Source organism: Brevundimonas sp., assembly GCF_965227765.1.
Taxonomy (GTDB): domain Bacteria; phylum Pseudomonadota; class Alphaproteobacteria; order Caulobacterales; family Caulobacteraceae; genus Brevundimonas.
In genome coordinates this window covers 2,672,868-2,896,018 of sequence record NZ_OZ245778.1, presented here as the reverse complement: position 1 = coordinate 2,896,018, position 223,151 = coordinate 2,672,868, and the positions used below count along the sequence as shown (strand labels likewise).

Below are 223,151 nucleotides of genomic sequence, written 5' to 3'. Positions count from 1 at the left end.
CCACGGCCCGGCAGGTAGTTGTCGGTGAAGGCGTCGCGCCAGTTGAGGCCGGTGGGATAGACCCCCGCCTGTGACGTCACGTCGAAGAAGGCCTGCCAGCGGTCGGCGGTCATCGTGCCCAGGCCATAGAGGGCCGCATCCCCGCCCTCGACGATGGCGTTGGCGTTCATGGCCGTGCGCGCCTGGGCCAGGATGGCGTCGGTCATCTCGGGATTGTCGCGCTTGATCAGGGCGTTGGCGGCGGTGGGATCGCCGTTCATGTAGTCGCGCCAGCCCTCGGCCGAGGCGGCGATGAAACTGCGCAGCGAGCGGGCGTTGTCGCGGGCGAACCCGGTCGGCGACAGGACCATGGCGGCGTAGGAGGGATAGCCCTCGTCGGCCAGCAGGAAGACGCGCGGCTCGAACCCGCCGACCTGCTCGATCGTGTAGGGTTCGCTGGTGATGTAGCCTTGCTGCACAGCCCGTTCGTCGGCCAGGAAGGGGGCGGGGTTGAAGGTGTATTTGCGGACCTGATCGTCGGTGAAGCCGTACTTGGCCTTGAGCCAGACCCAGAAGGCCGTGATCGAGGCGTCAGCCAGCAGGAAGGGCCGTCCGTGCAGGTCGGCGATGCCGGTCAGATCGGGATCGGGATGGGCGATCAGGACCTGGGGGTCCTTCTGGAAGAAGGCGGCGACGGCCTTCACCGGGGCGTTCTCGGCCACCAGGTTGAAGGGGATGAAGCTGTTTGAGCCCATGCCCAGCTCGACCGCGCCCGAGGCCAGCAACTGAGGCACGTTCACGCCCGGCCCGCCCTGGATGATCTGGACGTTCAGGCCGCGCTTCTCATAGGCCCCCGACGCCAGGGCCTGATAGAAGCCGCCATGCTCGGCCTGGGCGCGCCAATCGGTGGCGAAGCGGATGCGGACCCGGCCCTGATCATCGACCGGCGCCTCTGAGCGGAAGCAGGCGGCGAGGCCCGCCATGGTCGTGGCGATCCCACCCGCCAGGACGATCCGGCGGCTGGCGATGAGGTGAGGATTCGGGGCCCGCGACATGGAGCGGAGGTTAGTGCGCGTCGGCGGGGAAAGGAAGGCGGTCAGGCGAGGGAGCCAAAGCGGGCGCCGGGCCTCCCTGCCCCTGTCGGAGGGGGAGGAAGGCCTGCGCTTCCGAATGTCAGAAGACGAAGTTGTTGAAGGCTTCGTGATTGCCATTCGCAACGATCTTCATGTCGGCGACGCCGTCGCCGTTCACGTCCATGAGAATGGTGGTGAGCTTGGTGGACGAAGAGTAGTCGAGCGTCATCTGGCCCGCCGTCTTGGTGAAGGCGTCGACGATGCTGAAAGCCTGGTTGCCGCTGACCTTGGTATTGGCGTCGATGGCGGACAGGTCGATACGGTCGCTGCTGGAGAGGTCGGTGATCCGGTCGAAGACGGAGACCGTCGATTCCGCCGTCGCCCCATAGACAAAGACGTCCGATCCGGTCCCGCCTGTCAGGATATCGGCGCCGCCCATGCCCTGGATACGGTCGTTGCGGGCGCCCCCGTCGATCACGTTGGCGCCGCTGTTGCCGGTGATTGTGTTGGCCAGGGTGTTGCCGGTGGCGTTGAGGTTGGCGGACCCGGTGAGGGTCAGTTTCTCGACATACTGGCCGGCGAGCGAATAGGTCACCGAACTGTAGATATGGTCCACGCCGGTGACGTCAGCCTCGATGACCCTGTCGCCGAGATTATCGACGTAATAGGTGTCCGATCCCGAACCGCCCGTCAGGGAGTCAGCGCCCTTGCCGCCATTCAGAACATTGGCGCCGCTGTTGCCGATGATGGTGTTGTCCAGGGTGTTGCCGGTCGCGTTCAGGTTGGCAGACCCTGTCAGGGTGAGCTTTTCGACATACTGACCAGCCAGAGAATAGGTGACCGAACTGTAGATCAGATCCGTGCCTGTCTCCTTGGCCTCAATGACCTTGTCGCCGACATCGTCGATATAATAGGTGTCCGAGCCCTTGCCGCCGACCATTGTGTCGGCGCCCTTGCCGCCATCCAGAACATTGGCGCCGCTGTTGCCGGTCAGGATGTTGGCCAGGGTGTTGCCGGTCGCCTTGAGGCTGGCCGATCCTGTCAGGGTCAGGTTTTCGACATACTGGCCGGCCAGCGAATATGTGACCGAACTGTAGATCAGATCCGTACCCTTGACCTTGGCCTCCAAGACCTTGTCGCCGACGTTGTCGACGTAATAGGTGTCCGAGCCAGAACCGCCCTCCATCCGGTCGGCGCCGGTCCCGCCCTTCAGGATGTTCGCGGCCGAGTTGCCGATCAGGGTGTCCGCGCCCGAGCCGCCGGTCGCGTTCTCGATCACCGCTCCAAAGGCGATGGAGACGTTTCCGGCGATCCCGCCAATGCTGGAGAAGCCGCCGGCCCTGAGGTCGATTACCTGGGCCATGGCGAAGCCGGAAGCGTCGAGCAGGTCGATGCCGCCGCCATCCCAGATGCAGAGGGCGGGGCGGGTATTGATGGCGAAATCATAGGTCGAGCCGGTGTTGGCGCCGAAACCATAGATCGAGGCGCCTGAGCGGGTCGCCATGTTGGCGCCGTAGACCTGCTGGATGGCCAGGATGTCGAACAGCAGCAGGGTGTCCGGATTGCTTTGCGGGTTGTCCGTCGTCTCGGCGGCGTCGAAGTAGCTCATGATGGTGTATTGCGCCGAGTCCTGGGTGAACTGAGCGTCGGCGGCGTAGGTGATGGAAAGGCCAGGCGCGGCGTTGTAGTCGCCGGGGTGGGCCAGGCCCATGGCATGACCGATCTCGTGCATGATGGCCCAGTAGGCATAGCCACCCTGAGGGATCGAGGTCGTGGAGATGCTGTCATTGTTCAGACGCACGTCGCCAGCGAGAGCCGAAGAGGCCGTGCTGCCAGGGAAATAGGCATAGGCTCCCGCGCCGTCCGCGTCCGAATCGTAGGCCGAAAACAGCATCGTCGCGTTGTTGCTGGTCCCGCCGGGATTGACCTGGGTGAAGGTGAGTTTTCCCACTTCGCTGAAGGCCGACAGCGATGCCCGGACCGCTGTGACCTGCGCCGCCGACAGGGCCATGCCTGTGGTGGCGTTGTTGTCGGCGTCTGTGACGTTGGCGTAGGTCGCCTGGACCGCCCAGGTCAGGGTGGCTCCCACACCGGGCGCCGACCAGAAGGCCGCATCCCGGATCAGGATGCCGGCTCCCATCTGTTCGTCATAGGATGCACGGTCGCCGAGCGTGGCCGAAAGCCCGTATTGCCCTACGCCTTCAGGGTAATAGTCGCCGGCGGCCAGGTAATGCACGCCCGATGTCACAGCCGTGAACGTGATGCTGGAGGTCCGGCCCGGACCATCGTCGTCGCTGTTTACAAGCTCCACCCCCGCAGAGTTCCGAAGGACGAGATAGGGATCTTCCAGAGCGTTGGCGCTGGTGCCCACCAGAGCAAATGTATAGGTCTGGCCCGCAACCAGAGACACGCGATACCAGTCGCTGTCACCCGCCGTGATCGATCCCTGAGCCGTCTGGCCGATGCCCAGAATGTAGGTGGTGCCGGTCGTCGCCGCAGCGTCGGTCGTCTCGATGATGTTCGGCATCGCCGATCCCTCCCTGGTGGCGCACCTGCGAGGCGGCGCCGAATGGGAGCGATGCTTCCTGGCGCGCCGTTCCCCGATAAAACGACGCTAGCCGACCTGAAACAGCCAAGCCAAACGAAATTCGGCAGGGGGCCGTGGCGCCGACGCATAGCCTCTGTCGCGGGAGGGACTAGCCCGCCAGGGCTTCTCGCCTGGCCTCAAGCTCGAGCCATTCTTCTTCAGCCGACGCCAGCTTGGATTGTGCGGCTTCGAGGGCCTTCATGGTGGAGGCGAAGCCGGCGGGGTCTCGGGAGTAGAAGTTGACGTCGTCAAGGCGCGTCTGGTGGCCCTTGATGGTCTCGGGCAACTCGTGGATCAGGGCGTCGAGCTCCTTGAGGCGGTGGGTGTCCTTGAAGGACATCTTGGCCTTGGATGTCGAGGCTGCGGGGGCGGGCGCAGGCGCGGGTTCAGCCGCCTTGGCAGGGGGCGCGGAGGTCTCTGCGCCGCTGAGCTTGGGCTTCAGGAAGCCGGGGTTCTGGCCGATGAAGTCGGTCCAGCCGCCGGGGGTCTCGACGATGTCGCCGCGCCCGTTCATGCCGATGGTCGAGGTTGCCAGGCGGTCGACGAAATCGCGGTCGTGGCTGACCAGGATCAGGGTGCCATCGTACTGTTCGAGCAGCTCTTCCAGCTTGTCGAGCGTGTCCATGTCGAGGTCGTTGGTCGGCTCATCGAGGACCAGCATGTTGGCGGGCTTGGCCAGGGCGATGGCCAGCAAGAGGCGGTTGCGCTCGCCGCCCGACAGGGTCGAGATCGGCTGGCGCAGCTGGGCCTCGGTGAACAGGAAGTCCTTGGCGTAGGCGGCGACGTGTTTGGAGAAGCCGCGCACGATAATGCTGTCGCCGCCGCCCGGTGTCAGGGCGTCCCACAGGGTCATGTCGGACTTCAGGCCGTCGCGCGACTGGTCGAGATAGACGGTCTCCAGGCTGGCGCCGAGTTTGACCGTGCCCTCGGTGGGAGCCAGTTCGCCGAGCATGATCTTGACCAGGGTGGTCTTGCCGGCGCCGTTCGGGCCGACGATGGCGAGGCGGTCGCCGCGCAGGATGCGGCTGGTGAAGGGCTTGATGACCGTGCGGTCGCCGAAGGCCTTGGTGACACCCTTTAGGTCGGCGACCAGCTTGCCCGAGGTTCCGCCGGAATCGACGCCCAGATACATCTCGCGCGGCCGATCCTTGGCCTGTTCGGCGCGTTCGGCGCGCAGGGCGTCGAGCGAACGAGCGCGGCCCTCGTTGCGGCTGCGGCGGGCGGTGATGGAGGAGTAGAAGGTCGCTGTCTCGCGCTCGATGGTCTTGGTCAGCTTCTGGAAGGCGATGGCCTCTTCTTCCATCGTCTTGGCGGCCCATTCGTCGAAGTCGTTGAAGCTCTTGTTGAGGGTGCGGACCTTGCGGCCTTCCAGCCAGTGGCAGGACTGGGTGACACGGTTCAGGAAGGCGCGGTCGTGGGAGACGATCAGGGCGGCGCAGCGGGCGTCGATGATGGCGTTCTCCAGCAACTCGATGGCCATGATGTCCATGTGGTTGGTGGGCTCGTCCAGCAGCAGCAGGTCGGGCTCTTCGGCGAAGGCCTTGGCCAGGGCGGCGCGGCGGATCTCGCCGCCGGACAGGCCCTTGGTGGACTTGTGCGGGTCCATGCCGAAGGTCTCGAGCCAGGACTCGGCGGTCCAGTGCTCGGCGTCGTTGGAGGTGGCGTAGTCCAGAAGGGTGTCGCCGGCGATCAGCGGTTCCTGAGGCACATAGGCGAACTTGACTGCGCCCTGGATCGAGCGATTGCCGCTGTCAGGCTCGATCAGGCCCATGACCACCTTCATCAGGGTCGACTTGCCCGCGCCGTTGCGGCCGACCAGGCATGACCGGGTGCGCGGCTCGATGGCCAGATCGACGCCGTCGAACAGGGGGCGCGGGCCGTCCTGAAGACGGACATCCTTCAAGGCGACGAGAGGGGGACGAGGAGACGACGAACGGGGAGCCATGAAGAACCTAAATCCTCGCCCGCGCAGCGGGGAGGGTGACCGCGCGGGCCGCCCTATCTGAAGGATAGGGTTGGCCGACGAGAAGAGGAGAGCGGGCGGGGAGCGGGCTGATCTAAGGGATTTGGGGCAAAGTTTCCAGAGCGGAGATCGGTGTGCGACGGAGCCGTCGCCCGCTCTGACGAGTTTCTGAAGAAGAGATCGAACATCCGGGACTTCTGGCGCGTTTCTGCGTAAGGACGGCCGCTCTGATGACCTCGACCTCTTTGCCCAACGACAAACCCTTCTGGCAGACCAAGCGTCTGGAGCAGATGACCCGCGAGGAGTGGGAGAGCCTGTGCGACGGGTGCGGGCTGTGCTGCCTGATCCGGTTCGAGGATGAGGACACGGGCACGGTGTTCGCCACCAAGGTTCATTGTCGGCTGTTCGACAGCCAGGCCTGCACCTGCACCGACTATGTGAACCGCAAGGATCATGTGCCCGACTGCATCAAGCTGACGCCGTGGAACATCGAGCAGCTGCAGTGGATGCCCAAGTCCTGCGCCTATCGCCGGATCGACGAAGGCCGGGGGCTGGCGAACTGGCATCCGCTGGTCTCGGGCGATCCTGAGAGCGTGCATACGGCCGGCGTGTCGGTGCGGGGCCAGACGATCTCGGAGCTGGATCTCGACGAGCCCGAGGACGCGGTGGGCTATGAGGCGCCTGAATGGGACATCGAGCGCGGCGTTTAGTCGCCCGATCCGCTGGGTCATCGCGACGGGTGAAGGCAAGGCGTTGAAAAATCGGGCTTCCGTCTTTTCTGGAGGCCTTCGGCGCGCCCACTGACGCTGGTCCGCTATAGTTCGGACATGGACGGGAAAAGGGGTCAGGGCGACGAGGACGGCGCGGCCGGCGTCGGCTGGCTGTCGCGAATGATCACCGTGCTGGAAGGCCAGGCCGAAAGCGCGCTGACCACCATGGTCGCCGATGTGCTGACGCCCGGCGACACCGTCGGAGCCGACCGTAAGGCCAGGGCCGTCACCAATGTGGCCAGGGCCGTCCGCGCCATCGAGATCCTGCGCCCGCGTCCTGAACGCGAGCCGCCGCTGCGTCGCACGGACGCCGCCACAGCCGAGGACAGCATGAACGAAGATGATGACGACAGCGTCGATCCCGCCGAGTTCGCACGGGCTCGGGCCGAACTGGAACGCCGTCTCGATGGCTTGCAGCGCGCGGTCGAAACGAAGCGCCTGGATGGATGGCCTCTCGTACCGTCAGATCTGCGAGGCGACGGCGATGACGCCGCCGGCGGGGATACTGCCTCACCAGACTGATCCCCAGGTCGACTGGCGAACCTGGATCATGCTGGGCGGTCGCGGGGCGGGCAAGACCTATGCCGGGGCCTGGTGGATCCACAGTCTGGCGCAACGCGACAACCCGACACTGGCCCTGGTCGGTCCCGCCCTGCACGACGTGCGCGAGGTGATGATCGAGGGGCGTTCGGGCATCAAGTCCTTCACAGAGGGCAAGGCCCGCCCCCGCTGGGAGGCCGGACGAAAGCGGCTGGTCTGGCCGTCGGGCGCATCGGCCTATGCCTTTTCCGCCGAGGATGCCGACAGTCTGAGGGGACCACAGTTCCACGCCGCCTGGGCCGACGAATACTGCGCTTGGCGCGAGCCGGAACGGGTGCTGTCGAACCTGAGGTTCGGACTGAGGCTGGGGGACAATCCCAAGCTGGTGGTGACCACCACGCCCCGGCCCATCCCGGCGCTGAGGCGGCTGATGGCCCAGCCGGGGACGACCTTCACGCGGGGCGCAACGCAGGACAATCGCGAGAACCTGTCGCCGGGCTTCCTGTCGCATCTGCGCAATCTTTACGGCGGGACACGGCTGGAGGCGCAGGAGATGCAGGGGCTGATTGTCGAGGCGGATGGCGCCCTGTTTCGCGCCGAGGATCTGGCGCGGGCGCGCGGCGCACGGCCGGCGAAGCTGGATCGGATCATCGTCGCGGTCGATCCGCCCGCCACGGCCGGAGGCGACGCCTGCGGCATCGTGGTGGCGGGGAGAAGGGACGGCGTGGCCTATGTGCTGGCCGACCGTTCGCAGAGGGGACTGTCGCCCAACGGCTGGGCCCGGCGGGCGATGGAGACGGCGGTCGAGTTCGGCGCCCACCATGTCCTGGCCGAGAGCAACCAGGGCGGTGAGATGGTGCGGACCCTGCTGGCCCAGACCGGGCTCGAGACCCAGGTCCGGCTGGTCCACGCCTCACGCGGCAAGCGGGCCAGGGCCGAGCCTATCGCCGCCCTTTATGAACAGGGACGGGTGGTCCACTGCGGGGTCTTTCCGGCGCTGGAAGAAGAGATGATGGCCCTGGGTTCGGACGGGGGCGGCAAAGGCATGGGGCATAGTCCCGACCGCGCCGACGCCCTGGTCTGGGCCTTGACCGGGCTGATGCTGAACGCCCCCGCCGGACCGCGACTGCGGACGCTGTAGCAACCGCGAGATATTCGACACATCACAGGAGACGACCATGCCGGCCATTCCCTCTCGGGACGCCTATCGCACCCTTGCGCCTGCGCCCGGTGCGCCTGCCCGTCGCGCCGAGGCCGTGACGCCCAGCGACACGACCGACCTGACCATATACGCCAAGGCGCTGTATGTCGGCGGCGGCGGCGACATCCGGCTGTTGCCGGTCGGGGCGGAAGACTCCGAGGCGGTCACCCTGAAGTCGCACGCCGTCGGCTATGTCGCCGTCCAGGCCCGGCGCATCCTGGCCACCGGGACGACCGCCACCCAGATCGTGGCGCTGTACGACTGATGCTGGGGCAGGGCCTGACCATCCCCACCCTGGCGGCGCGCCAGGCCGCCGGCGGGCTGGAGTTCAACTTCATCGCCGGGCGGTATCTGGTGCAGGGCGGGGGCTTTTCGACCTTTGTCGGAACGAGCGGCGTGAGCTTCGCCCGCGCCAGCAGCGGCCTGGCAGAGACCGCCTCCGGGGTTCTGGTTCCCTTTGGCTCGGGCCTGCCGAGGCTCACGGACCGGGGTCTGTTGATAGAGGAGGCGCGGACCAACAAGGTCACGATTTACAACGCCAATCCGGTCGACCTGACCGGGGTGACGCGGTCGGGGGATGCGGCCTCGACCCTGAGCCTGGTCAGTGACGCCGCGGCGCTGGCGGCGGCTGGCCTCGCGAGCGTGGTGACCGGCGGGCAGGTGTTCAAGCTGGACAACAGCGCCGGAGTGACGACCGCCTTCGCCACCTTTTCGGGCGCGACGGGGAACACCAACCCTCATCGTGCGACCCTCTATGTGCGCGGCGGAACGGGGGTCGTGGCCATGGCCGGATCGGGCTCGGCGGCCTTCTCGGCCTCTGCAGGCTATGTTCGGCGCGAGACGGCGATGACCCCGGACACCGCCGCTCGCACCTTCTATGTCCGCGCCGACGCGGGCCAGGTCGTCCACTTCATCCTGCCGATGCTGGAGGAGGGCGGGTTTGCGACCAGCCCCATCGTCACCCAGGGCGCGGCGACCACGCGCGCGGCGGACGTCTGTTCGGTCAGCGGACTGGCGACGCTTTTGGTCGCGCCCTACGCGGTGGTCGCTCACGCCGATCTGCCTTCGGCGGATGGGGTCAACCGACGTCTGGCGACGATCAACGCCCTGGGATCTGAGACGGGGCGCATTTCCCTGGTCCGCGACGGTTCGAACCAGGCCGGAGCCTCGCCCAATCCCGGCAACCCCTCGGTCGTCACCGGCAAGACGGGCGCGCGCATCCTGAGGATCGCCGCCCAGGTTGGCGCGGACAAGGCGCGCGCGGCGGTGGACGGCGTGCTGGCGGCCGATCCGGCGGCTCTGTCGCTGGGGACCGGCCAGGACCGGATCGCCCTGGGCAGCGCGGCGACCGGGGCGGCGTCCTGGCTGGGCGGATATCTGCAGTCGGTGCGGATCGCGCCCGGCGTGATGCTGGACGCAGACCTGACGGCCGCAAGCGTCGCCTGACCGACTGCGGCTCACGACCCCCTCAATCAAGGAACAAGCGATGGCATGGTGGAAACGGTCCGCAACGCGACCGCACGAAGACGCACGCCTTGCGGGCGGCCCGGACGAGACCAAGGCCAGTCGCGCCGGGCCTCTGATCGCCATGACCCATGTCGGGCGACCGCGCTGGACGCCGCGCGACTACACAAGCCTGGCCGCCGAGGGCTATGGGCGCAATCCGGTGGCCTATCGCTGCGTGCGGATGATCGCCGAGGCGGCGGCCTCGACGCGGCTGGCCGTGTTCGTCGAGGGCCAGCGCGACGAGGCCCATCTCCTAGCCCGGCTGCTGGCCCGGCCCAACGCCGAACAGGGCGGGTCCGAATGGCTGGAGGGGGTTTACGGCGCCCTGCAAACGGCGGGGAACGCCTATATCGAGGCCGTGGGAGAGGGCGGGACGCCCGAGGAGCTGTGGTCCCTGCGGCCCGATCGCATGAAGATCGTTCCGGGCGCCGCCGGTTGGCCCGAGGCCTATGAGTATGGGCTGGACGGCCGCAAGGTCAGGCTGACACGCGGCGAAGACGGCTGGATGCCGGTGACGCAGCTGAAGCTGTTTCACCCGACCGACGACTATTACGGCATGTCGCCCCTGGAGGCGGCGGCCTTCGCCATCGACGTGCACAACGCCTCGGGGGCCTGGAACAAGGCCCTGCTGGACAATGCGGCCCGGCCGTCGGGGGCGCTGGTTTACGGCGCCAAGGACGGCGAGCGGATGACGACCGAGCAGTTCGAGATGCTGCGGGCCGAGCTGTCCGAACAGCATGCGGGCGCGGCCAACGCCGGGCGGCCCCTGCTGCTGGAAGGCGGGCTGGACTGGAAGCCGATGAGCCTGTCGCCCGCCGACATGGACTTCATCGCCGGCAAGCATGCGGCGGCGCGCGAGATCGCCCTGGCCTTCGGGGTGCCGCCGCAACTGCTGGGGATCCCCGGCGACGCGACCTACGCCAACTATCGCGAGGCCAACGCCGCCTTCTGGCGCGGGACCATCGTGCCCCTGGTCAACAAGACGGCGGGCGCCCTGACCGTGTGGCTGTCGAGCCGGTTTCCGGGGACGCGGATCGAGCCGGATCTGGACAGCCTGCCGGCCCTGCAGGCCGAGCGCGAGGCGCTGTGGGCGCGGTTGGAGGCGGCCAGCTTCCTGACCGACGAGGAGCGTCGCCGCATGGCGGGGCTGGGCCACTGTGCGGGAGCCGACTGATGGAGCAGATCAGACGCGTGCCACTGCCGCTGGTCATCGCCCTGGTGGTGCAGACCATCGGCGGCCTGGTCTGGGCCGGAGGAGCGGCGGCGCGGATCGCCACCCTGGAAGACCGGGTCGGGGAACAGAGGCTGGTCGCCGAACGGCTGGCCCGGCTCGAGGAGCAGGGCGTGGCGACGCGGGCGGCGGTGGAGCGGATCGAGCGGCGGCTGGAGGATCGGTCGTGAGCGCCGTGCAGACCGCCGCCCTGGTCATCGAAGGCTACGCCTCCCTGTGGGGCGTGGCCGATCTGAACGGGGATGTGGTGGCTGAAGGCGCGTTCGCCGACAGCCTGGCGCGGACCGGGGCGGGCGGGGTGCGGATGCTGCATCAGCACGAGGCGCGGGCGGTGGTCGGGGTCTGGGACGAGATGGCCGAGGACGAACGCGGCCTGTGGGTGCGCGGCCGTATCGAGGACTGGTCGGCCGAGGCGCGGTTCGCCCGCGCGCTGAGCCGGGCGGGCGCGCTGGACGGACTGTCGATCGGGTTCAGGGCGGCGAAGGCGCGGCGGGATGGAAGACTGCGGGTGCTGAGCCAGGTGGAGTTGTGGGAGGTGTCGTTGGTGACCTTCCCGATGCTGCCGGGGGCGCGGTTTCAGGTCGCCGGCGGCAGATAATCCGCCGGCAGCGGGAAGGCGGGGGTTTCGCTCTGCCAGTAGATGCTGACGATCCACCAGCGCTGGCCGTCGTCGAACAGCTGGATCGAGTTGATGCCGCGGGCGAAGGGCTCGGGGTCGGAGGCGGTGTGGCGGCTGTCATAGGTGGAAAAGACGTGGGTCAGGCCGCCGAAATGCTCGACGCGGCGGGCGATCTCGCGCTCGTGGAAGCCGCGCATCAGGAAGGGCTCGGCGCGGGCGATGTATTCGTCCGGCGTCAGGATGCGGAGCGTCGCCGGGCCTTCCGCCGGCTGGCCGATGGGCACCAGGCGACCGGACGGGTGGAACAGGCTGCGGAAGCGATCCCAGTCGCGCTGAACGTCGGCGTCGCCCGAAATGACCTCATAGAGAGCCGCGACGATGGCGTCGGACGAGGCCACGTCTCCAGGCGCAGGGGTGGGCGCAGGGGCGGGCGTCGGCGCGGCCTGTGAGGCGGGCGCAGCTGCAGCGGCGGGCGTCGGCGTCTGGGCCAGCGCGGGCGCGGCGAGACCGAGACTGAATGCGGCGACGAGCAGACCCTGGCTCACGAAATCCTGGCGCATGACGATACCTCCCTGTTTGGCCGCACTATGGCCGGAGATCGCGTGCGCGAACAAGGGTCGCCAACGCCAGACAATCGAGCGGGCCTGACCGGCCCGCTCGCCTTCCGGACGGATCAGCCGCCGGACTTCAAAGCGGAGACAGCATGAAAGAGACCAAAACCGCCACGGGTACGCCCGAGGCGCGCGCCGCCATGCACGAGATGATGGCGGCGTTCGAGGCGTTCAAAGGGGCCAATGACGCCCGGCTGGACGAGATCGAGAAGAAGGCGTCGGCCGATACGCTGCTGGAAGAAAAGGTGGCGCGGATCGACCAGGCCGTGGCCGGCGCCCAGGCGCGTCTGGACCGGGCGCTGAGCGAGGCGCGACGACCTGTCGTGGGGGGTGCTGCGGCCCCCTCCACCACTTCGTGGTCCCCCTCCCCCGATGGGGGAGGATTGGAGGCGAAGGCGGCGTGGGACGGCTATCTGCGCGCCGGCCAGAGTCACGGTCTGGAGCTGAAGGCGGGGCTGTCGTCGGCGTCGAACTCGGCGGGCTATGTCGTGCCGCCCGAGACGGAGCGGGCCATCGAACGCCGCCTAATGGCGGGCAGTCCGATGCGCGAGATCTCGACCGTGCGAACCGTGTCGAGCGGCGTGTTCAGAAAGCCCGTCTCGACCGTCGGCGTGACCGCCGGCTGGGTCGCCGAAACGGCGGCTCGGCCCGAGACGGATCCGGCGACCCTGGCCCTGCTGGAGTTCCCGGCGGCCGATCTCTACGCCAGCCCCGCGGCGACCCAGTCGCTGCTGGATGACGCCATGATCAACCTGGACGAATGGCTGGCGTCCGAGGTCGAGGACGCCTTCGCCGCTCAGGAGACCCAGGCCTTCGTCAACGGCGACGGGACCAACAAGCCCAAGGGTTTCCTGGGCTATACGATGGTGGCCGACGCCAGCCACGCCTGGGGGCAGATCGGCTATGTCGCTTCGGGCTCTGCCGGCGCCTTTCCGACCACGACGCCGACCGACAAGCTGCTGGACCTGATCTATGCGCCCAAGGCCCAGTATCGGCCCAACGGCCGGTTCGTGATGAACCGCAAGACGGTCTCGACCGTGCGCAAGTTCAAGGATGCGGACGGCAACTACATCTGGTCGCCGGCGACGCGGGCGGGCGAGACGGCGTCGCTGCTGGGCTATGCGGTGACCGAGATCGAGACCATGCCGGACATCGCCGCCAACAGCGCCTCGATCGCGTTCGGCGACTTCCAGCGCGGCTATTTGATCGTGGACCGGGCTGGCGTGCGGGTGCTGAGGGACCCGTATTCGGCCAAGCCCTATGTGCTGTTCTACACCACCAAACGGGTCGGCGGCGGGGTGCAGAATTTCGACGCCATCAAGGTGATGAAGTTCGCGGCCAGCTGAGGAAGCAGGACGGCGATCTCCCTCCCCCTCGGGGGGGGGGGAGATCGCGAAGCGACCGGGGGGCGGCTGGGCGATGCCTTAGCTGTTTTGCCGAGCCCTCCCCGCCCGGTCTGCGCTGCGCTTCGACCACCCTCCCCCGGGGGGAGGGAGAGGGTGGGCGCTCATTTTCTGACATCGGAGATTATCCATGGCCGCACCTGTCTCGCTGACGGAGGCGAAGCTGTTCCTGCGCGTCGAGCACGAGGCCGAGGACGGGCTGATCCAGACCCTGATCGACGCGGCCAAGGCGCGGGTCGAGGGGGACGTGGGGCTGAGCCTGACATCCACATCGGCGGCGCCCCTGAGGCTGGCGATCCTGATGCTGGCCCTGCGCGCCTATGAACGCGGCGAAGGCGAGATGAGCCTGGCGCCGGTCGAGGCGTGGATCGCGCCCTATCGCCCGGTTCGCCTGTGAGTGGCGCGGCTGGGAGCGGGGCGATGCGGCGGCTGGCCGAACTGCTGGAAGCGGTCGAGAGCCAGACGGCGCAGGGCGGTCAGGTGATCAGCTATCTGGGCCATGGCTGGGTCTGGCTGGACCTGGGGCCGAGGCGTCGCCGCGAGAAGACCGAGGCGGGCGTGGCCCGGTCGGTGGACACTATGACGGCCGCGGCGCGGGTCGATCCGCGCGTGGCCGAGGGACGGATTCTGAGGTTCGGCGGGGCGGACTGGACCGTGGTCGCCATCGAAGACGCGGCGCGATCTGGACGCTGCGACCTGATGCTGGAGCGTCGGCCATGAGGGATCATGAAGGGGCGTTGCAGGCGGCCCTGGTCACCTGGTTGAAGGCCGATGCGGCCCTGCAGGCCATGCTGGGGGATCCGGCGCGAATCTGGGATCTGGCGCCGAACGGGGCGGCGTTTCCGCATCTGCTGATGAGCCGCAGCGAGAGCCGGCCGGTGGCGGCGGACGGGTGCGGGATCGAGCACTTGGTGACCCTGATCTGCGTGTCGCGCTTTGGCGGCGGCGAAGAGGTCAGAGCGATTTCGGCGGCGGTGCGGGCGCGGCTGCACGAGGCGGCGCTGGAGGCGGATGGCGTGCGAACGGTGAGCCTGAGGGTGACCTTCGCCGACGTGTTTCGCACCCCGGACGCGCGCCGCCACCATGCCGTCATCCGCGTGCGCGCGGTGACGGAAGACATCTGAAAAATCGAGTGATCCGGAGGGTTCAATGGCGGCTCAACGCGGCAAGGATATTCTGCTGAAGATCGGCAACGGGGCGACGCCCGAGGTCTTCACGACGGTGGCGGGCCTGAGAGCGCGAACCATCTCGTTGAACGCCCGAACGGTGGACGCGACCGACGCCGACAGCGCCGGGCGGTGGCGTGAACTGCTGAGCGGCGCGGGCGTCAAGTCGGCGGCGGTGTCGGGGCAGGGGGTGTTCCGGGATGCGGCCTCGGACGCCGCGATCCGCGAGGCCTTCTTCGCCCAGACGGCGCGACGCTGGCGCCTGATCGTGCCCGACTTCGGCGTGCTGGAAGGGCCGTTCCTGGTCGCGGCGCTGGAATACGCAGGTCAGCATGAGGGCGAGGCCAGCTTCGCCATGAGCCTGGCGAGCGCGGGCGAAATCACCTTCGAGGCGGCCTGATGAGCGGCGCCAACGGAATACGCGGCGAGGCGCGGGCGGTGCTGGCGGGGGTGGAGCGGACCCTGTGCCTGACGCTGGGGGCGCTGGCCGAGATCGAGAGCGCGCTGGGCACGAACGGGTTCGCCGAACTGGCCCAGCGGATGCGGTCGCTGTCGGCGCGTGACCTGGTGGTGGTGCTGGCGGCGCTGCTGAGGGGCGGTGGCGAAAGCGAACTGGCCGATCGGCTGGGGCGCTCGGCCGTCGATCCCAAGGAGGCGGCCGAGGCGGTGGCTCGGGCGTTCAGCGCCGCGAAATGAGCGAGGCGGCGACGCCCTGGTCGGGGATGCTGCAGACCGCGGTGCGAATGGGGGTGGCGCCCGAGGCCTTCTGGCGGCTGTCGCTGCGGGAGTGGCGGCTGATGACCACAGCGGCGCCGACGGCGGCGCCGCTGGGGCGGGCCGAGTTGGAACGGCTGGCGGAGATCTGGCCGGATAGTCCTCCCCCATCAGGGGAGGTGGCGCCGTGACGGAGGGGGCTTGCTGCGAAGGGCGTGTCTGGGGTCTGCCCCTCCACCGCTTCGCGGTCCCCCTCTCCCGAAGGGGAAGGATTATTAGATGAGTGATGATTTCAAAGCGGGCGCGCTCGACAGCGTGCCTGTTCGGGCGGCCGAGGCGGCGGCGGCGCTGGAGGCCCTGCGCGAGCCGGCCGAGCGGGCGGCGGCCTCAATCGAGGATGCATTCGACCGGGCGGGCGACAGTCTGACCCGGTCTCTGGCGCGAGCGGCGGCGGATGGGGAGGTGACCCTGGCCGAGTTGGCCAAGGCGGTCCTGTCGGCGGCGAATGCGGGGATGGGATCAAGCGGCGGCGGCCTGGGCAAGGCCATCAGCGACGCGGTCGGCGGGCTGTTCGACGGTTCGTTCGGCGGGGCGCGGGCCGAGGGCGGGCCGGTGATGGCGGGTGGCGCCTATCTGGTCGGGGAGAGAGGACCGGAGGTGTTTCGACCAGCAGGGGCGGGCAGTATCGAGAGCGCGGCGTCGGCGCCCGTTACCGTCAACCTGAGGCTGGATGGCGGCGCCCCGGACCTGCTGAGATCCGAGGCGCAGATTGCGCAGATGCTGGCGCGGGCCGTGGCCCTGGGGTCGCGCCGGATGTGAAGCCCTATTCGCCCTTGGGATTGGGACCGAATTTATTGGCGCCGCGCTGGCTGTCGGAAATGCCGATCCACAGCAGGAAGGCCAGGTTCACGAGGGCCGACAGGGCGAAGACGCCGAAGGCGGGGCCCATGAGCATGAGGGCCGCTGCCGGGTCGGCTTCGAAGTCCTCGGGCGTACGGCCATCGGCCATCATGGCCGTGCCGATCATGACGACGGCGATGACGCCCAGCACCATGCCGATGCCGAATGGAATGGCCACGAGCCAGCCCGACTTGCCCATGTCGTGCAGCCGCTTCACCGAGATGGCCAGGTTGGGCCAGATGAGGGCGAAGGACAGCAGGATGCCGAGGAAGGGGATCAGGCCCGAGACGAAGCTGGCGCCGAAGATGATCGCGAAGCCGATCCAGAAATGCGAGCGCCGCAGTCGGCCGTTGAACGAGAACAGGGCCGAGGCGAAGTCGAAGCCGGCGCCGGCGGTGGCGGGTACGGCAGCGCCGGCCATCTGTGGCGTGGAGGTCTGACCGGCCCAGGGGCCGGAGGCGGACGCCGTGGCGGCGCCGGCCAGGATGACGATCTGGGTGGCGACGCCGTTGTCGGACACGAAGTCCGCACGGTCGCCGACCTTTGGCGCGGGGCCGGAAAAATCCGCCGCGACGAAGCTGTATCGCACGCCGTCTTCGCCCGAGATCAGGCCGTCGCCGGAGCCGCCGTCGACGCTGATGACTTCACCGCGCATATCAGTTTCCTTGGATCGGGAGGGCGCCGGGCGAGGAGGCCCGGCGCGTCGTGTTGTTGAAAAATCGTTCGGGGTCGCGGTTCAGAACTTGGCCAGCGGCTGAGGCGGCGGGCCGTAGAGGTTGTCCTCGGGCTGTCCGGCAGTGACGCCGAGCCAGATGACGAAGCCGATGTTGAGAACGACGGCGGCGGTCCACAGCAGGCCCATGAAGCCGGCGCCGGCCATCATGCCCATGCCATTGTCATAGGTCGCCGCCCCCATCATGCCGATGAAGGACACCGCGCTGAGCACGATCGCGGCGATGAAGACGCCGTAGGGAATGGCGGCCAACCAGCCGGACTTGCCCATGTCGTGAAGACGCTTCGACGCCAGGCAGATGCCGGCATAGGTCGCGGCCAAGGAGATGAGGAAGCCGATCAGCGGGAGCCAGCTGAGCAGCATATTGGCGGCGAACAGGATGCCGAAGCCGATCCAGTAGTCCTTCTGGCCGATGCGGCCATTGGCGTCGAGGAACAGGGCCTTCCAGTCCAGACTGGCCCCGGATCCGGCGACGCCGGGCGTGTAGCCGCCCGCCGCAGGCGACGCCTGGGTCTGGGCGACGATGAAGACCTGGGTCGCCAGTCCGTCGGCGGCGATGAAATCGACGCGGGCGCCGGCGCGGAGGGGCGCGAGCTGCTGGAGATCGCTGCGCGTGAAGCTGTAGCGCGCGCCGTCGTCGCCAGAAATCAGGCCTGCGCCCGTGCCGTCGTCGTAACTCAGAACCTCACCGCGCACGCCGCATCTCCTGTCGTACCGGCCTGGATGGCCGTGAGGCGAGCATGGCGGATCAGCGATCCCCCTACAAGGCCGCATGGCCGCCAGAGAAGAGGACGAGGCATGGCATTTCACGAGGTTAGCCTGCCGGCGCGCCTGGCGTTCGGTTCCACGGGGGGCGTCGAGCGGCGCACCGAGATCGTCACCCTGGCCTCGGGTCACGAGCGGCGATCGACGCCGTGGGCGCAGGGGAGGCGGCGGTATCTGATCGGGGCGGGGCTGAGGTCGCTGGACGACATGGCGGCCCTGACCGCCTTCTTCGAGGCGCGGATGGGACGGTTGTACGGGTTCCGGTTCCGCGACTTCGCCGACTTCAAGTCATGCGCTCCGGCGGGGTCGGTCGCCGCGACCGATCAGGTTCTGGGCTCGGGCAACGGGACGCGGACGGTGTTCGGCCTGGGCAAGACCTATGGCGACCAGGTCCGCCCCATCCGCAAGCCGGTGGCGGGATCGGTGCGGGTGGCGGTCAATGGCGTCGCTCTTTCGATAGGCGGGTTTGCGGTCGAGACATCGACCGGCGCGGTGACGCTGACGACGGCGCCCGCTGCGGGCGCTGTGGTCAGCGCGGGCTTCCTGTTCGACACGCCGGTGCGGTTCGACGCGGACCGCATCGAGGTGACGCTGGAAAGTTTCGGCGCCGGGCGAATGGTCGCCATGCCGCTGATCGAGGTCAGGGTCTGACAACGAAATCCTTCCCCCCTCGGGGGAGGTGGCGCGGCGCGCTTTGGCGCCGTGACGGAGGGGGCTTGCCGCGAACAGGGTGTCTGGGGTCGAACCCCTCCACCGCTTTGCGGTCCCCCTCCCCCGATGGGGGAGGATTGATGCGCAATATTCCAGAAGAACTCGCTGTCCGCATCGAGAGCGGGGCGGCGACGCTTTGTCATGTCTGGCGGGTGACGCGGGTGGATGGCCAGGTCTCTGGTCACACGGATCACGATGGGGATCTGGTGGTCGAGGGGCTGAGCTGTCGTGCGGCCAGCGGCTGGACCGTGGGTGCGGGCGACGGAGAGATCGGGCTGGCTCCCGGCAGTCTGAGTGCAGGCGGGGCGCTGGATGACGTCCTGAATGGCGCGGAGATTGCGGCGGGGGCGTTGGATGGCGCGCGGGTGGAACTGTGGCGGGTGGACTGGCGCAGACCGGACCTGAAGGTCGCCCTGTGGTCGGGGACGATGACGCGGGTGCGGCGCGAGGGCGAGGCCTTCGTCGCCGAACTGGAAGGGCCGATGGCGGCGCTAGACCGGGTCGTCGGGCGAACCTATGGCCGAGACTGCGACGCCATGCTGGGCGATGCGCGATGCCGGGTCGATGTCGGGATCTTTCCCGGCCTGGCCTGCGACAAGCGGTGGGCGACGTGCCGGACGGTGTTCGACAACGGCCTCAACTTCCAGGGCTTTCCCGACATTCCCGGTGACGACTTTCTGACCGCCTATCCGGCGGAGGGCGGGCGCCATGATGGCGGGAGCCGCCGATGATCCACCCGGAAGCAAGCGCCTTCGTCGCGGCGGCGCGAGGCTGGATCGGCACCCCTTATCGCCATCAGGCCAGCGTGAAGGGGGCCGGCGCGGACTGCCTGGGTCTGGTGCGCGGGGTGTGGCGCGAGGTGTTGGGGCCGGAGCCTGAGACAACGCCGGCCTACAGTCCGGACTGGGCGGAAGTGGGCGCCGAGGAAACACTATTGGAAGCCGCGCGGCGGTGGCTGATCGAAATCCCGGTCGGTGAGGCGAGGGCCGGCGACGTGCTGTTGTTCCGCATGAGCGAGGGCGCGGCGGTGAAGCATTGCGCCATCCTGAGCCACGCAGGCCCGCCGGAGGCGCGGATGATCCACGCCTACTGGGGACGATCGGTGGTCGAGAGCTGGATGGGGCCGTGGTGGCGGCGGCGGCTGGCGGCGGCGTTTCGCTGGCCCCTGATCGAGGAGACGTAGATGGCGCAGGCGGTATTGGGCGGGATCGGCCAGGCGATCGGCGGCGGCGTCGGCAGGGTCATCGGCAGCGCCCTGGGCGCGCAGCTGGATCGCAGCCTGGTCAGCAGTCTGCAACCGGCGCGGCAGAAGGGGCCCCGGTTGGAGACGCTGCGGGTCCAGTCCTCTGCGGACGGCGCGCCGATGGCCTGTGTGTTCGGGCGAGCGCGGGTTACGGGTCAGGTGATCTGGGCCGCGCGGTTCCTGGAAGGGCGTCACGAAAGCCGGGGCGGCAAGGGCGGGCCAAGAACCGTCGAGCACGACTACTCGCTGAGTTTCGCCGTGGCCCTGTGCGAAGGGCCGATCGACGGCGTCGGCCGGGTTTGGGCGGATGGGCAGGCGCTGGACCTGTCGGGCGTGACCATGCGGCTGCATCGCGGGACGGCGGACCAATCGCCCGATCCGCTGATCGAAGCGGTGCAAGGTGAGGCCTCAGCCTATCGCGGGACGGCCTATGTGGTGTTCGAGGACCTGCCGCTGGGGACATTCGGCAATCGGGCGCCGCAGTTGAGCTTCGAGGTGTTTCGTCGCCCGCCGGGGACGACGGGGTTGGAGGAGCGGCTGGAAGGGGTGTGCCTGATCCCCGGTGCGGGCGAGTTCGTCCTGGCGACCGAGCCGGTGTGGCGGCGCGACGGGCTGACCGTGACGACGGCCGAAAACGTGCATCACGGCGAGGGACGGCCGGACCTGCTGGTCTCGCTGGGCCAGTTGGAGGCCCAGTGCCCGAACCTGAAGCGCGTCAGTCTGGTGATCGGGTGGTTCGGCGACGATCTGAGGGCGTCCCACTGTCAGGTGCGGCCTGGCGTCGAGCGGTTCGACAAGGCGACAGAGCCGCAGGTCTGGTCGGTGGCGGGACTGGCGCGCGACCAGGCAAAGCTGATCTCTCGCGTCGGGGATGCGCCGGCTTATGGCGGGACGCCTTCGGACGAAAGCGTGCGACAGGCTGTAGGGGCGTTGAAGGCGCGGGGATGGGCGGTGACCCTGTATCCCTTTGTCTTCATGGATATCCCCGCGGACAATGATCTGCCCGACCCCTACGGCGGCGCGCGGCAGGCGGCGCATCCTTGGCGGGGTCGAGTGAAGGGGCGCGACGGGGCCAATGCGTCGGCGGACGTGGCGGCCCTGTTCGGCGCCTCGGGCGGTTGGGGTCTGAGGCGGATGGCGCTGCACTATGCGGCGCTGGCGGCCGAGACGGGGGCGGACGGGCTGTTGATCGGCTCGGAGATGCGGGGACTGACCTGGACGCGGACAGCGGCCGGCGGCCATCCGGCGGTGGCCCAATACCGGACGCTGGCGGCGGAGTGTCGGGCCGTTGCGGGTGCGGGTGTCGCCCTGTCCTATGCGGCGGACTGGTCGGAATATTTCGGCTTTCACGCCCAGGACGGTTCGGGCGAAGTGATCTTTCACCTCGATCCGCTGTGGGCCGATGCGAACATCAACTACGTCGGCATCGACTGGTATCCGCCGATGGGGGATTGGCGCTCGGGCGCAGGCGGCCTGGACGCGCAGGCCTGGCGCGGTCCCGAGGACGCCGACTATCTGGCCAGTCAGGTGGCCGGGGCGCAGAATTTCGAGTGGTATTACGCCAGCGACGCCGACCGTACAGCGCAGGTCAGGACGCCGATCGTGGACGGGGCGCACGGCGAGCATTGGGTGTTCCGGCCCAAGGACCTGGTCGGCTGGTGGTCGCACGCCCACCATGACCGACCGGGAGGCGTGCGCTCGGCCTCTTCGACCGCCTGGGCGCCGGGGATGAAGCCGATCCGGCTGACCGAGTTCGGCTGCGCGGCGGTGGATCGCGGCGGCAATGCGCCCAACCTGTTTCAGGACCCAAAGAGCGCGGAGAGTTTCCTGCCGCCCTTCTCCACCGGCGAGAGGGACGACACGGTTCAGAGGCGGCTGCTGGAGGCCGTGCTGAGGCATTACGACGATCCGGCCAAGAACCCTGTGTCGGGCGTCTATGGCGGGAGGATGCTGGAGGGTGCGGACGCCTGGTGCTGGGATGCGCGGCCCTTTCCTGCGTTCCCGGGCCGGTCGGAGGTATGGGCGGATGCGGGAGCCTGGGCGTCCGGACACTGGCTGAACGGGCGGTTGAGCGGCGACGGCGCCGCCATGCTGGCCGCGATCCTGCGACGCGGCGGGCTCGAGGATGCGGACTTCGAGATCGGGGAGCAGGCGGCGGTGGTGCGCGGACTGGTCATCGACCGCGCCATGCGGACGCGCGACGCACTGGAACCTCTGCTGGCGGCGTTCGACATGGTTGGCGCAGAGCGGGGCGGAAAGGTCGCTCTTGTCGGTAGGGACGCTGCGCTGATGACGCTGGACCCTGAGGCCTTGGCGCTGCCGGGAGACGGTGAGCCGGTTTCGCGGTCGCGGGCGCTCGAGGCCCGCCCAGGCGCGGCGCGGGTGCGCTTTATCGACGAGGGTGCTGACTATCAGACCGGCGCGGTCGTCGTGCGCGGCGAGGGAGATGGCGGGGCTTTGGACCTGGATCTGCCGGCGGTGTGCGGCGCCGGTGTTGCGCGGGGCCTGGCGCTGCGGGTGCTGGACATGGGCGAGGAGGGAGACACGGTAACCGTTTCGCTGGGGCCGTTGGAGGCGCTGCGGCTGGAGCCCGGTGATGGGGTGAGCCTGGCCGATGATGCCGGGGACTGGCGGGTCGAGCGTCTGGAGCACGGCAGGACGGCGACCGCGACGCTGAGCCGCGTGATCCCACGCCGGGTGGTCGAGACGGATGTGGAGTGGCGGGGCGGGGACGGGCCAGGCCTGGTGGCTGCGCCCCTGCTGCGGCTGCTGGACCTGCCGCCCCTGCCAGGCGGGGAAACGGATGACAGGCCGCTGGCGGTGGCGGCAGGGCGACCGTGGCGGGCCATGGATGTCGTCGCGGGCGTCGACGCCGATCTGCTGACGTTGCGGGGGACGGCCAGGGTGTCGGCGACGGTCGGGGTGCTGCTGGCGCCCCTGTCGGCGGGCGTGGTTGGCCGATGGGACCAAGACAATGCTCTGACCGTGCGGCTCGAGGGCGGCGCGCCGTCGAGCCTGAGCGAGAAGGCGGTGCTGGGGGGCGCCAACGTCCTCGCCGTCGAAACCGCGCTCGGGTGGGAGATCATCCAGTTCCGCGACGCCGTGCTGACGGCGCCGGGGGTCTGGCGGCTGTCCGGCCTGTTGCGGGCACAGCAGGGCACGGACGGCGAAATGCGCGCCGGCGCCGCGACGGGGGGCGTGGTCGTGTTCCTGAACACGGCGCCGACGCGGGTGTCGGTGTCGTCCGAGGAGCGGCACGCGTCGCTGATCTGGCGCGCCGGGCCTGCAGGGGGACCACCAGGCGGGGCGGGCGTGACGGAACGGGTCGAGACGATGAGGGGCGTTTTCTACAGACCGTGGAGCCCGGCTCATTTGCGCGTCGCGCCGGAACCGGGCGGCCTGGCCTTGAGCTGGATCGCACGGTCGCGGCTGAAAGGCGACGCCTGGGACGGGGAGATATCCGCATCCGATCCTCAGCGCTTTCGCGTTCGGGTGCTGGACGGCGCGGTGGTGAAGCGCAGTTTCGAGGTCGAGAACGCGGAGGCGCTATATGCCGCAGCGGCCCGGGCGGCGGATTTTCCGGGCGGTCCGGGGCCGGGCGCTGTGGTCGGCGTGGCCCAGTATGGTGCGGGCTGGGGGTGGGGCGTGGAGACTTCTGTGTCGATCGCGACCTGAAAACCGTTGCTTTGACGGCATCATGGCTTAACTGACGGCTCCTGTTCTCAGACGGAGCTTGATCAAGACGTGGCTGGCGATCCCTACAAGGAACTTGGCGTTTCCAGGGGCGCGAGCGCGGCCGAGATCAAGGCGGCCTTCCGCAAGCTGGCCAAACAGCTGCACCCCGACACCAATCCCGACGACAAGGCCAAGCTGGAGCGGTTTCAGCGGGTGACGGCCGCCTTCGACCTGCTGGGCGACGCCGAGAAGCGCGCCAAGTTCGATCGCGGCGAGATCGACGCCGATGGGCGCGAACAGTATCGCGGCGGCGGGTTCGGCGGCGGCGCTGGCGGAGCGGGCGGCAACCCGTTCGGCCAGGGCGGAGCCGGCGGCGGGTTCGACAACATCGACCTGGAAGAACTGTTTGGCCGGTTCGGCGGAGCCGGGCGCGCGACCGGCGGTCGAGGCTTTGGCGGCGGCGGCAAGGGCCAGGACGTTCGCGCCACCCTGGACATCAGCCTGGAAGACTCGATCAGCGGGGCGACGCGGCGCATCCAGTTCTCGGACGGGCGGACGCTGGACGTGGCCATCCCCAAGGGGGCGGCGGACGGCCAGACCATTCGGTTGCGCGGTCAGGGCGCGCCTGGGCGGACAGAGGCGGGCGACGCCCTGATCGAGCTGAAGATCGCACCCCACCCGGTGTTCCGCGTCGAGGGCGCGGATCTGACCATGGATCTGCTGGTGTCCGTTCCCGATGCGGTTCTGGGCGGCAAGGTGCAGGCGCAGACCCCCGAAGGTCCGGTGTCGGTGACCATCCCCAAGGGCTCCAACTCGGGCCAGACGCTGCGGCTGAAGGGGCGGGGCGCCGTCGTCGGCGGGCGTCGTGGGGACCTGAAGGCCCGGATCGTGGTCGCCCTGCCTGAGAAGCCCGACGACGCCCTGATCAAGTTCGCCGAAGACTGGCGGGCCAAGCGACCGTACAAGCCCGGCCGCTGAAAGACGGACTGAAGATGAACAAGCCCGCCCACCGGCCTGAACGGCCCTGGTTCTCGTCCGGACCGACGGCTAAGCGGCCCGGCTACAGCCTGGGCGGTTTGCCGCAAGACCTGCTGGGACGCGGCATCCGCGCGCCCGAAGTGGTGGAGCGGTTCGCCCACGGTCTGCGCCGCACACGCGAGATCCTGCAGGTCCCTGACAGCCATATGCTGCTCTATACGCCGGGCTCGGATACGGGCGCGGTCGAGGCGGCGCTGTGGGGCATGCTGGGCCAGCGGCCCGTGCAGGTGATCGCGTTCGAGAATTTCGGCCTGACCTGGCTGGCCGACGTGAAGGATCACCTGGGCCTGGAGCCCGAGGCGCTGACCGCGCCCTGGGGCGATCTGCCCGACCTGTCCAAGACCGACTGGTCCAAGGACGTGGTCTTCCCCTGGAACGGCACGACCTCGGGTGTCCGCGTTCCAAACGCCGACTGGATCGCCGACGACCGCGAGGGGCTGGCGATTTGCGATGCGACCTCGGCGGCGTTCGCCATGCCTCTGCCCTACGACAAGCTGGATGTGGTGACCTTCAGTTTCCAGAAGGCGCTGGGCGGCGAGGCGGGCATTGGCGTGATGGTGCTGTCGCCGCGTGCGGTGGAACGGCTGGACACCTATCGGCCTGATCGGCCCATTCCCAAGGTTCTGCGGATCACGGACGGCAAGGGCTTCGACCGGGCCCTGGCCGACGGCGTGGCGATGAACACCTTCTCGATCCTGACCATCGAGGACTGGATCGACGCCTTGGACTGGGCGGATAGCGTCGGCGGCCTGACGGAGCTGATCCGGCGCACGGACGCCAACTATGCGGCGCTGAGCGAGTGGGTCGCCAGGACCGACTGGATCGACTTCCTGCCCGAGCGGCCGGAGGTGCGTTCCACGACCTCGGTCTGTCTGAAATTCACCGATGCGCGGATCGACGCCCTGGACGACAAGGCCAGGAAGGCTTTCGTCACCCGGTTCAAGGCCCTGCTGGAAGGCGAGGGGGCGGTGTTCGACATGGAGCCACACCGAAACGCCCCGCCCGGCCTGAGGCTGTGGTGCGGCTGTACGGTCGAGACCGCCGACGTGATCGCCGCCACGCCCTGGCTGGAATGGGCGTTCGAGACGGCGGTCGGCGAACTGGCGTAGAAATACCTCCGGTTCCAGACGACATCCGCCGATTCACCCGCTATAGGCTGCGCCCGCATTCAGCGGAGTTATTGCCTTGGCAAACGTAGCGGTAGTCGGCGCCCAGTGGGGCGACGAGGGCAAGGGCAAGATCGTCGACTGGCTGTCGAACCGAGCCGACATGATCGTGCGGTTCCAGGGCGGTCATAACGCCGGCCATACGCTGGTCGTGGACGGCAAGGTCTACAAGCTGGCGCTGCTGCCTTCGGGCGTGGTGCAGGGCAAGCCGTCGATCATCGGCAATGGCGTCGTGGTCGATCCCTGGCATCTGGTCGGCGAGATCGAAAAGATCACCGCCCAGGGCATCACGATCAATCCAGACATCCTGACCATCGCAGACAACGCCTGCCTGATCCTGCCCATCCACCCGGCGCTGGACGTGGCGCGCGAGGCGGCGGCGAGCGCGCCGGGCGCCAAGATCGGCACGACCGGGCGCGGCATCGGTCCAGCCTATGAGGACAAGGTGGGGCGCCGCGCCATCCGCGTCTGCGACCTGGCCAACGAAGACGACCTGAAGGTGAAGATCGACCGGCTGCGGTCGCACCATGATCCCCTGCGGGCTGGGCTGGGTCTGGATCCCATCGACCCGGAGGCGCTGCTGGCGCAACTGCTGGAGATCGCGCCCAAGATCCTGCCCTATGTGAAGCCGGGCTGGCGGATTCTGGATCAGGCGATCCGGGCCGGCAAGCGCGTGCTGTTCGAAGGCGCGCAGGGCGCCTTCCTGGACGTGGATCACGGCACCTATCCCTATGTCACCTCGTCCAACACCGTGGCGGGCCAGGCGGCGGCGGGGTCCGGCATCGGGCCGCGTGGCGTCGGCTATGTTCTGGGGATCGTCAAGGCGTACACGACGCGCGTGGGCGAAGGCCCGTTCGCCTGCGAGCTGTTCGACGAGGTCGGTGAACACCTGTCGACCGTGGGACGCGAAGTCGGCGTCAACACGGGCCGGTCGCGGCGCTGCGGCTGGTTCGACGCGGTTCTGGTTCGCCAGTCGGTGGCGATCAACGGCATCGACGGGATCGCCCTGACCAAGCTGGACGTGCTGGACGGACTGAAGACGCTGAAGATCTGCGTGGGCTACAAGATCGACGGCGAGGTGCTGGACTATCTGCCGTCCAGCCTGAAGGCCCAGGCCGCCGCCGAGCCGGTGTTCGAGGAACTGGAAGGTTGGAGCGAGAGCACCGCAGGGGTCCGCAGCTTCAAGGACATCAACGCAAACGCCATCAAATATGTGCGGCGGATCGAGGAACTCATCGGCGCGCCCGTGGCCCTGCTGTCGACCAGCCCCGAGCGGGACGACACCATACTGATGCGCGATCCCTTCCAGGGCTGATCCGCCGGGGCGGCGGCGTTCACTTTGATTTCGCGTCGAAACTCGGCCTTAACACGCTGGCGTTAGGGATGAGGCTCTGTTTTCGGAGAGCCTAGCGTGTTCGCTGCTGACGCCCGTACCCTGAGCCGTATCGAACCTGTCCTGCGCCGGATCGTGATCGTGGATCCGAATCTGGCCTCGGCCCGGCTGCTGGTGGACATCATGAAAGGGCTGGGCGCGCGCGAAGTCGTCACCGAGAACGACGAGGCGCGAGCCCTGGACACGATCCGCGAGATCGAACCCGGACTGATCTTCACCGAGCGCACCGGCCCGAAGCTGGATGGCGAATCCCTGACCCGAAAGGTGCGGCGGTCGAACCTGGCCAGCCGCCGGGCGCCGATCATCATGTGCACCAGCGAGGCCACGGCGACCTCCATCAAGGGCGCGCGCGACAGCGGCGTGCACGAGTTCCTGCGCAAGCCCTTCACCTCGGCCGACCTGTTCCGCCGCGTCGAGAACGTGGCGCTGAAGCCGCGCGACTGGATCGAGGCCGTGGGTTACGTCGGACCGGATCGCCGACGCTTCAACTCTGGCGAATACGCCGGGCCGCAGAAGCGCAAGGTGGACAAGCCAGCGTCGGGCGCCGCGGCAACCCTGGCGGTCAAGGACCAGTCGCTGCGCATTCTGGCCGCGGCTCTGGCCCAGTTCGACAATGATCCGATCCAGGCCGTCCGCGCAGCACGCCAACAGGCCGAGACCCTGAAGGCCCTGGCCATCAAGACCGCCGACGCCAAGCTGGCCATCGCGGCCGGTGGGCTGGAAGCGTGTCTGGCCTCGGGTCCGGCGACCAAGGCGACGCTGGTTCAGCCGATCAGCGCCCTGCTGGCCCTGGCCGAACCCGAGACACTGGCCCGGGCCGGCTGAGGCCGTTGCAGGAAGGCGTCAGGCGTCGACGAGGTTGCGTTCCTCGGCGGCGGCCCGCATCGCCTTTTGCAACTTCTCGAAGGCGCGAACCTCGATCTGACGAACCCGCTCGCGGCTGACGCCGTACTGGCCGGCGAGTTCTTCCAAAGTCACCGGATCGTCCTTGAGGCGACGCTCGGTCAGGATGTGCTTCTCGCGATCCGTCAGCTCTTCCATGGCTTCCTGAAGCAGGCCCATGCGAAGCGACTTCTCTTCCGACTCGGCGAGAGCGGTTTCCTGGGACACGGCGGTGTCGTCGGAGAGCCAGTCCTGCCACTCGCTCTCGCCATCCGAACGGATCGGCGCGTTCAGCGAGGAGTCGCCGCCGAGGCGACGGTTCATGTTGGTGACCTCTTCTTCCGACACGCCCAGCTTGGTGGCGATGGCGGCGAGGTGTTCGGGGTGCAGGTCGCCTTCCTCGAAGGCCGAGATCTGGCTCTTGGCCTTGCGCAGGTTGAAGAACAGCTTCTTCTGCGCCGCCGTGGTGCCCATCTTCACGAGGGACCAGCTGCGCAGGATGTATTCCTGGATCGAGGCGCGGATCCACCACATGGCGTAGGTGGCCAGGCGGAAGCCCTTGTCGGGATCGAATTTCTTGACGGCCTGCATCAGGCCGACGTTGCCCTCGGAAATGACTTCGCCGATCGGCAGGCCGTAGCCGCGATAACCCATGGCGATCTTGGCCACGAGGCGAAGGTGGGACGTGACGAGGCGGTGTGCGCTTTCGGAGTCCTGGTGCTCGGACCAACGCTTGGCCAGCATGAACTCCTCGTCCTTGGTCAGCATCGGAAACTTGCGGATTTCCGTCAGGTATCGCGACAGCCCCTGCTCAGGCGACATCACCGCGAGTGATTTCAGTGCAGCCATTATGTGGTCCCTCCGACCCGTATCAACGAGCGGGCTCTTCGGATGCGACCGCCGAATGCGCGCCGCGTCCTCACCCCTCAAACGGACAAGTGGCTATGGGTATCCGCACATTGTAGGGGCGGATCGTCACACAGAAGCGTGAACGTGTTTCCGGCGCCACTTGCACCGCGTGAGTGACTGTATAGCGGACAGTCAGTCCTTTATCAAGACTTACGTGTGGCGCTGCTCAGATGCCGAGGATGCCGCGATAGGTCGGATGGACGGCCTCGGCGTGCTCGGGGTGTTTTTGCAGGTAGGACGAGAAGAAGGGGCAGACCGGCAGGATGAGCAGGCCGCGCGCCTTGGCGTCCTCGAGCACATGTTTGGTCAGACGGCTGGCGATGCCCTGACCCTCCAGCGCCTGGGGCACCAGGGTCTCGGTGATCATCAGGTTCTGGCCTGAGAGGTTGTAGGTGACGACGGCCTGCTTGCCGTCGATGTCGAGTTCGTAGCGATGGGCGTCGGCATTATCGCGGATGGCGTCGGTCATCGGATGGCTCCTTCAGAGGGCGGTGAGCAGGGCCTCGAGCGCCTGCATATCGGGCGGTGGCGGGGTTTCGAAACGCAGGGCCTGGCCGGTGACCGGGTGAACGAAACCCAGCACCGAGGCGTGCAGGGCCTGGCGGGTCAGCCCGGCCTGGGCGATGGCGGCGCGGACCGGCGTGGCGGGGCTGCTGGAGCCATAGACGGCGTCGCCCAGGATCGGCGCGCCCCTGGACGACAGGTGGACGCGGATCTGGTGGGTGCGGCCGGTCTGGAGCGTGCAGGCGACGCGAGCGGCCATGGGCGGCTGGGTGGCCTTGGCGGGGATGCCGAAGGCCTGCTGCACCACATAGTCGGTGATGGCTTCACGCCCGCCGGATTTCAGCACCGCCATCTTCTTGCGATCGCCGGAGGAGCGGCCGATCTGGGTCTGGATACGGCCCAGCGCAGGCGACGGGGCGCCGCGCGTCAGGGCGATATAGGTACGCTCGATATCGTGGGTCGCGAACAGGGCGGACAGGCCGGCGTGGGCGCGGTCGGTTTTGGCGGCGACCATGACGCCCGAGGTGTCCTTGTCCAGCCGATGGACGATGCCAGGCCGGGCCACGCCGCCGATGCCCGACAGTGACGCCCCGCAATGGGCCAGCAGCGCATTGACCAGGGTGCCGTCTGGCGTCCCGGGCGCCGGGTGGGCGGCCATTCCGGCGGGCTTGTCGATGACGATCAGGTCTGAGTCCTCGAACAGGACGGTCAGGGGGATAGCCTCGGGCAGAGGCGTCGCCGAGACGACCGGGGGCAGGATGACGGCGTAGTCCCCCGGCTGGGCCTTGGCCGAACCGCCGGCCAGAGGCACGCCCTCGCGCTGGACCGCGCCCTGGGCGATCAGAGCCTGGAGCCGGGCGCGCGACAGGGTGGGGAAGGCGAGAGCCAAAGCCTTGTCCAGCCTCAGGCCGCCGGTTTCGATACGGGCGTGCAGCACCTCGCCTCCGCCTTCGGCTTCGTCTTCTTCGGACAGGATGGGTTCGTCTGACACCGTGTGCTCCACCGCCCTAAGCGGTCCGGGGCTTCATAGAAGCATTTGCGAGCGGGTGCGACGGGCTCGGGTTGGCGAAGACCAAGCTTTGCGGCAAAATGCGGCTCTCTGGGGAGGGATTACTCATGCGCTATCTACTGTTGGCCGCCGCCGGTCTGGGCGGCGCCCTTGCACTCGGCAGCTGTGCGACGATGAACGAGCAACAGTGTCTGGCCGGCGATTGGGCCGGTCAGGGCTATGCGGACGGTCTGGGCGGGCTGACGATGAGCCGGCTCGACGAACACGCCCAGGCCTGCGCCAAGCATGGCGTGACGCCGGACGCCTATGCCTATCGCCAGGGGCGCGACCAGGGCCTGCGCGGCTATTGCACACCGGCGCGGGGCTTCAGCGCGGGACGCGAGGGGACGTCCTATGCCGGCGTGTGCCCGGCCTCGCTCGAAGCGGACTTCCTGCCCGCCTACAACGACGGGCGGCAGATCTATTCGGCGGATCAGGCGATCAATGAGGCGCGCAGCCGGGTGACCTCGCGCGCCGACCGCATGGAAGAGCTGGACGACAAGATCGAGGGCAAGCAGGCCGAGATGCGCGCCGAAGGCGTGACGGACGAGCAGCGCCGCGCGATCGAGAACCGTATCCGCGAGCTGCGCCGCGAGCGCGAAGACACCGGACGGGACTGGCGTCGCGCCCAGAACGAGCTGGACGACGCCGAGGGCTGGGCGCGTGAGATCCGTTATCGGATGCAGGGCTCATACGGCGGCTGGTGATCCAGCCGCCGCGAGTGGGGATCAGGCGGCCTTGGAGGTCGCCGAGCCGAAGTGGGGGTCCAGTTCGCCGGCGGCGTAGCGCTTGGCCATCTGGGCCGTCGACAGCGGGCGGATTTTCGACGCCTGACCTTCGCAGCCGAACTGCTGATAGCGTTCGATGCAGAGCTTCTTCATCGCTTCCTTGGCGGGCTTGAGCCAGGCGCGGGGATCGAACTCGCCCGGCTTCTCGGCCAGCAGCTTGCGAACGGCGCCGGTCATGGCCATCCGGTTGTCGGTGTCGATGTTCACCTTGCGCACGCCGTGCTTGATGCCGCGCTGGATTTCCTCGACCGGCACGCCCCAGGTCTGGGGCATCTCGCCGCCATAGGCGTTGATGATGTCCTGCAGGTCCTGCGGCACGGAAGACGAGCCGTGCATCACCAGGTGGGTGTCGGGCAGGCGACGGTGGATCTCCTCGATCACGTTCATCGCCAGGATCTCGCCGGTCGGCTTCTTGGTGAACTTATAGGCGCCGTGCGAGGTGCCCATGGCGATGGCCAGGGCGTCGACGCGGGTTTCGCGCACGAAGTCGACGGCCTGATCGGGGTCGGTCAGCAGTTGCGAGTGGTCCAGCTTGCCCTCGAAGCCGTGGCCGTCCTCGGCCTCGCCCATGCCAGTTTCCAGCGAGCCCAGCACGCCCAGTTCACCCTCGACCGAGACGCCGCAGGCGTGGGCCATTTCGGTGACGCGGCGGGTGATGTCGCGGTTGTACTCGTAGGAGGCGGGGGTCTTGGCGTCCTCTTCCAGCGAGCCGTCCATCATCACCGAGGTGAAGCCGTACTGGATGGCGGTGGCGCAGGTCGCCGGGCCGTTGCCGTGGTCCTGGTGCATGCAGACCGGGATGTGGGGGTAGAGCTCGGCCAGGGCGTCAATCAGCTTGGCCAGGACGATGTCGTTGGCGTAGCTGCGGGCGCCGCGCGAGGCCTGGATGATGACTGGGGCGTTGACGGCTTCCGCCGCCTCCATGATCGCCAGACCCTGTTCCATGTTGTTGATATTATAGGCCGGAAGGCCGTAGTCGTTCTCGGCCGCATGGTCGAGAAGCTGTCGCAGCGTGATGCGCGCCATGGGAAAAAATCCTGAGGTGATGACTGTTTTTGTTTGCGCGCAGCCTAATGGCGCCGCGCTGCAAAGTCACGCAATGTTACAATCGCGAGGCGTCAGAAATCGACAGGCGTTGCCTTGCGGACAGCATGGCATTCAACCTCATCTGCTGGAGTAGGGGAGGTTTGGGATGCGAAAACTGCTGGGTTTGAGCGTGATCCTGATGCTGACGGGCTGCGGCGCCATGTCGGCCGATCTGGACGACTATTGCCGCGACTCGTCGCGGTGCACGCCCCAGTGCGGGTCCGTGGCCTCGGGATCGTCCGCCGACTGCGACCCCCGCGAGAACGAGGGCCGCACGAGGGGCTAGGCGTCAGGCGCTGAGCGCCTCCACGCCGGGAAGGGGTTTGCCCTCCATCCATTCCAAAAAGGCGCCGCCCGCCGTGGAAACGAAGGTCAAGTCGTCGGCCACGCCCGCGTGGTTGACGGCGGCGACCGTATCGCCACCGCCCGCGACGGCGATCAGGGCTCCTGATTTGGTGCGTTCCGCGACATGCCTGGCTGCGGCGACCGTGGCGGCGTCGAAGGGCGGGACCTCGAACACGCCTAGCGGACCATTCCAGATCAGGGTCTTGGACCCGTCGATGGCGGCGTTCAGGCGGGCGACGGTTTCGGGGCCGGCATCCAGGATCTTGTCGTCGGTGGACAGGGCTTCGCCGGTCTTGAGCGTGCGGGCGTCGGCGCCCGGCCTGACCTCAACAGCCACCACGACATCGACGGGCAGCAGGATCTCGCAGCCCTTGGACGCGGCCTCGGCCATGATCTCGCGCGCGGTGTCGGCCATGTCCTTCTCGGCCAGCGAGCCGCCGATATCGACGCCCTGTGCGAACAGGAAGGTGTTGGCCATGCCGCCGCCGATGGCCAGTTTGTCCAGCTTGCCGACCAGGTTCTTGAGCAGGTCCAGCTTGGTCGAAACCTTGGCGCCGCCGACGATGCCGATGACGGGCTTCTTGGGATTGCCAAGCGCGGCGTCCAGGGCCTCAAGCTCGCGGCGCATGGACTCGCCCGCATAGGCGGGGATCAGGCGGGCGACGCCTTCGGTCGAGGCGTGGGCGCGGTGGGCGGCGGAAAAGGCGTCGTTGACATAGATGTCGGCGATCTCGGCCAGCTGGGCGGCGAAGGCCGGATCGTTGGCTTCCTCGCCTGCATGGAAGCGGACGTTTTCCAGCAGCAGCACGCCGCCGGCGTCCAGGTCGGCGATGGCCGCCTTGGCCACATCGCCCACGCAGTCGTCGGCGAACCGCACCGGCGCGCCCAGCAGGGCTTCCAGATCATCGACGACGGGGGCCAGGCTCATGGCCGGCACGACCTTGCCCTTGGGCCGGTCGAAGTGGGCCAGCAGGGCGACCTTGGCGCCCGCGTCACGCAGCTTGTTGATGGTCGGCAGGGCGACGCGCAGGCGGGTGTCGTCGGTGATCTTTCCGCCTTCCATCGGGACGTTGAAGTCCACGCGGACCAAGGCGGTCTTGCCGCTGAGGGAACCGGCGTCGTCGAGGGTGCGGAAGGTCATGGATATTGCCCGATTACATCTGGATCCCATGTCACGAGTATGGTGATGAGAAAAACTGCATTGACGCAAAGCGCCAAGAGTATCCCGCCGACTGCGATGTAGGAGATGATGCTGGTTAAGGATTTATTCGTCGTCTTCTGCCGCCAAAGTCCAACGATGAAATAGGCGCAGGACAGCCATAGCAGCGTCGTCATAAGACCCAGGAGGTCCTTGCTCAGTTGAATGGCGCTGTAGATGGCGGCATAGGCGGCGTAGACCGCCGTGGGCGCTGACAGAACCAGAAGGATCGTCAGCGCCCATCTGATCATCAGAGGAACTTCGACATCACCAGGGCGGTGTCGGCCATGCGCGTGGCGAAGCCCCACTCGTTGTCGTACCAGGTCAGGACGCGGGCCAGCTTGCCGTCGACCACTTGCGTCTGGGGCAGGGCGGCGGTGGACGAGGCGGCGATGTGGTTCAGGTCGCTGGAGACCAGGGGTTCGATCGTGGTGGCCAGGACGCCCTTCATCGGACCGTCGGCGGCGGCCTGCAGAGCGGCGTTGATTTCCTCGACCGTCACGTCGCGACCGGCGACGACCTTCAGGTCAACGACCGAGACGTTGGGGGTCGGGACGCGGATGGACGAGCCGTCCAGCTTGCCCTTCAGGGCCGGCAGGACCAGGCCCAGGGCCTTGGCGGCGCCGGTCGAGGTCGGGATCATCGACAGGGCGGCGGCGCGCCCGCGGTACAGATCCTTGTGCATCGTATCCAGCGTCGGCTGGTCGCCGGTGTAGGCGTGGATGGTGGTCATATAGCCACGCTCGATGCCGAACAGGTCGTGCAGGACCTTGGCGACCGGGGCCAGGGCGTTGGTGGTGCACGAGCCGTTGGAGACGACGATGTCGTCGGCGGTCAGGGTGTCGTGGTTGACCTTGAAGACGATGGTCTTGTCGGCGTTATCGGCGGGGGCCGAGACCAGGACGCGCTTGGCGCCGGCCTTCAGGTGGGCCGAGGCCTTGTCCTTGGAGGTGAAGATGCCGGTGCATTCGAAGGCGATGTCCACCTTCAGCTCGGCGTGGGGCAGGTTGGCCGGGTCGCGCTCGGCGGTCACCTTGATCTTGCCGGTGCCGACGTCGATCCAGTCTTCGCCCGTCGTGACCGTGCCGGGGAAGCGGCCGTGAACCGAATCGTAGCGGAACAGGTGGGCGTTGGTCTCGACGGGGCCCAGGTCGTTGATCGCCACGACCTCGATGTCCGTGCGGCCATGCTCGACGATCGAGCGCAGGACGAGACGGCCGATACGGCCAAAGCCGTTGATGGCGACGCGGACGGTCATGGGGCAGTGCTCCTTGAGGGCGAGGGTCTTTGTTGGGCGCTTCAATGGGACCGGCGGGCGTTGGGATCAACCCCGCAGGCGTAACAAGACGTGATGGATTATGTCGCCAGGCGTAAGCGTGGCTATCAGCGTTCGACCACGCGAACGCAGGCGGCGGCCCGGCGAGCGCGGTCGCGGGCTTCGTCGGTCGTCGCGCCACGCGCGGTGGCGACGCCCATGCGGCGACGCTCGAACGCCTCGGGTTTTCCGAAAAGCCGCAGGTCGGCAGTCGGCACCGACAGGGCCTCGGCCACGCCTTCGAAGGCGATCCCTTGCGCCTCCATGCCGCCATAGATGACCGCGCTGGCGCCGATGTCGCGTTGGGTCACATCGACCGGCAGGCCCAGGATGGCGCGGGCGTGCAGGGCGAACTCCGACTGCGTCTGGGTCGCCAGGGTGACCAGGCCGGTGTCGTGGGGACGGGGGCTGACCTCCGAGAACCAGACGGTGTCGCCCTTCACGAACAGCTCGACCCCGAACACGCCCCAGCCGCCGAGCGCTGCCGTGACCTTGCCGGCGATGTCCTGGGCCGAGGCGATGGCGGCGGGCGTCATGGCCTGGGGCTGCCAGCTCTCGACATAGTCGCCCTTGACCTGACGATGGCCGATGGGGGCGCAGAAGTCTGTGCGCGTCTGGCCGTCCGCGCCGCGTGACCGCACGGTCAGCAGGGTGATCTCGTAGTCGAAGTCGATCCGGCCCTCGACGATGACCTTGGTGGTGTCGACCCGGCCCGAGGCAAGGGCATAGGCCCAGGCGTCGCCGACCTGATCGGCGTTCTCGACGAACGACTGGCCCTTGCCCGATGAGGACATCACCGGCTTGACGAAACAGGGGAAACCCACAGCCTGGGCGCCCGCCGCCAGTTCCTCGGCCGACCCGGCGAAGGCGAAGGGGCTGGTCGGCAGGCCCAGTTCCTCGGCGGCCAGACGGCGGATACCTTCGCGGTTCATGGTCAGCTGGGTGGCGCGCGCAGTCGGGACGACGCGCGCCATGCCCGCCGCCTCGATATCGGCCAGGACCTCAGTGGCGATGGCCTCGATCTCGGGCACGATGATGTGGGGCGCCTCGGCCATGATGACGCCGTTCAGCACCTGCGGGTCGGTCATCGGAATGACGTGGCTGCGATGCGCCACCTGCATGGCCGGGGCGTTGGGATAGCGGTCGACGGCGATGACCTCGCAGCCCAGCCGCTGCAGCTCGATGGCGACCTCCTTGCCCAGCTCGCCTGCGCCCAGAAGCATCACGCGGACGGCGGTGTCGGATAGGGGAGTGCCGAGTTTCATTGCGCCATCCTTATTCATCAGCGGCTTGATCTTCATGGGGCGACCAGCGCCCGGCGGATTTGGCGGTGGTCAGTGCGTCGACCAGGCGTCTGTCCGCCCCGGCGGCGCCCAGCTCGGCGCCCGACACATAGGCGGGACCGCCGCACGCTTGAACGACGTGGGGATAGTCGGGGCTGATCGCCACGCCGCCATGTTCTGCATCGGCCCAGAGGTAGAAGGTCTGCGCCACCTCCTCGTCATCCTGTGGCTTCCAGACGTCGCGGCATTGGGCGAGCCATTCGGCGTCGATGGGCTCACCGTTCGCAGCGGTGGCGTCCGCGATCATCAGGCGCTCGTACAGAGCCTCCAATTGAGGCGAGTACAGGCTGTGAACATAGCCGCTTGGCATGTCGGCGGCGGCTTCCTCCTGGATCAGATGCAGGGCGGGAAGCAGGGCGGGCCAGTTGGCGCGGGCGCCCGTCGTCAGGTCATAGGTCACCGCCGTCTGAGCGTTCACGGGATATGCGCCTCCGCAGTAGTATTCGAACTGGGCGCTCAGGGTCACATACCCGGGCCCGGTCATCGGCTGTGTGATCCAGCGCGACCAGCCGCCGCCCGGCCCGTCCGCCGCTGTCTCGACACATTCGGCGGCGTCACGGACGGCTTGGGCGTCCATCTGGCCGAGCTCGGCATTGATGCGCGCGATGGCTGGGCTGTCGCCTGTCAGGCGCGGCATGGCCTCGATGTCGGCCGAAAGCCTGGGCTGAGCGACCAGAGGGATGGCTTCGGCGAGCGGCGCCGTCTGGGCCTGGACGCCCGTGCCCGGATTGCAGGCGACAAGCCCCAGGGCCATTGCCGTCACCGCCACGCTCGCCAATGGCTTCATCATCATTCCCCGCTGCAGACGTCAGGGCGCAAGCTATGCGCCTGATCAGCCGCGCCAGCCACCGAACATGATTCGGCGACTGGCGTGCAGGGTGTGATGTGCGACATCCGCCCGGCGCTAGAGCCGCGCCTTGACCGCAGCCACGACAGCGGCGGCGGTGATGCCGAACTTCTCGTACAGAACTTCGGCCGGGGCCGATGCGCCGAAGGACGACATGCCGATGAAGGCTCCGTCTTCGCCGATGAACCGCTCCCAGCCCTGTTTGACACCGGCCTCGATGGCGACGCGCACGGTGCCGCGACCGATGATGGCGGCCTGATAGGCTGTGTCCTGACGTTCGAACAGGCTGAAGCAGGGGACGGAGACGACGCGGGTCGGCGTGCCTTCGGCTTCCAGGGTCGCGGCGGCTTCCAGCGCCAGGGCCAGTTCCGTGCCGGTGCCGAACAGGGTGACCTTGGCCTCGGCCGACGCCGCCTTGATCTCATAGGCGCCCTTGGCGGTCAGGTTCTCGTTGGCCGCGACGGTGCGGACCGCCGGGGTCTTCTGGCGCGACAGGCACATGGTCGAAGGCGTGGCCTTGGATTCCAGCGCGACCTGCCAGGCTTCCATGGCCTCGACCGTGTCGGCGGGGCGGAAGACCATCAGGTTGGGAATGGCGCGCAGGGCGGCCAGATGCTCGACCGGCTGGTGGGTCGGGCCGTCCTCGCCCAGACCGATGGAATCGTGGGTCAGGACCTGGATGGCGCGGATGCCCATCAGGGCCGACAGGCGGATGGCCGGACGGCTGTAGTCCGAGAACACCATGAAGGTGCCGCCGTAGGGGATGACGCCGCCGTGCAGGGCCAGGCCGTTCATCGCCGCCGACATGCCGAACTCGCGGATGCCCCAGTTGATGTAGCGGCCCTCATAGGTGGGCGCGTCGAAGATCGGCGTACCGCTGACGAAGGTGTTGTTCGATCCGGTCAGGTCGGCCGAGCCGCCGACCAGTTCGGGGATGGCGCCGAACAGCTGGTCCAGGGCGGCGCCCGAGGATTGGCGCGTGGCCTGGGCGGGCTTGGTCTCGACCAGCTCGGCGATCTTGGCGTTCAAGGCGTCGAAGGCCGATTCGGGCAGGTCGCCCTTCATGGCGCGGGTGAAGTCGGCGGCCTGTTTCGACGCGGCCAGACGGGCCTCCCAGGCCTTGCGGTCCTTGGCGCCTTGCCGTCCGACCTTCTTCCACGCCTTGTCGACGGCCTCTGGCAACTCGAAGGGTTCGTGTTCCCAGGCCAGGCCCAGGCGGGTGGCGGCGATCTCGGCGGCGCCCAGGGCCGCGCCGTGTGTCTTGTGGCTGCCTTCCATGGTGGCGGCGCCCTTGCCGATCTTGGTCTTGCAGGCGATCAGCGTCGGCTTGTCCTGACGCGTCGCCCACTGAAGCGCCGACTTGATGGCCTTCATGTCGTGGCCGTCGATGGCCTTCACCGCCCAGCCGGCGGCCTTGAAGCGGGCCTTCTGGTCGGTGGCGTCCGACAGGCTGACGGCGCCGTCGATGGTGATGGCGTTGTCGTCCCACAGCACGGTCAGCTTGTTCAGCTTGTAGCGGCCGGCCAGGGCGATGGCTTCCTGGGACACGCCCTCCATCAGGCAGCCGTCGCCGGCGACGACCCAGGTCCGGTGATCGACAAGGTCATCGCCGTACTTGGCCGCCAGATGGCGCTCGGCCATGGCGAAGCCGATCGAGGTGGCCAGGCCCTGACCCAGGGGGCCGGTGGTGACCTCGACGCCGGGCATGTGGCCATACTCGGGGTGACCGGCGGTCTTGGAGCCCCACTGGCGGAAGTTCAGCAGCTCTTCCTTGGTCGCGGCCTTGTAGCCGGTCAGGTGCAGCAGGGCGTAGATCAGCATCGAGCCGTGGCCCGCCGACAGGATGAAGCGGTCGCGGTCAGCCCAGTCGGGGCGGCTGGCGTCAAACTTCAGGAATTTGGAGAACAGCACCGTGGCGACGTCCGCCATGCCCATCGGCATGCCCGGGTGACCCGACTTGGCCTTTTCGACGCCATCCATGGCGAGAACGCGGATGGCGTCGGCCATCTGCTTGGGAGAGGCTTTGGCGGAGACGGTGTTGGCGTCGGTCATGGCTGACCTTTCACGGATAGTTCAAAAACGGAGGCGCGCCGCTTTACCCCGACGCGCGGGCGGGTTCTATACGGATTCTGGAGGATGCGACCGATGGCCGACGCCACGACCGCCGCGAAAGACCGGATCGACCGGGCGCTGGCGACCCTGGAACGAAAGGTGATGGAGCTGAAGGCCCGTCCGGCCTCTGCGCCGCCGGTGAGCGACGACGACCTATTTGCGCCCTCGTCGGACGCGGGTGCGCGGGTGCGCGAGTTGGAGGCTGCCGGCCGAGACGCTTCCGAGGCCCTGGCCCGCGCCGCCGATCAACTGCGCGACCTGCTGGCCGCCCCCACCGATTCAGAAGCAGAAGACTGATGGCCACGGTCACGGTTGATATCAACGGCCGCCCCTATGCCGTCGGTTGCGCGGATGGACAGGAAGACCGCGTTCGCCTGCTGGCGCGCCAATTCGACAACAATGTCCGCCGGGTCGCCGGGGATGTCGGTCACGTCGGGGACTTGAGGCTGTTTCTGATGGCGGCCCTGATTCTGGCCGACGAACTGCACGAGGCGCGGCTGGCCTCGCCAACTGATCCCGCGCCGGCTGCGCCATCACCGGCCGCTGATCCAGATGCGGGAGTCGCCGAGGCGCTGAACGCCGTCGCCGCCCGGATAGAGAAGCTGGCGCAATCCCTCTAGCGCCGCTTGTGGCTGGGCCTGTGTAGGCCTATCTTGATCGACGGCGGGTCATGCTGTGGCTCACGTCGAAGGCAACATATCCTCGCGGCCTTAATTCACTCGACGGGATCTGTCCCTGTCTGACCTCGTGGGGTCGGGCACACGGAGCCCACCTGGCTACCCAGGCTCGAGAGGATCAAACCGTCCTTCACGGCTCTTACGGCGCCGCCAACATTCTTTCTTTTAGGGGCGCTACCGCTCGGCTCGCGGAGCCTCGCTGCTTGAGCGCGGTTCCGATGGTTTCTGACAAGCCGACCCTGCGGGCCGAGATGCGACGCCTGCGAAAGCGTCTGGCCGAGGCCGATCCTCTGGCCGCATCGCGCGCCGCCGAACATTGCAGCCAACTGCCGCACGGCGCTGTCCTCGCCCTGTATCACGCCATGGGCTCCGAGCTGGACACTGACGCCGCCGCCGTCGCCCTGTTCGCCGCCGGGCGAACCCTGTGCCTGCCGGTGGTGCTCGAACGCGACGCGGCGATGGTTTTCCGCCTGTGGGCGCCGGGCGAGCCCCTGGAAATGGACGCCGCTGGCTGTCCCGCGCCCTTGCCCCTGGCCAAGGTGGTGACGCCCGACCTGATCCTGACGCCCCTCTTGGCCTTTGACGATTTCGGCGGGCGGCTGGGGCAGGGGGGCGGCTATTACGACCGGACCTTCGCAGGGCTGCCGCATGCGATCCGCATCGGCTTCGCCTATGCGGGCCAGCGGCTCGAACGCATCCCGACCGAGGCTCACGATCAAGCCCTGCATGGCGTTCTGACCGAGGTCGGCTATACCCCGGCGCGAAAGGTCTAACTCCTCATGCGTCTTGCCTTCTTCGGCGACGTGATCGGCAAGTCCGGTCGCGACGGCCTCACCGATCATCTGCCTGCGCTCAAGCGCGACCTGAAGCTCGACTTCGTGGTGGTCAACGCCGAGAACGCGGCGGGCGGTTTTGGCATCACCGAGAACACGGCGCGCGAGCTGTTCATGGCCGGCGCCGACTGCCTGACCCTGGGCAACCACTCATGGGACCAGCGCGAGGCCCTGACCTATATCGTCCGCGAGCCGCGCCTGATCCGGCCGGCCAACTATCCCCGACTGATGGATGCGCCGGGTGCGGGCGCCAATCTGTTCGAGACCCATTCGGGCAAGACGGTCCTGGTCATGAACGTGCTGGGCCGTGTCCACATGGATCCTCAGGACTGTCCGTTCAGCGCCGTGGATCGCGAGCTGAACGCCGCCCCGCTGGGACACGTCGCCGACGCCGTCATTGTCGACATGCACGCCGAGGCGACGTCGGAGAAGATGGCCATGGGTCATTTCTGCGATGGCCGCGCCTCGCTGGTCGTCGGAACCCACACCCACGTCCCGACCGCCGACTGCCAGATCCTGCCCAGCGGCACGGCCTATCAGACCGACGCCGGCGGCTGCTGCGACTATGACAGCGTCATCGGCAACGAGAAGGAAGAGCCGCTGCGGCGCTTCACCACCCGCATCTCGGGCGGCCGCTACACCCCGGCCCACGGCCCGGCCACCATCTGCGGCGTCTATGTCGAAACGGACGACAAGACCGGCCTGGCCATTCGCGTCGAGCCGATCCGCGTCGGCGGCCGGCTCAGCCAGGCGATCCCCGTCGTCTAGGGCATGGACCAGACGCTGGAGCGTTTGATCTCGAAATCCTCCAGCTCGCGCGTCGTCGGCACACTGTATTCGGCCAGAAAGGTCAGGCCGTCCTTGGGGAAATAGGTGCGCTTGGGATCGCCGATCAGGATGCGCGTCCCCTGAGCCTGGGCCTGCGCCAGCCAGCCCAGAACCCGGTCGGTCATGGGCTTTTCGTAGCAGACATCCCCGGCGCAGATGACATCCACCGCAGGCGGCGGGGCGTCCAGCAGGTTGGCGTCGGTGAAGTCCATGGCCACGCCGTTGGCCTGGGCGTTGAGCGCGACGGCGGCGGCGCAAAAGGGGTCGATGTCGCACCCCAGCACATGGCCAGCGCCCGCCTTCATCGCGGCGATCCCCACCATGCCCGAGCCGGTAGCGAAATCCAGCACCCGCTTGCCCGCGACCTCGCGCGGATTGTCCAGCAACCAGCGCGCCAGCCCCTGACCGCCCGACCAGGCGAAGGCCCAGAAGGGCGGGGGCAGGCCGATTTCGCCCAACTCCTCTTCCGTCATCCGCCAGATCGGCGTGATCTCGTCGGCGAGCCAGAGCGAGATCTCTGGCGTGTGCGGCACCACCTGCAATCGCGTGTTGGACAGGATGAAGCCGGCGGGATCGTCGTGGGCGAGCAGGGACATGGCGACCTCATAGCTGATCAGCGTCCGGTCGCGTCATTCTGATTGCGCGTGCTGAGCCCCAATGCCTCGCCGCCTGCTCGTGGACCGTACCGCGCAAAAAGTAATGTTGACCTTACATCGCGGTGGTGTAATTCTAGCCTTACATTCAGTCAGGGGAACGCGACATGCTCGCCATGGGAAAATCCACCACTCAGGCTCACCGCAAGTATGTCGTGCGAACGATGAGCTTCATGGGCGTCTATGTGGCGCTCAATGTCGCCGCCATCTTCGGCGTCTTCGATGCGATCCGGGGAACGCCCGCCGCCTGGGTATTCGCTGCGGCGGTGTCTGCGCCGATCCTGGGACAGATCTGGGCCACCTTGTCGCTGATGCGGGATTCCGACGAGTTCATGCGGGCGCTGACCGCCAAACAGTTCATCATCGCCGCCGGGGTGGCCATGGGCGTCTTCTCGGCCTGGGGTTTCGCCGAAAGCTACGCCGATGCGCCTCATGCGCCGGGCTGGTTCGTCTATGTGCTGTTCTGGGCGGCGTTCGGCCTGATCTCGCCCTTCATCCGGACGACGCGCTGATGCAGAACCGATTGAAACTGCTTCGGACCGAGCGCGGCTGGACCCAGGAACAGCTGGGCCAGGGGCTTGGGGTCTCACGCCAGGCCGTCAACGCCCTGGAGACCGAGCGGCACGATCCCTCGCTGGATCTCGCCTACCGGATCGCCGCCCTGTTCGGACGCCCGGTCGAGGACATCTTCACCAACCCCTACGGCTGACGCCGTCAGCCGACCTCACAGGATCTTTGTCATGTTCAACGCATCCTTCCCAAGGCTGTGCGCCCCTCGCCATGGCCGGATCGCCATTATGGTGGGCGTGATCATCGCCTGCTGCGTGGCCTCCGAGCAGGGCCGGGCCGAAGCTCGGTCAGCGCCCACGGTCGCTACAGCCCAGGCCTTCACCTCCGACCGGCTGTCGGTCGAGGTCATGGGGCAAGGCCCCGACGTCGTCCTGATCCCCGGTCTGGCCTCGTCGCGCGAAATCTGGCGGCCTCTGGCGACGCGGTTGGCCGCGACGCACCGGGTGCATCTGGTGCAACTGGCGGGGTTTGCCGGCGAACCGTGGAGCCACGGCGATGGGGCCTTCGTCGCGCCGGAAGTCGAGGCCCTGGCCGCCTATATTCAACGGACCGGGCTGGATCGCCCTGCGATCATCGGCCATTCGATGGGCGGCCTCAGCGGCCTGCTGCTGGCCCAGTCCCATCCCGAACGCGTGGGCCGGCTGATGACGGTCGACAGTCTGCCCTTCTACAGCGCCATGTTCGGCCCGACCGTGACGGCGGAACAGGCGGCGCCCTTCGCGGCCCAGGCGGCAGGCGTCATCCTGTCAGCCGATGACGCGACCTTCCAGGCTCAGCAGGTCCAGACCGCAGCGAGCCTGGCCCGCGATCCAGCCACGCGTGAGGCCATGGTGGGATGGTCCCTGGCCAGCGACCGCCACGCCCTGGCCTCGGCCATGAAGGATGTGATGACCACCGATGCGCGCCCCGGTCTGGCGGCCATGACCACGCCGGTCACGGCCCTCTACGCCTCTGACGCGGATGGAGGCGCGCCCGCCGCCCTGGCCGACGCCACCTGGAACCGGGAGTACGCGACCTTGCCGGGCGTGCGGTTGATCCGGGTGGACGACGCGCGACACTTCATCATGGCCGACCAGCCGGCCCGGTTCGACGCCCTGGTGGACGCGTTCCTGAAATAGGTCGGCCGCGTCCTCAGGGGTTGGCAGGGTTGGAGGCGGGCTTCACCGGCTCGCCTGCGAACTCGTCGGCATAGGCGGGGGCCAGCTGGGCGCGGATCGCGCTCTGGGGCACGGCGACGGCATAACTGCCGTCCGAATAGGGACCGACCTGATAGGGGCCGATCAGGAAGGTCAGCCCCCCCGCCTTGCCCGGCGTCGTGCCTTGGCTCAGGACGAAGGGCGTGTCGGCGGCCTTGGGGCAGGACCAGTCGCCGCCGGTCAGGGCCAGAGGCGTGGCTTCCGGATTTCGTTCCTTGCGGGCGACGTTGACGGCGACGCACAGGGCGCGGTCCAGGGCGGCCATGTCGGCGCCCGGGCGGAACATCTGTGCGGCGCTGATCTGGCGCTTCATCGCCTTGTCCCACAGGACGCCCGCGAACAGGGTGTTGCCGTGGGCGCCGCCGGTGAACTCATAGTCGCGTCGAGCCAGACTGATGATCTTGCCCGTCTCGACCGGGCTGTCGAAGGTGATCTGTTTCTCATAGGGGGCGACGCTTTGCCCGCCGGCCTCGGTCTTGTCCGCCTGGGCGCCCTCGGTGAACTGACGCAGATCGCGCACGGCGGTGGAATAGAGGCGGGCGTGCAGATCGGGCCAGGGCTTCACGGCCTGAGGCAGGGTCAGTTTGACGTTGGCGTAGGTGTTGGCGCTGTCGAAGGCGAAGGGTGCGGCGGCGTCGGCGGCCGTGATGGCGGGAGCGGGAGCCTCGATCGGCTGGGCCGGCACGCTTTCGTCCTTGTCGCGGTTGCAGGCGGCCAGGGTCAGCAGGGCGGCGCCCAGGACCAGGGCGATCCGGGGCGTGTTCGACGGGGCGGAGGGCATGCGGGAGGTCATGCAGGCATCCTATCAGAGGTGGGGCGCGGGGCGAGGGGTCAGATGAAACGAAGTCCGCCGGCTGCGAGAGCGAGAAGAAGGACGAAGCCAGCCTCTCGGTTCGACTTGAACAGCCTGAGGGCCAGTGCGGGATCGTCGAGGCGCAGGCTGCGCACCTGCCAGGCCAGATGCACCCCGTAGGCCGCCAGCACGACATAGAACAAAGGACCCAGCCAGGCGCTGAACCCGGCCAGAGCCGCCAGGACCAGGGCGAACAGATAGAAGAGGCCCACGCCCCCGACCGCCGATGCGCCCAGGCGTCGGGCGGAGGACTTGACCCCCACCATGGCGTCATCCTCGATGTCCTGCAGGGCGTAGATGGTGTCGTAGCCCAGGGTCCAGAACACCCCGCCGGCATAGAGCAGCAGGACGGGCAGGGTGTCGGTCCAGGTCCAGACCGGCGCCAGTGCGCCGGTGACGGCTCCCGCCTCGACCGCGCGAGCCACGAACCCGGTCGCTGCGACGCCCGCAGCCGCTGCAAAGCCCATCAGAGCACCCCAGTTGAAGGTCAGGCCCAGCCAGGCCTGAGGCCACCAGGTGATGCGCTTCATGAAGGGATAGGCCGCGACCAGCCCAAGCGACGCGACGCCCAGCGCAATGGCTGGCAGGCCCAGGGTCAGCAGGATCGCCAAGCTGATCAGGCTGCATCCGACAATGAAGGCCCAGGCCTGTTTCACGCTGATCCGGCCCGACGCCAGCGGTCGGGCGGCGGTGCGGGCGACCTGGGCGTCGATATCCCGGTCGATGATGTCGTTGAAGGCGCAGCCCGCAGCCCGCATCAGGCAGGCCCCGACGGCGAAACCGACGACCAGCCACAGGGTGAACAGGCCGGGCGGCTCCGAATATCGGGCGTGGGCCAGGGCGATCCCTTGCCAGCCGGGCAGCAGCAGCAGCCAGATGCCGATCGGCCGATCGAACCGGCCCAGCTTGAGCCAAGGCTTCAGCGCCTCGGGCGCATGGGCGTCGACCCAGTTCTGACCCGCATCGGGCAGGGGGGCGTCGGATTTCGGCAGGGAGGCGGGGGGCATCCGCTCCTCTTAGGCCCTTCGCAGCGGCGCGAGAAGGACGCGGCGAGCCGAAGGCTCAGGCCGTCAGGGCCGGTTCGCGGGTGCGTCCGTTGTAGCATTCGCAGGCGGTGCGCTCGAGTGCGGCGCGGTCGACGATGGTGATCTTGCCGCGCGAATAGGTGATGGCGCCGGTCTTCTGCAGTCCCTGCGCCGCCTCGTTCACGGTGGTGCGCTGCGAGCCCAGCATACTGGCCAGATATTCCTGGGTCAGGTTCAGGGTGTCGCCGTCGATCCTGTCATGACACCTCAACAGCCATTTGGCGAAACGCTGCTCGGCCCGGTGCAGGGCGTTGCAGGCGCCCGACTGCTCCAACTCGGCCTGAAGGTTCGAAGCATAGGCCGATACCACCGCGCGCAGACCCTCGCGCTCGTCGGCCAGGGCGCGCAGGCGCGAAACCTCGATGCGGCGGCACTGGCCATCGGCCTGGGCGGCCTGGCGTGAATAGCTGGTGATCGCGCCGGCTGTGGCCGCCGAAGGGTGGGTGACGCCTTCGCGCCCTACCATGAAGACCTCGACCGTCCGTCCATCCGCCATCGCGGCCACGGCGGAGATGATGCCCTTGTAAACGAAATAGACGTGCTCGACCGTGTCGCCGGGTTCGAGGAAGATCTGCCCCACCTTGAAGTCGAACGGCACAGATGCAGCAAGAAGAGCGTCGCGATCGTCAGGGGACAGGCTGTCGATCAGCGTATTGTAGGGCGAAGCAGTGGACATCATCGCCCGATAGGGGAAAGCGATACGCGCTGTCCGCCGGAAACCGACTTAACGTTTCGCGTGTGTCTGGCCATGAATGCAAAGCTTCACGACGACTGCGGTATGTCGTTTCAAAACGCCCGCCACCACTGACCAGGCGCGGATCGGACGCTGCCGACTAGGCTCAGTTATTTTGACTGTACGACGCCGTACACAGGGCGGTTTTCAGGCCCCTCTTCGGGTTGTCCGGCTCAGCGCGCCAGTCGGTCCATGTTCTTGTCTGCGCCGAAGACAACATCCTTGTCCGGCTTCGCCACCTTGGCCTCGGGGCGGCCCAGAGTTCGCAGGATGTGGCGGATGATGTTCAGCCGGGCGGTCTTCTTGTCGTCGGTCGCGATGACGGTCCAGTGCGCGTGACTGCTGTGGGTTTCGGCCAGCATCCGGTCGCGGGCCTGGGAATAGGCATCCCATCGGGTCTGCGCCTCGGCGTCCAGGGACGAGACCTTGAACGTCTTCAAAGGATCCTCGACCCGTGCTTCCAGCCGCTTGGCCTGTTCGTCCTTGGTGATGTCGAGCCACAGCTTGATGATGACGATCCCGCTGTCCGACAGCATCCGCTCGAACCGCGGCGCGTCCTTCAGGAACTGGTCCTGCTGTTCGGGCGTGCAAAAGCCCATGACCGGCTCGACCCCGCCGCGATTGTACCAGGAGCGGTTGAAGATCACGATCTCGCCTGCACTCGGCAGATGCGGGACATAGCGCTGGAAATACCACTGGCCGGTCTCGCGCTCGGTCGGCTTGGGCAGGGCGACGACGCGGGTCTGGCGGGGCGAGGCGTATTCGGTGATGCGCTTGATGGCGCCGTCCTTGCCCGCGCTGTCGCGGCCCTCGAACACGATCAGGACCTTGAGCCCCTGTTCGATGGCCCAGGCCTGGGTCTTCACCAACTCGATCTGTAGGGCTTCGAGTTCGTCCTCGTAGTCGGATTTCTTGCTCATGATCCGAGCCTGAACCCTGAAAGGCGGGACGGCAAGGCGCGGGGGGCGTCGATCAGAATCCGCAGGTCCCCGCTGACGATTCCGCGACTGGTGCGTTAAGCTCTGCCATGAAGCGTGATTTCGCCGATTTCTGGAACCTGTTGTGGGAGCTGACGCTGGGCGTCTGCGCCGTATTCGCGCTGGCCAACGCCTTTGTTCCGCATCAGGATTTGCCGTGGAAGCCGCTGGACCTGAACCGGCCGGTCGGTACGGCGACGGCCGCCAAGGTGGGGGACTTCGAACTGCCCTTCGCCGCGCCCGTGGAACAGGTCCGGGGCGCGACTGACGCCTGTATGCAGACGCTTCGGGACGCCGGCGTGCAGGTCGAGCGGGTCGAGGATCGCAGCGACGGCCAGTTCTGCGTCGCCCAGGGCCTGATCCGCATCACCGGCGGCGACGTCACCCCCCTGGCGCCTTCGGACGTGGTGATGCAGTGCCCGCTGGCCGTCCGCTACGTCATCTGGGATCGCCAGGTTCTGCGCCCTGCCGCCGCACAGATGTTGGGTTCGAAGGTCGCCCGCGTGGACAACTACGGGACCTATTCCTGCCGCCGCATCTATGGCTCGACCGTCACGACGGACCGGCCCAGCGAGCACGCGCGGGCCAACGCCCTGGATGTCGCCGGGGTCACTCTTGCGGACGGCCGGAAGGTCTCGGTGCTGGACGACTGGAGCGGTCAGGGGCCGGCGGGTGTTCCGGCGGCCGGCTTCTTGAAGCGCCTGCGCGACGGCGGCTGCCGCGTCTTTTCGACGGTGCTGACGCCCGACTACAACGCCGCCCATGCCAACCATCTGCATCTGGATGGCGCGCCCCGCAGCCTGTGCGCTCGCGGACCCTCGCCCCAGACCCGTGCTCAGGGCCAGACCCCGCCTCTAAGCAACACCCCGTAGTCGTACGGGTTTTCAGCTTGGCCGTTTCGTGCTGCCCCCTCAGCACCCGGAGGCGAATCGAATCCGGTTGACCGCTGTGGATAGACGCGAGAAAAAGGTCTCGCAGTCCGGATATTGTGCGTGGGGTCCAAACCCATGTTTCGCTCCTTCGCCTGAACGAGCCGTCCAGATGGACTGTCGGGTTTCTCCGCGTGAGAACCTGCCTGGAAAGCGCGTTTATGGAGAGCGCAGATATGGCGACCGGTACGGTCAAGTGGTTCAACCCCACTAAGGGCTTCGGCTTCATCCAGCCCGAAAGCGGCGGCGCCGATGTGTTCGTTCACATCACCGCCGTTCAGAAGGCTGGCCTCGCCGGCCTCGATGAAAACGCCAAGGTCGAATACGAGCTGGAATCCCAGCGCGGCAAGACCTCGGCCGTGAACCTCAAGGTTCTCTAAGCCACTCAGGCTTGGTTAGGCTAAGGGGTCCATCGGACCTTCAGACATTGACGGGCGCGGGTCCTTTCGGACCTGCGCCCGTTTTCGTTTGGTCGCCATCTGACGGTACGCCCGGCTTGCGGCTCGACCACTGGGCCAGGACGATGGCGGCCAGGACCAGCGCCCCGCCCAGGGCCTGGACCGGCGTCAGGGTCTCGCCGAAGATCCACCAGCTCAACAATCCGGCGACAATGGGCTGGACCAGGATGGTCACCGCCGTGACCGAGGCTGGCAGCTTGCCCAGCGCCCAGGCGACGCCGCCCTGACCTGCGACATGCATCACCCCCATGCCGACGCAGGCGCCCCATCCGGCGAGGGTCGCGGGGATCATGTCCTCGCCCAGCAGCAGGGACACGACGGCCAGGGGCGGGATGCCGATCGCCGTCGCCCACAGGGTGATCCGCATGGCGCCGGCAGTGGTCCGCGCCTGTTTCACCGCCAGGAAATAGCCCGAGTACCAGAGGGCGACCGACAGGCTGAAGATGTCGCCCAGCAGGGGGTTGGTCCCCTGTGCGCCCGAGGCGCCGGCGGCCATGGCGAAGGCCCCGCTCATGGCCAGGGCGATGGCCAGGATGAACAGGCGGGCGGGCCGTTCCTTGAACACGATCCAGCCGAACAGGGTGACCACGACCGGCGTCAGGTTGCAAAGCACCGTCGCGTTGGCGACCGAGGTCATGACGATCCCGTAGTGCCAGAAGCTGAGGTCGAGGGCGAAGAACAGGCCGGCCAGGATCATCCATTTCGACGGCCGTCCGATGCCTTCGCCGCCCCCGGCCCAGGATTTGGGCCGGGCCGTCAGAACCAGCAACAAAGGCATGGCGAAGACGAAACGCCAGAAGCCCGCCGCCGCCGGCCCGGTCTCGGTCAGTCGCACCAGGATAGGCGCCAGGCCCAGCACGCAGGCCGAGACCACGAGGACGGACAGAGCGAATGCGCGCGAGCTCGACATGGCCCGGTGCATATGCCCCTGCCGCCGCTGACGAAAGACCCGTCCCTAGAAACCCAATTCGGCCTTCAAGGCCTCCGCCGTCATTCCGGCGGCTCGCAGTTCGGTCAGGGTGACCGAGCGGTCCCGCTTGGCGTAGCGCTTGCCGTCCGGTCCCAGCAGCAGCGGGTGGTGGTGATAGACCGGGGTCGGCAGTCCCAGCAGCGCCTGAAGCAGCCTCTGGATCGAAGTCGTCTCGATCAGGTCTTCGCCGCGTACGACATGGGTGATGCCCTGCAGGGCGTCGTCGACGACCGAGGCGATGACATAGCCGGCGCCGATGTCCTTGCGGCCGATGACCATGTCGCCCAGCCGCTCGGGCGCGGCGTGCCTCAGGCCGGGATCGACACCCTCTTCGCGCCAGGTAAGGGCATTCAAGTCCCCCAGCCGGTCCCGCGCCGCAGCCAGCGAGAGCCGCCAGGCAAAGGCCTCGCCCCTCGCCAGTCGCGCCGCCTCCTCGTCCGCCCCGATCGGCCCGCCGGTGAAGGCCCAGGCGTCGACGGGATCATCCGCATGGCGCGCCATCCCGGCCAGGGCCATCAGTTCCTTACGCGTGCGAAAGCAGCGATAGAGCAGGCCCGTGTCGCGCAAACCTGACATGGCGGCCTCATATTCGGCGCGGTGTTCGGACTGACGCCGGACGGGCGCCTCCCACGCCAGACCCAGCCACTCCAGGTCTTCGAGGATCGCCGCCTCGTACTCGGGCCGACAGCGGGTGAAGTCGGTGTCCTCGATCCGCAGGATGAACCGTCCGCCCGCCGCCTGCGCCGCGTTCCACGCCGTCAGCGCCGAGAAGGCATGGCCCTTGTGCAGCAGGCCGGTCGGGGACGGCGCGAAACGGGTGACGAACATCCCCCCAGGTTAGCGGCTTGCGGACGTCAAAGTCATGTCTTGGTCCGCGACGGTTTCTCCAGCTCTGTTGACGCCGTAAGAAACCCCATGCCTGCCGCCCCCACCCCTGCCGAGATCGCCGCCGCGCGCGCTTACCTGTCCGCCGCTGATCCGGCGCTGGCGCGGGTGGATGCGCGGACGCCCGTGTTCGAGTGGCGGCTGAGGCAGGGCGGGTTCGAGAGCCTGTTGCACATGATTGTCGGTCAGCAGGTGTCCCTGGCTTCGGCCGCCGCAATCTGGGCCAGGGTCGTCGCCGGTCTGGACGATGCGGTGACGGCTCAGGCGGTGCTGGCGCGCGACATCGAGACCCTGCGCGGGATGGGCCTGTCACTGCCCAAGGCGAAATACGCCCACGAGATCGCCCGCGCCCAGATCGAGGGCCACATCGACCTGGACCGGATGGAGGACCTGGACGACGCCCGGGCCGTCGCCGCCCTCGTCGCCATCAAGGGGGTCGGTCGCTGGACCGCAGAGACCTATCTGATGTTCTGCGAGGGACGGATCGATGTGTTTCCGGGCGGCGACGTGGCCCTGCAACAAGCGCTGGGCTGGGCAGACCGCGCCGTGGTGCGACCCAATGAGAAACAGGCCTATGCTCGCGCCCGGCAATGGGCGCCCTATCGCGGGGTCGCCGCGCATCTGCTGTGGGCGTGGTATGCTGGCGTAAAGGGCGGAGAGATCGCCATGGAGGAAACCATCATGGGTACGGAGACGGCGCGGTGACGCCCCTGGTCGATCCGCAGGCGGCCATGGCCCTGGCCAATCCGTCGTCCGCTCTGGCCGTGCTGGATTTTGCGGGCGTCGCCGTCTTCGCCGCCACGGGCGCCCTGGCGGCGGCGCAACAGAGACACGACGTGGTCACCTTCGCCTTCTTCGCCGCCATCACCGGCGTGGGCGGCGGCACCCTGCGCGACCTGCTGATCGGAGCGCCGGTGTTCTGGGTGCAGGACTGGCGCTATATCGGCGTCTGTATCGCCGCCGCCTTGGCGATCTGGTTGATCGGGCGGCGCGACTGGCGGTTCCGCGCCCTGTTGTGGCTCGATGCGGCAGGTCTGGCCGCCTATGGTGTGATGGGTGCGGCGAAGGCCGAGACCTTCGGCGTCGCGCCGCTGATCTGCATCGTCATGGGCGCGCTGACGGCCTGTTTCGGCGGGATCGTGCGCGACCTTCTGGCTGGCCAACCCTCCATCCTGCTGCGCCGCGAGGTGACGGTCTCGGCGGCTCTGCTGGCGGCGACCGCCTATGTCGGCCTGCGCCTGTTAGGCATTGAAATCTGGCCTGCGGCGGTGGTGGCGGCCCTGCTGGGGTTTGGCTTGCGGGCCGGCGCCCTGGCCTGGGGCTGGAGCCTGCCGGGCTTTCCGGACGCGCCGGCGCGCTGAGGCTCCGGGCTGATAGGGCGTCTATGGGGCGTGGTCCGGTCACGGAACCGTGGCGAATGCGCCATGGCGGCGTCGTCGAATCGGGTCTAGGCTCAAGGCTCGGATAAGGAAGGAGACGCGTCTTCAGTCCTGTCGCCTTGCACACTCTGTTTCAGAGCGGGTGGACCTGATGCAGGTCCCGAACCGTCCCCCCGTTATCACGCGCGCCCCGATAGTCGCGCGTCCGCCCAGTGGCTGGCCCGCCCTGGTGTTGAACGCTGATTTCCGGCCGCTGTCCTATTATCCCCTCTCGCTCTGGCCGTGGGAGGAGGCGGTCAAGGCGGTCTATCAGGACCGGGTCGATGTCGTGTCCCACTATGACAAGGTGGTGCGCAGTCCCTCCATGGAGATGCAACTGCCCAGCGTCATCGCGCTGAAATCCTATGTCGACCAGGACCGCAGCCCCGCCTTCACTCGCTTCAATGTCTTCCTGCGCGACGGCTTCACCTGCCAGTATTGCGGCGACACGACCGAACTGACCTTCGACCACGTCGTGCCGCGTTCGAAGGGCGGCCGCACGACCTGGGAAAACATCGTCGCCGCCTGCTCGCCCTGTAACCTGAGAAAGGGCGGGCGCACGCCGCAGCAGGCGCATATGCCGATCCGCCGCCTGCCGCACCGCCCCAACGCCTATCAGCTTCAGGACGCGGGCCGCCGCTTCCCGCCCCATTTCCTGCACCAGAGCTGGCTCGACTACCTCTACTGGGACATCGAGCTGGAGCCGTAGTCAGGGGGTCTGCCTGGCCCTGTGGTCAGGCGGGGGCCTGCTGGGCATGCGGATCGGCGAGCGACTGGACCTCGGCGATGGTGCGGCGGAAAGCGGCCTCGCTGCGCCATATCAGCCAGGCGGCCAGGAACCATGCGGGCGCTCCGACCATGGCGATGGCGAAGATCAGGCCGTGGGCGCCGCCGATGGCTTCCGACAGGCCGCCGATGACCAGCGGACTCAGCCCCTGGGGCACCAGGGCGACCACGGTCATGACGCCGAAATTGCGCGCTCGCAGGTGTGGCGGGCTGATGTCCTGGATGATGCTGGGCAGGACGGACGCGGCGGCCAGGCCTGCGGCGAACTGCACCGCGACCAGGGCCAGGGCCTGCCAGGTGGCGGTGACGAAGGGCAGGAGGCCGGTCGGGGCGGCGGCGATCAGGAAGGCGATCGCGGCGATCCGGGGCGCCATCACCGAACGGTCGCCGCGCCAGAACCTTACGCAAAGGGCCGCGACCCCGACCCCGATCAGGCTGGCCGGACCGATGGCCATGCCCAGCTGAAAGCTGACGGTCGCCGGGTCGATGGCGAACAGGCGAGGCAGGGCCGTCGGCAACCAGACCAGGGTCGAGGCGATCCCGATATTGTAGGCGGCCACGGCGGCGAAGACGCAGGCCAGGGTCATCAGGTGGCGCCGCGCATAGACCAGGTATCCGCTGTCGGCGAGACGGGCCGAGAAGGCGGCGGCCGAGGCGATGGCTGCGGCGCGACTGCCCTTCAGCCTGAGGGTGGCGATCAGGATGATGAACAGCGGGCCGGGCAGGGCGACGAACAGCATTGTTGCGCGCCAGGGCTCCATGTCTCCCAGGAAGCCGGGCAGGGCGGCGCCGTGAGTGGCCAGCCAGCCGAAGGTGGCGCCCGAGATGCTCAGCCCCAGGGCGGTGCCCAGAACTGCGGCCAGGAAATAGACCAGGTTGGCGGTGGTTCGCTGTCGGCCGGGGAACAGGTCGGGAATGATGGCCCAGACGATCGGCGCCAGGCCCGCTTCGCCTACGGCGATGCCGATGGTGGAGATCAGCAGGCCTTCGAAGGTGGTCTGAAAGGCGCAGGCGGCGGTGGCGACGGACCAGATGGCGATGCCGATCGCCAGGATCAGGCGCCGGTCGAAACGGTCGGCCAGCCAGGCCACCGGATAGCTGGCCAAGGCGGCGAACAGGGCCAGACCCACGCCTTGCAGGGCGCCCAGCTGCAAGTCGGTCAGACCCAGGGATTCGCGCAGGGGCGAGGCCACGACGGCCAGGATCTGGCGGTCGACAAAGGCGAAGATGGTGACGCCGACCAGCACGGCCACGGCGAACCAGGCGGAGATGGGGGCGGGGGCTTCGGGAGTTTCGACTTCGGGGACGTCGGGCCGGGTGGTGGTGCTCAAGATGTCCCCTTTTGGGTTTCTATGCGGGCTCGGCCGCCTGCTTGGCTTCTTCTTCCGCCAGGCTGATCAGTTCGCCGGCGAGATTGGGGTCTTCGCTGGAGCAAACCCCCAAGACGAGGGCGCTGTCGCAGTCCTTGCAGACGTAGGCGTGGCCCATGGCGCTATCGAGATAGACGCCCTGTCCGGTCTGCAGGACGATGGGGGTGTAGAATTCCAGATGGACCTCGATCGTGCCCTCCAGCACGAAGACGAACTCCTCGCCCTTGTGGCGGACCGCCTCGCCGAACTCGGCGATGTCCTGGGTGTGGACGCGGGTGATGATTGGCACCATCCGCTTCTGACGAAGGTCGGCGCACAGGTATTCGTAGTCGTAGTTCGGCGTCTTGATGTGAACCGAGTTGCCCGTCGTGGTCAGGCTCCGACGCCCCATCACAGGCGGCGCCGCGCCGGATCCAGCGGCCGGTTCGCCCTGGGCCAGGAACTCGGCCATGCTCAGTCCCAGCCGAGAGGTGAACTGCTGCAGCTTGTCGTAGGTCAGCGACAGCTTGTCCGTCTCGACCTTGGCCAGTGTGGAAAGGGGTATGCCGACGACGGCGCTCATTTCGCGCAGGGTCCAGCCGTTGCGCTGGCGCACGATCCGGATCAGGCCGCCCAAGGTGCTGCTGTCGTTGCTCATCATGTCCCGCCCGTCCGGCATCGCGCCGGATCATGTCCTTCGAGGCTCGCGGCTGGCCACGACCTCGATCTCTACTCGCGCATTCGGTAGCACGAGCTGAGAAACGACGCACGAGCGGGCGGGAAAGGGCGCGGGCAGGCGCGCGGCATAGACGGCGTTGAAGGCGGCGAAGTCCGCAGGGTCGGTCAGCCAGACCGTCGCCTTGACCACATGATCCAGGCTCAGCCCAGCGTCTTGCAACAGGGCGTGGATGGCGTCGAATGTGGTTTCGGTCTGGGCGGTGATGTCGCCTTCGATCCTGCCGTCGACCAGGGCCAGCTGACCCGAGGCGAAGACCAGACCGCCGGTCTCGACCGCTGCAGACAGGGGCAACACCTGCCCGCCAGGGCCGATGATGGGTTTGCCATGAATCTTCATTGGGCGGCCTTTCTCAGTCCCGGCGTCACATCGAGGAAGCGGCTGGGCGACAGGTCTGCGGCGCTGACGCCTTCCTGGGCGACATCGACGGGCAGGGCCTGGCCGCGCGCCAGGGCTGCGGCGGTCCGGGCCCAGGCCGGGGCGGTCTGGATGCCGTAGCCACCCTGACCGACTGACCAGAACAGACCCTCGACCTCGGGATCGAAACCGATGACCGGGGCGCGATCGGGCGCAAAGGTGCGCAGGCCGGCCCAGCTGTGGTTCACCCGTTCGACCTCCAGATTCAGCGCGGCCTGGACCCGATCTACGCCGATGGCGATGTCGAGTTCTTCGGGCTGGGCGTCGCAGGGTGGGACCAGGGTCTCGTCGGCGGGGGACAGCAGCAGCTTGCCGGCGTCGGGCTTGAAGTAGAATTCCTCGTCCACATCGATCACCGCGGGCCAGGCCGCGATGTCGACGCCTGCGGGCGGATCGACCAGAATGGCAGTGCGGCGCAGCGCCTGAAGACCGATGGCCTGGGCCCCGACGCTCTCGGCGACCAGATCGCCCCAGGCCCCTGCGGCGTTGACCAGGACTGGCGCAGTAACGGTCTGCGTCGGCAGATTGATGCTCCAGACATCGCCGGTCCGCGTGATCTCAGGATCGCCAACGTCCGTCAGCAGGAACGCGCCGCGCGCCTTTGCGGCCCGCAGATAGCCCTGGTGCAGGGCGTCAACGTCGATGTCCTTGGCGTCATGATCCATGGCGGCGCCGGAGACATAGCTGGCCCGCAGCAGGGGGATGGTGTCCAGCACCTCGGCGACATCGACCCGGTCGATGGACCCGCCCGAGCGGCGAACGTCGCCGATCATGACGTCCAGATAATCGAGCTGGCTCTTGGTGGCGATGTAGAGCACGCCGCGTCGCGTGAGGAGCGGGTCCTGGGTGAACCCGTCAGGCGGCAGGATGAAGAAGTCGCGGCTGGCGCGGGTCAGGGCGCGGATGGCGCGGCCGCCATAGCTGGGCGCGAACAGGGCGGCCGACCGGCCCGTGGCGTGTTGACCGGCCTGGGTCTCGCGCTCGATCAGACAGACCCGAGCGCCGTCGGCCAGCTCGTAGGCGACCGATGCGCCGGCCATGCCCGCGCCCACCACGATGTAATCGTATTCCATTCCGTCCAAAACCCTGAAGCCGAACATCCTGTGGACCGAAAGCCCATTCAGGTTGTCCAAATCCTGAACCAGGCCGCGTGTCTATTGCAAGAGACTTTTTCTCTTGACAGAAACTCGCCGGGGTTGATTGATGACGCATCACATCGGGGGTCTCACCATGACGAACGTCTGTCGTAACCATCGCAAGCTGCTCGGTCTGGCCACTCTGATGGCCTCCAGCGCCCTGGTCTCTGCGGGGTTGGGCGTCACGCCTGTCCGGGCCCAGGATGCGGCGGCGACCGTGGTCGGGGATGTCATCGTCACCGCCCAGAAGCGTGAGGAGCGGGCCAGCGAGACCCCCCTGTCCCTCTCGGTCCTGACCGGCGAAGGTCTTCAGGCGGGCGGCGCGCTGCAGCTTTCCGACATCGCCGCGACCGTACCCAGCCTGTCCTTCACATCGAACGGCGTCGGTCAGGGTCAGGTGAATCTGCGCGGCGTCACGACGGGTCTGAATGTTGGCTCCACCGTCGGCATCTATGTCGATGAAGTGCCCTATGGCTCGAGCACCTCGTTTGCGGCGGCGGCCCAGCTGGCCCTCGATGTCGGGCTGTTCGACATCGATCGGGTGGAAATCCTGCGCGGACCCCAAGGCACCCTGTACGGCGCCAGCACTATGGGCGGCCTGCTCAAGTACGTCACCCAGGCGCCCGATCCGGCGCGGTTCTCCGGCGGCCTTCGCACGGGCGTCTCCACCACGGCTCATGGAGGCGTCGGCTACGACGCCGCCGGCTCGGTGAACGCCCCGTTTGCGGACGGCGCAGCAGCGGTCAGGGTCAACGGCTTCTATACCCACGACGGCGGCTTCATCGACAATGTCCAGACAGGCGATGACGATGTGAACCAGTCGGATGTCTATGGCGGCCGTGTGGACCTTCTGTTCAATCCGACCGACGCCCTGTCCGTGCGGCTGACCGCCTTCGCTCAGGAGATCGACCGCGACGGATCGGGCGCCTCCGACTTCAATCCCGCGACCAACCGACCCGTGGATGGCGAGTATGATCAGCGCCGTTTCGATGAGCCTTTCGAGCAGTCGTTCCGACTGGCAAGCGCCGTCGTCGGTTATGATTTCGGTCCCGTTCAGCTGACCTCTGTCACCAGCTACCAGACCAGCGACGTGGACTATGTGACCGATGTCTCGGCCCTGTACGTGCCGCTGCTGGGCGGCTTTGGACTGTCCCTTGGATCGACGCTTCTGGTCAAGGAAGTCGACACCGACAAGTTCACCCAGGAAGCCCGGCTGGCGGGCAGCGCCGGCGCCTTCGACTGGATCGTCGGCGGTTTCTACACGCGCGAAGAAAGCTTCCAGCTTCAGACCCTGCCCGCGACGGACCCGACCGGAGCGCCTTTCCCGCTGAATCTGCTCAGGGCTGAACTCCCGAGTCTCTACGAAGAGACGGCCGCCTTCGGTACGGTCACCTGGCACGTCACCGATCGCCTCGATCTCTCCGGTGGGCTGCGGTATGCGGCCAATGAACAGACCTATGAGCAGAACGCATCCGGCCTGCTCGGCGGTCCGGCGCCCAAGCGCAGTTCGGACGAAGACGTCACCACCTATCTGGCCAACGCCCGCTATCGGGTGGCCGACAACGCCATCGTCTATGCCCGCTACGCCACCGGCTATCGTCCGGGCGGCCCCAACATGGTGCTGAACGACCCGGTGACGGGCGATCCTCTGGCGCCGCCGACGTTCGATGCCGACAGCCTCGACAGCTACGAGGTTGGTTACAAGGCCAGCACGCCCGATGGTCGTTTCAGCATCGACGCCAGCGCCTATTACATTGATTGGCAGGACCTGCAGATCGTCGCCCTGCGCAACGGCGTGGGCGTCGTCGCCAACGCCGGCTCCGCAGCCATCAAGGGCGGAGAACTGACCCTGACTGCGCGGCCTGTCCCGGCCCTGACCCTGGTTGGCAGCCTGGCCCTCACCGATGCAGAACTGGCCGAGGACGCTCCCGACCTGGGCGGGCGCAAGGGCGCCAGCCTGCCCGACACGCCCGATGTCACCGTCGCGCTGTCGGCCGACTATGGCTTCTCGTTCAAGGGTCGTGACGCCGATATCGGGGCCACCCTGCGCCACGTCGGCGACCGGGTCGCAAGCTTCGATCAGAGCCCCGGCACGCCTCAGCACCAACTGCCCGACTACACCACCCTTGACCTTCGGGCGGGCCTGGATTTCGGCGGCGTCCGCGCCCAGTTGTATGTCCGCAATCTGTTCGACACCTTCGGCGAACTGTCCGCCCTGACCAGTTTCTCGGTCGCCGGCGGCCCGATCCAGGTCACCCCGGTGCGGCCCCGGACCATGGGTCTGACCCTGACCAAGCGCTTCTAGTTTCAGTGGAGTCCCCCATGTCCGACACACCCGTCACGGTCGACGCCGCCACGATCGACGCCATATTCGCCGCATACGACACGAGCCATTCACCCGGTGTCGCGGTGGGGATCGCGGTCGGGGGCAAGCCCGTCTATCGCAAGGCCTTCGGTCTCGCCAGCGTCGAGCTGAACCAGACCCTCTCGCCCGGCATACGGATGCGGATCGGCTCGACGTCCAAGCATTTCGCCGCCCTGGCCTATATGCTGCTGGTCGAGGAGGGGCGGGCTTCGCTGGAAGACCCGGTGCGCAAGCATATCCCCGAACTGTCGCCTGCGGTCGCCGATGGCGTCACCATGCGCCAGCTGATGAGCCACACCAGCGGCCTGCGCTGCTCCTTGGATCTGTCGATGCAGCTGAACGGCATGGGGCATTACATGTCCCACGCCGACACCCTGGATCTGTTCGCCAATCAGGATGCCGTCAACTTCGCGCCCGAGACCTCGTGGTCGTACAACAACGGCGGCTATACGGCTCTGAGCATCGCCATCGAGCGGATCGAAGGCCGTCCGATGGAGGCGGTGCTCCAGGACCGCATCTTCACCCCCCTGGGCATGAACGACACCCTGGTGCGACGCGTGGACACCGATTTCGTGCCCAACAGCGCGACCCTGCATATGCTGGGGGCGAACGGCGCCTTCACCAAGGAATACATGGGCATGGAGGTGACCGGCGAGGGCGGCATGGCCTCCACCGTGGACGATATGCTGCGCTGGATGGCGCATATGGACCGTCCGGTCCTGGGCTCGGCCGAGACCTGGGCGGCAATGAAGTCGCCCTATATCCTCAAGAGCGGCTATTCGACCCGATACGCCCTGGGGCTGTCGGTCGGCGAGTATCGCGGCCAAGCCACCATCGAGCATGGCGGCACGGTGATGGGCGGCGGCTGTCAGATGATCAAGGTGCTGGATGCAGGCCTGGACATCATCCTCATCACCAACCGGGCGGGCGTGGACACCATGAGCCTGGCCGACCGGATCATCGACGCCTGCGTCGCCGACCTGGGGCCGCCGCTGGAAGACGTGGCGGGGACCAATATCACAGGTCTCTATTACGACCCCGAGACCGGCTCGACGCTGCAACTGCTGGAGCACGGCGGTCGTCAGCTGATCGGTCTGGGCGGCGCCACCCTGCCTGCGCGCCGTGACGCTGAGGGCAAGCTGCATTCCGCCTATCGAATCTTCGACGCCGTGGTGGAGGCGCCGCCCGGCGATCCGGCGCCCAAGCAACTGACCTATAGCCAGTGGGGCAAGCCCGAGGTGTTGACGCGGCTGGAGCCGGGGGCCAGGCCGGACATGGCCGCTCGCGCCGGCGTCTATGCCTCGGCCTCGACCGGCACCAGCGGCGTCCTCGCGGTGGACGGCGACCAGACGACTCTGACCTTCACGGGCCGGTGGAATACAGTCCGCTACAGCCTCACATACATGGGCGCATCCCTGTGGCGCGCGACCTCGATCAACATGGCGCATTTCGGACTGGGCGGCTTCGTGGAGTTCGACACGGACGGCGACGGCTTCGCCTTCAGCGCCGGTCGCACCCGTCGCCTGCGCTTCGAGCGGGGTGGTCTGACGAACCTCGACGCAACTCCCTCAGACGGGGCCGCGGCTCCTCGCAGCGGCGCCTATGTCGCGGGCAAGACCAGCGCTGTCGTCGAGACCGGCGCGGGTGCGACCACCCTGGCCTTTACCGCCGAACGCCGCGCCTTTGACTTCGGCAATGGCTGGCGGCGCATGAAGCTGCGGCTCGAACCTCTGGGCGACCGGATGTGGAAGGCCGTAGTCCAGGGCGGTCAGCGAGACGGACGCGCCGAAGGCTACGTCGAGGTCGAGGACGGTGGCCGCAGCTTCGCCTTCGTCCCCCGCTCGGGCCGCCGCCTGCGCTTCCAGTGGTCCCAGGCATGAGCAGATCCCGGCTGCGGGTCTTCGTCGGCTCGCTCTCGCATGAGACCAACAGCTTTTCGCCCCTGCCAACCAGCCTGCGTGCGTTCGAGGCCGACATCCTGCACCGACAGGGGGACGCCGCGACCCTGCCTCAGGCGCTGACCTTCCCCGCCTATGGCGACGCTGTCGAACTGGGCGAGGCGAGGGGCCATGAGGTCGTCGCCGGCCTGTGCGCCTGGACCCAGCCGTCCGGCCCCCTGCCGCGTCCCGTCTATGAAGGCCTGCGCGCCGAACTGCTGGACGGGATCGCGGCGGCAAGGCCCGATCTCGTCATCCTGGTCCTGCACGGGGCCATGATGGCCGATGGCTATGACGACTGCGAGGGCGATATCCTGGCGCGCGCCCGAGCTGTGATCGGCGACAAGATTCCGCTGGGCGTCATCCTTGATCTGCACGCCAATCTGACCACGACCATGACCGACAGCGCGACGATGGTGATCGGCTGCAAGGAATATCCCCACACCGACTACCGCGAGCGGGTGGGCGAACTCTACGACCTGCTGGAGCGCACCGCGCGAGGCGAGATCTCACCCCGCTCGGTCCTGCGCCGTGGTCCGCTGGTCGGGCCGATCGGCACGACGGACGAGCCAATGCGCGGCTTCGTCGACGGCCTGATCGCGCGCGAGAGCAGGGACGGCCTTCTGTCCCTGTCGATGATGCACGGCTTCCCCTGGTCCGACAGCCCGCACACCGGCTCGGTCGCCCTGGTCGTCCATGACGGTTCGCAGCCCGATGTCGCCGAGGCGGCGGCGGACGCCATGGTGGCCCGCTTCACCCAGATATGCGCCGGCGCATCCGCAGGCCGCACACGCGGCATCGACGACATCCTGGGCGAGGCGGGGCGGACCCTGACCAACGCCGGACCGACGGTCGTCGCCGATGGGGCCGACAATCCCGGCGGCGGCGCGGGCTGCGACAGCACCTTCATCCTCAAGGCTCTGATCGACCGCAACGCGACCGACGCGGCCCTGGGCATGATCTGGGACCCCCAGGCGGCCCTGATCGCCGCAGACGCCGGCGTCGGCGCACGGCTTCCGCTGCGGATCGGCGGCAAGATCGGCCCCATGTCGGGCGCGCCCGTCGATGCCGAAGTCGAGGTGCTCTGCGTGCGTGAGGACGCCTTGCAGCGTGGCCTGACGGGCAAGCTCAGCGAGCCCCTGGGCCTGGCCGTCGCCGTCAGGATCGGCGGGATCGATGTCGTCATCAACTCGATCCGGCAGCAGGTCTTCTCGCCCGAATGCTTCACCGCCCTAGGCATCGATCTGGCGGCGAAGCGGCTGGTCGTGGTCAAGTCGACCCAGCACTATCAGGCCGCGTTCGCGCCGGTCGCGGGGGCGACCCTCTACTGCAATGCGCCCGGATCGTTGAACATGGACCTGACGACCCTGCCGTACCGCAAGCTGGTGCTTTCGAACTAGGCTGCCGTGGGTTGGGCCGAAGGTTAAGCCTTCAATTCGCCGCCATCCGCCTCTAACGGAACGGGCGAACGTGCACGCCGTTGAGCAGCGCGACCTCGCCCCCATCCTAAGAGACCAGTCCCCGCCCATGAAGCTGCGCGTCCGTTGTGAATTGGTCTATCGGTTCGACCCGCCGACCGACGCCATCTATCAGATCGAGGTCGCCCACTGGCCGGGCCAGGAGATCCTCGAAGAGACCCTGACCACCTCGCCCCAGGTGACCTTTCACGAGGACAAGGACGCCGAGTTCGGCGCCCGCACCCTGAGGGCGCACCTCCAGGGTGATGTGCGGCTGGTCTACGAGGCGGTAGTCGAGAACGGCCTGCTCCAGGGTCTGCCGCCCGGTGTGTCCCAGCACGACTGGAACGACCTCCCTGCGGAGGTGCTGACCTATCTGTTGCCTAGCCGCTACTGCCCGTCAGACCAGTTCGGCCGCTTCGTCCAGCGTCAGTTCGGCGAGACATCCGGCGGCGAGCGCGTGCTGGCTATCCTGGGCTGGATCACCGAACACGTCGATTACGAACACGGCGTCTCGGACAGCGAGACCACGGCGGCGCGGACCTTTATCGACCGTGCCGGGGTGTGCCGCGACTTCACTCACCTGGGCATCACCCTGTGCCGCGCCTCGGGCATCCCCGCCCGCGCAGTCAGCGCCTACGCCCACCAGCTTCAGCCGCCGGATTTCCACGCCATCTTCGAGGTCTATCTGGACAACGGCTGGTGGCTGGTCGACCCGACCGGCCTGGCCCCGATCGAAGGACTGGTGCGCATCGCCTGCGGCCGCGACGCCGCCGACATCGCCTTCTTGAGCACCCAGGGCGCCTGCAAGATGATCTCGCAGTCCATCACGGCCGAGGCGGCCTAGGGGCCGGCCTTAGCGATTGGCGCTGCGCCAGGCCTGGGAGCGGTCGACGGCGTCGTCCTGGCGCAGGACCTTGTTCCTGGGGTCGATGACCACGAGGGCGCCCGGTCGGGCCTGGACGGACCCGCGCCCGTCGCGCATCGCCAAAGTGCGCACCTGCCCATCCACCTCGACCTCGACCGGCATGGGGAAGGCACCCGCAGGCGTGCTCCAGGCCAGGTCCAGCCGGTCGCCGTTCCGTGTCTGGCTCAGGACGGGCAGGGCGGCTTCGTACAGATAGGCGTTGAAGAACCAGTCGTAGTTCCGCCCGCTGACTTGGTTCACGATGGTGTTGAAGTCGGCGGTCGTGCGCGTCTGGGGCGTGAAATTTCCAGGCCGCGGGTCGGCGCGGCCATAGACCAGGATGCGCAGGGCCTCGAAGAACTCGTTGTCGCCCAGCAGCATGTGCAGGCTGTGGGCGATCAGCGAGCCCTTGTTGTAGATGTCGCCGCCCGGTCCCTGGGAGCCGCCATAGACCTGATCGACGGTGCGGTCGGTGCGCGACACGACGGGGAACCGGTTGATCAGTCCGTCGCGCTGGTCGGCCAGTTCGCGCTGCATGTAACGGTCGCCGCGCAGCCAGCCGGCGAAAAGCGGCTGCATATAGGTGCCCAGCCCCTCGTGCAGCCACATATGGTCGGCGTTGGCGTTGGTCAGCTGGTTGGCGAACCACTCGTGCGCGAACTCGTGCTGCAGCAGGGTATCGTAACCCTCCTTGGACTGCTTATAGCCGTTGCCGTAGGCGTTGATCGTCTGGTGCTCCATGCCCAGGTAGGGCGTTTCGACCACCCCCATCTTCTCATAGCCGAAGGGGTAGGGGCCGACGACCTGTTCGAAGAAGTCCAGCATGACGGGGAACTCGGCGAACAGCCGCTGAACGTCCTCGGGCTTGTCCGACTTCAGATACCAGTAGGACATCGGGATCGTGTTGCCGAACCGGCTCTGATACGGCGCGGTCATCTCGTCATAGGGGCCGACGTTGATGTTGACCGCATAGATGTTGGGGTTCTGGACCGTCCAATTCCAGGTCGTCGTGCCGTCGCCGTTGTCCGCCTTGCTGACGAAGGTCCCGTTGGCGGGGGCGCTGACGTCGGACGGTACGGTGATGTGGATGTCCACCCGGCCCGGCTCGGCATTGGAGTTGTCGATGCAGGGGAAGATCAGGTCGCAGCCTTCCAACTGCATGGCCGTGCCGATCCAGGGTTCGCCGGTCGGCGCGGTGGACCAGACAAAGCCGCCGTCCCAGGGAGCGTGGCGCGCCGTGCGCGGCTGGCCGCCGTAGGCGATGCGCAGAGACGTGGTTTCGCCCGCAGCCAGCGGACGCGGCAGCATGATGGTCATGCGGCCCTCGGGATTGGTCCAGCCGCCTAGTGCGATGGTCTGGCCATCGACCTGCACGTCCGACACATCGAACAGGGCGTCCAGCTCGACCGATAGCCGGTCGACAGGCGCCAGAACGGCGAAGTCCAGCACCGCAACGCCACGAATGGCCTTGTCCTGAGGCAGGACGATCAGGGACAGGTCGGCCTTGTCGAAGCGCACAGCCTCCTGTTCGGGCGTGCGCGGCAGGTCGGTTTCCATCGTGAAGGCGCTGGACTGCGGGCCGCCTTGGGCATTGCGGTCCTGAGCCACGGCGGGCGAGAGCGCCACCAGGCTGGTCATCATGCCGGCGATCAGCGCGGCGCGTGTGAAGGTCTTGAACATGGCCCCAGCCTATCCGGCGATCCGGCGGGGGCAAAGCAAAAGGCGGGCAAAGAAAAAGGCCGGCGTTTCCACCGGCCTTTTCAAATCTTGCAGGAGAGGCGTCGCTTAAGCGGCGGCCAGCTCGGCGATCTTGGCCTTGACCTGGCGCTTGATCTTCTGGGCTGCGGGCGACAGCTGCTCGTCGCCGGCCTTGACGATATAGGCGTCCAGGCCGCCCTTGTAGTCCAGGGTGCGCAGAGCGGCGTTGGAGATGCGCAGGGTATAGGATTGACCCAGGGCTTCCGAAGCCAGCTTGACCTTCTTAAGCGACGGCAAAAAGCGGCGCTTGGTCTTCACATTCGAGTGGCTCACGTGATGGCCGACCATCGGGCCGATACCGGTGAGTTCGCAACGACGCGACATGACGAAATCCTTGAGACCGCTTCCGCCTCGCCTGGCGAACCAGGCTGGCGACCGCATGAAATGGAGACGCGCAAGGGAAGCCCTTGCGCGAGAGGGGGCCGTATAGAGGAAACGTCGTCGTCGCGTCAAGCCGAGTCGGTCGTCCTGCATCAGGTTGATGACGCAGCAACCGGCCTGTTCAGCGCCCGTTCAATTGCGGGCATATAGTCATGTCATCCAAGGGCGCTCCCATCGCCGCCGCTTTCCAAGGTTTCCCGATGCCAAAATTCATTAACAAGAGCGCGTTTCTGCGGATCGCCGCCGTCGTCGCCCCGGCGCTGGCGGGCGGGCTGATTCTGGCTGCGCCGTCTTCGGGACTTCAAGCCCAGACCAGTCAGCCGCCGGTCCTTCCTGGCTATTGGGAATACACCACCAGCGCCGTTGGCAGCCGCGACACCGAGCAGAAGTGCGTTCGTCCGTCCGAGATCAACCGCTTCTTCGGCGGTCTGTCGACGCGTCGATATCAGTGCACCTATCCGGTGCGCGAGGTCGGGTCGGGAAATGCCCGGTTCGAGGGAAGCTGTGTTTCGCGCAGCGGACGTCAGGTCCGGGTTCGGCTGAACGGGACCTATCAGCCCGAGAGCTTCAGCTTCCGCGGAGGCGCCTCGGTCCGCGCCGCCGGCCTGTGGAGCCCCTATATCCCCGCCACCATCACCGCCCGCCGCATCAGCGCGCAATGCCCGGCGAACGCCGAGTATTTCTGAGGACCCGTCCTCCTCCCCCGCGAGAGAGGGAGGCAAGAAAAAAGGCCCGGTGTCGCCACCGGGCCTTTTCGATATGCAGGGATCCGCGAGGGATCAGGCCGCTTCGGCCTCTTCGGCTTCTTCTTCGGCCGCAGCGGCGATGACGGCCTTCTTGGCGCTCAGCGACTTGGCCAGCAGCTTGACGGCGTCTTCCTTGTCGATGCGGTTGGCGGCGGCGACTTCGCGGGCCATCCGGTCGAGAGCCGATTCGTACAGCTGGCGTTCCGAATAGGACTGTTCCGGCTGCGAGTCGGCGCGGTGAAGGTCGCGGACGACCTCGGCGATCGAGATCAGGTCGCCCGAGTTGATCTTGGCTTCATATTCCTGAGCGCGGCGGCTCCACATCGTGCGCTTGATGCGGGCGCGGCCCTTCAGGGTCGTCAGGGCCTTGGTCACGACATCGTCGCCAGCCAGCGAACGCAGGCCGGCCGTCTTGGCCTTCTTGGTGGGGACGCGCAGGGTCATCTTCTCGTGGTCGAAGGTCACGACATAGACCTCGAGCGACATTCCGGCGATTTCCTGGACCTCGACGGCAGCAACCTTGCCGACGCCGTGCGCCGGATAGACGACCGCATCGCCAACCTTGAATTCCAGAACGCTCTTGGTTGTCATGTCATTCCTTTCCCGGACGCAAGGGTCGGGCGAACGCAGGCGCGTTCGACGCAAACGGATTCCCCGCCGCCGGACCGGCCTCTGATCGAGGCGGACCGCCGGTTGGAAATCCAGGCGTCAAAAACGGAAACGGATCACCAAACCTCTGGCCGATCCCGCCGTCATGGGCGGGATTCTGTCGCAAACACGGGCGGCGCGTCAGAAACGCGGTCCGCCCGATCCAATGTGAAGGAACATATCACAAAACGAGGCAATTTCAAAACGTCCGCCTCGGACGTTCGCAGACGCGGCACATTATGACCGCATTGCGGCAGAGCTTCAGTGCGGGGTCAGGACCCCTTGCCTGGGTTGGGGCTGAAGTGCTTCTCGAACTTGTCGGTCACTCGCTCCCAGTCCTCGCGGTCGGCGGGGGGCGTGCCCTTGACGGTGATGTTGGGCCAGACCTTGGCGTATTCGGCGTTGACCTGCAGCCACTTGCCGTCGGGCTCGTCCTCGGTGTCCGGCTTGATCGCGTCGATCGGGCATTCCGGCTCGCAGACGCCGCAGTCGATGCATTCGTCCGGCGCGATGACCAGGAAGTTCTCGCCCTCGTAGAAGCAGTCCACCGGACACACTTCGACGCAGTCCATGAACTTACATTTCACGCAGGCGTCGGTGACGATGTAGGTCATGGGGCGCGAAAATCAGGTCAGCAAAAAGAGGGAGATGGCTCGATTGAGCGAGGGGACATGACCCCGGCGCGGTCGCCTGTCAACCGAACGGTGCTGAAGGCGTTGGACAGCAAAGCTCTTGTCCTCGTGCTGATCTGCCCCATTTGCATCAGTGTCGATTGCAGTTATCCCTTCGTCCCACCGTCTTTCACCACCCATCGCCAACGGAGATTTCCATGATGAACCGTCGCCTGCTCGCCCGTTCCGCCGCCGCTACTGTGATCGCCTTCAGCCTGATCGGCGGGGTGGTCACCGCCCAGTCGGCAACCACCAAGGTTCCCGCCGAGGTTCAGGCCGGGACCTACAAGCTGGACGCCTCGCACGGCAAGATCACCTGGAAGGTCAACCACCTGGGCTTCTCTCACTACGTCGGCCAGTTCACCAACGTCTCGGCCGACCTGACGCTGGACCCGGCCAATCCATCGGCCAGCACCCTTACCGCCACCGTGCCGATCGCCGATGTCGCCCCCAATGACGACGGGCTTAAGGGCCACCTGCAGACCCCCGACTTCTTCGATGCGGCCCAGTTCCCGACCGCGACCTTCGTCGCCCGGTCGATCACCATTGACGCCGAAGACCCGACCGAGGCCGATGTGGTCGGCGACCTGACCCTGCGCGGCGTGACCAAGTCGGTGACGCTGGAGGTTCAGTTCAACCAGGCTGGTCCGTCGATGGGCAATACCTACAAGGTCGGCTTCGACGGCGAGACCACCATCAAGCGCAGCGACTTCGGCATCAGCTACGGTCTGCCCGCCGTCGGCGACGAGGTTGAGCTTCACATCGAAGGCGAGTTCGTCAAGCAGCCCTAAAGGCGCTTAGCGCTCACTGTCCGGCGTTTCGTCAGTGAGCGAAACATAGAGGGCGCGGGCCTCCATCGGGGGTCCGCGCCGTTCGCCCAGGGCCTCGACCCGTACGGCGGTCACCCGTCCGTCGAGGGCGAAGGTGATCTCGTCGCCGAGGTGGACGACGCGGCTGGGCTTGTCGAGCCGCGTCTGCCGGCCGGCATGGGTCAGCCGCACCGCCCCGCGCTCGACCAGGGCGGCGGCCAGCGACCGCGTCTTGGCGAACCGAGCACGCCACAGCCAGATATCGATGCGGACCGAGGGATCGCTCAACTCACGAGGCCTGAGACGCCGCCGCATTCTTGCGGCGAGGGCGTTTGCGACGCGCGGGCTGAACCGGGGCGGCTGTCAGTTCGGCCAGTTTGGCGAAGGGCGAATCCTTCACCACGGTGATCGCGCGACCTTCACGATCCGGCATCTGCGCCCGGACTGTCTTCAGCGCCGACAGAAGGGCGCCCGCCTCTGCCGGTCTCAGGCCTAGCGCGGTCAGGGCGGCGTCGGGGATATTGCCCTTGCCCGCCGCCGTCTTCAGATCGGCGAGTTTCTCCAGCATCTCGACCGGCGCCGACCAGCGGCCGGCCGCGCGACGCCCGAAGGCCGACAGGGCGCGGGCCGACGGGGCGGGGAGGGGCAGTATGGCGACGCCGTCGCCCGACGCGCGGAACGGCTCGACCGCCGTGAAGGCCTGCGCCATCATCCGCCCCCGCGGCTTCAAGACGCCGGGCAGCCAGACCGAATGCGCCCCCACCCGGATGGCGAAGGTGCGGATGGTGCGTCGCTCGACCTGGCTGAGGGCGTGCAGGTCGCGCTCCACGTCGCGGCGGTCGATGACGCCTCCGGCCTCGATCAGGCGAAAGGCGATGCCGCGCGGCAGGCCCTTCAGGGCCCCGCTCTCGACCGCCTGTTTCAGCCGCCTCAGGTCCCGTAAGGCCCGCCCGGCCTCTGCCGCCAGCCAGGCCTCGATCCGCCGCTGGGCACGGTCGCGCGCCGCCTCGGGACCCAGTTCGCCGATCAGACGGACGCGGGGGCTGAAGGGTTCGGTGTTGACGATCCTGGCCGCCAGGGCGCCGGACCAGAGCACGTCACCTTCTGGTGTCACCGAAAACGCCTCGTCCGCATCGGCCGCCAGTCGGCCCAGCCGCCGGTTGATCTCTGGCGTCACGGCCTTCAACGCCGCCGCCTTCAGGGTACGGTCTGCCAGGGCCGATCCGCCGCTTTCCAGCGCAAACCGCACACCCTCCAGATGCCCGACCGTTTCGCCGTCCACGCTGACAGCGCCGTCGTCCGCCACCTCGGCCAGGGCGTCTTCACGGTCATGCAGCGACCGCATCAGGGCGGTGGTCTTCCTGTCCACGAACCGCGCGGTCAGCCGTTCGTGCAGCACGTCGGACAGCCGGTCCTCCAGCGCGCGGGTCCGGTCGCGCCAGCCCTTGTGCCCCTCCAGCCAGTCGGGCCGGGCGGCGATATAGCTCAGGGTCCGCACCCCGCTGAGGCGCGCCGACAGCTGGTCGATCTGGCCGTCGTCGCGGTCCAGTTCGGCGAAGCGCGGGGCGAACCAGTCGTCGGTCAGCCGCCCGCGCTTGCCGGTCAGGGCGTGGAATATGTCGCGCGACAACCGGGCATGCTCGTCCAGCGTGGTCTTCTGGAAGTCGGGCAGCTGGCAGCATTCCCACAGCCGCATGATGGTTCCGCGAGAGCGTCCGATCCTCTTGATATCGTCGTCCTGCATGGCCCGGCGCAACAGGGTCTCGTCCAGCGACGGCAGGGTCAGCTTCAGCCCCGCTCGGTTGGGCGTCTGCACCAGGGACCTCAACAGGTCAGGCAGGGTGTCGAAATCCAGCCGGGCGTTGCGCCACTCGGCGTTCTGCACCGGCTCGAACTGATGACTGACGACCTGTTCGACCAGGTCCTCGTCCAGCTCGTCGCATTCGCCGGTGACGCCAAAGGTGCCGTCGCGGATGTGGCGTCCGGCGCGGCCGGCGATCTGGGCGATCTCGTGGGCGTGCAGCCAGCGGGTGCGCCGACCGTCGAACTTCCTCATGCCAGCAAAGGCGACATGGTCCACGTCCATGTTCAGCCCCATGCCGATGGCGTCGGTGGCCACCAGGAAGTCCACCTCGCCCGACTGGAACAGGGCGACCTGGGCGTTGCGCGTGCGGGGACTGAGGCTTCCCATCACCACCGCCGCCCCGCCGCGTTGCCTGCGGATCAGCTCGGCGATGGCGTAGACCTGTTCCGTGCTGAAGGCGACGATGGCGCTGCGGCGGGGCAGGCGGGTCAGCTTCTTGGAGCCCGCATAGGACAGGTGCGACAGGCGTTCGCGGGTGACGATCTCGATGTCGGGGATCAGCCGACGCATCAGGGGCGCCATGGTCCCGGCACCCAAGAACATGGTCTCGAACCGCCCGCGCGCGTGCAGCAGGCGATTGGTGAAGACATGGCCCCGCTCCGGATCGGCGCACAGCTGGATCTCATCCACGGCCAGGAACTCGACCTCACGCTCCAGCGGCATGGCCTCGACGGTGCAGACCCAGTAGTGGGGCCGCGTCGGGATTATCTTCTCCTCGCCGGTGATCAGGGCGACGGCGGCCGCGCCCCGCTGCTTGACGATCCGCTCGTAGATTTCGCGCGCCAGCAGCCGCAACGGCAGGCCGATCATGCCCGAGGCGTGACCCAGCATCCGCTCGACCGCCAGATGGGTCTTGCCGGTGTTGGTCGGCCCCAGCACCGCGACGACGCGGGATGGGGCGAGGCCGGTGGGGCGATCGCTCATGATCCTCATAAGGTGGCGATTCGCCTCGGGTTCCTCAAGCGGGAGCGCAACGGATCGGCGTCGGGTCTCGTTATGTCGCCGAACCGGACGGAGAGACCCCATGCGCTATCGTCTAATCGCCGCGCCCGCCTGCGCCCTTCTGCTGACCGCCGCGACAGCCTCGGCCGCCCAGCAATCCGCCACCGTCGTGCGTCAGGGCGATCCCGAGCTGACCTGCATCCAGATGTCGGAGGAGGCCGCCGAAATCAGCGCCCGCATGGGCGAAGGCGAGGGAGGCGGACTGCTGGGGCGGGTCGGAGCTGTCGCCAAGACGGGCGCGAGTATGCTGGTTCCCGGCGTGGGCCTGGCGATCGCGGGCGCCGACGCCGTGACCGCGCCCGGCCGCGAGCGCCGCGAGGCCGAGGCCCAGGCGGACCGCGATCGCTGGAACTATCTGAACGGTCTCTACGCCGGAAAGAACTGCAATCCCGAACAGACCGCAGAAGCGTCTGAAATGTCCGCCGCAGGTTCCGATATGGCGGCTGCCGGTTCCGCCCCTTCGCCTAGCGCGCCAGTCCTGGCCGCTCCCGCTGCGCCAGAGCCTGCGCCGGCCGTGACCGCACCCGCCATCCATCCTGCAGGACCGCTCTGAGGGTTTCGACCTTACAGGGTTGAGGCCCTGGCAGGATTGGATCGAGCGCGGCTGCCGCACGATCCCGATCCGATTTCAGACTGTTCAGACCCGGTTTCATTCCGGGTGAGGCGAACGCCAGCGTGACTGGGACCAAGGGTTAAGCCGTAACCGTCACTGTGTGGAACAGGGGCGAAACGAATCAGGACCGAATCAGTGACACGGCCATATTCAGGCTTTGTTCCCTACAAGATATTGTATCTTAACCAGGATTAACCACAAGAACCGATCGCGAGGAAGGCGCTGGGCCACAGCGGCTCGCTCTGGTTCGCGACAGAAACCGTTCGCCCAGGGCTCACGCCCGCTTCCCCCTCGGCCTTTGACCCGCTAGGGCATCCTTGCGTGACCCCGTAGCTCAGCCGGATAGAGCAAGGCTTTCCTAAAGCAGAGGTCGGGGGTTCGAGTCCCTCCGGGGTCGCCAATCACGTCACGCGTCGCTGTAACGAATTCGGGGGAACGATGCGTATCGCCATGATCGGCACCGGCTATGTCGGCCTAGTGTCCGGCGCCTGTTTCGCCGACTTCGGCCACAGCGTCTGCTGCGTCGATAAGGACGCCTCCAAGATCGAACGCCTGAACCGGGGCGAGATGCCGATCTATGAGCCCGGCCTGGCCGCCCTGGTCGAGAGCAATGTCAACGCCGGTCGCCTGACCTTCGCTGTGGACGGCGCCCAGGCGATCCGCGACGCCGAGGTGGTCTTCATCGCCGTCGGGACGCCGACGCGCCGCGGCGAGGGCCACGCGGACCTGTCATATGTCTATGCCGCCGCCGAAGAGATCGCGGGCCTGATCGAAGGCTTCACCGTCGTGGTGACCAAGTCCACCGTGCCGGTCGGCACCGGCGACGAGATCGACGCCATCATCAGCAAGGCCCGCCCCGACGCCGAGTTCGCCGTGGTCTCCAACCCCGAGTTTCTGCGCGAAGGCGCCGCGATCGAGGACTTCAAGCGACCAGACCGCGTGGTCATCGGCACGGACGACGAACGCGCCCGCACGGTCATGGCCGAGCTCTATCGCCCCCTGAGCCTGAACGAGTTCCCGGTCGTCTATACGGCGCGTCGCACGTCCGAGCTGATCAAGTATGCGGGCAACGCCTTCCTCGCCATGAAGATCACCTTCATCAACGAGATGGCGGATCTTTGCGAGAAGGTGGGCGCGGACGTGCAGCAGGTCGCCCGCGGCATCGGCCTGGACGGGCGGATCGGCGGCAAGTTCCTGCACGCCGGGCCTGGCTACGGCGGGTCCTGCTTCCCCAAGGACACCATCGCCCTGGTCCGCACGGCTCAGCAGTATGGCGCGCCCGTTCGGCTGATCGAGACGACGGTCGAGGTCAACGACGCCCGCAAGAAGGCCATGGCGCAGCGGATCATCGACGCCATCGGCGGCGCAGGACGGGGCAAGACGGTCGCCCTGCTGGGTCTGACGTTCAAGCCGAACACCGACGATATGCGCGACAGCCCTAGTCTGGAGATCGTGCCCGCCCTGATCGCAGCGGGCGTCACCGTCCAGGCCCATGACCCCGAAGGCATGGACGAGGCCAAAAAGCTCATGCCCGACATCCTCTATCGCGACAGCGCCTATGACGCCGTCGTCGGAGCCGATGCGGTGGTCATCCTGACCGAGTGGGACGAGTACCGGGCGCTGGACATGGACCGGGTCAAGCTGCTGGTCGAGTCGGCGGTGCTGATCGATCTGCGCAACGTCTACAAGGCCGAGGATATGCGCCGCAGGGGCTTTACCTACAGCTCCATAGGGCGGCCTGACGCGCCAGCCTGACGTTCAGGTCTGATCAGGCGCGGGGCCTCAGCGCCACTTCGAGCCTTCGCCGTGCTTGCCGATGCTGGCCCATTCGGGCGGTGCGGCCTTGTGTACGAACTGCTCGGAGACCAGCCAGCCCTTGAAGGGGCGCAGGACCGCCATGCACATGATGGCGATCAGCGGCATGGTGGCGACGAAGTGCACCCAGATCGGCGGGTGGACTGTGAACTCGAACGCCATCAGCAACACCATGCCCAGGATGCCGACGCCCGACATGACGAAGAAGGCGGGGCCGTCCGCCGGATCGGCGAAGCTGTAGTCCAGGTGGCAGACCGGGCATTCGTCCCGGATCGTCAGATAGCCCTTCAGCAGCGGACCCTCGCCGCAGCGCGGGCAGCGGCAGCGGATGCCGGTCGAAAGCGTGGAAAGCGGCGGATAGACGGGGTCTGACATGGATCTGCTCCTTGCCTAGGCCATGTCCGCCTTGCGACCTTGCGATGCAAGGGCTGAGTTTGTCACAGGCTCGAGCAAACCGGCGTCCCTCATCTTCCATTAACCGCGATGTAAGGCGGGTCGCGCAAGGGTGCGCGCGAATGGCCGGCGCGCGCTCAAGAGCTTCGATCGCAAGGACCTCCGTGGCGCTGGGCGCGATGGGGGCTGTCGTGCTTGCGCCCATGACTGCGGCCGTCGCACCGGCCATGGCTCAGGAAGCGTCCAGGGCTGCAGAACCCGTCACCATCCGCATCGGCGCCAACGCGGGCTTCACCCGCGTGGAGTTCGCCGGAACCGTAGGGTCGCGGGCGCGAGTGCGCCGCGATGGCCAGGCGGTCATCGTCCGCATCGGCTCCACCGCCGCCCCCGACGTGACCCGGCTGAAGGTCGACCCGCCTCCGGGCGTCGAGAAGGTCGAGACCCGCGCCATCCAGGGCGGCACCGAACTGGTCCTGACCCTGGCCGAAGGCGCCGATGCGCGGTCGGGCAGCGCTGACGGCGCGGTGTGGCTGAACCTGTATGCGCCCGGCGCTGCGCCCACGCCCGCTCCCGCCAGTGCAGTTCCCGCAGGCGGCGTCGTACCGGTGGCCGTCTCCGCCACGCCTGACCGCCTGACGATGAGCTTCGCCTGGGGCGCGCCGGTCGGGGCTGCGGTGTTCCGGCGCGGCGAGGCGGTCTGGATCGTCTTCGACACCGCCGCGCGGATGGATATGCCGCGCGTTTCCGGCCGCACCACGGCTCTTGGCCCGGCCAGCGACGCCCGTTGGGCCGTGGGGCCGACCTATACCGCCATCCGCATCGCCGCCCCCGAAGGCCTGGCCGTCTCGGCCAGCGGTCAGGGTGCGACCTGGACCGTAACCATAGGCGGACCCGCCGGGTCGGTGACGGGCGTGGATGTCGACCGCAATGACGCCGGTCCGCCCGCCCTGGTGGCGCGGATGGCCGGGGCGACACAGGCCGTCTGGCTGACCGATCCCATGGCAGGCGATCGCTTCGCCGCCGTGACCGCCCTGGCGCCCGGCAAGGGCTTCGGCGGCAAACGCCGCACCATCGACCTGACCCTGTTGCCGACAGCCCAGGGGCTGGCGGTCGAGACGCCCACCGACGACCTCAGCATCAAGGCCGAGGGGGATCTGGTCACCCTGGCGCGGCCGCGAGGCCTTGCCCTGTCCTCGCCCTCCATGACCCTGGAGGCGGCGACCGACGCGCCTCACGCCCCGCGCAAGGCCTCGGCCCCCGCCCTGATCCTGGCCGACTGGTCCGATGCGGGCGAGGCCGGGTTCTCGGCTCGTTACCGCGCCTTGCAGGACGCGGCTGCCCAGGAAGCCATCCAGTCCACCGACGACCCGCGCACTCCGATCGAGGCGCGCATGGCCCTGACCCGGTTCCTGGTCGGGTCTGGCCTGGGGTTCGAGGCCATCGGCGTGCTGAACGCCATGATCGCCAAGACGCCCAGCCTTCAGGGCGAACCCGAGGTCAGGGGCCTGCGCGGCGCGGCGCGGGCCTCGATCAATCGTTTCGAAGAGGCCGAGGCGGACTTTGCCGCCGGTTCGCTGGCGGGTGATCCGGCCACACGCGTCTGGCAGGGATATCTGGCCGTGCAGCGCGGCGACTGGGCCCTGGCGCGGGCGAACTTCGCCGCCGGCGCGCCGGTCATCGATCAATTCCCCAATGCCTGGAAGGCGCGGTTCGGCGCCGCCCACGCCCTAGCGGCGTTGGAGACCGGCGACCTGGCCGCGTCCCGCTCCCTGCTGGCCTACGCCTTCAGCCAGAATGCCCCGGCCGCCGATCAGTTGACGGCCCGCCTGGTGCAGGCCCGGCTGTTCGAACTGGACGGCCAGTCGGATCGGGCGCTGGCGGTTTACAAGGCTGTGGCGCGGGCGCCGCTGGACGCCGTGGCCACCCCGGCCCGGCTGGGCGCCGTGCGGTTGGAACTGTCGAAGGGGGCGATCAAGCCCGAGGCGGCGGCGGCCGAGCTGGAACAGCTGAAGTGGCGCTGGCGCGGTGATGCGACCGAACTGGCCGTCATACGCACCCTGGGCGAGATCTACCTGTCGCAGGGTCGCTATCGCGAGGCGCTGGACGCCCTGCGTGGCGCCGGCAAGCGGATGGGCTCTCTGCCCGGCGCGGCCGAACTGCAGACGGACCTGACCAACACCTTCAAGGCCCTGTTCCTCGATGGGGCGGCGGACGGGCTGCAACCTGTCCAGGCCCTGGCTCTATTCTATGACTTCCGCGAGCTGACCCCGGTGGGCGCCGACGGCGACGAGATGGTGCGACGCCTTGCCCGGCGTCTGATCGACGTCGATCTGCTGGATCAGGCGGCCGAACTGCTGAAGCATCAGGTCGACGAGCGGCTGGAGGGCGTGGCCAAGGCCCAGGTCGCCACCAACCTGGCCACCGTCTATCTGATGGATCGCCAGCCCGAGAAGGCGTTGCAGGCTATCTGGGGCTCGCGCACGACGCTTCTGCCCACGGCCTTGAACACCGAGCGACGCAGCCTTGAGGCGCGTGCCCTGATGGACTTGGGCCGCTATGACCATGCGCTGGAGGTGCTGGGCGCCGACAATGGCCCGGCAGCGCGCGATGTCCGCGCCGAGGTGTTCTGGAAACAGCAGAACTGGGCCGGGGCTGCACGGTTGTACGACCAGCGTCTGGGCGATCGCTACAAGAACACCGCCGCGCCCCTGACCGCCGAAGAGGAAAGCCGGCTGATCCGCGCCGGCGTCGGCTATTCGCTGGCCAAGGATGCCGGGGCCCTGGCTCGGCTATCCCGCGACTATCAGCCCTTCATCGCCCAGGCCCGTTCGGCGGCGGCGATCCGCATCGCACTGGAAGGCGTCGATGAAACGCGCGGTTCGGCTGGTTTTGCCGGCATCGCGGCCGGCGCCGACACCTTCGCCGGCTGGGTCAACCAGGCCAAGGCGGACTTCAGAAAGGAAACGGGCGGAAACAGCGCTGCTGCTCCCGCCCGTCCTCAACCTCAGGCCGCCGCGAGACCCGCGGGCGGCTGACGTCGCGTCTTACTTGTTGACGGCGTCCTTGAGGGGCTTGGACACGCGGAAGCGCACGGCCTTGGAAGCGGCGATGTTGATCGTCGCGCCCGTGGCGGGGTTGCGGCCTTCACGAGCGGCGCGAGCGGCGGTGTCGAAAACACCCAGGTTCGAGATGCGGACGTCGCCGCCATCCGTCAGCGACGAATGGATGTTCTTGACGATGGCTTCCAGAACGCGGCCGGCGTCGGCCTGCGAAACGCCGGCGTCCTTGGCGACAGCGGCGATCAGTTCAGCTTGAGTGGTCATGTTGGGTCGTTTCCAAAAAAACCGCCCGATTCAGGGCGATGACCCGGGGATCAACACGCTTTTCACGCGACTTGGCAAGCGCCTATGGCGCTTAAACGCTGTCAGGCTGGGGATTCAGCCCCCGCCGGACGCCCTCTGGAAGCTCTCGACCAGGCTTCCGGCGACCAGTCTCCACCCATCCACGAGCACGAAAAAGATCAGCTTGAAGGGCAGGGAAACCACCACTGGCGGCAGCATCATCATACCCATGGACATCAGCACGCTGGCGACCACCAAATCGATCACAAGGAACGGAACGAAAAGGAGAAATCCAATTTCGAAGGCGGTCTTCAACTCGCTGATCATGAAGGCCGGAGTGACCACCCGCAGGGGCAGGTCGATGGCCTGTTCGGGGACCTCAACCTGGCTCAGCCGGGTGAACAGGGCCAGGTCGCTCTGGTCCACCTGAGCCAGCATGAAAGTCTTCACAGGTTCCGACGCCAGATCGAAGGCCTGAGGCAGTTCGATCTGCTGATCCATCAGGGGGCGGATGCCCGAATCATAGGCGTCCTGCCATGTCGGAGCCATGACGATGGCGCTCAGGAACAGGGCTAGGGAGACCAGAACCGCGTTCGGCGGCGACTGCTGCATCCCCAGGGCGGTCCGCAGCAGCGACAGCACGACGATGATCCGCACGAAGCTGGTGGTCATGATGACGATCGACGGCGCCAGGGAAAGCACGGTCATGAGCCCGACCAGTTGCACCACCCGGGCGGTCAGCCCGGCGCCGGTGCCCAGATCGACATTGATGGCCGCGCCTGCGCCGCCCGCAGCCGCCGCATCCTGGGCGAAGGCGGCCAGGGGCCATATCAGGCAGACGAGGGTGGTCAGCAACGACAGCTTGGCTGCCTGCTTCAACTCAGCCTTGGTGGGCAGGCCGAAGAGTTTGGGCCGGGGTGTCACTTCGCTTCCCCGCGCGGTTCGATCAGTTCGCGGCCCTCGCCCAGCAGGATCAGGCGTTCCTCGCTGTCGACACGGACCAGGACCAGGCGGCGGGCCGGATCCAGGACCAGGGTCTCGACCACCTGCATCCGGCGCTCGCCCCGTTCGGCCGAAAGTCTGGCCATCACCTGGGGCGCATAGCGACGCGCGGCCCAGGCGGCCAGGCCGATCAGGCCCAGAACGAAAGCCAGGCCGAAGATGGCGCGAGCGAGGTCGAGGAGGTTCATCGCGGAGGTCCCGCCGGCGCGAACGTTCAGGCCGCCGGTCGTGCGCCAGAGTCGGGCGTCATGGTTAACGCCGCGTTGAGAAATCGGACGGCTAACGCCCCATTAACCATAGGGGCGGCATTTTCTGCCGATCGGCGCGCGTCGCCCTTGGGATTCGAGACGTGGCCAGCTTCACCGACCTGCCGCTGTTGGGCCAGATCAAGGGCCGTCTGTCCTGGCTGGACGAGCGTCAGCGCGTGGTCGCCCAGAACGTCGCCAACGCCGATACGCCCGGATACGCCGCGCGCGACCTGAAGGCCCCAACGGACTTCGCCGAGGCCATGCGCTCGGGCGGCGCCCTGCAGATGACGCGGACCAACACTGCACACATCGCCCCGGCCGGGCCGGTGGCGCGGTTCACCTCGTCGTCCGCGCCGGATTCCGAGACCACGCTGGATGGCAACTCGGTGGTCGTCGAAGAGCAGATGCTGAAGATGGCCGAGAGCCGCATGGCCTATGACGCGGCCATCGGCCTCTACCAGAAGTCCATGTCCATGCTGCGTATGGCCGCTAGGGCGCCAGGCAAGTGATGGGCTCCGGGCAAGTGATGCGCTGCAAGGCTGAAACATGACCGATCCGATCCCTCCCAGAAACTCGGCCATGGCCGTCGCCGCCTCGGCGCTGAAGGCCCAGCAGTCGCGTATGCGCGTGATCGCCGAGAACATCGCCAACGCCCAGTCCACCGCCGACACGCCGGGCGGACGCCCCTATCAGCGCCAGATCCCGGTCTTTCAGGCGCGCGAAGTCGATGGCGCGACGGGGGTGACCCTGGCCGAGGTTCGGCGCGATCAGAGCGATTTCCGCCGCGACTATGACCCGTCCCACCCCGCCGCCGACGCCCAGGGCTATGTCCTGCGGCCCAACGTCGACACGCTGGTCGAGGCGATGGATATGCGCGAGGCCCAGCGGGCCTATGAGGCGAACCTGAACGTCATCGAGACGGCGCGGTCGATGGAGACCCGCACCCTCGACATCCTGAAGCGATAGGAGCCTAGGCGATGAACCCCTTGATGGCGGCTCGCGCCTATGCGGCGGTGCAGGGCGGCGCGGCGACGGGCGAGACCACGCCTGCGGCCGGCCCCGGCTTTGGCGAAATGCTGAAGAACGTCATGGGCGACATGACCCAGACCTCCAAGGCGGCCGAGACGCAGATGACCTCAGCGGTCCAGGGTCAGGCCAATATGATCGACGTGGTCACCGCCGTGTCGAGCGCCGAGGCCTCGCTGGAAACCGTCATGGCGGTGCGCGACCAGGTCATCGCCGCCTATCAGGAAATCATGCGGATGCCGATCTGACGCAGCCTGACCTTCGTCAGATATAGCCAGCCTGCATCAGTTCGGCGATGTGGACGATGGCGACGGGAAGTTCGTTCTCGACCACGATTACCGTGCCGATCTTGTTGGCGGCCAGAAGATCGACAACGTCGCTCATCCGCTGTTCCGGTGTGACCGTGATCGGGGTGCGGCTCATGATGTCCTCGGCCTTGATGGCCGCGATGTCCTGGGCGAAGGCGCGGCGGACATCGCCGTCGGTGATCAGGCCGGCCAGGGCGCCGCTGGGCGCCAGCACCGCCACCGCCCCCTTGCGACCCGCGGTGATCTTGGACACGACCTCAGAGAAGGGGGCGTCCAGCGGCACGCTGACCGGCGGGGCATGATTGTCGCCCATCCATTCGCGCACGCTCTGCAGGCTCATGCCCAGCGACCCGCCGGGGTGATGCAGCCCGAAATCCTGGGCCGTGAAGGCGCGGCGATCCATCAGCACCATGGCCAGGGCGTCGCCCAGGGCCAGGGTCATCAGGGTCGAGGTTGTGGGCGCCAGGCCATTGGGGCAGGCCTCGGCGACGCTGGGCATGATCAGGGCGACCTCCGACATGCGCCCCAGCAGACTGGAGCCGCGCTGGGTCATGCCGATGACCGGAATATTGTTGCGCTGGCAGAAGGTCAGGGGGTCGCGCAGTTCGCGGCTTTCGCCCGAGGCCGAGATGGCCAGAAGCGTGCAGTCGCCGCGCAGCATTCCCAGATCGCCGTGGCTCATCTCGGCTGGGTGGACAAAGAAGGCGTTGGTGCCGGTGGAAGCCAGGGTCGCGGCGATCTTGCCGCCGATATGGCCCGACTTGCCCATCCCGGTGACGACCACATAGCCCGGCCGCGACAGGATCACATCGCAAGCCCGGGCGATGGAGTTGTCGATGGTCCGCTCCAGCGCCTGAAGCGCCTCGATATTTAGCTGGATCACTTCGCGGGCGCGGTCGGTGGCGGCTGCCGCGCTCTCGGGCGAGAAGGAGGGATCAGTGGTCATGAGGGCCTCGACAGCAAAGCATCGTCTTCGACTGTGAATGCGTCTGCCTCATCCGCCGGGGGGTAGCAAGCGGGGCAAGGCCCCGCCGGCCGATCCCTCAGGTATCGTCAGCCTTCCAGCGACACCACGGCCCCGGTCGCGGTGGCACGGCGGCCCGAGCGACCCTTCAGACCGCGCTTGATCCGCTTCTGGATCGGCTGGTCGATCACGGTGTGGAAGGCGAATGCGAAGGCGAAGGCCGCCGCGACGCCTCCGAACCATAGAAGCCACTGGATGGGTTCCGACAGGCCGAAACGGGCGATGGCGACATTGGCGAAGCCGAACCAGGCGATGCGGACCACCTCGTTGCTGATGAACATCGAAAACGACAGCACCGATAGCTTCTCGACCAGCTTGGACGGCCGCACGACCGGGATGGCGCCCGCCGCCAGGATGATCAGCGAGATACAGGTCAGCGAGACCAGGGCGTGCTTGTCGAAATACTGGACGAAGGCCAGGAACAGGGCGGCGGCGACACCGACCCAGCCGGCCAGCTTGGGCGAGACCCAGACCTTCTCGGTAAAGGCGGCCAGGCCCATGCCCAGAACGAACAGGGGCAGGGCGCGCAGGAAGCCGTAGCCCATCGGCATCTGATAGACCGGATAGCCCAGCAGGGCGTGGGTCAGCTGGTTGGCCATCAGATACAGGCCGATGACGCCGACCAGAGCCGTCCACGGACCCAGCCGCTTCAGGCCGCGCAGGATCCAGGGGAAGGCCAGGTAGCAGCCGATCAGGGCCGAGATCGACCAGCTGGGCGCGTTCCAGCCCAGGCCGCCGGGGACGCCGAACGCCTGGGTCAGGGTCAGTTGGGCGGGCAGCTGGTCCCAGCGGAACCACTCGGGATTGCGCGGTGCAAAGCCGGCGACCGCACCGACGACAACCAGGCTGACCAGGCCAAGGCCCATGATCAGGTGGGCCGGATAGACGCGCAGGAAGCGTTTGATGAAGAAGTCGCCGGGCGACATGGCACCCCGGCCGACCGCGCCGCCATAGACCCGCATCAGGACGTATCCTGAATCGATCAGGAAGAAATTGGTCAGCAGGAAGCCGCCGCGCTCGAACACCGGATTGATCAGTTCGGCCAGCGGCGTCGGCGCTGCAGCCTGGAAGTGATGCAGGATGATCAGGCTGGCCACGATGAAACGCAGCGCATCCAGCCAACCGCCCCGGGCGATGGGGGGTGTCTCATTTCGGGTCGAAATCGCGGTCCAGGCCATGGGGAAAGGCTCCTTCGAGCCTGTCTCCGCAAGGGTCGGGCCTAGCGACCCGCGTTAGGCGACCGCCATGGGGCTCAGCGCGTCAGGCGCAGGAATTCCTCGCGAGTGCGCGGGTCGTCACGAACCACACCCAGCAGGCTGGAGGTCGTCAGCTTGGCGCCGGGCACATTGACGCCGCGCAGGGTCATGCAGGAGTGCTCGGCCTCGATGACCACCCCGACGCCGGCGGGACGCAGGACTTCGTCGATGGCCGTGGCGATCTCGGCGGTCATCTTTTCCTGAATCTGCAGCCGCTTGGCATAGCCGCGCACGACCCGGGCCAGCTTGGAAATGCCGACGACCCGGTCGGTCGGCAGATAGCCGACATGGGCTACGCCAACGACCGGCAGCATATGGTGTTCGCAGAAGCTGACGAAGCGGATGTCCTTCAGCACGACCAGTTGATTATAGCCGCCGACCTCCTCGAAGGTGCGCTCCAGATAGGCGCGGGGCTCGGTCTCGTAGCCCTCGAACAGCTCCTTGTAGCTGCGGGCGACACGGGCCGGGGTGTCCAGAAGACCTTCGCGGTCGGGATCGTCGCCGGCCCATTGGATCAGGGTGCGAACGGCGGCTTCGGCTTCGGCGGCGGAAACGGTCTGGTCGGTCATGCACAGCCTATAGCCGCCCGGCCGGACTTGGGGGAGGGGGTTCGTGAGCTTGGCGCCCGTCTGATGAACTGCGGCGTCGAGACCGGGAGACGTGCGTGCGCAGGCGTGGTAGCGGCGAAGTGTGAAGACCGTGCGCGACCTGCTTCGTCGAATGGGCTTCGTCGGCGCCCTGCTGCTGACGTTGGTCTTCGCCGCGCCTGCTTTCGAAAGCCACGCCTGCGCCGAGGAGGCTGCGGCGGTCACCGCCCAGGTCTTCGTCGATGCAGCGCCCGTCGATGATGTTCAGTGCCCCGATTGCGGCCCGGCCTGCGCCAACGGCTGCTGTCACGCTTCCCACGCCGCCGTCCCGGCCGAGCCTCACCCGCATCAGCGGGCGGTCCGCTTCAGCCATCCCGTGGCCTGGAGCGATACAGGCGGTGCGCCGCTGAGCCGACCTGCGGGTCCGGAACGCCCACCCCGAATCTGATCCTCGACCGACCCTTGCGTCGGTTCAGCCTGAGCTTTCGCGCGGCGATGATGTCGCGCGTCCCGAACTCTGGGCCCGGCCGTGTGCGCCGGGCGAGGACAGATCATGAGAATTCAAAGACATTGGCTGATGACCGGCGCCGCCGTGTTCGTCGCCCTGGGCGTGGGTATTGGCGCGGGCTTCGGCGTCGCCGGGCGCCTGGACGGCTCCTCCGCAGCCGAGCACGCTGACGAAGGCCACGCCGAAGAGACGGGCGAGGAAGGTCTGGTCGCCCTGACGCCGGACCAGGCGATCCAGGCCGGGGTCTCGATCATCGCCGTGCAGCGCGGTGGGGGCGGCAGCGAGCTGAAACTGCCCGGACGCGTCGCCTTCGCGCCGGGCGCCGAGGCCTCCGTCGATGCGCCCCTGGCCGGGGCCGTGACCCAGGTCCATGTCGGGCTTGGCGACCGGGTCGGCGTCGGCTCTCCTCTGATCACCTTGCGCAGTCCCGACGGAGCCGCCTCGCGCGCGGACGCCGATGCGGCCAGCGCCACGGCCGACGCGGCTCGCGCGGCCGAGCGACGCGAGCGGACCCTGTTCGAACAGGGCTGGATTTCTCAGGCCCGGCTGGACGTCACCAGCGCCGAGACCCGCCGTGCCGAGGCGCAGTTGCGCGCCGCTCGCGCGCGGGTCGGGGCCTTTGGGGCGCCGGGCGCCAACGGCCTGACCGTGGTGCGCAGCCCCATCAACGGCATCGTCACCCGGATCAGCGCCGCGCCGGGACAGGTGCTGCACGAAGAGGCGCTGCAGGTCGCCGCCGTAGCCGATCCCGCGCGCACCGAACTGGTGTTCGAGGCGCCGCCGGCCGCCGCCGTTCTGGTCAGGATCGGCGACAGGCTGGACAGTACGGTTGCAGGATCGGGTGGGGTTTCCGGCGTCGTCACCGCAATCGCTCCGGCCAACGCCAATGGCGTCGTGATCGTGCGGGCGCGGCCGTCTGGAGCTGCGCCCCCCGCCGGGTCCGTGGTCTCGGCCCGCATTCTGTCGGGCGCCGATGCGGGCGCCCTGGTCGTGCCGGTGGACGCGGTCCAGACGGTCGAGGGCGCGCCCTCTGTCTTTGTGGTGGAGGAAGGCGGGTTTCGCGCCCGGCCTGTGGTCACCGGGCGAACAGCCGATGGCCGCATCGAAATCATCTCGGGCCTTACCGGCGCCGAACGCATCGCCGGGCCCGGCGCCTTCCTGCTCAAGGCCGAACTGGCCAAGGGCGAAGCCGAGCACGGACACTGACCATGCTGAACCGGATCATAGACGCCTCGGTGCGTCTGCGCTGGCTGGTCGTCGGACTGGCCGTCGTCCTGGCCGTCCTAGGCGGTCGCGAACTGATGCGCCTGCCTATCGACGCCGTCCCCGACATCACCAACCGACAGGTGCAGATCACCACCGTGGCCCCGGCTCTTGGGCCCGAAGAGGTCGAGCGCCAGGTGACATTTCCGCTGGAAACCGCGCTGGCTGGCCTGCCCGGACTGATGGAAACCCGGTCTCTGTCGCGCCACGGCTTTTCCCAGATCACGGCCGTCTTCACCGACGCGACCGACATCTATTTCGCCCGAAATCTGGTCAATGAGCGGCTTCAGGCGGCGCGAGACGACCTGCCGCCGGGCCTGTCGCCCACCATGGGGCCGGTCGTCACCGGTCTGGGCGAAGTCTATATCTGGACCCTGGAACTGACCGGCCCGGCGGCCCGGACCGGCGTCCTCTACGTCACGCCCGAGGGCGAGCGCCTGACCACGGATCAGGAAAAGGCCACCTATCTGCGCACGGTCCAGGACTGGATCGTGGCCCCGCAGTTGAAGACCGTGCCGGGTGTCGCCGGCGTCGATGTGCTTGGCGGCTATGTGAAGGAATACGCGGTGCACCCCGATCCCGGTCGGCTAGCCGCATACGGTGTCGGCCTGGTGCAGCTGGTCGAGGCGCTGGAACACGCCAACCGCATCGCCGGCGCCGGCTACGTCAACCGGGCGGGCGAGGCCTATATCGTGCGCGCCGACGCGCGGCTGAAAAGCCTGGATGATCTGGCCCAGACCCCGATCCTGAATCGGGGCGGGCAGGTAATCCGCGTCTCCGACGTGGCCACGGTCGAGATCGGCCGGGCTCCGCGCCTCGGATCGGCCAGCGCCGATGGACGCGAGACTGTGGTCGGCACCGCCCTGATGCTGCAGGGCGAGAACTCGCGCGAGGTCGCCCACCGCGTTGGCGAACGTTTGAAGGAGATCACGCCCAGCCTGCCGCCCGGCGTTCGCCTGCGTCCGGAGCTGGACCGCACCGAGCTGGTCGAGGCGACGATCCGCACCGTCGAGCACAACCTGCTGCTCGGCGCCCTGCTGGTGGTCACCGTGCTGTTCTTCGCCCTGGGCAATCTCCGCGCGGCGATCATCACCGCCTTGGTTATTCCCTTGAGCTTCCTGTTCGCGGCCTCGGCCATGAACAGGTTCGGCATCAGCGCCAATCTGCTGAGCCTGGGCGCGCTCGATTTCGGCCTGATCGTCGATGGTGCGGTGGTGGTGATCGAGAACACCCTGCGTCGCCTCGGACTGAAGCGGACGGAGGCGGGCCGGGCGTTGACGGCTGCAGAGCGTCTGTCGGTCGCCGCTGCGGCGGCGCGCGAGATGGCGCGTCCGGCCGCATTTGGCCAGGCGATCATCCTGCTGGTCTATGCGCCCCTGCTGATGTTCGAGGGGGTGGAGGGCAAGATGTTCGGGCCGATGGCCGCCACCGTCATGCTGGCCTTGGCGGCGGCCTTTGTTCTCAGCTTCACCTTCGTGCCCGCGATGGCGGCCCTGCTGGTTCGCGAACCCAAGGCGGATCACGAGGAAACGCGCCTGACCCGTGCAGCCAAGGCGCGCTATTCGCCTCTGCTGGCGCGCGCCATCGCCTGTCCGCGCATGGTCCTGGCCGGAGCCGGCATGGCCCTGATCGCCGGCCTGATCGCCTTCATGATGCTGGGGCGCGAGTTCGTGCCGCAGTTGGATGAAGGAGACATTCTGGTTCAGGCGTTGCGGGCGCCCTCCACCTCTCTGGAACAGAGCCAGGCGATGCAGTTCCAGGTGGAGACGGCGCTGAAGGCCATGCCGGAAGTCGAGCGGGTCTTCACCCGAACAGGCACCGCCGAGGTCGCGTCGGATCCCATGCCGCCGTCGATCTCCGATACCTTCGTCATCCTGAAGGACCGCAGTGATTGGCCAGAACCGGGCATGGCCAAGGCCGATCTGGTCGCGGGGATGGAGGCGCGTCTGTCGACCCTGCTGGGCAATAATTACGAGTTCACCCAGCCGATCGAGATGCGGTTCAACGAGTTGATCGCCGGGGTCAGGTCGGACGTGGCGGTGGTGATCTATGGCGACGATTTCGCCGCCATGACGGCCACGGCCCAACAGGTGGCGACCGTTTTGAACGGGATCGAGGGCGCGGCGGACGTTCGGGTGGAACAGGTGTCGGGCCAGCCGACCATCACCGCCAGCGTCGACCGCACGGTGGCGGCGGCGCAGGGCATCCACGCCTCCGACGCCGCCGACGCCCTGGCCATCGCCCTGGCCGGCCGATCTGCGGGCCAGATCCATGAGGGCGACCGGCGCTTCGACGTGGTGGTGCGGCTGGACGAGAGCCTGCGCGCCGACCCGGCCGTGATGGAGCAGTTGCCGGTCATGCCCGAGAACGCCGAGGCGGGCGCCCCCACCATTCCCCTGTCGTCCGTGGCCCGTTTCGACGTGGCCGAGGGGCCGAACCAGATCAGCCGCGCCGATGGCAAGCGCCGCATGATCGTCCAGGCCAACGTCCGCGGACGCGACCTAGGCGGCTTCGTCGCCGAAGCGCAGGCCAAAGTGGCGGCACAGGTCCAGCCCCCGCCGTCCGGCTGGATCGACTGGGGCGGACAGTTCGAGAACCTGCAGCGTGCATCGGCGCGGCTGGCCCTGATCCTGCCCATCGTCTTCCTGACCATCGGCCTTCTGTTGGTGCTGGCGCTGCGCTCATGGCGGGATGCGGTTCTGGTGTTCGCGGGGGTCCCCCTGGCGCTCGTTGGCGGGGCTTTGGCCCTGGCGCTGAGAGGGATGCCCTTGTCGATCAGCGCGGCGGTCGGCTTTATCGCCGTGTCCGGTGTCGTGACCCTGAACGGCCTGGTCCTGATGCAGGCGATCCGGCAACGGCTGTCCGAAGGCATGGCGGCGCCCGATGCGGCGCTTCAAGGCGCGGTCAGTCGCCTGCGAGCCGTGATGACCACGGCGCTGGTGGCGGTGCTGGGCTTCGTGCCCATGGCCTTTGCCAGCGGCGCGGGGGCAGAGGTGCAAAAACCCCTGGCCACGGTGGTCATCGGCGGGCTGACCTCGGCGACCCTGCTGACCCTGATCGTTCTGCCCGTTCTGGCGGCGCGGTGGAGAGGGCGGGACTGATCGGGTCTGGGCGGCGTTTGTGGTTAAGCCATCTGATCCGCGATCTCGCGCGTATCTGTCCAACTGGAGGAGCCCATCATGAACGTCGCCGTCGCCTATGTCCTGACCCTCGTCGCCTTCGCCATCATCGACACGGCCTGGCTGGGGACGATGGGAGACCGGGTTTATCGCCCCCTGATCGGCTCGATGCTGGCCGACCAGTTCCGGCTGGTCCCAGCCATCGCCTTCTATGCGCTTTACGCAGCGGGCCTGACCCTGTTCGCCGTCATGCCGGGTCTGGCCGAGGGCGGCTGGAAGAAGGCGCTGCTGTGGGGCGGCCTGTTCGGCCTGTTCGCCTATGGCACCTACGACCTGACCAATCTGGCCACGTTGAAGACCTGGAGCCTGAAGTTGTCGATCATCGACATGGCCTGGGGCGTCTGCGTCAGCGCCGGGGCGTCAGCCGCAGCCTGTGCAGTCGCCATGCGTGTGCTGAAGATCACGCCCTAGTGGTCAGGCGGCGCTAAGGTCGAGGCGGTCTGGGGAAGAAGACGCTGGTGCGCGCGGCGTAGGCCGCGAAGGCGTCGGGCCTCGATCGCTTCATATGCGCCTCCAGCAAAGGCACGCCCGACACCTGGGTCAGCAGCCAGTAGATATAGGCCGGGCCGCTCAGGGCCAGCCAGCCCCAGACCCATCCGCCCGTGAAGTCGATGGCGAAGATCGGCCAGGCGCACCAGCCCAGGAACTCGAAGAAATAGTTGGGATGCCGCGACCAGGCCCACAGGCCGGTGTCGCAGATCCGGCCCCGGTTGGCGGGATCGGCCTTGAAGGCGGCCAACTGTCGGTCGGCGACCGCTTCGCCGATCAAGGCCGAGATGAAGACGATTGCGGCCAAGGCGTCCTGTATCGTCAGTCCAGGCGTGGGCTGGCGCGCGGCCAGCAGCACGCTGAGCGCCAGGAAGGCGGCGGCTCCGGCCTGGAGCATCAGGAATCCGAACATCCGCCCCTGGAAGTGCGCGCCCCATTCGTGGCGGAGCCGGGCATAGCGGGCGTCTTCGGTGTCATGCGCGGCTCGGGCCGCGATATGCAGCCCCAGCCTCAGGCCCCACAGACCGATCAGGACCGCCGCCAGCCACTGGCGCGGGGAGGGCGGTTCCGCGGCGACGGGGAACAGTGCGACGCCCACCCCTGCCGCGCCCAGACCCAGGGACCAGAAGGCGTCGGCCCAGCCGCCCTGACCCGTACGGCGCTGAACGATCCAGGCGGCGGTCATCACCACGACCATGAACAGGGCGGCGCCGCCCCAGAGCAGGGCGAGAGGGATCACAGCCGCACGAAGGGCTGCATCAACCGCCCCAGCCAGCCATCGAGCTGAATCTGGCCGTCGAGGGCGACGACGCAGAGGCAGGGTTCGTCGGAGACCACGCGCGGCTGGTGCAGAACGTCGTTGTCAGCCTCTTCCAGATCCCCGACATCGAACCTGTGGTCATCGGTGGCATAGGCGCCCGACAGGACGCAGGTCAGCTCGACCCCGCCATGGGTGTGGCGTGGCGTTTCGCGGCCTGGGTCGATCTTCAGCAGGATGACGCGGCAATCGCCGTCGCGCGGCGCATCGACGTCGCGTATCCGCATACCCGGCCCGATCCAGCGCCAGGGACCCAGGGCATAGCGGCGCAGCGGCTCGGGCAGTTCAGGCATATCGTTGAGCGGCGGTTGGGGCCGGGCCTCGCCGGCGTCGGTTTCGATCCGGGCCATGGCGCGGGCCAGGGCGTGTTCCGAAAGATCGGCCGGCGCTGTGTCGACCAACAGGGCTCCGCCGACGCTCTGCAGCCGTCGCACCCAGGCGTCATTGGCGGGGCGCAGCGCCAGATGGGCTGCGACGACGACGGCTTCCGGCGGGCTGAGCGCGCCCGAGGCATAGGCCAGCAGGCGGTCTTCGGACGGGTCGTGGCGGCTCTTCGCCAGGGGGGCGGTCATTGCGACGCCCCTTGGGTGGGTTCAAGAATCTGGCGCAGCTTTATCATGGCGTTTCGTATGCGGGATTTGACGGTGCCCAGCGGCAGGTCGAGCCGGCGGGCGATTTCGGAATGGGGGCTGTCGACGAAGAAGGCGAGGCGCAGCACCTCGGACTGGTCGGGCGTCAGCCGAGACAGGGCGTCGCGTACACGTTCTGCATCCTGCGACATCGACAGGATGTCGTCGGGCCGCTGCGGGTCCTGGTCGGCCAGTTCGATCTCCGGCGTCGGCAGGGGGCGGGCGTCGCGGCGAAGCATATCCAGCCGCCGGTTGCGGGCGATGGTGAAGATCCAGGTCGCGGCGCGGGCCTTTCTGGCATCGAACAGATCCGCCTTGCGCCACACGGTCAGCATGGCGTCCTGGGCGAAGTCTTCGGCGGCGGCGGGGGCTGCGCCCGACTTGATCAGCCAGGCCTTCAGCCGGGGGGCGAAATAGTCGAACAGTTCAGCGAAGGCTTCGCGGTCGCGCCGCAGGGCCACGGCCTCGATCAGCCTGTCATGGTTGATCGGCTCGGGTTGAGCGGCGCTCGGACTCATCCGCGCGGGCCATTTCGCCGACTGCCTGGCCGACTGCCTGTCTGGCCGCCCTGCAGGGTATGTGAATACGGAAGCCTCAGCATGCATGGAGCCTAATACGCTTCGTCGAAATGTCTGGATCAATCACGATCCGATCTCCAGGCCGAAGCGTAACGGGTCATGCCTTCCCTGTTTCCGGCGGGCCTCTTTTGGAGCCGTCATGCCGCTGTCGTCCGTCCGTCCCATCGACGGTTCCCTGAAGATCGCCGTGGTCGGATCGGGCATCGCCGCCCTGTCCTCAGCATGGCTGCTGGCCCAGCGGCACCAGGTCACCGTTTATGAACAGGCCGATCGGCTGGGCGGTCATTCCAACACTGTCTCCGCCGGGGAGGTCGCTGTCGACACTGGCTTCATCTGTTTCAATGACGCCACCTATCCCAACCTGATCGCCCTGTTTGCGCATCTGGGCGTAGCGACGCGGGCGACCGATATGTCCTTTGCGGTCTCGCTGGAGGACGGGCGGTTCGAGTACGCGGCGCCCGGCCTGTTCGCCCAGAGGCGAAACGTCCTGCGGCCTCGCTTCTGGTCCATGCTGGGCGAGATCCTGCGCTTCTATCGCGACGCGCCCGTCGATCTGGCCCAACTGACCGATCCCAACCTTACCCTGGGTGACTATCTCAAGCGCGAAGGGTTCAGCGAGGCTTTCCGCGACGATCACCTGCTGCCGATGGCGGCGGCGATCTGGTCGTCGCCCGCCCATACGCTGATGGACTACCCGGCCGAGGCCTTCCTGCGCTTCTGCGGCAACCACGGCCTGCTGAAACTGGTGGGTCGTCCGCTATGGCGCACGGTCGAGGGAGGCAGCCGTGTCTATGTCGAGCATCTGGCTCGGGCGCTGGGCGATGTGCGGCTGAACCACGGCGTTCGGGCGATTCAGCGCACCGAGCACGGTGTCATGATCCATGACAGCGAGGGCGACGTCGAACGGTTCGATCACGTCGTCATCGGCGCCCACGCCGACCAGGCCCTGGCCATGCTGGCCGAGCCCACCGCTGACGAGGAACGGGTGCTGGGGGCCTTCCGCTATAGCCGCAACCTGACGGTCCTGCACACCGACGCGGGGCTGATGCCGCGTCGCCGGCGCGCCTGGGCCAGCTGGAACTACATCGGCGCGGACGACGGCCTGTGCGTCACCTATTGGATGAACAAGCTGCAGGGCCTGCCGGGCCAGGACCTGTTCGTCACCCTGAACCCGCCGCGCCCGCCCCGGCCCGACACCCTGTTGCGCAGCGAGCTTTACGAGCACCCCATCTTCGACCCGGCCGCCATCCAGGCGCAGAAGCAGCTGTGGAGTCTGCAGGGCCAGGGCGGGGTCTGGTTCTGCGGCGCGCATTTCGGGGCGGGTTTCCACGAGGATGGCCTGCAATCGGGTCTGGCCGTCGCCGAGCAACTGGGTGGGGTGCGCCGCCCCTGGTCCGTCGAAAACGAGAGCGGGCGTATCCATCTGTCGCCCGTTGCGACGGGGACGCTGGAGCGGGCGGCGTGAGCCCGAACCCTGATAGCCCGACCTCAGCCCTCTATCGCGGCGAGGTCATGCACCAGCGACTGCGGCCCAAGGCGCACAGGCTAAACTATCGCGTCTTCTGGCTGCTGCTCGATCTGGCTGAGATCGACGGACTGGACCGGCGGCTGCGCCTGTTCTCGCGCAATGGCTTCAACCTGCTGTCGTTTCATGACGGCGATCATGGCGACAGGTCGGGGCAACCCCTGCGGCCCCAGGTCGAGGCCTGGCTGGATCGCGCAGGCATCCATATCGGCGAGGGCGCCATCCGTCTGCTGACCATGCCGCGTGTGCTGGGCTATGTCTTCAATCCGATCAGCCTCTACTACTGCAACCTCGAAGACGGACGGCTGGCGGCCATGGTCTATGAGGTGACCAGCACGTTCGGCGTTCGCCACGCCTACGTCATTCCAGTGCCGGAACAGGATCAGGCAGCGGGCGTGATCCGCCAGGGCGCCGCCAAAGCCCTGTATGTCTCGCCCTTCATGGCCATGGAAATGGACTACGCGTTTCGCGGCCACGCGCCGGGCGCGACCCTGGATATGACCATCGACGGCATCGACGCTGAGGGTGTGCTGATCACGGCCGCCATGTCAGCGGAGCGCCGCCCGCTGGAGGATCGCGACCTGTTATCGGCGGCGGTGTCCCTGCCCCTGATGCCGATGAAGGTCATGGCCGCTATCCACTGGGAGGCCATCAAGCTGTGGCTGAAGGGCGTGCGATTGACCCGTCAGCCGCCGCCGGCCTGGGAGCCGCTGACCGCCCAGCGACAACCGCAGGAAAGCCGTCTGGGTCGATGAAACCCGCGACGCCCTGCCGCCGAGACCGTCGTGAACCTTTTCCCGAACCGAGACCTCTGAACTCATGACCACGACCCTGTATGGAGCTCCCCGCGCGGCGCCTTCCTCGGCGGTCTTCGACCTGGCGTTGCGGCTGCTGTCGTCGAACTGGACCTGGGGGCGGCTGACCATCGTCCTGCCGGACGGCACGACGCGTCAGCTCAGCGGCAGGGAGCCCGGCCATGCGGCGGTGATGACCATCCGCAACTATCGCTGCGCCGCCCGTGTGCTGAAGAGCGGCGATATCGGCTTTGCCGAAGGCTACATGGCTGGGGAGTGGGACTCTCCCGCTCTGCCAGTGCTGCTGGAGACCCTGGTCAACAACTACGACCACATCCGGCGACTGTTCGACGGCAATCCCGTGATGAACGCCGTCCACTGGCTGGGCCACCGGCTGAACCGGAACAGTCGCCGGGGTTCGAAACGCAACATCCACGCCCATTATGATCTGGGCAACGCATTCTATTCGTCCTGGCTTGACGGCTCCATGACCTATTCGTCCGCCCGGTTCGAAGGGCCCGGCCAGACGCTGGAGGCGGCGCAAGCGGCCAAATACGCGTCGCTCGCCAGGATGATGGACCTGCGGCCCGGTCACAGCGTCCTCGAAATCGGCTGCGGTTGGGGCGGGTTCGCCGAGTTCGCGGCGCGCGAGATCGGCGCGACCGTGACCGGCGTCACCATCTCGCGCGAACAGCATGATTATGCGCGCCGTCGTCTGTTCGAGGCTGGGCTGGCCGACAAGGCCGACATCCGTCTGATCGACTATCGCGACGTGGAGGGACGGTTCGACCGGGTGGCCTCTATCGAGATGTTCGAGGCTGTGGGACGGGAATACTGGCCTGCCTATTTCGCCAAGGTGCAGGCGGTCCTGAAACCCGCCGGCCGGGCGGGTCTGCAGATCATCACCATTCAGGATGCGCTGTTCGACGAATACGACGCCCGCACTGACTTCATCCAGAAATACGTCTTCCCCGGCGGCTCACTCCCTTCGGAGGCCAGGCTGGCGCCCGTCATCGAGACGGCGGGGTTGAGATGGAATACGGTCGAGCGGTTCGGTGGCGACTACGCCGATACCCTGGCCGAATGGGCGCGCCGGTTCGAGGCCGCGTGGGCTGTGATCGGCCGAGAGGGGGCGGGATTCGACGAACGCTTCCGGCGGCTATGGCGCTTCTACCTGGCCTATTGCGAGGCCGGCTTCCGCTCGCGGCGAACCGATGTGATCCAGTTGGCGCTAGACCGGGCGTCGTGAGGCCTAGACTAGGCCCAGGCTCATGCGGACCAACGCCGACAGGTTGGGAGCCTCGGTCTTGGTCATCACCTTGGCGCGGAAGATTTCCACCGTGCGCGGGCTGATTTCCAGCCGGGCGGCGATCTCCTTGTTCGACAGGCCGGCGGCCAGGGCGTCGAAGACCTGGCGCTCGCGGGCTGTCAGTTGCGCGAGCCGCCGGTCGATATCGGCGCGCACTTCCATCTGGGTCCCGACCTGATGCATCCTGGAGACGCAGCCCTTGAGGGTCTCGACCAGGCGCTGGGGCTCGAACGGCTTTTCGATGAAGTCGGTCACCCCGGCCTTCATCAACTCGACCGCCGAGGGCACGTCGGCGTGGCCGGTGATGACGACGATGGGCCAGGCGTCGCCGCGAAGTTCGCCCAGTCGCCTGACCACCTCGATCCCGTCGATGCCCGGCATTCGAAGGTCCGTGACGACACAGGCCACCAGATCTGTCGGCAGGTTGGCGAAGAACTCGACCCCGCTGGCGAATCCCCTGGCGCGAAGTCCCTGGGATCGGAGCAGCAGCACCAGCGAGTCGCGGACGGCGAAATCGTCCTCGATCACGAACACCGAAGGCGTGGTCTTCACGGGCATGGCGGCTCCGATGCGCGTTGCAGGCTGAAGTGGAAGACGGCTCCGCCCAGGTCGCTTCGACCCACGGACAGGACGCCGCCGTGGTTCTCGACGATGGTTCGGGTGACCGACAGGCCCAGGCCCATGCCGTCCGACTTGGTGGTCATCAGCGGCTGGAACAGGTGGGATGTGCGCTCTAGATCGACGCCGGGGCCGGTGTCTTCCACGCGGATTTCATAGACGTCGGCATCGACGGAGCGGCCTACCACCCGGACTTCGCGTCGGGCACAGTCGGCGACGGCCTCGACGGCGTTGCGGATCAGGTTGACCAGGGCCTGTTGCATTTGAATCCGGTCGGCCATGACGCCGTCGTCGCCGGGAGGCACGTCGATGTGGACCGTTGCGCCCGCCGGCGGGGCCAGTAGCTGGATGATGGGGCCGAGGTCCTCCAGCATCGACGACAGGCGTTCGTGCTGAAGCGGACTGGCCTCTACCGTCAGGAGCGCGCGCGCCCGCCGGATGATGGCCCCGGCTCGCAGGATCTGGCCCTTGGCCAGATCGGCCGTACGGCTGGCGCTGTCGGCCAGCACCCCGACCCGGCCCAGATCGGCCTGGGTCGCCTGCAGATACATGGTCGCCGCCGTCAGGGGCTGGTTCAATTCGTGAGCCAGGATAGCCGCCATCTGGCCCAGGGAGTTCATCCGCCACACCTGATTAAGCTGCTCGCCCAGATCCTGATTGCGAAGCTCCGATGCGTGCCACAGGCTGAGGTCGGTCAGGGTCAGGATAACCTCTGACGTCGTGGGATCTCCGGTCACCGACGCGACCTGGATGCCCAGCGGGAAGACATCGCCATCCGTTCGGCGGCCCAGCCAATACTGGTCCGTGATCGGCGCCTCGGACGGCGCCCACCGCGCCAGCCCGAGGTTGAAATACTCGACGAATTCCTGAAAGGCGCGCCCCTTCGCATGGCGTTCTGTCGTGCGGAAAAGGGTGCAGGCCGGCTGGCTGATGGTCACGATCCGGGCGCGGGCGTCCAGGGTCACTACGGGGGCCGACGCAAGCATCGCGTGTATGGTGGCGTCGCGGGTGTTCAGCTGGGATTTCAGTTCGATCGACCGGGCCTTGAAGGACCGACGCGCCCGGCCGATCTCGCCGATCGCTAATCCTACAGCGGCGAACAACAGGGCGTTGACCACAGCATCGACCACACTGACGCGGGACACCAGAACCACATTGGCCGCAATCGCCAGCACGATGGCCAGGGCCGTAGCCCCGCGCGACGCCAGCAGCGCAGGCAGCATGATCGCCGGGATCAACGGCAGGTAATAGAATTTGCCGAAAGCCTCGAGCCCAAGCCGGGCCAGCAGAGCCAGGCCGACGCCGCCCACCGCCAGTGCATAGCCGCGCCAGCCGTGCGATGCCCAGCTCGACATCATGGCGAAGCGCGTCAAGAAAGATGACGTTTCTGCAGGTTGAGGGGCCTGATCGACGGTTGTCACGGCTTGTTTTTCTTAGCTTCCTCGGCCGACAGGGTTAGCACCGAGGCCATTAGGGGTAAATACCTAAGCACTTGACCCTATCGCGAAGGTTACCTCGGCTTCGCTTCTGTTGGTTATCGCCGTTCTCTTAAGTGAGGACGGGCTATGCGTAAGAATTTTCGGATACTCTTGATAGACGACTCCGCGGCCATTCGTCGTTTGCTGTGCTGTATCCTGACGGCGGCCGAGTTCGAAGTGGTCGCCGTTGACGGGGTTCGGGCGGCGCTGCGCCGACTTCGCACCTTCACGCCGTCTGTCATCCTGACGGATTTCAATATGCCGTGCCTGAACGGCGAGGCCCTGGTGCGGCTGGTCCGTCGTCACCCGCGTGTCGGCGCCACCCCAATCCTGGTCGTTTCCAGCGAGACCTCCGCTCAGCCGCGTCAGCAGATGGCGGCGGCCGGGGCGAACGCCTGGCTGGGCAAGCCCGTCGACGCCTGCGCCCTCGTTCGCGCGGTACAGGCCCTTTGCGCTTCGAAGCCCGTCGCCGGGCCGCAGAGCACGCCGCACCAGCCAACCGCCGCCTCGACTGCCCCGCAGGCTCAACTCTAGGTGTTTCTACCTATCGCGCGATTCACGAAGAATATTCGCGTTCCCCGTCAACCTTAACGACAACACGGAGACCAGAAAGGTCACCATGAAGAACAAGAAAATGGATAACGCTGTAATGCGAAAGATTGGCCTGAGCCTTTTTGCTGTCGGATCGACCTTGATGGGCGCGAGTGCGGCCGTGGCTGCTGATCCCTTCTCCTTTCAACTGGGTGTCGCTAGCGAATACACGGGCAAAGGCCTTGGTAAGAGCGACGAGCAACCCAGTGTCTCGGGCCAGGTGACCTGGACCCAGGGCGGAGCCTACGCCAGCCTGTTCGGCGCCACCGCGGACCTGCCCCAGGGCTCGGACGCCGAAATCCTGACCACCATCGGCTATCGGACGACGGTCTCCGGCTACGGACTGGACCTGTCGGTCATCAACCGCGACCTGCCGGGCACCCGCTCGGGCATCGACGCCAACTACACCGAGTTTCAGGCCGACGCGTCGCGCACTTTCGGACCTGTCGCGACCCGCCTGCGCGTCAACTACACCGACGACGGCTTCGCCGGCACGAAAGAGGCCTGGTGGGTCGAACTGCAGGGCGGCGTGGCCATCAATGCCGCAACCAAGGCGACCGCCGCCATCGCCGACCGCACCGCCCGCAACGGCAACGACTACCGGGCCTGGAACGTGGGTGTGAAGCGCAAGCTGGACGACCGCTTCGCCGTCGATCTGCGCTGGTACGACACCGATCGGCACGACTTTGGCGAAAGCTACGAAGGTCGCCTGGTCGCCGCCCTGACCCTGTCTCTCTGACCGTCTTCTTACCGATCTTTTTCGTCCCTCGCGCCTCTCGACAAGGAAACTGCCGTGAAACTGAGCAATGTCCCGATCGGCAAGAAGCTGATCCTCGCCTTCGCCTCAATCCTGCTGGCGATCAGCGCCATGGGCGGGGTCGTCTACCTGAACCTGAAGGAGGTGAAGACCTCCGACGCGCTGCGTTCGACCGCCAACGCGATGACGCGTGAGACCGCGGCGGCCGAGTTCTCCCTGGCGCGCCAGGAAAACAGCTATCGGGGCTATCTGGTGTCTTCTGACCCCTATTACCTCGACCGGACAAACGCTCACCGCGCCGCCTTCAAGGAAAAGCTGGACACGTTGCGCGGCTCAGGGACGGTCGAGGCCGATGCGGTGATCGACGATGTCGAGAAGGCAGCCGACGCCTGGTTCGAAGGGGTTGTCGTCAACGGCGCGACGCTGGCGCGTGACCCGGCGACCCGGGCCGAGGCCGTCGCCATGGTTGGCAACGCGGGTATAGCCGATCAACTGATGACGCCGGTCGAAACGGCGATGGACAAGTTGAAAGCCATCATCTCGGCCAATCTGGACCAAGCCCGCGACCTGCAGCACCGCGCCACCGCCGTCGCAGAGATGAGCCTGCTGATCGGCCTTCTGGGCGCTATGCTGATCGCCGTCGGCGCCAGTGTCGTGCTGTCACGCGGCATCGCCAAGCCGGTGATGAACATGACCGGCTACATGCGCAAGTTGATGGCTGGCGACAACACGATAGAGGTGCCCTGCGCTCTGCGCAAAGACGAGTTCGGCCAGATGGGCGTCGCCATCATCGCGTTCCGCGACGCCGCTATCGACAAGATCCGCATCGAGGCCGAGGCCCTGGCCAATCGCTCGCAATCCGAGGTCGAACGTGCGGCCAACGAGGCTGAGAAGGCCGAGGCGGCAAGACAGGACGCCATCGCCATCGGCGCATTGGGCGAAGGTCTGTCGGCCATCGCCAACGGGGACCTGACGCATCGCTTTACCGCCGAAGTCGCCCCCAAGGCGGCTCGCTTGAAGGAAGACTTTAACACCGCAGTGGTGCAGTTGCAGGACGCCATGTCCGTCGTCGTGACCAATGTCGCGGCCATCCGTTCAGGCTCCGGCGAGATCAGTCAGGCCGCCGACGACCTGTCGCGCCGCACCGAACAACAGGCCGCTTCGCTGGAAGAGACCGCCGCAGCCCTGGACGAGATCACCGCCACGGTGAACCGCACCGCCGCCGGCGCCCGCCAGGCTTCCGAAACCGTCCAGGCCGCCAAGGGCGACGCCGAGACAAGCGGCAATGTCGTGCGCGACGCTGTCTCGGCCATGGGCGCCATCGAGAAGTCGGCCCAGGAGATCAGCCAGATCATCGGCGTGATCGACGAGATCGCCTTCCAGACCAACCTTCTGGCCCTGAATGCCGGCGTCGAGGCGGCGCGGGCAGGGGACGCAGGTCGCGGCTTCGCCGTCGTCGCCTCCGAAGTCCGGGCCCTGGCCCAGCGCTCGGCGGAAGCGGCCAAGGAGATCAAGGTCCTGATCTCGGCCTCGACCACCCAGGTCAATACGGGCGTCAGCCTGGTCGGCCAGACGGGCGAGGCGCTGCAACGCATCGTCGGACGCGTCGCCGAAATCGACGGCCTGGTGTCGGAAATCGCCGCCTCGGCCCAGGAGCAGGCGACCGGCCTTCAGCAGGTCAACACCGCCGTCAACCAGATGGATCAGGTGACCCAGCAGAACGCCGCCATGGTCGAGCAATCTACCGCCGCCAGCCATTCGCTGTCGCAGGAGGCTGAAAGCCTTGCCGGTTCGGTCGCCCGTTTCCAGATCGGTTCGGTGGCCCAACCCGTGCGCTCTGCTCCCCGCGCCGAGCGGAACGAGCCCCGCTTCGCACCTCGGCCAGCCCATCGTCCGGTCGCAGCGATGCGTACGGTGGGACGCGGCGGCGCCGCCCTGCGCCATGAGCCCGTGGCGGCCGATGAAGGCTGGGAAGAATTCTGATGACCAGTTCCTCGCAAGCGGCTGTCGTCACCCTGCCGGCCATTCTCGACATCCAGCAGGTCGAGCCCATTCGGGCGGCGCTGTTGGCGCTGAGAGGACGCGATGTCGTGGTTGACGGTTCCGCCGTCGAACGCCTGGGCGGCCTGTGCCTTCAGGTCCTGATCTCGGCCCAGGAGTCCTGGGTCCGTGACGGCCACAGCCTGATCATCGACCGCGTGTCCGAAGCCTTCGCCAACCAGTGGAACACCTTCGGCGCCGACCCCGTGTCGGCGTTGCAAGAGGGAGAGGCCGCATGACCAAGACCGTCCTGACCATCGACGATTCCCGCACCATGCGGGACATGCTGAAGATGGCCCTGATCGACGCAGGCTATCATGTCATCCAGGCAGTCGATGGCGTCGACGGCCTGGAGACCCTGGGGGCTCACGGCGCCGATGTGGTCATCACCGACATCAACATGCCCCGCCTCGACGGCTTCGGCTTCATCGAGGGAATGCGCGCCAATCCCGACCATCGCTCGACGCCCGTCCTGGTCCTGACCACCGAAAGCGACGCGGCCAAGAAGCAGCGGGCGCGTGACGCCGGCGCCACCGGCTGGATCGTCAAGCCGTTCGATCCGGTCAAGCTGGTCGACGCCGTCCGGCGCGTGGCCGCCTGACCATGAGCGACGCCGTGGACCCGTTCGAGGCCATCAAGGTCGTCTTCTTCCAGGAGTGCGACGAACTGCTGGGCGACCTGGAAGTCGGCCTGCTGGCGATCGAGTCCGGCGCCGGGGACGACGAGACCGTCAACGCCGTGTTCCGGGCCGTGCACTCGGTCAAGGGCGGGGCAGGGGCCTTCGGCCTCGACGCCCTGGTGCGGTTCGCCCATGTGTTCGAGACCCTGCTGGACGAGATCCGGGCCGGTCGCAAACCCTGCGACGACGTGACGGTGAAGACCCTGCTGCGCGCCTCCGACGTGCTGGCCGACCATGTCGCCGCCGCGCGCGGCCAGGCCGCTCCGGTCGAGGAGGCCCGGTCCGCCGGTCTCGTCGCCGAGATGGAAATCCTGACCCACGGCGAGGCGAGCTCGCCCGCCGCCGAGGTCGCGCTGGACGACGCGCCCGACTTCACGCCCGTGTTTGCTCCGGTCATGGCGGCCGTGCCCGAAGCCGACGAGTTCGGCTTCCGACCGGTGGCCTTCAACTTCGCCGGACTGGGCGAGCCCGTCGCGGCCGCTGACGAGGCGGCGGCTCCTGCGGCTCAGGCCTGGCGCATTGTCCTGCGCCCGCACGCCCGTCTCTACGCCAACGCCAACGAGACCGGCATCCTGCTGCGCGAACTGTCGCGCCTGGGTCAGATGAGCGTGGATCTGGATGCCTCGGCTCTGCCGGACCTGGCCGAGTTGGTCAGCGAGGAATCCTATCTGGCCTGGACCGTCGATCTGATCACGGACGCCGACGAGGCCGCCATTCGCGACGTGTTCGACTTCGTCGAGAGCGACTGCGACCTGTCGATCTGCAGGACCGACGCCGAATCGGAAGCGGTCGAGGCTGATCTGTCGCCCGCCGCTGATTTCGACATCTCCGCCCTGTTGGCGATGGCTCAGGCCGAGGTGTCTGCCGTTCCCGCTCCCGTGGTTGAAGCCGTCGCCCCCGCTGCTTCACCGGCTCCCGCTTCGGTTCCTGCGCCGGCGTCCGCTGCGCCCCCCGCAGCGGCCCCGACCGCGCCAGCCGCCCCGGCGGCGGTGACCATCCGCGTCGATCTGGATCGGGTGGACCGGTTGATCAACGTCGTCGGCGAACTGGTCATCCAGCAGGCCATGCTGGCCCAGCGCGTGACCGAGAGCGGCCTGGCCCGGTCGTCGGGCGTCTCGGTCGGTCTGGAAGACCTGGAACTGCTGACCCGCGAGATCCAGGACAGCGTCATGGCCATCCGCGCCCAGCCGGTGAAGTCGGTGTTCCAGCGCATGCCGCGCCTGGTCCGTGAAGTCGGCGAGATGACCGGCAAGCGCGTCCGCCTGGTCACCGCCGGCGAGGACACCGAGGTCGACAAGACCGTGGTCGAGCGTCTGGCCGAACCCATCACCCATATGCTGCGCAACGCGATCGACCACGGCCTGGAAGGGCCTGAGGATCGCGCCGCCGCCGGCAAGCCTGTCGAAGGCACGGTGCGTCTGGCCGCGCTGCACCGTTCGGGCCGGATCGTCATCGAGATCTCCGACGACGGGCGCGGCATCAATCGTGAACGGGTCAAGGGCATCGCCGTCTCGCGCGGCCTGATCGCCGAAGACGCCGTCCTGTCCGACGACGAGATCGACAACCTGATCTTCCTGCCCGGTTTCTCGACCGCCGAGACCATTACGGATGTCTCGGGCCGGGGCGTGGGCATGGACGTGGTTCGCCGGTCCATCCAGGCCCTGGGCGGGCGCATCTCGATCAGCTCGGTTCCGGGCAAGGGATCGACCTTCACCCTCAGCCTGCCCCTGACCCTGGCCGTGCTGGACGGCATGGTCGTCAGCGCCGCCGAACAGACCCTGGTCGCGCCCCTGACCGCCATCGTCGAGAGCCTGACGCCGCGCGCCCAGGACATCCATTACGTCGGCGGCCATGATCCGGTGATCCGCTTCCGCGACCAGTTCGTGCCCCTGATCGACGTGGCCCTGGGTATGGGATTCCGAGACAGCCCCGTCGCGCCCGAAACCGGCGTGGCCATGGTCATCGAAACCGAGGCCGGCGCCCGTGCGGCCCTGCTGTTCGACGCCATCCAGGGCCAGCGCCAGGTGGTCATCAAGAGCCTTGAGACCAACTACCAGCAGGTCGACGGCGTCGCCGCCGCCACCATCCTGGGCGACGGTCGTGTCGCCCTGATCCTGGACGTGGACGCCATTGTCGCAGCCTGGCGCAAGAAGGCTGTCCGCATCGAGGCCGCCACTCGTCCCGACTTCAAAATCGCGAGCTGATCATGAACGACGTGTCCCACATCACCGCCGCTGCGGTCCGCGAACTGATCGCCTTCCGTATCGGCGAGCAGGAATTCTGCGTCGACATCATGGCTGTGCGCGAGATCCGCGGCTGGACCCCCGCAACGCCCCTGCCGCGTGCGCCCGGCTATATGAAGGGCGTCATCAACCTGCGCGGCGCCGTGCTGCCGATCATCGACCTGGGCGCGCGGTTCGGTCTGAACACGTCCGAGCCGTCCGAACGCCATGTCATCATGGTGGCCCATGTCGGCGGCCGGATGGTCGGCCTGCTGGTCGACGCCGTGTCCGACATCATCCAGCTGACAGACGAGGCCGTGCAGCCGACGCCCGACGTGGCCAGCGAACAGGTGAAGGCCTTCGTCAAGGGCATCTTCGCCATCGACGGCCGCATGATCAGCCTGATCGAACTGGACCGGATCATCCCCGAGCCCGAGGCCGAAGCGGCATGACCAACCCCGCCGGGCGCGCTTCCCTGGTCGAAGGCGAGTTCGTCTTCACGGCCGATGACTTTCGCCACATCGCCCAGATCCTGCACAGCCACGCCGGCATCGCTCTGAACGAGGGCAAGGCCGTCCTGGTCTATTCGCGGCTGGCCAAGCGGCTGCGCAGCCTGGGTCTGCGCAGTTTCCGCGACTATTGCGCCCTGATCGAGGGCGTGGACGGCGTGGACGAGCGTCAGGCGATGACGGCGGCCCTGACCACCAACGTCACCCGCTTCTTCCGTGAGCCGCATCATTTCGAGCATCTGCGCGATCAGGTGATGCCGGTGCTGGCCGAGCGAGCCCGTCGCGGTGAGCGGGTCCGCCTGTGGTCGGCCGCCTGTTCGAACGGGCAGGAGCCCTATTCGATGGCCATGACTGTGCTGGCCGTCCTGCCCGAAGCCAATGATCTGGACGTGCGCATCCTTGCCACCGACATCGACCCCAACATGGTCGCCGAGGGCATCGCCGGGGTCTATTCGGCCGAGGCGCTGGAGAATGCGCCGCCGGTGCTGCGCAATCGCTTCTTCGAAAAGGCCCCGTCGCAAGGGCGCGATATGCTGTCGGCCAACGCCGAGCTGCGCGACCTGGTGTCGTTCCGCGAGCTGAACCTGATCGGCGACTGGCCGATGCGGGGCAAGTTCGACGTCATCTTCTGCCGCAACGTCGTGATCTATTTCGACGAGGCGACCCAGGAGCGGGTTTGGAAGCGGTTCACCCCGCTGATGACCCCTGGGGCCACCCTCTATATCGGCCATTCCGAACGGGTCAGCGGCCCGGCGTCGAAGCAGCTGCAGACCAGCGGCCTGACCACCTACAGGCTGAGCGCATGAGCGTCGCCCCCGGTCCGGTGAGGGTTCTGGTCGTCGACGACTCGCCGACCATGCGCGGCCTGATCACCGCCGCCCTGCGTCGCGATCCCGAGATCGAGGTGATCGGCACCGCCGCCGACCCCCTGGAAGCGCGCGCCCTGATCAAGGAACTGAACCCCGACGTCATCACCCTGGACGTCGAGATGCCCAACATGAACGGGCTGGAGTTTCTGGAAAAGATCATGCGGTTGCGGCCCATGCCCGTGGTCATGGTCTCGACCCTGACCCAGGCTGGCGCCGAGATCACTCTGGAGGCCCTGGAGATGGGCGCGGTCGATGCGGTGGGCAAACCCGGCGCGGGCGTCACGGCCGTCGAGGCCTTCGCCGAACTGACCCTGAAGGTGAAGACCGCCGCCCGTTCGCGCGTCCGCGCTCGCGGACCGGCCGAGGCCGTTCGTCCTCGCGCAGACTATCGCGCGGCCCACGATCACATCCTGGCCATCGGCGCTTCGACGGGCGGCGTGGAAGCTCTGCTGACCATCCTGTCCGCCTTTCCCGCCGACTGTCCGGCGACGGTGGTGACCCAGCATATGCCGGCGACCTTCACCGCCAGCTTCGCCGCTCGCCTGAACAAGATGTCCGCTGCCCAGGTCAGCGAGGCCGTGGACGGCGCGCCCTTGGTCCCGGGCCAGATCTATATCGCGCCGGGCGGCCTGACCCATCTGGAGGTCTCGGGAACCACGCCGCGCTGCCGCCTCAGCCAGGGTGACACGGTCAGCGGCCACCGTCCGTCCGTCGATGTCCTGTTCCGGTCGGTGGCGCGCCTGCGCCGTCCCATGACCGGGGTGATCCTGACCGGCATGGGCCGCGACGGCGCTCAGGGCCTGCTGGAGATGCGCAACGCCGGCGCCCACACCCTGGGCCAGGATGAGGCGTCGTCCGTCGTCTATGGCATGCCGCGCGTCGCTCACGAGGTCGGCGCCGTCGAGCGCCAACTGCCGCTCACCCGCCTTTCGTCCGCCATTCTCGATCTGTGCGCCGCGCCTCCCCGCGCCGCCCAAACTGTCGCCTGAGGTTCGTCTATGCCTGCCGCTTCCGCTATCCATACCCTGATCGTCGACGACCAGATGTCGATGCGTGGCCTGATCCGCACAAGCCTGCAGCAGATCGGGTTCCGTGAGTTCCGCGAAGCCTCTGACGGCGAGGCCGGCCTGCGCGAGATGATCGCCCGGCCTGCGCATCTGGTGATCTCGGACTTCAATATGCCCAAGCTGGACGGCCTGGGTCTTCTGCGCGCCGTCCGCGCCCATCCGCCGACCCAGGGCGCCGCCTTCATCATGCTGACCGGTCGGGCGGATCGCGAACTGGTGGCGCGCGCGGTCCAGTTCGGGGTCAACAACTACCTGGTCAAACCCTTCACCGTCGCTCAGCTGAAAGAGAAGCTGGAAGGCGTATTTGGACCCCTGACATGATGTCGGCGGCGGCGCTTCAGACCGAGCAAAGGATCCATGTCGGCCAGGGGGACCACCATGTGACCGCCGACCCGAACGTGATGCTGACCACCATCCTGGGCAGTTGCGTCGCCATGTGTCTGCGTGATCCTCAGAGCGGCGTCGGCGGCATGAACCATTTCCTGCTGCCCGAAGGCGCAGGCGCAGGCACCGACGCGGGCCGCCGCTACGGCGCCTATGCGATGGAGCTTCTGATCAACGACGTGATGAAGGCCGGCGCCCGACGCGATCGCCTGGAAGCCAAGCTGTTCGGCGGCGGGCGGATGTTCGATTCCCTGAAGGATGTCGGCATGGCCAATGCCGATTTCGCCGAACGCTTCCTGCGCGACGAAGGCATTCCCCTGGTCGGCGGCAGCCTGCGCGGCGCGGGCGGTCGAAGACTGCATTACTGGCCCGTCTCCGGACGGGCGCTGCAACGGGCGGTGCAGGACAGCCATGTTCCCGCACAGGCGCCGCCCCGCCTGCCGACGGCGCCCATGGGCGCCGTGGAGTTGTTCTGATGCCCGCCAAACGTACTCAAGCTCTGCTGACCGCCGTGTCCGACGAACTGGTCGAGATGCGAGTCCAGATGGACGATCTGGCCGATCTGACTTCCGAGCTGATGGCGCATTGCCCCGCGGCCATGCGCGCGGACGCCCTGTCGCGCAGCCAGGCGTTCGACCTGCTGATCCAGCGGCTCGAAGGTCTGAGCGGCCTGTCGGCGGCGCTCGGCGTCGGTGTTCCCTTCGCCACGGCCCTGCATACCCTGACCCTGTCTGACCTGGCCGATCGGCTGGGCGACCGCATCCCGACGCCCTCGGCCCGCCCCACCGCTTCGGGCGATGTGATGCTGTTCGACTGATCCCATGGCCCGTCCCGATGCCCCCGACAGAGTCAATCTGGCGCGTTCGACCGTGCTGCTGGTGGATCACAATCAGAAGTCGCTCGATATGCTGAGCTCGATTTTCCACGGCTTCGGCGTGAAACAGCAGATCAAGCGCGGTTCGACCGCCGAAGCCGTCGAGGTGGTCGAAACCCGCGATGTCGACCTGATCCTGATCGACTGTTCCATGCCCGGCATGGACGGCTATGACTTCACCAGGTGGTTGAGGCGCGAGACGCCTGCGCCGGTGCGCTACACGCCTGTCATCATGCTGACCGGGCACGCCGCCCAGTCGAAGGTGCACAAGGGACGGGATTGCGGCGCCAGTTTCGTGGTCACCAAACCCCTCACGCCCAGCGTGCTGTTGCAGCGCATCCTGTGGCTGGCCGGCGACGAACGCGAGTTCGTCGAGTGCGACACCTATATCGGCCCCGACCGTCGCGTGCGTAACTTCGGCCCTCCCATGGGCCTGACCGGGCGTCGCCAGGGCGACCTTTCGGCTCACGTCGGCGAGGCCAGCGAAGCCAATATGGACCAGTCCGATATCGACATGATGATGAAGCCGATGAGGGTTTCCCTGTGACCGAAGCCCGAACCTTCAAGGTGGTCAGCCCTCTGGCACGTCAGGTCATGGAGCCCGGCGGGCGCCATGTCCGTGACGCCGAACGTCTGGCGGGGGAGGCGCTGAACACCCATCGCGACGATGTCATGGCGACCATCGCCACGACGCTGGACACGCTTCAGGCCCTCTGCGTCGAGGCGCCCGATGGCGCCGGCCCCCGGGTCTATGAGCTGGCGTCTTCGATCATCGACATGGCGGGCTTCTTCGACACCGGCCCCCTTTACGAAGCGGCCTATAGTCTGTGCGACGTGTCGGATCGGATGATCGCCGCCGACACCTGGCGATGGCCGCCAGTCCAGGTGCATCTGCAGGCGCTGCGGCTAATCCTGGCCGGCGGCTGCCGCGCCGGGCGCACCAGCGAGACCCTGCTGGAGGGACTGCGGTCCGTGGCCAGGCTGACGCCCGCAGCCTGAGGCTGGGGCGGGCGTCAGCGCCAGCCGCGCCGCGGCGGTTTGATCGCCGCCTGAACCTGCTCGAGGAAAACCTCGTGAGTGGCCAGTTCGGGTTGGGCGTTGACCTCCAGCATCGCCGCAGCCTCGGCGATCAGTTGGGCGACCTCATCCGTCATGGCTCCGGCCAGACGCGCCAGTCCCACCGCACGCAGGCGGACCAGCAGCAGGGCGGCTGCGGGATAGCGGCCTTCCAGACGCGACGCCCACAGAGGCACGTCATCGGTCGATCCACGCAGTTCGGAATGGCGGGCCATGACGAACCCCGCCGCTTCGCGATAGGCCGGCCACAGCATCAGGAAGGCCAGGGCGCGGTTGGCGTCGGGGTATTCAAGGGCGAAGGCCATGGCCCGGTCCAGCGCGACCACGTCCTCGAAGTCGGGCAGGGCCGCCAACAGGGCGCGCAGCACCTCTGCCGACAGTGTCCGCTCGAACATGGCCCATCGGGCCTCGGTGGCGTCTTGCGTGCGGCCCTCGGCGTCGAGCACAGCAATCTCTGCGGTGAACCAGGCCTCGGGCGGGGGCTCAGTGTCGGCTGTGCGCGACCAGCGCGAGGAGGGGGCGGCGACAGCACGCGCGCCGTCGAGGGCGATGCGGGCCTCTGCGGCGCGACCGGCGTTGGCCAGACGCCGCGCGATCTCGGCGCCTACCTCGGGCTTGTGCTGGTCCTCATCGGGGAAGGCGGCGATCCAGGCGTCGACGTCGCCCGATCGGTCGGCCAGCTTTCGCACGACCAGGGCCAGGCGGCCTGTGGGACGTGGGCGCCCCAGGGTCAGAACGGCCAGTAGACGCCCCGCCAGCTCAGGCTCCATATGGGGCGCGCCGCGCCCGACCCAGGCTCCCCATTCGGACAGCCGGGTCATCAGGGCCTCGCCCAACAAGGGGCCTGAGACGGCGGGATCGGCCGCGGATGCCACGGCGGCCAAGTCCTGTGACGCGCCATCGAACAGAAGGGCAAGCTCGCCCTTGGAATCCTTCACGCGCGAAGCCAGACCCGGATAGAGATCGAACCAGCCGACCAGCCGCGTCAGGCCCGAGCCCGCGTCCATCGCCGCCAGCCGATCAACGATCATGCGACGCAGCGTCTGCAGATCGGCGATCAGTTCGGGACGCTTGCGCCATGACACCCGCGCCCGCGAGGTCGCCAGGGTGTTCATCCGCTTGTCGATTTCCAGCGCCAGATCGGGCGCGCCGACCTCGGCCGCCAGCTCCATCCGCAGGCGACGTTTCCAGCCCGCATCCGAACCTGAGACCTCGATCAGCAACTCGCTCAGCCGGTCCGCGCCAAGGGTCGCCAGGTTGGCGGCGGACAGGACCTTGCTGACCTTGGTGACACGTCTTGCCATTCGGCTATCTGGCCAATCAATTACCGGGACGACGGGGCTTCGCCGAACACAGGCAGATAGGCGACCGTCACCCGGATCGCCACCTCTGGTCCGCCTAGACGAAGATCAACAAGGGCAGGGCCTGCCAGACCACGGCGATCAGGCCAAGGCCGCCTCCGAACAGCCCAAGCCGTCGCGCCAAGGCGGAGGCCTGTTGCGCCCGCACCGTCCACCACAGCAAGCCCGCGATGGCCGCGACGCAGATCCCGGTCAGGCCCACGCCCGCCATTCGCCACGCGGCTTCCTGTGACAGTGGCGAAATGTCCGCCATGCTGGCCACGACATAGATCAGCACGAAATGCGCCGCCCAGACCAGGAGGCCGCCCAGCATCATCGCCCACTCGCGCATCAGCCCAGGCCGGGGAAGAGGCGGGTCAGCAAGAGGCCAAACAGGCTCTGGCCCGCCGCATAGGTGAAGAACAGTCCGATGAGTTCCAGCGTCGCGGGGCGGTCCGACGTGACCCTGCCGAACAGCCAGCGCAGCAGGACGAACAGGGCCATGATGGCGACGACGGCGACGAAGAAGCCCTGCCAGGCCAGGAAGTTATAAACCGTGGCGCCTTGCCCGGACGCTTGCGGCGTCAGCCCCGTTGCGAGCCATCCCGAGAGATCCAGACCCCAGGCCGAGGCCAGGGCCGCACCGGCTGCGATCATCAGCAAACTGGCGATCATCGGGCTGCGTGGGCGGTCCAGGGCCAGCGCCCGGCTTGAACTCCAGGCCAGAGCCGCCGCCAGGACATTCAGCAGAACCGGCGCGACCAGGGTCGCCATCTCGGGCGGCGGCGCCCAGGCGGACGGGTTACGGCTCCACAGGAAGACGTAGGAGAAAGCGCTCATGGCCAAGACCATTCCGGCCACGATCAGGGTGATGACCATGGCCCACCAGCCGGTGCTGGACGTCCCGCTTTGATAGGTGGGCACGATGATGCCCGCACCGATGTCGGCGTGGGTCTTGGCCGATTTCGCGCCTGTATCGGGCAGGTCGAGGAACCAGGCCCACTGCATCATGGTCCAGATCATCAGGGCCAGGCTGATGAAGCTGAGCACATAGGCCTGCACGGTCAGCAGCAGGAAGAAGCCCGCCGTGAACACTGCCGCCCAGATGTACCAGCCCGAGGGCACGGGCATCTTCTGCAGCGCCTGGGGCTCGGCGTTCAGGGTCGAGGTGACCAGGGTCTCGCGACCGCCCGTCGCGCTGCCGGGCAGGAAATAGCGACCGGCCGGCACGTCCTTGATCAGGTTGGGCTGGTCCCACAATGGATAGCGGGTGGTGACGACGGGAATGCTGCGGGTCGAATACAGGGCGGTCGGCAGCCACTCCAGACCGCCGCCCTCATAGACATTGCCCGCCTCCCTCGCGCCGAACGGGCGGAAGTTTCTGATCATGTCGATGATCCAGATCAGCACCGCCAGCGCGAACAGGAAGGCCCCGATGGTGGAGATCAGGTTGGTCAGCTCCCACTGGCGGCCCGGCAGATAGGTATAGACCCGCCTCGGCATTCCCATCAGCCCGGTCAGGTGCATGGGCAGGAATGTCACATGCATCCCGATGAACATCAGCCAGAAGGTCCACTTGCCCAGACGCTCGCTGAGCGGGCGGGTGCTGACCATTCCCATCCAGTAGTAGATGGCTGCGAACATCGGAAAGACCATGCCGCCGATCAGGACGTAGTGCAGGTGGGCGACGATGAAATAGGTGTCGTGGGCCTGCCAGTCGAACGGCACCATGGCCACCATGACGCCGGTCAGGCCGCCCATGACGAAGATGATCAGGGAGCCGAGGATGAACAGGCCCGGGGTGTTGAAGCGCATCTTTCCCGAGGCCAGGGTGGCGATCCAGGCGAAGACCTGGATGCCAGCGGGCAGGCTGACGGCCATCGACGCGGACGAGAAGAAGCCGATCGACATATCGGGCATTCCGGTCGTGAACATATGGTGGGCCCATACGCCGAAACTGATGAAGCCGGTCGCCAGCATGGCCAGGACCACTAGCCGGTATCCGACCAGGGGTGTCCTGGCGATGGCCGGGATCATGGTCGACATGGCTCCCGCCGCCGGCAGGAAGATGATGTAGACCTCTGGGTGCCCGAAGAACCAGAACAGGTGCTGCCACAGCATCGGGTCGCCGCCCCTGAGCGGGTCGAAGAAGGGCCAGTTGAACGCCCGCTCCAGCTCCATCAGGGTCGTGGCCAGGATCACCGACGGGAAGGCGATGATGATCATCACCGCAAAGATCAGCATGGCCCATGCGAAGATCGGCAGCTTGTCCAGCGTCATGCCGGGCGCGCGGGTCCGCAGGATGCCGACGATGATCTCGATGGCCCCGGCGATGGCCGAAATCTCGATGAAGCCGATGCCCAGCAGCCAGAAGTCGGCGTTGATGCCGGGCGAATAGGTGGTGTTGGTCAGGGGCGGGTACATGAACCAGCCGCCGTTCGGCGCCAGGCCGAAGAAGATCGAGCAGAAGAAGGCCAGGCCGCCGATCAGATAGGCCCAGAAGGCATAGGCTGAGAGCCTTGGAAACGGCAGGTCGCGCGCCCCGATCATCTGGGGCAGCAGCAGCACGCCCAGGGCCTCCACTGCCGGCACGGCGAACAGGAACATCATGATGGTCCCGTGCATCGTGAACAGCTGGTTGTAGGTCTCCTGCGGCAGGAAGCCGTTCAGCGGCAGGGCCAGTTGGGTTCGCATGATCAGCGACAGGACCCCGGCCAGGACGAAGAACAGCATGGCCGCGCCGACGTAATAGACGCCGACATAATTGTTGTTGATGGCGGTCAGCCACTGCCAGCCCCTGGGTGCGCACCAGATCCGCTCCAGCGCTTCCAGTTCGCCGTCCGGACGCGGGTCTGAGGTGGGGAAGCGGTCGTAGAGCCGCGTGTCGAACCCCGTTTCCGACGGCGCGCCGCCGGGCGTGCGCGGAGCGCTCATTTCAGGCTTTCGAGATAGGCGGACACGTCACGCAGCTCCTGTCCCGTCAGGACCGGATAGGCGGGCATCCGGTTACCCGGCTTGATCGCCTGACTGTCGGAAATCCAGCCCGCCATCGTGCCCTGATTGTTGGGCAGGATGCCGCCGCCCAGGGTGCGCCGCGAACCGACATGGGTCAGGTCGGGCCCGGCCTGACCGTTGAAGGGCGTGCCGCGAACGGTATGGCAGGCGCCGCAGCCGGAACGCTCGAACACCGCGTAACCCGCGGGCAATCCGATCGACGGGACCGGGGCGCCGGGTTCTGATCGAGCGGGTAGGGGCTGTGCGGCTCTGGCGCGCCACGCCTCGAATGCGGCGGGCTCGTGGGCGACGACGACCAGCCCCATCAGGGCGTGCGGCCCACCGCAGTATTCGGCGCATTGGCCGCCGAAGGCTCCGGCCTGATCCGCCTGAAGTCGCAGGATGTTTCGGCGCCCCGGGATCATGTCCATCTTGCCGCCCAGGCGCGGAACCCAGAAACTGTGGATCACGTCTGCGCTGTCCAGTTCGAACACCACGGGGCGCCCGACCGGTATATGGACCTCGTTGGCGTCCTGGATGACCTCTCGACCCTGGGCGTCCAGATAGGCGACCCGCCACCACCACATCTCGCCCGTGACCCGAATGCGCATTTCGCCGGGCCGGGGCGGCTCGCTGATCTGGCGCGTCGTCGTCAGGCCGTAGATCAGGAGGCCGGTCAGGACGACGGCGGGAAAGGCGAAGCCGGCGATCAGGATCAATGTCTCGCCGCCAAGCCTGCGCCGCCAGGCGCGGGGGCCGAACAGGGCCAGCCACAGGGCGACCAACACCACCAGACTGACAACCACGACCATGACCACCAGCACCCAGGTCAGGGTGTTGAGCGGCTGAGACATGGGACCGGCGGGATCCAGCACCGGCGGCGGCCAGCCTTCCAGCCCGCGCGGTGTCGCTCCATCGGGGATGCGGGGATCGGTGCTCATTTCAGGGTGTAGAGATAGGCCGCGACATCGCGGGCTTCGGCTTCGGTGATGGGGATGGGCGGCATTCCAGTTTCGGGCGACAGGGACGGGGCGTCTCGCAGCCAGCGGACAAGGATGTCAGGCTGGTTGGGCAATCGGCCGGCGATCAGCGAACGATCCGCGAACCCGTCCAGCGTTCCGCCGACGGTCCCGCTCGGCCAGGCGACGCCGGGGATGCGGTGACAGGCGGCGCAGCCGACCCGGCCGATGATCTCCAGGCCCCGGCCCGCATCCGCGCCGGCTATGGGGCGAGGCGCGTCGGATTTGTCGGCGCAGGCGCAGAGCGACAGCAGGGCCAGGGCCGCCGCCGCCTTCATGCGGTCCGTCTCACGGTCGTCGCTGGTTCCACGGTCACGCCCCTCTTCCGATCTAGCGAATACGCTGCGGGGTCAGGGGTTCCGGGGAACCTGAGCGATAAGCCTCCGTTGCCTAGGCGTGCGTCTGCTCTCCCCCATCCTTTCCGTGCTCGCGGCCGGCGTCGTACTCGGCAGTTGCGGCCTGCCCGCGAACGAGACCGGCGCGGCTCTGACACGCACCGGCGAAGGGGTGGCGATGAGCGGCGGGGACGGCGGCGCCAGGAACGCCTGTTTCACCTGTCATGGGCTGGACGGAGCCGGCGACGGCGTCTCCGTTCCCCGTCTGGCGGGGCTTGAGGTTGGATACCTGCAAAAGCAGATGGAGGATTATGCCTCCGACCTGCGTCATGACGACGTCATGACGGCCATCGCTCGGAAGCTGGATCAGCGCCAGAGACGAGCGGTCGCCGGCTTCTACGCCGCCATGCCGGCGCCTTCACAGAGCCGTCCTGCATCGCCGCCCCCCGTGATCTGGATGCGCGGCGATGCGTCGCGGGGGGTGGCCGCCTGCGTCGCCTGTCACGGAGGCCAAGGCCTGGGCGTTGGGCCGGGCAATCCGGCGGTCGCCGGTCAGCCCGCCGCCTATGTGATCAACCAGATCGAGCGCTGGCGAGACGGCGAGCGACGCAATGATGCTCGCAGCGTCATGGCCCTGGCCGTCGCCGGTCTCACGGATGCGGAAGCCGCCGCCATAGCCCGGTGGCTAGAGAACCAACCCGCTTCTCCAGCGCCCGATACCGACGCTGCCAGCGTGTCCGCCGCCGCGACGGCAGCGGCACGACCGGCGCCATTGCATGAAGCACGTCGTCGCGATCAATGATCTGGTGCTTCAGCGCCGCACCCGCGTGGATGGGGATCAGCAACAGCAACGACACGATCAGCCCCCAGTGCATCCACTCTGCGGCGGCCTCGATCCACCACAGGACGGGGTTCGACAGGGTCTGCATCGGCATCAGCGGCCAGTCGAACAGGTTCAGGAAGGTCAGCTGCTGATCCCTGGCCGTCGCCGACACCATGGCCCATCCCGTGAGGGGCAGGCCGATCAGACAGGTGTAGAAGACATAGTGGGTCACATGGGCGGCGACGCTCTCCCAGCCCGGCTTGTCGGCGTCGTTGATAAGGTCGGGGGCGAAGGTCCGCCACCCCAGCCGCATCAGGGCCAGGACAAGCATCAGAACCCCGACGAAGAAATGGACTTCATAAGCTCCGACCTTGTCGCCGCCGACCGGTATGCGACCCATCCACCAGCCCCAGCCCAGCTGAAAGATCACCAGCCCGGCCATGCTCCAGTGAAAGGCGATGCCGACCGGGGAATAGCGTCCCTCATCCTGGTGACCCGCCGCCCATTCGAAGACGTTGAGGATCAGCCGGTCGATCACGCGGTCAGCTCGCGCGGCTTGGCGTCCGGGCCCAGCCAGCGGCCGACGATGACCAGGGCGGTCGCCAGATAGACGCCCGCTGTCGGCGCCCACATGATCAGGCCGGCCAGTTGCTGGTCCTCCAGCGGGCTGAGGCCCCAGGTGGCGGTGGTCAGTGCGTGGGGCGGATAGAGGGCCGATCCGGCGAAGACCAGCAGGGCGCCCAACACCCCCATCTGCACCATGGTCAACACCAGGGCGAAGGCCGCGTTCGGTGCAGAGGCCCCACGCACCGCCAGCCAGAACAGGGTCGCACTGGCCAGAAGCGTGACCTCCATCAAGCCATAGACCGCATCACTGGACAGGGCGGCGCCATACAGAGCCGGGGCGTGCCACAGCCACAGGACGACGGCCTGCAGCAGGGTCGCCGACAGCACGGCCATAAGGCCCATGCGAACGGGCCTGCGCAGGACCAGGGCGATCAACGGGGCTGCGACCGAGATCAGCAGCACATGGTGCAGGGTCCGGGCGGCGAATAGGGCGGAGCTGACCGCGCAAAGGGGGCTGACGAACGCCACCGCCAGGGCCAGCAGAGCCAGGGTGCCCAGCCCTCGTTGGCGTCGCGACAGCGGCAGGGTCGGGATCACCAGCAGCACGGCGCAGAGGACAAGCGGCCCCACAATCACGGGATCGAAATTCCAGCTGGCCCAGGCCAGGTCCGGCGACGGCGGCGGCCCGCAATAGGGTATCGCTGGCGTCGCTGCAGCCATGGTCACCGTCTCCGTCAAATGCCTGAATGAGGCCAACGGCAGCGCTGGAAGGGAGTTCCGCATTCGCTTCGCCGAGGCAACCTTTACGGTGCGCGGGGATTGGCCTTGCCTGGAAATGGTTGATCAGGAGATGGCGATGGCGGTCTGGAATCCGGGACTTGAACGATGGCTGGACGCCTTGCGCGGCCTTCTGCTGAGCTTCCCCATCGCACTGTTCACCATCGCCGTATTCACCGACATCACCTATCTGCGCACCGCCGAGGTTCAGTGGACGAACTTCTCGGCCTGGCTGATCACCGGCGCCCTGGTGTTCGGAGGGCTGGCTGCGGCTTGGGCGCTCATCTCCCTGCTGCTGCGCTTCAGGCGTGGCGACAGAAACCCTCGACTGGTGTTCTTCGCCTTGCTGGCGGTGATGTGGGTGCTCGGACTGGTCAACGCCTTCAAGCACAGCCAGGACGCCTGGAGTTCGGTCGGCGCTTTCGGCCTGATTTTGTCGATCCTGTGCAGCCTGCTGGCGATGGCGGCGGGCGTCATGGCCTTCTCTGGCCTTCACACACGGGAGATCGCCCGATGATCCGTTCGACAAAGATGCGCACCTTGCTAGGCGCGACCGCGCTGGCCCTCGTGGTCGCCGCCTGCGGACGCAGTGATCCCAGCCTCAACCAGACGGGCGCCGGTCCGGACCTGCCGGGGGTGCGCGAGACCCTGGTGCCGCCGATGAAGATTTCAAACCCCATCGGCTGGGACGGCCAGACCCCGACCGTGCCGGCGGGCTTCACCGTCACGGCCATGGCCACCGACCTTCGCATCCCGCGTCAGATGCTGGTCCTGCCCAATGGCGACATCCTGATCGCCGAGGGGCGCGGCGGCAATGCGCCCGCCCTGCGGCCCAAGGACATCATCGCCGGGCCGATCAAGAAGAAGGGGAATACCCAGGTCGAGAGCGGCGACCGCATCACCCTGCTGCGTGACGCCGACAATGACGGCCGCCCCGAGATCCGCACTGTCTTCATCGACAACCTGAACGCGCCCTATGGTTTGGCCTTTGTCAATGGCGCCCTCTATGTCGCCGCTCAGGACGCCCTGCTGCGCTTCCCCTATCAACCCGGCCAGACGCGGATCACGGCGGCGCCCGAAGAGGTGACCAAGCTTCCGTCGCGGATCAACCACCACTGGACCAAGTCCCTGACCGCCAGTGCGGACGGCCTGACCCTCTATGTCGGCATTGGCTCGAACAGCAATATCGGCGAGCGTGGCCTGGCTGTGGAGGAAGAACGCGCGGTGGTCTGGGCTATCGACCGCCAGACCGGCGCTCGTCGCACCGTGGCGACCGGCATCCGCAACCCAACCGCCCTGTCGATCGAGCCCCAGACCGGGGCCCTGTGGGCCGTGGTCAACGAGCGTGACGAGATCGGGCCGCAACTGGTCCCCGACTATCTCACCTCGGTGCGCGAAGGCGGCTTCTACGGCTGGCCCTACAGCTATTGGGGCCAGAACGTCGATCCGCGCGTGCGGCCTCAGAAGCCTGAACTGGTCGCCCGCGCCATCGCCCCGGACTACGCCCTGGGTTCGCACGTCGCCGCCCTGGGACTGTCGTTTGCGACCAATGGCGGCTTCGGCGGCGGTTTCTCGCAAGGCGCCTTCATCGGCCAGCACGGCAGCTGGAACAGGCAGGATCCGTCCGGCTACAAGGTCGTCTGGGTGCCGTTCGCCAACGGCCGACCTGCGGGTCAGCCGGTGGACTTCGTCACCGGCTTCCTGACCGATCAGGGTGCGAGAGGTCGCCCGGTCGGCGTGGCCTTCGACCCCAGCCGCCGCATCCTGCTGGTCGCCGACGACCTGTCCAACACCATCTGGCGGATCGCGCCCGCGCGATGACCAGGGTGGGTTGAACCCCAAGGGATGGATGGCGTTGAGGGTGGATGCGTATTTCAGCCCTGCTGCCATCCATCCTCATCGGCGCCGTTTCCAGCGCCCGCTCCATGACGCCGATGGCGGCCCTGGCCGGCGCGCATCTGGCAGGACGCCCGACGCCGGGACGTCTGATTTTGCTCGGGCATCCTCTGTTCACCTTCGGAGCCTTGGCTATGGGCGTGGGCGAACTGTTCGGCGACAAGATGAAGTCGGCGCCGGATCGCACGGTCTTCCTGGGCTTGCTGGCGCGGGTCATGAGCGCGGGCATAGCCGGGTCCGCTCTGGCCCCGCGCGGGCGCGAACGAACGGGGGCGGCGCTCGCCATCCTGACGGCTGTGCCCCTGGCCTATCTGACATTGGCCGGGCGTGAACGCGCCATGCGCCGCGTCGGCCAGACACGGAGCGGATTGATGGAGGACGCCCTTGTGGTCGCGGCTGGGGCTGCGGTCGTCGGCGCCAGCGTCAGGCGGCGGGGTCTGGGCTAGGGCGGTCATCCGCAGACCGAATCTCGGTGCCGCCTAGACGGTCCCACATCTGTAGATACAGGCCATAGTTCCCGTTGAACCGCTTGTGGTGGATGTCGTGGTGAGTGGCGGTGATGATCCAGCGCAGCGGTCGCGCCCTCAGCCAACCTTCGGGCCAAACTTCGCGTCCTGCATGGTTGAGGACCGCTGTTGCCGTCATCAGGGTCAAAAGGCTCAGCGCCACGCCCCAGTGCAGGGGAATGATCATGGCCAGGGCCGGCAGGAACCAGGCCGTCGCCAAGGCCTCGGCCGGGTCGAAGGCGAAGGAGGCGAAGGCGCTGGGGTCGCGCGAGCGATGGTGTTCCGCATGGGCCCAAGCGAAGACGCGTGGATGATGCAGGCCTCGGTGCAGCCAGTAATAGAAGGCGTCGTGGGCCAACAGATAGACGACGAAACTGGCGGGCAGCCACCACAGGGGCCAGGCGTGGACATCGTCATAGATGGCCGTCCCGCCACGCTTCCACAGCTCAAGGACCACCGCGGCCGGCAGGGCGTAGATGGGACAGGCGATGACCGAGGCGACGATCTCGCGCCGGATGCGGGGCGGATGCGGATCGCGATGGTTCAGCCGTCGCCCGCGTCCCTTGCCCGCCCACAGCAATAGATGCGTCACCGCCGCAACCACGAAATAGCGCAGGCCGATGATGGCGCTGAGCGCCAGTGTGGTGACGAAGATGTCGAACAGCATGGGCGCAAGGGCGGTCAAACAGGTCGCGGGGTCAAGGTCTGGCGACACGCCTGCTGGGGCGATAGACTGAGGCCATGCGTCTGGCAGCGATGATCTTGATCTTTATGGCCGTGGTCATGGCCATGGAGGTCTTCGCCTGGGCGATGCACCGCTATGTCATGCACGGACCGATGTGGGTCTGGCACCGCAGCCATCACGAAGCCCATGACCGGATGTTCGAGCTGAACGACCTGTTCGCCCTTGTCTTCGCTCTGCCGGCGGTCGTGCTGATCTTCGTGGGAATGCACGTCTGGCCGTGGGCCATGCCGATCGGTCTGGGGGTCACGGCTTACGGTGTCGTCTATGGCTATTTCCACGATGGCCTAGTGCATCGCCGCTATCCTACGGGCCTGACCGGTCGGTCGGATTTCTGGCGCAAGCGAATCCAGGCGCATCGGCTGCATCATGCGGTGCATACGCGCGAGGGCTGCGTCTCCTACGGCTTCCTATGGGTCCAGCCCGTCCGCGCCTTGAAGGCGCAGCTGGTTCACAAGCGGATATCGTCCAGCAAGGGCGCCTGAGCCAGGGCCGCCAGATCGGCCGAGCCCGTGCAGAAGCAGGCCAGGCGCAGCTGGGCGTTCAGAACCTCGAAGTGATTGACGACCGCCTCGGTCGAAACCAACGCAGCCTCCAGCACGCCAGCCGCCTGACCCACAACATGGGCGCCGAGCCGGATGGCGCGGGCGGCGTCCAGGCCGTCTCGAATGCCGCCCGATCCGATCACCGTCAGACCCGGCGCCGCCGCCGCCGCCTCGGCGATGGCGCGGGCGGTGGGCACGCCCCAGGCGGAGAAGGGGGCGACCACGGCCTCGGCCCGTCCGCCCGCGGCGCGCGCGCCCTCGATCAGGCCCCAGTTCGTGCCCCCGGCGCCCGCCACATCCAGCGCGGCGACGCCCATGTCGGCTAGCCGGCGCGCAACGTCGCGCGACAGACCCGCGCCGGTCTCCTTGACCACCAGCCTGCCGGGGAAGGCGGCGCAGATGGCGGCGATGGCCGCGCCGACGCCGCGCCAGTCGCGGTCTCCCTCAACCTGCACCGCCTCCTGCAGCGGGTTCAGGTGCAGGATCAGCCCATCGGCGCCGATCATCTCCATGGCCTGTCGCGCCTGATCCAGGCCGTAGCCTTTGACGAACTGGACGGCGCCGAGGTTGGCCAGGATGACGGCGTCGGGCGCGCGGCGACGCAGGTCGACGGACAGGCCCAGATCGGCCCGGCTTTCCAGCGCCACCCGCTGCGAGCCAACAGCCAGGGCGATGCCCAGCGCTTGAGCCGCCTCGGCCAGTCGGGCGTTGATGTCGACCGCGCGCGACGGCCCGCCGGTCATCGAACTGATCAGAAAAGGACTGCGAAGACTGCGGCCCAGCAGGGTCGCGGTGGTGTCGATGGCGTCGTGATCGATCTCGGGCAGGCCGTTGTGGACGAAGCGCACCATGTCCAGGCCGCTGGCGACCGCGCCCTGACCCTTGCCCGCGAGAACATGATCGATGTGCTCGTCCTTGCGACGGACGAGGGCGTCGCCGGACGGACCCATGACATTGTCCCCAGTGGAGGTTGCATCCGAACCACTCGTGATGCCGTATAGGATCTTAGCGTTTCGTCAGACCACCGCAAACGCCGCGACGTAGTGATTGCTGGAGGACGTGCATGGCGACAGCGGAGGCCCTGTCTGAAGGCCCGCGCGGCGGGGCTGCGGCGGACCACGATCTCGACCATCTGTTGGCCCTGACCGAAGCGCGACTGGATCAGTCATTGCCTCGGGCGCATGGCGGCGAGAGCGTCCTGATCGATGCAGCCCGTTCGGCCCTCATGGGTCGCGGCAAGCGGGTCCGGCCCATCATGACCATGCTGGCCTGCGCCCATGTCGGGGGGCGGGCCGAGGATGCGCTCGATTTCGGATGCGCCGTCGAGATGGTTCATGCCGCATCTCTGGCGTTGGACGACCTGCCCTGTATGGACGATGCGGCCCTGCGGCGCGGCGCACCGACGGTTCACCGCGCGCATGGCGAGGACGCCGCCGTTCTGGCCTCCATCGCTCTGTTGAACCAAGCCCATCGTCTCATCCTCCAATCCGGCGGCCTGGATGCGGAACGGCGCCTGGACCTGGTCGAGACCCTGACCCATGCAGTGGGTTTCGACGGCCTGACTCAGGGGCAGATGCGCGACCTGCGAGACCCCGTCGAGGACCGGACAGAATACGGTCTGCGCCGGCTCAACCATCTGAAGACGGCGGCCCTGTTCACCGCCGGGCTAAGGGGCGGCGGTCTGATCGGCGGCGCTGGGCCGCAGGAAATCCAGGCTCTGAGCCTTTTCGGCGAGCGGATCGGTTTCGCCTTCCAGCTTTTCGACGACCTGCTGGACGCCACCGCGACTGCCGAAGTCTTGGGCAAGGACGTGGCCCAGGATCGGGGCAAGATCACCTTCGTCGACCTGTGGGGCGAGGGCCGGGTGCGTTCGGCTATCGGCCAGTCCCTGGCCTGGGGGCGAGACGCCCTGGGCGAGAACTGCGCCCTGAGCGACTATGTCTGGCGACTGTTCGGGGACGCCGGTTTTGCCGCCTGACCGGCCGCCCGCGCTTCGACTTTCAAACATCGGCGCCGGCTACTCGGATCAGCCAGTGTTGCGCGGCCTCGACCTGACGATCGCGGCGGGCGAAGCCTTCGCCCTTCTGGGGCCGAACGGGTCGGGCAAGTCCACCGCCGCCCGCGTCGCCTGCGGCCTTCTGAAACCGACCATGGGCGAAGTCAGCATCTCGGGCGCGGTGTTGAACGCCAGAGGACGTCGCGCGCGTCATGTTGGCCTGGCCCCTCAGGAATGCGCCCTGTTTCCGGCCCTGACCATCCGCGAGAACCTGTCGATCATGGTGCGGCTGTGCGGCATGGCGCGCGGCCTTCGCTCCGCGGCCATCGCCCGCGCCATGGCTCTGGTCGATTGCAGCGCGCGGGGCGATCAGGCCGTCGCCACCCTGTCGGGCGGATGGAAGCGGCGGGCCAACCTGGCGGCGGCCCTGGTCAGTCAGCCCGCCTTTCTGGTCATCGACGAGCCGACCGAAGGGGTGGATGCGCCGACCCGCCTGATCATCGCCCGCGCTATCCGCCAGGTTCTAGACGAAGGCGCGGGATGCCTGATCATCAGCCACGATGCCGCCTTCGTCGAGATGACTGCCGACAGGATCGGGGTGCTGGGCGAGGGGCGGCTGATCGCAAGCGGCCGACGACGCGCCCTGTTGGCTGAGGCTTTCGCAGACGACAGGGTTCTAAGCGTTCGGTTCTTGGCGCCCCCGACCGAGGACGTGGTCGATCTGATCGAGGCTCTCGGCTTGGCGCGCGTCGGCGGCGATCTGACCTGGCGGTTGCTGGCCGGGAACGTCCTGGCCGTGGCCGAGGCGATCTCCAACGGCGTGGATGACGGGGGCGGGGAGATGACCATCCGTCGTCCGGGCCTGGATGAACTGGTCGAACGTCTTCGGGACCCGCCAGCATGATCGCGATCATCATCGCCTATGGGCGCAGTTTCCTGCGCGATCGGGCGGGTCTGGCCATGACCCTGATCCTGCCGCCGGTCGTCTATCTGCTGTTCGCCGCCATCTTTGGCGCGGGCGCGCGGGGCGAGATCGAGTCGACCGTCTTCCTGCACGACGCGGCCCGGACGACGCAGAGCCGGGTCATCGAGATCGGTCTGAAGTCCGCGCTCGGCGACCGGCTGACCCTGGTCCCCGACGCCGCGTCCGTCGAGGCGGCGGTGATCGATGGGCGCAGCGACGCGGGCGTGCTGATCCTGCCATCGCAGGGACCTGAACCCTTGATCGAGGTGGTCTCCGGCGCGGGGCGGGACGTGGCGGCGGCGGGCGTCGTCGGCCGGGTTCAGGCGCTCACCACGGGGCTACGGAGAAACGCGCCGCCGCCCGCCTCGACGGTGCGACAGCGCTCGGTCGGCCCCGAAGGCGATGTCCAGGCCGTCTATTACGCCGGGGCCGTCAGCATCATGTTCGTCTTCTTTGCGGCCATGCACGGCGCCATGGCGGGGCTGGACGAGCGCCGCTCCGGCCTTCAGGCTCGGCTGTCGCTGGCGGCCGGCGGACTGGCGTCCATAATCGCCGGACGGGCGGCCTGGCTGTTGATGGTGGGACTGGCCCAGTCGGCAGTCGTGTTCGCCATCGCGGCTCCCCGCCTGCCGCCGACCGAAATCTGGCAATGGGCGGCGTGGCTGGCGACCGCCGGTCTGGCCAGCGCCTCGGCGGCGGGGGTGGCTTTGGCCATCATCGCCCTGTGCCGGTCGCGCGAGCAGGCCCAGCCCCTGTCCACCTTCATCGTCCTGTTGCTGGCGGCGTTGGGCGGGTCGATGGCTCCGAGATTTCTGATGCCGGAGGTCTTCCGCCAACTGGGCTGGCTGACGCCCCATGCCTGGGTGATCGAGGCCTATCAGACCCTGATGTGGCGCGGCGTGTTCGACATGACGGTGGTCTCGGCCTGGATCGTCCTGGCCGTTGTCGCAGTCTTTGGAGGGATGATCGCCCTGGCGGTGGAGACGCGTCGGCCGGTTCCCTAAGGGTTCAGACGTGGGTCCAGAGCGCCGGCCGGGCGGGGGGCTCGCGCCAGGCGTCCAGGGTCTTGCTCCAGATTGCGATCAGGCCGCCGCGTCCCAGCAGAACCAGCTTGCCCGTCCGGTCGACCGAGGCGCGGTTGTCCCAGGCCAGGGCGCCGGCATCGGCGACATGGCGGCCGATGGCGCGATAGACGCCCCGCGCCGTGGCTATGGCCCATGCCGAACGCGGATTCAGATCGCGCAGACCCCAGCGGGCCGATGCGTAGAAGGGCTCCGCCGCCGCCACCAGGCGCTGGGCCGTGCGGGCCACCGCGCCGCGATGCTCGGGCGCAGCGACACGGTCGCGGGGCACGCCCGCCTCATCCAGCCACTCGCCGGGCAGATAGACGCGGCCGCCCTTGGCGTCCTCGATCACGTCGCGGGCGATATTGGTCAGTTGGAAGGCCAGGCCCAGGTCCTGGGCGCGGCGAAGGGTCGGGGCGTCGCTGACCCCCATGATGCGGGCCATCATGACCCCGACAACCCCGGCGACGTGGTAGGCGTATTCCAACGTGTCCTCGAGGGTGTCGTAGCGCCGCTCCAGCACATCCATCTCGAACCCCTGCAACAGGTCCATGGCCTCCTGCGCGGGAATGGCGTGGCGGTCGGTGACGCGTTGGAAGGCGGCGAAGACGGGGTCGATCTGGCGCTCGCCTGACAGGGCCGAGGCGGTTCGCTCGCGCAGTTCCTGAAGCTTCTGACTGGCCAGGACGGGGTCGATGCCGACCGCTCCCGATCCCAGGACCTGGCCGTCGATCTCGTCGTCGCAGTGGCGGCACCAAGCGTACAGCATCCAGGCGTCGTCGCGGATGTCGGACGGGAACAGGCGCGACGCCGTGGCGAAGCTTTTCGAGCCCTGCTCCATGGCCCTACGGCTATGGTCGACGACAGCGTCGTTCATGGCGTGATCCCCGCGTCCGCGATCATCAATCCGGCAGTCGCCTTGGCCGAACCCACCACGCCTGGAACACCGGCGCCCGGATGGGTGCCGGCGCCCACGAAATACAGGTTGGGAATCTTGTCGTCGCGATTATGCACCCGGAACCAGGCGCTCTGGGTCAGGATCGGCTCCAGCGAGAAGGCGGAGCCCTGGTGAGCGTTCAGCTGCTGCTGGAAGTCATTGGGAGTGAAGATGCGGCAGGTCTCGAGATCGCCGGTCAGGCCGGGGATATAGCGTTCTTCCAGATAGGCCAGGATGCGGTCGCGATACCGCGGCCCCTCGACCTCCCAGTCGATGTCGGCGGCGGCCAGATGCGGCACGGGCGCCAGCACATAGAAGGCGTCGCAACCCTCGGGCGCCAGGGACGGGTCGGTCCGTGTCGGGGCGTGCAGATACAAAGAGAAATCGTCCGGCAGATCCGGCCCCTTGAAGATCTCGCCGATCAGTTCGCGATAGCGCGGGCCGAACAGCACCGTGTGGTGGCGGATTTCCGGGTGGACCTTCTTCAGGCCGAAGTAGATCACGAATAGCGACATCGAATGGCGCTTGTTCGCCAGTCGTTTGCCCTCGGCCTGACCGCGCGGCTCCTGTCCCAAGAGGCGCTGATAGGTATGAACCACGTCGGCGTTAGAGGCGACCATGTCGAAGTCCAGGGTCTGGCCGCCGACCACCACGCCCGTCGCCCGCCCATTGGCCATGACGATCCTGTCGACAGGGCTGTTCAGCCGAATCTCGCCGCCCAGATCAGTGAACAGGCGGACCATGGCCTGGATCAGCGCTCCGGTGCCGCCGCGCGGAAACCACACGCCCCAGCGCCGTTCCAGCGAATGGATCAGGGCATAGATCGCTGAGGTGGCGAAGGGATTGCCGCCGACCAGCAGGGAGTGAAAGCTGAAAGCCTGACGCAGGTGCTCGTCCTGGATGAAGCTGGCGACCTTGTCATAGACCGAGCGCCACGCCTGCAGCCGCATAAGCTCCGGCGCCGCCTTGATCATGGAGCCGAAGTCGAGGAAGGGCACGGCCCCCAGCTTCAGATAGCCTTCCTTCAACAGCTCTTGGGAATAGGCGAGGAAGCGACGATAGCCTTCCTTGTCGGCCGGATTGCGGGCCACGATCTGGCGGTCCAGCTCGTCCTGATCGTTGACGTAATCGAACACGTCTCCGTCTTCCCAGCACAGCCGGTAGAAGGGGGCGACCGGCAACAGCTCGACATAGTCCGACAGCTTGCGACCGCTGAGTTCGAACAGTTCCTCCAGCGCTGAGGGGTCGGTAATGACCGTTGGCCCCGCATCGAAGGTATAGCCCTTGTCCTGGTAGACGTAGGCGCGGCCGCCGGGCTTGTCGCGCGACTCGAAGATCGTGGTGGCGATGCCGGCCGACTGCAGCCGGATGGCCAGAGACAGGCCTCCGAATCCCGATCCGATTACTGCCGCTCGCATCACGCACGTCCCCGTTCAAACAGACAAGCCAGGGCCGCACCGAGCGGCACCGGGGGTTTGCCGCTGAGGATCCGCGCCTTGTCGGCGAGGGTCGATCCAGCAGCGTAGAAACGCTCGATCAGAGGCTGAGGCAGCCGATAGAACCGCTCCAGCACCCTGTATCTCAGTTCGGGCTGTGCGGCCCGGAACAACATACGGTCAAGCAGGCGATAGAAGCCTCGGGATGCCCAAACGTTCAATGCGTATTTTGCGATTTCAGAGGCGATGTCGTCGACAGCCAGACCTCTGTCCGACACGCGGTCCGCCAGCCTGACAGCGTCGGGCAGGGAATAGCCGGTGGTGGGGTGAAACAGGCCGGCGCGCAGGCCCGTCTGGGCCGTTGGTCCCATGCGTTTGAGGTGCGCCCGGATGTCGCCGTCCAGGGCGATCGGCAGGACGCCTTCCTCCTCGCGAAGTATGGTTTCGACGGTCCAGCCCTGCCGTGCGGCATAGTCCAGGACACCCTGTCGCAGGGTGGCGCGGTCCAGTGCGTCGCCGTCGGTATAGCGGGTGTCCTCGATCAACAGGGTCCGGGCGTCGAACGGCAGGACGTAGAGGAAGCGGTAGCCCTCGGCCTGATCGACCGTCGCATCCATGATGATAGGTTCGGCGAGGCCGTGAGGCTGGGCCAGCCGCACCTCAAGGCCGACGAACTTCTGGAACCCCAGCATCAGGTCCGGCGTGGCGGTGGGGCCTCGTCCGTCGATCACGACCCTGGCCCCAAGCGAGGTTCCGTCCGCCAGGGTGACCTTGGTCGGCGCGACGGTCGCCACCGAGGCGTTGAACCGGATCCGCCCCGGCAGGGCGGCCTGGATCACACCGTCGAAGCGGTCGGCGGTCACGCTGGCGTAACCCGAAGACAGGCGGCGGCTTTCGCTGGGAAAATGCACGGAATAGCCCGGCCAGCGGTGGACAATCAGGGGCGCGATCCACGCCTGCTGTTCCGGCGTCAGATCGCGTTCGAAGAAGGACCAGGTATGGGCGCCGCCGAGCCGGTCGGCCGCCTCGATGATCCGCACATCTAGATCCGGCCGGGTCTGCGACAGCCTCAGCGCCAGAAGTCCGTTCGCCAGCCCGCCGCCGACCAGTAGCAGGTCAGGTTCCGGGGCATGGATATTGGGCTCCTGCATCCCGGAGAGGTCGCACGGACATGGCGGGTGGGCAAGCAAGCGGGGTGTGCGAGGCGGCTCCGTGCGCTAAAGTGCCGCCATGGCAACCCACGCCCTAGCTGCGCAAACGACGGAACGCCGGACGATCCCGAACCAGACGACCATCGGCCTGACCCTGGCCGCCATGATCGTCACAGCCTGGCTGTGCCTGCATATTTACGGCGTTTATCTGCACCGCTGGTCGGCGTGGAGCGTGGCGATCGTGCCGGCGGTGGTTGCGGTCCAGACCTGGCTGTCGGTCGGGCTGTTCATCATCGCCCATGACGCCATGCACGGCTCGCTGGCCCCCGGAAGACCGCGGCTCAACGCCGGGGTCGGGTCTGTCGTCCTGGCCCTCTATGCCGGGTTTCGCTTCCGCAAGCTGAACACCGCCCATCACGCCCATCACGCTGCGCCGGGGACGGCCCAAGATCCCGACTTCTTCGCCGCAGCCCCACGCGCGTTCATCCCCTGGTTCGTGAACTTCTTCCGCACCTACTTCGGATGGACCGAACTCGTCGTCCTGACCCTGCTGGTCGCCATCGCCGTGTTCGTGCTGAAGGCCGGGATGGCGAACCTGCTGGTCTTCTGGGCCGCGCCCGCCCTGCTGTCGGCGTTGCAGCTGTTCTTGTTCGGGACCTGGCTGCCGCACCGCCATACGGACACCCCGTTCGCGGACGCCCACAACAGCCGCAGCAGCGGGTTCGGCGAGCTGACGTCCTTGCTGACCTGTTTTCACTTCGGCCGGCACCACCAGCACCACGTCCAGCCCTGGCTGCCTTGGTGGCGTCTCAAGGGCTAGGTTGTCAAAGGCCAGTCGGTCTCAGGCTTGAGGTTGCGCCAGACCGCTCAGGAACATCTCGGCGGCGTCGTCGGCGATGGTCTGGCTCTTGATCGGCCCGGCGGGATCGAACCAGGTGTGGGTCCAGTTCAGCATTCCGAAGAACAACATGGTCAGCGACCGGCGCCGGGGACGGTCCTGGGCCAGGTCCGGGCGAATGGCTAAAAGCAGCCGATCGACGACGTCGATGACCACCCTCTGGCGATCAACGATGTCCTGACGACGGTCCACCGGCAGGTTGCCCAGTTCGTTCAGCAGCACCTTCTGATTGGACTGCGCGCCCTCGTAGTGTTCCATCAGATCGCGAGCCAGACGGCGAAGCTTGTCGCGCGGCTCCTCGCTGCCAGCCTCTACGGCCAGGGCCGTCTCCACCAGGCCCTGGACATGGGAGTCCATGACATCGAACAGGATGTCTTCCTTGGACGGATAATAGTGGTAGATCAATGACTTGGAGGTCTCTCCCGCTGCAGCGATCTGGGCGATCGAGGCGCCCAGAAATCCGTGCAGGGCATAGAGCCGCGCGGCAGTCGCCATGATCGCCTTGCGCCGGTCGTCATAGTCCGCTGCCTGTGTCCGCGCCATCGTGATCCCGTCTCTACGTCTCAGACTGGATAGGGGATGCGGCTGCGCAAGGCCAGTGATCCAAAGCGCTTCAGGCGCCGTCGGATCGTCCGGCGGCGCCTGAAGAAGGAACATCTCAGATCGCGTTCATGGTCAGGAGTTCGTAGGTGGCGACGCCTTCGCCGTCCTGGTTGGTGACCAGGGCGTCCCAGCGGACCTCGCCGTATTCATCGTTGCGGCGGCTCTTGGACTTGGCGGTCAGGCGAACCGTGATGGCGTCGCCTGGCGAGACCGGCTTGAGGAAGCGCAGGTTGTCCAGGCCGTAGTTGGCCAGGACCGGACCCGGCGCCGGATCGACGAACAGGCCCGCTGCAAAGGACAGGATCAGATAGCCGTGGGCCACACGGCCGGGGAAGAACGGATTGGCCGCCGCCGCGTCCTCGTCCATGTGGGCATAGAAGGTATCACCCGTGAACTCGGCGAAATGCTCGATGTCGGCCAGGCTGATGGTGCGCGCATCCGTGGTGATCGATTTGCCGACCTCCAGTTCGCCAAAGCTGAGGCGGAAGGGGTGGGGCGCCTCGGTGGCGACGGGCGCGCCTTCGATCCAGCGGTGGCCAATGGCCGACAGCATCCGTGGCGAGCCTTGCAGGGCGGTGCGCTGCATATAGTGGTGCACCCCGCGGATGCCGCCCATCTCCTCGCCGCCGCCCGCGCGTCCGGGGCCGCCATGCACCAGGCCGGGCAGGGGCGAGCCGTGACCCGTGGATTCGCGTGCGCAATCGCGATCAAGGATCAGTACGCGTCCATGCCAGGCTGCGGCGCCCGCGACGAAGTCCGTCGCCACTCGGGGATCATTGGTGAACAGCGACATGACCAACGAGCCCTGTCCGCGATTGCACAGGGCGATGGCGTCGGCGACATCGCGATAGGGCATCAGGGTGGAGACGGGACCGAAGGCTTCCTGGTCATGCACCGTCGAGGCGTCCCATGGGGCGTCGCAGCGCAGCAGGATTGGGGACATGAAGGCGCCGTTTGGGGCGGGTGGGCTCTCCGGGTCGCCGAAGACGATCCGGGCGTCGCGCGCCAGTTCAGCCACGGTGCGGCGCACGTCGGTCAACTGTCGTGCACTGACTAGGGCGCCCATGGTCACACCTTCGACAGCCGGGTCGCCGACCACCACCTTGGCCAGCCGGTCCTTGAGCGCGGCCTCGACCGCGTCGATCACGGCCTCTGGCACAAAAGCGCGTCGGATGGCGGTGCATTTCTGCCCCGCCTTGGTCGTCATCTCGCGCACGATCTCCTTGACGAAGAGATCGAACTCGGGCGCGTCGGGCGTGGCGTCGGGGCCCAGGACCGTGGCGTTCAGGCTGTCGCGTTCGGCCACGAACCTCACGCTGTCGCGCGCAAAGACCGGGTGGGATTGCAGCTTCTGCGCCGTCGCCGCCGAGCCGGTGAAGGACAGGACGTCCTGACAGGTCAGGTGGTCAAGCAGGTCGCCAGTCGCGCCGGAAATCAGCTGTAGCGCGCCCGCCGGCAGGACGCCGGCTTCCAGCATGATGCGGACGCAGGCCTCGGTGACATAGGCGGTCGAGGATGCCGGTTTCACGATCGCAGGAACGCCCGCCAATAGAGTCGGGGCCAGCTTTTCCAGCATCCCCCAGACGGGGAAGTTGAACGCGTTGATGTGGACAGCCACGCCCTGCAGCGGGGTATAGATATGCTGGCCGATGAAGCTGCCGCGCTTGGACAGGGGCTCGACCGCGCCGTCCAGCAGGACGGTGTCATTGGGCAGTTCGCGACGCCCTTTCGAAGCATAGGCGAACAGGGTGCCGGCGCCGCCTTCGATGTCGATCCAGCCGTCGGAGCGCGTGGCGCCTGTATGGGCCGACAGGGCGTAAAGCTCTTCCTTCTTGGCCATGACGGCTTCGGCCAGGGCCTTCAGCATCCGGGCGCGGTCGTGGAAGGTCATCCGACGCAGGGCTGGGCCGCCGACCGCGCGGGCATGGGCGGCCATGGCGGCGAAGTCGATGCCGTTTGAACTGATGCGCGCGACGGGGGCGCCGCTGACGGCGGAGACGACCACATCGAACCCGCTGGCCGCCTCATGCCAGGCGTCGGCGACATAGCTTTTGATAGCGGGGCTTTCGATAGCGGCTTGGGTCATGTCGGGGTCTTTCCTCTATCGGCCCTTGAAGGCCGGCGTGCGCTTTTCCAGGAAGGCGGCGACGCCTTCCTGGTAATCTTCGGTGCCGCCCAGGATCCGCATCGCGTCGCGCTGCAGGTCGAGTTCGGTGTCGAGACTGTTCAGGCTGCTGGCGCGGATCATTCGCTTTGTGGCGGCCAGGCCCGCCGTGGGGGCCTTGGCGAAGCGCTCGACCAGGGCGTCGACGGTGGTCGCCAGATCGGCATCATCCACCACCTGCCAGATCAGGCCCCAGGTCTCGGCGGTCTCGGCCGTGATCGGCTGGCCGGTCAGGGCCATGCCCAGGGCGCGCGCCTGACCGACCAGACGCGGCAGGACCCAGGTGCCGCCGCTGTCGGGAATCAGCCCGATATTGGCGAAGGACTGGATGAATTTGGCCGAGCGAGCGGCGATGACGATGTCGCAGGCCAGGGCGATATTGGCCCCTGCGCCCGCCGCCACGCCGTTCACCGCACAGACGACAGGAACGGGCAGGGCGACCAGTCGGCGGATCATCGGATTGTAGAAATCCTCTACCGAGGCGCCCAGATCGACCGGTGCATCGCCCGGCGACACGGCGCGATCCGACAAATCCTGCCCGGCGCAGAATCCGCGTCCGGCGCCGGTCAGGATCAGCACCCGGAGCTCGGACGTCGCCTCGATCCGGGTCAGGGCGTCCCGCATCTCCAGATGCATGGCGGTGGTGAAGCTGTTGAGGCGGTCGGGACGATTGAGGGTCAACCGCGCGATGCCGTTTTCCAGCGTCAGAGCCAGGGTTTCGTAGGCCAAACCGATCCTCCCGATCGTCGGTGTTTGCGACGCACATAAACAAGACCGATCGGACGGTCAATTATTGTATCGCGGTTCGATGCGGTCTAGGCACGGCTTGAAGTTCACCGAAACTCCCGAAGGAAATCCATGTCCGACGCCTTCATCTGCGATGCTGTCCGCACGCCCATCGGCCGCTATGGCGGGGCGCTCTCCTCGGTCCGGCCGGACGACATGGCGGCGATTCCGCTGGAGGCGTTGAAGGCGCGCAATCCCGGTGTGGACTGGTCGCGGTTGGACGACATGGTGATGGGCTGCGCCAATCAGGCGGGCGAGGACAATCGCAATGTCGCGCGCATGGCGGCCCTGCTGGCCGGGCTGGGGGAAACGGCGCCGGCCACAACCATCAACCGACTGTGCGGCTCGGGCCTGGACGCCGTCGCGGCCGTGTCGCGCGCCATCAAGGCGGGCGAGGCCGACCTGTGTATCGCCGGAGGCGTGGAGAGCATGACGCGTGCGCCCTTCGTCCAGGGCAAGGCCGAAAGCGCTTTCTCGCGCGCCGCCGCGGTGTTCGACACGACTATCGGCTGGCGCTTCATCAACCCGCGCATGAAGGCGGCCTTCGGCGTCGATTCCATGCCGGAGACGGGCGAGAATGTCGCCGAGCAGTTCTGCATATCCCGTACAGATCAGGACGCCTTCGCCATGCGTAGCCAGGCCAAGGCCGCCGCTGCCCAGGCCTCGGGACGGCTGGCCGCTGAACTGGTCCCCGTAACCATCCCGCAAAGGAAGGGGGAGGCTATCGTCGTCGACCGCGATGAGCATCCTCGCCTGACTTCGATGGAGGCCCTGGCCAAGCTCAAGCCCATCGTCCGCGCCGACGGCACCGTGACGGCCGGCAATGCGTCGGGCGTGAACGATGGGGCGGCGGCGATCATCGTCGCCTCGGAGGCGGGGGTGAAGGCCCACGGACTGACGCCGCGCGCCCGCGTCCTGGCCACCGCCGTGGTCGGGGTCAGCCCCCGCATCATGGGGATCGGCCCGGCCCCGGCCTCGCTGGCTGCGCTGGCGAAGGCGGGGTTGTCGCTCAAGGACATCGACCTGATCGAACTCAACGAGGCCTTCGCCTCGCAAGGGTTGGCGGTGCTGCGCCAGCTCGGGATCGCGGACGACTCGGAGATCGTCAATCCCAACGGCGGCGCCATCGCGCTGGGGCATCCCCTAGGAATGTCGGGGGCGCGCCTGTTGCTGACAGCGACCGAAGAGCTGCAACGCACAGGCAAACGCTATGCCCTGTGCACCATGTGTATCGGCGTCGGGCAGGGCATCGCTACCGTCATCGAACGCGTCTGAAAGCCACTTGATAATTAATTGACCGTACGGTCGGGCAATGATATCTGCCCTCACGAAACAGGAGAGCGGCGATGTACGTGCAGGAGGTAAAGGGCGGGGGCGGAGAGGGGCCTGCTGGGGGCTCCCTGGTCGAGGATCCCGACCGCCTGGCCGCCTTCGAGGCGCGCGTCGCCGCCGATGAGTTCATCGAGCCCAAGGACTGGATGCCCGAGGCCTATCGCAAGACCCTGGTGCGCCAGATCTCGCAACACGCTCACAGCGAGATCGTCGGGATGCTGCCCGAAGGCAACTGGATCAGCCGCGCGCCTTCGCTGCGCCGCAAGGCCATCCTGCTGGCCAAGGTTCAGGATGAAGCGGGCCACGGCCTGTATCTGTATTGCGCCGCCGAGACCCTGGGCGTGTCGCGCGACGAGATGACCGAGGCTCTGCTGTCGGGGAAGGCGAAATACTCGACCATCTTCAACTACCCAACCCTGACGTGGGCCGACATCGGCACGATCGGATGGCTGGTGGACGGCGCTGCGATCATGAACCAGGTGCCGCTGCAGCGGACCTCCTACGGACCCTATGCCCGCGCCATGGTGCGGGTGTGCAAGGAGGAGAGCTTCCATCAGCGCCAAGGCTATGAGGCCGTAATGGTCATGGCCGCCGGCACGCCCGAGCAGAAGGCGATGGCCCAGGACGCTTTCGACCGCTGGTGGTGGCCCTCGCTGATGATGTTCGGCCCGCCCGACGATCAGTCGCCCAATACCGAGCAATCCATGCGCTGGCGCATCAAGCGCGACACCAATGACGAGCTGCGACAGAAGTTCGTCGACATCACCGTGCCCCAGGCCGAGGCCATCGGCCTGACCGTTCCCGATCCAGATCTGAAGTGGAACGCGGCGCGCGATAGCTATGATTTCGGGGCCATCGACTGGGACGAGTTCTATGCCGTGGTTCGGGGCGAAGGCCCGGCGGCGAAGGAGCGTATGGAGGCTCGCCGCAACGCCTGGTCCGACGGCGCCTGGGTGCGCGAGGCCGTGATGGCCCATGCCCAGAAACAGACGGCCTTGAAACAGGCAGCCGCTGTCGCAGCCTGAAAGCCGTCCAACACCGCGATACAGAAGAAAGATTCAGCATGTCGAGTGAGCTACCGCTCTGGGAAGTTTTCGTGCGGGCTAAACATGGCCTGTCGCATCGTCACGTCGGCAGCGTCCACGCTTCGGACGCGCGCATGGCCATCGAGGGCGCGCGTGATGTCTATACGCGCCGCATGGAGGGGGTGAGCCTCTGGGTCATGCCGTCCGCCTTCATCACCGCCTCGGATCCCGCCGAAGCCGGCGCCCTGTTCGAACCCGCCGAGGACAAGGTCTATCGCCATCCGACCTTCTACGTCGTGCCCGACAGCATCACCCACATCTGATGACCATGACTGCCGGAACCGATACCGCCCGCCTTTCGCTTGCGCTGCGCCTGGGTGATGACGCCCTGATCCTTGGGCAGAGGGTCGCCGAATGGTGCGGCCATGCCCCGACGCTGGAGGTGGATCTCAGCCTGGCCAATATCGGCCTGGACCTGATCGGACAGGCCCAGCATTTCCTGGCCTATGCGGGCGAACTGGAAGGGCGAGGCCGCGACGCAGACGCCCTGGCCTTCCGGCGCGACGTTTATGATTTCCGCAATTGCCTGCTGGTCGAACAGCCGAACGGGGACTTCGCCCGGACCATGGCGCGCCAGTTCCTGTTCTCGACCTGGCAGCATCTGATGCTGCAACGACTGGTGAACAGCACCGATCCGCGCCTGGCCGAGGTCGCGGCCAAGGCGGTCAAGGAAGTGGCCTATCACGCGCGTTTGTCCGCCGACTGGGTCATCCGACTGGGGGACGGCACGCCGGAAAGCCGCTCCCGGATGATCGACGGTTTCGACTGGAATTGGCGTTTCGTCGAAGAGCTTTTCGAGGCGGACGGTGATGAGGCCGAACTGGTCGCGACGGGTGTCGCTGTCGATCGCGCCGCCCTGCGACCCGAATGGGAGGCCGTGATCGCAAGTGTCCTGGCTGAGGCGAACCTGCCGGCGCCGGTCGTCAAGCGCGGCGTGTCCGGCGGCCGTACCGGGCGACACAGCGAACATCTGGGGCACCTGCTCAGCCAGATGCAGTTCCTGCCGCGCGCCTACCCGGATGCGGTCTGGTGACAGGCGGGGCGTCGGAGATGATCTCGGACGCCGAGCTGGTCGCGGGCGTGGGCGCCGTTCTGGCCTCGGTGCCGGACCCGGAAATCCCGGCGGTGACCGTGGTGGATCTGGGGATTTCGCGCGGGGTCCGCCGTCGCCCCGACGGTTCGTACGCGGTGGTGCTGACGCCGACCTACACCGGATGTCCCGCCACCCTGGCCATCGAGGCCAGCGTCAGGTCGGCGCTGGATGCGGCGGGCTATGGTCAGGTTGCCGTGGTGACGGAACTGTCGCCTGCCTGGACCACCGACTGGATCACCGACGAGGGGCGCGAAAAGCTGCGCGCCTATGGCATCGCCCCGCCCGAGAGGGGAGCCGCCGCCGCGTCGCTGAGACCCGAGGTTCCACCGGCGTGCCCGCAGTGCCGCTCGCTGAACACCCAGGAGGTCAGCCGCTTCGGTTCGACGCCCTGCAAATCCCTGTGGCGCTGCCTTGGCTGCGCCGAACCCTTCGACCGATTCAAATGTCTCTAGGCCGTCCGTCATGAACGCTAAGACCGATTTTCACACCCTGCGCGTCAGCGAGGTCCGGCGCGAGACGCCGGACGCGGTATCCATCCTGTTCGACGTCCCCGACCCGACATCGCCGCTGCTGGCCTATGCGCCCGGCCAGTATCTGACGCTGCGTCGCCAGATCGCGGGCGAAGATGTTCGGCGCAACTATTCGGTCTGCGTTTCGCCTCTGGACGGCGAGTTGCGGGTGGCGGTGAAACAGGTCGGCGGCGGTCGGTTCTCGACCTTCGCCAATCACGAGTTGAAGGCGGGCGACCTGCTGGACGTCCTTCCCGCCGCCGGGCATTTTACGGCTGCGTTCGAGGCAGGCGAGGCCCGCAACTATGCCGCCTTCGCCGCCGGGGCGGGCATCACGCCGATCCTGTCCCTGATCCGCACGGCCCTGCGCCAGGAGCCGCACAGCGTCTTCACCCTGTTCTACGGCAACCGGACCAGCGGCAATATCCTGTTCCAGGAAGAGCTGGCCGCGCTGAAGAACCAGTTCATGGGACGGCTGGCCGTGTACCATTTCCTGACCCTGGAAGACGAGGATATCGACCTGTTCAACGGTCGGCTGGATCGGGCCAAATGTGACGCCGTGCTGTCCACTCTGATCGACCCGGCCGCCATCGACATGGCCTTCATCTGTGGTCCCGAGGGGATGATGGAGGCGGCGGAACAGGCGCTGTTGGCCAAGGGCGTCGCGCCGTCCCGGATTCTGCTGGAGCGGTTCGCCAGCTCCGGCGCAGGCCCGCTCCTCGACGATGCCGCCCAGGTCCGGGTCGCCGCGGCCGCCGGTCGGTCGATGAAGGTCGTGCTCGACGGTCGGCGCATGACGGTCGCTTTCGATGCCCAGGCAGGCAACATCCTCGATAGCGTTCGCGCCACGGGCGCTGCGGCGCCCTATGCCTGCAAGGGGGGCGTCTGCGCCACCTGTCGCGCCAAGGTCATCGAGGGCGAGGTCGAGATGCGGGTCAACTATGGCCTGACGTCCGAGGAAGTGGCCCAGGGCTATGTTCTGACCTGCCAGTCCGCTCCCGTCGGTGACGGGGTTGTGCTGAGCTACGACGCATGAGCGACCTGATGCAGGCGGTCGTCGGGGTCTGCGGCGCGGGCGCCATGGGGGTCGGTATCGCGCAGGTCGCGCTTCAGGCGGGCCATGCGGTCGTCGTGCTGGACACCAACGAAGCAGCCTTGGGCGCAGGCGAGGCGGCCTTGGCCCGGTCGCTGGCCGGTCTGGTCAAGCGCGGGCGGCTGGAGGAAACCCAGGTCGCCGCCATGATGGCGCGCGTGTCCTGGTCGACCGCCGTCGAGGCGCTGGCGGGCGCCGGTCTGGTGATCGAGGCGATTGTCGAGAATGAAGCGATCAAGGCCGATCTGTTCGCCCGCATCGAGGCGGTGACCGGCCCGCAGACGGTGTTGGCGACCAACACCTCATCCCTGTCCGTCACCCGGCTGGGCACGGGTCTGCTCAGGCCGTCGCGGTTCCTTGGCCTCCATTTCTTCAATCCCGCCGCCGTGATGAAACTGGTCGAGGTCGTGCCCGGGCCCGAGGCCGAGGCTGCGCTGGTCGAACAGGCCCAGGCATTGATGATCGCCTGGGGCAAGACGCCGGTGCGCGTGCGCGACGTGCCGGGCTTCATCGTCAACCGGGTGGCGCGTCCCTACTACGCCGAGGGCTTCCGCGCCTGGGCCGAGCAGGTCGCTGCGCCGGAAGTGATCGACGCCCTGTTGAAGGCCGCGGCCGGCTTCCGCATGGGGCCATTGGAACTGGCCGACATGATCGGCCACGACGTCAACTATGCGGTCGCCCGCTCGATCCATGACGCCTATTTCGGCCAGACACGGTTCACACCGCAACTGGCGCAGGGCCAACTGGTTGATGCCGGGCGGTTGGGCAGGAAGTCCGGGCGCGGCGTGTTCGACTATGCCGCCGCCGTCCCGAGCGCGGGTCCCGCGCCCTCGCGCAAAATCCCTCGTCGCATCGCCATCGGTCCCGGCGTGGAGCTGGCTCTGGCGGACCGGTTGGCCACGGCGGGCGCAGTCTTCAGCGATGCGCCCGCAGGCTGTATCGACGTGGACGGCGTCCTGGTGGCGCGCAGCGATGGCCGAATGGCCTCGTCCCGTTCGGCCGAGTGCGGCAAGCCCTTCGTCGTGCTCGACTGGATGGAGCCGGGCATGGAGACGGTCGGGTTCTCGGTGTGTGGCGACCGGGCGCGCTCGGCCGCGCAGGCCTTGGTCAGCGCTGCCGGATGGACAGGCTACGAGTTGGCGGATCGCCCCGGTCTGCTGGTGCTCAGGGTGCTGGCCCAGCTCGCCAACGCCGCAGGAGACGCCGTGCGCGATCGGGTCGCTGAGGCCAGCGGAATCGACCGCGCGATGAAGGCCGGCGCCAACTATCCGTTTGGACCTCTGGCCTGGGCGGACCGATACGGTCGAGCGGCGCTGATCCGTACTCTGGACAATATCGCCACGGAAACGGGCGAGGCCCTGTACCGGCCGAGCGAATATTTCAGGAGAGCGGGGTGAGCGAAGACGCCGACATTCTGCTGGTCTCTGACCCCCGACCGGGCGTCCGTCTTCTGACCCTCAACCGCCCCTCCCGGCGCAACGCCATTGCGACGCCCCTGCTGGTCTGCCTGGCCGAGGCGCTGGATGCCGCGGCTGTCGATGCCGGAGTGAGATGTGTCATCGTCAGCGGCGGTGACCGCATCTTCGCCGCCGGCGCCGACATCGGCGAGATGGCCGACCGCGACGGCGTCGGCGCACTTGGCGATGTGCGGCCCGGTCAGTGGGCCCGGCTGCGCGCCTTTCCAAAGCCTCTGATCGCCGCCGTCGAGGGCTGGTGCCTGGGCGCCGGCAACGAGCTTTTGATGTGCTGCGATCTGGCCGTGGCGGGCGAGGGCGCGCACTTTGGACAGCCTGAGACCAATCTGGGCATCATCCCGGGGGCGGGCGGGACCGCCACTCTGCCGCGTCTTGTCGGCCGTGCGGCCGCGATGAAGATGGTCCTTCTGGGCGAGCCGATCGACGCCGCCGAAGCTCTGACGCTCGGCCTCGTTTCCCATGTCGTCGCCAACGGCGAGGCGAACACGGTCGCGCTGGAGATGGCCGGTCGGATTGCTGACCGCGCCCCGGTGGCGATGCGCCAGGCCAAGTCCATGGTCAACGCGACCTTCGACCTGCCCCACACCGCCCACCTGGCCGCAGAGCGCCAGGCCTTCTCCCTGCTGTTCTCGACCGCTGACAAGGCCGAGGGCGTTGCGGCCTTTCTGGAGAAGCGGCCGCCGCTGTGGACGGGTCGCTAGACCCGTCCGTTACGCCGGAATGCGGTGATCCAGAACCCGCGCGGCCTTGCCCTGCGAGCGGGGCAGGGAGCCCTCTGGGCGCACGTCCACGGTGACGCTGATGCCGATCAGGGTCTTGATCCTGGCGGCCAGTTTCTTTGCATCCTGGGCCTGTTCGTCGGCGCCCGCATCGCTCCGGGGCTCGACCAGGACGCGCACCTGATCCATGCGGTTGGGGCGGGTCAACTCGATCTGATAGTGGGGCGTCAGCGCGGCGCACCCCAGAATTTGTTCCTCGATCTGGCCGGGGAAGACGTTGACGCCGCGCACGATCATCATGTCGTCCGAACGCCCCGTGATCCGGTCCATCCGGCGCATGGTCCGGGTCGTGCCCGGAAGCAGCCGCGTCAGGTCGCGTGTGCGATAGCGGATGATCGGCATCGCCTCCTTGGTCAGGGAGGTGAAGACAAGCTCGCCCTCGCTGCCGTCTGGCAGGACGTCACCCGTCACAGGGTCGATGATCTCGGGATAGAAGTGATCCTCCCAGATGGTCGGTCCGTCCTTGGCCTCGACGCATTCGGAGGCGACGCCCGGCCCCATCACTTCGGACAGGCCATAGATGTCGACGGCGTCGATGGCGAAGGCCTGTTCGATCTCGGCTCGCATGGCGTTGGTCCACGGCTCGGCGCCAAAGATGCCGACCTTCAGTGACGAGGCGCGGGGGTCGATGCCCTGGCGGCGGAACTCGTCGAGGATCGACAGCATGTAGCTGGGGGTCACCATGATGATGTCCGGCTTGAAGTCGCAGATCATCTGGACCTGTTTCTCGGTCTGGCCACCCGACATGGGGATCACCGCACAGCCGAGGGCCTCCGCGCCGTAGTGGGCGCCAAGCCCGCCGGTGAACAGGCCATAGCCATAGGCGACATGGACCTTCATCCCGGGTCGCCCGCCGGCCGCATGGATCGAACGGGCGACCACGCTGGACCAGGTCTCGATGTCCTTGCGGGTATAGGCGACGACGGTCGGCTTACCCGTGGTGCCGGACGAGGCGTGAATGCGCGCCAGCTGGTCTTCGGGCACGGCCAGCATCCCGAACGGATAGTTGTCGCGCAGGTCGGCCTTGGTCGTGAAGGGAAAGCGCGACAGGTCCGCCAGAGATTTCACATCGTCGGGATGCACCCCGGCCGCGTCGAACTTGGCGCGGTAGTGGGGATTGCCCTCATAGGCGAGCCGCAGCGATGCCTTGAGCCGCTCGAGTTGCAGAGCCTGCAAGGCGTCGCGCGATGCAGTCTCGATCGGATCCCAGGTCTTCGCCACGGTCGTCTCCTGTCGGCGCGCGCGAGGGTGCGAACGCCTGGCTTCGGCGTCAGCGCGCCGTCACGGATGGGGTGCGGCGGACGGCTGTGCGTCCGCCGCCTGATCTCACCAGTGGCTGGGTTTCTCGATATGTGCGGCGGCGTCGTTGGCGACGGCCATGTCGTACATCAGGCGCGCATCGACGACGGCGGCGATGGAGCCGTCCTCGTGGAAGCCGCCCAGCGGGCCATGCACCACGGCGAACATGATGACGCCGTCGTCGTGGGTGTTGGGGATGTGGCGGATGCCTGCGCCTTCAAAGACGTAGTCGCCGACATAGCCGTGATCGTCGTCGTAGCTGAAGCCGCCCTCGACGATATAGGCCTCGACCGCGCCGAAATGGCCGTGGATGGGGGCGGTGTTCGACGCCGACACCTTCAGCAACAGGGTGAAGCCGCCAGTCATCGGATTGACGTTCAGCAGCTTGAACCAGGTCCCCTCCATCACCCAGTCGGTCCAAGGCAGGTTCGAGGGGTTGAAGAAGGCGGGCCGATGGGTGGCGGTGATGCCGATGGCGGAATTCGTATTCGGGCCGATCACGGGCGATGAGGTCGACATCTGCTTCTCCACAATGAACTCAGGGACGATGGCGACAGACGCTATGGGCGGGGCCAGGGGGTCACAATGACGCGTACTACTCATGCCCGGCTTGACCGGCGGGGGTGGGCGCAATCCGCGAGCGAGAGCCCCCCGGCAGCGGGTGCGTGGAACACGTCATTGTCGAGAACGCCCGCGCCGATGTCTCTGGACGCATCAGGCCGAATGGCCGCGCATCAGGTTGGGCAAGGAGAACATCGTGACGGGTCGTCTGGACTCCAAGGTCGCCTTCATCACCGGCGCAGCGTCAGGCATTGGATACGCCACGGCGCGGTCATTCGTGGACGCCGGCGCCCGCGTCGTGATCGCCGATCTGGACGAGGCGCGCGCCGCCGCCGCCGCCAATGCGCTGGGATCGGCCGCGTCGCCGTTCCGCATGGATGTCTCGCGCGAGCCCGACTGGGAGGCGGGCATGGCTTTCACCATCGAACGCTTCGGCAAGATCGACATCGTCTGCAACATCGCCGGGGTCGGCCGGGGCGGGACCATCGAGGATCTCGAACTGGACGAATGGCAGCTGATGATCGACGTCAACCTGACTGGCACCATGCTGGGCTGCAAGCATGGCGTTCGCGCCATCTCGCGCTCGGGCGGAGTCGGGGCGATCATCAACGTCTCGTCGCTGGGCGGGCTGGTGGGAATCGCAGATGTTGCGGGCTATTGCGCCAGCAAGGGCGGCGTCACCGTACTGACCAAGGCCGTAGCGTTGCATTGCGCTCAGAAGAACTACCCGATCCGCTGCCTGTCGATCCATCCGACCTATGTCGACACCGAGATGCTGGATCCGGTCGTCGCGGCGGCGGGCGGAGACCGCGCGGCTCTGCTAGACGGTATGGCGCGCCTGGTCCCCATGGGCCGGGTTGCGCGACCGCAGGATGTCGCCAGCGCCATCGTCTTCGCCGCCTCCGACGAGGCGGCGATGATCAGCGGATCGCCCCTGATCATCGACGGGGCTCAACTTGCCGGGCCGCCTTCGGCCCACTTCAACTGAACGAGGAATAAGTCATGACGGGACGGGTTGAGGGCAGGATCGCCCTGGTGACGGGTGCGGCGCAGGGCCTGGGCTTCGCCATCGCCAAACGGCTGGTGGAGGAAGGCGCTCAGGTCGTCATGACCGATATCAGCGAGGCGGCCGTGAAGGCGGCGGCCAAGGGTCTGGGCGCACACGCCATCGTTCAGGACGTCGCTTCCGAAGCCAGCTGGCTGAGCACCGTCGCCGAGGTTCAGACCCGATACGGCGGACTGCATATCCTGGTGAACAACGCCGGGATTGAGGGTGACATCACCGTACCCAAGGACCCGGAACAGGGACCGCTGGCCGACTGGAACCGCATCTTCGCCGTCAACAGCGCCGGCGTCTTTCTGGCCTGCAAACACGGCATCGCCCTGATGAAGACATCCGGCGGCGGGTCGGTGGTCAATATGTCGTCGGTGGCGTCGCTGGTCCCCACGCCCTTCCTGACTGCCTATGGTGCGGCCAAGGCCTCGGTCGAGCATCTGACCCGCTCGGTCGCGCTTCATTGCGCCCAGACCGGCACGAACATTCGCTGCAACTCGGTCCATCCGGGCCAGGTCAAGACGCCGATGCTGGACGAACTGTTCGCCCGTATGGGCGAGCAGCACGGCATGAGCGCCGAGGCCTTCGCCGCCGAGTTCCTGAAGAGCATCCCCATGGCCTCATTCCAGGACCCGGTCGATATCGCCAATCTGGTTCTGTTCCTTGTCTCCGACGAGGCTCGCTACGTGACCGGCCAGGCCATCGCCTGCGACGGCGGCTTCACCCTCGCGCACTGACAAACCCGCCTCTCTATAAGGACAAGCAGATGAAGAACTGGAGCTGGGGTCAGAGCCGTAGCGGCATCATCCAGATGGCCTATATCGTCGAGGACATCCGCACCGCCATGCCGGCGTTCACGCGCGACCTCGGCGTCGGCCCCTGGTTTGTGATCGAGCATTTCCCCTTCGACCGGCTCAGCTATCGGGGTGCGCCTTCGAACATCGACATTACCCTGTGCCTGGGGGCGTCGGGCGGCATGATGTACGAGCTGATCCAGCAGAATGATGACAACCCCAGCGTCTATCAGGAAGTCCGCGACGCGCGCGGTTGGGGCTTTCATCACTATGCCGTGGGGGTGGAGCCTTCGGGCTATGACGCCCTGCTGAAGGATCATGTCGCGCGGGGCGCCGAGATCGTGCTGGACGCCCAGGTCGGTGTCGGCGCCCGCGCCGCCTATGTCGATACGCGGGCCGAACTGCACGGCATGATCGAGGTGATCGAGATGACCTCCGGTGTTGAAGAGCTGTTCGGCGGCATTCATGCGGCATCGCTGAACTGGGACGGCTCGGACCCCATCCGCACCCTAGGCTAGTCACACCCTCACCGATCCGATTGAATAACGACTCAAGACCCGTTATAAATAAATCGAACGGTCGGACGGCCAATTCTCTGCGCAGACAGGGAAGGGCCTCGGAGGGGGAAATCGACATGGCGGCAGCCAGTTTCGCGTCAGCGCCATCGGCGGAGATGTTCGGCAAGGTGCTGACCTGTCTCAGTCCGTCTTCAATCTCGTCCAGCATCCTCGAGCCCTTGGCGGAAAGTCTTTCGGCCAGGAGCGGCGTCTATCTCCAGTTCGTGTCGACGCCGTGCGATCCCTATCATGTGGGAGGGGCACGCTATGTGGGCTCCAAACCCCAGGCGCTCGACGCCTACATGAATGGTTTGTACGAGCTGGATCCGATTGTCGGGCCCGCCATACGCAGCCCCGATGACGCCTTGTCCAAGGCCGGGGTTGCGACGATCACGTCGTTCGAGACCTATGGCGCGGACGGGGATCCCTATACCGAGACCTTTCTCAAGCGCTACGACATTGGCCATGTGCTGGCGATCGCCGTGCCGGTGGTGCTGGGCTTCGAGACACAATTGGTCTGCCTGGGGTTCCACCGTCGCTATGGCGAGGACCCGTTCGGCCCGGAACATCAGGCCTATTTTCAGCAGCTCCGACCGGCGCTCCAGTCGGTGTTCCAGTCGCTCGCCTGCCGCGAGGCCCTGGATATGTCGCGCGCCATCGTCGAGACGGCCGAGTGGCATGGCAAGGATTTCAGCTTCCTGATCCTCGATGAGGATCTGGCTGTCCGAAAAGCGGATGCCGGCCTGCCGGGCCGCGTCAGCGAGCAACGGTCGGGGTTGCTTGATCCCGCGGTGCTGGGCGACGTAAAGCAGAAGCTGCTGGTCGACCCGCCCAGCGTAGGCAGCCGCCGGACCATCACGATCAGCGACCGCACCGGCGCCGCTATGGAGATCGAACTGCGCGGGCTGCAGGCGGGCGGGTCCAAGACCTATTACCTCGTCACCACCAAACGCTCGGATCTCCGCCATTCGCTGGACAGCGCCTGTCACGGCTTCGGCTTTACTTCACGCGAGACTGAGATCGCGCGTCTCATCGCTGCGGGCAACCAGAACGCCGCCCTGGCGCGTGAACTGGGCATCTCGTTCCGCACGGTGGAGAACCATCTGCGGTCGATCTATCGTAAGTCTTCCGTCGGCAGCCGCACCCAGCTGGTCTCGCGCCTGCTGTCACTCTAGCGCTCTCTTTTAATCCAACTCTGAAACACCGTCCGGCGGAAGCGCTCGGCCGGCTGATCTCGGCTGCCCGCCATCAAGGGCTACGCAGAGGGTGAGTGGTTCCCGTTATATGAATACCGCATCGCCCCGATCATCATCCGCTTCGATAAAAATAACGGCACGAGCGATCTCGCAAATGCTTGTGCGAAATCATGGGATGAGTGATCGATGACAATAGACGCAAGAAAAACTCTCAAGTACGGCTGTGCAGTGGCTGCGCTCGCCGCCGCGACGCTCGCATTCGCGGCCCCCGCCATGGCCCAGGACGCCGCCGCCTCCGAGCGCGCCACCGACACCATCGAGGATATCGTCGTCACGGCGACGCGTCGTGAAGCCAATGTGCAGGACATCGGCATCGCCGTGACCGCCATCAGCGGCGAACAACTGACCCAGATGGGCGTGCGCGATTCCACGGATTTGGCCGCCGTCACTCCCGGCCTTCAGTTTACGGCGCCCGGTGGCTCGCCCGTGGCTGGCCTGATCTCGATCCGCGGCGTGTCCCAGAACGATTTCGCAGGCCATATCGAGCCAGCCAACGCCTTCTACGTCGACGAAGTCTATCAGCCGTCCAGCGCATCTAGCGTTCAGCAACTCTATGACCTCAGCCGCGTAGAGGTCCTGAAGGGGCCTCAGGGCACCCTGTTCGGTCGCAACGCCACGGGCGGCCTGATCCACGTCCTGACCAACCAGCCAAGCCAGGAGTTCGGCGGCTTTGTCGATCTGACGGCCGGCAGCTTCGACCAGCGCCGCGTCGAAGCGGCAGTCGGCGGCCCGTTGTCGGACACGGTCTCGGCGCGCCTTGCGGTGCTGAAGGACGAGCATGACGGCTATATCCGCAACTCGATCGGCCCTGACATCAACAACGACGACACCATCGCCGGCCGTCTGCAGGTCAAGATCACGCCGAGCGACGCCCTGACGATCAACCTCTTCGCCGACATCTACAAAATCCGGCCGGTCACCGCCGGGGGCGCCATGATCGTCGGCGCGGCGCCGGGTCCGGACGGTCTGGGCGTGCTTCTGCCGCCCGGTTCGCCGACAGGCTTCGGTTATGCAGACGCCGACGGCAATCCCTACACGGGCGCCTTCGACAGCCCTGGTCGTCTGCAGCGTGAGGCCAAGTCTTACGGCGCCAAGATCAGCTATGACATCGCTGGCCTGACGCTGTCCTCGATCACCAGCGTGCAGGAAGTCGAAGGCGAATACGCCGCCGACAACGATTATTCCCCCGTCGAGATCGGCGTCTTCATGCAGAACGGCGAGAGCCGTCACATCACGCAGGAACTCCGCCTGACGGAAGAAGACGGTGCGTTCCGCTGGACCGCCGGCGTCTATTATCTGAAGATCGAAGGCGACTATTTCCAGGGCTTCGACCTGACAGGCTTCGCCAGCTATCCGCGCGCCGATTACAGCGTGGACACCGAATCCTACTCGGCCTTCGGCCAGGTCGAATACGACATCTCCGACACGCTCAAGTTCACCGGCGGTCTGCGCATCACGCGCGACGAGAAGGACTATTCCTATCTGGAGACCTGCGACGGCCCGCTGTGCGCCTCGTTCATCGCGCCGGGTTCGCTGGCGGCCAACGGTCTGACCACCGACAACCACGACGAGACCGGCGTGTCGGGACGGCTCGCGCTCGACTGGCGGCCCAACGACGACACCCTGCTCTATGCCAGCATCAACCGGGGCTACAAGGCGTTCAACTATAACGCCGGCTTCGTCGGCCAGGCGCCCCTGTCGGGCTTCCGCTTCGACGGTGAAAACCTGATGGCCTATGAAGTGGGCGGCAAGTTCGACCTGCTGGACGGTCGCGTGCGCTTCAACGCCGCCGCCTTCTATTACGACTACGCCGACTATCAGGCATTCGACCAGCGCGGCTTCAACTTCACCCTGTTCAATACCGACGCCGAAATCTACGGCGCCGATATGGAGCTGACGGTGCGGCCCGGCGCCGGTTTCCAGCTCAAAGCCGGCCTGGCGCTGCTGGACACCAATGTCAGCAATGTGCCGATCGGCGGCAGCCTGGTTGATCGCATCGCGCCGCAGTCGCCTGACTATACTCTGGACCTGTCCGTCTCGAAGAACTTCGCCTTCGAGTTTGGCGACCTGGATATGTCGATCAACGCCAACTACACCGACGATTCCTACGCCCAACTCAGCAACGCCCCGGCGACGCTGATCCCCGGCGACTGGCTGGCCAATGCTCGCGTCAGCCTGACCAGCGTGGATGGTCGCTACGAGGTGGCGGTGTTCGTCAACAACCTGTTCGACGAAGCGCGCGAGACCTTCGCCTTCGACGTGTCCGGACCGCCGTTGGGAGGTTCGTATCGCACCTATGCCCTGCCTCGCTGGGTGGGTGTCTCGGTTCGCACGAACTTCTAGAGACCAGGTCGGCCGGGACATGACTGTGTCCCGGCCGATAGGCTTCCGTCACGACTTCTTCGAGCGGCGAACATGACGAAATTGTCCCATTCATTCGGCGCGGATCTGCCGGCGTTCACGCCCCGCACGATCGGTCAGGCTCTGGACGACACGGTCGCCCGCTTTGGCGATCAGGAGGCCGTCGTCGCGCCGTGGCAGGACGTTCGCTGGACCTGGCGTGAACTGGCCAGGCGTGTCGATGCTCTGGCCGGGGGGCTCGACGCCCTGGGGCTGGCGCCGGGCGACCGGGTCGGCATCCTGTCGCCCAACTGCGTCGAATGGGTGCTGACCCAGCTGGCGACTGCGCGACTGGGCCTGATCCTGGTGGCGATCAATCCGGCTTACCGGACCTATGAGCTGGGCCATGCCTTGAGGCTGTCGGGTGTGCGCGCCCTCGTCACAGCGGACCGCTTCCGCACCTCGGAATACCTGGGGATGCTGGCCGAGCTGGCGCCCGCCACGGCCGGGCATGACGCCGGACCGATCTTCGATCCAGGTCTGCCGGACCTGCGTTACGTGATTCAGATAGACGCGCCGAACCGCGCTTCGCGCCTCAGCTTTGCCGATCTGGCCGCATCGCAGCCGGCGACCGCTCGCATCGCGCTCAAGCCCGCCGATGCGATCAACATCCAGTTCACCAGCGGCACGACGGGCTCACCCAAGGGCGCGACCCTGAGCCATGCAAATTTGCTGCACAACGCCCAGACGACAGCGGCGGGCATGAGCCTCACCGCTGCCGACCGGCTGTGCATCCCGGTGCCCCTCTATCACTGTTTCGGCATGGTGCTGGGCGTTCTGGTCTGTCTGGTATCGGGCGCCGCCATGGTGTTTCCGGGCCAGGCCTTCGACGCCGGCACGGTGTTGAAGACTGTCAGAGATGAGCGCTGCACCGCCCTGCACGGCGTGCCGACCATGTTTATCGGCGTGCTCGAGCATCCCGATTTTGAAACCTATGACCTGTCCAGCCTGAGAACCGGCGTCATGGCCGGCGCGCCTTGCCCTCCGCCCGTGATGCGCCGCGTCATGGAGGCCATGCACATGACCGAGGTGACCATCGGGTACGGCATGACCGAGACCAGTCCGCTGAGCACCCAGACCCGCCCCGGCGCCGATCTGGAGACGCGCACGGAAACGGTCGGTCACGCCCTTCCTCAGGTCGAGGCCCGGATCGTCGACGAGGACGGCCATGTCGTGCCCGTCGGCACGCCCGGCGAATACTGCGCCCGCGGCCCCGGCGTCATGCTGGGCTACTGGAACCAGCCGGAAGCGACCAAGGCCTCGATCCGCGACGGCTGGATGCACTCCGGGGATCTGGCGACCATGGACGAGGACGGCCGCGTCCGCATCGTCGGGCGGATCAAGGACATGATTATCCGGGGCGGAGAGAACATCTATCCGGCCGAAGTCGAGGCCTTCCTGGTCACCCATCCGGCCGTCGCCGACGCCGCCGTATTCGGCGTGCCCGACGAGAAATACGGCGAACGGGTCTGCGCCTGGGTTCGTCTGCGCGACGACACAGCGCCTGAGGCCATCCTCGACTGGTGCCGGGGCAAGATCACCCACCACAAGATACCCTCGGCCCTGAGGATCGTCACTGAGTTCCCCATGACCGTCACCGGCAAGATCCAGAAGTTCGCCATGCGCGACGCCGAGGCGGAAGCCGTGCGGGGATAGCTCGAGGCCTCACCGCGTGAGGCCGAAGGCCGGGCCGCCGATTCCTGGGCCGCCGACGTCAGGTCTGTGTGGGCTGTGGCGTCATTCCGCCAGGCCGATCGACCGCCTCAGATCCAAAAGGTCGGCCACGATCCTGTGATCATCGTCACCCGACGAACTGGTCCAGTCGCCGACCAGCCGCAGGGCGCGCAGGTGGATGCACATCGCCTCTGTATGCCAGACCCCCAGTGTGACCAGGCCGTCCAGCATGACGCAGACACCCCGCGCGATGGCCGCCACGGCGTGTAGCCCGGCTGCGGCGGCGACCTCGGCGATGTCCAGTGCTGGCCCGCTGATGTCGCGGCACCCCGCGAACAGATCATCCTCGGATCGGTCGGCATAGGGGGTGATCTGAGCGATCCGTTCGCCCACGAAGGCGCGGATCTTATCGGCTAGCGCCAGAACGCGCCGATCTGCGTCTGCGATCAGGCTTTCATGTGATGGGCCGTCGGAGCGCAGGGCGCGGGCTAGGCGGTTCTCTGGCGTGAAGATGCGGACAGGCTGCATGGAGATTTCCTAGCCGAACAGGGCGGTGACATCGTCCTGGGACATGGCGCGGTTGAGGTCCCCGATCAGGGCCAGGGCGTCGGCGCGGCGCTCGGGCACATCGGGCGACAGGGGGGCGCTGCGGATGCGGCGGTCCGGTCCGCGATACCGAGCGGAATCGACGAACTCACGCGTGTCGCGGGCGATCCATTCGAGGCGGCTGAGCAGGATAGCGGGTACGACGGGCTTGCGGATGATCATGTTGGCGCCCGCATCGCGCGCATTCATGACCATGTCCTCTGGCGTGAAGCCGTGAAGGATGACGATCGGCGCGGTCTGATTGGGGGACATGGGATCTGAGCGGATGTGCCGCGCCAGATGCAGCCCGTCCTCGCCAGGCATGGCGTAGTCGATGAAGATGAGGTCGAACTTTTCGGCGGAGACCAGGCCGCGCGCCTCGGCGGCGGACAGACAGGTTCTGAGCCGCTGCAGATGAAACCCGGCCAGCACTTGGGACAGCAGGTCCAGCGACGCCTGATTGTCGTCCACCAGCAGAGCGCGGGACTTGCCCAGATTGAGGCGCGTCGCAGGGGGCGGCATATTTGAATCCTCTCTCTGCGGCGGGCGAAGGTTCAGAACCCCGACAGGATCCGGTCGGCGGCGGCCTGATCCAGACCCTGTCCGCTCAGGGCGGGACCATTCAGCAGGGAGGCTGCTGCCAGCGTAGGAGCGGGGGTCGGGGTCGGGGGTGCAGCCGCCGCGCCCTTTAGGGTGTCCGCCAGAGAGGTCAGGCGCTGACCCGTCAGATCCTGGAAAGCGCAGGCTTCGAGGATTTGCAGCAGGCCGGTTTCCAGCCGATGCGCCGCGCCGGCATCGACATCGCGCATGGCGGAGACGGCGCCCAGGCCGTCGGTCGCGGCGGTCAGGATGATGTCCACGGCGGCCTCCATCTCCTGGCGGATGGCGGCGATGATCTCCAAGGGGCCGCCCATGTCAGACCTCGCCCAGAACGGTGGTGAGCTTCTGTTTCAGCACCGCCAGGGTGAAGGGCTTGATGATGTAGTTGTTCACCCCGGCCTGACGGGCGGCGACGACGTTTTCGGTCTTGGCCTCGGCCGTGACCATGACGAAGGGAGTGTTGCGGGTCCGCGGATCGGCTCGCACCGCCTTCAGCAGGTCGAAGCCCGTCATGGGGGCCATGTTCCAGTCCGACAGGATCAGGCCGTAGTTGTTCTGTTGGATCTTCTCCAGGGCGGTGACGCCGTCGGTGGCGTCGTCGATGTTGCGGAAGCCCAGCTGCTCCAGCAGACCCCGGACGATGCGGATCATGGTCTTGTAATCGTCCACGACGAGAACGCTCATAGATTTATCGACTGCCATAAGAGCATTCTCGTTGAGTGACTGATTGAATGCATCAGCACCCAAGGTTGTTCGTGAAGTGGATAACAAATTGTGACCGAAGATCGGCGTCAAAATATAATGGACATGGGTAACAAAAATCGTCGAATACACCTGAGGTGTAGAAACATGATATGATTGGTCAAAAACATAACGGTCAAAGGTCCATGAATACATGACCTGCAATTGATCTAGATCAAACTAAACTATCATTATTCATTAATCGGCGTTCCGTATTTAACTGTTGTTAACCAGAAAAGCCGTTGCTCTCGCCCTAAGGTTCACGGGGATTGGGCGATTGGACGACCTGGTTGCAGACTTCATCGCCGAGACCCGCGAGGGCCTCGAGGCGCTCGACAGCGAACTCGTGCGCTTCGAACAGCAGCCGGATGACCCCGCCACGCTGAGCGGGATCTTTCGGCTCATCCACACCATCAAGGGCACCTGCGGTTTTCTGGGTCTGGTGCGGTTGCAGACGGTAGCGCACGCGGCAGAGAACGTGCTCGGCGCGTTCCGCGACGGTGTGTTGCCGGTGACGCCAGTTGCGGTTTCGGCTGTGCTGGAAACCGTCGACCTGATCCGCGCCCTGACCGACGCACTGGGCGCCACGGCGTCCGAACCGGAAGGCGACGACTCGGCTCTGATCGCTCGGCTGGAGGCTCTGCTGGAGGAAGGCGAGCCTGCCGCAGATGTGACGACCGGCTTGGCGCCCGCCATGGTCGCTGCAACGCAATCGGATGGCGATACGCGGCGCCTGATCGATCGGCTGGGCGGGGACGCCACCCTGGATGCGGCGGCTGAAGCGACGGTCGAGCGGTTGGCCTTGGATGGCGTCGTCGGCGCCCAGTTCCGGGACGCGGACCCGGACCGGCTTCAGGCCGCGATCCGCGACAGCCTGGGCTTGCTGGCGCGCAAGATGGAGCGGGGGCGGGCGCTTGTCACCGCACTGGCCCCCTTCGCCGAGACCAGACTGACGGCCGGGGAAATCCTCAGGGTCTTCGTCCTGATGGGCGAGGCCTTGGGCGCGCTGGACATCTCCGACGCCGCTGTCGACGATCTGGCGATGCTGGTCGATTGCGAGCCGGCCGAAGCTGTCGTCAGCCTGCCGACCGCTTCGATCGCCGCGGCCGACCCTGACATCGCCGTTCGTGTACCCATCGAGGCTCCGGCGATGAAGGGCGAGGTCGAGGCCTCGAGCCCGGCCCAGACCATCCGTGTCAGCGTCGATGCGTTGGAGCATCTGATGACCGTGGTCAGCGAGCTGGTGCTGATCCGCAATCAGCTGATCCAGACCCTGCGCCTGGAGCCTGAAAGCCCGTTCGCTGCGCCGCTCAACCGGCTGAACCAGGTCACCAGCGAACTGCAGGAAGGCGTGATGACCACGCGGATGCAGCCGATCAGCGGGGCCTGGGCCAAGCTGCCTCGACTGGTTCGCGACCTGGCCCAGGACCTGGGCAAGACCATCGACCTGGTCATGGTGGGCCAGGACACCGAACTGGATCGTCAGGTTCTGGAACTGATCAAGGACCCCCTGACCCACATGGTCCGCAATGCGGCGGACCACGGGCTGGAAACGCCGGCCCAGCGCATTGCGGCGGGCAAGCCGGAGATGGGGCGGATCACGCTTCAGGCGCGTCACGAAGGCGGCGCCATCGTCATCGAGATTTCCGACGACGGGCGCGGTCTGCCTGCCGAGAAACTGCGCGCGAAGGCGGTGTCGGCCGGGGTCATCACCGCGCTTCAGGCCGAGCATATGTCGGATGTCGAGGCGCGCCAGCTGATCTTCCTGCCCGGCCTGTCGACGGCGGCCGAGGTCACCTCGGTCTCGGGGCGCGGCGTTGGGATGGACGTCGTCCGCACCAATATCGAGAAGATCGGCGGGGTCATCGAACTGGCGTCCGTCGAGGGACGCGGCGCCTGTTTCACCATCCGCATTCCCCTGACCCTGACCATCGTCTCCGCCCTGATCGTGGAATGCTGCGGCGAGCGGTTCGCTATGCCCCAGTCCAGCCTGGTCGAACTGGTCAGCGCCAGCGACGGCTCTGGCCGGACCATCGAGTATATCGACGGGGTGGCGGTGCTGCGCCTGCGCGATCGACTGTTGCCCCTGGTGTCCCTCCAGGCCCTGCTGGCGCTGGAGCCGACGGGCGAGCCCTCGGCCGAGACCTGCATCATCGTGGCGCGCGTCGGCTCCTTCACCTTCGGCGTCATCGTGGACCGGGTGTTCGACACCGAGGAGATCGTGGTCAAGCCGGTCGCCAGCGTGCTGCGGCATCTGAAGCTGTATTCGGGCGCGACCATCCTGGGCGATGGATCGGTCATCCTGATCCTCGACCTGAAGGGGATTTCCGTCGAGACGGGCGCAGGGCAGGGGGCCGCGGGTCAGGGGCTGCTGGACGGAGAAGACCCCGAGGCCATGAGCAAGCAGCAGGCCGTGTCGGCCCTGCTGGTCTTCCGCGCCGCCAACGACACCCTGAAGGCCGCCCCCCTGGCCAATGTGTCGCGCATCGAAGAGGTGGCCGCCGCCCAGATCGAATGGATCGATGGCCGCAGCGTGATCCAGTATCGCGGACGGCTGATGCCGATCATCGGTCCCGACGCGGCAGCGGCGAACGCCTGGGAGGGGCCGGAACAGCGACCGCTGCTGGTCTTCACCCGTGACGACCGCTCCGTTGGCCTGCTGGTCAACGAGATCGTCGACATCGTCGAATGCGTGGTCGAGACGGACATGGCGCCCGCCGGGCCCGGCGCCCAGGGCGGACTGATCATCGGGGGCACGGCCACCGAGCTGATTGACGTCGCCTACTACTGGAACAAGGCCTTTCCCGAAGACGCTGAGATCGCGGCTGCGAGCGAGCCAACGCCAAGGCCCACGACAAGGGTTGGGCCTGTCGAAGCCACGCCAACTGCAGTCCCGACCCAGGGCCGTCGCCTGCTGCTGGTCGACCAGAGCCCGTTCTCGCAGCTTCTGCTTCGGCCTCTCCTGGCCCAGGCCGGCTATGAGGTGATTGTCGCCGAGGATCCGGTCGCGGCCCTCAGTCTCTATGAGGCGGGCGAGCAGTTTCAGCTCATCATGGCCGACACCTCCAGCCCCGAATGCGCCCGACAACTGGCGGCGACCCTGCACCGGGCGGAGGGGTGGCACCGCACGCCCCTGCTCAGTCTGGCGGTCCACAATACCCTGACCGCCGAGCCGACCGGCGGCATGGCCCACTCGACCCTGCTGGACGCGGTGTCCACCGCTATGGGCGAACTGAGGGGCGCAGCATGACCATCCGCGTCGAGAACGCCCTGGTGGCGACCGACTCATCGGACGGCCTGGTGTCGATCCGGGTCGGGGGACAGACTTTCGGCGTGCCTGTCCTGTCCGTCCAGGATGTCATCTCCGAGACCCCGATCAACCGCGTGCCCCTGGCTCCGCTCGAGGTCGCCGGATCTCTGAACCTGCGCGGTCGCATCGTCACCGCAGTGGATATGCGCCGCCGTCTGGGAATGCCGCCGAGAGCGCCAAGCGACCGCGCCATGAACGTCATCGTCGAGCACGGCGGCGAACTCTATGCCCTGGTCGTTGATGATGTCGGCGACGTGCTGTGGCTGGAACCCGCCGAGCACGAGCCCAGCCCCGTGACCCTGTCGCCCGAGTGGCGGGCCGTCTGCACCGGACTCTACCGGCTGGAGGGTGAGCTGCTGCTGGTCCTGAACATCGCCGAAGTCCTGACCCTGAGCGCCTCCGCGCCGCTCGCCGCCTGACCTCATTGTCTTCGATACATCCGCCGGCTGTCCGCTCGGCAAACCACTGGAAGGGACGCACAATGCCCACTGCCGCCGCTCTCAAGACGACTGAAGATTTTCCGGCCAATGACGAGATGCTGGAAGACTATCGGGGCCAGATCGACGCCATCCGCAAATCCCAGGCGGTGATCGAGTTCGCCCTCGACGGCACGATCCTGGACGCCAACGACAACTTCCTGAACGCTCTGGGCTATTCCCTGGTGGAGTTGCGTGGCCGTCATCACAGTCTGTTCGTCGATCCGGCCGAACAGGCCACCCCGGAATACCGGGCCTTCTGGGACCGGCTGGGGCGCGGCGAATACGACGCAGGCCAGTACCGCCGCATCGGCAAGGGCGGCCGCGAGGTATGGATCCAGGCCAGCTACAACCCGATCATGGGGCCGGGGGGCAAGCCCACCAAGGTGGTCAAATACGCCACCGACATCACTCGGATCGTGCAGGAACGTCAGGAGGGATTGAAGGTGCAGCGCGCCACCCAGACCCTGACCAGCTCGGTCATGATGGTCGATCGCGACCTGATCATCACCTACGCCAATGACAGCACCAAGGCGCTGCTGAGAAGCATCGCGCCCGAGGTCCGGCTGCTGTGGGCCGAGTTCGATCCCGAGCGGATCGTCGGCGCCTGCATCGACCGCTTCCACAAGGATCCGTCGCACCAGCGCCGTCTGCTCGCCGATCCGTCGCGAATGCCCTACAAGACCGACATCCGTCTGGGCGGTCTGGTGGTGCACCTGTGCGTCAACGCCACCTATGACGAGAACGGTGTCCACGTCGGCAACTCGCTGGAATGGGCCAATGTCACCGAGGTTCGCGCGTCCGAGGCGCTGAATACCGACCTGGCCAACCAGATGGCGGCGATCAGCAAGGCCCAGGCCGTCATCGAGTTCACCATGGACGGCCGGATCGTCACGGCCAACGCCAACTTCCTTAAGACGCTCGGCTATTCGCTGGAGGAAATCCAGGGCCAGCACCACAGCATGTTCGTGGCTCCGGCCGAGCGGAACACCGCCGAATATCGCGCCTTCTGGGACAAATTGAACCGAGGCGAGCATGATTCCAGCCAGTATCGACGCATCGCCAAGGACGGCGCAGAGATCTGGATTCAGGCCAGCTACAACCCGATCTGCGATGCGGCGGGCAAGCCCATGAAGGTGATGAAATACGCCTCCGACATCACGCCCCAGCGCAAGGTCGCCGAGCGGGTGAAAGAAATCTCCAACATCGTGTCGTCCGCCTCGACCGAGATGCGGGCGACCGCCGAGGCCATGGCCCATACGGCGGCCGAAGCCACGACCCAGGCCGCCGCCGTCGCCAGCGCCGCTCAGGTGGCGTCCAGCAATGTGCAGACAGTGTCTGCCGCAGGCGAGGAACTTTCGGCTTCGATCTCCGAGATCGCGCGTCAGGTGGCGGAATCGACAAACATCACCCAACGCGCCGTCGCCGAGACCGACACCACCAAGGCGGCCATCCAGACCCTGGCCGAGGCGGCCAAGAAGATCGGCAATGTCGTCACCCTGATCAACAACATCGCCGGCCAGACCAAGCTGCTGGCCCTGAACGCCACGATCGAGGCGGCGCGGGCCGGGGATGCGGGCAAGGGCTTCGCGGTGGTGGCCTCCGAGGTGAAGAGCCTCAGCGACCAGACGGCCAAGGCGACGCACGAAATCTCGTCCGAAGTGTCGGCCATGCAGGCGGCGACCAGCACCTCGGTCTCGGCCATTCAGGGCATTGCCGACACGATCGGCAAGGTCGCCGAGATCGCTTCGGCCATCGCCAGCGCGGTGGAGGAACAGTCGGCGGCGACCGGCGAGATTTCGGCCAACGTCACCGAGGCCGCCGCCAGCACCCAGGAGGTCTCCAGCAATATTCAGGGCCTGAACGAGGGCGTGTCCCAGACCAGCGCCGCCTCCGCCCAACTGCTCACCGCCTCGGGCGAGCTGGCGGTGCAGGCCGAGGCGCTGAGCCTGGAGATGGATGGGCTTCTGTAGCGGCGACCCCCAGAACGCCCGGCCCACGCCCGGCTCGCCATTTCGTCGGCGGGCCGGGCGTTTGCTTGTGCGCTAGGCTTTGTGAGTCAGGCTGAGCGCGAAGCGGCGCCGTCGGTGGGCCGATAGAGGCCGCGCAGGCCGGGGACGGGCTCCACCGCGCTAGACACGCCGAGCACGGTCTCGGCGCTGCCGAGCAGCAGGGATCCATCCGGCGCCATGGCCCGGCGGACGTGATCCAGGATTTGCCGTTTGGTCTCGATGTCGAAATAGATCAGCACATTGCGGCAGAAGACCACGTCGAAGACGCCCAGACCGGCCGAACCCTGCAACAGGTTGTGGGGGCGGAAACGGACCATCTGCTGAAGCGCCGGCGACACTCGCCAACCGTCCGTCTCGCGTTTGAACCAGCGCGTCTGGCGTTCTGGAGACAGCCCGCGATTGACCTCGAAGTCGTTGTACAGACCTGTCGAGGCCTTGCGCAGGATGGGCTCCGACATATCCGTGGCCAGGATGTCCAGCTTCCAGCCTGCCAGTTTCGGACCCATCTCCTTCAGGATCATGGCGACGGAATAGGGCTCCTGGCCGCTGGAACAGGCGGCGCACCAGATGCGCAGAGATCGCTGCGTCTGGCGCGCGGCGATCAGCGGCGGCAGCACCGCGTTGGCCAGTTGCTCGAACGGCGCGGTGTCGCGGAAGAAATAGGATTCATGGGTCGCCATCACGTCGACCGCCTGCTGCACCAGGGCGTCCGATGCGCCGGCGCGTAACAACGCCAGCAGGTTCTCGACCGTGCCCAAGCCTTCTGCGCGCGCGAGGGGCGCCAGGCGGCTGGAGACGAGATAGGCCTTCTCTGGCGTCAGAACGAGGCCGGACTTCTGGCGGATCAGGCGGCAGAAATGATCGTAATCCGGGCTGGTCATGCCGAAGCTCCGTTCGTGGGCGCGCTGCAGACCCGGCGGACCCATGGACCGATCTGGTCGAGGGGCAGGATGCCGTCGGCGAGGCCGGTATGGGCTGCGGCGCCCGGCATGCCCCAGACGACGCTGGAGGCCTCGTCCTGAACCACGAAATGACCGCCGGCCCGCGACAGAGCCTCGCAGCCCTTCGCGCCATCCGACCCCATGCCGGTCAGGATCAGGCCCAGGGCGGCGGAGCCAAAGACCTGGGCTGCGGTGCGGAAAAGGGGATCGACGGCCGGGCGGCAGAAATTCTCTGGCGGGTCCTGGTTCAGGCGCAGGATCGGCAAGGCGCCCAGGCGGCCCACGGTCATGTGCCAACCGCCCGGTGCGATGTAGCAATGACCCGGCTTAATCCGGTCGCCGTCCTTCGCCTCGGCGCAGGGCCGATCGCCGGCGCGCGTCAACTGGTCGGCCAGCAGCGCGGTGAAGGTGGGCGGCATATGCTGGGTCAGCAGGATCGGCTGATCCACCGCTCCCTTCAGCGCCCCGAACAGCTTCAGCAGGGCCGGTGGCCCCCCGGTTGAGGCTCCGATCAGCAGGACGTTCGGGCGAGTGCGGGGCGAGCGCGTCAGGGGTGGGGCGGGGGGCGTCGCGGGCGAGGACGTCGCCGCGACCGGAGTTCGAACGACCGCCCTGGGTCGCGTGGCCGCCAGGGCCCTGACCTTGGCCGCCAGTTCATGGCGGAAACCCTCGGCCGCCCCAAGGCCTGTCTCGGGCTTGGCCACATAGTCGCTGGCCCCCAGATGCAGCGCCTTCATGCTGATCTCGGCGTTTCTACGGGTCAGTGTCGAGGCCATGATGACCCGGATCGCGGGATAGCGGACGACGATCTGGCTGAGCGCGGTCAAGCCGTCCATGACCGGCATCTCGATGTCCAGAACGACGACGTCGACTTCTCGTCGGGCCAGTTCCGCCAGGGCCAGTTCGCCATTGGCGGCGGTAGCGACGACGCCGATTCCGGCCTCGGCATTCAACTGGCGGGAGATAAGTCCCCGAACCACAGCGGAATCGTCCACTACCAGCACCCGAATATCTGTCGGTCGGGCCGGATCGTACTGCGTCATCTGACCTCTATCAAAGCAGGCTGGTTCGTTTGAATGCATGCCTAATCGATATTGCGTCATGCTTTTCAATCAGGATTCGGTCTATCGGGCCTGTCATAATGATCTATATCAGAGGATAGACTGAGTAATTTTGTATAAACATCGTAGACCTAATATAGTACTTTTGTACTAGATGTATTCGAGTAGCGCATCGGGGGTGTTTATTGTGCACCTGCGGTGGGAAAGTTTGTACCTAGAGTGTAATTCTTGCCCGGAGTTCAAGCGATGCAATCCAATTTGTCTGGCCTTTCAGGCGAGCAGATCCGGGCCGCCAGAGCGCTTGCGCGGATCGATCAGGCCGATCTGGCCAAGCGGTGCGGCCTCAGCCTGGAAACCATCAAACGATTGGAGCGTATCCGCGGGCCCGTGGACGCCAACAGCAGGACTCTGCGCGCCCTGTTCGAGGTGTTCTCGGCCATGGGGGTGTCATTCGACCAGTCTGGCGCGGGTGCTGTCGGAGTCTCTCTTGCGCCGAGCGCGGCTGCGGTCGCCGTCGTCGCCGCGCGTGAGGCGCCACGGCGGGCCGAAGCTCGGTCCAGTGGCGGCTTTCATCGGCTGATCTATTGCAGCAGCGCGGCCGAGCACCAGCCGCGGCCCATCCACGAACTGCTGGAGCACCTCGACGAGTCCGGCCAGCGCAGAAAAAACATTCTGGACATCACAGGCATCATGTACGCCCACGATGGCCGGTTCCTGAGCGTCCTCGAAGGACCGAAGGAAAAGGTGATGCAGGTCTATGGCGCGATCGCGTGCGACCGCCGCCATACCGCCTTGTCGGTTCTCAGCGATCAACCGACGCCCGTGCGCCAGTTTGCGGATTGGAGCGTGTCGTGCGGCCGGTTCGAGTCCGATGCCACGGTGGTCGGCAACGAGCCCTCGCTTCGCGACGGTTTTCGGCCCGAGACCCTGTCCCCTTCGGCTGCGCTGGGGCTGCTCAGCGTCATGCGTGATCTCCAGCAATTCTCGCCGCGCAACGGCCTGTCCAGTCGCAGTCCCTGTCCTCTCGCCGCGGAGTGTTTCGACACCTTCTGTTCGCGCGGCGCGGTGGTGACCGAGGAGACGGGGTCTGCCGAAGCTTGGGTGTGACAGAATGTCACACCTGCGGGCCGATTAGGCCTGCGGTGCAAGGCGTCTTACCTCACGCGTCGTGATGGCGCCCCTTGCCGCCACGCCTTGCACCCTCTGCCCGATAAGCCCTTCGCGCGACCAAGCTTCACCGTTTGACGGAGGCGCAAATCGCTTCACGCGACAGATCGCATGCAACAGCGGGTGGGTATCGACGTGGACGGAACGGGTCGGAGACCACCCTTCAGCGGCGCGCCGTCGGTCGGGCGCGAAGAGTTGCTGTGGCGCCTCAAGCGGACGCAGTCCCTGGCCCAGATGGGAAGCTGGGATCTCGATCTCCGCACCCGGGCGCTGGTCTGGTCCGACGAGACCTTCAACCTGTTCGGCCTGCCGACAGATCCGCTGGGCGTCAGTTTCGCGGGCTTTCTGGACCGGGTTCATCCCGAGGACCGAGCCATGCTCGGGGAGGCCATAGAGCGCGCCGCCGAACAGGGCGTCGGCTTCGAGATCGAGCACCGCATCTTCTGGCCGGATGACGAGGTGCGCCTCCTGCGCGCCTATGCCGAGGTCGAGTGCGACCCGACCGGGGCGCCGCTGCGCCTGCGCGGCATTGTTCATGACGTCACCCGAATGCGGGCCGTCGAACGTTCCGCCACGCGCAATCGCGACCTGCTGTCCGGGATGTTCCGCATCTCTCCTGAAGCCATCCTTGTGGTCAATGCGGCGGGCCGGGTGGTGATCTTCAGCGCGGGCGCCGAAGCCGTGTTCGGGTATGCCGCTTACGAGATCGTCGGCAAGACTATCGAGCATTTGATGCCTGAGCGGTTTCGGCACACCCATGCCCACCACGTCGCCCGGTTTGCCGCAGGCCCCCACGACAACCTGCAGATGGCCCAGCGAACGCCTGTTCAGGGGCTGCGCAAGGATGGAGTGGAGATTCCCATCGCCGCTTCCCTGGCCCGCATCGTGGCTGGCGGCGAGACCCTGTTCACCATCATCGTGCGCGACCTGACCGAGCGCTATGAGACCGAGACCTCCCTGATTCAGGCTCGCGATCGCGCCGAACAGGCCAGCCGGGCGAAGTCGGACTTCCTGGCCAACATGAGCCATGAACTGCGCACGCCGCTGAACGGCATCCTGGGCGTGGCCGAGGCCTTGGCCAGTTCGACCGCTGATCCTCGGCAGAGGGAAATGGTCGATCTGATCGCCGTCTCCGCCCGCGCCCTTGAAGTCCTGCTGACCGATATCCTCGATCTGGCCCAGATCGAGGCCGGGCGGATGGAGATCCAGCAACGGCCATTCGACCTCGGCGCCATGGTGCGCAACGTCGCGGCCCTGTTCAGCACCGGCGCACGCAACAAGGGCCTGTCGTTTGAACTGGACCTGGCCGAGGCGGCTTGTTCGCGCTTCATCGGCGACGAGAATCGGCTGCGTCAGGTCCTGAACAACCTGCTCAGCAATGCGGTGAAATTCACCGATGCCGGTCATGTGACCCTGTCGGTCGAGGTCGATCATGGCGACATCCCCAGGATCCGGTTCGCCGTCCGCGATGCCGGAATAGGCTTTGACGCAGAGACCGGCGAGCGCCTGTTCAATCGGTTCGAACAGGCCGACAGTTCGATCACCCGCCGGTTCGGCGGCACCGGCCTGGGCCTGTCGATCTGCAAGGTCCTGGTCGAGGGCATGGGCGGGACGATCCGGGCCCGATCCCGGCTGGGCGAAGGCGCGACCTTTTTGTTCGAGGTGCCGCTGGCGGTGGCCGAACCGGAGGGCGCGCCGCCCTCAGCCGAACAGGATGTCTGGACGGCCTCGGTCGAGAGACCGCTGCGCATTCTGCTGGCCGAGGATCACCCGGCAAATCGGCGAGTCATCGACTTCATTCTGGAACCTCTGGGCGTCGATCTGTGCAGCGTCGAAAATGGTGAGGAGGCCGTCGCCGAAGCGGCCGCTAGGGACTTCGATCTGATCCTGATGGATATGCAGATGCCGGTCATGGACGGGTTGGAGGCCGTGCGGCGCATCCGCGACGAAGAACGGGTCGCGGGGCGAGAGCGCGCGACGATCTATATGCTGACGGCCAACGCCCTGCCTCAGTTCCAGCAGATGGCGCAGGAGGCCGGCGCCGACGCCTTTCTGACAAAGCCCATCAGCGCATCCGCCCTGATCGCCAAGGTGATAACCCTGGGCAATGGCTCCTCGCTGTTGAATGACGACGGGCAGGGCCATGTCTGACCGCCTAACGGCTGACAGGGCTGGGCTTTCGTTTTGTATCTAGACTGAAACCGCCAAGGCCTTACCCTGCCTCCAAACGACGTTTTCCCGACGTCTTCCCTCGATGATTCAACGGGGCGAGGCGTCAGGGTCTGAGCGTTGAACTTTATACCGAAATCGGCGCACGGCTGGGATCGGTCAAGGAGATTGGGTTATGGCGGATGGCTCCCGTGTGGTGACTCGCGACACGTCCGAGCGGCGGCGCGAAATCACGACCATGATCCGCACGCGCGGCAGTGTTCAGGTCGCCAGCCTTGCCGAGATGTTCAACGTGTCTATGCAGACCATCCGCAAGGACCTGCACTATCTCGAGGAGCACGGCGTCGCGACGCGGGCCTATGGCGGCGCCATCTCTTCGGAGGTGGTGAACGCCCATGTCGAACCGGCCATCGAGACCAAGCGGGTCAGCCACACAGAGGCCAAGGAGCGGATCGGCAAGCTGGCGGCCGGCATGGTCAATCCAGGCGATTCCATCATGCTGGACTCGGGCACGACGACGCTGCAGATCGCCCGGTTTCTGCCCGACCACGAAGACCTGACCGTCGTCACCAACGACTTCGACGTGCTCAGCGTCCTGAACCAGAAGCGCAAGATCAAGATCGTCATGCTGGGCGGTGAACTGCGCCGCCGGAACATGGCCTTCTATGGCGCCCAGACCGTGGCGGCCCTGGGCGAGCTCTTGCTCGACAAGCTGTTCCTGGGTGTGGACGGGCTGGATATCGAGCGCGGTATCACGACCCACCACGACGCCGAAGCGCAGCTGAACCGCAAGATGGTCGAGACGGCGCGCGAGGTCATCGCCGTCGGCGACGCCTCGAAATTCGGCAAGGTCTGCCTGCACCGCATCATCGACCTGGGTGATCTCGACGCCCTGATCACCGACACCGAGGCGCCAGCCTATATGGACGAAGCGGCCGAGCGGCTGGGCGTCAGGCTGTTCAAGGCCTGACGCCGTTTGAGGCTCGCGGGCTTCAGCGACGCAGGGCCGCGTCGCCCAGGGTGACGACCAGAGGCAGGTCGCTGTCCATGTCTTCCGAGCGGGCGACGATCTCGACGATCGACACGCCCGCGATGTCTGCGGTCAGGGCCAGGGGCGCATCGCCAAAGCCCATGGCGGGCGTCTGGGCCAGCAGCCTGCCGTCGCCATAGACCGAGAAGCCGACCCGGTCCTTCAGGTTGCGGGTGGAATCGTCCACCCCGACCTTGGCTTCGAACTGGGTGTAGCCCGCGTTGCGCACTTCCAGACGCGAGTTGGTCAGGATGCCGATGCCGGTGTCGAAGCCCTGGCCGCCGACGCGCAGCGCCTGGTCATAGGGGGTGGCGTCGGCCTGGGCGCCGCCCCAGCCGGTGTAGGTCGGCCGCTCGCCCGAGCCGCGCGTCTCGCCCCAGGCGTTGCGCATGCGGTGCACAACCGGATCGGGCTCGGGCGCGATGACGCCATCGGCCGCCACGTTCACGCTGCCGGGCATCTCGGACAGATAGAGGCCGTCATCCAGCAGCCGGGCGCCCGAGGCCTCGAACACCAGGGTCTGCCGCGGCTCCAGGGCGAAGGTCTGTTCGCCGGTGAAGGTGGAGGCCGTCTTGTCCCACAGGTTCTGCAGGGCGACGGGCGCATCGTCGGCGAACTTCAGTTGCGCCGCGGTCAGGGTCACGTCGGTCGCACCCATAACGCGGTTGAACAGGGCCACGGCCTTCTTGCCGGTCGACAGGGTCTTGACGATGATCTGCACGTCGTCGGAGGCGTAGGCGAGGACCGCCTGGTTGCCGGCGGGGTCCTGGTTCAGCCGTACGATGTCGGCATTGCCCCAGATGTCCATCAGGCTCTGCGGCGCCTGGCGCAGGTCATAGCTGATCAGCAGGGGCGCATTGATCATGGCCCACAGGCTGAAGTGGGACTTGGCCTCGGTCAGGTGGTCGGCGTCGAACTCGCCATGGCCGACGAACAGGATGTCGGGATCGTTCCAGGCGCCCGGCTTGGCGTAGAGGGCGCGGGTCGAGGCGCTGTCGAAATTGTGCAGCATCCGCGTCCAGGTCGGGGTGATGTCGCCGCTGGTGCGCCACATGTGGCCCACGTCCTTGCCCCAGGTCCGCACGTCGGCCGAGCCCCAGTTGCACAGCGCCAGGATATAGTCGCCGTCGGGATTATGGATCTCCAGGGCCTGGGCCACCTCGGCATAGAGGGCGCGCACGGCGGCGATGTCGGTGCGGTTGATCGCGGCCTGGTCGATCAGCGGCTCCACGCCCGTGTAGGCGTAGTCGCGCACGATGTCGGTGTCGGGGCCGTAGACATTGATGCCGCAGGCGTCGACCTTGATGTAGTCGAAGCCCCACTCCTGGAAATACAGGCCGATGTCCTGATCGACATGGCCCTGCAGACCCACCTCGCGCTCGGCCGTCGTGCCTTCGGGCAGGTTGGGCGAATGCAGGTCATAGGCCTGGGAACAGGCGTTGCGGCCGATGTCGGTATAGATGCCGGCCTTCAGGCCCATGGCGTGGATCGCATCCGTGTAGGGGCGGAAGCTGGAGTCCTGGCCCTCGATCGCCGCCGACGGGAAGATGCCGGTGCGGATCTGCAGCCGCCCGTCCGTCTGGCGCCGCTTCAGCCACCAGCCGTCGTCGATGTTGACGTAGGTATAGCCCAGGGCGCTCAGGCCGCTGTCGACCATGGCGCGGGCGGCGCCCAGCACCTTGGCCTCGTCGACCTCGGTGCGGAAGGCGTTCCACGAGTTCCAGCCCATCGGCGGGGTCTGGGCCTGCGACCGCTCCGGGATCGACCAGCGACCCGTCGCCGTCAGGACATCCGCCTGCGAACCCGCCTGCTGCGAACCCGTCTGGGCCAGGACGGGGGATGAGAAGGCGAGCAGGCCGCCGACAGCGACGGACGCCAGGAGCGATCGGATCATCAGGCGACCTTTCGGTTAGTCGGCGCTGCGGGCGAGGAATTCGCGACGCGCGTTGGCGTAGTAGATCTTGTCGATCACCGACCTGGGCAGGGCCAGCCCGCGCGCATCGGCGTCGATGTCATCGACGCGGCGGCTCTCGCCCGTCGCCAGGTATTTCCAGTCGTTGGTCCAGTACTCATGCGCGACCTGGCGGAACTCCTGCACATCCTCGTTGGGGTTGAGGGTCAGGTCGGTGCCGTAGAGGATGCGGTCCTGGTACTTGATGAAGAAGTCGCGGACCCGGTCGTAGTCGCGGACCGACTGGTACTGGATCTGGGCCATGCGCGCGGCCAGTTCGACCACGGCGTTGGGGTTGGCGTCGAGGAAGGCGGCGACGCGGTCGACGTTCCATTCTAGGCTGGCCATGTGAGCCCCGACGAAGCGCAGGTTGCGATGGGCGGCGACGGCGGCGTCGCGCTTGGCCATCAGGCTCTCGTAGCTGGGCATCTCCGGGTGCAGGTACATGTGGTATTCGGGGTGGGCGCTGAAATAGAGCCGGTCGTTCTCGGTCGTCATCTGCTCGAACGGCAGCCAGCAGTTATGCGGCTCGGCCTGGTGGGCGATCAGGGGGATGTTCAGCTCGGCCAGATGGTCGAAGACCGGATCGAATCCCTTGTCGTCGATGAAGATCAGCTCGCCAGCGGCGTCGCGTTCGACCATGCCGATGTTCTTCCAGACCTTCACGCCCACGGCGCCCTGCTGGAATTCGGCGTCGAGGGCGGCGTTGGTCGCCTGTGCCCAATCGTCGCTGCCGAAGCCCTTCATCGAGAAGGTGGTCGCATAGTGGAAATGCGCCGGGTCCTGGGCGATGAAGTGGTGGGCGGCGTCGGCCTGATCCTTGATCGAGGGGAAGGCCGGATAGTCGACGTTGATCGACAGGACCTCGAAATTGTCGGCGACGGCCTGATCCATGAAGGCGCTGTCGGTCACGTTGACGTGGACGTGAGCATCGAACTTCCGCACCGTGGCGAAATCGGCCAGGCTATAGGTGTCGGCGTCCTGCGCAGCGCAGGCGGTCAGTGGGACCGAGGTCAGCAAGACCAAGGGCGCCACGAAGGTGAGCAGCAGGTTTCTGTTGAGGCTCATGGTCACTTCCATTTCCCTTCGAAACACTCAAGACAACGAAAACGAAGCTGATTGTTTCGGTGTGCGTCTTTTTGTTTGCCTTTCAAAATCGGCTTATGCAAGATCATTTCCTGCAATCAATATCATCAAGGGGTGAGGCGATGATCACGGAACATCTGGTGAGCAGGCGCGGCCTCCTGGGTCTCTGGGGCGGCACCGTTCTGGCGGCGGGCGTCCTGAGTTCCACCCAGGCCTGGGCGGGTCCGGCCGTGGCGCGCGTGGGTGACAGGGCCCTGACCATCGAATTCGATTCGGCCCTGAACAGCCGGCTGATCTCCAGCCTGTCGGGCCAGGCCGTGACGCTGACCGAGTTCGGTGCATCTGAAACGGTGACGCTGGAAGGCGACAAGGTCGTCGACCGCTTCTTCTTCGCCGATCAACGGCAGGAAGCCGTCAGCGACCGGCATGGCGCAGGCGTCCGTCATCTGGTGCGCGGCGTCTCGGCCGAGGGGCTCGAGAAGACCGTCAGCCTGACCTTCTATGACCGTTATCCCGGCTTCCCCCTGATGAAGGTGGACTGGCGGCTGACGCGCGGCGAACCGCTGAAGATCGCAAGCTACCGTGTCGGCGCCCATACGCTGAAGTCTTCGCGCGGGGGCTTCTGGTCCTGGTCCGGCTCGACCCACGCCGACCGCCGCGACTGGGTGCAGCCCGTGGGCGAGGACTTCGACCAGCCCAACTTCATGGGCATGAACGCCTCGGACTATGGCTCGGGCACGCCCGTCGCCGATGTCTGGAGGCCGGACGCCGGCATCGCCGTCGGCCATATCGAGCTGACGCCCAAGCTGGTGTCCCTGCCCATCATCGCCTCGCCCGCCGGCGCTTCGGTGGCGCTGCAGGAGGCGCGCGTCGTCACCCTGAATGTCGGCGAGAGCATCAGTTCGCTGGACGCCTTCGTCACCGTGCACCGCCGCGACTATTACGCCACCCTGGACGCTTATCGCCGGGTGATGGCGGATCGCGGCATGGCGGCTCCGAAAGCGCCCGATGGTTCCTACGAGGCCATCTGGTGCGCCTGGGGCTATGACCGCAACTTCACCGTCGCCGAGGTCGAAGGCACCTACGCCAAGGTCAAGGACATGGGCTTCACCTGGGCCGTGCTGGACGATGGCTGGCAGACCAACGAGGGCGACTGGGCGCTGGACCCGCGCAAGTTCCGCACCGAGGCCGACATGGTGGCCTTTGTCACTGCGATCCGCGCTGCGGGCCTCAAGCCCAAGCTGTGGCTGGCGCCCCTGGCCGTGGATCCCGGTTCGGACCTGCTGCACGACCACACCGATATGCTGCTGCTGGACGAGAACGGCGCGGTTCAGGACGTGACCTGGTGGAACGCCTTCTATCTGTGCCCCGCCTATCAGCCGACCAAGGACTACACCCAGAAGCTGATCCACAAGATCATCGGCGAGTGGGGCTATGAGGGGCTGAAGCTGGACGGTCAGCACATGAACGGCGTGGCCCCTTGCCACAACCCGGCGCACAACCACTCGCACCCCGAAGAGTCCGTCGAGAAGCTGCAGGACTTCTGGAAGATGGTCTACGACACGGCCATCGCCGCCAATCCGAACGCGGTGGTCGAGTTCTGCCCCTGCGGCACGTCCTACGCCTTCCACAATCTGCCCTATACCAACCAGGTCCCGTCCTCGGACCCGCTGTCGTCTTGGCAGGTGCGCCTGAAAGGCAAGTCGCTGAAGGCCCTGATGGGTCGCGACGCCGCCTATGCAGGCGACCACGTCGAGCTCAGCGACGGCGGCAACGACTTCGCCTCTTCCGTCGGGATTGGTGCGGTCATTTCGACCAAGTTCACCTGGCCCGAAGAGGGCCGCGGGCCGGACGCCAACTTCCGCCTGACCCCCGAGCGCGAGGTGGTCTGGCGCAAATGGACGGAAATCTACAACGACCGCATGCTGCCCAAGGGCCAGTATCTGGGCGAGTTGTACGACATTGGGTTCGACAAGCCCGAGGCCCACGCCATCGAGAAGGATGGGCGGCTCTACTACGGCTTCTACGCCTCCGAGTGGAATGGCGAGGTCGAGCTGCGCGGGTTGGCGGAGAACACCAGCTACCGCCTGACCGACTACTTCAACGGTGTCGATCTGGGGACCGCAACGGCGAACGCCGCACGCATCCCGGCCAGGTTCGACAAATTCCTGCTGATCGAAGCTGTTCCTACGCAAGGCGTGCAAGCATGACCGACGTCGCCAACGCGTCCTCTCCCGTCCCGGCGTCGCGGCGCTGGTTGATGTTCGCCTTCCTGACCGTCGCCCTCTGGGGCGTGTGGGGCGCGTTCGCGGGCATCTCGGCCCAGCGCGGCTTCCCCGAGACCCTGGTCTACTGCGTCTGGGCGCTGACCATGATCCTGCCGGCGGTGATCGTCATGCACCGCGCCAAATGGCGGCTCGACCGGGATCCAAAGTCGATCCTGTACGGCCTGCTGATCGGCCTGACCGGGGCAGGGGGGCAGATGGTGCTCTTCTACGCCGTCACGACCGGACCGGCCTATCTGATCTTCCCGATCATCTCGCTGTCTCCGCTGATCACCATCCTGATGTCGCTGGTCCTGTTGAAGGAGCGCACGTCGCGGCTGGGCGCGCTGGGAGCCGTGTTGGCGCTGATCGCCCTGCCTCTGTTCGACTTCTCGCCCCAGGGTTTCTCCTTCGCCCAAGGCGGAACCTGGTTCCCGCTGGCCCTGATCATCATGGCGTGCTGGGGCGTGCAGGCCTATTTCATGAAGCTGGCCAACAACCGCATGAGCGCCGAGAGCATCTTCTTCTACATGATGCTGAGCGGCCTCTTGCTGGTCCCGGTCGCCCTGGCGATGACGGACTTCTCCAAGCCCATCAACTGGGGGCCGGACGGTCCCTGGCTGGCTGCGGGCATCCAGATCCTAAACGCCATCGGCGCCCTGGCCCTGGTCTATGCCTTCCGCCACGGCAAGGCGATCGTGGTCGCGCCGCTGACCAATGCCGGCGCCCCTCTGGTCACGGCGGTCATCGCCCTGCTGATCGCTGGGGTCGTGCCCGGCGACCTGAAGATGATCGGCCTGGCCCTCGCCTTCGTCGCCGCAGCCTTGCTGGCCTCTGCGCCATAGGGCTGACGAAACCGCCACGTGAAACTTTCGGTTTCATTGTTTTTGTTGCGTTTGGCGTATTTTGATCTAGGGTTGCGAAACGTTACCCATAGGATTCCTCATGAAGGCGATGATTGATCTGGTCGCCCGGCATAAGTCCGGTCAGGCCTGCGGCATTTATTCGGTCTGCTCCGCGCATCCGCTGGTCATCGAGGCGACATGCGCCCATGCGCGGGATGCGGATCTGGACGTGGTCCTGATCGAGGCGACCTGCAATCAGGTCAATCAGGACGGCGGCTATACGGGCATGACGCCCGATATGTTCCGCGACTTTGTCCATGATATCGCCCGCAAGGTCGGCCTGCCGGTCGAGCGCGTGTTGCTGGGCGGGGACCACCTGGGTCCCAATCCCTGGACCGGCCTGAGCGCAGAAGAGGCGATGGCCAAGGCCGGCGTTCTGATCGAACAGTATGTCGCCGCGGGCTTCCGCAAGATCCACGCCGACTGCTCGATGTCCTGCGCCGACGATCCCACGCCTCTGCCCGAAGACACCATCGCCCGCCGCGCCGCGCGCTTGATCAAGATCGCCGAGGCGACCCAGGCCCGTGTCGGCGGCGAGCCCTGCGTCTATGTCATCGGCACCGAGGTTCCCGTGCCCGGCGGCGCCGCCGAGGACCTGCCCGAGCTCGAGGTCACCACGCCCGAGGCCGCGCTGGCGACCATCGAGGCTCACCGCGTCATCTTCGCGGCTGATGGACTGTCCGATGCCTGGGCGCGGGTCATCGGCGTCGTCGTCCAGCCGGGCGTCGAGTTCGACCATCACAAGGTCATCGACTATCAGCCCGCCAAGGCGGTCGAACTGAGCGCCGCGCTCGACGCCCAGTCGCACATCGTCTTTGAGGCCCATTCGACCGATTACCAGACGCCCAAGGCGCTCAAGACCCTGGTCGAGGACCATTTCGCCATTCTGAAGGTCGGGCCGGGCGTCACCTTCGCTCTGCGCGAAGCCCTGTGGGCGCTGGACGCCATCGAACGCGAATGGATCGGCGCGGATCGGGCCTCGGGCTTCCGCCAGGTCGCCATCGAACGCATGAAGGCCGATCCGCGCAACTGGTCGAAATACTATCACGCGACCGGCGCCGATCTGGATTTCGACCTGCAATACAGCCTGTCCGACCGCATCCGCTACTATTGGCCGGACGCCGAGATCGCGGCGGCGCAAGCGGCGATGTTCGCCAACCTGACCGACAATCCGCCGCCCATGGCGCTGGTCAGCCAGTATCTGCCGGGGGCCAATGCCGCCCTGCGCAATTCCGACCTTGCCGCCACCCCGGCTCGTCTGGTGATCGCCCATATCGGCGCGACGCTGGAGACCTATCGGGCGGCCTGTAATCCTGAGCTGGAGTCCGCTCGTGCCTGACGTCAATCATCTCGGTCTTTCCGAGTCCGAACTCGAGCGCCTGGGCGGTCTGTGGACCGCGCGCGAAATCGCTCATCAGCCCGCCATGCTGCGCGAGACGCAGAAGCTGCTGATGGCGCGGCGCACCGAGATCGAGGCCTTCATCGGTCCGCTGCTGGGCAAGTCCAACCTGCGCGTCATCCTGACCGGGGCGGGCACCTCCGCGTTCGCCGGCGACTGCCTGGCGCCCGTTCTGTCCAAGCGGCTGGGGCGTCGCGTCGAGGCCATCCCGACCACGGATCTGGTCTCGGCCCCGCACCTGTATTTCGAAGCCGAAACCCCGACCCTGGTGGTGTCCTTCGGTCGCTCGGGCAACAGCCCCGAAAGCGTCGCGGCGATCGAGCTGGCCGACCGGCTGGTCAAGGACCTGCATCACCTCGTCATCACCTGCAACGCCGACGGCGCTCTGGCCGGCTTCGGCAAGGCCCCGCGCGGCCTGACCGTGCAACTGCCCGAGCCGACGCACGATCGCAGCTTCGCCATGACGTCCAGCTTCTCGTGCATGACCTACGCCGCGCTGGCGGTGTTCAGCGGCATTGAGGCCATGGACGGCCGGGTCGACTCCATCGCCCGCGCCACCGAAGCCGTCATCGCCAACTACACCTCGGTCATGCAGGCCGCGGCGGCGGAAGGCTATGAGCGGGTCGTCTATCTGGGCAGCCACATCTTCCAGGGCCTGGCGCGCGAATCCGGCCTCAAGCTGCTGGAGCTGACCAACGGCGCGCTCGTGACGATGTTCGACTCGCCTCTCGGCTTCCGCCACGGCCCCAAGACCATCGTCAACGACCGGACGCTGATCGTCGTCTTCTTCTCCAACAACGCCTACACGCGCAGCTACGACATCGACCTGCTGGACGAGCTGCGTCGCGACAATGACGCGGCGCGGGTCATCGCCATCACGGCCCAGGACGGCGTGGGTCTGGCCAAGAGCGATGAGATCAGCATCCTTGGCCTTGAGACGGCGGACGACGCCGAACTGCTGATCCCCTTCATTGTGGCGCCGCAGATTCTGGCCTTCTTCGAGTCGCTTCGTCTGGGGCTCCGGCCGGACAAGCCCAATACCTCGGGCACGGTCAACCGGGTCGTCCAGGGCGTGCGCATTCACGAGTTGGGCTGATGGGGGCTGCGATCCGATCTGACGGATATTTCCTGGGCGTGGACGGCGGCGGCACCAAGACCGCCTTCGTCCTGACCGACCGCGAGGGCCGCGAACTGGCCAGGCACGAGGGCGGGTCCAGCTATCATATCCAGATCGGCGTCGAGAGCCTGCATGCCCTGCTGCACGACGGCGTCCACGCGGTTCTGAATCAGGCGGGGGCGACGACGGAAGACATCGTCTTCGCCTTCTTCGGTCTGCCGGCCCATGGCGAGGATTCGCAGGTCCAGCCCTTCCTGGACGTGACGCCCGAGGCGGTTCTTGGCCATCGCCGCTACGCTTGCGGCAACGACATGATCTGCGGCTGGGCCGGATCGTTGGGCGGCGAAGACGGCATCAACATCGTCGCCGGCACCGGCTCCATCGGCTATGGCGAGCGCCAGGGCCTGTCCGCTCGCGGCGGCGGATGGGGCGAGGTGTTTTCAGACGAAGGCTCGGCCTACTGGATCGCGGTCCAGGGTCTGAACGTCTTCTCGCGCATGGCCGATGGCCGTCTGGAACGTGGGCCGCTTTATGACCTGCTGAAGCGCGAACTGGATCTCAAGAGCGACCTCGACATCTGCGCCTATGTCTATGCCAAGGCGACGGCTCAGCGCGATCGCATCGCCGCCCTGTCACGCCTGGTCGCTCGCGCGGCGGCTCAGGGCGATGTCGCGGCGCAAGCGGTGTTCAGCCAGGCGGGACAGGAACTGGCCGCCATCGTGGACGGCATCCGGCGGCAGCTGGACTATCCGGCAGGCGAAGGCGTCAACCTGTCCTATTCGGGCGGCGTGTTCCAGAGCGACGAACTGATCCTGCGGCCCTTCCGAAAGCAGCTTTCGACCTATTCGCCCGACTACCGGATCGTGACGCCTCGCTATAGCCCGGCCATGGGCGCGGCCATCTACGCCGCGCGGCTGAGCGGGCATTCGCTCAAGCTGCCAGTCCACGCCTGATTGTATGGCCATCCCGACCTGCCGATAATTCAGGTTTCGGTTGTTCCATGAAGCGCTTTGTGGCCGAGACGAAACGGTCCGCAACCAAGATCATACCGAAACGAACTTTCGTTAGGTATCTATTTGACAGTTTCAAGAAACCAGAGTTACTTTTTGTATCTGTCTTGGCCGCCGATGACGTTCGGTTCCGGCGCAGACCCGATACCGTCGATCATGCGAAAAAAGGGGATCGCAATGTCACGTCGTAAATCTCACCGGAACGCCATCATGGCAGGCGCGGGCCTGGCCGCATTGCTTTCGTCAGGCGCAGCCTATGCCCAGACCGCGCCTTCCAGCGCCGATCTCGAACTCAGCGACGGCCAAGTCGCAACCGTGGACGAGATCGTGGTGACCGGGGTCCGCGCCAGCGTCGCCCGCGCCGTTGGACTGAAGCGTGAAGCCACGACCGTTCAGGATTCGATCAGCGCCCTGGAACTGGGCATGTTCCCCGACGACAACGTCGCCGATTCGCTGAGCCACATCACCGGGGTTTCGATCTCGCGCACCGCAGGCGGCGAAGGCCAGTCGGTCAGCGTTCGGGGCCTTGGCCCGGAATACACTCTGTCGACCTTCAACGGCCGCATCCTGGCCACCGACGGCGCAGGTCGCGACTTCGCCTATGACGTGCTGCCTTCCGACGTCATCAGCGGTGCGGATGTCATCAAGGGCGCCGAGGCTGCGAACACCGAAGGCGCCATCGGCGGCCTGATCAACCTGCGCTCGGCCAGCCCCTTCGACAAAGTCGGCCAGCAAGGCATCATCCGCGTCGAGGGCGACCACAACCGGATGTCCGAACTCGAGGGCAGCAAGATCTCGGGCGTCTACAGCAACACCTTCATGAACGACACGCTGGGCATCCTGCTGGGCGTGGTCTCCGAGCGTCGCGACGACCGCACGGATGTCGCCGGCAATGACGGCGGCTGGTCGCGCAACGCCGATCCGACCGACGAGAGCTGGCTCTGGGGCAACACCTGGGGCGGTCACATCGACCCCAACAACAACGGCGTTCTGGACCCCGAAGAATACGGCCTGATCGGTCCCGGTCAGTTCCGCGTCGGCTCGATCCTGGAACAGAAGAAGCGCGAAGCCTACACGGCCAAGCTGGAATGGCGTCCGACGGACAACTTCCGCCTGACCCTCGACGGCCTGTCGACCAAGCTGGATTCACCGCAGGTCGGCTATCAGCAGTCCTTCTACACGCTCTATGCGCCGGGCCGCTGGTCGAACATGGTGATCAACGACGGGATCGTCACCAGCTTCGACATGACCAATCCTGATCCGGAACTGCGCCTCAATCCCGAGCTGCTGAACCAGACCACCTTCCGCGTCGTCGAGACCGAGCTGTATGGCGCCAACGCCGAATGGCGCGTGTCGGACAACCTGACCCTGACCGCAGACCTCTATCGTTCGACCTCCAGCCGCAAATCGGGCGGCCAGGATTCCTACGTCGTGCTGCGTATGAACCAAGCCAACACCGCCCATGTCGAACTGACCGGCGCCCGCGTGCCTAACGTCAACGTCGACTTCGCTGACGGCCGCGACCTGGCCGCCGGCCTGGAAGCCGGGGCATTCTCCGACGCCGACTTCAACACGCACTACTTCTCGCTTGAAGGCGACAATATCGAAGACGAGATCAACGGCGCCTCGTTCGCAGGCCGTCTGGAAACCCAGCGCGGCTGGCTCGACAGCCTCCAGTTCGGCGTCACCTACACCGAGCGCACCAAGTCGCGCGACCTGGTCAACAACTCGCTGACCGGCGGCGCTGACTATTATTCCGGCGACTACGCGATCAACGTCGGCGATCTGGGCGGCAACGTCATCTCGAACAGCTTCAGCCTGCCCAACTTCATGAGCGAGGTGAATGCCGACTTCCCGCGCACCTTCCTGGCCTTCGACATCGCCAATTACCAGGCGGCCCTGGCGGCCTATAACGGCACGCCGCGGCCGGGTGGCGGGGTCTATGACTATTCCGCCGCAGCCCCGACCTGGAACCCGCTGCAGAGCTATCGCGTGTCCGAGGAAACCTGGGCCGCCTATGGTCAAGCCAACCTGGCCGGCGAGCGCTGGAGCGGCAACATCGGCCTGCGTATCGTCCAGACGGACACCAAGGCCCAGGCCTGGGACGCCAAGATCCTGCAGATCATCGAGAACGGCGCGTTCAACTATACCGCCGTCTATGACGATCCGACCGAGATCAATCAGGAAACGGGTCACACCTACTTCCTGCCGTCGCTGAACCTGAACTATCGGATCACCGAAGAGCTGCGCCTGCGTTTCGGCGCCGCCAAGACCATGGCTCGCCCGTCGGTCGAGACCCTGGCCCCGACCAACACCACCGAGAGCGTGTCCTGGGGTGAGTTCACCCAGATCTACAGCGGCAACGCAGCGCTGAAGCCCTATTCCGCCGAACAGTACGACCTGTCGCTGGAATACTATTTCCGCCCCAACTCGATCTTCAACATCGCGGTGTTCAAGAAGGACATCGAGGACCAGATCACCACCAGCTGGGAACCGGGTCAGGACATCGGCGTCCCGGGCTATCTGTTCAACGTCATGCGTCCGATCAACGGCGACACGGCCGAGGTGCATGGCGTCGAAGTCGGCCTGCAGCACTTCATGGACAACGGTCTGGGCGTCCGCGCGCAATACACGCGCAACTGGTCCAAGAGCTATGTCGGCGACGAAGAGCGTCCGCTGGAAGGCATCGCGCCTTCGGTCTATTCGCTGGGCGTCTTCTATGAGCGCGGCCCGATCTCGCTGAGCCTTTCCGGCGACCACACCGACGGCTTCGTCACCGCCGTCAACGTGCTTGGCGGGGGCTTCAACGAAGAAGCCGACGCCATCACCTGGGTCACCGCCCACGCCTCGTACAGCTTCAACGACCACATCAGCATCTCGCTGGAAGGTCAGAACCTGCTGGACGAAGCCAATACCTACAGCATCAACGGCAACCCGCTGCTGCCGCAGGGCTACTATCGCTACGGCGCTTCCTACAAGCTGGGCGTGAGCTACCGGTTCTAAAACTGCGCGTCGCCGATCTCCCCGTTCGGGAGATCGGCGACGTTGCTCGCGCGCGTCCAAGTGGTCGGACGAGGGCGAGTTCTGGGGTCTCTTGACCCATGCCTAACATTTCGACGCCAGCGCGGGCCGGGGTGCGGTCGCAACCGACGCACTGAGCCGTTCCAGCGCGACAACGCCGATCCGGCGTCAATTCCTAAGCGGCGCCAAGCGTTGCCGGAACCCTGGAAATATCGCCCCCCGGCGCGGTTCGACTCCATCTTCGGTAGGAAGTCGTTCGCCTTCTTCGATCCCCTGTCACGAATAATCGCTGCTGGATGTCAGCTTCTTTCGGCTCGCCCGTCTAACGGGTAAGGCAGAGGTTTGATGACCACACTCGCGGACATTCTAAAGAAGGCCAGGCGGGCGGTGGTGCGGCAGGGCATCGCCGACCAGGACGCCGACGAACTGGTGCATGACGCCTATCTGAAGGTGCAAGCCTATCAACGCGAGCACGCTGTCCGTTCGCAGGAGGCGCTGCTGGTCCGGGCCGCCGTAAACCTGTCGATCGACCGCCAGCGCCGCGCCGCCCGCCTGCCGATGGCCGAGGGGGCGGTGCTGTACGAGTTGCCCGACGAGGCTCCGGACCCTGCGCGGATCATGGAGGCCCGGACCCGGTTGCGTCAGGTCGCCGCCGGGCTCGAACGCCTGCCCGAACGCACCCGCCGAATCCTGTTGAAACGCCGTCTCGAAAACATGAGCTATTCCGAAATCGCCGCATCGGAGGATATGTCCGTGGCCGCCGTCGAAAAACTGGTGGCGCGTGCAACCCTGCAGTTGATGAACGGGATGACGCCGTCATGAGCCGGGTCCTTGCCCCGCACGAGGCTTTGGCTTCGCAAGAGATCGAAGCCCAGGCCGCCGTCTGGCTGACGACGCTCAACGGCGAAGACGACCACGATGTTCGCTCTGCGTTTGACGCCTGGCTGGCTGAGAACGCCGCCCATGCCCAGGCTTTCCAGAGGGCTAGCGAGGTCTGGGCCATCCTGCCGCGTGCCGCCGCGCACGAAGCCGAGGCGCCGGCCTATGCGGCCCCGCGCCGAGCGCGCTCATGGCCCGTCGGCGCCGCCATCGCCGCCTGCGTATCGGCGCTCGTGGTCGTCGGCGTGCTGTTCTGGTCCCTGGCGGACGGCGGAGACTACGCCACCCGTCTGGGCGAGCAGAAGGTCGCCACCTTGCAGGACGGCAGCCGCCTGGCGCTGAATACGGATACGCGGGTGGACGTGCGCTTCGACGCGGGCCATCGCCGCATCGATCTCGCGCATGGCGAGGCCATGTTCGAGGTGGCCCACGACGCGTCGCGCCCCTTCGTCGTGGTGGCTGGCGATACCGAGATCCGGGCCATCGGTACGGTCTTCACCGTGCGCCGCACGGGCGAGGATGTGGTCGTCACCCTGATCAAGGGACGGGTGGCGGTGTCGAACGCTCGCACCCGGCCGGCCCATCGGGCCGACGCCGTCGTCATGCTGCATCCCGGCGAGAAGCTGACCGAGCCTGCGCAGGGCGCGGCGCGGGTCGAGCCGGAATCCATCGAGGCGGCGACGGCCTGGCGCCGCGGACAGGCGATGTTCGACGACACGCCTCTGGCGATCGCCGTGACCGAGTTGAACCGCTACGGCGGAGTGCAGATCGCCATCGACGATCCCCGCGTCGCCGCCCTGCCGGTGTCGGGGGTGTTCGACACAAACGCTGCGGACTTCGCCCAGGCCGTCGCCGCCCTGCATGGGCTGCAAACGGAGCAAAAGGGTAAAACCGTGCACATAAGCCGCTGAATGGCGGTCGATTGAACTTTTTATGTCCCCGACGTGTCTGTTTTGCGGTGCAACATCGTCTCTACTAGTGGGGCTCGGATGGGATCGAGCCCCTCACCTGGGGGACTACAATGTTTTCACGCTCTTTCGCGCTGGCCGCCAGCGCCAGCATGCTCGTTCTGTCGGCGACGGCGGTTCAGGCGCAGGCGCTTTACGCGTTCAACCTGCCGGCCCAACCGCTTGAGACCTCGCTGCGGGCCGTGGCCTCGCAGACCGGGACCAATGTGGTCTTCGCCGGCGATCTGGTCCGCGGAAAGTCCTCACCGGCGCTGCAGGGCAGCCATTCGCCGCAAGCCGCCTATGAGGCCATCCTGCGGGGTTCGGGCCTGAGGCTCGGCGTCACCGATGGCGGATCCTTCGTGGTCAGCGGACCGGCTGGCGGGCAGGCGGGGCAAACGCAGGGTGCGGGCGCCCTGGTCGGTCGGGTCTCGGTCGCCCAGGGCGTGCGCGGCCTGGACGGCGCACTGGTGCGGCTGGTCGAGACGGGCCAGACCAGTCGGGTCGACGACTTCGGCTCCTTTCGCTTCGCTTCGGTCCAGGCCGGACCCAAGACGGTCGAGATCTCCTTCCTGGGCTATGAGACCCTGATCGCGACGGTGAACGTGCCGGCGGGCGGGACGCTGGAACAGACCTTCGCGCTGAACGAGAGCGGCTTCGGCAACGTCGATGACGTGGTGGTCTATGGCTCGCGCAGCGCCCGCGCCAACGCCCTGAACCTGCAGCGCACGGCCGAGAACAGCGCCGACGTAATCTCGGCCGACGACCTGGGCAACTTCACCGGGACCACGTTTTCCGAAGCCCTGCGTCGCGCGCCGGGCGTCTCGTTCCAGCGCAACTCGGTCACGGGCGACGGCACCAATGTGATTGTGCGCGGGCTGGAGCCCGACATGAACGCGGTCAAGCTGAACGGCGTCAACCTGCCGGTCGGCAACGGTCTGGGGCGTTCGGCGGACCTGTCGAACCTGCTGGCCGATTCCGTCAGCCGCATCACGATCAACAAGTCGCTGCTGCCCAGCCAGGACAGCTCGGGCACCGGCGGCCTGATCGAGATCGAGACCATGTCCCCGCTGGACCGGCCGCATCGCTACTACAACTTCCTGGTCGAGGGCGGTCAGACGCCCAAGGACTTCAACGACGACTTCCTGGCGTCCGGCACGGTGGCTGGGACGTTCGGCGACAACTTCGGACTGAGCGCGTCGATCCAGTATCGCCGCAAGAACACCCGTTCGATCGCCTATGACGCGGGCAGCAACGGCGGCGCCATGACGTTTGGACGGTCCCTGCCGCTGGATGCGAGCGGCAATCCGATCCTGGTGCTGGACGGTGTCGATCCGCTGCTGAACTTCCCCTTCATCGACGGCGACGACCAGTCCTATCCGCGCGGGGTGGTCACCAACTTCTATCACAACGAGGCCGAGACCCTGGCGGCGACCCTGTCGGCCGAATGGCGGATCGCCAGCCATACCAACCTGAAGTTCGACATCCAGCATTCGCAGGCCAACACCGACTTCTTCTCGCTGTCGGACACCTTCTCGACCGGGGCCGAATACGCCGTCGTGCCGGGGCAGGGGCCGAACGCGCAATTGGTGCTGGACCTGACGCCGGGCAACGCGGGCATTTCGCGCTCTCAGGCCTATGGCTATGACCGCAACGTCGAACAGGTGACAGACACCTATACGATGAACGGCAAGACGACCCTGGGCGCCTTCGAGTTCAAATACCTGGCCGGTTACGCCCACGGCACCGAGCGGCATCCTCAAAGCTTCAGCACCCAGCTGCGCATGCCCGACACGGACGCCAGCGCGGCCCTGTTCCTGCCCGAGGCGGTGGATCCCACGACCGGCCTGATCGCCACGGGTTTTGCGCCCCGCACCGGCAAGGGCATTCCTCTGCCGCTGCTGAGCGCGGCGGGCTGGGCCCTGGTCAATGATCCGTCCGCCTTCACCATCGACAACGCCAGCGGCCAGATCGACAACACCAGCGGAAGCAATGATCGCTACACCGCCAGCGGCAGCGCGCGCTGGACCCGCGGCGAGGGCTGGCTGAACTACATCGAGGTCGGCGCCTTCTACGAAGAGACCGAGTTCCGCAGCGACCTGACGCGGAGCCAGCTGGGCGGCAATATTCCCGTCTCGGCCCTGGGCTTCGGTTTCGTGCCCTCGGACCTGTCGCGGATCGGCCTGTCGGGGGCGGGCTTCTCGACCCTCAGCGAGGCGACGCTGCGTGATTTCGTCGGCAATCTGGACAGCATCGCCGGCGGCCCGTCGGGCCTGACGCTGACGCCGATCGTGCCCCACCCGGATCAGGGCAACGAGAAGACCGAGGAAAGCAATTTCGCCGCCTATCTGCAGACGCGACTGGACTTCGGCAAGCTGGAGGTCATCGGCGGCGTGCGTTACAACCGCACCGAGCTGTCGGCGACCAACCTGAGCTTCCCCGTCTATATCGGGCCGTTGCTGCCCTCCAGCGGCGGGGGCATCGGCATCGATCTGGCCTTCCAGAACGAGTTCACCAAACTGGTCACCGAGGAGACGACGGCCGAGGACATCCTGCCGCGCGTTCTGTTCAACTATCGCCAGAGCGACAACCTGATCTTCCGGGGCGGCTATTTCCTGTCGGTGGCCCGGCCATCGATCGGCCAGCTGTCGAACGAGACCCGCATCTCCTTCATCAACTTCCCGATCCCGGGGCCTGAAGGCTTCAAGCCGGTGCTGCAGATCAACAGCGGCAACCCCAATCTGAAGCCGGCGACGACGGACAATTTCGACCTGAGCGCCGAATACTATTCGGGCGTCGGCATCTTCAAGCTGAGCGCCTTCTACAAGCGGATCGACAATCTGCTGCAGACCAACATCACCAATGGCCCGGCGGTGCTCAGTGCAGTGACCCTGCCGGATCACCCCTATTTCAACGGCGCGCCCTATTTCGATCCGGCCAATCCGACCGCGGCCTTCATCACTGGCGGCAGCCCGGTGAACAGCGACGAGGTCGCCGAGCTGTGGGGCATCGAGGCCCAGGCCGAGCGGCGCTTCGACTTCCTGCCGGGCGTCTGGGGCGGGTTCGGCGTCTTCCTGAACCACACCTGGACCGAAAGCTCGCGCGCCGACCGCTACAACTGGGCCTATGACCCGGTCCCGGACAATGTCTACACCTTCACGGACCTGCCGTTCATCCAGCAGCCCGAGCATTCGGGCACGGCCGCGATCACCTATAACAAGTACGATGTCGATGCGACGCTGGCCTATGGCTACCAGTCGCGGTCAGTGTCCCTGTTCCAGCCGCGCGGGCTGAGCGTCTATACCGAGGGCGTGCGGACGCTGGACTTCCGGGCCGAATACTATCTGCGCCCCAGCTACGGCAGCTTCCGCGTCTATGTCGAAGCCAACGACCTGCTGAACGGAACCGGCGATCCCGATCTGGAGCAGACGTTCGGCGGCGAGAACGGCGCGCCCAAGGTCTTCACCCGCGCCACCTACCTGGGCGGGCGCAACCTCAGAATAGGCCTGTCGGCGACCTTCTGATCGCCGACGTCAAACGGTCGGCGCGCGTATTTGCGCCGGCCGCCTTCCTTGTATGTCAGGATTCACGATGAAGAAGATGCTCCTGCTGGCGTCGGTCGCGGCCGTTCTCGCCGCCCCGGCCCTGAGCCATGCCACTCAGTCGGAGCCCCAAGGTCCGGCGCCGCAGGGCGCGGTGCTGGTGCCCTATGAACAGTTCACCCTGCCCAACGGCCTGCGGGTCGTGGTGCACGAGGACCATTCGGCGCCCAAGGTCGCGGTGGCCGTCTGGTACGCCGTGGGCTCGATGAACGAGCCCCAGGGCAAGTCCGGCTTCGCCCACCTGTTCGAGCATCTGATGTTCAACGGGTCCGAGCATCGCGACGACGAATACATGCCGCCGCTGCAGGAGATCGGCGTTTCGGCGGTGAACGGCGCCACGTCGCTGGACCAGACCTACTACTACGAGGTCGTGCCGACCGGCGGGCTGGAGCGGGTGCTGTGGCTGGAATCCGACCGCATGGGGTATCTGCTGGGCGCGGTGACGCAGGCCAAGCTGGATGAGCAGCGCGGCGTCGTCCAGAACGAGAAACGCACCTACGAGAACCGCCCCTACGCCATGATGTCGGATCTGCGGAGCGAGGCCCTGTTTCCGGCCAACCATCCCTATCGGCATTCCGTCATCGGCTCGATGGAGGACCTGAACGACGCCTCGCTGGAGGACGTGAAGGACTGGTTCCGCCGTTATTACGGCGCCTCGAACGCGGTGGTGACCCTGGCCGGCGACGTGACGCTGGAACAGGCGCGCGAACTGATGACCCGCTATTTCGCCAGTGTCCCGCCCGGACCCCCGGTCGGACGGATCACCGACTGGACGCCGGTGCTGGAGCGGATCAAGACCGAGGTGGTCGCCGACAATGTGCCCCAGACGGCGGTGTCCTGGGCCTGGCCCGTGCCCGGCAGCCGGGCGAACGAGGATCAGGCGCTGCGCATGGCGTCGTCGGTGCTGGGACGCGGGCGTCTGTCGCGGCTGCATCAGGCCCTGGTGATTGACCGGCCGTTGGCCACCAGCGTGTCGGTCAACTACGAGGCGGCGGCCATCGCCGGGGTCTTCAATATCGAACTGCGGCTGAAGCCCGGCGTGGACCAGGCCGAGGCCGAGGCCGCGCTGCAGGCGGAACTGGACCGCTTCCTCAAGGACGGCCCTACGGCGCAGGAGCTGGAGCGCTACAAGATCACCGCCTATGGCGATAACGTCCGCTCGCTGGAATCCCTGTTCCTGCGCGCCATGATGCTGTCGGGCGGGGTGATCTTCGACGGCAATCCGGGCCAGTTCCAGATCGACCAGGAGCGGTTCGACGCCCTGGGCGCCAATGAGGTGAAGACCGTCGCCAACGCCTGGCTGTCGCGGCCCAACTATCGGCTGACCGTGCTGCCTCAGGCGCAGTTCGCGGCCGGCGCCGACGGCGCGGATCGGACCCAGTTGCCGGGCATGGGGCCTATGCCCGACATCGTGCTGCCGCCGTTGCAGGAAGGCCGCCTGACCAACGGGATGCGCGTCCTCTACTCGCATCGCCAGGGCACGCCGACGGTCGAGCTGGCCATGAACTTCGATGCGGGCGGGGCTGCGGACCAGGGGCTGAAAGAGGGGCTGCAAGGCTTCACCATCGGCCTGATGGACGACGGCACGCGCGACATGACCGGCGAGGAATTCGCACAGGCCCAGGAGATGCTGGGCGCCCGGATCTATGCGAGCAGCGACGTGGACACGACCAGCTTCCGCGTCTCGGCCCTGACCCGGTCGTTCGACGACACGGTGGCCTTGTGGTCGCGCTATATCCGCAATCCCGGCTTCCGCCCGGCGGACCTGGAGCGCGAAAGGTCATCGGCCCTGTCGGGCCTGCAACAGGCCCAGGTCGATCCCGACAGCATCGCCGGCAGCGTGTTCAACTATCTGACCTTCGGCGCCGACCATGCCTATGGCGGGCCGCTGGCGGGGCGGGCGCAGACGATCGCCTCCTATAGCCGCGACGATCTGATCGCCTTCCATGAGCAGTTCATCCGGCCGGACAATGCCGTGATCTTCGCCGCGGGCGACGCCGATTTCGACACGCTGATGGCGACGCTGGAGAAGGCGTTTGGCGACTGGCGCGCGCCCGTGTCGGCGGTGGGGACCAAGACCCTGGCGCCGGTGGCCGAACAGGCGGCGTCGCGCGTAGTGCTGGTCGACAAGCCGGGCGCGATCCAGTCGGTCATCCGGGTCGGGCAGATCATGCCGGATGGGCTGGACCCCCGGAACTTCGACTTCGACCTGTTGAACGGCGTGCTGGGAGGCGGCTTCACCGCGCGGCTCAACATGAACCTGCGCGAGGCCAAGGGCTGGACCTATGGCGCCGGCAGCGGTCTGGGCGATGCGCGCGGACCCCAGGCCTTTGCGGTCTCGACCAGTATCCAGACCGACCGCACGGCCGAGGCCCTGAGCGAGATCTCGCGCGAACTGCACGACATCGGCGGCGCGCGTCCAGTGACCGACAAGGAGCTGGACCTGCTGCGGCGGGGCCAGGTGCTGACCCTGGCGGACCGGTTCGAGACCAACAATGCCATGGTGGGCTACATGGCCTATGTCTCGCGCTTCGAGCACGACTACGAATGGCTCACGACCCTGCCGGACCGCTATGAGGCGGCGACGCCGCAAGGCGTGACGGCGACTGCGGCCATGCTGCGGCCAGACGCCATGACCTGGGTCGTGGTCGGCGACCTGTCCAAGATCGAGGCCGGCGTCCGGGCGCTGAACCTGGGGCCTGTCGAGGTTTGGGACGCCGAGGGTGTTCGACAGCGCTAACGTGACCTCTCTCTAGAAGGCAGCGGATCAGCCATTTGATGGGTGACGCCAAAGTCTTGACCAGACCCGACCAGCCCCGCTGTTCTGGTGTTTTCCGCCGATCCCGCCCGTCGTTCCGTGGTTGAGTACGACCACCAACAGCGTGCGGGGCCGGATGCGTCGACAGAGTTTGATGTCCAGGCCGCTGAGGCTGAACCTCGCCATGCTCATGGCGGGGCTTGGAAGCTTTTCGCTGCTCTACTGCCCTCAGCCGCTGATGCCTTTGTTGGCGAGCCATTTCGCGATCAGCCCGGCTTCATCCAGCCTGGCGGTAGCTCTGACCTCGGCGCCTATGGCCATCGGGATTCTGGCCGGGAGCGTCCTGTCTGATCGCGTGCATCGGCGGACCCTCATGGCGAGCTCTCTGTTCCTGGCGGCAGTCCTGACGCTGATCACCAGTCTTACGTCCGATTGGCATATCCTGCTGGGCCTGCGCGTGCTGACCGGCCTGGCGCTGGCCGGTGTTCCAGCCGTCGCGATGGCGCATATCTCGGCCGAGACCGACAGTGTCTCCATAGGCTCGGCGATGGGGGTCTATATCGCCGGAACCGGCGTCGGAGGGCTGCTTGGCCGGCTTGGCGCCAGCTTCGCGGCCGATCTGCTGGACTGGCGGTGGGCCTTCGCGCTGACGGGGCTGAGCGGCATATTGATCGCCGTGGCGTTCGCGCTGTTGCTGCCGACAAGCCGGGTCGCACAGGAGTTCCGGGCTGCTAGACCTGCCGAGATTCTGGGCGATTTCCAGCGACTGATGAAGGACCGCGTCCTGGGGTTTCTCTACCTTGAGGCCTTCATCTTCATGGGCGTGTTCCTGACCGTCTTCAACTATACGGGCTTCCATCTCGCAGAGCCGCCGTTCGCCCTGTCGCAAGCGGCCATCGGCTCGATCTTCATCCTCTTCCTGATCGGCAGCGCCGCATCGCCGGGGATCGGCTGGTTGTCTGGGCGCCTGGGCCGCGACAAGGTGTTTCGCGCGTCTCTAGTCGTACTGCTGGCCGGTGTGATCGTGACCCTGTCGATGTCGACGTGGATCTATATCCTTGGCCTGATCCTTGTGATCGTCGGCTTCTTTGGCGCGCACGCTGTGGCGTCGAGTTGGGTTGGCGTGCGGGCTGCGGCTGCGGCTGGCAAGGCGGCGGCGCTTTATCTGTTCTTCTATCATCTCGGATCGGCGGCGGTGAGTTCGCTCGGCGGCCTGGCCTGGCAGGGCGGCGGGTGGCCGCTTGTGGTCGGCTATGCGGCCAGCCTGTGCCTGCTGGCTCTCGCCGCGACCTTCGCCGTGCGCCGCGAGGCTGGCCCGATGCGAACCACCGTCGCGGGGCAAACCTCATGAAGCCCAACTGCCCAAAGACCGCCGTCCGCGCCCAGGCGCCGTTTCAGGGACACTAGGAAGATGTCGAACACCTCCGACCCCACCTCTTCGATCCTCACCTTTCTGGTGAAGGATGGTGTCGCGCTTCTGACTCTTAATCGACCAGAGGCGGGCAATTCCCTCAGCCCCGACATGCTCACGGCGCTGGAGGCCGCCTGGGCTCGGGTGGAGGCTGACAACGACATCCGCGTGGCGATTATCACCGGGACAGGCGAACGTCATTTCTGCACGGGCGCCGACGTGTCCGGCGTGGAGGTCGGAAAGGGCGGGCTGAACAATGTCCCCTACGCCTTCGCCAATCGCTTCACCCCGCGCCAGTGGGGGGTGTCCAAGCCGGTCATCTGCGTGGTCAATGGTCTGTGCAACGGTGGCGGCCTGCATTTCGTCGCTGATTGCGACATCGTCATCGCCCGGGCCGGAGCGAGCTTCATGGACAGTCATGTGTCCATCGGTCTGGTGTCTGCCCTTGAGTCCATCGGGGTGGCGCGCAAGGCCGGCGTCGGGGCGGCGTTGTTGATGGGGCTGTGCGGCCGGGATTACCGCATGACCGCCGAGCGCGCCCACGGCCTGGGGATGATCGACATCCTGGAACCCACTGCGGCGGATGCGCTGGCGCGGGCCCATGCGCTGGCGGCGATGATCTGCGCCAACTCACCTCAAGCCGTTGCGCTGACCAAGCGAGCGATCTGGGCTTCGACGGAACTGCCGGACCCGGCCGCCCTGGTTTACGGATGGGAACTGCTCAAGTCGCAGTGGAGCCATCCCGACTTCGAGGAAGGGCCGCGGGCCTTCCTCGAAAAGCGTGCGCCGCGCTGGAACCCCGATCCCAACGCCGATCGTCGGGGGTAGCGTGGCCGTCGGGGTTAGCGTGGCCCTCGGGGCAGTCCCAGAACTCTTTCGCCGATGATGTTTCGCTGAATCTCGGAGGAACCGCCGGCGATCGTCTCCGAAAAGGCGTCCAGATAATGGTGGCCCAGGCCGTGCTCGCCCAAGGCCTCCGGCGCCGAGATGCCGAACAGGTCCAGCGAGGCGGCCGTGACCCTCTGTGCGAACTCCGCAAAGCCGAGACGCACGATCGAGCCGCTGGAGTCCGGAACCGTATCGGCGGAATCGAGCGCGAACCGATAGGCCATGGCCTTCTGGGCCGCGCCTTCCGCCCTGAGGCGCGCGATCCGTGTTCGCATCGCCGGGCGATCTTCCGGACAGGCCTGCAGCAGGGTCTCGACGCCCTGGATCAAGCCAAGCAGCAGTGGAAGACTGGCCGTTCCCCGCTCGAACGCCAGGGTGGACATCGCGGTCGCCCAGCCATTGTTGACGCCGCCGACGACGTTCTTCAGCGGCACCCGAACGCCGTCATAGAAGATTTCACAGAACTTCTGCGGCCCGGCCATGGTTCGGATCGGGCGTATCGTCAGGCCCGGCGCATTCATCGGGCAGATGACCCAGGTCAGCGCTTGTGAGGTCTTCGCCGTCGCATCGGTGCGGACCAGCATCTCTTGCCAGTCGGCGATGTCGGCGTAGCTGGACCATATCTTGTGGCCGTCGATGACCAGTTCATCGCCCTCGACCCGACCGCGCGTTCTCACCGCCGCCAGATCCGACCCCGCGCCAGGCTCGGAGAAGCCCTGGCACCAGATATCCTCGCCGCTCAGAAGTCGGGGCAGATAGAAGTTTTTCTGCTCGGGCGTCCCGCATGCGATCACCGTGGGCCCTGCGTGATTCAATCCCACAAAGGAGGCGTCGAGCGGGGAGGGGGCGCCGGCGCGGGCATACTCCTCACACCACACGATCTGTTCCAGCACGGTGGCGCCCCGCCCGCCATAGGCTGTGGGCCAGGCAACGCCGGCCCAGCCGCCTTCGAACTGGGCCTTTTGCCAGGCCAGAATGGCGGTTCGCGCACCCTGTCCGCAAAGCGGGGGCAGGGCGGAGGGCTTGTTTGCGGCCAGCCAAGTGCGGGCCTGCAAACGAAACTCGCTGATGGATTCCATTATGCGGCCTCCGGCCATGCGGCCGCTGCGGCGGCGCGTGCCTGACCGCTGGACCCGCCCAACTCGCCGACGAGTGCGCGCAGTCGATAGGTCCAGAGATGAAGCGGAAATTCGAGGGTCAAACCCATCGCTCCCGTGAACTGGTGAAGGTCGAAGGTGAATTGGGGGATGCGCATCTGGACGAAGCCGGCGGCGATCGCGGCGTCGTCATCACGGTCGGACCAGGCGGCCCGCAAGGCCAGCCAGCGCGCGGACTCTGTGGTTTCCGACGCCATGGCGAGCCGGTGCTGAATGGCCTGAAAGGCGCCGAGAGGCCGGCCGAAGGCTTGGCGCGCCGTCACGTGTTCCACCACCAGGGCGAGCGCGGCGGCCATGCAGCCGGCGGCCTCGGCGGCCAGGGCGATGCGCGAAAGTCGACGGACCAGTTGCACGTCCGCGAACACCCGTCCGCAGCCTGGGTCGATGTGGGTCAGCCGGCCATAGGGGTAGGCGAACAGGGTCTCGACAAGTTCAACGTCCGAGGCCTTCACCGGCAGGATCAAGGCGTCTTCGCCGCGGTCGATCACGACCAGACTGGCGCGGTCCAGATAGCGGCCGGCGCGGTTTGCCTGTCCCGAAATCATCGAAATGGGTCTGAGGCCGGGCTCGATGCCGAGCCTGGGCGCCAGGATCGCGCTGGCTGCGGCCTCGACTGTATGCGGCAATCTGGCCAGCCGCTCAACGATCAAGGCCGCGTCCAGAACGCCAAAGCCATCCTCGCGTGCGATGTCGAGATAGCCGGACCCGGCCAGCGCCATGTCGAGCTGGTCCGCATAGGCTGAAAACACCGGTTCGGTCGGCGCAGGGGGGGCCTCGCTGGCCAGCAGTTGGTCCAGACCCGACAGCAGGCTGGCCTGGTCTTCGCTCAATTCGAAGTTCATGGACGACGGCCCTCTCCAGGCAATTCCAGCCAGCGACGGGCCACGAGGTTCAGCTGGATTTCAGCCGCGCCAGAGGCGATGCCGGCGGCGATCGCGCGCTGATGATGCGCCTGCTGCACAGGGTCCTGACCCAACAGCCCCTCGGGCAGAAACTCGGTCAGGAAATCATTGACGCCATTGTCGGCCAGAACCACCGACCACCGGGCGACGGCCCCGAACGCATCGGGGGGCAGGTCGCGCGCCTTGCCGTCGATGATGCGATAGACCAGCATCCTGGCGGCTTCACACAGCATCAGGGCGCGTCCCGCCCGGTCCCGAACCACGGGATCGGCCCACCGACCGTCGGCCTTCAGCCGCGCCACCGCCCGGTCGAGGATGCGACGGGAAAACTCGTAGCGAGGAATGCCGACGCGTTCATTCTGCAGGGCGAAGGTGATGATCTCCCAGGCCTGTCCCTCCGCACCGAGACGGTTGTGGTCGGGCACGAAGACATCGTCGAAGAAGACCTCGTGGATGTCGCCATCGCCGATCAGCGAGGGGATGGATTTCACCTGGACGCCGGCGGCCCGCATGTCGGTGAGCAGGATGACGATGGCCGCCTTGCCGGTCGCGGCTCCCGGCGCCGCCGGCACGCGCGCCAGCAGGAAACAGGTGTCGGCGCGCCCGGCGTAGGAAGTCCAGACCTTGGCTCCGTTGACACGATATCCGCCCTCGACGGGCGTCGCCGTGGTGCGCAGGGACGCCAGATCGGACCCGGCCGATGGTTCGGAAAAGCCCTGGCACCAGATCGCCTCACCGGCGCGGATGGGCGGCAGATAGCGCTCCTGCTGGTCGGGCGTCCCAAAGCGCATGAGGACCGGACCGATCCAGTTGACGTTCATATACTGCGGCCCGCGAGGCTCGCCTGCCGCCCACACCTCCTCGGCCATGATGAACTGGCGCCAGACGCCCTCGTCCTGGCCGCCGAAGGCCTTGGGCCAGTGCGGGATCAGCAGGCCCTTGTCATGCAGGGCGGCGCAGAAGGGGCGCGAGAAGTCCGTCTGCGCATCGCTGCCGGGGCCGTGCAGGGAAATGTCTTCCCAGTCGTCAGGCAGCATTTCGGTCAGGACATCGCGAACGCTCTGGCGATGCGTCGCCTCCTCGGGGGACCAGCCGAACTCCATCTCAGGGTCTCCCCTCGGCCTGGATCAACTCCTGGCGAATGACGTGCTTCAGCACCTTGCCGGCTTCGTTCTTGGGCAGGGCCGTCCAGACCGCGACCTGTTCCGGCGCCTTGAACGACGCCAGTCCGGCGGCGCGCAGAAAGGCCGCCAGGGCCGGGACATCCGGCTGCAGGGATGTTTGACTGTTGTCGCTCGGCATGGGGACGATCACCGCGCAGGCGCGCTCGCCCGACGCCGCGTCCGGGACGCCCACCACCGCGACTTCGCCGATCCACGGGTGGGTCACCAGAACGTCCTCAATCTCCTTGGGCGCGATGTTCTCGCCTTTGCGGATGATGATGTCCTTGGCCCGACCCGAGATGACCAGGCAGTCGCCGTTGGCCCAGCGGCCCAGATCGCCGGTCCGATAATAACCCTGGTCGTCGAACACGGTCGCCTCGTCTGCCGGGTGCAGATAGCCGACCAGCATCTGGGGACCGCGGGCGCGGACCTCGCCGGCGGGGGCTTCATTTTCGGCGTCGTCGATCAGCCGTATGTCGGCGATCCCGGCTCGACCGTCGGTCTCCGCCGCGTCATTCAGCGTCTCGCGCGCCGGCGCGCCGATCGTGGTCACGGGCACCTCGGTCGATCCATAGACGCGGGTGACGCCCGCCTGGTCGAACCAGGCCGAGGCTTCGCGGATCAGGGACGGGGGAACCGATGCGCCCCCGCAGATGAAGACCTTGAGCGCCGGTAGATGCTCGTCAGCGTGGCGAGCCGCCTGCAACAATTGTTCGAGAAAGGGCGTGGCGCCGGCCATGTGGGTGCAACGGTGTCTGACCATCAGTTCGAGACCCGCCGTGGCGTCCCAGCGGTCCATCAGCACGGCCGTCGAGCCCAGTAGCAGCGGGGCCTCGAAGGCATAGATAGAGCCGCCGATATGGCTGATCGGGGAGGGCACCAGGAAGGTGTCGCCCGGCGCGACCCGCCAGTGCTCGCCGATCTGGCGCACCAGGGCGTGGATGGAGTTGTGGGTGTGCATCACCCCCTTGGGCGCACCCGTCGTGCCGGATGTGTAGAGGATCAGGCGGACCGCATCGGCCTCCACCTGTGGCATGGTCACTCTTGGCCCGATGTGCAGGAGGCTTTCGAAGGCGGAGTGGTTTTGGGCCGGGCCACGCACAACGACCACGTCTAGCGGGGTCGTCAGATCGGTGCGAACCCGCTCCATCATGGCGACGTAATCGTGGCCGCGAAGCTCGGCCGGAATGAAGATGATGCGGCTGCCTACATCTTCCAGCATGAACCTGAGTTCGTGGGCTCGCAGCGACGGCAGGATCGGATGGACGACCATGCCGGCAACGGTCGTGGCCAGATAGATGATCGCCGCCTCATGCCAGTTCGGCAGCATGAACGAGATCACCGAACCTCGGGGAAACCGCTCGACCAGCCGACTGGCCAGGCGGGTGACACGATCCTTCAGGACTGCGCCGCTCAGACTGATCTCGCCATCAATGATGAGGGGTCGTGCGGGCGTCCTGGCTGCGCGGTCGAGAGCCTCGACCAGGGTCTCGCGCACCCAGTGACCTTGAGCATAGGCGTCGTCGGCGCGCGCCTGATCCCAGCGAATGGAACGGCCTTCGATCACCCGTCGGACGGTGTCCGTCGCCACGCTCATCGTGACACAAACCGGGGCGCGGGCGCAGCTGGAGACAGCAGACGCAGGGACGTGCGACAGCAATGAGGACGGCTCGATATCATGGTTCGAGGGTTACGCGCTTCACCGGGTGATGTCCTTGACGCCTGACGACATCGTGAGCGCAACTGGCGACCCTGACCTTGGCGAGCATCCGGGCGGGCCTTGTCAGTCCGTCCGGGCCAGCGCATGATTGTGGCCACAACAGAAGCCGCAAAGGCCGTTTAAAACCCAGGGAGACGAGATGTTGCTGGAACGCGTCGACAACCCACCGGCCAACGATGGCGGGTCGAAAGCCGACTCGCGTTTCGAGGTGGTCAACATCGAAACCCTGCGGTTTTTCCCGGAGTTGGTCGTCGAACTCGGCGGTGACCCGGCGCCATTGATGCGGCGCGCACGGGTCGATCCCTTCATCTTCGAAAAGCAGGACTCCGTGCTTGAGTACCGCTGCTTCGTGCAGCTGTTGGAACTCGCCGCGTTGGAGCTGAAGTGTCCCGATTTCGGCATGCGTCTGGCGGGACTTCAGGCCGCGCGAAAGGTGATCGGCCCCGTTGGGGTGGTGATGCGGAACTCCAAGACGGTCGGTCAGGCCCTTGGTTACTGTGCCCGGCACATCCATGCCTACAGCCTGGCCACGCGCGTGCGTTTCCGGCCCGACCGGGCCAATCACAGGCTGTTCGTCGGGCTCGAGATCCTGGGCGAGAATATGCCCCAGCCCTGTCAGGCCGTGGAGCATGGTCTTCTGCTCGCCAGCCGCAACATCCTGGACATCGCAGGGGGAACAGCCCGTGCGCGCGCCGTGTCCTTCCGTCATCAGCCGGTGGCTTCGATGGAAACCTATCGCGCGATGTTCGGTTGTGACGTGCGGTTCGGCGAGGATGCCGATGGCATCACGCTGACCGAAGACGATCTTCTATGCGCGATCGTGGCGGCGGACGAGGACATCTACGAGATGGCCACCTCCTTCGTGGACATGCGTTTCCCGCCCGCGACGCCGCCGATGCATGCGCGTGTTCGGGGTCTGGTGCGCCAGTTCCTGGGCGGTGACGACTGCACCAACGAGCGTGTCGCCGCAGAGCTTTGCATGCACCCCCGAACCCTCCAGCGCCGCCTTCGCCAGGAGGGCAAGTCGTTCGAGAACATCAAGGACGACGTCCGGCGCGAAGTGGCGCTGCACTATCTGCAGCAGACCGACATGCCGCTGTCGCGGGTCGCTGAAAAACTGGGCTACGCCGAGGCCTCCGTGCTGTCGCGCAGTTGCTACCGCTGGTTCTCCGCATCCCCGCTCAAACTCAGGCGCGAGCCCGTCCAGGCGCCTGCCGCCTGACCACAGATTGGTCGCGCCGCCCGCTGATCGCGATGTGCCCGTGATCGTGTCGTCTTGGGTCGCTTGATCGTCCGGAGGCGTCAGTGCGGGCAGCGTCATTCGCGGACTACAACGACGCCTGTATCTGGGGCGGTTGTAGGACTTGAAGTGATGGAGGATGGACCGCGATATCAGCCAAGCCGCGATCAACTTGAGGTCGCCTCCAGTATTGGCGGCGCGCTCAAGGATCTGCTGCCGATCTCGCGCGTGCATCTCTCGCCCAACGAAACGGATGAGACCTGGGCGGCGCTCGACGACCTGGGGATCTTCGGCATAGCGGCCAATGAGGCTGACGGCGGATGTGGTCTGGGCGTGGCGGAGGAGGTGCTGATCGTCATGGATCTGGGCCGTCGTCTCGCCGCTCCGTCGGTGCTGGCGACGATAGGCGCAGGACACGCCCATTGGCCGGAGGGCGCGCCTCGCTCCGCCCAGCCTAGGGTCGCGGCCGCCTATTCTGAGGCGGGGCGCATCGTGATCGTCGACGATCCGAACGCCGATCTCGTGCTGCTCCGGTCTGAGGGGCCGGGCCTCCACGCCCTTCCAACCGCCTCGCGCACCATCGACGAAACCGTCTGGGGCGTGGTGCTGAAGGAAGCCGACGTGGTGGGCGGACCCCTCGCCGCCTTTGGGCCTCGCCAGGCCATGAGGCTCAGGCTTCTTGATGCGGCAGCCCTGGCCGGTCTGGCCGAGGCGGCCCTGGATATGGCCGTCGCCTATGCAGGCATTCGCGAGCAATTCGGTCGCCCGATCGGAAGCTTCCAGGCGATCAAGCACAGGTGCGCCGATATGGCCTTGGCCAGCCGCAGCGCCAGGGATCTTGTGACCTTCGCAGCGGTAGCCTTTCAGGACGACCGATCCGACGCCGCCATGCTCATCGAGGGTGCGGTGTTTGTCGCCGGGACGGCGGCGCTCGACAACTCCGGTGCGAACATTCAGGTCCATGGCGGTATCGGCTTCAGTGACGAGGCCGACCCTCATTTGTTGCTGAAGCGGACGCGGGTTCTGCTGGCTCTGGCCGGCGGGCTCGAAGCCGCTTCGGAGCGGGTGGCCGCGGCCAGGAACGACGAGGATCCAGTATCATGACGACCGTAGCCATCATCACCGGCGCTGGAAGCGGCATCGGCCTGGGTTGCGCCGAGAAACTGTCGGCGGCGGGCATGTGCGTGCTGGGCGTCGGGCGTCGCGCCGACCTGCTGGAGGCGATGGAAGCCCATCTGGGCGACCCCCAGAGAACCGCCAGCCTAGCCGTCGACATTACGGAAGAAGACGCCCCGCGTCGCATCGTCGCCCTGGCGCTCGAGCGGTGGGGACGTGTCGATTTTCTCATCAACAACGCCGGCGCCGGCAGTCCCAAGCCCTTGCTGGAAACGGATGACGCGGGGCTGGATCAGGCCCTCGACCTCATGCTGAAGGCGCCCTTCCGGCTGGCGCGCGAAGCCATGCCGCACATGGCGCCGGGCGCGGCCGTGATCAATATTTCCTCGACCTTCGGCGTGATCGGCGGCCTTCGCGGCGGCGCCTATTCCGTGGCCAAAGCCGGGCTCTGGGGACTGACCAGCCACATCGCTGCCCACTATGGCGCCCAGGGCATTCGCTCGAACGTGGTCGCGCCGGGCGTTACCGATACGCCGATGACCGCCGGACGATACGAGGATGTGCGGTTCCAGCGGATGAACGTCGAGATGACGCCTCACACCCGGTTGGGGACGGTCGAGGACGTGGCCAGCACCGTGGCCTTCCTGTGCTCGCCCGGCGGCAGCTTCATCAATGGTCAGACGATCGCCGTCGATGGCGGTTGGAGCTCGACCAAATACCTTTCCGAAGACGCCCTGAACGCGACCTGGACTTTCGCCGATCAGACCTGATCCCGGCGGTTCACCACGGTCCAAGACCACGGACATTCCATGATCCCGAACTTGAACGATCCGGCCCTGGTCAAAAGCCAGGCCTTCATTGACGGCTGCTGGATCGGCGAGGCCAGTCTGTCTGTGGTCGACCCTTCCACCGGCATGAGCCTGGGCGAGGTCGCCGAGCTGAATGCGGACGATGCTCGTCGCGCCGTCGAGGCCGCCGAGGCCGCCCTCCCGGCCTGGCGCGCGCTCACCGCCGGAGAACGCTCGCGAATCCTGCGTCGCTGGTTCGATCTGATCGTGGACGCCCAGGAAGACCTCGCCATGATCCTGACCTCGGAACAGGGTAAGCCGCTGCACGAAGCCATCGGCGAGATCAGCTATGCCGCCAGCTTCGTCGAATGGTTCGCCGAAGAGGCGCGCCGGATGTATGGGGAGATCATTCCGACCCATCGGCCGGACAGCCGCCTGCTGGTCATCCGCCAGCCCGTCGGTGTGGTGGCCGCCATCACGCCGTGGAATTTCCCTGCCGCCATGATCACGCGCAAGGTCGCCCCAGCTCTGGCGGCGGGATGCACCGTGGTGTTGAAGCCCGCGATGCAGACGCCCCTGACGGCTCTGGCCCTGGCTGAACTGGCGCAGAGGGCCGGCGTGCCGAGCGGCGTCTTCAACGTCGTCACCGGATCATCGCGCATTATCGGCGCCGAACTGACGGCCCACCCTTCGGTGCGCAAGCTCAGCTTCACCGGGTCGACGGAGGTCGGCAAGCTGCTGATGGCGCAATGCGCGCCGACGATGAAGAAGCTGTCGATGGAGCTGGGCGGCAATGCGCCCTTCATCGTCTTCGAGGACGCCGACATCGACGCCGCCGTCGAGGGCGTGATGGCTTCGAAGTATCGCAACAGCGGCCAGACCTGCGTCTGTGTGAACCGGATCTATGTTCAGCAGTCGGTCGCCTCTGCGTTTGAAGCGCGGCTTGCCGAGGCTGTTGCGCGCCTCAAGGTCGGACCCGGTCTGGATGCAGGCGTGCAGCAGGGCCCGCTCATCGACCAGGCCGCCGTGACCAAGGTCGAGGATCATGTTCGCGATGCGGTGGAGCAGGGCGCCCGGCTGGTGGTTGGCGGCGCGCGCCACCCCTTGGGACAGAGCTTCTTCCAGCCCACGGTGCTCGCCGATTGCACGGCCGAGATGGCCGTCGCGCGCGAAGAGACGTTCGGTCCTCTGGCCGCCCTGTTCACCTTCCGCGACGAAGCCGAGGCGATCACCCTGGCCAACGCGACAGAGGTCGGTCTGGCAGGCTATTTCTACACGCGGGATCTGGCGCGGGCGTGGCGGGTCGCGGAGGCGCTGGAGGTGGGGATGGTCGGCATCAACACCGGCCTGATCTCGACCGAGTTGGCGCCCTTCGGCGGCATCAAGGAATCAGGCATGGGGCGGGAGGGATCTCGCCACGGCCTCGAGGACTACACCGAGCTCAAATACATCTGCATGGCGGGTCTCTGAGCCCCCGTTTTCCTCCTCACTTCAGGCGACACGCATGATGTCGTCTGAAGCCGTGGTTCCGTCCCTCAATGTCAATACCGGCTGCGGGGATGTCTGTAAGACCAAAACTACTGAAGCCGGTCTTCCTTGCGTGCGCTGCCGACAAGCTCTGTCGACCCGCCCGTCCGGAACCAACCAGAGTGACAGACAACATCAAGGGAAGCGGCGGCCCGATCCCGGATCGGCCGCACGAAGTCCCAGGTAAAGGGGAGATCGGGTCGATGAAGTTCAAGTCCGCATTGTTGTTCGGGGCCGCACTGGCGGCCTTCTCGGCTACCGGAGCGATGGCCCAGACGGCCGATGATTCCAGCCAGCCCGTCGTCGCGTCCGAGGGGCAGGCGACAGGTCTGGAAGATGTCATCGTCACCGCGCGGCGCCGCTCGGAATCGCTTCAGGACGTTCCTGTGGCGGTGTCCGCCATCTCCAAGGAAGAGCTGCAGAACAACCTCGCCGCCGACCTCACCAAGATTGGGGAACTTGCGCCCCAGGTTGTCATCGGTCGTGCGACGATCGGCACGGGCGCCGTTATCGGCGTTCGCGGCATCAGCTCGTCGTCCAACGATCCCGGCCTCGACCAGAGCGTCGCCGTCGCCATCGACGGCATCGTCCTGAGCCGCGGACGCATCATCTCCACGGCGGTCTTCGACCTTGCCCAGGTCGAGGTGCTCGAAGGACCCCAGGCGCTGTTCTTCGGCAAGAACTCGCCCGCCGGCGTCATCTCCATGAGCAGCGCCAACCCGACCTCGACCTTCCAGGGCCAGGTTCGTGGCGGCTATGAGTTCGAGGCCCGCGAGCGTTTCGCCGAAGGGTTCGTCTCGGGGCCGCTGACCGATACCCTGGGCGTTCGCTTCGCCTTCCGGGCCAGCGAGATGGACGGCTGGGTTCGCAACATCGCGACGCCGGTCGAAGACCCCCTGCATCCCGGCGTGATTGTGCCCGGCGCGACAAGCGGCGGCCGCCAGCCTGGCAACGAGGAGTACGCAGGTCGTTTGACGCTGCTGTGGACGCCCACGGATGATTTCGAGGCCGACTTCCGGCTGCTGTTCAGCCATCAGGATCTGAACGCCTACAATGCCTTCGCCGAAGCCTTCTGCACCAACGGCGTGACCCAGCCGACGCTGTTCGGCACCATTCCGGACGTCAATGCGGACTGCAAGAAAGACCGCCGCAAGTCCGAGGGCAGTCTCGCGCCCGAGTTCTCGGCCAACTACACCTTTGGAAACAACGGCGTTCCCTATTTCACTTCGGAGGGTTTGCTCGGCGCCCTGACGATGACGAAGCGGTTTGGCGACGTCTCGATCACCTCGACGACTGGCTACTACAAGCAGGACTTCTCCGGCACGAACAACGCGGACTACACCTCGTTCGCCCTGCTGTGGGGCGCCCAGTCGGAAGAGTATGAGCTGTTCACGCAGGAAGTGCGGCTGAACACGGATTTCGAAGGTCCGTGGAACTTCTCCGCCGGCGTCTATTACGAGAAGTCCGACCGTCTGTTCGGAAACTACCCCAGCATCACCCACGCCGGGCTCAATGTCGCGGCCAACAACTATACGACGTTCGAGACGCTGGCGGACGCCGAGACCGAGACGATGTCGGCCTTTGGTCAGGCCCGGTGGAAGATCACGCCGACGTTGGAGTTCGCTGCGGGCGCGCGCTACTCGCGTGATGAGAAGACCCAGGACGCCTGGAACCGGACGATCGGCGTGACGACCTTTGTGCTGCGCCCCGCCGGTAGCGTTCTGACGTCAGATTTCAGCGACGAGAACGTCTCGCCGGAGGCGACCCTGAGCTGGAAGTTCGCGCCGGACCACCTGGCCTATATCGGCTACAAGACTGGCTATAAGGCCGGTGCGATTTCGAACGGCGCTCTGCTGACGGCCAGCGCCACCTCGGACAGCCTGGTGATCGACAGCGAAGTCGCTGACGGTTTCGAGGTCGGATACAAGGCCGACCTGTTCGACAAGACCCTGCGGCTCAACGTCACCGCCTACACCTATGACTTCGACGATCTACAGCTTGGCACCTTCAACCCGACCAGCCTCAGCTTCACCATCCAGAATGCGGCGGCTGCCAAGACCGAGGGTGTTTCCGCCTCGTTCGACTGGCTGGCGGCGGATCGGCTGACCCTCAACGGCAACGTCGGCTACAACCGCGCGCGCTACACCCGCTTCGCCGATGCGCCCTGTTACACCGGCCAGACCGTGGCGGACGGCTGCGTCGATCGTCGCCAGGATCTGACCGGCGAACAACTGGTGCGGGCGCCGGACCTGAACGCCACCCTCGGCGCAAACTATGTCGCACCCCTGTGGACGGGTTGGCAGGCGGACTTCTCGGCGAGCGCGACCTATTCCTCGAAATACCAATCGGCCTCCGACAATGATCCGGGCGGTATCCAGGACAGCTTCGTCAGGCTCAACGCCGCGGTGAACATCGGTCCCGAGGATGGGCGATTCCAGGTCTCGGTGATCGGCCGCAACCTGACCGACGAATACTATCTGGCTTCGACCTCCGCCCGGCCTCTGGGTGGTCCCAACGAATATATCGGCGTCTTCAACCGGCCGCGCGAAGTGGTGGTCCAGCTCCGCTATCAGTTCTAGTTCCGAACCCGATCAACACCGCCCCGACGTCACGCAGACAACAAGGATTATGATTTCAATGGCTCGAGTCACCGTCGTTCTGAAGCCCAGCGATTATCCCGGCAACCCGGATGAGCAGACCAAGGCCGACGTCAAGGCGCTGTTCGAACACATGATGCCCGGTGTCGAGAATCCCGAGATTCCCGGCACCGCCGGCGCCTTCGGAGTTGTGGCGCAGGATCCGAAGCTTGCCCTGCTGCTGATCAAGCTCAGCGACTATATCGTCAAGGAAATGCCCTGGACGAGCGGACGCCGCGACCTGCAGCAGTTGATGGTGCAGACGCTGAACTACCACTTCAAATGCGACTTCTCGTTCCTGGCGCACATCAAGCCTGCTGCGCTGGCGGGCACCAGCCCCGAGGCCCAGGCCGCCATCCCCTTTTGGCGCACGACCAACGTCTTCGATGACGAGCAGAAGCTGATCATCGAATACACCTACGCGGTGGTGACCGGCGAGGTGCCCGAGGAACTGTTCAACCGGGTGGTCGCCCAGTTCAGCGAGCGCGAAGCCATCGAAATTTCGGTCGGCGTCGGCTGGTGGTCGATGTGGGCGATGATCATCGGCGCGACCCGTCCGACATTCGACTTCGGCTACGGCAAGAAGCCGGCCTGACCGACGCGGTCCCGAACGGCATCCCCGAACCAGTGGCATAGAGACTGATCCCATGCATCCTTACATGGCGGAGTTCCGCAACCACTGGCGGGGATTGCTGTCGGCGTCGCTGGGCCTCGCCGCCGGGACGATCTCGAACTACGTCAACAACCTGTTCTCGCCTTCGCTGGTGGCCGAGTTCGGCTGGTCCAAGTCCGAGTTCGCCCTGATCGGCCTTACGGTCCTGATCGCCGCCGTCTGCCTGCCGGTGGCGGGTCGGGTCGTTGACAGGGTGGGCACCCGGCGCATGGCCATGGCCGGCGTCGTCGGCCTGCCGCTGGTCTTCCTCGGCCTGAGCGCGATGACCGGCAGCTTCCTGATGTTCTTCTGCCTCAGCGTCCTGCAGATGCTGTTCGTAAGCTGCATCGCCGGCATCCTGGTCTACACGCGTCTGATCACGGGCACGTTCAACCTGGCCCGGGGCGTGGCCCTCGGTCTGGCCTCCTGCGCGCCGCCGCTGGCGACCGCCTTCTTCAGCCCCATGCTGTCCAGCTTCATCGAGTCCGATGGGTGGCGCGCCGGCTATCTGGTCATGGCGGGATTCACCGCCGTCTTCGGCCTGGCCGCACTGTTCGTCATGCCGCGGATCCAGGATAGCCAGACCGCTTTGAAAGCGACCCGTCCGGCGGCTGCGGGTCGGTATTTCGAGGTGCTGAAGGGACGGACATTCCAGATTCTGTTTCTGGCCCTGATCCTCTGCAATCTGCATTTCACCGTGCTGACGACCCAGCTCAAGGTGGTGGTGCTGGAGCGCGGCGTCAGCTCCGAGACCGGCGCCCTGATGATCTCTCTGTTCGCCATCGGCGTGGTCGCCGGGAGGATCGCCTGCGGCCTCGCACTGGATCGGTTCTCGACGCATCTCGTGTCGGCCGTCTCTTTCGGAATTCCCGCCGTTGGGCTGGCGGTTCTGGCCAGCGGCGTTCCCACCCCCCTGGTCATCGGCGCCGGCATTCTCAGTCTCGGCCTAGCGATGGGCGCCGAGGGCGATCTGGTCGTCTATCTGGCGGCCAAATATTTTCCGGCTGGCGTGTTCAGTTCGGTCCTGGGCCTGTTCACAGCGGCCATGGCCATCTCAGCCACACTCGGCGCCTTGATCCTCAGCGTATCGCTGAACCAGTTCGGACATTACGGGCCTTTCCTCGGACTGACCTCGGTGACGATGGCCCTGGGCGCCCTGCTGTTCCTGCTGGTCCCGCGGATTGCCGGTTCCGACGACAAGGCCGATCCTCATGCGGTCCCGGTCGGCGACGCCGGTGCAGTCTGATGAAGCTCTACACCAGCCCCAACTCGCCGTTCAGCGCCCGCGTCCGCATCGCGGCCCGGCTCAAGAACATTGAACTTGAAACGGCGCCCCTGCCGGTCGGCGGGCTGAAGTCGGAAGAATTTCGCGGCCTCAATCCGGTCGCCAAAATCCCGGTTCTGGTCACCGAGGACGGCGTCTCGATTCCCGAATCCGAGGCCATCCTGCGCTACATCGAGGATCGCTTTCCGACTCCTTCCTTGATGCCTGCAGATGCGGGCGAGCGGGCGCGCGTGAACGTCACGATCCGACTGACGGATCTCTATGTGATGGACCCTGTCATTCGCCTGTTCGCGCATCTGGCGCCGACCTCACGCGATCAGCGGGTCGTAGACAGCGAAGTTGCACGGTGGGCCCAGGGACTGGCCAACCTGAACGACTGGTTGGCGCCGGGGCTGCCGCAATCGGAGGCGGGTCTGACGCTGGCGCACTGCGCCCTGGCCCCGGCCCTGCACCTGCAGACACGGATCGCGGCCATGCTCGGTCTGGCCGAGGACCCCGTCAGGCAGCACGACGCTCTCGTCGCCTTCTATGAAGACATGAAGCGCCATCCCGTCGTGGGGGCCCTTCTGTCCGACCTGACCACCGCTCAACACGCCTACGACCTCAAGGCCGGCCGACCGCCCGTGGCGCACTGGCACTAGGCGCGGGCCCGACGACACACATCAAGAAAACGACCCACTGGGAGACGACGACATGACGATATCCAAGGTTCCTGAACGCATCGCCGAGCTCATTCAGGCGGAAGGCGTCGACACGATCTTCGGCATTCCCGATCCGAGCCTGTTCGGCCTATTCCTGGAGGCGGAAAAGCGCGGCATGCGTGTGATCGCGCCTCGCCACGAACAGGGCGGAGCCCTCATGGCGGACGGCCTGTACCGTCTGACCGGCAAGCCCGGCGTGCTGGGCGTCAACAAGGGGCCGGGCGTTGCGAACATCGCCGCCGGCGCCATCTACCTGGCCAAGGAAAACATCCCCGCCGTCTTCATCATGGGCCAGCGCCAACGCCTGTACGAAGAGCGCGTCCGTCGCGGCAAGATGCAGTATCTCAGCCAGCCCAAGCTGTTCGAGGGCTGCATGAAGTATGTTGGCGTCATCGAATATCCAGAACAGACCGACGAGATCATCCACGAAGCTTTCCGGCGCGCGCTCAGCGGTGTTCCCGGCCCGACCTATGTCGAACTGCCGCTCAGCGTCGTGCAGACCGAGATCGATTTCGGCCCGGCCCTGGCGCCCGACCGGTACCGCCTCGTCAATCAGCGGGCCAGCGACCAGGCCGCCGCCGAAGCCGTGCGACTGCTGAAGGCGGCTTCCAATCCGGTGCTGCTGGTCGGGCAGGGCGCATTCGTGTCTCGCGCTCATAAGTCGGTGGCCGCCCTGGCGATCAAGCTGGGTTGCCCGGTCCTGACCACGCCCGCCGTCGAGATCGTCACCCTTGAAGGGCTTGAGGACCGCACCATTCCGTACGGCACCCCGGTCGCCAACGAGATCGTCGCCAAGGCGGATGTCGTCGTCGCCATCGGCACCGAACTGGGCGAGAACCTGCACTATGGTCGTGGCGTCCATTGGACGAAGGGCGTCGTGGATCGCAAATGGATCTACATCGAGCGCGATCCAACCGCCTTCGGCGTCAATCGTCCGATCGACGTGCCGCTGGTCGGCGACCTGCGCGACATCGTTCCGCAGCTGACCGAGGGACTGGGGGCGACCAATCGGGCGCCGCCAGTCGAGCTGGCCGGTTGGAGCAGCGCCCGCGCGGCCGAGAAGAAGGCCTATCTGGACAAGGCTCCAACCACCTCGACGCCGATCCATCCGGCCCGCCTGGCCGTGGAGGCGACCAAGGCCCTGACAGCCGAGACCGTGATCGTGCGCGACGGCGGCGCCTCGGGTCTGTTCTTCTCGTTCTTCAACCAACTGGCTCCGCGTGACGCCATGTGGAACTCGAACTACGGCGCGGTCGGGCCGGGCCTGCCCTACGCCATCGGCGCCCAGGTCGCGGTCGGTGACAAACGCCGCGTCGTCCTGTTGACGGGGGATTCCTCGGTCCTCTTCCACATCTCGGAGATCGAGACGGCGGTTCGCGAAAATCTGCCGGTCATCGTGGTCGTCGCCGTCGACTACGCCTGGGGCATCGAGTGCGCGTCCTACAAGGCGAACTTTGGTCCGGACACATCAATGCCGGGCGCAAGGTGGAGCTCCAAGGTTCGCCTGGACAAGACAGCCGAAAGCCTGGGTGCGCACGGCGAGTACGTCGAGCGGGCCGAGGATATCGCCCCGGCCATGGAGCGGGCGCTGGCGTCGGGCAAACCGGCGATCCTGCACGTCGTTGTCGATACCAACATCAACCACAACTTCGCCGAAATGCCTGGCATGGCGGAGTTCCGCACCTGGTACGGAGAGCCGGGCGACACCCTGGGCTTCGCCGGAACCCCGGCCGCGGCCCCTGCTGCGGCGGCCCCGGCTGCCGCTTCCGCCAAACCCATGGATGGCGGCGCAGGCTACTAGTTCGAGTTCGAGTAAAGGGAGCGACATCATGCGTGAGTATCTCAAGCACTATATCGACGGCCACTGGGTCGATCCGATCACGCCGTCGTTCCTGGAACTCGAGAATCCGGCGACGGAAGAGGTCTCGGGGCGGATCGTGCTGGGGTCCGGCGCGGACGTCGATCTGGCGGTGGCGGCAGCACGCCGGGCCTTCCCGGCCTGGTCCGCCACCAGCCGGGAACATCGGCTGGATATCCTGGCCGCCATCCTGAGCGAGTACGAAAAGCGCTCGGGTGATCTCGCCCGGGCCACCACCGACGAGATGGGGGCGCCCGCCGCTCTGGCCAGCGGCTTTCAAATCGGGCTCGGCCATGGCCACCTGACCACGGCGATCGAGGTCCTCAAGACCTTCCCCTTCGAGGAGCAGCGCGGCGAGACCCTGATCACGCGCATTCCGATCGGGGTCTGTGGTCTCATCACGCCTTGGAACTGGCCCATGAACCAGGTCGCGGTGAAGGTCTTTCCTGCGCTGGCCACGGGTTGCACCGTTGTGTTGAAGCCGTCCGAACTGTCCTCCTTCTCTGCGGCCATCCTCGCCGAAATCCTGGAAGCGGCGGGCGTGCCTGCGGGAGTATTCAATCTGGTGTTCGGCGATGGCCCAGATGTTGGTGCGGCCATGGCGGCTCACCCGGATATCGACATGATCTCGTTCACCGGCTCCACACGGGCGGGTGTCGAGATCGCCCGAACGGCGGCGGCGACCGTGAAGCGTGTGACCCAGGAACTGGGCGGCAAGAGCGCCAGCATCATCCTGGATGACGCCGACCTGGCCCAGAACGTCGCCTCCGGCGTGCACGGCATGATGGGCAACTCGGGCCAGACCTGCAGCGCGCCGTCGCGAATGCTTGTGCCGGCCGCGCGTCTTGAAGAGGCGATCTCCATCGCGCGCGACGCGGCGGCCGAAGTCACTGTCGGGGATCCCAACGGCAACTTCACCATCGGACCGGTCGTGTCCAAGGCTCAGTTCGACAAGATCCAGACCCTCATTCGCCAGGGTGAGGCCGAAGGCGCAACTGTCGTAGCGGGGGGCTCCGGTCGTCCGGACGGATTGGAAAAAGGCTATTACGTCAGGCCGACTGTGTTCGCGGATGTGACGATGGACATGGCTATCGCACGCGAGGAAATCTTCGGTCCGGTTCTGACAATGCTCAGCTATTCCGATCTGGATCACGCCATCGCCATCGCCAACGAGAGCGACTATGGCCTGGCGGGCTATGTTTCGGGCAAGGACCCGGCCCAGACACGTGAGGTTGCGAGACGCATCAAGGCGGGATGGGTCGTGATCAATGGCGCCTTCGACTTCAACGCGCCTTTTGGCGGTGTGGGTCGCAGCGGCAACGGACGTGAGTGGGGCGAGTTCGGCTTCCATGAGTATGTGGAGGTCAAGGCCATCCTCGGCCACGCTCCCGCCTGAGGTAGTTGCGGGAGAGATCCTTCGCTCATCTGATTGCGGCCCCGGTGATCAGACCATCATCGAGCCCGTGTTCACGAACCTTTCGTGCCAGGACAGCGCCTCGTTCAGAAGCATGGGCGTCTGCAGGCCATACGAACCCGTCAAAGCCCGCCGATAATAGTCCGCCAGAATCGGGCGGTAGGTGGGGTGGGCGCAGTTCTCGATCACGACCTTGGCGCGTTGCTTGGGCGACAGGCCCCGCAGATCCGCCAGCCCCTGTTCGGTGACGATGACCTGGACGTCCTGGTTGATGTGATCGACGTGCGAGGCGTGGGGCACAATGGTTGAGATGGCGCCCCCCTTTGCTGTCGAAGCGCTCATGAAGATCGAGATGTAGGCGTTGCGGGCGAAGTCGCCCGAGCCGCCGATGCCGTTCTGGATGCGCGATCCCATGACGTGGGTCGAGTTCACGTTGCCGTAGATGTCGGCCTCGATCATGCCGTTCATGGCGATCAGGCCCAGACGACGGATCAGTTCGGGATGGTTGCTGATCTCTTGCGAGCGCAACACGATCCGGTCGCGGTACTCACCCATCCGCTGGTTGACGCTCTGGCTCAGGTCCGGGCTCAGGCTGAGCGCGGTCGACGACGCCATCGTTAGCTTGCCGCTGTCCAGCAGGTCCATCATCCCGTCCTGAATGACCTCGGTATAGGCTGTCAGATTGTCGAATGGAGAGTCGATCAGACCTGTCAGTACGGCGTTGGCCGTATTGCCGACCCCCGACTGGAGCGGCAGCAGCGACGGCGGCAGGCGGCTCTTCCTGACCTCGTGTTCCAGGAACTCGAGCAGGTGGCCTGCGATGGCCAGGTCGGCCGCGCCGGGAGTGGTGAAGCCGGCGTTGCGATCTGCGCGGTCGGTCTCGACGATGGCGACGATCTTGTCGGGATCGCAGCGGAAACAGGGCTCGCCGATCCGGTCGCCCGGATGCACCAGGGGGATCGGCAATCGGTTGGGCGGCAGGGCCGCGCCGTAATAGATGTCGTGCATGCCCAGCAGTTCGGGGTTCTGCCAGCGGTTGACCTCGAGGATCACCTGACTGGCCCGGTCCAGCCAGGTCTTGTTGTTGCCAACGGACGACGCGGGGATCAGCGCACCGTCCTCGCGGACGCCGGTCACCTGGATGATCGCCGTGTCGAGCGGTCCCAGGATGCCCTGCCAGGCGGCGGGCGCCACCTGGCTCAGGTGCATGTCGAAATACTCCATCTGGCCGCGATTGATCTTGTCGCGGCAGGTGGGGTCGGAGTTGTAGGGCAGCCGGAACTCGATCCCGTCGGCCTTGGCCAGGGCGCCGTCCAGTTCGGGCCCCGTGGAGGCCCCCGTCCAGATTCTCAGCTTGAACGGGCGCCCCGCCGCGTGCTCATCCTCGATGCGGGCCGCCAGGGCCAGAGGCACGGCCGTGGGATAGCCCGAGGCGGTAAAGCCGCTGAGCCCCACGGTCGTATTGGGGGCGATCAGCCGGGCCGCGTCCTCGGCGGACATGAGCTTGGCCCTGTGGCCCGGGCTGGCGATCCGAGACTTATCCATAGTGATGTCCGAGGCTCCGCTGCGTCTAACTCCCGTCCGATAGACCCAAAACCACCGCAGCGTCGCCCTTAGACGACAGTCTTAGACTAATGGATAATCCTGTCCGGCTCCGGAATCCCAAACAGAAAGGCACGTAGCGGCGAGGCGATAGCCTCGGGGCTTCCTGCCGGCACGAAGCCCGCATCGACCTATGACGAGGGTGCAGGCGGGACCGGCTTGGGTCTTTGGGAAATCGATCGCTAAAAGCTGCGGGAAAGGCTGACGGCGATCGTGCGGGGAGGCAGACTGGTGGTCTGGTCGCGCGAGCCGTTGACCCCGGATATAATTCGCACCGGGCTGACGGCGTTCAGGGCGTTCTGAACTGAAGCGGCAATCGTCATCCTGCCCGACATCAGCGCCAGTCGAGCGTCCAACTGGTCGTAGGCGGGTTGGATTTCATAGGTTTCATAGGTCGGCCGGAACTCCGACGCCGAGGCGCCTGTCCGGAACCAGTTTAAGCGAGCCTCGCCCTGCAGGCCCGGACGCAACGGCCACAGGTATGACGCTGAAGCGGCCAGTGTGTATCGGGGCGTGAAGGGAATGCGGTCTCCGGCCATGCCGGTCGCCGCCGTCGGATGCGCCAGCGCGCTGGATTGATCGCGCACCAGGCGGGCATCCAGGATTGAAACCGCCGCCGTCATCGTCAGGCCTTGTAGGGGCTGAGCCCGCAGTTCCAGTTCACCCCCTCGAATTCGGGCGGCTCCGGCATTGGTGAGATAGCGCCAGGCGCCGTTGGCGCTGGTGGCGCTTATCTGCATGTCGGTCCAGTCGATCCGGAATGCAGCGGCGGCGGCGGTCAAGCGATGCCCGAACCAGCCTGATTTGACCCCCGCCTCGTAGCTGATCAGGCTGTCCGGCAGATAGACAGCCGGAAGGGCCTCACCGGCGCCGGGGACGTTGTTGACGCCGCCCGGGCGAAAGCCCTCGGCGGCGGCGGCGTAAATCAGGGTCGCGGAGCCGAGACGATAGCTGGCCGAGACCTTGCCGACATCGCCTCGGGCGTCGGTGGAACTGTGCCGATAGTCGGTGGCGCTTGATCCGGTCAGGAAGTTTGGAACCACCACTCGACCTCCAACAGAGGTGTCGTAATCGTACCGTCGCCACCCCGCCGTGAGGGTCAGTGCGGGGACCGGCAGCCAGGACGCCTCGGCGAAGGCCGCGCGTTGCCGGATTGCGTTATCGATTACGCGGTAACCGGTTTCATCGCCTGGGATGGCTAAGACCTGGCCGGTCCGCGGGTCAGCCCGGTAGACGAAACTGCCGAAATCGTCGTGCCGACGTTCGTAATATGCGCCGACGGTCCAGCGGTATGTCGCAGCGGTATGGGAACTGAGGCGGAGCTCCTCGCTGGACGAGGTGAGGTGGGAAATCTGGCGCCAGGCCCCCGGCAGGCGGCTGAGCGCATAGGCCTGGAACGCCTGCATCTGGCCCGGGTCGCAGGCCTGGGTCAGGGACAGATAACTCTGGCAGCCCGTAGCGTCGGTGACGCCGCTCGCCAGCGTCCGGGTGTAGTCGCTGGCGGTGACCCGGTCCCAGGTGTAGCGCGAAGCGGTGGCCGTCAGGGTCGCGAACGGCAGGTCCCAGGTCGCCGTGACATTGTAGAGGGCCAAATCTTCGCTGTGTTCGCCGATAATGCTGGCGTCTGTCTGATAAGCGCCCAGCGACGGAGTCCAGTAGCTGATGGCGTCGTCGTAGTCGGTCGTTTGCCGGATGGCGGTCACGGCCAGCCGCAAGTCAGGCGTGGCTTCAAAAGTCGCCGCGACCCTGCCGCCGCGCACTGAGGACCCGTTGATGTTGCTGCGGCCAAAGCGGATGTTGTCGATAAAGCCGCCTTTCGTTTCGTCGTAGGCGGCGAGCCGCACGGCAACTCTGTGATGGAGAGGCAGATTGACCATGCCGCGGATGGATCGGCTTGCGTCGCCACCCTCGATGGCCGAAAGCTCGCTCTCGATCAGACCCTGGACGCGCGTCGGATCGGGCTTGTTCAGCAGGACACGCAGGGTGCCGCCCATGGAGCCGGAGCCGTACAGGGTGCCCTGAGGGCCACGCAGGATCTCGACGCGGTCGATGTCGAAAAGGGCGATGGCGGGCTGGCTGGCGCCGGGGTCGGCGGCTGACCCGGCCGGGCCGGTCACGGGGGTCTCGTCATAATAGACGCCTGTGGTCGCTTCGCCGAACCCCTGGACCCCACGCAGGACGATGCGCTGAAGCGTGGTGCCGTTCTGGATCATCTGCATGCCTGGCGTCTGACGCAGGATATCGTTGAACGACCCGGCTCCGCCGACGCCCAGACTCTTGCCCTGCAGCACCGTGATGCTGGCCGGGGTGGACTGGAGCAGAGAGGGCTGTTTGAGCGCGGTGACCACGACCTCGTCGAGAACCGTGGGGAACGCAGGTTCAGTCGGGCGGGGCGGCTCTGCGACGCTCGCTGGACCGAGGAAAGGCCGAATGACGATGACAGCCCCGTCGGTGTCGGCGCGCAGGCCCGAGCCGCGCAGCAGTATCGCCATGGCGTCATCCAGCCCCAGCGCGCCTTGCAGTGGTGGGGCGTTTAGCCCGGCTATTGCGGAGGGCGCGAAGACCACCTGCCGCCCTGCGACGGCCGCGACCCGCCTGAGGGCCTGTTCAAGGGGCATGGCGGGCAGGGCATAACGTGTGTCAGCCGGCGCTGCCTGCGCCGCCACGGCCATGAGCCCGGACAAGGCTGAGCACAGCAGAAGCGCGCGGCCATGCATCCGCGAACGGGTCAGTCGGAACGGCGGGCGCGACGCATCACGATCCTGCCGTTAGCCTGCACGGGTTCGAGACCGTAAAGCTTGCTGACGCCCTCCGCGAAGCCGCCGGAATCCCCGTGGTCGAAGCTGCCGCTGATCCTCAATGCGCCGAGCGACGCATCGGCAAGGACGATCGGAACGTCGGCGTAGCGGTTCACTCGCGCCAAGGCTTGCGCAAGGCCGACGTCGGCGAAGTCCAGCTTTCGGTCGCGCCAAACAGTGGCCTGCAGGGTATCGACCGTCTGGGGGGAGCCAAGGCCGGCCGCACCAATGGCGACCTGTTCGCCAGGCTTCAGCCGGACGATCGCCCGCGCCTTCTGGCCAGACCCGCCGCTCTTTGCGGTCGCAGAGATGGAGCCCTCGATAAGGGTGACAACGGCGCCGTTGCTCCCTCTGGTGATGTTGAACGTGGTGCCAAGGACCGTGACCAGGCCGTCACCGACATCGACCTGCATCGGTCGGCCCGCGTCGGGGGCGACGACGAACCGGGCGCGGCCCTGAACCAGTGTCAGGTCTCGAATGTCGGCTTTCATTCGCACCTTGACCACCGCCCCGGCGTCCAGCGTCAGATGCGACCCGTCATCGAGGACAACATCGAGGACATCCGAAGGATTGGCCGCATAGGTGGTCTGGCTCAGGCCTGGCGCGATCAGGCCGTAGCTGCCCGCCCCGATGGCCACTACCGCGACGCCAGCCGCGACCTGGCCGATGAAGGCGCGGCGCGAGGGGCGGCGGCCCCGTTTCAGGGCGCGAGCGCGGATGGAGGCGAGGGCAGGGTTCAGAGAGCCGCTGCCGGCAGCGCCGTCGAATGCGACCCAACTGCGCGCCACCCGGTCATAGGCTTCGGCGTTGCCGGGTTCGCGGCGCCACAGCCGGAAGCGTTCGGCCTCGACGGGCGACAAGCCGCGGTCGCGGAGAAGGCGCCATTCGCCGGCCTGTTCGAAGGCATCGTTGTCGTTCTCGGAGCCGTCGGTCATCGCGGCGGAAGACTCCGCGCCAGGTGGGCCAGAGCGCGCGCCATGTGCTTCTCGATCGCGCTGACGGAAATGCCGAGCCAGTCCGCGATCTCTCTGTTCTTCATGCCCTCGATCCTCTGCAGGACGAAAATTTCCTGTGTGCGCTCCGGCAATTCGGCTAGGGCCGCCATCGCACGATCCAGATCGTCCTTACCTGCTAGAACGCGGTCGGGGTCCAATACCTCAACCAGACTGCGATCAAGAGTCTCGCTGACATGGTCGAAGGGCAGGGAAATCTGCACGCCGCGCACTGCACGACGACGTCCGCGATCCCGCAGAAGGTTGGCGGCGATGGTGAAGACGAAGGCTTCGAGGTTCTCCAGTGTCATGTGATCGCTTCGGCGAGCGATGCGCAGGAAGACTTCCTGTGTCAGGTCCTCGGCCTCCGAAGCATCCGAGGTTCGGCGACGGAAAAAGCTGATCAGCGGCCGGCGAAACCGGCCGTCCAACTGGTTGAGGACATCGCGGTTACGAGCGACGCCTGATGACGACGGATCGGATGCAGTCAAAGTTCAAAACCTTAATGCGCCGCACAATTTCTCACATCGCGATGCACAAAGCGCAAGGGGCTGTTGTCAGCCAAGTGACGCCAAGTCGAACATTGTGCGACGGTTTGGCAACAGTCAGGTGAGGTGGATCGACAGCGCTGCGTTGAACTGAACAGGCGACATCGCCTCACGCGGGGACCTGACATGATCGACAGACGCAGTTTTCTAAACGCCTCGGCCGTGGCCGGAGCCATGGTCACGACTTCGGCCCCCGCCTGGGCGCGAACCAGCACAAGCACGGCGCCCGATGTGGCTGTGGTGGGAGCTGGGGCCTTTGGCGGCTGGGCGGCTCTTTCTCTGCGCGAGCGCGGTCTCGATGTCGTGTCGGTCGATGAATATGGCCCGTCCAACCCGCGCTCCGCCTCGGCCGGAGAGACCCGCTCGATCCGCTCTGGCTATGGTGCTCAGGGCTTCTATTCGGCCTGGGCGGCGCAGGCGCTGGAACTGTGGAAACGACGCCAGGCCGAGTTCGGTCGCACGCTGCTCTATCCCAATGACCGGCTGGAACTGGCGCAGACCTGGTCGCCCGGATTGACGGCCCAGCGTGAGATCTTCGAGCGGCTGGGCATTCCCTACGATGTACTGGACCGGGCCGCGCTGCGCAGCCGCTATCCGCAGATGAATTTCGATGACGTCGAATTCGCCTTCCTGGAAAAGACCAGCGCCGCCGTCATCAAGGCGCGCGAGGCCATGATCCGCACCTCCGAGGTGTTTCAGGAAAAGGGAGGCCGCTTCCAGATCGCCCGCGCCATGCCGGGCGAGGCGAGTGGGCGCACATTGAGAACCCTGGCCCTGAACGACGGCGGCACGCTGGCGGCGGGCCAGTTCGTCTTCGCCTGTGGTCCTTGGTCGCCCAAGGTCTTCCCCAAGGAAATGGCGCCCAAGGTCGCGGTGCGTCGCAGCGAATATTACTACTGGGGCGTCCCGCCGGGAGACGACCGCTTCTCCTGGCCCAAGCAGCCCGCCTGGCACGATCACATCAAAGGCGGCTACGGGTTCGGCAGCCTCGAGCGGGGTCTGAAATATTCGCCGAGCGGGCTGGGCGGGGGCGCGCATGATCCGGACACGGCCGACCGGCTGCCGACCGCCTTCCTGATCGAGACGGGGCGTCAATACATCGACCACCGCTTCCCGGGAATGCGGGATGCGCCGATCCTCGAGACGAGGGTTTGCCAGACGGAAGGCACCGCCGACAGCCACTTCGTGATCGACCAGCATCCGGATTACGACAACGTCTGGATCGCCAGCGGCGGCGGCGGGCACGGCTTCAAGTTCGGCCCCCTGCTCGGTGAGTACATCGCCGGACGGGTCACTGGCGCGCCCGGCGATCCGCAGATCGACGACCTGTTCAAGCTGTCCAACAAGGCCGACATCGGCTGAGATTCGAGGCCCGATCCGGCCTGCTGATCGCAAGGATCAGATGTTTGAAGCGCGGTGTTCTTGCAGAACGCCGCGCTTCTGGCGCTGCCTGACAGGTGTCAAGCAAGTCTATGAAATAATGTAATAAATACTAATTTTCTGGGTGGGGTGCGGGTGATGAGCTGCGTTCTACCTCTTAGACGGCGCGATCACGGGGTCGAGGCCGCCTGAGGGGAATAGTATGACACACACCGCCAAGTCCGACTTCCGGATGGGGCTTCTGGCCGCCACCGCTCTGGTCGCCGCGACCGCATCGCCGACCCTGGCTCAATCCATCCAGAATGCCCCCGCCTCTGCGCGACAGGAGGCGCTGGAGACGAGTACGGTTGACGAGATCGTGGTCACCGCGCTTCGTCGCGACCAGTCCCTGCAGGATGTGCCGATCAGCATCACGGCCATCACCGGTGAGACCCTGGCCGACCAGGGTGCGTCGAACATGAATGACTATTTCCGCCAGGTGCCGGGCCTGAGCGTCGAGGTCGGCGGTCCCGCTCGTCAGCGGATCTCGCTACGCGGCGTCCAGAGCAATGGCGAGGCGACCACGGGGCTCTATTACGATGAGACGCCGGTCACCGGCCCCGCAGGATCCGCCGCCGACGCGGGCGCTGCCCAGCCCGATCTGAATCTGTTCGACGTCAGCCGGGTCGAGGTCCTGCGCGGACCCCAGGGCACCCTGTACGGCTCGGGCTCCATGGGCGGCACTGTCCGCATCATCTTCAACAAGGCGCGCACCGATCAGTATGAAGGGGCCGTCGAGGCTCAGGCAACGACCGTCAAGGATGGTGGCGAGGGCTACATCCTGCGCGGCATGGTCAACATCCCACTGATTGAAGACAAGCTCGGCGTTCGCGTGACCGGGTTCACGGAGCAGCGCCCCGGCTATGTGGACAATGTCCGCCTGGGCAATGAGGACGTCAACGAAGGCGAATTATCCGGTGTCCGCGCCATGTTCACCTTCACGCCGACCGATACCCTGACGATCAATGGTACGGCCATCTTCCAGACCGCCGACTACGATGACGCTACGACCACCTGGTTCAAAAGCGCGGGCGACTACCAGACCGAGGCCTTCACCAAGTCGCCCTATTCCAACGACTTCGCCCTCTATAACCTGACAGCCCGCTGGAGCCTGCCTTTCGCAGACCTGGTGGCCACCACGTCGCGGACGGAGTGGGACTCGGTCTACACCTCGGACTACACCTCAACGCTGTCAGTGAACCGCAACGGCTCCTGCCTGGCCTACTTTGCAGTCGGCAGCTGTACGCCCGATCAACAGACCCAGTACAATGCCTACAAAGACAGCCGCCTGCCGGGCGTCTGGCATCAGCCCTCGACCATGGAATCCGAAAACCACGAGATTCGGCTCAGCTCGATCGAGGGCAGCCTGTTCGACTGGACGGTCGGCGCCTACAACGAGCGTCGCTACGACTACTTTGACAGTCAGGTCTATCGCGCCGACCCGGTGACCGGGAACCCGCTGATCATTCCGGGCGACGAGACCGGCTGGCGCACCATCGAGACCGAGGTCAAGCAGACCGCCTTCTTCGGTGAGGTCTCCTACACTGTGTTCGATCGCCTGACCCTAACCGGCGGCGCGCGGTACTACGACTATACGAAGTCGGTTGGCGGCGAAGTTCTGGTCGCCAACCACGTGACCCTGTCGGCGCTCCAGCCCTATCAGCAGGTCTCGGTCGATGCGACGGGCTGGGTGACCAAGCTGAACGCCGCTTTCGACGTCACGCCGGACATCATGGTCTATGCGACCCGGTCAGAGGGCTTCCGTCCGGGCGGCGCGAACAATGTGCCGGGCATTCCCGACACGCTGCTGCCCTATGACGCCGACAGCCTGACCAACTACGAGACGGGCGTGAAGGGCAACTTTCTAGATCGCCGCCTGACGGTGAACGCCTCGATCTACCAGATCGATTGGGACGATATGCAGATCAACGCCCAGGCCTCGGCCGGCGCGTGGAACTTCATCACCAATGCGGGCGCATCGCGTATGCGCGGCCTGGAACTGGAAGCCGCGGCTCGGCCCATGCCGGGTCTCGATCTGACCGCCAATTTCGCCTACATCGACGCCGAACTGACCGAGGATCAGGTCAACTCCTCGATCATTCTGACGGCGAACGCTGGCCGCAAAGGCGACCGGATAGTTGGTATTCCCGAGGAAAGCGGCGCCTTCAGTGCGGCCTATCGCTGGTCGCTGACCCAGGCCTTCGATGGGATGGCGCGTGTGGATTACACCTACACAGGCTCGGCCCCGACCCAGCTGCGAACGACGAACGCCAACTACCAAATGCGGCCGTCCTACTCGCTGGTGAACGCCCGTGTCGGCATCGAGAGCGATGCGTTCGGTCTCTATCTGTTCGTCAATAACCTGCTGGACGACGTGGCGGTGACCTCGATCACGACCAACACGGGTCAGGGGATCTACAATCGGATCACCACAGCGGCGCCACGCACAATCGGCGTCAACCTGACCAAGTCGTTCTAGCCGTTTCCGACGGCTCGTCGTCGCCGGCTGGAGCGCGCTCCGGCCGGCGATCGCCATCCCCCTTTTTGCCGGAGACCATCCATGCGTACTGCCCGCACAGGCCTCGTCTGCGCCCTGGCGCTCGCCTTCAGCGCTCTCGCACCCCTTCAGGCCTATGCTGCCGAGGACGCCATGAAGCGCGACGCCCGCGAACGGGCGCCCGCAGCCCTGCTCGGCGTGTGGGAGGCCGACATCGCCGCCTCCACCTATTCCACGCCGCCTCGCCAGCACCTGCGGTCCTTCTTCTACACAGCCGAAGGCAAGCTGATGGTGTCCTTCCTGACGCTGGGTGCTGACGGTCGTCAGTCCGCAGGTCACTGGGCCGTTCAACTCGACGGCACGCCCGGCCTCGAATACTTCGCCGCCAACGGCTCGACGCCCTATGCCGAAATCCGTCTGACCCCAGTCGACGCACAGACCTTCACTGTCACCAACACCTATGCCGGCGAACAGGCCTCCACCGCGAGCTACGTCCTATCCAACGAAGGGCAGACCCTGACCATTACGCGTACGCCCAAGTCCGGCAACCGTTCGGTCGTGGTCTATCACCGCTGGGGCCTGGGCCAGTCGACCTCGGCGAACTGAAATCATGACTGAGGCGAAACGAGGCGGGCTGCCGCTGCACTGGCTGATGCTGATCGGCTTTGTGGTGGGGCTGGCCGGAGGGCTGGCGGTCAATGTGTTGATCGGGCCGGAGACGGCCTGGGTTGTCTGGGGGACGTCGAACATCACCGGACCGGCGGGCCAGATCTTCCTGCGTCTGCTGTTCATGCTGGTCATCCCGCTGCTGTTTTCGGCCCTGGTCGTGGGCGTGGCCGAGATGGGCGACCTGCAGTCGTTGGGCCGGGCGGGGATCAAGACCCTGCTGCTGACCATCGTCGTATCGGGCATCGCCGTCGTCATAGGCCTGGGGATGGTCAACCTGTTCCGGCCCGGCGACGGGGTCGATCCGGTTCTGGCCCAGGCCCTGCTGAACCAGGGCCGCGAAGGCGCCTCGGCCATCGTCAACTCGGCGCCGGAGAGCGTGCAGTTCGGCCAGTTCTTCCTCGACCTGATCCCCTCGAACGTCTTCACGGCGGCGGCGGACAATCAGATCCTGCCGGTGATGATCTTCGCCCTGTTCTTCGGCATCGGCCTGGTCATGGCCAAGTCGCCCAATACCGACCGGCTGCAGAACGTCATCGAGGGCATCCTCGAAGTGACGATGAAGCTGATCAACCTGGTCATCAAACTGGCCCCCTATGCGATCGCCTGCCTGATGTTCAACCTGGCCGCCCTGTTCGGCTGGGACCTGTTGCTGCGGCTGGCGGCCTATGTCGGGGTCGCGGTCGGCGCGATGCTGATCCACATGTTCGTGGTCTATCCGCTGGTGGTCTGGTTCGGCGCCGGCATGTCGCCGCTGGCTTTCTTCCGCGGCGTGCGCGAGCCGATGGTGGTGGCCTTCTCGACCGCCTCGTCCAACGCCGCCCTGCCGGTGTCGCTGAAGGCGGCGCAGGAACAACTGGGTCTGCCGCGCAAGATCGCCCGCTTCGTCCTGACCGTCGGCGCGACCGCCAACCAGAACGGCACGGCGCTGTTCGAAGGGGTGACGGTGCTGTTCCTAGCGCAGTTCTTCCAGATCGAGCTGAGCATCACCCAGCAGATCATCGTCATGCTGGTGTGCATCCTGGGCGGGGTCGGTACGGCGGGGGTGCCCGCAGGCTCCCTGCCTGTGGTCGCCATGATCCTGGTCATGGTCGGGGTGCCGGCCGAGGGCATCGGCCTGATCCTGGGCGTCGACCGCTTCCTGGACATGTGCCGCACGACGCTGAACGTCACCGGCGATCTGGTCCTGGCCACCGTGGTGTCGAAGGGCGAGAGCGACGATCCGGAGTTGGAGGGGGCGCCATGAGCATCGAACAGATTTTCGGGGATCCGAGAACGCGTCCGCCGCCCATCAAGGCCGGCAGCGAATGGTCTTCGGATGAGGTGGACGACTTGCGCCAACTGGCCGTGCGCCGACTGAAGGCCGCGACCATCGCGGCCATGATGGGGCGCACCTCGGCCGCGATCCGGAGCAAGGCCGCCAGCCTGGGCATCGTCCTGTTAAGCGATCGATCGCTTGAGCCGATCACCCTGCGTCGCCTATCGGCGCTGAACCCTTCCAGCCCCGCGGAGTGCGGGGCCGAAGAGCGATCAAACCGGGCCTGACATCGGAAAAGGCGGTGCTGGACGCTAAAACGGTTCCGCCCTGGGACGGCCATAACCGCTTAGGCGCGCGTCCGACAAGTGGCGGAGGCGGCTGAACTTAAGTTGTCTGATAAAGGTATGCTTGCGTATGGTTTTGGGCTGTTGTCGACGATCTGCTGAAGGCCGACAGCCGGTCGGTCGAGCCGGCATTGCTGGCCGAGGGCAATCACGAACCGGCGCACAATCCCATCCCTCGACTGCGCTATTATGATCCGGCGTTCGCCGCCTTGGAGCGGGAGTTTGGTCATCGAGCCCGAGAACCCTTCTTGTCTCTAGGTGGCGAGGGGGGGGGCGGCAGGGTTGTCCTCGAGTACGAAAAGCCCGCTGCCGGTTTTTCGAGCGCGCTGGAGAGACTGCTGCCGCTCTCGTCGTCGGATCAGCGGGCCCACACTTCGTCGCGTCCTCGACGACAAAGTCGCCGCATGGCGGTGGCTGTCTTCTGACTCAGGCAGGGGGGAAGGGCTTCTCGACTAGCGAAATCAATCTGTCAGCACCTTTCGGTTGACCGATTGGTCAGCCAATGAATTGCGTCCGGCCGCAACAGAGGGTACGTGGAACTAGCTTTGCTATAACAGGTCCGCGTAAAAATGCCTTTCGTCTGTGAAACCGCTCCCGCCACCGAGATCGCACCGTCGCGAGTGAATGGCTTCCCTCGCGGTAGGAAAGCGAGCCCAGGCGCGCGTCGCGTCTTGATGATCGGTACGGCCCTGGGGTTCTCGATCGCGATCCTGGCCGCGGCGGGATCGGCTGAGGCGGCCTGTGTCGTGGGGCCGACGACGGTGACCTGTGCCGACCCCGTCTATAATGGCGACATCACAGAGAGTGCAGTCGGGGATCTGACCCTGGTGATCGCCGACGGCGTTCAGGTGAACGGGGCGGTCGCCGTGCGCGGCGACAATCTGGTGATCGACGCGACAGGCGCGGTTATCGATTCTGCGACGTCGGGTGTCACCGGCTATGCCCAGGGCTCGGTGACGATCACGACTACGGATGTGACCACCAGTTATGGCGCCGGTATTGTGGCGGTCGGGTACGGCGAGGTTACCGTCAACAGCGGCGCCGTTTCGGTTGCGGGTTCCGGCTATGGCATTTTCGCCGTGGGCTATTCGACCCAGGATGTCACGGTGGTCAGCGCCGAGGTGGAGACACTGGGCGATAATAGCCAAGGCATTTTCGTCCTCTCCCAGGGCGATGTGTCGATCACCAGCGGCGCCATCACAACGAGCGGCGAATCGGCTGGCGGCGTGCGCGTCTATGGCCAGCAGGACGTCGTCATCAACAGCGGGACGATTGCGACCAGCTCGAACCGCTCCCACGGCATCACGGCCTATGGTCTGGGCGACGTCACCATCACGAGCGGTGAGATCGCCACGGCTGGCGAGGGGGCGGATGCGATCGAGGTTATCTCCCAGGGCGATGCGTCGATCGCCAGTGGCGCCATCACGACGACCGGCGATTACTCTAGCGGCATGCAGGTCTATGGCCGTCAGGACATCGTCGTCGACAGCGGCACGATCTCGACGACCGGGTACGCCTCCTACGGCATGAATATCAACGGCGACGGCGACATCGTCGTCACCAGTGGGCGGGTCACCACGATCGGCGAATACGCCGATGGGATCGACATTGATAACTATTCCCTGACGGGTCTCGTTTCGGTCAGTAGCGGTGTCATAAGCACTGAGGGCTACGACTCGTTTGGCATCGACATCGATGCCTACGGTGACGTGATCGTCGACAGCGGCACGCTGAGCACCCTGGGTGATGACGCAGACGGCATCGATGTCAGCACCTCTGGCGACGTGACCATCACCAGCTCGGTCCTGAGCACTGCTGGCTATTCCAGCATTGGTATCGACGTGTCCACGGATGGAGATGTCTCCGTCACGAGCGGGGCCCTCAGCACCCTTGGCGACGGTTCCGAAGGCATCGATGTCAGCACCGACGGCTCGGTCACCATCGTCAGCCAGTCCTTGACCACCGCCGGTCGGGACGCTGAGGGCATGGACGTCGGCGCCGACGGAGACGTGATGATCACCAGCGGTTCTGTCGGGACCTTGGGCTATGGATCGGAAGGCATCGACGTCAGCGCCTACGGGTCGGTCACCATCGTCAGCGAAAGCGTGACCACGGCGGGCGATTACGCCGCGGCCATGTTTATCGGCGCTGACGGAGACGTGACGATCACAAGCGGCTCGATCGCCACTTCGGGCTCCTATGCGCACGGCATGGACATCGATTCGCTTGGCGCGGTGACGATCGCCAGCAGCGTGATCTCTACGGAGGGAGATTACTCCTCCGGCCTCCGGGTGTACTGGGCAGACAGTCTGACCGTCGAAAGCGGGGCGATCACGACGTCCGGCGACGGGTCCTCGGGGATCGCCGCCTTCGTGACCGGTGACATCACGATCAACAGCGACACCGTCGTCACCTCGGGCTATCTGTCTTCGGGCATCTCTGCGGTCTCCGATGGTGGCGACGTCAGCATCACTGCGGCGTCGGTCACCACGAGCGGTCAAACCAGCCACGGCGTCTTTGCCGTCGTTACCGGCGGCGATATCGCCGTTGCGGCAGGTTCGATCACCACGAGCGGTTCGAACTCCCATGGCGTCTGGGGCTATACGACGGGGGGCGATGTATCCGTGGAGGTCAGCGGCGATATCGCGTCCGCTCAGGGAGCCGGAATTTTGGCCCAGGGAGACGCGGTGACGGTGACGGTTGCCGAGGGAGCCACCGTGACGGGAGCCGTCAACGGCGTCTGGGCGATTTCAACCAAGTCGACCACCATCAATCTGGCGGGCTCGGTCCGATCCTCCGGCGGATTCGCCATCCTTGCCCAGGGGGGCGCAGCGACGATCAACAACACCGGCAACACCATCATCGGCGCGATCGCCCTGTCCGAGGCGGACGATGTGGTGAACAACTCCGGCTCCTTCATCGCGGCTGGCGACAGCTGGTTCGGGGGCGGCGCGGATGTGTTCAACAACTCCGGCCTGCTGCGTTTCGTGGATAGTGCGGTTCCAGCCGCCGTAGGCTTCATGGACCTGGAGGTCTTCAACAACTCCGGCGTCATCAACTTGGGCAACGGTGTTGTCGGCGATGTTCTGGACCTGTCTGGCTCCGTGTTCAACGGCCTGGCCGGCAGCCGCCTGACTGTGGACGCCAATGGCGTCAGCAGCGACATGCTGCTGGTCGCCGATGCGACGGGCGTGACGACCGTCACCGTCAGCGACACCAGCGATGTCGCCATCGGAGAGCTCGCCACCTTCGTGCGGTCGTCTTCGGTCGAGACCGGGACCGAGTTCGTGATCGACGGCGCGCAACGCGGGCTGATCGGCTATGATGTCGTCTTCGACGCGGCGGACAACAGCTTCGCCGTCACTGGCCGCGCCGGGCTGCACGCCCTGGATCCGCTCCGCTTCGTCGATGGCGCCCAGAACCTTTGGCACAAGGGCGCCGACGGCTGGAGCGCGCGCATGAACGAGGTGCGCGATACGGCCTCGCTTCGTCCGGACGGCCTGGAAGCCTGGGCTCAGACGGTGTTCGGCAGCGACCAGTTCGGCTCGGGTCCGCGCAGCTACGCCGCCTTCGACGCGGACGTGGTCGCCGACCTGTCCTACGACCAGGACTATATCGGCTTCACGGCCGGCTTCGATGTCCGCCGCTCCAGCGAACGCGGCTCGACCCTCTGGGGCGTGACGACCGGCCTGATGCGGTCAAAGATAGATCTGGAAAGCGCGACCAGCGCCAAATACTCGGGCTACAACCTGGGCGCCTATGCGGGCCTGACCCGCGACGCCTTCTTCGCGAACGCCCTGGTTCGCATGGATGGCTACAAGCTGGACGCCATGATCCCGGATGTGCCTGCCTACGAGAGCGTGGACGGCGTCAACTTCGGGGCCAAGGTCGAGGCCGGCGCCCGCTTCGAGGGCGGCCGCTGGTTCGCCGAACCTCTGGCGCGACTGGCCTGGGTCGAGACCGACCTGGACGGCTTCTCGGTCGATGGCGGCGACTTCGATTACGAGAAGGGCTCCAGCCTGAAGGCGGAACTGGGGCTGCGTGTCGGGGCCAAATACCGGGCCGGACCGGGCGTCTCGCTTGCGCCGCACTTCGCGCTGTTCGCCGTCGAGGAACTGGAAGGCGACAATGAGATGCGCCTCACCCTGGGCTCTGTCGTCGACACCCTGGTGGACACGCCCGCCGAGCGTCACGGCCGCGCCGAAGTGGGCGTCACGGTCTGGGCGCCCAAGGGGCTGGAGGCCTTTGCTCAGGCAGAAGCCCTGTTCGGCGACGACGCAGAGGGCTTCACCGCCCGCGCCGGCGTCCGCTGGCGTTTTTAGGTTTGTAAGCTAGGTCTTGTGCCGCGCGCCCCTGGTGGCGCGCGGCATTTTTCAATTTCCAAGAGTGGCGTAGAGACATGGCGAAATCTTCCAAGCCGGCCCCGGCCGATGCCTCGATCGACGCCGTCTCCGGGCAGGCGCCCGACGCGCCAGCCGTCGCGCCAGCCGTCGCAACCGCCGCGCCGGCAGGCGAGACCAAGATCAAAGTGTCGCGCGGGTTTTCCCAGTGGCTCAGGTCGCGCAAGGCCAGCCTGGCCTTCACCTCGTATCAGACAGGGAAACTGTTCCTGATCGGCCTGTTGCCCGACGGCAAGGTGTCGATCCACCAGCAGTCCTATGAGCGGGCCATGGGCCTGTGCGCCCAGCGTGAGCGCCTCTATCTCGGCTCACTGTTTCAGGTGTGGCGGCTGGAGAACGCCCTGGCGCCCGGCGATCGGGCGAACACCCATTTCGACCGCCTCTATGTGCCGCGCAACGCCCAGACCACGGGCGACATCGACATCCACGAGCTGGGCATCGATCGCGCCGGCCGGGTGATCTTCGTCAATACGAAATTCTCCTGCCTGGCCACGCTGTCGACCCGCTACGGTTTCACTCCGATCTGGAAGCCGCCCTTCATCTCCAGGCTGGCGGCCGAGGACCGCTGCCACCTGAACGGGCTGGCCATGCACGACGGCGTTCCCCGCTATGTCACCGCCGTCAGCCGCACGGATGTCCTGAGCGGCTGGCGTGAGCGCCGTCATGAAGGCGGCGTCCTGATCGACCTCCAGACGGACCGCATCGTGACCGACCAGCTGTCGATGCCGCATAGTCCGCGCGTGTGGAACGACCAGGTGTTTGCGCTGGATTCCGGCCGCGGCTGGCTGATCCGTGTCGATCCCCAGACCGGCAAGAAGGAAGACATCGCCTTCTGTCCCGGCTTCCTGCGTGGCCTGGCTCTGGTGGACGGGTTTGCGGTCGTCACCCTGTCTCTGCCCCGCAATGGCGAGTTCAAGGGACTGGAGCTGGATGGGGCGATCAAGTCGCGCGACGGAGAGCCCTGGTGCGGGCTGATGGTCATCGACCTGAGGACCGGCGACACCGTGGAGTGGATCAAGCTGGAGGGGGCGGTGACCGAACTGTTCGATGTGGCGGTGATCCCCGACACCGTCTGTCCGATGGCGGTGTCGAGCACCTCGGCCGAGATGCGGACCATTCTCCCGTTTGACCAGACCTTCGGCCCGCTCAATCCGCCGAATCCGTGACGCGATGGCGCTGTCAGGGGAACCGAAAAACTTCGAGAAGAAGCGGTATCGGCTGGGGCTGGCTCATCTCCGACAGGCGGGGTGAGGGCAGGGGCGGGGCGCCTGAGTTCCACCTCGACCCTGGGAGACGAAACCGGGGCGCCGCCGAACGCCGAGCGGTATCGGCTGGGGCTCGCGCCATAGCGGCGTCGGAAATGTCGGCGCAGAGTCTCGGCGCTGCCCAGACCTCAGCTCTCCGCCACGTCGTCTGAGGCCATGGGCATGTGGATGGGCGGCAACCCGCCGCTTGGCTACAGCCTGCCGACCGATCCTCTGACCCGGGCCCCGGTCGTCCATCCGGCTGAGGCTGAGACCGTGCGGATGCTGTTTGACCGTCGAAGGCCTGCAGCGGATCACTCTGCCCCTAACCTGGTCCGAACAGCGCGCGGTTCTCGGCTTCGCCGTCTAGGTCATCCGCCGCCCCTCAATGCCCGCCCTGTCTACGGGGCGGTGCGCCTGTTCGATTCTCATGGAAATTCCCTGATGTCTTCCCTGCTACCAGGGAAAACCGGAGTCGGTTTAGCGCGCCGGAGACTCCAGGCCAAAACGGCGTGGAAACCGGCTGAATTTGGCTGTTCCGGGCAAACGGCAGTGGGCTATCGCAGCGACGAAGGCGTTTGACTACAACGTCTTATGACGTTGCCTTATATGGAGCATTGACGCTGCCGGCCGGTGGCGGAGAGGGTGGGATTCGAACCCACGGTACCCTTCCAGGCACGCCGCATTTCGAGTGCGGTACATTCGACCACTCTGCCACCTCTCCGCGGGGCCGTAAGTACGCTTGGTCGAGCGAGGGGCTTCTCTAGTCGGACACAGGCGGGGCTGCAAGCAGTTGTGAGAGATTTTCCGATCAACGTTGCGCAGGCAGGGCCAGGCCTGGCGCCTGGCCGCCCAGGGGATCGGCGTCGGTGAAGCGAAACAGCTCGGCGGGACGGCCTCCGGTGCCCATGGAGACACGGCCCGTGGCCTCGACAAGGCCGGTGCGTTCGACGCCGCGGCGGAAGTTCTGCTTGTGCAGGGCCAGGCCGATGACGGCTTCCGCGGCGCCCTGCAGCTCGGACAGGGTGAAGGTCTCGGCCGTCAGGCCGAACAGGACGGGGCGGTATTTCAGCTTGCTGCGCAGACGGCCCAGGCCGGTGGCCAGGATGCGGCGATGATCGGATGCCATGATCAAGCCGGGGGTGGCGCTCTGGTGGCCTGGGGGCTGAGGGCGACCCGCGTCGCGGTCGGCCTCTGGGACGACGCCGGCCTCGTAGAGCAATTCGTAGCGTTCGAGAACGCGTTCCTCGTTCCAGCGTGTGTCGGCGCCCAGCGCGAACAGCGCCTCGACGCGGGCCCTGCGGCGCGGGTCGATTTCGGCCCAGGCGCGCAGGGCGGCGACGACGCCGACCGTGGCGTGTCGCGCGTCGGCGCGGCGGTCCTCCCACGGGAAGATGTCGAAGACGGGCGTCCAGCGCGCCTCGGCGGCGTCGGCGGTTGCGGCGTCGCGGGTCAGGGCCAGATACCCGACCGAGATCTCGCGCTGGCGCTCTGGGCCCGGGGTGGCGCGCGGCGATTCCCGGCCCGCGTCGCCGAAGGTGTAGAGCTGTTCGACGAAGCCGGGGCGAAAGCCGGTCTGGTCGGTGACGAAGGCGCGCAGGGACAGTTCGAAGGTGCGGTCGCGGGCCGGGTCGAACGGGCCGGAGGGCAGGGCGATCTCACCCCCGTCCTCGCGGCTCGTGGTCGTCAGGACGGCGAGCTCGCGGCCATGCAGGGCCATGACGACGGCGGACAGGCCGATGCGGACGCCGTGCTTTCCGCCGAAGGACATCGCTCTATTCCGTATGCCAGGCGTCGGGGCCGGCGATGATGCCGACGGCCTCGCCCAGGACCCGGTAGCGTTCCAGATAGCGCTCCTGGGCGATGGGGGCGGGCAGGGGCTCGATGATCAGGTCATAGCCCGCGGGGGGCGTGCCGAACAGTTTCAGCGATTCGGCGCGTTCGAAGCCGGCCAGTTGGGTCGCCTCGAAGAAGGCGCAGGCGCGGTCGGCCTTCTTGATCAGCTTCTTGATGGCGACGGGGCTGCGAGGGGGCAGGCCGAACCGGAGGTGGATGGCGTTCTCCAGCCGTTCCTCGAACGCCTTGTAGTTCACGCCCAGGGCGGATTTGAACGGAGAGATCAT

Annotated in this window: 209 protein-coding genes, 2 tRNA genes, 1 other RNA gene and 1 pseudogene (3 of these 213 running past the window's edge); 131 read left to right on the top strand and 82 right to left on the bottom strand. The window is 66.6% G+C overall.

Annotation, left to right across the window (positions count from 1 at the left end; translation table 11 throughout):
* Window positions 1–4 carry the start of an ABC transporter ATP-binding protein gene (locus tag ACO05L_RS13890; RefSeq protein WP_421729757.1) on the bottom strand. 764 nt of this gene lie to the left of the window's left edge, so the window shows 4 of its 768 coding nt (coding positions 1–4); it begins with the start codon at window positions 2–4; the stop codon falls past the left edge of the window.
* Window positions 1–1,034 carry the 5' portion of an ABC transporter substrate-binding protein gene (locus tag ACO05L_RS13885; protein ID WP_421729756.1) on the bottom strand. Its footprint begins 4 nt before the window's first position, so the window shows 1,034 of its 1,038 coding nt (coding positions 1–1,034); the start codon lies at window positions 1,032–1,034; its stop codon lies off the left edge, out of view. Before ACO05L_RS13885 ends, ACO05L_RS13890 begins: the two co-directional genes overlap by 8 nt.
* Before the next feature lie 118 nt (window positions 1,035–1,152).
* Entirely contained in the window at window positions 1,153–3,579 is a 2,427-nt protein-coding gene (locus tag ACO05L_RS13880) for a M10 family metallopeptidase C-terminal domain-containing protein (protein ID WP_421729755.1), read from the bottom strand.
* A gap of 169 nt (window positions 3,580–3,748) precedes the next feature.
* Entirely contained in the window at window positions 3,749–5,584 is a 1,836-nt protein-coding gene (locus tag ACO05L_RS13875; protein WP_421729754.1) for an ABC-F family ATP-binding cassette domain-containing protein, read from the bottom strand.
* A gap of 248 nt (window positions 5,585–5,832) precedes the next feature.
* Between ACO05L_RS13875 and ACO05L_RS13870 the strand changes: the two genes are divergently transcribed.
* From ACO05L_RS13870 to ACO05L_RS13835, 8 genes are all read left to right on the top strand, one after another.
* On the top strand, window positions 5,833–6,312 hold the full coding sequence (locus tag ACO05L_RS13870) for a YcgN family cysteine cluster protein (protein WP_421729753.1): 480 nt from the start codon (window positions 5,833–5,835) through the stop codon (window positions 6,310–6,312).
* 117 nt (window positions 6,313–6,429) lie between these two features.
* On the top strand, window positions 6,430–6,894 hold the full coding sequence (locus ACO05L_RS13865; RefSeq protein WP_421729752.1) for a hypothetical protein: 465 nt from the start codon (window positions 6,430–6,432) through the stop codon (window positions 6,892–6,894).
* Window positions 6,857–8,053, top strand: a complete 1,197-nt coding sequence (locus tag ACO05L_RS13860; protein WP_421729751.1) for a DNA-packaging protein — start codon at window positions 6,857–6,859, stop codon at window positions 8,051–8,053. Before ACO05L_RS13865 ends, ACO05L_RS13860 begins: the two co-directional genes overlap by 38 nt.
* Before the next feature lie 37 nt (window positions 8,054–8,090).
* On the top strand, window positions 8,091–8,378 hold the full coding sequence (locus ACO05L_RS13855) for a spike base protein, RCAP_Rcc01079 family (protein WP_421729750.1): 288 nt from the start codon (window positions 8,091–8,093) through the stop codon (window positions 8,376–8,378).
* The gene (locus ACO05L_RS13850) at window positions 8,378–9,559 is read left to right on the top strand and encodes a phage head spike fiber domain-containing protein (RefSeq protein WP_421729749.1); all 1,182 of its coding nucleotides are present in this window, start codon (window positions 8,378–8,380) and stop codon (window positions 9,557–9,559) included. The genes ACO05L_RS13855 and ACO05L_RS13850 overlap by 1 nt, the downstream gene beginning before the upstream one ends.
* 40 nt (window positions 9,560–9,599) lie before the next feature.
* Window positions 9,600–10,793, top strand: coding sequence for a phage portal protein (locus tag ACO05L_RS13845; RefSeq protein WP_421729748.1), 1,194 nt, complete (start codon window positions 9,600–9,602; stop codon window positions 10,791–10,793).
* Window positions 10,793–11,020 carry a hypothetical protein gene (locus tag ACO05L_RS13840; RefSeq protein WP_421729747.1) on the top strand — a complete coding sequence of 76 codons (228 nt, stop codon included), beginning with the start codon at window positions 10,793–10,795 and terminating at the stop codon, window positions 11,018–11,020. The genes ACO05L_RS13845 and ACO05L_RS13840 overlap by 1 nt, the downstream gene beginning before the upstream one ends.
* A 5-nt stretch (window positions 11,021–11,025) precedes the next feature.
* Entirely contained in the window at window positions 11,026–11,448 is a 423-nt protein-coding gene (locus ACO05L_RS13835) for an HK97 family phage prohead protease (RefSeq protein ID WP_421731696.1), read from the top strand.
* Here ACO05L_RS13835 and ACO05L_RS13830 read toward each other — a convergent pair.
* Window positions 11,427–12,029 carry a hypothetical protein gene (locus tag ACO05L_RS13830; protein WP_421729746.1) on the bottom strand — a complete coding sequence of 201 codons (603 nt, stop codon included), beginning with the start codon at window positions 12,027–12,029 and terminating at the stop codon, window positions 11,427–11,429. The genes ACO05L_RS13835 and ACO05L_RS13830 overlap by 22 nt on opposite strands.
* Window positions 12,030–12,172: 143 nt before the next feature.
* Here ACO05L_RS13830 and ACO05L_RS13825 point away from each other — a divergent pair, with 143 nt between their 5' ends.
* The 8 genes from ACO05L_RS13825 (at window position 12,173) to ACO05L_RS13790 (ending at window position 16,182) form a co-directional block, all read left to right on the top strand.
* Window positions 12,173–13,426 (top strand): phage major capsid protein, encoded by a 1,254-nt coding sequence (locus tag ACO05L_RS13825; RefSeq protein ID WP_421729745.1) that lies wholly within the window; start codon window positions 12,173–12,175, stop codon window positions 13,424–13,426.
* A 187-nt stretch (window positions 13,427–13,613) separates the two neighbouring features.
* Window positions 13,614–13,880: a head-tail connector protein gene (locus ACO05L_RS13820; protein ID WP_421729744.1), complete on the top strand. Its 267-nt coding sequence runs from the start codon at window positions 13,614–13,616 to the stop codon at window positions 13,878–13,880.
* Between the two features lie 23 nt (window positions 13,881–13,903).
* Window positions 13,904–14,203, top strand: a complete 300-nt coding sequence (locus ACO05L_RS13815; protein ID WP_421729743.1) for a phage head completion protein — start codon at window positions 13,904–13,906, stop codon at window positions 14,201–14,203.
* Window positions 14,200–14,607 carry a DUF3168 domain-containing protein gene (locus tag ACO05L_RS13810; RefSeq protein WP_421729742.1) on the top strand — a complete coding sequence of 136 codons (408 nt, stop codon included), beginning with the start codon at window positions 14,200–14,202 and terminating at the stop codon, window positions 14,605–14,607. Before ACO05L_RS13815 ends, ACO05L_RS13810 begins: the two co-directional genes overlap by 4 nt.
* 25 nt (window positions 14,608–14,632) lie before the next feature.
* Window positions 14,633–15,049, top strand: coding sequence for a phage major tail protein, TP901-1 family (locus tag ACO05L_RS13805; RefSeq protein WP_421729741.1), 417 nt, complete (start codon window positions 14,633–14,635; stop codon window positions 15,047–15,049).
* Complete coding sequence (locus ACO05L_RS13800) at window positions 15,049–15,345, top strand: GTA-gp10 family protein (RefSeq protein WP_421729740.1); 297 nt, start codon at window positions 15,049–15,051, stop codon at window positions 15,343–15,345. Before ACO05L_RS13805 ends, ACO05L_RS13800 begins: the two co-directional genes overlap by 1 nt.
* Before the next feature lie 26 nt (window positions 15,346–15,371).
* Entirely contained in the window at window positions 15,372–15,554 is a 183-nt protein-coding gene (locus ACO05L_RS13795; RefSeq protein ID WP_421729739.1) for a phage tail assembly chaperone, read from the top strand.
* An 88-nt stretch (window positions 15,555–15,642) separates the two neighbouring features.
* Window positions 15,643–16,182 carry a phage tail tape measure protein gene (locus tag ACO05L_RS13790; RefSeq protein ID WP_421729738.1) on the top strand — a complete coding sequence of 180 codons (540 nt, stop codon included), beginning with the start codon at window positions 15,643–15,645 and terminating at the stop codon, window positions 16,180–16,182.
* Between the two features lie 4 nt (window positions 16,183–16,186).
* Here ACO05L_RS13790 and ACO05L_RS13785 read toward each other — a convergent pair whose 3' ends face one another.
* Together ACO05L_RS13785 and ACO05L_RS13780 are read right to left on the bottom strand one after the other, a co-directional pair.
* On the bottom strand, window positions 16,187–16,918 hold the full coding sequence (locus tag ACO05L_RS13785) for a DUF805 domain-containing protein (protein WP_421729737.1): 732 nt from the start codon (window positions 16,916–16,918) through the stop codon (window positions 16,187–16,189).
* Between the two features lie 81 nt (window positions 16,919–16,999).
* Window positions 17,000–17,692 carry a DUF805 domain-containing protein gene (locus ACO05L_RS13780; RefSeq protein WP_421729736.1) on the bottom strand — a complete coding sequence of 231 codons (693 nt, stop codon included), beginning with the start codon at window positions 17,690–17,692 and terminating at the stop codon, window positions 17,000–17,002.
* 102 nt (window positions 17,693–17,794) lie between these two features.
* Here ACO05L_RS13780 and ACO05L_RS13775 point away from each other — a divergent pair, with 102 nt between their 5' ends.
* From ACO05L_RS13775 to ACO05L_RS13740, 8 genes are all read left to right on the top strand, one after another.
* Window positions 17,795–18,412 (top strand): phage distal tail protein, Rcc01695 family, encoded by a 618-nt coding sequence (locus tag ACO05L_RS13775; protein WP_421729735.1) that lies wholly within the window; start codon window positions 17,795–17,797, stop codon window positions 18,410–18,412.
* A gap of 140 nt (window positions 18,413–18,552) precedes the next feature.
* Window positions 18,553–19,203 (top strand): baseplate hub protein, encoded by a 651-nt coding sequence (locus tag ACO05L_RS13770; protein ID WP_421729734.1) that lies wholly within the window; start codon window positions 18,553–18,555, stop codon window positions 19,201–19,203.
* A complete protein-coding gene (locus ACO05L_RS13765; protein WP_421729733.1) occupies window positions 19,200–19,655 on the top strand; it encodes an NlpC/P60 family protein in 456 nt (151 codons plus the stop codon). Before ACO05L_RS13770 ends, ACO05L_RS13765 begins: the two co-directional genes overlap by 4 nt.
* Window positions 19,656–23,390 carry a baseplate multidomain protein megatron gene (locus ACO05L_RS13760; RefSeq protein WP_421729732.1) on the top strand — a complete coding sequence of 1,245 codons (3,735 nt, stop codon included), beginning with the start codon at window positions 19,656–19,658 and terminating at the stop codon, window positions 23,388–23,390.
* A 69-nt stretch (window positions 23,391–23,459) separates the two neighbouring features.
* A complete protein-coding gene (locus tag ACO05L_RS13755) occupies window positions 23,460–24,368 on the top strand; it encodes a DnaJ C-terminal domain-containing protein (protein ID WP_421729731.1) in 909 nt (302 codons plus the stop codon).
* A 14-nt stretch (window positions 24,369–24,382) separates the two neighbouring features.
* Entirely contained in the window at window positions 24,383–25,537 is a 1,155-nt protein-coding gene (locus ACO05L_RS13750; RefSeq protein ID WP_421729730.1) for a phosphoserine transaminase, read from the top strand.
* A 76-nt stretch (window positions 25,538–25,613) separates the two neighbouring features.
* A complete protein-coding gene (locus ACO05L_RS13745) occupies window positions 25,614–26,909 on the top strand; it encodes an adenylosuccinate synthase (protein ID WP_421729729.1) in 1,296 nt (431 codons plus the stop codon).
* 96 nt (window positions 26,910–27,005) lie between these two features.
* A complete protein-coding gene (locus tag ACO05L_RS13740) occupies window positions 27,006–27,812 on the top strand; it encodes a response regulator (protein ID WP_421729728.1) in 807 nt (268 codons plus the stop codon).
* An 18-nt stretch (window positions 27,813–27,830) separates the two neighbouring features.
* Here ACO05L_RS13740 and rpoH read toward each other — a convergent pair whose 3' ends face one another.
* The 3 genes from rpoH to ACO05L_RS13725 all read right to left on the bottom strand — a co-directional run bounded on the left by rpoH (window position 27,831) and on the right by ACO05L_RS13725 (window position 30,273).
* Window positions 27,831–28,718 (bottom strand): RNA polymerase sigma factor RpoH, encoded by an 888-nt coding sequence (gene rpoH / locus ACO05L_RS13735; RefSeq protein ID WP_421729727.1) that lies wholly within the window; start codon window positions 28,716–28,718, stop codon window positions 27,831–27,833.
* Window positions 28,719–28,944: 226 nt separating this feature from the next.
* Window positions 28,945–29,247: a GNAT family N-acetyltransferase gene (locus ACO05L_RS13730; RefSeq protein WP_421729726.1), complete on the bottom strand. Its 303-nt coding sequence runs from the start codon at window positions 29,245–29,247 to the stop codon at window positions 28,945–28,947.
* A 12-nt stretch (window positions 29,248–29,259) separates the two neighbouring features.
* A complete protein-coding gene (locus ACO05L_RS13725; protein WP_421729725.1) occupies window positions 29,260–30,273 on the bottom strand; it encodes an RluA family pseudouridine synthase in 1,014 nt (337 codons plus the stop codon).
* A gap of 125 nt (window positions 30,274–30,398) precedes the next feature.
* Between ACO05L_RS13725 and ACO05L_RS13720 the strand changes: the two genes are divergently transcribed.
* The gene (locus ACO05L_RS13720; protein WP_421729724.1) at window positions 30,399–31,037 is read left to right on the top strand and encodes a DUF2799 domain-containing protein; all 639 of its coding nucleotides are present in this window, start codon (window positions 30,399–30,401) and stop codon (window positions 31,035–31,037) included.
* 21 nt (window positions 31,038–31,058) lie between these two features.
* On the opposite strand, the gene fba is transcribed toward ACO05L_RS13720, so the two are convergent.
* A complete protein-coding gene (gene fba, locus ACO05L_RS13715; RefSeq protein WP_421729723.1) occupies window positions 31,059–32,144 on the bottom strand; it encodes a class II fructose-bisphosphate aldolase in 1,086 nt (361 codons plus the stop codon).
* Between the two features lie 166 nt (window positions 32,145–32,310).
* Here fba and ACO05L_RS13710 point away from each other — a divergent pair, with 166 nt between their 5' ends.
* Complete coding sequence (locus ACO05L_RS13710; protein WP_421729722.1) at window positions 32,311–32,490, top strand: hypothetical protein; 180 nt, start codon at window positions 32,311–32,313, stop codon at window positions 32,488–32,490.
* A 3-nt stretch (window positions 32,491–32,493) separates the two neighbouring features.
* On the opposite strand, the gene ACO05L_RS13705 is transcribed toward ACO05L_RS13710, so the two are convergent.
* From ACO05L_RS13705 to tkt, 6 genes are all read right to left on the bottom strand, one after another.
* Entirely contained in the window at window positions 32,494–33,690 is a 1,197-nt protein-coding gene (locus tag ACO05L_RS13705; protein WP_421729721.1) for a phosphoglycerate kinase, read from the bottom strand.
* A complete protein-coding gene (locus tag ACO05L_RS13700; RefSeq protein WP_421729720.1) occupies window positions 33,687–33,998 on the bottom strand; it encodes a hypothetical protein in 312 nt (103 codons plus the stop codon). The genes ACO05L_RS13705 and ACO05L_RS13700 overlap by 4 nt, the downstream gene beginning before the upstream one ends.
* Window positions 33,998–35,005 (bottom strand): type I glyceraldehyde-3-phosphate dehydrogenase, encoded by a 1,008-nt coding sequence (gene gap / locus ACO05L_RS13695; protein ID WP_421729719.1) that lies wholly within the window; start codon window positions 35,003–35,005, stop codon window positions 33,998–34,000. The genes ACO05L_RS13700 and gap overlap by 1 nt, the downstream gene beginning before the upstream one ends.
* A 125-nt stretch (window positions 35,006–35,130) precedes the next feature.
* The gene (gene purT, locus ACO05L_RS13690) at window positions 35,131–36,327 is read right to left on the bottom strand and encodes a formate-dependent phosphoribosylglycinamide formyltransferase (protein ID WP_421729718.1); all 1,197 of its coding nucleotides are present in this window, start codon (window positions 36,325–36,327) and stop codon (window positions 35,131–35,133) included.
* A gap of 10 nt (window positions 36,328–36,337) precedes the next feature.
* Window positions 36,338–37,168: a hypothetical protein gene (locus tag ACO05L_RS13685; protein WP_421729717.1), complete on the bottom strand. Its 831-nt coding sequence runs from the start codon at window positions 37,166–37,168 to the stop codon at window positions 36,338–36,340.
* A gap of 141 nt (window positions 37,169–37,309) precedes the next feature.
* Window positions 37,310–39,304 carry a transketolase gene (gene tkt / locus ACO05L_RS13680; protein WP_421729716.1) on the bottom strand — a complete coding sequence of 665 codons (1,995 nt, stop codon included), beginning with the start codon at window positions 39,302–39,304 and terminating at the stop codon, window positions 37,310–37,312.
* A 93-nt stretch (window positions 39,305–39,397) separates the two neighbouring features.
* On the opposite strand from tkt, the gene ACO05L_RS13675 reads away from it, so the two are divergent.
* The 5 genes from ACO05L_RS13675 to ACO05L_RS13655 all read left to right on the top strand — a co-directional run bounded on the left by ACO05L_RS13675 (window position 39,398) and on the right by ACO05L_RS13655 (window position 41,642).
* Complete coding sequence (locus tag ACO05L_RS13675; protein ID WP_421729715.1) at window positions 39,398–39,661, top strand: hypothetical protein; 264 nt, start codon at window positions 39,398–39,400, stop codon at window positions 39,659–39,661.
* On the top strand, window positions 39,661–39,984 hold the full coding sequence (locus tag ACO05L_RS13670; RefSeq protein ID WP_421729714.1) for a cell division protein ZapA: 324 nt from the start codon (window positions 39,661–39,663) through the stop codon (window positions 39,982–39,984). The genes ACO05L_RS13675 and ACO05L_RS13670 overlap by 1 nt, the downstream gene beginning before the upstream one ends.
* 47 nt (window positions 39,985–40,031) lie before the next feature.
* A non-coding RNA gene (gene ssrS, locus ACO05L_RS13665) (6S RNA) lies at window positions 40,032–40,193 on the top strand.
* Between the two features lie 66 nt (window positions 40,194–40,259).
* Window positions 40,260–40,814: a 5-formyltetrahydrofolate cyclo-ligase gene (locus ACO05L_RS13660; protein WP_421729713.1), complete on the top strand. Its 555-nt coding sequence runs from the start codon at window positions 40,260–40,262 to the stop codon at window positions 40,812–40,814.
* A 6-nt stretch (window positions 40,815–40,820) separates the two neighbouring features.
* A complete protein-coding gene (locus ACO05L_RS13655; protein ID WP_421729712.1) occupies window positions 40,821–41,642 on the top strand; it encodes a TIGR00282 family metallophosphoesterase in 822 nt (273 codons plus the stop codon).
* Here the strand turns inward: ACO05L_RS13655 and ACO05L_RS13650 are convergent.
* Window positions 41,639–42,298 carry a class I SAM-dependent methyltransferase gene (locus ACO05L_RS13650; protein ID WP_421729711.1) on the bottom strand — a complete coding sequence of 220 codons (660 nt, stop codon included), beginning with the start codon at window positions 42,296–42,298 and terminating at the stop codon, window positions 41,639–41,641. The two genes, ACO05L_RS13655 and ACO05L_RS13650, sit on opposite strands and share 4 nt — an antisense overlap.
* Before the next feature lie 164 nt (window positions 42,299–42,462).
* On the opposite strand from ACO05L_RS13650, the gene ACO05L_RS13645 reads away from it, so the two are divergent.
* From ACO05L_RS13645 to ACO05L_RS13635, 3 genes are read left to right on the top strand one after another with little or no spacing between them, the layout of a single operon-like run.
* On the top strand, window positions 42,463–42,867 hold the full coding sequence (locus ACO05L_RS13645; protein ID WP_421729710.1) for a hypothetical protein: 405 nt from the start codon (window positions 42,463–42,465) through the stop codon (window positions 42,865–42,867).
* Window positions 42,867–43,064 (top strand): helix-turn-helix transcriptional regulator, encoded by a 198-nt coding sequence (locus tag ACO05L_RS13640; protein WP_421729709.1) that lies wholly within the window; start codon window positions 42,867–42,869, stop codon window positions 43,062–43,064. Before ACO05L_RS13645 ends, ACO05L_RS13640 begins: the two co-directional genes overlap by 1 nt.
* 31 nt (window positions 43,065–43,095) lie before the next feature.
* Window positions 43,096–44,043: an alpha/beta fold hydrolase gene (locus ACO05L_RS13635; protein WP_421729708.1), complete on the top strand. Its 948-nt coding sequence runs from the start codon at window positions 43,096–43,098 to the stop codon at window positions 44,041–44,043.
* A gap of 13 nt (window positions 44,044–44,056) precedes the next feature.
* Here the strand turns inward: ACO05L_RS13635 and ACO05L_RS13630 are convergent, their stop codons facing one another.
* The 4 genes from ACO05L_RS13630 to ppk2 all read right to left on the bottom strand — a co-directional run bounded on the left by ACO05L_RS13630 (window position 44,057) and on the right by ppk2 (window position 47,712).
* Entirely contained in the window at window positions 44,057–44,914 is an 858-nt protein-coding gene (locus tag ACO05L_RS13630; RefSeq protein ID WP_421729707.1) for a PdaC/SigV domain-containing protein, read from the bottom strand.
* 38 nt (window positions 44,915–44,952) lie between these two features.
* Window positions 44,953–45,981, bottom strand: coding sequence for a 4-hydroxybenzoate octaprenyltransferase (ubiA, locus tag ACO05L_RS13625; RefSeq protein ID WP_421729706.1), 1,029 nt, complete (start codon window positions 45,979–45,981; stop codon window positions 44,953–44,955).
* A gap of 55 nt (window positions 45,982–46,036) precedes the next feature.
* Entirely contained in the window at window positions 46,037–46,738 is a 702-nt protein-coding gene (locus ACO05L_RS13620; protein ID WP_421729705.1) for a Crp/Fnr family transcriptional regulator, read from the bottom strand.
* Between the two features lie 227 nt (window positions 46,739–46,965).
* Window positions 46,966–47,712 carry a polyphosphate kinase 2 gene (gene ppk2 / locus ACO05L_RS13615; protein WP_421729704.1) on the bottom strand — a complete coding sequence of 249 codons (747 nt, stop codon included), beginning with the start codon at window positions 47,710–47,712 and terminating at the stop codon, window positions 46,966–46,968.
* A 107-nt stretch (window positions 47,713–47,819) separates the two neighbouring features.
* On the opposite strand from ppk2, the gene ACO05L_RS13610 reads away from it, so the two are divergent.
* Both ACO05L_RS13610 and ACO05L_RS13605 read left to right on the top strand, forming a co-directional pair.
* Window positions 47,820–48,641 carry an extensin family protein gene (locus ACO05L_RS13610; protein WP_421729703.1) on the top strand — a complete coding sequence of 274 codons (822 nt, stop codon included), beginning with the start codon at window positions 47,820–47,822 and terminating at the stop codon, window positions 48,639–48,641.
* 233 nt (window positions 48,642–48,874) lie between these two features.
* Window positions 48,875–49,078 carry a cold-shock protein gene (locus ACO05L_RS13605; RefSeq protein ID WP_056099723.1) on the top strand — a complete coding sequence of 68 codons (204 nt, stop codon included), beginning with the start codon at window positions 48,875–48,877 and terminating at the stop codon, window positions 49,076–49,078.
* Window positions 49,079–49,118: 40 nt separating this feature from the next.
* Here the strand turns inward: ACO05L_RS13605 and ACO05L_RS13600 are convergent, their stop codons facing one another.
* Together ACO05L_RS13600 and gluQRS are read right to left on the bottom strand one after the other, a co-directional pair.
* Complete coding sequence (locus ACO05L_RS13600; protein ID WP_421729702.1) at window positions 49,119–50,066, bottom strand: DMT family transporter; 948 nt, start codon at window positions 50,064–50,066, stop codon at window positions 49,119–49,121.
* Window positions 50,067–50,111: 45 nt separating this feature from the next.
* Window positions 50,112–50,954 (bottom strand): tRNA glutamyl-Q(34) synthetase GluQRS, encoded by an 843-nt coding sequence (gene gluQRS / locus ACO05L_RS13595; protein WP_421729701.1) that lies wholly within the window; start codon window positions 50,952–50,954, stop codon window positions 50,112–50,114.
* Between the two features lie 87 nt (window positions 50,955–51,041).
* On the opposite strand from gluQRS, the gene ACO05L_RS13590 reads away from it, so the two are divergent.
* The 3 genes from ACO05L_RS13590 (at window position 51,042) to ACO05L_RS13580 (ending at window position 53,138) form a co-directional block, all read left to right on the top strand.
* Entirely contained in the window at window positions 51,042–51,716 is a 675-nt protein-coding gene (locus ACO05L_RS13590; RefSeq protein WP_421729700.1) for a DNA-3-methyladenine glycosylase family protein, read from the top strand.
* On the top strand, window positions 51,713–52,372 hold the full coding sequence (locus ACO05L_RS13585) for a trimeric intracellular cation channel family protein (RefSeq protein WP_421729699.1): 660 nt from the start codon (window positions 51,713–51,715) through the stop codon (window positions 52,370–52,372). Before ACO05L_RS13590 ends, ACO05L_RS13585 begins: the two co-directional genes overlap by 4 nt.
* Before the next feature lie 169 nt (window positions 52,373–52,541).
* Entirely contained in the window at window positions 52,542–53,138 is a 597-nt protein-coding gene (locus ACO05L_RS13580) for an HNH endonuclease (protein ID WP_421729698.1), read from the top strand.
* Between the two features lie 25 nt (window positions 53,139–53,163).
* Here ACO05L_RS13580 and ACO05L_RS13575 read toward each other — a convergent pair whose 3' ends face one another.
* The 4 genes from ACO05L_RS13575 to ACO05L_RS13560 are packed head-to-tail and all read right to left on the bottom strand — an operon-like array spanning window position 53,164 to window position 56,790.
* Window positions 53,164–54,546, bottom strand: a complete 1,383-nt coding sequence (locus ACO05L_RS13575; RefSeq protein ID WP_421729697.1) for an MFS transporter — start codon at window positions 54,544–54,546, stop codon at window positions 53,164–53,166.
* 19 nt (window positions 54,547–54,565) lie between these two features.
* Window positions 54,566–55,225: a helix-turn-helix domain-containing protein gene (locus ACO05L_RS13570; protein WP_421729696.1), complete on the bottom strand. Its 660-nt coding sequence runs from the start codon at window positions 55,223–55,225 to the stop codon at window positions 54,566–54,568.
* A 27-nt stretch (window positions 55,226–55,252) separates the two neighbouring features.
* Window positions 55,253–55,639 carry a RidA family protein gene (locus ACO05L_RS13565; RefSeq protein WP_421729695.1) on the bottom strand — a complete coding sequence of 129 codons (387 nt, stop codon included), beginning with the start codon at window positions 55,637–55,639 and terminating at the stop codon, window positions 55,253–55,255.
* Window positions 55,636–56,790 carry an NAD(P)/FAD-dependent oxidoreductase gene (locus ACO05L_RS13560; RefSeq protein ID WP_421729694.1) on the bottom strand — a complete coding sequence of 385 codons (1,155 nt, stop codon included), beginning with the start codon at window positions 56,788–56,790 and terminating at the stop codon, window positions 55,636–55,638. The genes ACO05L_RS13565 and ACO05L_RS13560 overlap by 4 nt, the downstream gene beginning before the upstream one ends.
* Before the next feature lie 157 nt (window positions 56,791–56,947).
* On the opposite strand from ACO05L_RS13560, the gene ACO05L_RS13555 reads away from it, so the two are divergent.
* From ACO05L_RS13555 to ACO05L_RS13540, 4 genes are all read left to right on the top strand, one after another.
* Window positions 56,948–59,158: a TonB-dependent receptor gene (locus ACO05L_RS13555; protein ID WP_421729693.1), complete on the top strand. Its 2,211-nt coding sequence runs from the start codon at window positions 56,948–56,950 to the stop codon at window positions 59,156–59,158.
* 17 nt (window positions 59,159–59,175) lie between these two features.
* Window positions 59,176–61,098, top strand: a complete 1,923-nt coding sequence (locus ACO05L_RS13550) for a serine hydrolase domain-containing protein (protein WP_421729692.1) — start codon at window positions 59,176–59,178, stop codon at window positions 61,096–61,098.
* Complete coding sequence (locus ACO05L_RS13545) at window positions 61,095–62,555, top strand: M81 family metallopeptidase (RefSeq protein WP_421729691.1); 1,461 nt, start codon at window positions 61,095–61,097, stop codon at window positions 62,553–62,555. The genes ACO05L_RS13550 and ACO05L_RS13545 overlap by 4 nt, the downstream gene beginning before the upstream one ends.
* 127 nt (window positions 62,556–62,682) lie before the next feature.
* Window positions 62,683–63,459, top strand: a complete 777-nt coding sequence (locus tag ACO05L_RS13540; RefSeq protein WP_421729690.1) for a transglutaminase-like domain-containing protein — start codon at window positions 62,683–62,685, stop codon at window positions 63,457–63,459.
* Window positions 63,460–63,468: 9 nt separating this feature from the next.
* Here ACO05L_RS13540 and ACO05L_RS13535 read toward each other — a convergent pair whose 3' ends face one another.
* Window positions 63,469–65,199 (bottom strand): M1 family metallopeptidase, encoded by a 1,731-nt coding sequence (locus ACO05L_RS13535; protein ID WP_421729689.1) that lies wholly within the window; start codon window positions 65,197–65,199, stop codon window positions 63,469–63,471.
* Window positions 65,200–65,304: 105 nt separating this feature from the next.
* Window positions 65,305–65,601, bottom strand: a complete 297-nt coding sequence (gene rpmB / locus ACO05L_RS13530; protein WP_421729688.1) for a 50S ribosomal protein L28 — start codon at window positions 65,599–65,601, stop codon at window positions 65,305–65,307.
* Between the two features lie 257 nt (window positions 65,602–65,858).
* Between rpmB and ACO05L_RS13525 the strand changes: the two genes are divergently transcribed.
* Window positions 65,859–66,344 (top strand): DUF3617 domain-containing protein, encoded by a 486-nt coding sequence (locus tag ACO05L_RS13525; protein ID WP_421729687.1) that lies wholly within the window; start codon window positions 65,859–65,861, stop codon window positions 66,342–66,344.
* Window positions 66,345–66,437: 93 nt separating this feature from the next.
* On the opposite strand, the gene ACO05L_RS13520 is transcribed toward ACO05L_RS13525, so the two are convergent.
* Together ACO05L_RS13520 and fdxA are read right to left on the bottom strand one after the other, a co-directional pair.
* Window positions 66,438–66,995, bottom strand: a complete 558-nt coding sequence (locus ACO05L_RS13520) for a CarD family transcriptional regulator (protein ID WP_421729686.1) — start codon at window positions 66,993–66,995, stop codon at window positions 66,438–66,440.
* Window positions 66,996–67,324: 329 nt separating this feature from the next.
* Window positions 67,325–67,666, bottom strand: a complete 342-nt coding sequence (fdxA, locus tag ACO05L_RS13515) for a ferredoxin FdxA (protein ID WP_421729685.1) — start codon at window positions 67,664–67,666, stop codon at window positions 67,325–67,327.
* A 215-nt stretch (window positions 67,667–67,881) separates the two neighbouring features.
* Between fdxA and ACO05L_RS13510 the strand changes: the two genes are divergently transcribed.
* Complete coding sequence (locus ACO05L_RS13510) at window positions 67,882–68,514, top strand: YceI family protein (RefSeq protein WP_421729684.1); 633 nt, start codon at window positions 67,882–67,884, stop codon at window positions 68,512–68,514.
* A 6-nt stretch (window positions 68,515–68,520) separates the two neighbouring features.
* Here the strand turns inward: ACO05L_RS13510 and ACO05L_RS13505 are convergent, their stop codons facing one another.
* Together ACO05L_RS13505 and ACO05L_RS13500 are read right to left on the bottom strand one after the other, a co-directional pair.
* The gene (locus ACO05L_RS13505; RefSeq protein ID WP_421729683.1) at window positions 68,521–68,820 is read right to left on the bottom strand and encodes an RNA-binding S4 domain-containing protein; all 300 of its coding nucleotides are present in this window, start codon (window positions 68,818–68,820) and stop codon (window positions 68,521–68,523) included.
* 1 nt (window position 68,821) lies between these two features.
* A complete protein-coding gene (locus ACO05L_RS13500; RefSeq protein ID WP_421729682.1) occupies window positions 68,822–71,320 on the bottom strand; it encodes a helicase-related protein in 2,499 nt (832 codons plus the stop codon).
* 100 nt (window positions 71,321–71,420) lie between these two features.
* Between ACO05L_RS13500 and ACO05L_RS13495 the strand changes: the two genes are divergently transcribed.
* The 3 genes from ACO05L_RS13495 (at window position 71,421) to ACO05L_RS13485 (ending at window position 73,766) form a co-directional block, all read left to right on the top strand.
* A complete protein-coding gene (locus tag ACO05L_RS13495) occupies window positions 71,421–71,951 on the top strand; it encodes a hypothetical protein (RefSeq protein ID WP_421729681.1) in 531 nt (176 codons plus the stop codon).
* Window positions 71,952–72,334: 383 nt separating this feature from the next.
* A tRNA-Arg gene (locus ACO05L_RS13490) sits at window positions 72,335–72,411 on the top strand.
* 38 nt (window positions 72,412–72,449) lie between these two features.
* Window positions 72,450–73,766: a UDP-glucose dehydrogenase family protein gene (locus ACO05L_RS13485; protein ID WP_421729680.1), complete on the top strand. Its 1,317-nt coding sequence runs from the start codon at window positions 72,450–72,452 to the stop codon at window positions 73,764–73,766.
* A 27-nt stretch (window positions 73,767–73,793) separates the two neighbouring features.
* Here the strand turns inward: ACO05L_RS13485 and ACO05L_RS13480 are convergent, their stop codons facing one another.
* Window positions 73,794–74,201: a DUF983 domain-containing protein gene (locus tag ACO05L_RS13480; RefSeq protein WP_421729679.1), complete on the bottom strand. Its 408-nt coding sequence runs from the start codon at window positions 74,199–74,201 to the stop codon at window positions 73,794–73,796.
* Window positions 74,202–74,422: 221 nt separating this feature from the next.
* On the opposite strand from ACO05L_RS13480, the gene ACO05L_RS13475 reads away from it, so the two are divergent.
* On the top strand, window positions 74,423–77,254 hold the full coding sequence (locus tag ACO05L_RS13475) for a tetratricopeptide repeat protein (RefSeq protein WP_421729678.1): 2,832 nt from the start codon (window positions 74,423–74,425) through the stop codon (window positions 77,252–77,254).
* 9 nt (window positions 77,255–77,263) lie between these two features.
* On the opposite strand, the gene ACO05L_RS13470 is transcribed toward ACO05L_RS13475, so the two are convergent.
* From ACO05L_RS13470 to ACO05L_RS13460, 3 genes are all read right to left on the bottom strand, one after another.
* Window positions 77,264–77,542, bottom strand: coding sequence for an HU family DNA-binding protein (locus ACO05L_RS13470; protein ID WP_421729677.1), 279 nt, complete (start codon window positions 77,540–77,542; stop codon window positions 77,264–77,266).
* A 114-nt stretch (window positions 77,543–77,656) separates the two neighbouring features.
* Window positions 77,657–78,484 carry a flagellar type III secretion system pore protein FliP gene (gene fliP / locus ACO05L_RS13465; RefSeq protein ID WP_421729676.1) on the bottom strand — a complete coding sequence of 276 codons (828 nt, stop codon included), beginning with the start codon at window positions 78,482–78,484 and terminating at the stop codon, window positions 77,657–77,659.
* Window positions 78,481–78,750 (bottom strand): FliO/MopB family protein, encoded by a 270-nt coding sequence (locus tag ACO05L_RS13460; RefSeq protein WP_421729675.1) that lies wholly within the window; start codon window positions 78,748–78,750, stop codon window positions 78,481–78,483. Before ACO05L_RS13460 ends, fliP begins: the two co-directional genes overlap by 4 nt.
* A 161-nt stretch (window positions 78,751–78,911) precedes the next feature.
* Between ACO05L_RS13460 and flgB the strand changes: the two genes are divergently transcribed.
* The 3 genes from flgB (at window position 78,912) to fliE (ending at window position 80,084) form a co-directional block, all read left to right on the top strand.
* On the top strand, window positions 78,912–79,319 hold the full coding sequence (flgB, locus tag ACO05L_RS13455; RefSeq protein WP_421729674.1) for a flagellar basal body rod protein FlgB: 408 nt from the start codon (window positions 78,912–78,914) through the stop codon (window positions 79,317–79,319).
* Between the two features lie 70 nt (window positions 79,320–79,389).
* On the top strand, window positions 79,390–79,776 hold the full coding sequence (flgC, locus tag ACO05L_RS13450) for a flagellar basal body rod protein FlgC (RefSeq protein WP_421731695.1): 387 nt from the start codon (window positions 79,390–79,392) through the stop codon (window positions 79,774–79,776).
* Window positions 79,777–79,787: 11 nt separating this feature from the next.
* The gene (gene fliE / locus ACO05L_RS13445) at window positions 79,788–80,084 is read left to right on the top strand and encodes a flagellar hook-basal body complex protein FliE (protein WP_421729673.1); all 297 of its coding nucleotides are present in this window, start codon (window positions 79,788–79,790) and stop codon (window positions 80,082–80,084) included.
* A 16-nt stretch (window positions 80,085–80,100) separates the two neighbouring features.
* On the opposite strand, the gene ACO05L_RS13440 is transcribed toward fliE, so the two are convergent.
* The 3 genes from ACO05L_RS13440 to folE form a co-directional block, all read right to left on the bottom strand.
* Complete coding sequence (locus tag ACO05L_RS13440; protein ID WP_421729672.1) at window positions 80,101–81,090, bottom strand: KpsF/GutQ family sugar-phosphate isomerase; 990 nt, start codon at window positions 81,088–81,090, stop codon at window positions 80,101–80,103.
* Between the two features lie 107 nt (window positions 81,091–81,197).
* A complete protein-coding gene (locus tag ACO05L_RS13435; RefSeq protein ID WP_421729671.1) occupies window positions 81,198–82,346 on the bottom strand; it encodes an acyltransferase family protein in 1,149 nt (382 codons plus the stop codon).
* A gap of 74 nt (window positions 82,347–82,420) precedes the next feature.
* On the bottom strand, window positions 82,421–82,993 hold the full coding sequence (gene folE, locus ACO05L_RS13430; protein WP_421729670.1) for a GTP cyclohydrolase I FolE: 573 nt from the start codon (window positions 82,991–82,993) through the stop codon (window positions 82,421–82,423).
* A 130-nt stretch (window positions 82,994–83,123) separates the two neighbouring features.
* On the opposite strand from folE, the gene ACO05L_RS13425 reads away from it, so the two are divergent.
* The 4 genes from ACO05L_RS13425 (at window position 83,124) to ACO05L_RS13410 (ending at window position 88,372) form a co-directional block, all read left to right on the top strand.
* Entirely contained in the window at window positions 83,124–83,459 is a 336-nt protein-coding gene (locus tag ACO05L_RS13425; RefSeq protein ID WP_421729669.1) for a hypothetical protein, read from the top strand.
* A 129-nt stretch (window positions 83,460–83,588) separates the two neighbouring features.
* Window positions 83,589–84,725, top strand: coding sequence for an efflux RND transporter periplasmic adaptor subunit (locus tag ACO05L_RS13420; RefSeq protein ID WP_421729668.1), 1,137 nt, complete (start codon window positions 83,589–83,591; stop codon window positions 84,723–84,725).
* A gap of 2 nt (window positions 84,726–84,727) precedes the next feature.
* Window positions 84,728–87,883, top strand: a complete 3,156-nt coding sequence (locus ACO05L_RS13415; RefSeq protein WP_421729667.1) for an efflux RND transporter permease subunit — start codon at window positions 84,728–84,730, stop codon at window positions 87,881–87,883.
* A 78-nt stretch (window positions 87,884–87,961) separates the two neighbouring features.
* Entirely contained in the window at window positions 87,962–88,372 is a 411-nt protein-coding gene (locus ACO05L_RS13410) for a DUF2177 family protein (protein WP_421729666.1), read from the top strand.
* A gap of 13 nt (window positions 88,373–88,385) precedes the next feature.
* Here ACO05L_RS13410 and ACO05L_RS13405 read toward each other — a convergent pair whose 3' ends face one another.
* Genes ACO05L_RS13405 through ACO05L_RS13395 form a run of 3 tightly spaced genes read right to left on the bottom strand, consistent with a single transcriptional unit; the run spans window position 88,386 to window position 90,414 of the window.
* Window positions 88,386–89,189: a DUF1295 domain-containing protein gene (locus ACO05L_RS13405; protein ID WP_421729665.1), complete on the bottom strand. Its 804-nt coding sequence runs from the start codon at window positions 89,187–89,189 to the stop codon at window positions 88,386–88,388.
* Window positions 89,186–89,839: a ChrR family anti-sigma-E factor gene (locus tag ACO05L_RS13400; RefSeq protein ID WP_421729664.1), complete on the bottom strand. Its 654-nt coding sequence runs from the start codon at window positions 89,837–89,839 to the stop codon at window positions 89,186–89,188. The genes ACO05L_RS13405 and ACO05L_RS13400 overlap by 4 nt, the downstream gene beginning before the upstream one ends.
* Window positions 89,836–90,414 (bottom strand): sigma-70 family RNA polymerase sigma factor, encoded by a 579-nt coding sequence (locus ACO05L_RS13395; RefSeq protein WP_421729663.1) that lies wholly within the window; start codon window positions 90,412–90,414, stop codon window positions 89,836–89,838. Before ACO05L_RS13395 ends, ACO05L_RS13400 begins: the two co-directional genes overlap by 4 nt.
* A gap of 199 nt (window positions 90,415–90,613) precedes the next feature.
* Between ACO05L_RS13395 and ACO05L_RS13390 the strand changes: the two genes are divergently transcribed.
* The 3 genes from ACO05L_RS13390 (at window position 90,614) to ACO05L_RS13380 (ending at window position 94,042) form a co-directional block, all read left to right on the top strand.
* Window positions 90,614–91,939 carry an NAD(P)/FAD-dependent oxidoreductase gene (locus tag ACO05L_RS13390; protein WP_421729662.1) on the top strand — a complete coding sequence of 442 codons (1,326 nt, stop codon included), beginning with the start codon at window positions 90,614–90,616 and terminating at the stop codon, window positions 91,937–91,939.
* A complete protein-coding gene (locus tag ACO05L_RS13385) occupies window positions 91,936–92,754 on the top strand; it encodes a DUF1365 domain-containing protein (protein ID WP_421729661.1) in 819 nt (272 codons plus the stop codon). Before ACO05L_RS13390 ends, ACO05L_RS13385 begins: the two co-directional genes overlap by 4 nt.
* A gap of 64 nt (window positions 92,755–92,818) precedes the next feature.
* Window positions 92,819–94,042, top strand: coding sequence for a class I SAM-dependent methyltransferase (locus ACO05L_RS13380; RefSeq protein ID WP_421729660.1), 1,224 nt, complete (start codon window positions 92,819–92,821; stop codon window positions 94,040–94,042).
* A 3-nt stretch (window positions 94,043–94,045) separates the two neighbouring features.
* Here the strand turns inward: ACO05L_RS13380 and ACO05L_RS13375 are convergent, their stop codons facing one another.
* Complete coding sequence (locus ACO05L_RS13375) at window positions 94,046–94,660, bottom strand: response regulator transcription factor (RefSeq protein ID WP_421729659.1); 615 nt, start codon at window positions 94,658–94,660, stop codon at window positions 94,046–94,048.
* Window positions 94,651–96,093 (bottom strand): sensor histidine kinase, encoded by a 1,443-nt coding sequence (locus ACO05L_RS13370; RefSeq protein ID WP_421729658.1) that lies wholly within the window; start codon window positions 96,091–96,093, stop codon window positions 94,651–94,653. Before ACO05L_RS13370 ends, ACO05L_RS13375 begins: the two co-directional genes overlap by 10 nt.
* Window positions 96,094–96,309: 216 nt before the next feature.
* On the opposite strand from ACO05L_RS13370, the gene ACO05L_RS13365 reads away from it, so the two are divergent.
* The 14 genes from ACO05L_RS13365 (at window position 96,310) to ACO05L_RS13300 (ending at window position 107,189) form a co-directional block, all read left to right on the top strand.
* On the top strand, window positions 96,310–96,732 hold the full coding sequence (locus ACO05L_RS13365; RefSeq protein ID WP_421729657.1) for a response regulator: 423 nt from the start codon (window positions 96,310–96,312) through the stop codon (window positions 96,730–96,732).
* A gap of 178 nt (window positions 96,733–96,910) precedes the next feature.
* A complete protein-coding gene (locus ACO05L_RS13360; RefSeq protein ID WP_421729656.1) occupies window positions 96,911–97,528 on the top strand; it encodes a TorF family putative porin in 618 nt (205 codons plus the stop codon).
* 54 nt (window positions 97,529–97,582) lie between these two features.
* Entirely contained in the window at window positions 97,583–99,529 is a 1,947-nt protein-coding gene (locus ACO05L_RS13355) for a methyl-accepting chemotaxis protein (protein ID WP_421729655.1), read from the top strand.
* Window positions 99,529–99,825, top strand: coding sequence for an STAS domain-containing protein (locus ACO05L_RS13350; RefSeq protein WP_421729654.1), 297 nt, complete (start codon window positions 99,529–99,531; stop codon window positions 99,823–99,825). The genes ACO05L_RS13355 and ACO05L_RS13350 overlap by 1 nt, the downstream gene beginning before the upstream one ends.
* Window positions 99,822–100,187, top strand: a complete 366-nt coding sequence (locus ACO05L_RS13345) for a response regulator (RefSeq protein ID WP_421729653.1) — start codon at window positions 99,822–99,824, stop codon at window positions 100,185–100,187. Before ACO05L_RS13350 ends, ACO05L_RS13345 begins: the two co-directional genes overlap by 4 nt.
* 2 nt (window positions 100,188–100,189) lie before the next feature.
* Entirely contained in the window at window positions 100,190–102,469 is a 2,280-nt protein-coding gene (locus tag ACO05L_RS13340) for a chemotaxis protein CheA (protein ID WP_421729652.1), read from the top strand.
* Window positions 102,470–102,471: 2 nt separating this feature from the next.
* A complete protein-coding gene (locus tag ACO05L_RS13335; protein ID WP_421729651.1) occupies window positions 102,472–102,939 on the top strand; it encodes a chemotaxis protein CheW in 468 nt (155 codons plus the stop codon).
* The gene (locus ACO05L_RS13330) at window positions 102,936–103,802 is read left to right on the top strand and encodes a CheR family methyltransferase (protein WP_421729650.1); all 867 of its coding nucleotides are present in this window, start codon (window positions 102,936–102,938) and stop codon (window positions 103,800–103,802) included. The genes ACO05L_RS13335 and ACO05L_RS13330 overlap by 4 nt, the downstream gene beginning before the upstream one ends.
* Complete coding sequence (locus ACO05L_RS13325; RefSeq protein ID WP_421729649.1) at window positions 103,799–104,854, top strand: protein-glutamate methylesterase/protein-glutamine glutaminase; 1,056 nt, start codon at window positions 103,799–103,801, stop codon at window positions 104,852–104,854. Before ACO05L_RS13330 ends, ACO05L_RS13325 begins: the two co-directional genes overlap by 4 nt.
* Window positions 104,855–104,863: 9 nt before the next feature.
* A complete protein-coding gene (locus ACO05L_RS13320; protein ID WP_421729648.1) occupies window positions 104,864–105,253 on the top strand; it encodes a response regulator in 390 nt (129 codons plus the stop codon).
* On the top strand, window positions 105,253–105,792 hold the full coding sequence (locus ACO05L_RS13315; RefSeq protein ID WP_421731694.1) for a chemotaxis protein CheD: 540 nt from the start codon (window positions 105,253–105,255) through the stop codon (window positions 105,790–105,792). The genes ACO05L_RS13320 and ACO05L_RS13315 overlap by 1 nt, the downstream gene beginning before the upstream one ends.
* Complete coding sequence (locus ACO05L_RS13310; protein WP_421729647.1) at window positions 105,792–106,133, top strand: hypothetical protein; 342 nt, start codon at window positions 105,792–105,794, stop codon at window positions 106,131–106,133. The genes ACO05L_RS13315 and ACO05L_RS13310 overlap by 1 nt, the downstream gene beginning before the upstream one ends.
* Window positions 106,134–106,137: 4 nt before the next feature.
* Window positions 106,138–106,737: a response regulator gene (locus ACO05L_RS13305; protein WP_421729646.1), complete on the top strand. Its 600-nt coding sequence runs from the start codon at window positions 106,138–106,140 to the stop codon at window positions 106,735–106,737.
* On the top strand, window positions 106,734–107,189 hold the full coding sequence (locus tag ACO05L_RS13300) for a chemotaxis protein CheE (protein WP_421729645.1): 456 nt from the start codon (window positions 106,734–106,736) through the stop codon (window positions 107,187–107,189). Before ACO05L_RS13305 ends, ACO05L_RS13300 begins: the two co-directional genes overlap by 4 nt.
* 14 nt (window positions 107,190–107,203) lie before the next feature.
* Here the strand turns inward: ACO05L_RS13300 and ACO05L_RS13295 are convergent, their stop codons facing one another.
* The 5 genes from ACO05L_RS13295 to ACO05L_RS13275 form a co-directional block, all read right to left on the bottom strand.
* Complete coding sequence (locus ACO05L_RS13295) at window positions 107,204–108,571, bottom strand: DUF6880 family protein (RefSeq protein WP_421729644.1); 1,368 nt, start codon at window positions 108,569–108,571, stop codon at window positions 107,204–107,206.
* Between the two features lie 94 nt (window positions 108,572–108,665).
* Window positions 108,666–108,959 carry a hypothetical protein gene (locus tag ACO05L_RS13290; RefSeq protein ID WP_421729643.1) on the bottom strand — a complete coding sequence of 98 codons (294 nt, stop codon included), beginning with the start codon at window positions 108,957–108,959 and terminating at the stop codon, window positions 108,666–108,668.
* Window positions 108,959–111,541: a cbb3-type cytochrome c oxidase subunit I gene (locus ACO05L_RS13285; RefSeq protein WP_421729642.1), complete on the bottom strand. Its 2,583-nt coding sequence runs from the start codon at window positions 111,539–111,541 to the stop codon at window positions 108,959–108,961. Before ACO05L_RS13285 ends, ACO05L_RS13290 begins: the two co-directional genes overlap by 1 nt.
* A complete protein-coding gene (gene coxB / locus ACO05L_RS13280; protein WP_421729641.1) occupies window positions 111,538–112,542 on the bottom strand; it encodes a cytochrome c oxidase subunit II in 1,005 nt (334 codons plus the stop codon). The genes ACO05L_RS13285 and coxB overlap by 4 nt, the downstream gene beginning before the upstream one ends.
* On the bottom strand, window positions 112,539–112,898 hold the full coding sequence (locus ACO05L_RS13275; RefSeq protein WP_421729640.1) for a c-type cytochrome: 360 nt from the start codon (window positions 112,896–112,898) through the stop codon (window positions 112,539–112,541). Before ACO05L_RS13275 ends, coxB begins: the two co-directional genes overlap by 4 nt.
* A 235-nt stretch (window positions 112,899–113,133) precedes the next feature.
* On the opposite strand from ACO05L_RS13275, the pseudogene ACO05L_RS13270 reads away from it, so the two are divergent.
* Window positions 113,134–113,589 (top strand): annotated as a pseudogene (locus ACO05L_RS13270) (c-type cytochrome); the annotation flags it as partial.
* Window positions 113,590–113,605: 16 nt separating this feature from the next.
* Here the strand turns inward: ACO05L_RS13270 and ACO05L_RS13265 are convergent.
* A complete protein-coding gene (locus ACO05L_RS13265; RefSeq protein ID WP_421729639.1) occupies window positions 113,606–114,316 on the bottom strand; it encodes a cytochrome b in 711 nt (236 codons plus the stop codon).
* Complete coding sequence (locus tag ACO05L_RS13260) at window positions 114,313–115,065, bottom strand: cytochrome c oxidase assembly protein (protein ID WP_421729638.1); 753 nt, start codon at window positions 115,063–115,065, stop codon at window positions 114,313–114,315. Before ACO05L_RS13260 ends, ACO05L_RS13265 begins: the two co-directional genes overlap by 4 nt.
* 136 nt (window positions 115,066–115,201) lie before the next feature.
* Here ACO05L_RS13260 and ACO05L_RS13255 point away from each other — a divergent pair, with 136 nt between their 5' ends.
* The 3 genes from ACO05L_RS13255 to ACO05L_RS13245 are packed head-to-tail and all read left to right on the top strand — an operon-like array spanning window position 115,202 to window position 117,464.
* Window positions 115,202–115,639 (top strand): DUF2231 domain-containing protein, encoded by a 438-nt coding sequence (locus ACO05L_RS13255; RefSeq protein WP_421729637.1) that lies wholly within the window; start codon window positions 115,202–115,204, stop codon window positions 115,637–115,639.
* Window positions 115,636–116,943 carry a PQQ-dependent sugar dehydrogenase gene (locus ACO05L_RS13250; protein ID WP_421729636.1) on the top strand — a complete coding sequence of 436 codons (1,308 nt, stop codon included), beginning with the start codon at window positions 115,636–115,638 and terminating at the stop codon, window positions 116,941–116,943. Before ACO05L_RS13255 ends, ACO05L_RS13250 begins: the two co-directional genes overlap by 4 nt.
* Window positions 116,944–116,987: 44 nt before the next feature.
* On the top strand, window positions 116,988–117,464 hold the full coding sequence (locus ACO05L_RS13245) for a hypothetical protein (RefSeq protein WP_421729635.1): 477 nt from the start codon (window positions 116,988–116,990) through the stop codon (window positions 117,462–117,464).
* On the opposite strand, the gene ACO05L_RS13240 is transcribed toward ACO05L_RS13245, so the two are convergent.
* Window positions 117,442–118,209: a sterol desaturase family protein gene (locus ACO05L_RS13240; protein WP_421729634.1), complete on the bottom strand. Its 768-nt coding sequence runs from the start codon at window positions 118,207–118,209 to the stop codon at window positions 117,442–117,444. The two genes, ACO05L_RS13245 and ACO05L_RS13240, sit on opposite strands and share 23 nt — an antisense overlap.
* Before the next feature lie 56 nt (window positions 118,210–118,265).
* Between ACO05L_RS13240 and ACO05L_RS13235 the strand changes: the two genes are divergently transcribed.
* Window positions 118,266–118,751, top strand: coding sequence for a sterol desaturase family protein (locus ACO05L_RS13235; RefSeq protein WP_421729633.1), 486 nt, complete (start codon window positions 118,266–118,268; stop codon window positions 118,749–118,751).
* On the opposite strand, the gene fni is transcribed toward ACO05L_RS13235, so the two are convergent.
* Complete coding sequence (gene fni, locus ACO05L_RS13230) at window positions 118,718–119,761, bottom strand: type 2 isopentenyl-diphosphate Delta-isomerase (protein WP_421729632.1); 1,044 nt, start codon at window positions 119,759–119,761, stop codon at window positions 118,718–118,720. The genes ACO05L_RS13235 and fni overlap by 34 nt on opposite strands.
* A 113-nt stretch (window positions 119,762–119,874) precedes the next feature.
* Between fni and ACO05L_RS13225 the strand changes: the two genes are divergently transcribed.
* From ACO05L_RS13225 to ACO05L_RS13215, 3 genes are read left to right on the top strand one after another with little or no spacing between them, the layout of a single operon-like run.
* The gene (locus tag ACO05L_RS13225; RefSeq protein WP_421729631.1) at window positions 119,875–120,789 is read left to right on the top strand and encodes a polyprenyl synthetase family protein; all 915 of its coding nucleotides are present in this window, start codon (window positions 119,875–119,877) and stop codon (window positions 120,787–120,789) included.
* A 58-nt stretch (window positions 120,790–120,847) separates the two neighbouring features.
* Window positions 120,848–121,711: an ABC transporter ATP-binding protein gene (locus ACO05L_RS13220; RefSeq protein ID WP_421729630.1), complete on the top strand. Its 864-nt coding sequence runs from the start codon at window positions 120,848–120,850 to the stop codon at window positions 121,709–121,711.
* On the top strand, window positions 121,708–122,775 hold the full coding sequence (locus ACO05L_RS13215) for an ABC transporter permease (RefSeq protein WP_421729629.1): 1,068 nt from the start codon (window positions 121,708–121,710) through the stop codon (window positions 122,773–122,775). The genes ACO05L_RS13220 and ACO05L_RS13215 overlap by 4 nt, the downstream gene beginning before the upstream one ends.
* Window positions 122,776–122,779: 4 nt before the next feature.
* Here ACO05L_RS13215 and ACO05L_RS13210 read toward each other — a convergent pair whose 3' ends face one another.
* The 3 genes from ACO05L_RS13210 to crtY are packed head-to-tail and all read right to left on the bottom strand — an operon-like array spanning window position 122,780 to window position 126,359.
* Entirely contained in the window at window positions 122,780–123,712 is a 933-nt protein-coding gene (locus ACO05L_RS13210; RefSeq protein ID WP_421729628.1) for a phytoene/squalene synthase family protein, read from the bottom strand.
* Window positions 123,709–125,190, bottom strand: a complete 1,482-nt coding sequence (locus tag ACO05L_RS13205; RefSeq protein ID WP_421729627.1) for a phytoene desaturase — start codon at window positions 125,188–125,190, stop codon at window positions 123,709–123,711. The genes ACO05L_RS13210 and ACO05L_RS13205 overlap by 4 nt, the downstream gene beginning before the upstream one ends.
* Window positions 125,190–126,359, bottom strand: a complete 1,170-nt coding sequence (gene crtY / locus ACO05L_RS13200) for a lycopene beta-cyclase CrtY (RefSeq protein ID WP_421729626.1) — start codon at window positions 126,357–126,359, stop codon at window positions 125,190–125,192. The genes ACO05L_RS13205 and crtY overlap by 1 nt, the downstream gene beginning before the upstream one ends.
* Before the next feature lie 79 nt (window positions 126,360–126,438).
* On the opposite strand from crtY, the gene ACO05L_RS13195 reads away from it, so the two are divergent.
* On the top strand, window positions 126,439–127,179 hold the full coding sequence (locus tag ACO05L_RS13195; RefSeq protein ID WP_421729625.1) for a fatty acid desaturase: 741 nt from the start codon (window positions 126,439–126,441) through the stop codon (window positions 127,177–127,179).
* Window positions 127,180–127,200: 21 nt separating this feature from the next.
* Here ACO05L_RS13195 and ACO05L_RS13190 read toward each other — a convergent pair whose 3' ends face one another.
* The 3 genes from ACO05L_RS13190 to paaG form a co-directional block, all read right to left on the bottom strand.
* A complete protein-coding gene (locus tag ACO05L_RS13190) occupies window positions 127,201–127,800 on the bottom strand; it encodes a TetR/AcrR family transcriptional regulator (protein ID WP_421729624.1) in 600 nt (199 codons plus the stop codon).
* A gap of 115 nt (window positions 127,801–127,915) precedes the next feature.
* Window positions 127,916–129,946, bottom strand: a complete 2,031-nt coding sequence (gene paaZ / locus ACO05L_RS13185) for a phenylacetic acid degradation bifunctional protein PaaZ (RefSeq protein WP_421729623.1) — start codon at window positions 129,944–129,946, stop codon at window positions 127,916–127,918.
* A 15-nt stretch (window positions 129,947–129,961) separates the two neighbouring features.
* Window positions 129,962–130,753, bottom strand: a complete 792-nt coding sequence (gene paaG, locus ACO05L_RS13180; RefSeq protein WP_421729622.1) for a 2-(1,2-epoxy-1,2-dihydrophenyl)acetyl-CoA isomerase PaaG — start codon at window positions 130,751–130,753, stop codon at window positions 129,962–129,964.
* Between the two features lie 129 nt (window positions 130,754–130,882).
* Between paaG and pcaF the strand changes: the two genes are divergently transcribed.
* From pcaF to ACO05L_RS13140, 8 genes are all read left to right on the top strand, one after another.
* Window positions 130,883–132,085, top strand: a complete 1,203-nt coding sequence (pcaF, locus tag ACO05L_RS13175; RefSeq protein WP_421729621.1) for a 3-oxoadipyl-CoA thiolase — start codon at window positions 130,883–130,885, stop codon at window positions 132,083–132,085.
* Between the two features lie 71 nt (window positions 132,086–132,156).
* Window positions 132,157–133,167, top strand: a complete 1,011-nt coding sequence (gene paaA, locus ACO05L_RS13170; RefSeq protein WP_421729620.1) for a 1,2-phenylacetyl-CoA epoxidase subunit PaaA — start codon at window positions 132,157–132,159, stop codon at window positions 133,165–133,167.
* Window positions 133,168–133,238: 71 nt separating this feature from the next.
* Entirely contained in the window at window positions 133,239–133,490 is a 252-nt protein-coding gene (paaB, locus tag ACO05L_RS13165) for a 1,2-phenylacetyl-CoA epoxidase subunit PaaB (RefSeq protein ID WP_421729619.1), read from the top strand.
* Window positions 133,491–133,495: 5 nt separating this feature from the next.
* Window positions 133,496–134,260: a 1,2-phenylacetyl-CoA epoxidase subunit PaaC gene (paaC, locus tag ACO05L_RS13160; RefSeq protein WP_421729618.1), complete on the top strand. Its 765-nt coding sequence runs from the start codon at window positions 133,496–133,498 to the stop codon at window positions 134,258–134,260.
* A gap of 17 nt (window positions 134,261–134,277) precedes the next feature.
* Entirely contained in the window at window positions 134,278–134,772 is a 495-nt protein-coding gene (gene paaD / locus ACO05L_RS13155; RefSeq protein WP_421729617.1) for a 1,2-phenylacetyl-CoA epoxidase subunit PaaD, read from the top strand.
* Window positions 134,773–134,782: 10 nt separating this feature from the next.
* Window positions 134,783–135,865, top strand: coding sequence for a 2Fe-2S iron-sulfur cluster-binding protein (locus ACO05L_RS13150; RefSeq protein WP_421729616.1), 1,083 nt, complete (start codon window positions 134,783–134,785; stop codon window positions 135,863–135,865).
* Window positions 135,862–137,319: a 3-hydroxyacyl-CoA dehydrogenase NAD-binding domain-containing protein gene (locus ACO05L_RS13145; protein ID WP_421729615.1), complete on the top strand. Its 1,458-nt coding sequence runs from the start codon at window positions 135,862–135,864 to the stop codon at window positions 137,317–137,319. The genes ACO05L_RS13150 and ACO05L_RS13145 overlap by 4 nt, the downstream gene beginning before the upstream one ends.
* Window positions 137,316–138,098 carry an enoyl-CoA hydratase-related protein gene (locus tag ACO05L_RS13140; protein ID WP_421729614.1) on the top strand — a complete coding sequence of 261 codons (783 nt, stop codon included), beginning with the start codon at window positions 137,316–137,318 and terminating at the stop codon, window positions 138,096–138,098. The genes ACO05L_RS13145 and ACO05L_RS13140 overlap by 4 nt, the downstream gene beginning before the upstream one ends.
* A gap of 9 nt (window positions 138,099–138,107) precedes the next feature.
* On the opposite strand, the gene paaK is transcribed toward ACO05L_RS13140, so the two are convergent.
* Window positions 138,108–139,397 (bottom strand): phenylacetate--CoA ligase PaaK, encoded by a 1,290-nt coding sequence (paaK, locus tag ACO05L_RS13135; RefSeq protein ID WP_421729613.1) that lies wholly within the window; start codon window positions 139,395–139,397, stop codon window positions 138,108–138,110.
* 105 nt (window positions 139,398–139,502) lie between these two features.
* Complete coding sequence (locus ACO05L_RS13130; RefSeq protein WP_421729612.1) at window positions 139,503–139,994, bottom strand: 2,4'-dihydroxyacetophenone dioxygenase family protein; 492 nt, start codon at window positions 139,992–139,994, stop codon at window positions 139,503–139,505.
* 238 nt (window positions 139,995–140,232) lie between these two features.
* Here ACO05L_RS13130 and ACO05L_RS13125 point away from each other — a divergent pair, with 238 nt between their 5' ends.
* The 6 genes from ACO05L_RS13125 to ACO05L_RS13100 all read left to right on the top strand — a co-directional run bounded on the left by ACO05L_RS13125 (window position 140,233) and on the right by ACO05L_RS13100 (window position 147,753).
* Complete coding sequence (locus ACO05L_RS13125; protein WP_421729611.1) at window positions 140,233–141,024, top strand: SDR family oxidoreductase; 792 nt, start codon at window positions 140,233–140,235, stop codon at window positions 141,022–141,024.
* Window positions 141,025–141,038: 14 nt separating this feature from the next.
* Window positions 141,039–141,827 (top strand): glucose 1-dehydrogenase, encoded by a 789-nt coding sequence (locus tag ACO05L_RS13120; RefSeq protein WP_421729610.1) that lies wholly within the window; start codon window positions 141,039–141,041, stop codon window positions 141,825–141,827.
* A 29-nt stretch (window positions 141,828–141,856) separates the two neighbouring features.
* Complete coding sequence (locus ACO05L_RS13115; RefSeq protein WP_421729609.1) at window positions 141,857–142,402, top strand: VOC family protein; 546 nt, start codon at window positions 141,857–141,859, stop codon at window positions 142,400–142,402.
* A 116-nt stretch (window positions 142,403–142,518) separates the two neighbouring features.
* A complete protein-coding gene (locus ACO05L_RS13110; RefSeq protein WP_421729608.1) occupies window positions 142,519–143,616 on the top strand; it encodes a helix-turn-helix domain-containing protein in 1,098 nt (365 codons plus the stop codon).
* Window positions 143,617–143,823: 207 nt separating this feature from the next.
* Entirely contained in the window at window positions 143,824–146,040 is a 2,217-nt protein-coding gene (locus ACO05L_RS13105) for a TonB-dependent receptor (protein WP_421729607.1), read from the top strand.
* Window positions 146,041–146,112: 72 nt separating this feature from the next.
* On the top strand, window positions 146,113–147,753 hold the full coding sequence (locus tag ACO05L_RS13100; protein WP_421729606.1) for an AMP-binding protein: 1,641 nt from the start codon (window positions 146,113–146,115) through the stop codon (window positions 147,751–147,753).
* An 81-nt stretch (window positions 147,754–147,834) separates the two neighbouring features.
* Here ACO05L_RS13100 and ACO05L_RS13095 read toward each other — a convergent pair whose 3' ends face one another.
* Genes ACO05L_RS13095 through ACO05L_RS13080 form a run of 4 tightly spaced genes read right to left on the bottom strand, consistent with a single transcriptional unit; the run spans window position 147,835 to window position 149,658 of the window.
* The gene (locus tag ACO05L_RS13095; protein WP_421729605.1) at window positions 147,835–148,299 is read right to left on the bottom strand and encodes a hypothetical protein; all 465 of its coding nucleotides are present in this window, start codon (window positions 148,297–148,299) and stop codon (window positions 147,835–147,837) included.
* Between the two features lie 9 nt (window positions 148,300–148,308).
* Complete coding sequence (locus tag ACO05L_RS13090; RefSeq protein WP_421729604.1) at window positions 148,309–148,878, bottom strand: response regulator; 570 nt, start codon at window positions 148,876–148,878, stop codon at window positions 148,309–148,311.
* Between the two features lie 32 nt (window positions 148,879–148,910).
* Entirely contained in the window at window positions 148,911–149,270 is a 360-nt protein-coding gene (locus ACO05L_RS13085) for a hypothetical protein (RefSeq protein ID WP_421729603.1), read from the bottom strand.
* A 1-nt stretch (window position 149,271) separates the two neighbouring features.
* On the bottom strand, window positions 149,272–149,658 hold the full coding sequence (locus ACO05L_RS13080) for a response regulator (RefSeq protein WP_421729602.1): 387 nt from the start codon (window positions 149,656–149,658) through the stop codon (window positions 149,272–149,274).
* A gap of 316 nt (window positions 149,659–149,974) precedes the next feature.
* Between ACO05L_RS13080 and ACO05L_RS13075 the strand changes: the two genes are divergently transcribed.
* The 3 genes from ACO05L_RS13075 to ACO05L_RS13065 all read left to right on the top strand — a co-directional run bounded on the left by ACO05L_RS13075 (window position 149,975) and on the right by ACO05L_RS13065 (window position 155,456).
* On the top strand, window positions 149,975–152,947 hold the full coding sequence (locus tag ACO05L_RS13075) for a chemotaxis protein CheW (RefSeq protein WP_421729601.1): 2,973 nt from the start codon (window positions 149,975–149,977) through the stop codon (window positions 152,945–152,947).
* A complete protein-coding gene (locus ACO05L_RS13070) occupies window positions 152,944–153,426 on the top strand; it encodes a chemotaxis protein CheW (RefSeq protein WP_421729600.1) in 483 nt (160 codons plus the stop codon). Before ACO05L_RS13075 ends, ACO05L_RS13070 begins: the two co-directional genes overlap by 4 nt.
* Before the next feature lie 62 nt (window positions 153,427–153,488).
* Entirely contained in the window at window positions 153,489–155,456 is a 1,968-nt protein-coding gene (locus tag ACO05L_RS13065) for a methyl-accepting chemotaxis protein (protein ID WP_421729599.1), read from the top strand.
* An 86-nt stretch (window positions 155,457–155,542) separates the two neighbouring features.
* Here the strand turns inward: ACO05L_RS13065 and ACO05L_RS13060 are convergent, their stop codons facing one another.
* The gene (locus ACO05L_RS13060; RefSeq protein WP_421729598.1) at window positions 155,543–156,376 is read right to left on the bottom strand and encodes a CheR family methyltransferase; all 834 of its coding nucleotides are present in this window, start codon (window positions 156,374–156,376) and stop codon (window positions 155,543–155,545) included.
* Window positions 156,373–157,479, bottom strand: coding sequence for a protein-glutamate methylesterase/protein-glutamine glutaminase (locus ACO05L_RS13055; RefSeq protein WP_421729597.1), 1,107 nt, complete (start codon window positions 157,477–157,479; stop codon window positions 156,373–156,375). The genes ACO05L_RS13060 and ACO05L_RS13055 overlap by 4 nt, the downstream gene beginning before the upstream one ends.
* Window positions 157,480–157,743: 264 nt before the next feature.
* Here ACO05L_RS13055 and ACO05L_RS13050 point away from each other — a divergent pair, with 264 nt between their 5' ends.
* The 3 genes from ACO05L_RS13050 (at window position 157,744) to agaR (ending at window position 161,803) form a co-directional block, all read left to right on the top strand.
* A complete protein-coding gene (locus ACO05L_RS13050) occupies window positions 157,744–158,604 on the top strand; it encodes a BLUF domain-containing protein (RefSeq protein WP_421729596.1) in 861 nt (286 codons plus the stop codon).
* Between the two features lie 171 nt (window positions 158,605–158,775).
* Window positions 158,776–160,815: an ATP-binding protein gene (locus ACO05L_RS13045; protein ID WP_421729595.1), complete on the top strand. Its 2,040-nt coding sequence runs from the start codon at window positions 158,776–158,778 to the stop codon at window positions 160,813–160,815.
* A 193-nt stretch (window positions 160,816–161,008) separates the two neighbouring features.
* On the top strand, window positions 161,009–161,803 hold the full coding sequence (agaR, locus tag ACO05L_RS13040) for a transcriptional repressor AgaR (protein WP_421729594.1): 795 nt from the start codon (window positions 161,009–161,011) through the stop codon (window positions 161,801–161,803).
* A gap of 22 nt (window positions 161,804–161,825) precedes the next feature.
* Here the strand turns inward: agaR and ACO05L_RS13035 are convergent, their stop codons facing one another.
* Window positions 161,826–163,757 (bottom strand): NPCBM/NEW2 domain-containing protein, encoded by a 1,932-nt coding sequence (locus ACO05L_RS13035; RefSeq protein WP_421729593.1) that lies wholly within the window; start codon window positions 163,755–163,757, stop codon window positions 161,826–161,828.
* A 15-nt stretch (window positions 163,758–163,772) separates the two neighbouring features.
* Entirely contained in the window at window positions 163,773–164,882 is a 1,110-nt protein-coding gene (locus ACO05L_RS13030) for an amidohydrolase (protein ID WP_421729592.1), read from the bottom strand.
* A 140-nt stretch (window positions 164,883–165,022) separates the two neighbouring features.
* On the opposite strand from ACO05L_RS13030, the gene ACO05L_RS13025 reads away from it, so the two are divergent.
* The 12 genes from ACO05L_RS13025 (at window position 165,023) to ACO05L_RS12970 (ending at window position 185,041) form a co-directional block, all read left to right on the top strand.
* A complete protein-coding gene (locus tag ACO05L_RS13025) occupies window positions 165,023–167,110 on the top strand; it encodes a glycoside hydrolase family 36 protein (RefSeq protein ID WP_421729591.1) in 2,088 nt (695 codons plus the stop codon).
* On the top strand, window positions 167,107–168,009 hold the full coding sequence (locus tag ACO05L_RS13020; protein ID WP_421729590.1) for an EamA family transporter: 903 nt from the start codon (window positions 167,107–167,109) through the stop codon (window positions 168,007–168,009). Before ACO05L_RS13025 ends, ACO05L_RS13020 begins: the two co-directional genes overlap by 4 nt.
* Before the next feature lie 100 nt (window positions 168,010–168,109).
* Entirely contained in the window at window positions 168,110–169,408 is a 1,299-nt protein-coding gene (locus ACO05L_RS13015; RefSeq protein ID WP_421729589.1) for a D-tagatose-bisphosphate aldolase, class II, non-catalytic subunit, read from the top strand.
* On the top strand, window positions 169,401–170,564 hold the full coding sequence (locus tag ACO05L_RS13010) for an SIS domain-containing protein (protein ID WP_421729588.1): 1,164 nt from the start codon (window positions 169,401–169,403) through the stop codon (window positions 170,562–170,564). The genes ACO05L_RS13015 and ACO05L_RS13010 overlap by 8 nt, the downstream gene beginning before the upstream one ends.
* Complete coding sequence (locus ACO05L_RS13005; RefSeq protein ID WP_421729587.1) at window positions 170,564–171,538, top strand: N-acetylglucosamine kinase; 975 nt, start codon at window positions 170,564–170,566, stop codon at window positions 171,536–171,538. The genes ACO05L_RS13010 and ACO05L_RS13005 overlap by 1 nt, the downstream gene beginning before the upstream one ends.
* Window positions 171,539–171,772: 234 nt before the next feature.
* The gene (locus tag ACO05L_RS13000; RefSeq protein WP_421729586.1) at window positions 171,773–174,598 is read left to right on the top strand and encodes a TonB-dependent receptor; all 2,826 of its coding nucleotides are present in this window, start codon (window positions 171,773–171,775) and stop codon (window positions 174,596–174,598) included.
* Window positions 174,599–174,961: 363 nt separating this feature from the next.
* Window positions 174,962–175,438, top strand: coding sequence for an RNA polymerase sigma factor (locus ACO05L_RS12995; RefSeq protein WP_421729585.1), 477 nt, complete (start codon window positions 174,962–174,964; stop codon window positions 175,436–175,438).
* Window positions 175,435–176,406 (top strand): FecR family protein, encoded by a 972-nt coding sequence (locus ACO05L_RS12990; RefSeq protein WP_421729584.1) that lies wholly within the window; start codon window positions 175,435–175,437, stop codon window positions 176,404–176,406. Before ACO05L_RS12995 ends, ACO05L_RS12990 begins: the two co-directional genes overlap by 4 nt.
* A 110-nt stretch (window positions 176,407–176,516) precedes the next feature.
* Window positions 176,517–179,966: a TonB-dependent receptor gene (locus ACO05L_RS12985; protein ID WP_421729583.1), complete on the top strand. Its 3,450-nt coding sequence runs from the start codon at window positions 176,517–176,519 to the stop codon at window positions 179,964–179,966.
* Between the two features lie 67 nt (window positions 179,967–180,033).
* Window positions 180,034–182,784 carry a M16 family metallopeptidase gene (locus tag ACO05L_RS12980; RefSeq protein WP_421729582.1) on the top strand — a complete coding sequence of 917 codons (2,751 nt, stop codon included), beginning with the start codon at window positions 180,034–180,036 and terminating at the stop codon, window positions 182,782–182,784.
* Between the two features lie 154 nt (window positions 182,785–182,938).
* Window positions 182,939–184,153 (top strand): MFS transporter, encoded by a 1,215-nt coding sequence (locus ACO05L_RS12975; protein WP_421729581.1) that lies wholly within the window; start codon window positions 182,939–182,941, stop codon window positions 184,151–184,153.
* A 60-nt stretch (window positions 184,154–184,213) separates the two neighbouring features.
* Entirely contained in the window at window positions 184,214–185,041 is an 828-nt protein-coding gene (locus ACO05L_RS12970) for an enoyl-CoA hydratase/isomerase family protein (RefSeq protein WP_421729580.1), read from the top strand.
* Between the two features lie 14 nt (window positions 185,042–185,055).
* On the opposite strand, the gene ACO05L_RS12965 is transcribed toward ACO05L_RS12970, so the two are convergent.
* From ACO05L_RS12965 to ACO05L_RS12950, 4 genes are read right to left on the bottom strand one after another with little or no spacing between them, the layout of a single operon-like run.
* Complete coding sequence (locus ACO05L_RS12965; RefSeq protein ID WP_421729579.1) at window positions 185,056–186,180, bottom strand: acyl-CoA dehydrogenase family protein; 1,125 nt, start codon at window positions 186,178–186,180, stop codon at window positions 185,056–185,058.
* Window positions 186,180–187,100: an acyl-CoA dehydrogenase family protein gene (locus ACO05L_RS12960; protein ID WP_421729578.1), complete on the bottom strand. Its 921-nt coding sequence runs from the start codon at window positions 187,098–187,100 to the stop codon at window positions 186,180–186,182. The genes ACO05L_RS12965 and ACO05L_RS12960 overlap by 1 nt, the downstream gene beginning before the upstream one ends.
* Window positions 187,097–188,263 carry an acyl-CoA dehydrogenase family protein gene (locus ACO05L_RS12955; RefSeq protein ID WP_421729577.1) on the bottom strand — a complete coding sequence of 389 codons (1,167 nt, stop codon included), beginning with the start codon at window positions 188,261–188,263 and terminating at the stop codon, window positions 187,097–187,099. The genes ACO05L_RS12960 and ACO05L_RS12955 overlap by 4 nt, the downstream gene beginning before the upstream one ends.
* A 1-nt stretch (window position 188,264) precedes the next feature.
* A complete protein-coding gene (locus ACO05L_RS12950; RefSeq protein ID WP_421729576.1) occupies window positions 188,265–189,914 on the bottom strand; it encodes an AMP-binding protein in 1,650 nt (549 codons plus the stop codon).
* A gap of 268 nt (window positions 189,915–190,182) precedes the next feature.
* On the opposite strand from ACO05L_RS12950, the gene ACO05L_RS12945 reads away from it, so the two are divergent.
* The 10 genes from ACO05L_RS12945 to ACO05L_RS12900 all read left to right on the top strand — a co-directional run bounded on the left by ACO05L_RS12945 (window position 190,183) and on the right by ACO05L_RS12900 (window position 203,242).
* Window positions 190,183–191,265 (top strand): AraC family transcriptional regulator ligand-binding domain-containing protein, encoded by a 1,083-nt coding sequence (locus ACO05L_RS12945; RefSeq protein WP_421729575.1) that lies wholly within the window; start codon window positions 190,183–190,185, stop codon window positions 191,263–191,265.
* Window positions 191,266–191,415: 150 nt separating this feature from the next.
* On the top strand, window positions 191,416–192,387 hold the full coding sequence (locus tag ACO05L_RS12940; protein WP_421729574.1) for an acyl-CoA dehydrogenase family protein: 972 nt from the start codon (window positions 191,416–191,418) through the stop codon (window positions 192,385–192,387).
* Window positions 192,384–193,169, top strand: a complete 786-nt coding sequence (locus ACO05L_RS12935; RefSeq protein ID WP_421729573.1) for an SDR family NAD(P)-dependent oxidoreductase — start codon at window positions 192,384–192,386, stop codon at window positions 193,167–193,169. Before ACO05L_RS12940 ends, ACO05L_RS12935 begins: the two co-directional genes overlap by 4 nt.
* A gap of 39 nt (window positions 193,170–193,208) precedes the next feature.
* On the top strand, window positions 193,209–194,657 hold the full coding sequence (locus ACO05L_RS12930) for an NAD-dependent succinate-semialdehyde dehydrogenase (protein ID WP_421729572.1): 1,449 nt from the start codon (window positions 193,209–193,211) through the stop codon (window positions 194,655–194,657).
* Window positions 194,658–194,917: 260 nt separating this feature from the next.
* The gene (locus ACO05L_RS12925; protein WP_421729571.1) at window positions 194,918–197,293 is read left to right on the top strand and encodes a TonB-dependent receptor; all 2,376 of its coding nucleotides are present in this window, start codon (window positions 194,918–194,920) and stop codon (window positions 197,291–197,293) included.
* Window positions 197,294–197,351: 58 nt separating this feature from the next.
* Window positions 197,352–197,945, top strand: a complete 594-nt coding sequence (locus ACO05L_RS12920) for a carboxymuconolactone decarboxylase family protein (RefSeq protein ID WP_421729570.1) — start codon at window positions 197,352–197,354, stop codon at window positions 197,943–197,945.
* Between the two features lie 52 nt (window positions 197,946–197,997).
* On the top strand, window positions 197,998–199,248 hold the full coding sequence (locus tag ACO05L_RS12915) for an MFS transporter (RefSeq protein WP_421729569.1): 1,251 nt from the start codon (window positions 197,998–198,000) through the stop codon (window positions 199,246–199,248).
* Window positions 199,248–199,928, top strand: a complete 681-nt coding sequence (locus tag ACO05L_RS12910; protein WP_421729568.1) for a glutathione S-transferase family protein — start codon at window positions 199,248–199,250, stop codon at window positions 199,926–199,928. The genes ACO05L_RS12915 and ACO05L_RS12910 overlap by 1 nt, the downstream gene beginning before the upstream one ends.
* Window positions 199,929–199,980: 52 nt before the next feature.
* A complete protein-coding gene (locus ACO05L_RS12905) occupies window positions 199,981–201,789 on the top strand; it encodes a thiamine pyrophosphate-binding protein (protein ID WP_421729567.1) in 1,809 nt (602 codons plus the stop codon).
* 28 nt (window positions 201,790–201,817) lie between these two features.
* Window positions 201,818–203,242, top strand: a complete 1,425-nt coding sequence (locus ACO05L_RS12900) for an aldehyde dehydrogenase family protein (RefSeq protein ID WP_421729566.1) — start codon at window positions 201,818–201,820, stop codon at window positions 203,240–203,242.
* A 48-nt stretch (window positions 203,243–203,290) separates the two neighbouring features.
* Here the strand turns inward: ACO05L_RS12900 and ACO05L_RS12895 are convergent, their stop codons facing one another.
* The 4 genes from ACO05L_RS12895 to ACO05L_RS12880 all read right to left on the bottom strand — a co-directional run bounded on the left by ACO05L_RS12895 (window position 203,291) and on the right by ACO05L_RS12880 (window position 209,083).
* Complete coding sequence (locus ACO05L_RS12895; RefSeq protein WP_421729565.1) at window positions 203,291–204,805, bottom strand: acetyl-CoA hydrolase/transferase family protein; 1,515 nt, start codon at window positions 204,803–204,805, stop codon at window positions 203,291–203,293.
* Window positions 204,806–205,044: 239 nt separating this feature from the next.
* The gene (locus ACO05L_RS12890; RefSeq protein ID WP_421729564.1) at window positions 205,045–207,480 is read right to left on the bottom strand and encodes a TonB-dependent receptor domain-containing protein; all 2,436 of its coding nucleotides are present in this window, start codon (window positions 207,478–207,480) and stop codon (window positions 205,045–205,047) included.
* Window positions 207,481–207,590: 110 nt separating this feature from the next.
* Window positions 207,591–208,595 carry a FecR family protein gene (locus tag ACO05L_RS12885; protein WP_421729563.1) on the bottom strand — a complete coding sequence of 335 codons (1,005 nt, stop codon included), beginning with the start codon at window positions 208,593–208,595 and terminating at the stop codon, window positions 207,591–207,593.
* Window positions 208,592–209,083, bottom strand: coding sequence for an RNA polymerase sigma factor (locus ACO05L_RS12880; protein ID WP_421729562.1), 492 nt, complete (start codon window positions 209,081–209,083; stop codon window positions 208,592–208,594). Before ACO05L_RS12880 ends, ACO05L_RS12885 begins: the two co-directional genes overlap by 4 nt.
* A 243-nt stretch (window positions 209,084–209,326) precedes the next feature.
* Between ACO05L_RS12880 and ACO05L_RS12875 the strand changes: the two genes are divergently transcribed.
* From ACO05L_RS12875 to ACO05L_RS12845, 7 genes are all read left to right on the top strand, one after another.
* On the top strand, window positions 209,327–210,562 hold the full coding sequence (locus ACO05L_RS12875) for an FAD-dependent oxidoreductase (protein WP_421729561.1): 1,236 nt from the start codon (window positions 209,327–209,329) through the stop codon (window positions 210,560–210,562).
* Window positions 210,563–210,782: 220 nt separating this feature from the next.
* Window positions 210,783–213,098, top strand: coding sequence for a TonB-dependent receptor (locus ACO05L_RS12870; protein WP_421729560.1), 2,316 nt, complete (start codon window positions 210,783–210,785; stop codon window positions 213,096–213,098).
* Between the two features lie 81 nt (window positions 213,099–213,179).
* The gene (locus ACO05L_RS12865) at window positions 213,180–213,722 is read left to right on the top strand and encodes a hypothetical protein (RefSeq protein ID WP_421729559.1); all 543 of its coding nucleotides are present in this window, start codon (window positions 213,180–213,182) and stop codon (window positions 213,720–213,722) included.
* A gap of 4 nt (window positions 213,723–213,726) precedes the next feature.
* Window positions 213,727–215,028: a dicarboxylate/amino acid:cation symporter gene (locus ACO05L_RS12860; RefSeq protein WP_421729558.1), complete on the top strand. Its 1,302-nt coding sequence runs from the start codon at window positions 213,727–213,729 to the stop codon at window positions 215,026–215,028.
* A complete protein-coding gene (locus ACO05L_RS12855) occupies window positions 215,025–215,327 on the top strand; it encodes a hypothetical protein (protein WP_421729557.1) in 303 nt (100 codons plus the stop codon). The genes ACO05L_RS12860 and ACO05L_RS12855 overlap by 4 nt, the downstream gene beginning before the upstream one ends.
* A gap of 731 nt (window positions 215,328–216,058) precedes the next feature.
* The gene (locus ACO05L_RS12850; protein ID WP_421731693.1) at window positions 216,059–219,706 is read left to right on the top strand and encodes an autotransporter outer membrane beta-barrel domain-containing protein; all 3,648 of its coding nucleotides are present in this window, start codon (window positions 216,059–216,061) and stop codon (window positions 219,704–219,706) included.
* Window positions 219,707–219,783: 77 nt separating this feature from the next.
* Window positions 219,784–220,950 (top strand): TIGR03032 family protein, encoded by a 1,167-nt coding sequence (locus ACO05L_RS12845; protein ID WP_421729556.1) that lies wholly within the window; start codon window positions 219,784–219,786, stop codon window positions 220,948–220,950.
* A 712-nt stretch (window positions 220,951–221,662) separates the two neighbouring features.
* Here the strand turns inward: ACO05L_RS12845 and ACO05L_RS12840 are convergent.
* The 3 genes from ACO05L_RS12840 to ACO05L_RS12830 all read right to left on the bottom strand — a co-directional run.
* Window positions 221,663–221,752, bottom strand: a tRNA-Ser gene (locus ACO05L_RS12840).
* 87 nt (window positions 221,753–221,839) lie between these two features.
* Window positions 221,840–222,799, bottom strand: a complete 960-nt coding sequence (locus ACO05L_RS12835) for an NUDIX hydrolase (protein ID WP_421729555.1) — start codon at window positions 222,797–222,799, stop codon at window positions 221,840–221,842.
* 4 nt (window positions 222,800–222,803) lie between these two features.
* Window positions 222,804–223,151, bottom strand: partial view of a YfbR-like 5'-deoxynucleotidase gene (locus ACO05L_RS12830; RefSeq protein ID WP_421731692.1) — the 3' portion only. The gene runs 246 nt beyond the window's last position; the window shows 348 of its 594 coding nt (coding positions 247–594); its start codon lies off the right edge, out of view — the gene reads right to left on this strand; it ends in the stop codon at window positions 222,804–222,806.

What these genes read in the sequence shown, in the direction of transcription:
- ACO05L_RS13190 (WP_421729624.1), bottom strand. Translation starts at nt 127,800, where the DNA reads ATGGCGCGGACACAGGCAGCGGACTATGACGACCGGCGCAAGGCGATC.
- ACO05L_RS13500 (WP_421729682.1), bottom strand. Translation starts at nt 71,320, where the DNA reads ATGAGCGATCGCCCCACCGGCCTCGCCCCATCCCGCGTCGTCGCGGTG.
- ACO05L_RS13030 (WP_421729592.1), bottom strand. Translation starts at nt 164,882, where the DNA reads ATGAGCCTCAACAGAAACCTGCTGCTCACCTTCGTGGCGCCCTTGGTC.
- ACO05L_RS13660 (WP_421729713.1), top strand. Translation starts at nt 40,260, where the DNA reads ATGGTTTCTGACAAGCCGACCCTGCGGGCCGAGATGCGACGCCTGCGA.
- purT (WP_421729718.1), bottom strand. Translation starts at nt 36,327, where the DNA reads ATGAAACTCGGCACTCCCCTATCCGACACCGCCGTCCGCGTGATGCTT.
- ACO05L_RS13325 (WP_421729649.1), top strand. Translation starts at nt 103,799, where the DNA reads ATGAGCGTCGCCCCCGGTCCGGTGAGGGTTCTGGTCGTCGACGACTCG.
- ACO05L_RS13005 (WP_421729587.1), top strand. Translation starts at nt 170,564, where the DNA reads ATGGGGGCTGCGATCCGATCTGACGGATATTTCCTGGGCGTGGACGGC.
- ACO05L_RS12955 (WP_421729577.1), bottom strand. Translation starts at nt 188,263, where the DNA reads ATGGAGTTCGGCTGGTCCCCCGAGGAGGCGACGCATCGCCAGAGCGTT.
- ACO05L_RS13870 (WP_421729753.1), top strand. Translation starts at nt 5,833, where the DNA reads ATGACCTCGACCTCTTTGCCCAACGACAAACCCTTCTGGCAGACCAAG.
- ACO05L_RS13195 (WP_421729625.1), top strand. Translation starts at nt 126,439, where the DNA reads ATGGCAACCCACGCCCTAGCTGCGCAAACGACGGAACGCCGGACGATC.
- fdxA (WP_421729685.1), bottom strand. Translation starts at nt 67,666, where the DNA reads ATGACCTACATCGTCACCGACGCCTGCGTGAAATGTAAGTTCATGGAC.
- ACO05L_RS12975 (WP_421729581.1), top strand. Translation starts at nt 182,939, where the DNA reads ATGCGTCGACAGAGTTTGATGTCCAGGCCGCTGAGGCTGAACCTCGCC.
- ACO05L_RS13820 (WP_421729744.1), top strand. Translation starts at nt 13,614, where the DNA reads ATGGCCGCACCTGTCTCGCTGACGGAGGCGAAGCTGTTCCTGCGCGTC.
- ACO05L_RS13560 (WP_421729694.1), bottom strand. Translation starts at nt 56,790, where the DNA reads ATGGAATACGATTACATCGTGGTGGGCGCGGGCATGGCCGGCGCATCG.
- ACO05L_RS13655 (WP_421729712.1), top strand. Translation starts at nt 40,821, where the DNA reads ATGCGTCTTGCCTTCTTCGGCGACGTGATCGGCAAGTCCGGTCGCGAC.
- ACO05L_RS13350 (WP_421729654.1), top strand. Translation starts at nt 99,529, where the DNA reads ATGACCAGTTCCTCGCAAGCGGCTGTCGTCACCCTGCCGGCCATTCTC.
- ACO05L_RS13480 (WP_421729679.1), bottom strand. Translation starts at nt 74,201, where the DNA reads ATGTCAGACCCCGTCTATCCGCCGCTTTCCACGCTTTCGACCGGCATC.
- ACO05L_RS13225 (WP_421729631.1), top strand. Translation starts at nt 119,875, where the DNA reads ATGGCGACAGCGGAGGCCCTGTCTGAAGGCCCGCGCGGCGGGGCTGCG.
- ACO05L_RS13525 (WP_421729687.1), top strand. Translation starts at nt 65,859, where the DNA reads ATGCCAAAATTCATTAACAAGAGCGCGTTTCTGCGGATCGCCGCCGTC.
- ACO05L_RS13720 (WP_421729724.1), top strand. Translation starts at nt 30,399, where the DNA reads ATGCGCTATCTACTGTTGGCCGCCGCCGGTCTGGGCGGCGCCCTTGCA.
- ACO05L_RS13630 (WP_421729707.1), bottom strand. Translation starts at nt 44,914, where the DNA reads ATGACCTCCCGCATGCCCTCCGCCCCGTCGAACACGCCCCGGATCGCC.
- ACO05L_RS13810 (WP_421729742.1), top strand. Translation starts at nt 14,200, where the DNA reads ATGAGGGATCATGAAGGGGCGTTGCAGGCGGCCCTGGTCACCTGGTTG.
- flgC (WP_421731695.1), top strand. Translation starts at nt 79,390, where the DNA reads ATGGCCGTCGCCGCCTCGGCGCTGAAGGCCCAGCAGTCGCGTATGCGC.
- ACO05L_RS13395 (WP_421729663.1), bottom strand. Translation starts at nt 90,414, where the DNA reads ATGAGTCCGAGCGCCGCTCAACCCGAGCCGATCAACCATGACAGGCTG.
- ACO05L_RS13105 (WP_421729607.1), top strand. Translation starts at nt 143,824, where the DNA reads ATGACAATAGACGCAAGAAAAACTCTCAAGTACGGCTGTGCAGTGGCT.
- ACO05L_RS13035 (WP_421729593.1), bottom strand. Translation starts at nt 163,757, where the DNA reads ATGATCCGATCGCTCCTGGCGTCCGTCGCTGTCGGCGGCCTGCTCGCC.
- ACO05L_RS13255 (WP_421729637.1), top strand. Translation starts at nt 115,202, where the DNA reads ATGGCGGTCTGGAATCCGGGACTTGAACGATGGCTGGACGCCTTGCGC.
- ACO05L_RS13390 (WP_421729662.1), top strand. Translation starts at nt 90,614, where the DNA reads ATGCCGCTGTCGTCCGTCCGTCCCATCGACGGTTCCCTGAAGATCGCC.
- ACO05L_RS13750 (WP_421729730.1), top strand. Translation starts at nt 24,383, where the DNA reads ATGAACAAGCCCGCCCACCGGCCTGAACGGCCCTGGTTCTCGTCCGGA.
- ACO05L_RS13055 (WP_421729597.1), bottom strand. Translation starts at nt 157,479, where the DNA reads ATGACGCAGTACGATCCGGCCCGACCGACAGATATTCGGGTGCTGGTA.
- ACO05L_RS12995 (WP_421729585.1), top strand. Translation starts at nt 174,962, where the DNA reads ATGACCACACTCGCGGACATTCTAAAGAAGGCCAGGCGGGCGGTGGTG.
- ACO05L_RS12970 (WP_421729580.1), top strand. Translation starts at nt 184,214, where the DNA reads ATGTCGAACACCTCCGACCCCACCTCTTCGATCCTCACCTTTCTGGTG.
- ACO05L_RS13295 (WP_421729644.1), bottom strand. Translation starts at nt 108,571, where the DNA reads ATGGCAAGACGTGTCACCAAGGTCAGCAAGGTCCTGTCCGCCGCCAAC.
- ACO05L_RS13285 (WP_421729642.1), bottom strand. Translation starts at nt 111,541, where the DNA reads ATGAGCGCTCCGCGCACGCCCGGCGGCGCGCCGTCGGAAACGGGGTTC.
- ACO05L_RS13800 (WP_421729740.1), top strand. Translation starts at nt 15,049, where the DNA reads ATGAGCGGCGCCAACGGAATACGCGGCGAGGCGCGGGCGGTGCTGGCG.
- ACO05L_RS13805 (WP_421729741.1), top strand. Translation starts at nt 14,633, where the DNA reads ATGGCGGCTCAACGCGGCAAGGATATTCTGCTGAAGATCGGCAACGGG.
- ACO05L_RS13460 (WP_421729675.1), bottom strand. Translation starts at nt 78,750, where the DNA reads ATGAACCTCCTCGACCTCGCTCGCGCCATCTTCGGCCTGGCTTTCGTT.
- ACO05L_RS13245 (WP_421729635.1), top strand. Translation starts at nt 116,988, where the DNA reads ATGCGTATTTCAGCCCTGCTGCCATCCATCCTCATCGGCGCCGTTTCC.
- ACO05L_RS13330 (WP_421729650.1), top strand. Translation starts at nt 102,936, where the DNA reads ATGACCAACCCCGCCGGGCGCGCTTCCCTGGTCGAAGGCGAGTTCGTC.
- ACO05L_RS12960 (WP_421729578.1), bottom strand. Translation starts at nt 187,100, where the DNA reads ATGAACTTCGAATTGAGCGAAGACCAGGCCAGCCTGCTGTCGGGTCTG.
- ACO05L_RS13550 (WP_421729692.1), top strand. Translation starts at nt 59,176, where the DNA reads ATGTCCGACACACCCGTCACGGTCGACGCCGCCACGATCGACGCCATA.
- ACO05L_RS12910 (WP_421729568.1), top strand. Translation starts at nt 199,248, where the DNA reads ATGAAGCTCTACACCAGCCCCAACTCGCCGTTCAGCGCCCGCGTCCGC.
- ACO05L_RS13050 (WP_421729596.1), top strand. Translation starts at nt 157,744, where the DNA reads ATGCAATCCAATTTGTCTGGCCTTTCAGGCGAGCAGATCCGGGCCGCC.
- ACO05L_RS13120 (WP_421729610.1), top strand. Translation starts at nt 141,039, where the DNA reads ATGACGGGACGGGTTGAGGGCAGGATCGCCCTGGTGACGGGTGCGGCG.
- ACO05L_RS13335 (WP_421729651.1), top strand. Translation starts at nt 102,472, where the DNA reads ATGAACGACGTGTCCCACATCACCGCCGCTGCGGTCCGCGAACTGATC.
- ACO05L_RS13470 (WP_421729677.1), bottom strand. Translation starts at nt 77,542, where the DNA reads ATGACCACTCAAGCTGAACTGATCGCCGCTGTCGCCAAGGACGCCGGC.
- ACO05L_RS13045 (WP_421729595.1), top strand. Translation starts at nt 158,776, where the DNA reads ATGCAACAGCGGGTGGGTATCGACGTGGACGGAACGGGTCGGAGACCA.
- ACO05L_RS13675 (WP_421729715.1), top strand. Translation starts at nt 39,398, where the DNA reads ATGGCCGACGCCACGACCGCCGCGAAAGACCGGATCGACCGGGCGCTG.
- ACO05L_RS13315 (WP_421731694.1), top strand. Translation starts at nt 105,253, where the DNA reads ATGTCGGCGGCGGCGCTTCAGACCGAGCAAAGGATCCATGTCGGCCAG.
- ACO05L_RS13815 (WP_421729743.1), top strand. Translation starts at nt 13,904, where the DNA reads ATGCGGCGGCTGGCCGAACTGCTGGAAGCGGTCGAGAGCCAGACGGCG.
- ACO05L_RS12965 (WP_421729579.1), bottom strand. Translation starts at nt 186,180, where the DNA reads ATGGAATCCATCAGCGAGTTTCGTTTGCAGGCCCGCACTTGGCTGGCC.
- rpmB (WP_421729688.1), bottom strand. Translation starts at nt 65,601, where the DNA reads ATGTCGCGTCGTTGCGAACTCACCGGTATCGGCCCGATGGTCGGCCAT.
- ACO05L_RS13000 (WP_421729586.1), top strand. Translation starts at nt 171,773, where the DNA reads ATGTCACGTCGTAAATCTCACCGGAACGCCATCATGGCAGGCGCGGGC.
- ACO05L_RS12860 (WP_421729558.1), top strand. Translation starts at nt 213,727, where the DNA reads ATGACTGAGGCGAAACGAGGCGGGCTGCCGCTGCACTGGCTGATGCTG.
- ACO05L_RS13085 (WP_421729603.1), bottom strand. Translation starts at nt 149,270, where the DNA reads ATGGGCGGCCCCTTGGAGATCATCGCCGCCATCCGCCAGGAGATGGAG.
- ACO05L_RS13290 (WP_421729643.1), bottom strand. Translation starts at nt 108,959, where the DNA reads ATGCGCGAGTGGGCGATGATGCTGGGCGGCCTCCTGGTCTGGGCGGCG.
- ACO05L_RS12935 (WP_421729573.1), top strand. Translation starts at nt 192,384, where the DNA reads ATGACGACCGTAGCCATCATCACCGGCGCTGGAAGCGGCATCGGCCTG.
- ACO05L_RS12850 (WP_421731693.1), top strand. Translation starts at nt 216,059, where the DNA reads ATGATCGGTACGGCCCTGGGGTTCTCGATCGCGATCCTGGCCGCGGCG.
- ACO05L_RS13310 (WP_421729647.1), top strand. Translation starts at nt 105,792, where the DNA reads ATGCCCGCCAAACGTACTCAAGCTCTGCTGACCGCCGTGTCCGACGAA.
- ACO05L_RS12925 (WP_421729571.1), top strand. Translation starts at nt 194,918, where the DNA reads ATGAAGTTCAAGTCCGCATTGTTGTTCGGGGCCGCACTGGCGGCCTTC.
- ACO05L_RS13020 (WP_421729590.1), top strand. Translation starts at nt 167,107, where the DNA reads ATGACCGACGTCGCCAACGCGTCCTCTCCCGTCCCGGCGTCGCGGCGC.
- ACO05L_RS13110 (WP_421729608.1), top strand. Translation starts at nt 142,519, where the DNA reads ATGGCGGCAGCCAGTTTCGCGTCAGCGCCATCGGCGGAGATGTTCGGC.
- paaZ (WP_421729623.1), bottom strand. Translation starts at nt 129,946, where the DNA reads ATGACCCAAGCCGCTATCGAAAGCCCCGCTATCAAAAGCTATGTCGCC.
- ACO05L_RS13855 (WP_421729750.1), top strand. Translation starts at nt 8,091, where the DNA reads ATGCCGGCCATTCCCTCTCGGGACGCCTATCGCACCCTTGCGCCTGCG.
- ACO05L_RS12920 (WP_421729570.1), top strand. Translation starts at nt 197,352, where the DNA reads ATGGCTCGAGTCACCGTCGTTCTGAAGCCCAGCGATTATCCCGGCAAC.
- ACO05L_RS13645 (WP_421729710.1), top strand. Translation starts at nt 42,463, where the DNA reads ATGCTCGCCATGGGAAAATCCACCACTCAGGCTCACCGCAAGTATGTC.
- ACO05L_RS12855 (WP_421729557.1), top strand. Translation starts at nt 215,025, where the DNA reads ATGAGCATCGAACAGATTTTCGGGGATCCGAGAACGCGTCCGCCGCCC.
- ACO05L_RS13540 (WP_421729690.1), top strand. Translation starts at nt 62,683, where the DNA reads ATGAAGCTGCGCGTCCGTTGTGAATTGGTCTATCGGTTCGACCCGCCG.
- ACO05L_RS13320 (WP_421729648.1), top strand. Translation starts at nt 104,864, where the DNA reads ATGCCTGCCGCTTCCGCTATCCATACCCTGATCGTCGACGACCAGATG.
- ACO05L_RS13145 (WP_421729615.1), top strand. Translation starts at nt 135,862, where the DNA reads ATGAGCGACCTGATGCAGGCGGTCGTCGGGGTCTGCGGCGCGGGCGCC.
- ACO05L_RS13250 (WP_421729636.1), top strand. Translation starts at nt 115,636, where the DNA reads ATGATCCGTTCGACAAAGATGCGCACCTTGCTAGGCGCGACCGCGCTG.
- ACO05L_RS13845 (WP_421729748.1), top strand. Translation starts at nt 9,600, where the DNA reads ATGGCATGGTGGAAACGGTCCGCAACGCGACCGCACGAAGACGCACGC.
- ACO05L_RS13790 (WP_421729738.1), top strand. Translation starts at nt 15,643, where the DNA reads ATGAGTGATGATTTCAAAGCGGGCGCGCTCGACAGCGTGCCTGTTCGG.
- ACO05L_RS13435 (WP_421729671.1), bottom strand. Translation starts at nt 82,346, where the DNA reads ATGGCCTGGACCGCGATTTCGACCCGAAATGAGACACCCCCCATCGCC.
- tkt (WP_421729716.1), bottom strand. Translation starts at nt 39,304, where the DNA reads ATGACCGACGCCAACACCGTCTCCGCCAAAGCCTCTCCCAAGCAGATG.
- ACO05L_RS13635 (WP_421729708.1), top strand. Translation starts at nt 43,096, where the DNA reads ATGTTCAACGCATCCTTCCCAAGGCTGTGCGCCCCTCGCCATGGCCGG.
- ACO05L_RS13830 (WP_421729746.1), bottom strand. Translation starts at nt 12,029, where the DNA reads ATGCGCCAGGATTTCGTGAGCCAGGGTCTGCTCGTCGCCGCATTCAGT.
- ACO05L_RS13590 (WP_421729700.1), top strand. Translation starts at nt 51,042, where the DNA reads ATGCCTGCCGCCCCCACCCCTGCCGAGATCGCCGCCGCGCGCGCTTAC.
- ACO05L_RS13825 (WP_421729745.1), top strand. Translation starts at nt 12,173, where the DNA reads ATGAAAGAGACCAAAACCGCCACGGGTACGCCCGAGGCGCGCGCCGCC.
- ubiA (WP_421729706.1), bottom strand. Translation starts at nt 45,981, where the DNA reads ATGCCCCCCGCCTCCCTGCCGAAATCCGACGCCCCCCTGCCCGATGCG.
- ACO05L_RS13710 (WP_421729722.1), top strand. Translation starts at nt 32,311, where the DNA reads ATGCGAAAACTGCTGGGTTTGAGCGTGATCCTGATGCTGACGGGCTGC.
- ACO05L_RS13205 (WP_421729627.1), bottom strand. Translation starts at nt 125,190, where the DNA reads ATGCGAGCGGCAGTAATCGGATCGGGATTCGGAGGCCTGTCTCTGGCC.
- ACO05L_RS13065 (WP_421729599.1), top strand. Translation starts at nt 153,489, where the DNA reads ATGCCCACTGCCGCCGCTCTCAAGACGACTGAAGATTTTCCGGCCAAT.
- ACO05L_RS12895 (WP_421729565.1), bottom strand. Translation starts at nt 204,805, where the DNA reads ATGGATAAGTCTCGGATCGCCAGCCCGGGCCACAGGGCCAAGCTCATG.
- ACO05L_RS12870 (WP_421729560.1), top strand. Translation starts at nt 210,783, where the DNA reads ATGACACACACCGCCAAGTCCGACTTCCGGATGGGGCTTCTGGCCGCC.
- ACO05L_RS13410 (WP_421729666.1), top strand. Translation starts at nt 87,962, where the DNA reads ATGAACGTCGCCGTCGCCTATGTCCTGACCCTCGTCGCCTTCGCCATC.
- ACO05L_RS12945 (WP_421729575.1), top strand. Translation starts at nt 190,183, where the DNA reads ATGTTGCTGGAACGCGTCGACAACCCACCGGCCAACGATGGCGGGTCG.
- ACO05L_RS13340 (WP_421729652.1), top strand. Translation starts at nt 100,190, where the DNA reads ATGAGCGACGCCGTGGACCCGTTCGAGGCCATCAAGGTCGTCTTCTTC.
- ACO05L_RS12980 (WP_421729582.1), top strand. Translation starts at nt 180,034, where the DNA reads ATGAAGAAGATGCTCCTGCTGGCGTCGGTCGCGGCCGTTCTCGCCGCC.
- ACO05L_RS13880 (WP_421729755.1), bottom strand. Translation starts at nt 3,579, where the DNA reads ATGCCGAACATCATCGAGACGACCGACGCTGCGGCGACGACCGGCACC.
- paaC (WP_421729618.1), top strand. Translation starts at nt 133,496, where the DNA reads ATGACTGCCGGAACCGATACCGCCCGCCTTTCGCTTGCGCTGCGCCTG.
- ACO05L_RS13100 (WP_421729606.1), top strand. Translation starts at nt 146,113, where the DNA reads ATGACGAAATTGTCCCATTCATTCGGCGCGGATCTGCCGGCGTTCACG.
- ACO05L_RS13475 (WP_421729678.1), top strand. Translation starts at nt 74,423, where the DNA reads ATGACTGCGGCCGTCGCACCGGCCATGGCTCAGGAAGCGTCCAGGGCT.
- ACO05L_RS12915 (WP_421729569.1), top strand. Translation starts at nt 197,998, where the DNA reads ATGCATCCTTACATGGCGGAGTTCCGCAACCACTGGCGGGGATTGCTG.
- ACO05L_RS13305 (WP_421729646.1), top strand. Translation starts at nt 106,138, where the DNA reads ATGGCCCGTCCCGATGCCCCCGACAGAGTCAATCTGGCGCGTTCGACC.
- ACO05L_RS13150 (WP_421729616.1), top strand. Translation starts at nt 134,783, where the DNA reads ATGAACGCTAAGACCGATTTTCACACCCTGCGCGTCAGCGAGGTCCGG.
- ACO05L_RS13570 (WP_421729696.1), bottom strand. Translation starts at nt 55,225, where the DNA reads ATGATGAGCAACGACAGCAGCACCTTGGGCGGCCTGATCCGGATCGTG.
- ACO05L_RS12930 (WP_421729572.1), top strand. Translation starts at nt 193,209, where the DNA reads ATGATCCCGAACTTGAACGATCCGGCCCTGGTCAAAAGCCAGGCCTTC.
- ACO05L_RS13215 (WP_421729629.1), top strand. Translation starts at nt 121,708, where the DNA reads ATGATCGCGATCATCATCGCCTATGGGCGCAGTTTCCTGCGCGATCGG.
- gap (WP_421729719.1), bottom strand. Translation starts at nt 35,005, where the DNA reads ATGACCGTCCGCGTCGCCATCAACGGCTTTGGCCGTATCGGCCGTCTC.
- ACO05L_RS12875 (WP_421729561.1), top strand. Translation starts at nt 209,327, where the DNA reads ATGATCGACAGACGCAGTTTTCTAAACGCCTCGGCCGTGGCCGGAGCC.
- ACO05L_RS13605 (WP_056099723.1), top strand. Translation starts at nt 48,875, where the DNA reads ATGGCGACCGGTACGGTCAAGTGGTTCAACCCCACTAAGGGCTTCGGC.
- ACO05L_RS13025 (WP_421729591.1), top strand. Translation starts at nt 165,023, where the DNA reads ATGATCACGGAACATCTGGTGAGCAGGCGCGGCCTCCTGGGTCTCTGG.
- ACO05L_RS13235 (WP_421729633.1), top strand. Translation starts at nt 118,266, where the DNA reads ATGCGTCTGGCAGCGATGATCTTGATCTTTATGGCCGTGGTCATGGCC.
- ppk2 (WP_421729704.1), bottom strand. Translation starts at nt 47,712, where the DNA reads ATGAGCAAGAAATCCGACTACGAGGACGAACTCGAAGCCCTACAGATC.
- ACO05L_RS13600 (WP_421729702.1), bottom strand. Translation starts at nt 50,066, where the DNA reads ATGTCGAGCTCGCGCGCATTCGCTCTGTCCGTCCTCGTGGTCTCGGCC.
- ACO05L_RS12845 (WP_421729556.1), top strand. Translation starts at nt 219,784, where the DNA reads ATGGCGAAATCTTCCAAGCCGGCCCCGGCCGATGCCTCGATCGACGCC.
- ACO05L_RS12890 (WP_421729564.1), bottom strand. Translation starts at nt 207,480, where the DNA reads ATGCCCCTTGAACAGGCCCTCAGGCGGGTCGCGGCCGTCGCAGGGCGG.
- ACO05L_RS13115 (WP_421729609.1), top strand. Translation starts at nt 141,857, where the DNA reads ATGAAGAACTGGAGCTGGGGTCAGAGCCGTAGCGGCATCATCCAGATG.
- paaA (WP_421729620.1), top strand. Translation starts at nt 132,157, where the DNA reads ATGTACGTGCAGGAGGTAAAGGGCGGGGGCGGAGAGGGGCCTGCTGGG.
- ACO05L_RS13610 (WP_421729703.1), top strand. Translation starts at nt 47,820, where the DNA reads ATGAAGCGTGATTTCGCCGATTTCTGGAACCTGTTGTGGGAGCTGACG.
- ACO05L_RS13260 (WP_421729638.1), bottom strand. Translation starts at nt 115,065, where the DNA reads ATGGCTGCAGCGACGCCAGCGATACCCTATTGCGGGCCGCCGCCGTCG.
- ACO05L_RS13730 (WP_421729726.1), bottom strand. Translation starts at nt 29,247, where the DNA reads ATGACCGACGCCATCCGCGATAATGCCGACGCCCATCGCTACGAACTC.
- ACO05L_RS13400 (WP_421729664.1), bottom strand. Translation starts at nt 89,839, where the DNA reads ATGACCGCCCCCCTGGCGAAGAGCCGCCACGACCCGTCCGAAGACCGC.
- ACO05L_RS13090 (WP_421729604.1), bottom strand. Translation starts at nt 148,878, where the DNA reads ATGCCGCCCCCTGCGACGCGCCTCAATCTGGGCAAGTCCCGCGCTCTG.
- ACO05L_RS13555 (WP_421729693.1), top strand. Translation starts at nt 56,948, where the DNA reads ATGACGAACGTCTGTCGTAACCATCGCAAGCTGCTCGGTCTGGCCACT.
- ACO05L_RS13420 (WP_421729668.1), top strand. Translation starts at nt 83,589, where the DNA reads ATGACCGGCGCCGCCGTGTTCGTCGCCCTGGGCGTGGGTATTGGCGCG.
- rpoH (WP_421729727.1), bottom strand. Translation starts at nt 28,718, where the DNA reads ATGGCTGCACTGAAATCACTCGCGGTGATGTCGCCTGAGCAGGGGCTG.
- ACO05L_RS13865 (WP_421729752.1), top strand. Translation starts at nt 6,430, where the DNA reads ATGGACGGGAAAAGGGGTCAGGGCGACGAGGACGGCGCGGCCGGCGTC.
- ACO05L_RS13840 (WP_421729747.1), top strand. Translation starts at nt 10,793, where the DNA reads ATGGAGCAGATCAGACGCGTGCCACTGCCGCTGGTCATCGCCCTGGTG.
- ACO05L_RS13650 (WP_421729711.1), bottom strand. Translation starts at nt 42,298, where the DNA reads ATGTCCCTGCTCGCCCACGACGATCCCGCCGGCTTCATCCTGTCCAAC.
- ACO05L_RS12900 (WP_421729566.1), top strand. Translation starts at nt 201,818, where the DNA reads ATGCGTGAGTATCTCAAGCACTATATCGACGGCCACTGGGTCGATCCG.
- ACO05L_RS13535 (WP_421729689.1), bottom strand. Translation starts at nt 65,199, where the DNA reads ATGTTCAAGACCTTCACACGCGCCGCGCTGATCGCCGGCATGATGACC.
- ACO05L_RS13375 (WP_421729659.1), bottom strand. Translation starts at nt 94,660, where the DNA reads ATGCCCGTGAAGACCACGCCTTCGGTGTTCGTGATCGAGGACGATTTC.
- ACO05L_RS12885 (WP_421729563.1), bottom strand. Translation starts at nt 208,595, where the DNA reads ATGACCGACGGCTCCGAGAACGACAACGATGCCTTCGAACAGGCCGGC.
- ACO05L_RS13520 (WP_421729686.1), bottom strand. Translation starts at nt 66,995, where the DNA reads ATGACAACCAAGAGCGTTCTGGAATTCAAGGTTGGCGATGCGGTCGTC.
- ACO05L_RS13495 (WP_421729681.1), top strand. Translation starts at nt 71,421, where the DNA reads ATGCGCTATCGTCTAATCGCCGCGCCCGCCTGCGCCCTTCTGCTGACC.
- ACO05L_RS13210 (WP_421729628.1), bottom strand. Translation starts at nt 123,712, where the DNA reads ATGAACGACGCTGTCGTCGACCATAGCCGTAGGGCCATGGAGCAGGGC.
- crtY (WP_421729626.1), bottom strand. Translation starts at nt 126,359, where the DNA reads ATGCAGGAGCCCAATATCCATGCCCCGGAACCTGACCTGCTACTGGTC.
- ACO05L_RS13670 (WP_421729714.1), top strand. Translation starts at nt 39,661, where the DNA reads ATGGCCACGGTCACGGTTGATATCAACGGCCGCCCCTATGCCGTCGGT.
- ACO05L_RS12905 (WP_421729567.1), top strand. Translation starts at nt 199,981, where the DNA reads ATGACGATATCCAAGGTTCCTGAACGCATCGCCGAGCTCATTCAGGCG.
- ACO05L_RS12940 (WP_421729574.1), top strand. Translation starts at nt 191,416, where the DNA reads ATGGAGGATGGACCGCGATATCAGCCAAGCCGCGATCAACTTGAGGTC.
- ACO05L_RS12865 (WP_421729559.1), top strand. Translation starts at nt 213,180, where the DNA reads ATGCGTACTGCCCGCACAGGCCTCGTCTGCGCCCTGGCGCTCGCCTTC.
- ACO05L_RS13620 (WP_421729705.1), bottom strand. Translation starts at nt 46,738, where the DNA reads ATGATGTCCACTGCTTCGCCCTACAATACGCTGATCGACAGCCTGTCC.
- ACO05L_RS13640 (WP_421729709.1), top strand. Translation starts at nt 42,867, where the DNA reads ATGCAGAACCGATTGAAACTGCTTCGGACCGAGCGCGGCTGGACCCAG.
- ACO05L_RS13095 (WP_421729605.1), bottom strand. Translation starts at nt 148,299, where the DNA reads ATGCAGCCTGTCCGCATCTTCACGCCAGAGAACCGCCTAGCCCGCGCC.
- ACO05L_RS12985 (WP_421729583.1), top strand. Translation starts at nt 176,517, where the DNA reads ATGTTTTCACGCTCTTTCGCGCTGGCCGCCAGCGCCAGCATGCTCGTT.
- ACO05L_RS13070 (WP_421729600.1), top strand. Translation starts at nt 152,944, where the DNA reads ATGACCATCCGCGTCGAGAACGCCCTGGTGGCGACCGACTCATCGGAC.
- ACO05L_RS13485 (WP_421729680.1), top strand. Translation starts at nt 72,450, where the DNA reads ATGCGTATCGCCATGATCGGCACCGGCTATGTCGGCCTAGTGTCCGGC.
- ACO05L_RS13860 (WP_421729751.1), top strand. Translation starts at nt 6,857, where the DNA reads ATGACGCCGCCGGCGGGGATACTGCCTCACCAGACTGATCCCCAGGTC.
- ACO05L_RS13510 (WP_421729684.1), top strand. Translation starts at nt 67,882, where the DNA reads ATGATGAACCGTCGCCTGCTCGCCCGTTCCGCCGCCGCTACTGTGATC.
- ACO05L_RS13060 (WP_421729598.1), bottom strand. Translation starts at nt 156,376, where the DNA reads ATGACCAGCCCGGATTACGATCATTTCTGCCGCCTGATCCGCCAGAAG.
- ACO05L_RS13795 (WP_421729739.1), top strand. Translation starts at nt 15,372, where the DNA reads ATGCTGCAGACCGCGGTGCGAATGGGGGTGGCGCCCGAGGCCTTCTGG.
- fba (WP_421729723.1), bottom strand. Translation starts at nt 32,144, where the DNA reads ATGGCGCGCATCACGCTGCGACAGCTTCTCGACCATGCGGCCGAGAAC.
- ACO05L_RS13775 (WP_421729735.1), top strand. Translation starts at nt 17,795, where the DNA reads ATGGCATTTCACGAGGTTAGCCTGCCGGCGCGCCTGGCGTTCGGTTCC.
- ACO05L_RS13700 (WP_421729720.1), bottom strand. Translation starts at nt 33,998, where the DNA reads ATGATCAGATGGGCGCTGACGATCCTTCTGGTTCTGTCAGCGCCCACG.
- paaD (WP_421729617.1), top strand. Translation starts at nt 134,278, where the DNA reads ATGATCTCGGACGCCGAGCTGGTCGCGGGCGTGGGCGCCGTTCTGGCC.
- ACO05L_RS13765 (WP_421729733.1), top strand. Translation starts at nt 19,200, where the DNA reads ATGATCCACCCGGAAGCAAGCGCCTTCGTCGCGGCGGCGCGAGGCTGG.
- ACO05L_RS13760 (WP_421729732.1), top strand. Translation starts at nt 19,656, where the DNA reads ATGGCGCAGGCGGTATTGGGCGGGATCGGCCAGGCGATCGGCGGCGGC.
- ACO05L_RS13415 (WP_421729667.1), top strand. Translation starts at nt 84,728, where the DNA reads ATGCTGAACCGGATCATAGACGCCTCGGTGCGTCTGCGCTGGCTGGTC.
- fni (WP_421729632.1), bottom strand. Translation starts at nt 119,761, where the DNA reads ATGGGTCCGTCCGGCGACGCCCTCGTCCGTCGCAAGGACGAGCACATC.
- ACO05L_RS13850 (WP_421729749.1), top strand. Translation starts at nt 8,378, where the DNA reads ATGCTGGGGCAGGGCCTGACCATCCCCACCCTGGCGGCGCGCCAGGCC.
- ACO05L_RS13345 (WP_421729653.1), top strand. Translation starts at nt 99,822, where the DNA reads ATGACCAAGACCGTCCTGACCATCGACGATTCCCGCACCATGCGGGAC.
- ACO05L_RS13275 (WP_421729640.1), bottom strand. Translation starts at nt 112,898, where the DNA reads ATGAAGGCGGCGGCGGCCCTGGCCCTGCTGTCGCTCTGCGCCTGCGCC.
- ACO05L_RS12835 (WP_421729555.1), bottom strand. Translation starts at nt 222,799, where the DNA reads ATGTCCTTCGGCGGAAAGCACGGCGTCCGCATCGGCCTGTCCGCCGTC.
- ACO05L_RS13545 (WP_421729691.1), top strand. Translation starts at nt 61,095, where the DNA reads ATGAGCAGATCCCGGCTGCGGGTCTTCGTCGGCTCGCTCTCGCATGAG.
- pcaF (WP_421729621.1), top strand. Translation starts at nt 130,883, where the DNA reads ATGTCCGACGCCTTCATCTGCGATGCTGTCCGCACGCCCATCGGCCGC.
- ACO05L_RS12990 (WP_421729584.1), top strand. Translation starts at nt 175,435, where the DNA reads ATGAGCCGGGTCCTTGCCCCGCACGAGGCTTTGGCTTCGCAAGAGATC.
- gluQRS (WP_421729701.1), bottom strand. Translation starts at nt 50,954, where the DNA reads ATGTTCGTCACCCGTTTCGCGCCGTCCCCGACCGGCCTGCTGCACAAG.
- ACO05L_RS13015 (WP_421729589.1), top strand. Translation starts at nt 168,110, where the DNA reads ATGAAGGCGATGATTGATCTGGTCGCCCGGCATAAGTCCGGTCAGGCC.
- ACO05L_RS13130 (WP_421729612.1), bottom strand. Translation starts at nt 139,994, where the DNA reads ATGTCGACCTCATCGCCCGTGATCGGCCCGAATACGAATTCCGCCATC.
- coxB (WP_421729641.1), bottom strand. Translation starts at nt 112,542, where the DNA reads ATGAGCACCGATCCCCGCATCCCCGATGGAGCGACACCGCGCGGGCTG.
- ACO05L_RS13875 (WP_421729754.1), bottom strand. Translation starts at nt 5,584, where the DNA reads ATGGCTCCCCGTTCGTCGTCTCCTCGTCCCCCTCTCGTCGCCTTGAAG.
- ACO05L_RS13705 (WP_421729721.1), bottom strand. Translation starts at nt 33,690, where the DNA reads ATGACCTTCCGCACCCTCGACGACGCCGGTTCCCTCAGCGGCAAGACC.
- ACO05L_RS13565 (WP_421729695.1), bottom strand. Translation starts at nt 55,639, where the DNA reads ATGAAGATTCATGGCAAACCCATCATCGGCCCTGGCGGGCAGGTGTTG.
- ACO05L_RS13580 (WP_421729698.1), top strand. Translation starts at nt 52,542, where the DNA reads ATGCAGGTCCCGAACCGTCCCCCCGTTATCACGCGCGCCCCGATAGTC.
- ACO05L_RS13785 (WP_421729737.1), bottom strand. Translation starts at nt 16,918, where the DNA reads ATGCGCGGTGAAGTCATCAGCGTCGACGGCGGCTCCGGCGACGGCCTG.
- fliE (WP_421729673.1), top strand. Translation starts at nt 79,788, where the DNA reads ATGAACCCCTTGATGGCGGCTCGCGCCTATGCGGCGGTGCAGGGCGGC.
- ACO05L_RS13080 (WP_421729602.1), bottom strand. Translation starts at nt 149,658, where the DNA reads ATGGCAGTCGATAAATCTATGAGCGTTCTCGTCGTGGACGATTACAAG.
- ACO05L_RS13440 (WP_421729672.1), bottom strand. Translation starts at nt 81,090, where the DNA reads ATGACCACTGATCCCTCCTTCTCGCCCGAGAGCGCGGCAGCCGCCACC.
- ACO05L_RS13380 (WP_421729660.1), top strand. Translation starts at nt 92,819, where the DNA reads ATGACCACGACCCTGTATGGAGCTCCCCGCGCGGCGCCTTCCTCGGCG.
- agaR (WP_421729594.1), top strand. Translation starts at nt 161,009, where the DNA reads ATGGCGGATGGCTCCCGTGTGGTGACTCGCGACACGTCCGAGCGGCGG.
- folE (WP_421729670.1), bottom strand. Translation starts at nt 82,993, where the DNA reads ATGACCGACCAGACCGTTTCCGCCGCCGAAGCCGAAGCCGCCGTTCGC.
- ACO05L_RS13770 (WP_421729734.1), top strand. Translation starts at nt 18,553, where the DNA reads ATGCGCAATATTCCAGAAGAACTCGCTGTCCGCATCGAGAGCGGGGCG.